201 protein-coding genes, 1 tRNA gene, 3 rRNA genes and 1 pseudogene (2 of these 206 only partly in view) are annotated in these 230686 nt (G+C 72.6%); 66 read left to right on the forward strand and 140 right to left on the reverse strand.

All coding sequences use genetic code 11. The features are described 5' to 3' along the window. Positions 1-234: the start of a response regulator transcription factor gene (locus JOE43_RS11995; protein ID WP_209517995.1), read on the reverse strand. It extends 453 nt beyond the left edge of the window; only the first 234 of its 687 coding nucleotides appear in the window; the start codon lies at positions 232-234; the stop codon falls past the left edge of the window. Further along, complete coding sequence (locus JOE43_RS12000) at positions 231-1625, reverse strand: sensor histidine kinase (protein ID WP_209517997.1); 1395 nt, start codon at positions 1623-1625, stop codon at positions 231-233. Before JOE43_RS12000 ends, JOE43_RS11995 begins: the two co-directional genes overlap by 4 nt. A gap of 78 nt (positions 1626-1703) precedes the next feature. Here JOE43_RS12000 and JOE43_RS12005 point away from each other — a divergent pair, with 78 nt between their 5' ends. From JOE43_RS12005 to JOE43_RS12015, 3 genes are all read left to right on the forward strand, one after another. Next, positions 1704-2735, forward strand: a complete 1032-nt coding sequence (locus JOE43_RS12005; RefSeq protein WP_209517998.1) for an NADPH:quinone reductase — start codon at positions 1704-1706, stop codon at positions 2733-2735. 99 nt (positions 2736-2834) lie between these two features. Beyond that, positions 2835-3878, forward strand: coding sequence for an MBL fold metallo-hydrolase (locus JOE43_RS12010; protein WP_209518000.1), 1044 nt, complete (start codon positions 2835-2837; stop codon positions 3876-3878). 46 nt (positions 3879-3924) lie between these two features. Further along, entirely contained in the window at positions 3925-5049 is a 1125-nt protein-coding gene (locus tag JOE43_RS12015) for an ATP-dependent DNA ligase (RefSeq protein ID WP_209518002.1), read from the forward strand. A 59-nt stretch (positions 5050-5108) separates the two neighbouring features. On the opposite strand, the gene ligD is transcribed toward JOE43_RS12015, so the two are convergent. Continuing rightward, complete coding sequence (gene ligD / locus JOE43_RS12020; RefSeq protein WP_209518004.1) at positions 5109-6146, reverse strand: non-homologous end-joining DNA ligase; 1038 nt, start codon at positions 6144-6146, stop codon at positions 5109-5111. A 131-nt stretch (positions 6147-6277) separates the two neighbouring features. Here ligD and JOE43_RS12025 point away from each other — a divergent pair, with 131 nt between their 5' ends. The 4 genes from JOE43_RS12025 to JOE43_RS12040 all read left to right on the forward strand — a co-directional run bounded on the left by JOE43_RS12025 (position 6278) and on the right by JOE43_RS12040 (position 9518). Continuing rightward, positions 6278-7501 carry a glycosyltransferase gene (locus tag JOE43_RS12025; protein ID WP_307803355.1) on the forward strand — a complete coding sequence of 408 codons (1224 nt, stop codon included), beginning with the start codon at positions 6278-6280 and terminating at the stop codon, positions 7499-7501. A gap of 121 nt (positions 7502-7622) precedes the next feature. Then, the gene (locus tag JOE43_RS12030) at positions 7623-8102 is read left to right on the forward strand and encodes a heme-degrading domain-containing protein (protein ID WP_056055189.1); all 480 of its coding nucleotides are present in this window, start codon (positions 7623-7625) and stop codon (positions 8100-8102) included. 52 nt (positions 8103-8154) lie between these two features. Continuing rightward, a complete protein-coding gene (locus JOE43_RS12035; RefSeq protein WP_167259296.1) occupies positions 8155-8661 on the forward strand; it encodes a hypothetical protein in 507 nt (168 codons plus the stop codon). A 257-nt stretch (positions 8662-8918) separates the two neighbouring features. Continuing rightward, positions 8919-9518 (forward strand): hypothetical protein, encoded by a 600-nt coding sequence (locus JOE43_RS12040; RefSeq protein ID WP_192045771.1) that lies wholly within the window; start codon positions 8919-8921, stop codon positions 9516-9518. A 48-nt stretch (positions 9519-9566) separates the two neighbouring features. Here JOE43_RS12040 and JOE43_RS12045 read toward each other — a convergent pair whose 3' ends face one another. Then, the gene (locus tag JOE43_RS12045; protein ID WP_209518007.1) at positions 9567-10076 is read right to left on the reverse strand and encodes a DUF427 domain-containing protein; all 510 of its coding nucleotides are present in this window, start codon (positions 10074-10076) and stop codon (positions 9567-9569) included. Positions 10077-10190: 114 nt separating this feature from the next. On the opposite strand from JOE43_RS12045, the gene JOE43_RS12050 reads away from it, so the two are divergent. Next, positions 10191-11234: an NAD(P)-dependent alcohol dehydrogenase gene (locus JOE43_RS12050; RefSeq protein WP_209518008.1), complete on the forward strand. Its 1044-nt coding sequence runs from the start codon at positions 10191-10193 to the stop codon at positions 11232-11234. Between the two features lie 43 nt (positions 11235-11277). Here the strand turns inward: JOE43_RS12050 and JOE43_RS12055 are convergent, their stop codons facing one another. Both JOE43_RS12055 and JOE43_RS12060 read right to left on the reverse strand, forming a co-directional pair. Further along, positions 11278-11982, reverse strand: a complete 705-nt coding sequence (locus JOE43_RS12055) for a prolyl oligopeptidase family serine peptidase (protein ID WP_307803356.1) — start codon at positions 11980-11982, stop codon at positions 11278-11280. 10 nt (positions 11983-11992) lie between these two features. Beyond that, positions 11993-12619 carry a helix-turn-helix domain-containing protein gene (locus JOE43_RS12060; RefSeq protein WP_209518010.1) on the reverse strand — a complete coding sequence of 209 codons (627 nt, stop codon included), beginning with the start codon at positions 12617-12619 and terminating at the stop codon, positions 11993-11995. A 79-nt stretch (positions 12620-12698) separates the two neighbouring features. Between JOE43_RS12060 and JOE43_RS16220 the strand changes: the two genes are divergently transcribed. After that, positions 12699-14489: an FAD-dependent oxidoreductase gene (locus tag JOE43_RS16220; RefSeq protein WP_307803357.1), complete on the forward strand. Its 1791-nt coding sequence runs from the start codon at positions 12699-12701 to the stop codon at positions 14487-14489. 114 nt (positions 14490-14603) lie between these two features. On the opposite strand, the gene JOE43_RS12075 is transcribed toward JOE43_RS16220, so the two are convergent. After that, positions 14604-17738 (reverse strand): glycoside hydrolase family 2 TIM barrel-domain containing protein, encoded by a 3135-nt coding sequence (locus tag JOE43_RS12075; RefSeq protein WP_209518013.1) that lies wholly within the window; start codon positions 17736-17738, stop codon positions 14604-14606. A 192-nt stretch (positions 17739-17930) separates the two neighbouring features. On the opposite strand from JOE43_RS12075, the gene JOE43_RS12080 reads away from it, so the two are divergent. Further along, complete coding sequence (locus JOE43_RS12080) at positions 17931-18587, forward strand: TetR/AcrR family transcriptional regulator (protein ID WP_209518015.1); 657 nt, start codon at positions 17931-17933, stop codon at positions 18585-18587. 86 nt (positions 18588-18673) lie between these two features. Then, entirely contained in the window at positions 18674-20809 is a 2136-nt protein-coding gene (locus JOE43_RS12085; protein WP_209518017.1) for an ATP-dependent DNA helicase RecQ, read from the forward strand. 63 nt (positions 20810-20872) lie between these two features. Here JOE43_RS12085 and JOE43_RS12090 read toward each other — a convergent pair whose 3' ends face one another. Both JOE43_RS12090 and JOE43_RS12095 read right to left on the reverse strand, forming a co-directional pair. Further along, positions 20873-22492, reverse strand: coding sequence for a molybdopterin-dependent oxidoreductase (locus JOE43_RS12090; RefSeq protein WP_209518019.1), 1620 nt, complete (start codon positions 22490-22492; stop codon positions 20873-20875). Positions 22493-22568: 76 nt separating this feature from the next. Then, positions 22569-22850 carry a hypothetical protein gene (locus tag JOE43_RS12095; RefSeq protein ID WP_209518021.1) on the reverse strand — a complete coding sequence of 94 codons (282 nt, stop codon included), beginning with the start codon at positions 22848-22850 and terminating at the stop codon, positions 22569-22571. Positions 22851-22945: 95 nt separating this feature from the next. On the opposite strand from JOE43_RS12095, the gene JOE43_RS12100 reads away from it, so the two are divergent. The 3 genes from JOE43_RS12100 to JOE43_RS12110 all read left to right on the forward strand — a co-directional run bounded on the left by JOE43_RS12100 (position 22946) and on the right by JOE43_RS12110 (position 25019). After that, complete coding sequence (locus tag JOE43_RS12100; RefSeq protein WP_209518022.1) at positions 22946-24076, forward strand: NAD(P)-dependent alcohol dehydrogenase; 1131 nt, start codon at positions 22946-22948, stop codon at positions 24074-24076. A gap of 2 nt (positions 24077-24078) precedes the next feature. Next, positions 24079-24573, forward strand: a complete 495-nt coding sequence (locus JOE43_RS12105; RefSeq protein ID WP_209518024.1) for a MerR family transcriptional regulator — start codon at positions 24079-24081, stop codon at positions 24571-24573. An 89-nt stretch (positions 24574-24662) separates the two neighbouring features. After that, positions 24663-25019 carry a hypothetical protein gene (locus JOE43_RS12110; RefSeq protein ID WP_209518026.1) on the forward strand — a complete coding sequence of 119 codons (357 nt, stop codon included), beginning with the start codon at positions 24663-24665 and terminating at the stop codon, positions 25017-25019. 174 nt (positions 25020-25193) lie between these two features. Here the strand turns inward: JOE43_RS12110 and JOE43_RS12115 are convergent, their stop codons facing one another. The 4 genes from JOE43_RS12115 to JOE43_RS12130 all read right to left on the reverse strand — a co-directional run bounded on the left by JOE43_RS12115 (position 25194) and on the right by JOE43_RS12130 (position 30776). Then, the gene (locus JOE43_RS12115; protein WP_209518028.1) at positions 25194-27698 is read right to left on the reverse strand and encodes a glycoside hydrolase family 65 protein; all 2505 of its coding nucleotides are present in this window, start codon (positions 27696-27698) and stop codon (positions 25194-25196) included. Beyond that, on the reverse strand, positions 27695-28534 hold the full coding sequence (locus JOE43_RS12120; RefSeq protein WP_209518030.1) for an HAD family phosphatase: 840 nt from the start codon (positions 28532-28534) through the stop codon (positions 27695-27697). Before JOE43_RS12120 ends, JOE43_RS12115 begins: the two co-directional genes overlap by 4 nt. A 445-nt stretch (positions 28535-28979) precedes the next feature. Next, positions 28980-29576 carry a hypothetical protein gene (locus JOE43_RS12125; protein WP_209518032.1) on the reverse strand — a complete coding sequence of 199 codons (597 nt, stop codon included), beginning with the start codon at positions 29574-29576 and terminating at the stop codon, positions 28980-28982. Positions 29577-29630: 54 nt separating this feature from the next. Beyond that, positions 29631-30776 (reverse strand): zinc-dependent alcohol dehydrogenase, encoded by a 1146-nt coding sequence (locus tag JOE43_RS12130; protein ID WP_209518034.1) that lies wholly within the window; start codon positions 30774-30776, stop codon positions 29631-29633. Between the two features lie 206 nt (positions 30777-30982). Here JOE43_RS12130 and JOE43_RS12135 point away from each other — a divergent pair, with 206 nt between their 5' ends. The 3 genes from JOE43_RS12135 (at position 30983) to JOE43_RS12145 (ending at position 35953) form a co-directional block, all read left to right on the forward strand. Further along, positions 30983-34402: a DEAD/DEAH box helicase gene (locus JOE43_RS12135; RefSeq protein ID WP_209518036.1), complete on the forward strand. Its 3420-nt coding sequence runs from the start codon at positions 30983-30985 to the stop codon at positions 34400-34402. Positions 34403-34466: 64 nt separating this feature from the next. After that, positions 34467-35225 (forward strand): MBL fold metallo-hydrolase, encoded by a 759-nt coding sequence (locus tag JOE43_RS12140; protein ID WP_245187148.1) that lies wholly within the window; start codon positions 34467-34469, stop codon positions 35223-35225. A gap of 170 nt (positions 35226-35395) precedes the next feature. Then, positions 35396-35953, forward strand: a complete 558-nt coding sequence (locus JOE43_RS12145) for a hypothetical protein (RefSeq protein ID WP_209518038.1) — start codon at positions 35396-35398, stop codon at positions 35951-35953. A 31-nt stretch (positions 35954-35984) separates the two neighbouring features. Here the strand turns inward: JOE43_RS12145 and JOE43_RS12150 are convergent, their stop codons facing one another. The 12 genes from JOE43_RS12150 to JOE43_RS12205 all read right to left on the reverse strand — a co-directional run bounded on the left by JOE43_RS12150 (position 35985) and on the right by JOE43_RS12205 (position 48667). Continuing rightward, positions 35985-36830 carry an HAD family hydrolase gene (locus tag JOE43_RS12150; protein WP_209518040.1) on the reverse strand — a complete coding sequence of 282 codons (846 nt, stop codon included), beginning with the start codon at positions 36828-36830 and terminating at the stop codon, positions 35985-35987. Beyond that, positions 36827-39652: a phosphoribosyltransferase domain-containing protein gene (locus tag JOE43_RS12155; RefSeq protein WP_307803358.1), complete on the reverse strand. Its 2826-nt coding sequence runs from the start codon at positions 39650-39652 to the stop codon at positions 36827-36829. The genes JOE43_RS12150 and JOE43_RS12155 overlap by 4 nt, the downstream gene beginning before the upstream one ends. Further along, positions 39649-40890, reverse strand: a complete 1242-nt coding sequence (locus JOE43_RS12160) for an HpcH/HpaI aldolase/citrate lyase family protein (protein WP_209518042.1) — start codon at positions 40888-40890, stop codon at positions 39649-39651. The genes JOE43_RS12155 and JOE43_RS12160 overlap by 4 nt, the downstream gene beginning before the upstream one ends. Before the next feature lie 6 nt (positions 40891-40896). After that, on the reverse strand, positions 40897-41709 hold the full coding sequence (locus JOE43_RS12165; RefSeq protein ID WP_209518044.1) for a hypothetical protein: 813 nt from the start codon (positions 41707-41709) through the stop codon (positions 40897-40899). A 2-nt stretch (positions 41710-41711) separates the two neighbouring features. Further along, complete coding sequence (locus tag JOE43_RS12170) at positions 41712-42263, reverse strand: TerD family protein (RefSeq protein WP_209518046.1); 552 nt, start codon at positions 42261-42263, stop codon at positions 41712-41714. Then, positions 42263-42802, reverse strand: a complete 540-nt coding sequence (locus JOE43_RS12175) for a hypothetical protein (protein WP_209518049.1) — start codon at positions 42800-42802, stop codon at positions 42263-42265. The genes JOE43_RS12170 and JOE43_RS12175 overlap by 1 nt, the downstream gene beginning before the upstream one ends. A gap of 3 nt (positions 42803-42805) precedes the next feature. After that, positions 42806-44050 carry a toxic anion resistance protein gene (locus JOE43_RS12180; protein WP_245187149.1) on the reverse strand — a complete coding sequence of 415 codons (1245 nt, stop codon included), beginning with the start codon at positions 44048-44050 and terminating at the stop codon, positions 42806-42808. A gap of 55 nt (positions 44051-44105) precedes the next feature. Then, entirely contained in the window at positions 44106-44684 is a 579-nt protein-coding gene (locus tag JOE43_RS12185; RefSeq protein WP_056055259.1) for a TerD family protein, read from the reverse strand. 77 nt (positions 44685-44761) lie between these two features. Continuing rightward, entirely contained in the window at positions 44762-45343 is a 582-nt protein-coding gene (locus JOE43_RS12190; protein ID WP_209518051.1) for a TerD family protein, read from the reverse strand. Between the two features lie 61 nt (positions 45344-45404). Then, the gene (locus JOE43_RS12195; RefSeq protein WP_056055264.1) at positions 45405-45998 is read right to left on the reverse strand and encodes a TerD family protein; all 594 of its coding nucleotides are present in this window, start codon (positions 45996-45998) and stop codon (positions 45405-45407) included. 177 nt (positions 45999-46175) lie between these two features. Next, entirely contained in the window at positions 46176-47306 is a 1131-nt protein-coding gene (locus JOE43_RS12200; RefSeq protein WP_209518053.1) for a DUF475 domain-containing protein, read from the reverse strand. Between the two features lie 206 nt (positions 47307-47512). Continuing rightward, on the reverse strand, positions 47513-48667 hold the full coding sequence (locus tag JOE43_RS12205) for an SDR family oxidoreductase (RefSeq protein WP_209518055.1): 1155 nt from the start codon (positions 48665-48667) through the stop codon (positions 47513-47515). A 252-nt stretch (positions 48668-48919) separates the two neighbouring features. On the opposite strand from JOE43_RS12205, the gene JOE43_RS12210 reads away from it, so the two are divergent. The 4 genes from JOE43_RS12210 to JOE43_RS12225 all read left to right on the forward strand — a co-directional run bounded on the left by JOE43_RS12210 (position 48920) and on the right by JOE43_RS12225 (position 53719). Next, positions 48920-50551: a threonine/serine exporter family protein gene (locus tag JOE43_RS12210; RefSeq protein WP_307803359.1), complete on the forward strand. Its 1632-nt coding sequence runs from the start codon at positions 48920-48922 to the stop codon at positions 50549-50551. 219 nt (positions 50552-50770) lie between these two features. Continuing rightward, the gene (locus tag JOE43_RS12215; RefSeq protein WP_209518057.1) at positions 50771-51262 is read left to right on the forward strand and encodes a GNAT family N-acetyltransferase; all 492 of its coding nucleotides are present in this window, start codon (positions 50771-50773) and stop codon (positions 51260-51262) included. 151 nt (positions 51263-51413) lie between these two features. Next, entirely contained in the window at positions 51414-53216 is a 1803-nt protein-coding gene (locus tag JOE43_RS12220) for a DEAD/DEAH box helicase (protein WP_167259321.1), read from the forward strand. Positions 53217-53323: 107 nt separating this feature from the next. Continuing rightward, entirely contained in the window at positions 53324-53719 is a 396-nt protein-coding gene (locus JOE43_RS12225; protein WP_209518059.1) for a hypothetical protein, read from the forward strand. Between the two features lie 31 nt (positions 53720-53750). On the opposite strand, the gene JOE43_RS12230 is transcribed toward JOE43_RS12225, so the two are convergent. The 6 genes from JOE43_RS12230 to JOE43_RS12255 all read right to left on the reverse strand — a co-directional run bounded on the left by JOE43_RS12230 (position 53751) and on the right by JOE43_RS12255 (position 58459). Continuing rightward, positions 53751-54095 carry a hypothetical protein gene (locus tag JOE43_RS12230; protein WP_056055280.1) on the reverse strand — a complete coding sequence of 115 codons (345 nt, stop codon included), beginning with the start codon at positions 54093-54095 and terminating at the stop codon, positions 53751-53753. A 146-nt stretch (positions 54096-54241) separates the two neighbouring features. Further along, a complete protein-coding gene (locus JOE43_RS12235) occupies positions 54242-55165 on the reverse strand; it encodes an SseB family protein (protein ID WP_209518060.1) in 924 nt (307 codons plus the stop codon). Positions 55166-55201: 36 nt separating this feature from the next. Then, on the reverse strand, positions 55202-55522 hold the full coding sequence (locus tag JOE43_RS12240) for a hypothetical protein (protein WP_209518062.1): 321 nt from the start codon (positions 55520-55522) through the stop codon (positions 55202-55204). Between the two features lie 203 nt (positions 55523-55725). After that, the gene (locus JOE43_RS12245; protein WP_209518064.1) at positions 55726-56136 is read right to left on the reverse strand and encodes a hypothetical protein; all 411 of its coding nucleotides are present in this window, start codon (positions 56134-56136) and stop codon (positions 55726-55728) included. Positions 56137-56246: 110 nt separating this feature from the next. Then, the gene (locus tag JOE43_RS12250; RefSeq protein ID WP_209518066.1) at positions 56247-58109 is read right to left on the reverse strand and encodes a hypothetical protein; all 1863 of its coding nucleotides are present in this window, start codon (positions 58107-58109) and stop codon (positions 56247-56249) included. Next, the gene (locus tag JOE43_RS12255) at positions 58106-58459 is read right to left on the reverse strand and encodes a hypothetical protein (RefSeq protein WP_209518068.1); all 354 of its coding nucleotides are present in this window, start codon (positions 58457-58459) and stop codon (positions 58106-58108) included. Before JOE43_RS12255 ends, JOE43_RS12250 begins: the two co-directional genes overlap by 4 nt. Before the next feature lie 171 nt (positions 58460-58630). Here JOE43_RS12255 and JOE43_RS12260 point away from each other — a divergent pair, with 171 nt between their 5' ends. Together JOE43_RS12260 and JOE43_RS12265 are read left to right on the forward strand one after the other, a co-directional pair. Beyond that, positions 58631-59185, forward strand: coding sequence for a hypothetical protein (locus JOE43_RS12260; RefSeq protein WP_209518070.1), 555 nt, complete (start codon positions 58631-58633; stop codon positions 59183-59185). A gap of 5 nt (positions 59186-59190) precedes the next feature. After that, positions 59191-59628, forward strand: coding sequence for a very short patch repair endonuclease (locus JOE43_RS12265; protein ID WP_280921679.1), 438 nt, complete (start codon positions 59191-59193; stop codon positions 59626-59628). A gap of 262 nt (positions 59629-59890) precedes the next feature. Here JOE43_RS12265 and JOE43_RS12270 read toward each other — a convergent pair whose 3' ends face one another. The 4 genes from JOE43_RS12270 to JOE43_RS12285 all read right to left on the reverse strand — a co-directional run bounded on the left by JOE43_RS12270 (position 59891) and on the right by JOE43_RS12285 (position 66710). Then, positions 59891-63193 carry a TM0106 family RecB-like putative nuclease gene (locus JOE43_RS12270; protein ID WP_307803360.1) on the reverse strand — a complete coding sequence of 1101 codons (3303 nt, stop codon included), beginning with the start codon at positions 63191-63193 and terminating at the stop codon, positions 59891-59893. A gap of 315 nt (positions 63194-63508) precedes the next feature. Then, positions 63509-64531, reverse strand: coding sequence for a LacI family DNA-binding transcriptional regulator (locus JOE43_RS12275; RefSeq protein WP_209518075.1), 1023 nt, complete (start codon positions 64529-64531; stop codon positions 63509-63511). Then, complete coding sequence (locus tag JOE43_RS12280) at positions 64528-65283, reverse strand: creatininase family protein (protein WP_192045801.1); 756 nt, start codon at positions 65281-65283, stop codon at positions 64528-64530. Before JOE43_RS12280 ends, JOE43_RS12275 begins: the two co-directional genes overlap by 4 nt. 2 nt (positions 65284-65285) lie before the next feature. Further along, positions 65286-66710, reverse strand: a complete 1425-nt coding sequence (locus tag JOE43_RS12285; protein ID WP_209518077.1) for an amidohydrolase — start codon at positions 66708-66710, stop codon at positions 65286-65288. Positions 66711-66892: 182 nt separating this feature from the next. Between JOE43_RS12285 and JOE43_RS12290 the strand changes: the two genes are divergently transcribed. From JOE43_RS12290 to JOE43_RS12310, 5 genes are all read left to right on the forward strand, one after another. Continuing rightward, the gene (locus tag JOE43_RS12290) at positions 66893-67936 is read left to right on the forward strand and encodes a BMP family protein (RefSeq protein ID WP_167259332.1); all 1044 of its coding nucleotides are present in this window, start codon (positions 66893-66895) and stop codon (positions 67934-67936) included. A gap of 4 nt (positions 67937-67940) precedes the next feature. After that, on the forward strand, positions 67941-69476 hold the full coding sequence (locus JOE43_RS12295) for an ABC transporter ATP-binding protein (protein WP_209518079.1): 1536 nt from the start codon (positions 67941-67943) through the stop codon (positions 69474-69476). Then, complete coding sequence (locus tag JOE43_RS12300; RefSeq protein WP_056055305.1) at positions 69476-70579, forward strand: ABC transporter permease; 1104 nt, start codon at positions 69476-69478, stop codon at positions 70577-70579. The genes JOE43_RS12295 and JOE43_RS12300 overlap by 1 nt, the downstream gene beginning before the upstream one ends. Beyond that, positions 70579-71898, forward strand: a complete 1320-nt coding sequence (locus tag JOE43_RS12305; protein ID WP_209518081.1) for an ABC transporter permease — start codon at positions 70579-70581, stop codon at positions 71896-71898. Before JOE43_RS12300 ends, JOE43_RS12305 begins: the two co-directional genes overlap by 1 nt. Before the next feature lie 69 nt (positions 71899-71967). Further along, positions 71968-73215 (forward strand): amidohydrolase family protein, encoded by a 1248-nt coding sequence (locus JOE43_RS12310; RefSeq protein ID WP_209518083.1) that lies wholly within the window; start codon positions 71968-71970, stop codon positions 73213-73215. 43 nt (positions 73216-73258) lie between these two features. Here JOE43_RS12310 and JOE43_RS12315 read toward each other — a convergent pair whose 3' ends face one another. Continuing rightward, on the reverse strand, positions 73259-74125 hold the full coding sequence (locus JOE43_RS12315) for an AraC family transcriptional regulator (protein ID WP_056055314.1): 867 nt from the start codon (positions 74123-74125) through the stop codon (positions 73259-73261). Positions 74126-74218: 93 nt separating this feature from the next. Between JOE43_RS12315 and JOE43_RS12320 the strand changes: the two genes are divergently transcribed. The 10 genes from JOE43_RS12320 (at position 74219) to JOE43_RS12365 (ending at position 90543) form a co-directional block, all read left to right on the forward strand. Next, positions 74219-77641, forward strand: a complete 3423-nt coding sequence (locus JOE43_RS12320) for a DUF5107 domain-containing protein (RefSeq protein ID WP_209518085.1) — start codon at positions 74219-74221, stop codon at positions 77639-77641. 9 nt (positions 77642-77650) lie between these two features. Next, positions 77651-78673: a substrate-binding domain-containing protein gene (locus JOE43_RS12325; protein ID WP_185232880.1), complete on the forward strand. Its 1023-nt coding sequence runs from the start codon at positions 77651-77653 to the stop codon at positions 78671-78673. A 79-nt stretch (positions 78674-78752) separates the two neighbouring features. Beyond that, entirely contained in the window at positions 78753-80297 is a 1545-nt protein-coding gene (locus JOE43_RS12330) for a sugar ABC transporter ATP-binding protein (RefSeq protein ID WP_209518087.1), read from the forward strand. A 14-nt stretch (positions 80298-80311) separates the two neighbouring features. Then, on the forward strand, positions 80312-81358 hold the full coding sequence (locus JOE43_RS12335; RefSeq protein ID WP_056055320.1) for an ABC transporter permease: 1047 nt from the start codon (positions 80312-80314) through the stop codon (positions 81356-81358). 3 nt (positions 81359-81361) lie between these two features. After that, positions 81362-82534, forward strand: a complete 1173-nt coding sequence (locus JOE43_RS12340; RefSeq protein WP_209518089.1) for a zinc-binding dehydrogenase — start codon at positions 81362-81364, stop codon at positions 82532-82534. Between the two features lie 59 nt (positions 82535-82593). After that, positions 82594-83502 carry a hypothetical protein gene (locus JOE43_RS16225; RefSeq protein ID WP_209518091.1) on the forward strand — a complete coding sequence of 303 codons (909 nt, stop codon included), beginning with the start codon at positions 82594-82596 and terminating at the stop codon, positions 83500-83502. A 238-nt stretch (positions 83503-83740) separates the two neighbouring features. Next, positions 83741-85456, forward strand: a complete 1716-nt coding sequence (locus JOE43_RS12350; protein ID WP_209518093.1) for a DUF3375 family protein — start codon at positions 83741-83743, stop codon at positions 85454-85456. Continuing rightward, the gene (locus JOE43_RS12355; protein ID WP_209518095.1) at positions 85453-86349 is read left to right on the forward strand and encodes a DUF4194 domain-containing protein; all 897 of its coding nucleotides are present in this window, start codon (positions 85453-85455) and stop codon (positions 86347-86349) included. Before JOE43_RS12350 ends, JOE43_RS12355 begins: the two co-directional genes overlap by 4 nt. After that, positions 86346-89939, forward strand: coding sequence for an ATP-binding protein (locus tag JOE43_RS12360; RefSeq protein ID WP_209518096.1), 3594 nt, complete (start codon positions 86346-86348; stop codon positions 89937-89939). Before JOE43_RS12355 ends, JOE43_RS12360 begins: the two co-directional genes overlap by 4 nt. A 190-nt stretch (positions 89940-90129) precedes the next feature. Beyond that, a complete protein-coding gene (locus JOE43_RS12365) occupies positions 90130-90543 on the forward strand; it encodes a hypothetical protein (protein ID WP_209518098.1) in 414 nt (137 codons plus the stop codon). A 41-nt stretch (positions 90544-90584) separates the two neighbouring features. Here the strand turns inward: JOE43_RS12365 and JOE43_RS12370 are convergent, their stop codons facing one another. The 5 genes from JOE43_RS12370 to JOE43_RS12390 all read right to left on the reverse strand — a co-directional run bounded on the left by JOE43_RS12370 (position 90585) and on the right by JOE43_RS12390 (position 93380). Beyond that, a complete protein-coding gene (locus JOE43_RS12370) occupies positions 90585-90947 on the reverse strand; it encodes an SdpI family protein (protein WP_209518100.1) in 363 nt (120 codons plus the stop codon). 83 nt (positions 90948-91030) lie between these two features. After that, positions 91031-91264: a hypothetical protein gene (locus JOE43_RS12375; protein ID WP_209518102.1), complete on the reverse strand. Its 234-nt coding sequence runs from the start codon at positions 91262-91264 to the stop codon at positions 91031-91033. Positions 91265-91274: 10 nt separating this feature from the next. Further along, positions 91275-91790 (reverse strand): hypothetical protein, encoded by a 516-nt coding sequence (locus JOE43_RS12380; protein WP_209518104.1) that lies wholly within the window; start codon positions 91788-91790, stop codon positions 91275-91277. A gap of 82 nt (positions 91791-91872) precedes the next feature. Continuing rightward, positions 91873-92232: a hypothetical protein gene (locus tag JOE43_RS12385; protein WP_209518106.1), complete on the reverse strand. Its 360-nt coding sequence runs from the start codon at positions 92230-92232 to the stop codon at positions 91873-91875. After that, positions 92229-93380, reverse strand: a complete 1152-nt coding sequence (locus JOE43_RS12390) for an ATP/GTP-binding protein (protein ID WP_209518108.1) — start codon at positions 93378-93380, stop codon at positions 92229-92231. The genes JOE43_RS12385 and JOE43_RS12390 overlap by 4 nt, the downstream gene beginning before the upstream one ends. Positions 93381-93541: 161 nt before the next feature. On the opposite strand from JOE43_RS12390, the gene JOE43_RS12395 reads away from it, so the two are divergent. Further along, positions 93542-94474 (forward strand): restriction endonuclease, encoded by a 933-nt coding sequence (locus JOE43_RS12395; RefSeq protein WP_307803362.1) that lies wholly within the window; start codon positions 93542-93544, stop codon positions 94472-94474. Positions 94475-94507: 33 nt separating this feature from the next. On the opposite strand, the gene JOE43_RS12400 is transcribed toward JOE43_RS12395, so the two are convergent. The 8 genes from JOE43_RS12400 to JOE43_RS12435 all read right to left on the reverse strand — a co-directional run bounded on the left by JOE43_RS12400 (position 94508) and on the right by JOE43_RS12435 (position 105026). Next, the gene (locus tag JOE43_RS12400) at positions 94508-94924 is read right to left on the reverse strand and encodes a G5 domain-containing protein (RefSeq protein WP_156369939.1); all 417 of its coding nucleotides are present in this window, start codon (positions 94922-94924) and stop codon (positions 94508-94510) included. Positions 94925-95122: 198 nt separating this feature from the next. Next, positions 95123-95737, reverse strand: a complete 615-nt coding sequence (locus tag JOE43_RS12405) for a TetR/AcrR family transcriptional regulator (RefSeq protein ID WP_185234013.1) — start codon at positions 95735-95737, stop codon at positions 95123-95125. 44 nt (positions 95738-95781) lie between these two features. Then, complete coding sequence (locus JOE43_RS12410; protein ID WP_307803363.1) at positions 95782-97785, reverse strand: CocE/NonD family hydrolase; 2004 nt, start codon at positions 97783-97785, stop codon at positions 95782-95784. A gap of 122 nt (positions 97786-97907) precedes the next feature. Next, positions 97908-99752, reverse strand: a complete 1845-nt coding sequence (locus JOE43_RS16230; protein ID WP_374073072.1) for a dipeptide ABC transporter ATP-binding protein — start codon at positions 99750-99752, stop codon at positions 97908-97910. Continuing rightward, positions 99749-100717: an ABC transporter permease gene (locus JOE43_RS12420; RefSeq protein ID WP_245187151.1), complete on the reverse strand. Its 969-nt coding sequence runs from the start codon at positions 100715-100717 to the stop codon at positions 99749-99751. Before JOE43_RS12420 ends, JOE43_RS16230 begins: the two co-directional genes overlap by 4 nt. Next, a complete protein-coding gene (locus JOE43_RS12425) occupies positions 100714-101805 on the reverse strand; it encodes an ABC transporter permease (RefSeq protein ID WP_209518110.1) in 1092 nt (363 codons plus the stop codon). Before JOE43_RS12425 ends, JOE43_RS12420 begins: the two co-directional genes overlap by 4 nt. Beyond that, entirely contained in the window at positions 101802-103418 is a 1617-nt protein-coding gene (locus JOE43_RS12430) for an ABC transporter substrate-binding protein (RefSeq protein ID WP_209518113.1), read from the reverse strand. Before JOE43_RS12430 ends, JOE43_RS12425 begins: the two co-directional genes overlap by 4 nt. A 183-nt stretch (positions 103419-103601) precedes the next feature. Beyond that, entirely contained in the window at positions 103602-105026 is a 1425-nt protein-coding gene (locus JOE43_RS12435) for an FAD/NAD(P)-binding protein (RefSeq protein WP_209518115.1), read from the reverse strand. A 51-nt stretch (positions 105027-105077) separates the two neighbouring features. On the opposite strand from JOE43_RS12435, the gene JOE43_RS12440 reads away from it, so the two are divergent. The 3 genes from JOE43_RS12440 (at position 105078) to JOE43_RS12450 (ending at position 109381) form a co-directional block, all read left to right on the forward strand. After that, positions 105078-105983: a hypothetical protein gene (locus JOE43_RS12440; protein ID WP_209518116.1), complete on the forward strand. Its 906-nt coding sequence runs from the start codon at positions 105078-105080 to the stop codon at positions 105981-105983. A 4-nt stretch (positions 105984-105987) separates the two neighbouring features. Continuing rightward, positions 105988-107208, forward strand: a complete 1221-nt coding sequence (locus tag JOE43_RS12445) for an ATP-grasp domain-containing protein (RefSeq protein ID WP_209518118.1) — start codon at positions 105988-105990, stop codon at positions 107206-107208. A gap of 427 nt (positions 107209-107635) precedes the next feature. After that, on the forward strand, positions 107636-109381 hold the full coding sequence (locus tag JOE43_RS12450; protein ID WP_245187152.1) for a lipase family protein: 1746 nt from the start codon (positions 107636-107638) through the stop codon (positions 109379-109381). A 768-nt stretch (positions 109382-110149) separates the two neighbouring features. Here the strand turns inward: JOE43_RS12450 and JOE43_RS12455 are convergent. From JOE43_RS12455 to JOE43_RS12480, 6 genes are all read right to left on the reverse strand, one after another. Further along, on the reverse strand, positions 110150-110572 hold the full coding sequence (locus JOE43_RS12455; RefSeq protein WP_209518122.1) for an HNH endonuclease: 423 nt from the start codon (positions 110570-110572) through the stop codon (positions 110150-110152). Positions 110573-110987: 415 nt separating this feature from the next. After that, on the reverse strand, positions 110988-112127 hold the full coding sequence (locus tag JOE43_RS12460; protein WP_209518124.1) for a DNA cytosine methyltransferase: 1140 nt from the start codon (positions 112125-112127) through the stop codon (positions 110988-110990). Between the two features lie 83 nt (positions 112128-112210). Continuing rightward, positions 112211-112903 (reverse strand): protein NO VEIN domain-containing protein, encoded by a 693-nt coding sequence (locus tag JOE43_RS12465; protein ID WP_209518126.1) that lies wholly within the window; start codon positions 112901-112903, stop codon positions 112211-112213. Between the two features lie 265 nt (positions 112904-113168). Next, positions 113169-114896: a DEAD/DEAH box helicase gene (locus JOE43_RS12470; protein ID WP_209518128.1), complete on the reverse strand. Its 1728-nt coding sequence runs from the start codon at positions 114894-114896 to the stop codon at positions 113169-113171. A 155-nt stretch (positions 114897-115051) separates the two neighbouring features. Further along, entirely contained in the window at positions 115052-116362 is a 1311-nt protein-coding gene (locus tag JOE43_RS12475) for a hypothetical protein (protein ID WP_209518130.1), read from the reverse strand. Between the two features lie 1039 nt (positions 116363-117401). Further along, positions 117402-117478 (reverse strand) — tRNA-Pro (locus JOE43_RS12480). Between the two features lie 265 nt (positions 117479-117743). Here JOE43_RS12480 and JOE43_RS12485 point away from each other — a divergent pair. From JOE43_RS12485 to JOE43_RS12495, 3 genes are all read left to right on the forward strand, one after another. Continuing rightward, entirely contained in the window at positions 117744-118562 is an 819-nt protein-coding gene (locus JOE43_RS12485) for an ABC transporter ATP-binding protein (protein WP_209518132.1), read from the forward strand. Between the two features lie 89 nt (positions 118563-118651). Beyond that, the gene (locus JOE43_RS12490) at positions 118652-119719 is read left to right on the forward strand and encodes an aliphatic sulfonate ABC transporter substrate-binding protein (RefSeq protein ID WP_209518134.1); all 1068 of its coding nucleotides are present in this window, start codon (positions 118652-118654) and stop codon (positions 119717-119719) included. After that, a complete protein-coding gene (locus JOE43_RS12495; RefSeq protein WP_307803365.1) occupies positions 119716-120630 on the forward strand; it encodes an ABC transporter permease in 915 nt (304 codons plus the stop codon). The genes JOE43_RS12490 and JOE43_RS12495 overlap by 4 nt, the downstream gene beginning before the upstream one ends. A 27-nt stretch (positions 120631-120657) precedes the next feature. On the opposite strand, the gene JOE43_RS12500 is transcribed toward JOE43_RS12495, so the two are convergent. From JOE43_RS12500 to infC, 43 genes and pseudogenes are all read right to left on the reverse strand, one after another. Then, a complete protein-coding gene (locus tag JOE43_RS12500; RefSeq protein WP_374073174.1) occupies positions 120658-121152 on the reverse strand; it encodes a hypothetical protein in 495 nt (164 codons plus the stop codon). A gap of 107 nt (positions 121153-121259) precedes the next feature. Beyond that, positions 121260-121670, reverse strand: a complete 411-nt coding sequence (locus tag JOE43_RS12505) for a hypothetical protein (RefSeq protein ID WP_209518135.1) — start codon at positions 121668-121670, stop codon at positions 121260-121262. A gap of 113 nt (positions 121671-121783) precedes the next feature. After that, positions 121784-123595, reverse strand: a complete 1812-nt coding sequence (locus tag JOE43_RS12510) for a hypothetical protein (RefSeq protein ID WP_209518137.1) — start codon at positions 123593-123595, stop codon at positions 121784-121786. Continuing rightward, on the reverse strand, positions 123592-123894 hold the full coding sequence (locus JOE43_RS12515) for a hypothetical protein (protein WP_209518139.1): 303 nt from the start codon (positions 123892-123894) through the stop codon (positions 123592-123594). Before JOE43_RS12515 ends, JOE43_RS12510 begins: the two co-directional genes overlap by 4 nt. A 141-nt stretch (positions 123895-124035) precedes the next feature. Continuing rightward, a complete protein-coding gene (der, locus tag JOE43_RS12520; RefSeq protein ID WP_056055401.1) occupies positions 124036-125544 on the reverse strand; it encodes a ribosome biogenesis GTPase Der in 1509 nt (502 codons plus the stop codon). 8 nt (positions 125545-125552) lie between these two features. After that, positions 125553-126230 (reverse strand): (d)CMP kinase, encoded by a 678-nt coding sequence (gene cmk, locus JOE43_RS12525; protein ID WP_209519226.1) that lies wholly within the window; start codon positions 126228-126230, stop codon positions 125553-125555. Positions 126231-126382: 152 nt separating this feature from the next. Beyond that, positions 126383-127495 (reverse strand): prephenate dehydrogenase, encoded by a 1113-nt coding sequence (locus tag JOE43_RS12530; RefSeq protein WP_209519227.1) that lies wholly within the window; start codon positions 127493-127495, stop codon positions 126383-126385. A gap of 1451 nt (positions 127496-128946) precedes the next feature. Then, a pseudogene (locus JOE43_RS15730) lies at positions 128947-129738 on the reverse strand (pseudouridine synthase); the annotation flags it as partial. Further along, on the reverse strand, positions 129728-130312 hold the full coding sequence (gene scpB, locus JOE43_RS12540; RefSeq protein WP_209518143.1) for an SMC-Scp complex subunit ScpB: 585 nt from the start codon (positions 130310-130312) through the stop codon (positions 129728-129730). The pseudogene JOE43_RS15730 and the gene scpB, both read right to left, overlap by 11 nt. Then, positions 130302-131135 (reverse strand): ScpA family protein, encoded by an 834-nt coding sequence (locus JOE43_RS12545; protein ID WP_307803431.1) that lies wholly within the window; start codon positions 131133-131135, stop codon positions 130302-130304. Before JOE43_RS12545 ends, scpB begins: the two co-directional genes overlap by 11 nt. A 46-nt stretch (positions 131136-131181) precedes the next feature. Further along, positions 131182-132090: a ParA family protein gene (locus tag JOE43_RS12550; RefSeq protein ID WP_082514396.1), complete on the reverse strand. Its 909-nt coding sequence runs from the start codon at positions 132088-132090 to the stop codon at positions 131182-131184. A gap of 58 nt (positions 132091-132148) precedes the next feature. After that, on the reverse strand, positions 132149-133084 hold the full coding sequence (locus tag JOE43_RS12555) for a site-specific tyrosine recombinase XerD (RefSeq protein ID WP_209518145.1): 936 nt from the start codon (positions 133082-133084) through the stop codon (positions 132149-132151). 22 nt (positions 133085-133106) lie between these two features. Continuing rightward, complete coding sequence (locus JOE43_RS12560) at positions 133107-133676, reverse strand: NUDIX hydrolase (protein ID WP_209518147.1); 570 nt, start codon at positions 133674-133676, stop codon at positions 133107-133109. Beyond that, the gene (locus tag JOE43_RS12565; protein WP_209519229.1) at positions 133676-135433 is read right to left on the reverse strand and encodes a CTP synthase; all 1758 of its coding nucleotides are present in this window, start codon (positions 135431-135433) and stop codon (positions 133676-133678) included. The genes JOE43_RS12560 and JOE43_RS12565 overlap by 1 nt, the downstream gene beginning before the upstream one ends. 89 nt (positions 135434-135522) lie before the next feature. Then, the gene (gene recN / locus JOE43_RS12570) at positions 135523-137229 is read right to left on the reverse strand and encodes a DNA repair protein RecN (protein WP_209518149.1); all 1707 of its coding nucleotides are present in this window, start codon (positions 137227-137229) and stop codon (positions 135523-135525) included. Further along, complete coding sequence (locus tag JOE43_RS12575; RefSeq protein ID WP_209518150.1) at positions 137226-138188, reverse strand: NAD kinase; 963 nt, start codon at positions 138186-138188, stop codon at positions 137226-137228. The genes recN and JOE43_RS12575 overlap by 4 nt, the downstream gene beginning before the upstream one ends. After that, the gene (locus JOE43_RS12580) at positions 138152-138979 is read right to left on the reverse strand and encodes a TlyA family RNA methyltransferase (protein ID WP_209519230.1); all 828 of its coding nucleotides are present in this window, start codon (positions 138977-138979) and stop codon (positions 138152-138154) included. Before JOE43_RS12580 ends, JOE43_RS12575 begins: the two co-directional genes overlap by 37 nt. 59 nt (positions 138980-139038) lie before the next feature. After that, on the reverse strand, positions 139039-139248 hold the full coding sequence (locus JOE43_RS12585; protein WP_209519295.1) for a hypothetical protein: 210 nt from the start codon (positions 139246-139248) through the stop codon (positions 139039-139041). 13 nt (positions 139249-139261) lie between these two features. Further along, entirely contained in the window at positions 139262-140266 is a 1005-nt protein-coding gene (locus JOE43_RS12590) for an HAD-IIA family hydrolase (RefSeq protein ID WP_307803366.1), read from the reverse strand. Next, the gene (locus tag JOE43_RS12595; protein ID WP_209518152.1) at positions 140259-141140 is read right to left on the reverse strand and encodes a hypothetical protein; all 882 of its coding nucleotides are present in this window, start codon (positions 141138-141140) and stop codon (positions 140259-140261) included. Before JOE43_RS12595 ends, JOE43_RS12590 begins: the two co-directional genes overlap by 8 nt. A gap of 825 nt (positions 141141-141965) precedes the next feature. Beyond that, positions 141966-142082, reverse strand: a 5S ribosomal RNA gene (rrf, locus tag JOE43_RS12600). Positions 142083-142300: 218 nt separating this feature from the next. Then, positions 142301-145424 (reverse strand): 23S ribosomal RNA (locus JOE43_RS12605). 477 nt (positions 145425-145901) lie between these two features. After that, a 16S ribosomal RNA gene (locus tag JOE43_RS12610) occupies positions 145902-147423 on the reverse strand. Together the 16S, 23S and 5S rRNA genes form the textbook arrangement of a ribosomal RNA operon. A gap of 720 nt (positions 147424-148143) precedes the next feature. Continuing rightward, positions 148144-149457 (reverse strand): tyrosine--tRNA ligase, encoded by a 1314-nt coding sequence (gene tyrS, locus JOE43_RS12615; RefSeq protein WP_307803367.1) that lies wholly within the window; start codon positions 149455-149457, stop codon positions 148144-148146. Between the two features lie 18 nt (positions 149458-149475). Next, positions 149476-150075: a DNA-3-methyladenine glycosylase gene (locus JOE43_RS12620; protein WP_209518154.1), complete on the reverse strand. Its 600-nt coding sequence runs from the start codon at positions 150073-150075 to the stop codon at positions 149476-149478. Between the two features lie 44 nt (positions 150076-150119). Next, entirely contained in the window at positions 150120-150242 is a 123-nt protein-coding gene (locus JOE43_RS15985) for a hypothetical protein (RefSeq protein ID WP_255465466.1), read from the reverse strand. After that, on the reverse strand, positions 150239-151690 hold the full coding sequence (gene argH, locus JOE43_RS12625) for an argininosuccinate lyase (protein ID WP_209518156.1): 1452 nt from the start codon (positions 151688-151690) through the stop codon (positions 150239-150241). Before argH ends, JOE43_RS15985 begins: the two co-directional genes overlap by 4 nt. After that, positions 151690-152889 carry an argininosuccinate synthase gene (locus JOE43_RS12630; protein WP_056056171.1) on the reverse strand — a complete coding sequence of 400 codons (1200 nt, stop codon included), beginning with the start codon at positions 152887-152889 and terminating at the stop codon, positions 151690-151692. Before JOE43_RS12630 ends, argH begins: the two co-directional genes overlap by 1 nt. A 110-nt stretch (positions 152890-152999) precedes the next feature. Beyond that, the gene (gene argF, locus JOE43_RS12635; RefSeq protein WP_209518158.1) at positions 153000-153920 is read right to left on the reverse strand and encodes an ornithine carbamoyltransferase; all 921 of its coding nucleotides are present in this window, start codon (positions 153918-153920) and stop codon (positions 153000-153002) included. Continuing rightward, on the reverse strand, positions 153917-155119 hold the full coding sequence (locus JOE43_RS12640; RefSeq protein WP_056056174.1) for an acetylornithine transaminase: 1203 nt from the start codon (positions 155117-155119) through the stop codon (positions 153917-153919). Before JOE43_RS12640 ends, argF begins: the two co-directional genes overlap by 4 nt. Next, complete coding sequence (argB, locus tag JOE43_RS12645; RefSeq protein ID WP_209518160.1) at positions 155116-156126, reverse strand: acetylglutamate kinase; 1011 nt, start codon at positions 156124-156126, stop codon at positions 155116-155118. Before argB ends, JOE43_RS12640 begins: the two co-directional genes overlap by 4 nt. Then, a complete protein-coding gene (argJ, locus tag JOE43_RS12650) occupies positions 156126-157283 on the reverse strand; it encodes a bifunctional glutamate N-acetyltransferase/amino-acid acetyltransferase ArgJ (RefSeq protein ID WP_209518162.1) in 1158 nt (385 codons plus the stop codon). Before argJ ends, argB begins: the two co-directional genes overlap by 1 nt. After that, positions 157280-158329 (reverse strand): N-acetyl-gamma-glutamyl-phosphate reductase, encoded by a 1050-nt coding sequence (argC, locus tag JOE43_RS12655; RefSeq protein ID WP_209518164.1) that lies wholly within the window; start codon positions 158327-158329, stop codon positions 157280-157282. Before argC ends, argJ begins: the two co-directional genes overlap by 4 nt. Positions 158330-158387: 58 nt before the next feature. Next, positions 158388-160895, reverse strand: coding sequence for a phenylalanine--tRNA ligase subunit beta (gene pheT / locus JOE43_RS12660; RefSeq protein ID WP_209518166.1), 2508 nt, complete (start codon positions 160893-160895; stop codon positions 158388-158390). Further along, positions 160895-161935 (reverse strand): phenylalanine--tRNA ligase subunit alpha, encoded by a 1041-nt coding sequence (gene pheS / locus JOE43_RS12665; protein ID WP_056056184.1) that lies wholly within the window; start codon positions 161933-161935, stop codon positions 160895-160897. The genes pheT and pheS overlap by 1 nt, the downstream gene beginning before the upstream one ends. Positions 161936-162038: 103 nt before the next feature. Next, positions 162039-162971, reverse strand: coding sequence for an amino acid ABC transporter permease (locus tag JOE43_RS12670; protein WP_209518168.1), 933 nt, complete (start codon positions 162969-162971; stop codon positions 162039-162041). Next, on the reverse strand, positions 162968-163636 hold the full coding sequence (locus JOE43_RS12675; RefSeq protein WP_209519233.1) for an amino acid ABC transporter permease: 669 nt from the start codon (positions 163634-163636) through the stop codon (positions 162968-162970). Before JOE43_RS12675 ends, JOE43_RS12670 begins: the two co-directional genes overlap by 4 nt. A gap of 122 nt (positions 163637-163758) precedes the next feature. Continuing rightward, positions 163759-164631: a glutamate ABC transporter substrate-binding protein gene (locus tag JOE43_RS12680; protein ID WP_167259531.1), complete on the reverse strand. Its 873-nt coding sequence runs from the start codon at positions 164629-164631 to the stop codon at positions 163759-163761. A 137-nt stretch (positions 164632-164768) separates the two neighbouring features. Beyond that, positions 164769-165506, reverse strand: coding sequence for an amino acid ABC transporter ATP-binding protein (locus JOE43_RS12685; RefSeq protein WP_167259532.1), 738 nt, complete (start codon positions 165504-165506; stop codon positions 164769-164771). An 81-nt stretch (positions 165507-165587) separates the two neighbouring features. After that, positions 165588-166412: an RNA methyltransferase gene (locus JOE43_RS12690; protein WP_307803368.1), complete on the reverse strand. Its 825-nt coding sequence runs from the start codon at positions 166410-166412 to the stop codon at positions 165588-165590. Between the two features lie 122 nt (positions 166413-166534). Then, positions 166535-166921, reverse strand: coding sequence for a 50S ribosomal protein L20 (gene rplT, locus JOE43_RS12695; protein WP_056056191.1), 387 nt, complete (start codon positions 166919-166921; stop codon positions 166535-166537). Positions 166922-166951: 30 nt separating this feature from the next. Then, positions 166952-167146 carry a 50S ribosomal protein L35 gene (rpmI, locus tag JOE43_RS12700; protein ID WP_056056193.1) on the reverse strand — a complete coding sequence of 65 codons (195 nt, stop codon included), beginning with the start codon at positions 167144-167146 and terminating at the stop codon, positions 166952-166954. 2 nt (positions 167147-167148) lie between these two features. Beyond that, positions 167149-167775, reverse strand: coding sequence for a translation initiation factor IF-3 (gene infC / locus JOE43_RS12705; RefSeq protein ID WP_156370197.1), 627 nt, complete (start codon positions 167773-167775; stop codon positions 167149-167151). Positions 167776-168175: 400 nt separating this feature from the next. Here infC and JOE43_RS12710 point away from each other — a divergent pair, with 400 nt between their 5' ends. Beyond that, positions 168176-168478, forward strand: coding sequence for a DUF1844 domain-containing protein (locus JOE43_RS12710; protein ID WP_209519235.1), 303 nt, complete (start codon positions 168176-168178; stop codon positions 168476-168478). On the opposite strand, the gene JOE43_RS12715 is transcribed toward JOE43_RS12710, so the two are convergent. The 6 genes from JOE43_RS12715 to JOE43_RS12740 form a co-directional block, all read right to left on the reverse strand. Then, positions 168475-169251 carry an SseB family protein gene (locus JOE43_RS12715; RefSeq protein WP_209518170.1) on the reverse strand — a complete coding sequence of 259 codons (777 nt, stop codon included), beginning with the start codon at positions 169249-169251 and terminating at the stop codon, positions 168475-168477. The genes JOE43_RS12710 and JOE43_RS12715 overlap by 4 nt on opposite strands. 62 nt (positions 169252-169313) lie before the next feature. Beyond that, on the reverse strand, positions 169314-170060 hold the full coding sequence (gene priA / locus JOE43_RS12720) for a bifunctional 1-(5-phosphoribosyl)-5-((5-phosphoribosylamino)methylideneamino)imidazole-4-carboxamide isomerase/phosphoribosylanthranilate isomerase PriA (RefSeq protein WP_056056198.1): 747 nt from the start codon (positions 170058-170060) through the stop codon (positions 169314-169316). Positions 170061-170190: 130 nt separating this feature from the next. Then, positions 170191-170826, reverse strand: a complete 636-nt coding sequence (gene hisH / locus JOE43_RS12725; protein ID WP_209518172.1) for an imidazole glycerol phosphate synthase subunit HisH — start codon at positions 170824-170826, stop codon at positions 170191-170193. Further along, positions 170823-171437 (reverse strand): imidazoleglycerol-phosphate dehydratase HisB, encoded by a 615-nt coding sequence (hisB, locus tag JOE43_RS12730; protein WP_056056201.1) that lies wholly within the window; start codon positions 171435-171437, stop codon positions 170823-170825. Before hisB ends, hisH begins: the two co-directional genes overlap by 4 nt. Then, the gene (locus JOE43_RS12735) at positions 171434-172519 is read right to left on the reverse strand and encodes a histidinol-phosphate transaminase (protein ID WP_209518174.1); all 1086 of its coding nucleotides are present in this window, start codon (positions 172517-172519) and stop codon (positions 171434-171436) included. The genes hisB and JOE43_RS12735 overlap by 4 nt, the downstream gene beginning before the upstream one ends. 63 nt (positions 172520-172582) lie before the next feature. Beyond that, a complete protein-coding gene (locus JOE43_RS12740; RefSeq protein ID WP_209518176.1) occupies positions 172583-172951 on the reverse strand; it encodes a hypothetical protein in 369 nt (122 codons plus the stop codon). A gap of 252 nt (positions 172952-173203) precedes the next feature. Between JOE43_RS12740 and lexA the strand changes: the two genes are divergently transcribed. Beyond that, positions 173204-173890, forward strand: coding sequence for a transcriptional repressor LexA (gene lexA, locus JOE43_RS12745; protein WP_056056206.1), 687 nt, complete (start codon positions 173204-173206; stop codon positions 173888-173890). Positions 173891-174013: 123 nt separating this feature from the next. Here the strand turns inward: lexA and hflX are convergent, their stop codons facing one another. After that, the gene (gene hflX / locus JOE43_RS12750; RefSeq protein WP_209518178.1) at positions 174014-175561 is read right to left on the reverse strand and encodes a GTPase HflX; all 1548 of its coding nucleotides are present in this window, start codon (positions 175559-175561) and stop codon (positions 174014-174016) included. Between the two features lie 82 nt (positions 175562-175643). Here hflX and JOE43_RS12755 point away from each other — a divergent pair, with 82 nt between their 5' ends. Continuing rightward, a complete protein-coding gene (locus JOE43_RS12755) occupies positions 175644-176252 on the forward strand; it encodes a class I SAM-dependent methyltransferase (RefSeq protein WP_209518180.1) in 609 nt (202 codons plus the stop codon). Positions 176253-176295: 43 nt separating this feature from the next. Here the strand turns inward: JOE43_RS12755 and dapF are convergent, their stop codons facing one another. The 16 genes from dapF to thyX form a co-directional block, all read right to left on the reverse strand. Further along, positions 176296-177180, reverse strand: a complete 885-nt coding sequence (gene dapF, locus JOE43_RS12760) for a diaminopimelate epimerase (RefSeq protein ID WP_209518182.1) — start codon at positions 177178-177180, stop codon at positions 176296-176298. Then, entirely contained in the window at positions 177177-178088 is a 912-nt protein-coding gene (miaA, locus tag JOE43_RS12765) for a tRNA (adenosine(37)-N6)-dimethylallyltransferase MiaA (protein WP_209518184.1), read from the reverse strand. Before miaA ends, dapF begins: the two co-directional genes overlap by 4 nt. 1 nt (position 178089) lies before the next feature. Further along, on the reverse strand, positions 178090-179664 hold the full coding sequence (gene miaB / locus JOE43_RS12770; protein WP_209518186.1) for a tRNA (N6-isopentenyl adenosine(37)-C2)-methylthiotransferase MiaB: 1575 nt from the start codon (positions 179662-179664) through the stop codon (positions 178090-178092). Positions 179665-179708: 44 nt separating this feature from the next. Then, entirely contained in the window at positions 179709-180770 is a 1062-nt protein-coding gene (locus JOE43_RS12775) for a regulatory protein RecX (RefSeq protein ID WP_209518187.1), read from the reverse strand. Then, entirely contained in the window at positions 180767-181828 is a 1062-nt protein-coding gene (recA, locus tag JOE43_RS12780; RefSeq protein WP_056058750.1) for a recombinase RecA, read from the reverse strand. Before recA ends, JOE43_RS12775 begins: the two co-directional genes overlap by 4 nt. A 294-nt stretch (positions 181829-182122) precedes the next feature. Beyond that, entirely contained in the window at positions 182123-182347 is a 225-nt protein-coding gene (locus tag JOE43_RS12785) for a DUF3046 domain-containing protein (protein ID WP_209518189.1), read from the reverse strand. A 94-nt stretch (positions 182348-182441) separates the two neighbouring features. Then, the gene (locus JOE43_RS12790) at positions 182442-182750 is read right to left on the reverse strand and encodes a helix-turn-helix domain-containing protein (protein ID WP_055794896.1); all 309 of its coding nucleotides are present in this window, start codon (positions 182748-182750) and stop codon (positions 182442-182444) included. 143 nt (positions 182751-182893) lie between these two features. Next, positions 182894-183388, reverse strand: a complete 495-nt coding sequence (locus JOE43_RS12795; RefSeq protein WP_209518192.1) for a CinA family protein — start codon at positions 183386-183388, stop codon at positions 182894-182896. Beyond that, positions 183385-184029: a CDP-diacylglycerol--glycerol-3-phosphate 3-phosphatidyltransferase gene (pgsA, locus tag JOE43_RS12800; protein WP_209518194.1), complete on the reverse strand. Its 645-nt coding sequence runs from the start codon at positions 184027-184029 to the stop codon at positions 183385-183387. Before pgsA ends, JOE43_RS12795 begins: the two co-directional genes overlap by 4 nt. Positions 184030-184032: 3 nt before the next feature. Next, positions 184033-186879, reverse strand: coding sequence for a DNA translocase FtsK (locus tag JOE43_RS12805; RefSeq protein WP_209518196.1), 2847 nt, complete (start codon positions 186877-186879; stop codon positions 184033-184035). Between the two features lie 67 nt (positions 186880-186946). Beyond that, on the reverse strand, positions 186947-188176 hold the full coding sequence (locus JOE43_RS12810) for an ABC transporter permease (RefSeq protein ID WP_209518198.1): 1230 nt from the start codon (positions 188174-188176) through the stop codon (positions 186947-186949). After that, entirely contained in the window at positions 188173-188922 is a 750-nt protein-coding gene (locus JOE43_RS12815) for an ABC transporter ATP-binding protein (protein ID WP_209518200.1), read from the reverse strand. The genes JOE43_RS12810 and JOE43_RS12815 overlap by 4 nt, the downstream gene beginning before the upstream one ends. Continuing rightward, positions 188922-189935 (reverse strand): efflux RND transporter periplasmic adaptor subunit, encoded by a 1014-nt coding sequence (locus JOE43_RS12820; RefSeq protein WP_209518202.1) that lies wholly within the window; start codon positions 189933-189935, stop codon positions 188922-188924. Before JOE43_RS12820 ends, JOE43_RS12815 begins: the two co-directional genes overlap by 1 nt. 128 nt (positions 189936-190063) lie before the next feature. Beyond that, positions 190064-191740 carry a ribonuclease J gene (locus JOE43_RS12825; protein ID WP_209518204.1) on the reverse strand — a complete coding sequence of 559 codons (1677 nt, stop codon included), beginning with the start codon at positions 191738-191740 and terminating at the stop codon, positions 190064-190066. Beyond that, positions 191737-192714, reverse strand: coding sequence for a 4-hydroxy-tetrahydrodipicolinate synthase (gene dapA / locus JOE43_RS12830; RefSeq protein ID WP_056056233.1), 978 nt, complete (start codon positions 192712-192714; stop codon positions 191737-191739). The genes JOE43_RS12825 and dapA overlap by 4 nt, the downstream gene beginning before the upstream one ends. 95 nt (positions 192715-192809) lie before the next feature. Continuing rightward, the gene (gene thyX / locus JOE43_RS12835) at positions 192810-193568 is read right to left on the reverse strand and encodes an FAD-dependent thymidylate synthase (protein ID WP_209519236.1); all 759 of its coding nucleotides are present in this window, start codon (positions 193566-193568) and stop codon (positions 192810-192812) included. Positions 193569-193760: 192 nt separating this feature from the next. Here thyX and JOE43_RS12840 point away from each other — a divergent pair, with 192 nt between their 5' ends. Beyond that, complete coding sequence (locus JOE43_RS12840; protein ID WP_209518207.1) at positions 193761-194768, forward strand: TIGR01777 family oxidoreductase; 1008 nt, start codon at positions 193761-193763, stop codon at positions 194766-194768. Here the strand turns inward: JOE43_RS12840 and JOE43_RS12845 are convergent. Both JOE43_RS12845 and dapB read right to left on the reverse strand, forming a co-directional pair. Further along, complete coding sequence (locus tag JOE43_RS12845; RefSeq protein WP_192045956.1) at positions 194678-195133, reverse strand: hypothetical protein; 456 nt, start codon at positions 195131-195133, stop codon at positions 194678-194680. The genes JOE43_RS12840 and JOE43_RS12845 overlap by 91 nt on opposite strands. Next, on the reverse strand, positions 195133-195864 hold the full coding sequence (gene dapB, locus JOE43_RS12850; RefSeq protein WP_209518209.1) for a 4-hydroxy-tetrahydrodipicolinate reductase: 732 nt from the start codon (positions 195862-195864) through the stop codon (positions 195133-195135). Before dapB ends, JOE43_RS12845 begins: the two co-directional genes overlap by 1 nt. Before the next feature lie 50 nt (positions 195865-195914). Here dapB and JOE43_RS12855 point away from each other — a divergent pair, with 50 nt between their 5' ends. Further along, a complete protein-coding gene (locus tag JOE43_RS12855; protein WP_209518211.1) occupies positions 195915-196436 on the forward strand; it encodes a GNAT family N-acetyltransferase in 522 nt (173 codons plus the stop codon). On the opposite strand, the gene JOE43_RS12860 is transcribed toward JOE43_RS12855, so the two are convergent. Further along, positions 196433-197035: a histidine phosphatase family protein gene (locus JOE43_RS12860; RefSeq protein WP_056058759.1), complete on the reverse strand. Its 603-nt coding sequence runs from the start codon at positions 197033-197035 to the stop codon at positions 196433-196435. The two genes, JOE43_RS12855 and JOE43_RS12860, sit on opposite strands and share 4 nt — an antisense overlap. Before the next feature lie 14 nt (positions 197036-197049). Then, complete coding sequence (locus JOE43_RS12865; RefSeq protein WP_209518213.1) at positions 197050-198420, reverse strand: pitrilysin family protein; 1371 nt, start codon at positions 198418-198420, stop codon at positions 197050-197052. A gap of 225 nt (positions 198421-198645) precedes the next feature. Here JOE43_RS12865 and JOE43_RS12870 point away from each other — a divergent pair, with 225 nt between their 5' ends. Beyond that, positions 198646-199260, forward strand: a complete 615-nt coding sequence (locus JOE43_RS12870) for a TetR/AcrR family transcriptional regulator (protein ID WP_209518215.1) — start codon at positions 198646-198648, stop codon at positions 199258-199260. 38 nt (positions 199261-199298) lie between these two features. Here the strand turns inward: JOE43_RS12870 and JOE43_RS12875 are convergent, their stop codons facing one another. Beyond that, complete coding sequence (locus JOE43_RS12875) at positions 199299-200336, reverse strand: aldo/keto reductase (RefSeq protein ID WP_307803370.1); 1038 nt, start codon at positions 200334-200336, stop codon at positions 199299-199301. Positions 200337-200657: 321 nt separating this feature from the next. Then, positions 200658-202934: a polyribonucleotide nucleotidyltransferase gene (locus JOE43_RS12880; RefSeq protein WP_056056250.1), complete on the reverse strand. Its 2277-nt coding sequence runs from the start codon at positions 202932-202934 to the stop codon at positions 200658-200660. A gap of 311 nt (positions 202935-203245) precedes the next feature. Between JOE43_RS12880 and JOE43_RS12885 the strand changes: the two genes are divergently transcribed. Then, positions 203246-204526 carry a lytic transglycosylase domain-containing protein gene (locus tag JOE43_RS12885; RefSeq protein WP_307803371.1) on the forward strand — a complete coding sequence of 427 codons (1281 nt, stop codon included), beginning with the start codon at positions 203246-203248 and terminating at the stop codon, positions 204524-204526. 81 nt (positions 204527-204607) lie between these two features. Here the strand turns inward: JOE43_RS12885 and rpsO are convergent, their stop codons facing one another. Together rpsO and JOE43_RS12895 are read right to left on the reverse strand one after the other, a co-directional pair. After that, positions 204608-204877: a 30S ribosomal protein S15 gene (gene rpsO / locus JOE43_RS12890; protein WP_056056254.1), complete on the reverse strand. Its 270-nt coding sequence runs from the start codon at positions 204875-204877 to the stop codon at positions 204608-204610. Positions 204878-204971: 94 nt separating this feature from the next. Continuing rightward, positions 204972-205427, reverse strand: coding sequence for a VanZ family protein (locus JOE43_RS12895; protein WP_209518219.1), 456 nt, complete (start codon positions 205425-205427; stop codon positions 204972-204974). A 96-nt stretch (positions 205428-205523) separates the two neighbouring features. Between JOE43_RS12895 and JOE43_RS12900 the strand changes: the two genes are divergently transcribed. Then, complete coding sequence (locus tag JOE43_RS12900; protein ID WP_209518221.1) at positions 205524-206267, forward strand: M50 family metallopeptidase; 744 nt, start codon at positions 205524-205526, stop codon at positions 206265-206267. 9 nt (positions 206268-206276) lie between these two features. Here the strand turns inward: JOE43_RS12900 and JOE43_RS12905 are convergent, their stop codons facing one another. After that, positions 206277-206816: an adenine phosphoribosyltransferase gene (locus JOE43_RS12905; protein ID WP_056056260.1), complete on the reverse strand. Its 540-nt coding sequence runs from the start codon at positions 206814-206816 to the stop codon at positions 206277-206279. A gap of 193 nt (positions 206817-207009) precedes the next feature. On the opposite strand from JOE43_RS12905, the gene JOE43_RS12910 reads away from it, so the two are divergent. The 4 genes from JOE43_RS12910 to JOE43_RS12925 all read left to right on the forward strand — a co-directional run bounded on the left by JOE43_RS12910 (position 207010) and on the right by JOE43_RS12925 (position 209769). After that, on the forward strand, positions 207010-208053 hold the full coding sequence (locus JOE43_RS12910; RefSeq protein WP_209518223.1) for a M4 family metallopeptidase: 1044 nt from the start codon (positions 207010-207012) through the stop codon (positions 208051-208053). Between the two features lie 99 nt (positions 208054-208152). Continuing rightward, entirely contained in the window at positions 208153-208488 is a 336-nt protein-coding gene (locus tag JOE43_RS12915) for a protealysin inhibitor emfourin (protein ID WP_209518225.1), read from the forward strand. Further along, a complete protein-coding gene (locus JOE43_RS12920) occupies positions 208485-209090 on the forward strand; it encodes a hypothetical protein (RefSeq protein ID WP_209518227.1) in 606 nt (201 codons plus the stop codon). Before JOE43_RS12915 ends, JOE43_RS12920 begins: the two co-directional genes overlap by 4 nt. 82 nt (positions 209091-209172) lie before the next feature. Continuing rightward, positions 209173-209769, forward strand: coding sequence for a DinB family protein (locus JOE43_RS12925; RefSeq protein ID WP_209518230.1), 597 nt, complete (start codon positions 209173-209175; stop codon positions 209767-209769). Here the strand turns inward: JOE43_RS12925 and JOE43_RS12930 are convergent. The 3 genes from JOE43_RS12930 to JOE43_RS12940 form a co-directional block, all read right to left on the reverse strand. Further along, a complete protein-coding gene (locus tag JOE43_RS12930; protein WP_209518232.1) occupies positions 209766-212069 on the reverse strand; it encodes a UvrD-helicase domain-containing protein in 2304 nt (767 codons plus the stop codon). The genes JOE43_RS12925 and JOE43_RS12930 overlap by 4 nt on opposite strands. A gap of 166 nt (positions 212070-212235) precedes the next feature. Next, complete coding sequence (locus tag JOE43_RS12935; protein ID WP_185232997.1) at positions 212236-213075, reverse strand: aldo/keto reductase; 840 nt, start codon at positions 213073-213075, stop codon at positions 212236-212238. Next, positions 213075-213449: an FKBP-type peptidyl-prolyl cis-trans isomerase gene (locus JOE43_RS12940; protein ID WP_056056273.1), complete on the reverse strand. Its 375-nt coding sequence runs from the start codon at positions 213447-213449 to the stop codon at positions 213075-213077. The genes JOE43_RS12935 and JOE43_RS12940 overlap by 1 nt, the downstream gene beginning before the upstream one ends. 62 nt (positions 213450-213511) lie before the next feature. Here JOE43_RS12940 and JOE43_RS12945 point away from each other — a divergent pair, with 62 nt between their 5' ends. Then, on the forward strand, positions 213512-214870 hold the full coding sequence (locus JOE43_RS12945) for an MFS transporter (RefSeq protein ID WP_209518234.1): 1359 nt from the start codon (positions 213512-213514) through the stop codon (positions 214868-214870). A gap of 42 nt (positions 214871-214912) precedes the next feature. Here JOE43_RS12945 and JOE43_RS12950 read toward each other — a convergent pair whose 3' ends face one another. After that, positions 214913-216310 (reverse strand): PrsW family intramembrane metalloprotease, encoded by a 1398-nt coding sequence (locus JOE43_RS12950; RefSeq protein WP_209518236.1) that lies wholly within the window; start codon positions 216308-216310, stop codon positions 214913-214915. Positions 216311-216367: 57 nt separating this feature from the next. Between JOE43_RS12950 and JOE43_RS12955 the strand changes: the two genes are divergently transcribed. After that, positions 216368-217486: a YihY/virulence factor BrkB family protein gene (locus JOE43_RS12955; protein ID WP_209518238.1), complete on the forward strand. Its 1119-nt coding sequence runs from the start codon at positions 216368-216370 to the stop codon at positions 217484-217486. Between the two features lie 17 nt (positions 217487-217503). On the opposite strand, the gene JOE43_RS12960 is transcribed toward JOE43_RS12955, so the two are convergent. After that, positions 217504-219147 carry an aspartate ammonia-lyase gene (locus tag JOE43_RS12960; protein WP_307803372.1) on the reverse strand — a complete coding sequence of 548 codons (1644 nt, stop codon included), beginning with the start codon at positions 219145-219147 and terminating at the stop codon, positions 217504-217506. Positions 219148-219373: 226 nt separating this feature from the next. On the opposite strand from JOE43_RS12960, the gene JOE43_RS12965 reads away from it, so the two are divergent. Next, a complete protein-coding gene (locus JOE43_RS12965) occupies positions 219374-220948 on the forward strand; it encodes an MFS transporter (protein ID WP_245187153.1) in 1575 nt (524 codons plus the stop codon). 84 nt (positions 220949-221032) lie between these two features. Here JOE43_RS12965 and JOE43_RS12970 read toward each other — a convergent pair whose 3' ends face one another. The 3 genes from JOE43_RS12970 to JOE43_RS12980 form a co-directional block, all read right to left on the reverse strand. Further along, positions 221033-221242, reverse strand: coding sequence for a hypothetical protein (locus JOE43_RS12970; protein WP_056056277.1), 210 nt, complete (start codon positions 221240-221242; stop codon positions 221033-221035). Next, complete coding sequence (locus JOE43_RS12975) at positions 221239-222531, reverse strand: inorganic phosphate transporter (RefSeq protein WP_209518240.1); 1293 nt, start codon at positions 222529-222531, stop codon at positions 221239-221241. Before JOE43_RS12975 ends, JOE43_RS12970 begins: the two co-directional genes overlap by 4 nt. 121 nt (positions 222532-222652) lie before the next feature. Next, positions 222653-224221 carry a carboxylesterase/lipase family protein gene (locus JOE43_RS12980; RefSeq protein WP_192045970.1) on the reverse strand — a complete coding sequence of 523 codons (1569 nt, stop codon included), beginning with the start codon at positions 224219-224221 and terminating at the stop codon, positions 222653-222655. A 239-nt stretch (positions 224222-224460) separates the two neighbouring features. Here JOE43_RS12980 and JOE43_RS12985 point away from each other — a divergent pair, with 239 nt between their 5' ends. Together JOE43_RS12985 and JOE43_RS12990 are read left to right on the forward strand one after the other, a co-directional pair. Further along, on the forward strand, positions 224461-226173 hold the full coding sequence (locus tag JOE43_RS12985) for a sodium:proton antiporter (RefSeq protein ID WP_209518242.1): 1713 nt from the start codon (positions 224461-224463) through the stop codon (positions 226171-226173). A gap of 64 nt (positions 226174-226237) precedes the next feature. Continuing rightward, positions 226238-227581: an ABC transporter permease gene (locus JOE43_RS12990; protein WP_209518245.1), complete on the forward strand. Its 1344-nt coding sequence runs from the start codon at positions 226238-226240 to the stop codon at positions 227579-227581. Between the two features lie 9 nt (positions 227582-227590). On the opposite strand, the gene JOE43_RS12995 is transcribed toward JOE43_RS12990, so the two are convergent. Then, positions 227591-227926 (reverse strand): hypothetical protein, encoded by a 336-nt coding sequence (locus JOE43_RS12995; RefSeq protein WP_056056285.1) that lies wholly within the window; start codon positions 227924-227926, stop codon positions 227591-227593. A 154-nt stretch (positions 227927-228080) separates the two neighbouring features. Beyond that, positions 228081-228572: an 8-oxo-dGTP diphosphatase gene (locus JOE43_RS13000; protein WP_209518247.1), complete on the reverse strand. Its 492-nt coding sequence runs from the start codon at positions 228570-228572 to the stop codon at positions 228081-228083. Positions 228573-228628: 56 nt separating this feature from the next. Between JOE43_RS13000 and JOE43_RS13005 the strand changes: the two genes are divergently transcribed. The 4 genes from JOE43_RS13005 to JOE43_RS13020 all read left to right on the forward strand — a co-directional run. Next, positions 228629-228979: a hypothetical protein gene (locus tag JOE43_RS13005; RefSeq protein ID WP_056056289.1), complete on the forward strand. Its 351-nt coding sequence runs from the start codon at positions 228629-228631 to the stop codon at positions 228977-228979. A 35-nt stretch (positions 228980-229014) separates the two neighbouring features. Then, positions 229015-229569: a hypothetical protein gene (locus JOE43_RS13010; protein ID WP_192128344.1), complete on the forward strand. Its 555-nt coding sequence runs from the start codon at positions 229015-229017 to the stop codon at positions 229567-229569. Positions 229570-229579: 10 nt separating this feature from the next. Continuing rightward, positions 229580-229885 carry a hypothetical protein gene (locus JOE43_RS13015; RefSeq protein ID WP_209518249.1) on the forward strand — a complete coding sequence of 102 codons (306 nt, stop codon included), beginning with the start codon at positions 229580-229582 and terminating at the stop codon, positions 229883-229885. A 73-nt stretch (positions 229886-229958) separates the two neighbouring features. Further along, positions 229959-230686, forward strand: partial view of a S9 family peptidase gene (locus tag JOE43_RS13020; RefSeq protein WP_209518251.1) — the beginning only. It continues 1381 nt past the right edge of the window; the window shows 728 of its 2109 coding nt (coding positions 1-728); its start codon is at positions 229959-229961; its stop codon lies off the right edge, out of view.

The raw sequence follows: 230686 nt of genomic DNA on the forward strand, positions 1-230686 counted from the left end.
CGTGCCGCCCTCGACGAGGCGGCGCGTCGCCTCCACGCCCCCGATGCCGGGCATCGAGACGTCCATCAGCACGACGTCGGGCTCGAGCGCGGGGACGACCCGCAGGGCCGTCTCGCCGTCGGGGGCCTCGCCGACGACCTGGACGGCGTCGTCATCGGCCCCCGCCCCGTCGAGCAACGCCCGGAGCCCGGCACGGACGAGCGGGTGGTCGTCGACGACGACGACCCTGATCACGACCCCTCCGTCGTCAGCCGCCACCGCGTGCCGCGCCCCGCCGAGGTCGCGAGCTCGAGCGTCGCCCCCGCGCCGGCGGCCAGGTCTCGCAGCACGCGCAGCCCGAAGTGCGCCTGGTCGGGGCGGTCGAGCAGCCCGGGGTCGAGCCCGACCCCGTCGTCGGCGATCGTGGTGACGGCTCCCCGACCACCGGGCCGCGCCTCCACCGTGACCACGCACGACGACGCCCGGGCGTGGGCGACCACGTTCACCAGCGACTCCTGCACGACCCGGAACACCAGGCGCTGGTCGTCGGCCGAGAGGGCCTCCGCGGTCTCCGGGTCGACGTCGAGGCGCACCGGCACCCCGCGCGCGGTCGCCGCCTGGGCGAGGTCGACGAGCGCCGGCTCGAGGCCCGACGCCGCGAGGCTCGCCGGGTAGATGTCGACCAGGAGGCTGCGGAGGGCGCCCACGCTGCCTCGCACGGTCGCGGCGACGGCGTCGAGGCCGTCCGCGGTCGCCGCGTCGCCGCGGCGTCGCGACGCGGCCGACTCGGCCGAGACCGCGAGCGAGGTCGCGACGAGGTCCTGGACGACGCCGTCGTGCAGGGCGCCCGCGATGCGCCGCCGCTCGTCGCCGCTCGCCTCGAGGGCGTGCTCGAGCAGCGCCTCGCGATGACGGCGAGCGCCCTGCAGGGCACGGAGCAGACGCGCGAGCACGGGGAGCAGCAGCAGCACGACGAGCAGGATGCTGCCGATGGTGATGCCCGCGAAGCCGACCCAGAGCTGGCCGCTGCGCTGCACGACCTCGTCGTAGCGGAAGTACACCTCGGCGAGCAGCGGTCGGCCGCTGGGCGTGCGGACGGAGCGGTAGGCCTCGAGCAGGCGGCCCTCGTCGCGTTCGTAGACGTTCTCGGGCTCGGTGAGGTCGCTGACCTCCGACTCGACGCCCGAGCCGCGGAGGGCCTCGAGGTCGTCGTCGCCGAGCTCGAAGCGCTGGCCGATGAGCCGGTGCTCGTCGCTCCAGACGATGCGGCCGGTCTCGTCCCAGATCTTGACCCGGGCGATGCTCTCGCTCAGCACGTGGTCGCGGACGACGGCGTCCATGGCGGCGACGGCCGCGGGGTCGCCGTCGACCAGGGCGTCGGTGAGGTCGGGCTCGATCAGGGCGTCGCCGATGCGGTCCGCCCGGTCGGCCGCGTCGGCCACGGACTCCGCCTCGGCGAGGCGCCGGGCGGCGACCAGCGCGGCGACGGAGACCGCGACGATGACGAGCACGGCGACGACCGCGACCCAGACCACGACGCGCCCGGCGCTGGGGTCGTGCGGCGCCGACGACGTCGACCGGTCGGGCCGCGTGACGACCCGCCACGGCGGGGCGTCGGCGCCCGCCTCCCCCTGAGGACTGCTCATGCGACCATCCTGCCCCGGCGGAGGCGCACCTCCGAGCCGACTCGACGTCGGAGCCCCGCCCCGGAGCAGACTCGGGGCATGAAGTCGATCATCTACACCCAGACCGGTCCCGCCTCCGACGTGCTGCACCTCGTCGACCGCGAGGTGCCCGAGCCCGGCGCCGGCGAGGTGCGCGTGCGCGTCGTCGTGTCGGGCGTCAACCCCACCGACTGGAAGTCGCGCCAGGGCTCCGGCCCCGGCGAGGACACTCCGTACCCCGAGGTCACCCCGGACCAGGACGGCGCGGGCGTCGTCGACGCCGTGGGCGAGGGGGTCACCGACCTCGCCGTCGGCGACCGGGTCTGGTCGTTCATCTCCGCGAACGGCCACGCGACCGGCACCGCCCAGGAGTACACCGTCCTCCCCCGCGAGCGCGTCGTCCCCCTGCCCGACGGGGCCTCGTTCGACCTCGGCGCGAGCCTCGGCGTCCCCGCCATGACGGCGCACCGCGCGCTCACCGTCCACGAGGACGGCCCGTCGCGGCTCGCGCCCGGCGCGCTCGACGGCGTCACCGTCCTGGTCTCGGGAGGCGCGGGCGCGGTCGGCCACGCCGCGATCCAGCTGGCCGCCTGGGCCGGCGCCACGGTGATCACCACGATCTCGAGCGACGAGAAGGCGGACCTCGCCCGCGCCGCCGGCGCCCACCACGTCGTGAACTACCGGGAGCAGGACGCGGCCGCCGAGATCCGCCGCCTCGCCCGCGACGGCGTGCAGGTGGTCGTCGAGGTGTCGATCCGGCAGAACGCCGAGCTGGTGGCGGCGGTCGTCGCGCCCCGCGCCTCCGTCGCGATCTACGCGAACGACGGCGGCGACGAGGTCTCGCTGCCGCTCCGCGCCAACATGGGCACCAACACCCGCTACCAGTTCGTGCTGCTGTACACGGTCGGCGAGGAGGCGCTGCAGGCGGCCGCCGAGGACGTCACCGCGGCCGTCCGCGACGGTGCGCTGCCCGTCGGCGAGGAGGCCGGGCTGCCGCTGCACCGGTTCCCGCTCGAGCGGACCGCCGCCGCGCACGAGGCCGTCGAGGCCGGCGTGACCGGCAAGGTGCTGGTCGACGTCGCCCCCGAGTGAGCTGACGCGCACCGAGGTGACCCGTCCTGGGCCCGGGGCAGCCCCGGCGGCCCAGGACGGGTTACTTCGAGGGTGCGGCGCCCGGGCTAGGCTCGCCGGGTGCCCGCTCCCGCCCCGCTCAGCCCCGTGCAGGCCGAGGCCCTGCGCACCCGCACCCTCCCTCCGCTCGAGGAGGTGCGGCACGGCGTCTGGTCGCTGTCGTCGACCGTGGGCGACCGCGTCGACGGCCACTCGTTCAGCTACCTGATCGAGGGCTCCGACGGCTCCCTCGCGCTGATCGACCCGGGCTGGGCCGGCCCGGACGCCGTCCCCCGGCTCGAGGCGGCGCTGCGGTCGGTCGACCACGAGCTCTCCGACCTGACGCTCGTCGTGGTCACCCACCTGCACCTCGACCACCTGGGGGCCGCTGACGACGTGCGCCGCGCCTCCGGAGCACCCGTGGCGATGCACGCCCTCGAGGCCGCCGCCCTCGACCGGCGCGCCGCCGACGGGGCCGCCGCCGACGCCGACGTCGCCCGCTGGGGAGCACCCCGGGAGCTGACGGAGGCGCTGGTCGCCTCCTGGGGGTCCGGTCGCGCCCTGCCCGCGGTCACCCCCGACCTGCTGCTCGCCGACGGAGACGAGCTGCCGGTCGCGGGCCGCCGCCTGCGCACCGTGAACACGCCGGGCCACACCGCCGGCCACCTGTGCGTCGTCGAGCCCGAGCAGCGCCTGGTCTTCACCGGCGACCACGTGCTGCCGACCGTCAACCCGGGCATCGGCCTCGGCGGCCGCACCGCGTCGAACCCCCTCGACGACCACCTCGCCTCGCTCCGGGCGATGGTCGCTCTCGACCGGCCCGGGGCCGACGCGCTCGAGGTCTGCCCCGGCCACGAGTACCGGTTCGTCGGCCTGGCCGAGCGGGCGGAGGCGCTGGTCGCGCACCGTGCCGACCGCACCCTCGACGCGGTGGCCGCGCTCGACGCCCTGCGCGCCGAGGGCGCGGGCCGAGTCTCCCCCACGGTCTTCGAGGTCGCCGAGCGCATGACCGGCTGGCGCGGCGGCCTCCGGTCGATGACGGGCTTCGTGCTCGCCTCCGCGCTCGCGCAGACGGAGTGGCACCTCCGGTCGGCCGGACGCGGCGACGAGCTCGCGGCGGGCTGAGGACGCCACCCGGGCCCCGGTCGGAGAGCCGGGCCAGACTCGGCGCATGACCACCGACTCCCCCGCCCGCGACGCCGACGCCGACGCCGACTCTGATGCCCACGGCGCCGCCGCCGTCCCGTCGATCACCGACCCCGTCGCCCCGATGCTCGCGAAGGCCGTCGCGACCGTGCCCGACGCCGACAGCGTCGAGGGCGGCCTGTCGTACGAGCCGAAGTGGGACGGCTTCCGCGGCCTCGTCTACTTCGACGGCGAGACGGTCGAGCTCGGCAGCCGCGGCTCGAAGCCGCTCACCCGGTACTTCCCCGAGCTCGTGGCCGCGCTCGCCGAGGGCCTGCCCGGCCCGTGCGTGCTCGACGGAGAGATCGTGCTGCGGCAGGGCGAGCCCGGCGACGAGCGGCTCGACTGGGACGCCCTCTCGCAGCGCATCCACCCTGCGGCCTCGCGCATCGCGACGCTCTCGGTCTCGACGCCGACCTCGTTCGTCGCGTTCGACCTGCTCGCCGAGGGCGACGAGAGCCTGGTGGGGCGCCCCTTCGGCGAGCGCCGAGCCGCCCTGGAGCGCCTGCTCGCCGACGCGGCGGCCCCGCTGCACCTGAGCCGCACGACGACCGACGCCGAGGTCGCCCGCCGCTGGCTGGTGGAGTTCGAGGGCGCCGGCCTCGACGGCGTCGTCGCCAAGCCCCTGGCGAGCCCCTACCAGCCCGGCAAGCGCACCATGCTCAAGGTCAAGCACCACCGCACCGCCGACGTCGTCGCGCTCGGCTACCGGGTGCACAAGAGCGGGAAGGGCGTGGGGTCGCTGCTGCTCGGCCTGCACGACGCCGACGGCGAGCTCCGGAACGTGGGAGGCGCCTCCGCGTTCTCGGACGCCCGTCGCCTCGAGCTCGTCGACGAGCTGGCCGACCTCGTCGTGCACGACGACGACGGCGGGGTCGCCCATGCCGAGACCGACCGCAGCCGCTTCTCGTCGGGCAAGGACGTCTCGTACGTCCCGCTCCGCCCCGAGCGGGTCGTGGAGGTGCGCTACGACCAGATGGAGGGGCAGCGGTTCCGGCACACGGTGCAGGTGGCCCGGTGGCGGACCGACCGCGAGGCGCGCTCGTGCGGGTTCGACCAGCTGGAGGTGCCGGCGGCGTACGACCTGGGCGAGGTGCTCGTCCGGGCCTGACGGGGCCGCGGGTGACCTGCGCGGGTCGACCCGCGACTCCTGCCGTCCTGCTCTCGGGCCTACTCGACGGGCTCGACCGGGTCGCCCTGCGGCCCCGCCTTCGCGCGGCTGGGCTGCACGCGGGGCGGCTCGCCCGGCATCTTCGGGAAGTCGGGCGGGAAGGGCAGCTCGCCGAGGCCCGCCTCGACGTCGCGCTCCCACCAGCCGAGCAGCGCGTCGATCGTGCCGGGCTCGTCGTGCATGTGCTCCCACGGGTCGCCCGTCGCGGCGAGGCGGCCCGGCACGGTGAGCACGGTGTGCGCCGCCGGGTCGGTCGCGTCGAGCTCGCTCCACTCGAGCGGGGTCGAGACGGAGGCGCGGGCCAGCGCCCGGGGAGACCAGGCACCGGCCATGGTGCGGTCGCGGTTCGCCTGGTTGTAGTCGACGAAGACGCGGCGGCCGCGCTCCTCCTTCCACCAGTTCGTGGTCACGGCGTCGGGCATGCGGCGCTCGAGCTCGCGCGCTGCGGCGATCACCGCGTGCCGCACGTCGAGGAACTCCCGGGTCGGCTCGATCGGCGCGAAGACGTGCAGGCCGCGGTTGCCGCTCGTCTTGACGAAGGCCGTCAGCCCGGCGTCGGCCAGCACGCGCCGGAGCTCGTGCGCCGCGGGCACCGCGTCGGAGAAGTCGGTGCCGGGCTGCGGGTCGAGGTCGACCCGCAGCTGATCGGGCAGGTCGCTCGCCCCGGCCCGCGACGCCCAGGGGTGGAAGACGACCGTGTTCATCTGCGCCGCCCAGACGGCCCCGGCCGGCTCGTCGATGACGAGCTGGGGGTGCGAGCGGGCGCTCGGGTAGGTCACGACGACGCTGCGCACGTGGTCGGGGGCGCCGCGGGGCGGGTTCTTCGAGAAGTAGTCGTCGCCGTCGACCCCGCCGGGGAACCTCTGCAGCGAGATCGGGCGGTCGCCGTTCGCGCGGACGAACGCGTCGCCGACGTCGACCAGGTAGCGCGCGAGGTCGAGCTTCGTCACCCCGAGGTCGGGCCAGAGCACCCGGCCAGGGCTCGAGATCCGGACCTCGCGGTCGCCCACCTGCAGCATCGTCGCCTCGCTCGCCATGCCTCACCCTAGCTCCGGACCCCCCGGGCTCGGCCGGGCCGGGCGGGCACGGGGCGGGCGTCGGGCACGCAGGAGCGGGCGGGGGCCGGGCGGCGCGGGGGCGTCCGCCGCGGGGCGGGTACGCTCGGGCGGTGACCTCCCCCCTCCGCATCGCGCTCGTCTCGCTGCACACCTCCCCCGGTGCCGAGCCCGGCTCGGGCGACGTGGGCGGCATGAACGTCGTCGTGCGCAACCAGGCCGAGGCCCTCGGCGCAGCCGGGCACCGGGTCGAGATCCTCACCCGACGCTCGTCGCCCGACGGGCCCGACACCGTCGAGCTCGCGCCCGGGGTCACGCTGCGCGTCCTGACCGCCGGCCCGACCGAGCCCGTCACGAAGGGCCGCCACGAGGAGTTCGTCGACGAGTTCCGCGAGCGCCTGGCCGAGCAGGGCCCCTGGGACGTCATCCACTCGCACCACTGGTTCAGCGGCGTCGCCGCGCTGCCGGTCGCGCGCGAGCGCGGCGTGCCGCACGTGCAGAGCTTCCACTCGATCGCCGCGGGCGACGAGACGCCCCTCTCCGACGGCGAGCGTGCCGAGTCGCCCGGCCGCCTCGCGGGCGAGGCCCTGCTCGCGCGGGAGAGCGACGCGGTCGTCGCGATCAGCCGCGCAGAGGCCGAGACGGTCGCCACGCGGCTCGGTGGCGACCCGGCCCGGCTGTGGGTCGTGCTGCCCGGCGTCGACGCCGAGCTCTTCCGCCCGCAGACGCCGGGCGAGCCCGGCTCCGACCGGCCCTACGTCGTGGTCGCCGGCCGGCTCGAGCCACTCAAGGCCCCCGACCTCGCCGTGGCCGCGGTCGCCGCCGTCCCTGCCGACCTGCGCCCCGAGCTCGTGATCGCCGGCGGAGCCAGCACCGAGCACGCCGGCTACGAGCACGAGCTGGAGGACCTCGCCGCCCGCCTCGACCTCGACGTCCGCTTCCTGGGGCCGCGGACGCGAGCGGGCCTCGCTGCCCTGCTCCGCGACTCCCGCGTGGTGCTGGTGCCGTCGCACTCGGAGACGTACGGGCTGATCGCCCTCGAGGCCGCCGCGAGCGGGGTCCCGGTCGTCGCCGCGGCGTCGGGGGGCCTGCGCGAGTCGGTCGTCGACGGCGTCACCGGCGTCGTGCTCGACAGCCGTGACCCGGCCCGCTGGGGCGAGACGCTGACCCGCCTGCTCGGCGACGACGCGACCTGGCAGCGCCTCGCGACCGCCGCCCGGCAGCGTGCGCTCGAGCACCCCTGGTCGCTCTCCGCCGCCGAGCTGGCCGACGTGTACTGCCGCCTCACGGGCAGCGACGACTGCACCGAGCTCGCGGCCGCGGGCGGGCGGCGCTGACCTCGCCGCACCGGGCCGCGCCGACGCAGACCCGGACGGCGCTCAGGCCGCCCTCCGGCCCGCGGCCCTAGGCTCGGGGCGGGCGACGACGCCCGCACCGCCCGACTCCCCGGAGGCACCCATGACCGACGACACGCTGCTGCGCACCCTCGAGGAGCAGGAGGAGCGCCTGACGTTCCGCCGCTTCACGACCGAGACCGCCCTCGACCTCGGGGCACACGTGCTCGCCGAGGCGCGTCGCCGTCAGCTGCCCGTGGCGATCGCGGTGATGAAGGGCCGGCAGCGCGTCTTCCACGCGGCCCTGCCCGGCACATCGCGCGACAACGACGAGTGGCTCGACCGCAAGGCCCGTGTCGTCGAGCGCTGGGGCCAGAGCTCGTACCGCGTCGGCGAGACCTTCCGCGTCGCCGGCTCGACGTTCGACGAGAAGTCGCGGCTCGACCCGGGCGTCTACGCCGCGCACGGCGGGGTGTTCCCCGTCATCGTGCGCGGCGTCGGCCCGGTCGGCTCGGTCGGGGTCTCGGGCCTGCCCCAGGCCGACGACCACGCCCTCGTCGTCGAGCTCGTCGAGGACTTCCTCGCCCACGGCTACGACAGCTGACCGGCCCCACGACGGCACGACAGACCGCACGACACCGACCGAGGGAGGCGCGGTGAGCGACGACGAGGCCACGCGCGCGGCCGCGGCCCTGGCCGGCCTGCTCGGCCGCACGGTCGCCGAGCTGGCGGCCCGCGACGCCCGCCAGGAGTCGCTCGCGACCGTGAAGGCGTCACGGCGGCTGCTGCTCGTCCACACGTCGGCGTCGCTGCTGCCGGCGGGCCGGGCCTGGCGCCTCGGGGTGCTGCTGCTCGGCGCCGAGGGGCAGGTCTGGGCGACCGGCACCATCACCCGCGCCACCGAGCCGAAGCGGGAACAGCACCTGTCGGCCTCGGTCGAGGAGCGGCGCGACGCCCGACGGGCCGCGTCGCGGAGGTTCGCCGAGGGCGAGGTCGTCAACTACGGCCACGTGCCGGTGCGGACCGACGCCGAGGCCCTGCGCTCGGGCGCGGCCGAGCCCCTCGTGCTCGTCGGCGACGCCGTGCACGTGCGGTGGGGCCGCGGCCCGGGCGAGCTGCGCGAGCTCGGCGCCTACCTCGCCGACCGCGCCGACCTGCTCTGAGCAGCGGTCGCCCGCGCCTCCCCTCGCTCCCTGCCCGCGCCTCCCCGCCCTGCCCTGCCGCTCGGGCACCACTTCTTCGCAGGCGAACCACGCCGCGGCGTGGTTCCGGTGCGAGGACGTGGTGCGGCACGAGCGGGAGCGGGCCGGCGCTCGCCGCTCAGCCCCTGGGCTGACCCGCGCCCGGCGCCGGCACGGTCTGCCAGCTGTCTCGCCTAGCATCGGAGGCGACCCTGGCCCGACCCCCTGGAGGACGCACCGTGCGCCGTCTGCTCATCGCCGCCTCCGTCGTGTTCTGCCTCGGGGCCGTCGGGCTCGTCGTCGCGGTCGCGATGGTCGTGTCGTCGCTGAGCGCTCCCCGCGACGAGCCCACCGCCGCCGCGGTCACGAGCCAGCCGACCTGCCCCGACGTGCCGCCCGTGCAGATCGGCACGATCTCGGTGCCCGCCGGCCCCGTCGCCGGCTACTGCCAGGACCGCCTCGTCAACGCCGCCTGGATCATGGAGGCCGCCAAGGCGCAGGGCATCGGCACCCACACGCAGGCCATCGGCGTGATGACCGCGATGGGCGAGTCGAGCCTCCGCAACATCGACCACGGCGACGACGTCGGCCCCGACAGCCGCGGGCTCTTCCAGCAGCGCGACAACGGCCTGTGGGGCACCTACGAGCAGCGGATGGACCCGTACACGGCCGCCACGATGTTCTTCACGAAGCTCGTGCGCATCCCCGGCTGGAAGGAGCTCTCGCCCACCGAGGCCGCCCACGCCGTGCAGGTCAACGCCGACCCCGACCACTACACGCCGTGGTTCGCCGACGCCGAGGTCGTCGTGGCCGAGCTCACGGCGCGCACGACGCCCTAGCCGCCGGACGCGGCGACACCCACGACGACGCCGGGGCCGCTGGCTCCGCTACCAGCCCATCGTGCCGGGCGCGCCCTTGAACGGCCCCACCACCGACGACGTGATCCAGCCGCCGTAGAAGTCGCCCTCCTGCGCCTGGACGACCTCGCCGTCGATCTCGCACGAGTCCATCCGCCCCGGGTAGAGCGCGACGTGATCGACGAGCACCTCGTAGCCGGCCCACGGGCTCGGGTACGTCCAGCCCGCCGAGGAGGCGCGGGCCCCGCCGCCCACCACGTCGACGTACTTCGCACGGCCCTTGTACTCGCACATGCTCGTGCCGGAGGCCGGCTGCAGCGCCCCCTCCGCGAAGGCCGTGCGCGGCAGGTACCAGACCGGCGGGTGGCTCGTCTCGAGCACCCGGTACGCCGCGGTGGTGTCGGCGACGACCTGGCCGCCGAGGCGGACGACCACCCGCTCGGAGCGGGCCTCGACCCTGGGGGGCCGGGGGTAGTCCCAGACGGACTCCTGGCCCGGGCCGGGCTCCTGACGGCGGACGGGCTCGCGCTTCGCTCTCATGCGGCCATCATGCTCGCGGCGGCTCGGAGGCCGCTGCCCGCCCACCTGAGCCTGGGCTGCACGTGTCGCACATCGGGCGGACCACCTGGTTCGGTCGGGTCTACCGTGCACCCCATGAAGGCACTCCAGTACACCCAGGTCGGTCAGCACCCCGTCGTCGTCGAGGTCGAGAAGCCCTCGCCGGGGCCGGGCCAGGTCCTGCTCCGCGTCACCGCCGCCGGCGTCTGCCACAGCGACGAGTACGTCATGAGCCTCTCGGAGGAGGACTACACGGCGCAGGGCTACCCCCTGCCGCTCACGCTCGGGCACGAGGGCGTCGGCGTCGTCGAGGAGCTCGGCGAGGGCGTCGAGCACGTCTCGGTCGGCGACGCGGTCGCGGTCTACGGCCCGTGGGGCTGCGGGCGCTGCCACCAGTGCGCGCAGGGCAAGGAGAACTACTGCGTCAACGCCGCCGCCGAGGGCATCAAGCCCCCCGAGCTCGGCGCCCCCGGCTCGATGGCCGAGTACATGATCGTCGACGACCCGCGCCACCTCGTGCCGCTCGGCGACCTCGACCCCGTCGAGAACGTCTCGCTCACCGACGCCGGCCTGACGCCGTACCACGCGATCAAGGCGTCGCTGCCGAAGCTCGGGGCCGGCACCTTCGCCGTCGTCATCGGCACCGGCGGCCTCGGGCACGTCGGCATCCAGATCCTCAAGGCGCTCTCGGGAGCGCAGGTGATCGCCCTCGACGTGAACGACGAGAAGCTCGAGCTGGCGACGCACGTCGGCGCCGACCACGTCGTGATCAGCGACGAGCACGCCGCCGAGGCCGTCCGTGCCATCACCGGCGGCGTCGGCGCGAACGCGGTCTTCGACTTCGTCGGCGCGCGCCCCACGATGGCCACGGCGGTCGCGGTGGCGGCCACGGAGGCGGACGTCACGATCGTCGGCATCGGCGGCGGCACGGTCGAGCTCGGCTTCGGCTCGATCGCCTACGACGCGGCCGTGCGGGTGCCCTACTGGGGCAGCCGCAGCGAGCTGATCGAGGTGCTCGACCTCGCGCGCGCCGGGCGGGTGAGCGTCGAGACGCAGCGCTACTCGCTCGACGACGCCCCGTCGGCCTACGAGGCGCTCGCGGCCGGGACGGTGCGCGGCCGGGCCGTCATCGTCCCGTAGCGGCGGGGCGGGCCGGCCGGCCGGGGTCGACGATCCTGACCGGTCAGCCGGTCCGGCTCGGCCGCCCGAGCTGGTCGTCGAGCCACTCCGCGCAGTCGCGGGTCCACGCCGCGGCGGGGCCGGCGCCCTTCGCGAGCCCGAGGCCGTGCCGGCCCGAGGCGTAGACGTGCAGGGCGTGCGACACCCCGGCCGCGGCGAGGGCCGCGCCCATCAGGTAGGCGTGCTCGACGGGCACCGTCTCGTCGTCGGCGGTGTGCCAGACGAAGGTCGGCGGGGAGTCGCGGGTCACCAAGGCGTCGAGCGACGTCTCCGCCCGGAGGTCGTCGGGGGCGTCGAGGCCGATCAGCGCCGCGCGCGAGCCGCCGTGGGTGGGCGTGCGCATGGAGACGACCGGGTAGGCCAGCACGACCAGGTCGACCCGCGCCTCCCCCGTGGCCCCGGGAGCGAGGGCGGCGAGGCCCGCGGCGTGGCCGCCGGCGGAGAAGCCGAGCAGGCCGACGCGCTCGTGGCCCGCCGAGCGGGCGGCCCGGACGGCCTCGCGCACGTGCTCGAGGGGGCCGGGGTGCCGCGTGTCGAGCGGGTAGCCGACGACCTCCGCGCTGTGCCCGAGCGACCGCAGCCACTCGGCCACGGGCTCGCCCTCGTGGTCGGCGAGGTGCTGGTAGCCCCCGCCGGGCAGGACGAGGACGTGAAGCGGGCGGGCGGTGGGCTCGGGGCTCCGGGCGTCGGCCGGGCGGTGGTCGGTCACGGGCAGGACGCTACTCGAAGCGTCCGGGCGGCGCCGCCCGGACGTGCATGCGCTCGCCCTGCCGGCCGAACAGGCTGAGGAACTCGACGTCGCCGGGCCCCACCCGGCCGAACCAGTGCGGCGTGCGGGTGTCGAACTCGGCCGCCTCGCCCGCGGGCAGCACGAGGTCGTGCTCGCCGAGCACCACGCGCAGCCGGCCCTTCAGCACGTAGAGCCAGTCCCAGCCGTCGTGAGTCCGCAGCTCGGGCGTGCCCTCCGGCACCGACGCCGGGATGACGTGCTTGAACGCCTGCAGGCCGCTCCCCCCGCGCGACAGCGGCAGGATCGACCCGCCGCGCCAGGCGACGGCCTTGAGGTGCACCCGCGGGTCGCCCGTCTCGGGCGCGCCGACGAGCTCGTCGAGCGGCACCCCGTGCACCCGGGCGAGCGGCAGCAGCAGCTCGAGCGCCGGGCGACGCTGCCCCGACTCGAGGCGCGACAGGGTGCTGACCGAGATGCCCGTCTCGGCGGAGAGCTGGTCGAGGGTCGCGCGCCGGGCGGTGCGGAGCGCGCGGAGGCGCGGGCCGACCCCGGCGAGGACGGCGTCGGTGTCGTCGGCCGGGGCGGGGGCGGTCGGGTCGTGTCGGTGCGGGTCCATCCCCGCATCTTGCCACTTCGGCAAGAGAGCTTGTCACCGGAGGAGGCGCAGGCGACCATCGAGGCAGGAGGTCACCACCATGACGAACGACCACAGCACCCCCGCCCCGAGCGGCTCCCCGGACCCTGCCCGTGACGCCGGTGACGGCCCCGACACCGTCCGCGACGTCGTCCGCGACGTGCTCGTCGTCGGCGGCGGCGCCGCCGGGCTCAGCGCGGGCCTGACGCTCGCCCGCGCCCGCCGCGACGTCGTCGTCGTCGACGCGGGCGAGCCCCGCAACGCCCCCGCCGCCGGCGTGCACGGCTACCTCACGCGCGACGGGATCGCGCCCGCCGAGCTGACGAGCCTCGGCCGCACCGAGGTCGAGTCGTACGGCGGCGAGGTCCGCGCCGGGACGGTCACGGCTCTCGACCGCGTCGAGCCGGCCCCGGGAGTCGCGGCCCGCTTCCGGGCGACCGTCACGCTCGCGGGCGGCGGGGTCGAGACCGTCCTCGCCCGGCGGGTCGTCGTCACGACCGGCGTCAGCGACCAGCTGCCGCCCGTGGCCGGCCTCGCCGAGCGCTGGGGCCGGGACGCCGTGCACTGCCCGTACTGCCACGGCTGGGAGGTGCGCGACCGGCTGATCGGCGTGCTCGGCGGCGGGCCGCTGTCGGTGCACCAGGCGCTGCTCTTCCGGCAGTGGACCGACCGCGTGGTGTTGTTCCTCAACGACGCGGTGGAGCCCACGGAGGACGAGTGGGAGCAGCTCGCCGCACGCGGGGTCGGTGTCGTGACGGGAGCCGTCACCCGGGTGCTCGTCACCGACGACCGGATGAGCGGGGTCGAGCTCGCCTCGGGGCGCACCCGCCCGGTGGAGGCCCTGGCGCTCGGAGCTGCCCTGCGCGTCAACTCGGACCTGCTGACCGGGCTGGGCGTCGAGCAGGAGCCCCACCCGCTCGGCGTCGGGCTCGTCGTGCCGTCCGACCCGGCCACGGGCGCCACGAGCGTGCCGGGCCTCTGGCTGGCGGGCAACGTCGCCGACCCGATGATGCAGGTGGTCGCGGCGGCGGCGTCCGGCGTGAGGGCGGCCGCCCTCGCGAACGCCGACCTCGTGGCCGAGGACACCGCCCGCGCCGTCGCGGCCCGGCGGGCTCCGTTCAGCGCCGCCGCCGAGGCGGCGGGCACCGCCCGGCTCCTCGGCGACCGGCGGCACGGAATCGAGCCCCGCCCGGCCGACGCCGAGGCGCCCGCATCCGCGCACCCCGAGCAGGAGGTCTTCGACCGCGCGTACTGGGAGGACCGCTACGGCGCGGAGGGCTTCACCTGGAGCGGAGAGCCCAACGCCCAGCTCGTCGCCGAGACGGTCGACCTGACGCCCGGGCGGGCGCTCGACGTCGGCAGCGGCGAGGGCGGCGACGCGATCTGGCTGGCCCGACGGGGCTGGACGGTGACCGGCACCGACATCGCGGAGGCGGCGCTCGCCAAGGCCGCCCGTCGCGCCGAGGCCACCGACCCGGCCGCCGCCGCCCGGATCACCTGGGAGCAGCACGACGTCACGGCCTGGGCACCCGAGCCGGGCGCCTTCGACCTCGTCTCGGCCCAGTTCATGCACCTCGCCGACCCGGAGCGGGCCGTGCTCTTCCGGGCGCTCGCGGCGGCGGTGGCTCCCGGCGGGACGCTGCTCGTCGTCGGCCACGACCTCACCGACGACCCGGAGCGCACGGCGCACCGGCGTGACCTGATGTTCACGGTCGACGACGTCCTCGCCGCGATCGACGGCGAGGGGCTCGAGGTGGAGGTGGCCGGGTCGCGCGAGCGAGCCGCCACCTCGGCGCACCACGGAGGCGGCCCGATGCGCGACGTGGTCGTCCGCGCGCACCGCGCCTCCTGAGTCCGGCCGCCGAGTGGTCGCGATCTGCTGCTCCCTGCGGGGGGACGAGCCGTTCGTGACCACTCGGCGCGCAGGGTCCCGACCGACCGACCTCGCGTGACCCGGGGTGCCGGGCTAGCCCAGCGCGCTGAGGCGCAGGCGCAGCGCGTGCGCGCCGGGGCGCAGCACGTGCGGCGCCGACACGTCGGGCCCGCAGGCCCGGGAGCCGAGCCCGTGCTGCGCGGCGTCGAGCCACAGGTGCGTGGCCGTCGGCGCCGGCAGCTCGTGCGGGTGCGCCGCCGCGTCGACCTGCTGCGCGGTGTGGCGGCGCAGCGTGAACCCGGGGCGACGACCCGCCGTGTCGGGCAGGGCCTCGACGCGCAGCCACGCGCCCCCCTCGGCGGTGGCGAGGTCGAGCTGTCGGAGGTCGCTGCGGTGGCCGCTCTCCTGCGGGCGGGCGTAGTCGACGACGAGGTCGTCGACCGCCGACTCGAAGCGGCCGACGACGGCGGCGTGCCGCGAGTCGGGGTACGACTCGGCCGGGCCGGTGCCGAACCACGACGCCCGCTCGACGTCGACGGGCAGGTCGAGCCGCACGCCGACGCGGGGCCAGGTGACGTCCCAGCCCGCGGTCGGCACGAGGTCGAGGGCGAGCCAGACGTCGTCGCCGTCGAGCGTCCAGCGCTCGTCGACGGTGACGGCCTGACCGGCGTCGGCCGCCGCCCAGCGCGTGCGGACCTGCACCGAGGTCGGCGTCGTCGAGAGGGCGAGCACGCGGCCCGTGAGGCGGTCGAGGCCGGCGCGGCGCCAGACCGTCTCGGCGCTCGGCTCGAGGCTCTCGAGGTAGCGGTCGCTGCGGTGCCGGTCGCGCATGACGTCGGCGTCGCGGTCACGAGGGGCCCACCAGTGGCCGCGGTCGTTGTCGGTGGGGGCACGCCACAGCTCGAGGCGGGGCCCGTCGACCGGCCGGCCGGCCAGGGAGACCAGACGGCCGTCGACGAAGCTCGCGGGGCCGAGGTCGAGCCGACCGGAGGCGATGCCCGCCGCGGTGTCGTGGGCCGTGGCCACCGTGGGCCGCGGCGCCGCCGAGGCGACCGGGGCGGAGCCCGGCAGCGTGAGGTCGAGCTGCGCGGTCGAGACGACGTGGCCGGCCGGGGCCCAGGCCGCGTCGGCGACGGTGACGACCTCGACCGTCAGCCAGGTCTCGCCGAGGGCCGCGACCGGCACCTCCGGCAGGGCGAGGCGCGCCACCTCGCCCGCGGCGAGGGCCCCGCCGCCGAGGCCGACGACGTCGAGCACGCCCGAGGCCGCCTCCACGCCGTCGTGGGCGACCGACCAGCGGAAGGCCACGTCGGAGGCGTCGGCCGAGTGCCGCCGGTTCGACACGACCACGACGGCCCCGCCGCCCTCGACGGCCTCGAACCTCACGCGCAGGGGCGAGACGACCTGGGCCCACTCGGCGAGCCCGGGCGACGCCGTGTCGTCGCTGAGCACCATGCCGTCCATCACGAAGTTGCCGTCGTGCACCACCTCGCCGAAGTCGCCGCCGTAGCCGAAGAACTCGGTGCCGTCGGCTGCCCGCGTGCGGATGCCGTGGTCGCGCCACTCCCAGACGAAGCCGCCGTGCAGGCGGGGGAACTCGTCGACGAGGTCCTCGTACTCGTCGATCGCGCCGGGGCCGTTGCCCATCGCGTGGACGTACTCGCAGAGGAGGAACGGCTTCGAGCGCTGGCGGGCCGCCTCCGCCGCCGTGGTGCCGAGCAGGGGCACGCTCTCGTCGCCGGCGCCGATCGCGCGCGTCTCGTCGACGAACGAGTACATGCGCGAGTAGACGTCGGTGTAGGCGCCCGTGTAGTCGCCCTCGTAGTGCACCGGGCGGCCGGCGTCGCGGGCGTGGGTCCAGGCGGCCATCGCCGCGAGGTTCTGCCCCGTGCCCGCCTCGTTGCCGAGCGACCACATCACGATCGACGGGTGGTTCTTGTCGCGCTCGACGGTGCGCACCATCCGGTCGACCAGGGCGTCGTGCCAGGCGGGGTCGTCGCTCGGGTTGCCGACCCACGCGCCGCGCTCGAACCCGTGCGTCTCGAGGTCGTTCTCGAGCACGACCCAGAAGCCGTACTCGTCGGCCAGGTCGAGGAGGCGCGGGTGCGGCGGGTAGTGCGACGTGCGGATGGCGTTCACGTTGTACCGCTTCATCTGCTCGAGGTCGCGGCGCGCCCACTCCTCGTCGAACACGCGGCCGCGGTCGGGGTGCGTCTCGTGCCGGTTCACGCCGTGGAACACGACGCGGCGCCCGTTGACGGTGAAGAGGTCGCCGTCGACTCGGACGGTGCGGAAGCCGAGGCGGAGCGAGATCGTCTCCGCTCCCCCGGCGCTCGTCACGGTCGCGTCGTACAGACGGGGCGTCTCGGCGCTCCACGGTGCGACGCCGTCGGCGATCTCGACCGGGGCGACGTCGGCGGGCGACGACCAGGTCACCTCGACGCCCAGCTCGGGCACCGAGAGCACCACCGGCCAGGCCGCGGGGCCGGCCGTGACCTCGGCGACGATCGACGCGCCTCCCTCGGGCTCGCCGGCGGCGCCGTGCCACGGCGTCTGCAGCCAGACGTCGTCGAGGCCGCCGACCGGTCGCGCCTGCAGCGTGACGCTGCGGAAGATGCCGGGCAGCCACCACTGGTCCTGGTCCTCGACGTAGCTCGACGCCGACCACTGGTGCACGCGCACCGCGACGACGTTCTCGCCGGGGCGGACGACGTCGGTGACGTCGAACTCCTGCGCGAGGCGGCTGCCGACGCCCATGCCGACCTCGACGCCGTTGACCCAGGCGACGTAGCGCGACTCGACGCCCTCGAAGCGCAGCAGCACGCGCTCGGCGCCGTCGAAGCTCGCGGGCAGCGTGAAGCGGCGGCGGTGGTCGCCGGTGGGGTTCGCGTCGGGCACGGCGGGCGGCTCGGTCGGGAAGGGGAACTGCACGTTGGTGTAGATCGGCAGACCGCGCTCGCCGTCACCGGTCAGCACCCAGTGCGACGGCACGGCGATGGTCTCCCAGCCGGAGTCGTCGTGGTCGACCGCGGCGAAGTCCGTCGGGCCCTCGCCCTCGGGCAGCACGCCACGGCCGCCGGGCGTGCCGGGCGCGCCGGCCAGCAGGCGGAAGGCCCAGTCGCCGTCGAGCGAGAGGGTCGGGGCGTCGCTGTGCAGCGCGGAGCGGGCGGGGCTGCGGAGGCCCGTGCCGGGGCCCGTGTCGGTGAGGTACGAGGCGGTGGTCGTCACGGGACGAGTCCTTCCGGGGCCGCCGCGGGAGGGCGTCGACCGTGCTGAGGGGGCGGGCGGGCGGCCGTCGACGACGGCGGGGCGCAGGCGCGGGCCCCCGGCGACGTGGACGGGACGCGTCGACGCTAACACAGTGTCGAGTGGTCGCTCGAAATTCGCGGGGCACGACGCCGGGCGTCGTAGGCTGCCCCCATGACCACCGAGCCCGCCGACCCCGCCGCCGCGCCGGGCAGCGCCGACGCCCCGCGGGCTCGGCGGGGCCCGTACGCCAAGTCGGCGGAGCGGCGGGCCGCGATCGTCGCGGCCGCGTTCGAGGTGTTCGCGGCCCACGGCTACGCGGGCGGCTCGCTGCAGAAGGTCGCCGACGTCGTCGGCATGAGCCAGACGAGCCTGCTGCACTACTTCCCCACCAAGAGCCACCTGCTGCTCGCCGTCCTCGCCCGCCGCGACGAGGTCTCCGCGGGCCCGATGCCGTCGACGCCGGCGGAGGGCTCGATGGTCGAGGCCGTCGTGCGCCAGGCCCGGGCGAACGAGGCCGTGCCCGGGGTCATCGAGCTCTACGCGGTGCTCTCGGGCGAGGCCGTCACGGCCGGCAACCCCGGGCGCGACTACGTCTCCGACCGCCTCGCCGGGCTCCGGCGCGAGTTCGGCGACGCCTTCCGCGGGCTCGGGGCCGCCGGGCTCCTGCGGCCCGGCGTCGACCCCGACCGGGCCGCCACCGCCCTCGTCGCCCTCTGGGACGGCCTGCAGCTGCAGTGGCTGCTCGCGCCCGACGAGGTCGACGTGCCGGGGCAGCTGCGCGACCACCTCGAGCTCGTCGTCGTGCCGGAGGCGCCCGCCGCCTCCTGAGGCCGGCGACGGCCGGGGCCGGGGCCGGGGCCAGGGTCGGACGGGCGGGAGTCGGCAGGGTCGGTGGTGCGTGGCACCATGGCCCGATGACCGACACCGCCGCCCCCGCCGTGACCGACGTCGACGCCGAGGCCCTCGAGCTGCTGCGCCGCCTGACCGGGCGTGACGACGCCGTCTTCCACGACGGCCAGCTCGAGGCGATCCGCGCCCTCGTCGCCGACCGCCGACGGGCGCTCGTCGTGCAGCGCACCGGCTGGGGCAAGTCGGCGGTCTACTTCATCGCCACCCTGCTGCTGCGCCGTCGCGGCACGGGGCCCGCCCTGCTCGTGTCGCCGCTGCTCGCGCTGATGCGCGACCAGGTGGCCGCGGCCGCCCGGGCCGGCGTCCGCGCCGTGGCCCTCAACTCGGCGAACGCGCACGAGTGGGCCGACGTGCAGCAGGCGCTGCTCGCCGACGAGGTCGACGTGCTGCTCGTGTCGCCCGAGCGCCTCAACAACCCGAGGTTCCGTGACGAGCAGCTGCCGCTGCTGGTCGACCGGCTCGGCATGCTCGTCGTCGACGAGGCGCACTGCATCAGCGACTGGGGGCACGACTTCCGCCCCGACTACCGGCGCCTGGCCGAGCTCATCCGTACGCTGCCGGCCGGCGTGCCCGTCCTCGCCACGACGGCCACCGCGAACGAGCGCGTCGTGGCCGACGTCGAGGAGCAGCTGACCGAGGGGCCGGAGACCTCGGTGCTGACCATCCGCGGCTCGCTGGCCCGCGCCTCCCTGCGGCTGGGGGTGCTCGACCTGCCCACCTCGCGCGACCGGCTCGGCTGGCTGCTCGCCCACCTCGGCGACCTCGCGGGCAGCGGCATCATCTACACGCTGACCATCTCGGCGGCCGACGACACCGCCCGGCTGCTGCGCGAGGCGGGCCACGACGTCCGCTCGTACACGGGCCGCACCGACCCCGAGGAGCGCGAGCAGCTCGAGCAGCGCCTCAAGACCAACGACCTGAAGGCGCTCGTCGCGACGAGCGCGCTCGGCATGGGCTTCGACAAGCCCGACCTCGGCTTCGTGGTGCACCTCGGCGCCCCGTCGTCGCCGGTCGCCTACTACCAGCAGATCGGCCGCGCCGGGCGCGCGACCGACAACGCCGACGTGCTGCTGCTGCCGGGGCGGGAGGACCGCGAGATCTGGCAGTACTTCGCGACGGCGTCGATGCCCTCCGAGGCCCGCGCGAGCGCCGTGCTCGCCGAGCTGGGCGAGACGCCGCTCTCGACGCCGGCGCTGGAGGCGCGGGTCGACATCAAGCGCACCCCCCTCGAGCTGCTGCTCAGGGTGCTCGACGTCGACGGCGCCGTGCACCGCGTGCAGGGCGGCTGGGTCTCGACCGGGCGGCCGTGGGTCTACGACCGCGAGCGGTACGACCGGATCGCCACCGCCCGGCTCGCCGAGCAGGAGTCGATGATCCGCTACGAGGAGGGTGCCACCTGCCGCATGCAGATGCTGCAGCTCGACCTCGACGACCCCGCCGCGGTGCCGTGCGGCCGGTGCGACGTCTGTGCGGGCCCCTGGTACCCGAGCGACGTGACGAGCGACGCGGCCGCGTCGGCCGCCAGCTCGCTCGACCGCGTGGGCGTCGAGGTCGAGCCGCGGGCGCAGTGGCCCGCCGGCGCCGACCGGGCCGGCGTGCCGGCCAAGGGCAAGATCGCGCCCGATGAGCGCGTCGAGCAGGGGCGGGCCCTCGCGCGCCTCACCGACCTGGGCTGGGGCACGACGCTCCGCGAGGTGTTCGCGCCCTCGACGCCCGACCAGCCCGTCACCCGGGCCCTCGTCGACGGCTGCGTGCGGGTGCTGGCCGACTGGGGCTGGACCGAGAGGCCCGTCGGCATCGTCGTGATGCCGTCGCAGGGCCACCCGCAGCTCGTGGCCTCGCTGGGCGAGGCCCTCGGCCACGTCGGGCGGCTGCCCGTGCTCGGCCAGCTGACGCCGACCCGCCAGCGCTCCTCCGACGCCCCGCGCGGCGGCGGCAACAGCGTCTACCGCCTCGCCGACGTGTGGGGGTCGGTGGAGGTGGGCCCCGAGCTGGCCGCGGCCCTGGCGGCGACGCCCGGGCCCGTGCTGCTCGTCGACGACCTCGTCGACAGCCGGTGGACGGTCACCGTCGCGGGGCGCGAGCTCCGTCGGGCGGGTGCCTCCGCGGTGCTGCCGTTCGCGCTCGGGGTCGTCGCGTAGCGCGGGGGCCGGGCGACCGGCCCGACGGGCGCCTGCGCGCGGCTCCGCGCGTGAGCGGTGGTCTCAGCGCACCGTGACCTGGTGCTCGTCCCAGCCCTCGGCACCGTTCGGGGCGGGGGCCATCCGTGCCTCGCGCTGCACCTCGCCGTCGGCGCCGGTCGCCCGGACCCTCACGGTGTGCCTCCCGCTCGTCGCTTCCCAGCGGTGCACCCACTGCACCCAGGTGTCGGCCGACACGGAGTCCGCGAGCTCGGCGTCGACCCAGGGCTCGTCGTCGATCTGCACCTCGACGCGCGAGACACCCGTGTGCGGGTGCCAGGCCACCCCCGCGATCGGCACGGTGCCCGCGTCGACCGACGTGCCGGGTGCCGGGACGTCGACCCGCGACTCCAGCTTGACCGGGCCGAGCGCGTCCCAGCCGCGGGGCGTCCAGTACCCCTCGGCGTCGGCGAAGCGGGTGACCTCGAGATCGACGACCCACTTCGTCGCCGAGACGTAGCCGAAGAGGCCGGGCACGACCATGCGCACGGGGAAGCCGTGCTCCTGCGGCAGGGGCTGGCCGTTCATGCCCACCGCCAGCAGGGCGTCGGTGCCCTCGTCGGTGAGCACGTCGAGCGGGGTGCCCGCGGTGAAGCCGTCCTCGCTGGTCGAGAGCACCATGTCGGCGCCCGCCGTCGGCACGGCCCGGGCGAGCAGGGTGCGGATCGGGTGCCCGAGCCAGAGGGCGGTGCCGATCAGGTCGCCGCCGACCTCGTTCGACACGCAGCTGAGGGTGGCCAGGTGCTCCTCGAGGGGCAGGGCGAGCAGTTCGTCGAACGAGACGACGATCTCGTTCTCGACCAGGCCGTGGATGCGCAGGCTCCACTCGGCGGGGTCGATCGAGGGCACGCGCAGCGCCGTGTCGATGCGGTAGAAGTCCTCGTTCGAGGTCACGTAGGGCGTGATGCCGGGCACGTCGAGGGAGGCGCCGGCCGGCACGGGCTCGGCGGTGACGGCCGCCTCCGGGAGGGCGATGCCGTCGCGCAGGGCCGCGACGTCGGCGCGGCCCGCGTTGATCACGCGGGCGCCGGCGCCCACGACGACCGCGACGGCGCTCGTGAGCCCGATCGCGGTGAGGAAGCTGCGGCGCTCGACCGGGGCTCCGCCGAGCGGCGGCGTGGGCTCGGTCGCGGCGGCCCAGCCGGGGGCCGTCGAGAGGCGCCAGCGCCCCAGCCGTCGCAGCAGGCCGGGCAGCACGACGACCGCGACGACCGTGCCGATCACGGCCGGGGCCGCGTCGAGGCTGCCGCTGCCGGCCCGGGTGAGCACCGCGGCGACCGCGAGGGCCCCGCCGACCCCGAAGACGACGCGGCCGAGCGGCGGGCGACGCTGCTCGGCGACGCCGGCCAGGCCGGTGACGACGACGAGCACCACGGCCATCAGCACGCCGAGGGCCACCTTGTCGCCGGTGCCGAACAGCCCCACCATGGTGTCCTTGGCTGCGGCCGGCGCGAGGTCGATCACGGCCGAGCCGACGGCGAGCAGCGGGCTGCCCCCGGGCCCGGTGACGACGGCGGCCGCCTCGGCGGCACCGGCCCAGGCCACGAACGAGACGACGCCGGCGAGGGCGGCCCACCCCGAGGAGGCGCGGGGCGGCATCCCCGCGGAGGCGGGCTCGACGGGGGTCTCTAGGCGCACGGACATGCCCCGAGGCTAGGCCCGGGGACGGGGAGCCAGCTGACGGCGCCGCGACCCGTCAGGGGTCGCGACGCCCTGGGGCTCAGTCCTCGTCGACCAGGCTCTCGGTGAGCTCGACGATGAACGCCGCCGACGACTCCGACCCGGCGGCCGGCTCGACGTCGTCGGGCGCGTCGACGACGAGCAGCGGGATGCCCGGGCCGAGCAGCAGCTGCGCCATGTGAGCGACGCCGTCGAGGCGGCAGGCGACCGGCACACGGAAGGTGCGGTCGTCGTCGCTGAACTCCATCGCCGCGGCCAGCAGCACCTCAGCCAGCTCGTCGGTCACGATCAGCTCCTGGCCCGAGTAGTACAGAGTCTTCATGCGCCCACCCTACGGGCGAGCCCCGCGCACCCGAGCACCCGAGCACCCGCCCGGGCCCTTGCGCTGGAGTGCACTCCAGCTCCTACGGTCGACCCATGAGGACCACGACCGCCCACGCCCTGCTGGCCCCCGGCGCACCGCTGCAGGAGGTCGCGCTCGACCGCCGCGACCTCCGCCCCGACGACCTCGCCGTGCGGATCGACTTCTGCGGCGTGTGCCACAGCGACCTGCACGCCCTCGAGCAGGCCCGGCCCGGCCAGCTGCCGCTCGTGCCGGGCCACGAGTTCGTCGGCGAGGTCGTCGCCGTCGGCCCCGCCGTCACCGGCTTCGCCGTCGGCGACCCGGTCGCCGTCGGCAACATCGTCGACTCCTGCGGCACCTGCGAGAACTGCCTCGCCGACGAGCAGTCGCTCTGCGTGGAGTTCCCGACCCTCACCTACGGCGGGCGCGACCGCCACGACGGCAGCCGCACCCAGGGCGCCTGGTCGGGCGAGTACGTCGTCCGCGAGGCGTTCGCCTACCACCTGCCCGCGGGCCTCGACCCGGCGGCCGTCGCGCCGCTGATGTGCGCGGGTGTGACGACCTGGGCTCCGCTCGCCCGGGCGGGCGTGGGGCCCGGCGACCGGGTCGGCGTCGTCGGGCTGGGCGGCCTGGGCCACCTCGCGGTGAAGTTCGCCGTCGCCCGGGGCGCCGAGGTCACCGTCTTCACGACGTCGCCGCGCAAGCGGGCCGACGCCCTCGCGCTCGGCGCCGTCGAGGTCGTCGTGTCGACCGACCCCGCGGCCATGGCGAGCGCGGCCCGGCGCCTCGACCTCGTCGTCGACACCGCGTCGGGCGACCACGACCCGTCGCCGTACCTCGAGACGCTGCGCCGCGGCGGCACCCTCTGCATGCTCGGCATCCCGCCGCGCTACAGCGTCTCGGCGATGAGCCTCCTGCCCCACCGGTCGCTGACCGCGTCGGGCAGCGCCGGCCGGGCCGACACCCAGGCGATGCTCGACTTCGCGGCCGAGCACGGCGTCGTCGCCGACGTCGAGGTGCTCCCGGCCGCCCGGCTCGGCGAGGCCCTCGACCGCCTCGCCCGCAACGACGTCCGCCACCGGTTCGTCCTCGACCTGCGACCCGGGGCCGACGCGCAGGCGGCCCCGGCGGCCTCGCCCGCCTCCGCCGCCGACGACGGCGGCGCACGGGCCCCGGGCGACCGGGAGGACGGACGTACCCTGTGACGATGACGCTCACGACGCCTCCCCCGCTCCGTCCCGTCGACGGCGACGCGGGTCGCGTCGACGACGCGGCCCACCTCGACGACGTCCTCGAGGAGGCGCGGGTCGCCCCGGTCGGCATCGGTCGCGTCGCCGAGGCGACCGGCCTGAGCGTCGACGCCCTGCGCTGGTACGAACGGGAGGGCCTGCTCCCCCTCGTCGGCCGGGGCGGCGACGGCCGACGCCGGTACGGCCCGGCCGCCGTGCGGTTCGTCCGGCTCGTCCAGGCGCTCCGGCGGACGGGCATGCCGGTGGCGGACGTGCGCGCCTTCGTGCAGGCGGGCCGGGGCGAGCTCGCGACGCACCCCGTGCGGCTGGCCCTGCTCGAGGCCCAGGTGACGACGATCGAGCAGCAGATGGCGCAGCTCCGGGCCGACCTCGGCGTGCTCACCGCGAAGTGCGACGACTACCGCGGCCTCATCGCGCGCGGGCTCGACTGCGAGGACGAGGTCGGGGACTGAGCGGCAGCGGGGCGGAGTGCGACGCTGCGGAGTGCGACGGTGCAGCCTCGGCCGCGCACGGCCTCGACGCCGTGCCGTAGCCTCGCCCAATGGCTGACGAACGCGCACCGCAGATCGTGACCGGCGACCCCGACGTGACCCGCGCCTCCCTGGAGCTGAAGCTCCCGGCCGCGCTGCTGCCGGGGCTCGTGCGCCGGGCCGTGCAGTCGACGCCGGGCTTCAGCGTCACCGCGGCCGACGAGGAGGGCGCCGAGCTGCTGCGCCGCAGCGCGACGGCGAGCGACCGCGACGTGGTGCGCCTGGTGTTCACGCCGACCGACCAGGGCATCCGCGTGACCGGCGAGGTGCACTCCCCCGCCGGCACGATCGGCGCGAGCGTCAAGAAGCGCGACGCCGACACGACGGCGCTCTTCCAGGCGATCGCCTCGGCGGCCGGGCCCTTCTAGGCCGGGCGACGCCTCGGCGGAGGCGTCGGCGCACGGGGCCGGGGTCGGCAGGGCCTGCTCGGCACCGCGGGTCGACCCCCGACGCGTCCGCAGGAAGACCCACCAGCCTTCGGCGGGTGCGTGTCCTCCCCGGCCGGCCAGCGCCGGCCCGCCGGGGAGGACCTGGACCCGCCGCTACGAAGCGGCCTCGTCGTCGTCGTACCGGTCGATGCTGATCGTCGGGATCGACGCCGTGATGACCGAGCCGTCGGCGCGCATCAGGCCGCGCAGGTCGCTCGTCGTCGGCACCTTCGTCGTGATGCGGGGTCCCTGGTCGTCGAGCGCCACGCGCACGGGCAGCTCGCCGACCTCCACCCGCTCGCCGCGGACGCCGACGCTGACGCCGGTGCCCTCCTCGACCGTGAAGACGATCTCGTGCTGCGCGAGGTCGACGCGCACCCGCGAGCCGTGGATCGTGAGCTTGAAGCTCAGCTCCTCCCAGTCGGCGGGCAGGCGCGGGTCGAAGGTGATGTCGCCGAGGTAGTCGCGCATGCCGCCGTAGCCGCTGACCAGCGCGCTCCAGATGCCGCCCGTCGAGGCGACGTGGACGCCGTCGGCCGTGTTGCGGTGCAGGTCGGCGAGGTCGACGTAGAGCGACGACAGGAAGTACTGCTGCGACAGCTGGTGGTGGCCCACCTCGGCCGCGATGATCGACTGCACGACGCCCGAGAGGGTCGAGTCGCCGGTCGTCAGCGCGTCGTAGTACTCGAAGTCGCGGAGCTTCTGCTCGGCGGTGAACTCGTCGCCCTGGAGGAAGAGCGCGAGCACGACGTCGGCCTGCTTCAGCACCTGGAAGCGGTAGATCACGAGCGGGTGGTAGTGCAGCAGCAGCGGGCGCTTGCTGGCCGGCGTCGACTCGAGGTCCCACAGCTCCTTGTCGAGGAACTGCGCGTCCTGCGGGTGGATGCCGCGGTGCTCGTCGTAGGGGATCTCCATGGCCTCGGCGGCGACCTGCCAGCCGGTGACCTCGTGGTCCTCCAGGTCGAGGCGGGTGACCATCCTCGAGTAGGCGGCGGGCGACTCCTCGGCCAGGCGGGTCACGTAGCGGACGGCGGCCCGGAGGTTCGCGCGCGCCATGACGTTCGTGTAGAGGTTGTCGTCGACGACGGTCGTGTACTCGTCGGGGCCGGTGACCCCGTCGATGTGGAACCGCTGGTCGCCGTTCGAGCGCCAGAAGCCCAGGTCGGCCCAGAGCCGCGCGGTCTCGACCAGGATGTCGACGGCGCCGCGCTCGATGAAGTCGAGGTCGCCGCTCGCCTGCACGTACTGGCTCAGGGCGTGGCTGATGTCGGCGTCGATGTGGTACTGCGCGGTGCCGGCGGCGTAGTACGCCGACGACTCGAGGCCGTTGATGGTGCGCCACGGGAAGAGCGCGCCGCGCTGGTTCAGCTCGACCGCCCGGTCGCGGGCCGCGTCGAGCATGCCGAGGCGGAAGCGCAGGGCGTTGCGGGCGACGTTCGGCGCCGTGTAGGTGAGGAAGGGCAGGACGTAGATCTCGGTGTCCCAGAAGTAGTGGCCGCCGTAGCCCGAGCCGGTGACGCCCTTGGCGGCGACGCCCTGGCCGTCGGTGCGTGCCGTGGCCTGCGCGAGCTGGAAGAGGTTCCAGCGTACGGCCTGCTGCACCTCGGGCTGGCCGCCGACGACGACGTCGGTGCGGGCCCAGTAGTCGTCGAGCCACGCGCGCTGCGCGTCGAACATCGCCGACGGCGGCTCCTCGGCGACGCGGTCGAGGGTGCGGTCGCAGCGGTCGGCGAGCTCGCGCGGGGGCACTCCGCGGCTGGTGTGGTACGTGATCGTCTTGACGATGCGCGTCGACACCCCGGCCTTGGCCCGCACCCGGTAGACGTGCTTGGCGAGGTCGTCGTCGATCGACGACGACTCGTCCCACTCGTTCTCGGTGTCCATCACGTGGTCGGCGCCGACCGCGATGGTCATGCCCGAGTTCGTCGTGCGGTAGCCGAGCACCGCCCGTGTGCCGCCGTTGCGCTTCAGCACCGGCTGGAGCACGCGCGAGTCGAAGGCCTCGGCACGGCGCGGGTCGAAGGCGCCGGCCGCGGCGCGCATGCCCGCGTGGTACTCGTCGCCCATGTCCTGCCGGTTGAGGATCTGGCTCGAGATGAGCAGCGACGCGTCGGCGTCGAGCACCGTCACCTCGTACTCGATGATCGCCAGGTGGCGGTCCTCGAAGCTGACCAGGCGCCGGCTGCGGACGAGCACGCGCTTGCCCGAGGGGGTGCGCCACTCGACGTCGCGCGTGAGCACGCCGTCGCGGAAGTCGAGGCGGCGCGTGTGGTCGAGGATGTCGGCCTCGAAGAGCACGAACGGCTCGTCGTCGACGTAGAGGCGGATCACCTTGGCGTCGGGCACGTTGACGATCGTCTGCCCGACGCGGGCGAAGCCGAAGGCCTCCTCCGCGTGGCGGATCGGCCAGGTCTCGTGGAAGCCGTTGACGTAGGTGCCGAACGAGTGGCCGCCGCGCCCCTCGTCGGGGTTGCCGCGGAGGCCCAGGTAGCCGTTGCCGACGGCGAAGATCGTCTCCGTCACGCCCTCGTCGCCCTGCACGTACTCGTCCTCGACGAGCGCCCACTCGTCGACCGGGAAGCGGTGCCGGTCGAGCGGGTCGGTGGTGATGGTGTTCACGCGGGGTCCTCTGCGTCGCTGCTGGTCGTGTCGCTGCTGGTCGTGTCGTCGGTGCTGCCGGAGCTGCCGGAGCCGGTGGAGTCGCGGGTCGCGCCGAGCGCGTCGACCACGTCGCCGAGGTCGTCGACGACCACGTCGGCGCCCGAGGCGAGCAGGGCGTCGTGGCCGGCCCCGCGGTCGACGCCCAGGACGAGGCCGAACGACCCGCGCCTCCCGGCCTCGACGCCGGAGGTGGCGTCCTCGACGACGACGCAGTCCTCCGCGGTGAGGCCGAGGCGGCGGGCGCCCTCGAGGTAGGTGTCGGGAGCGGGCTTGCCGGCGATGCCCTCGGCCGCGGCGACGGCGCCGTCGACGATGACCTCGAAGCGGTCGCGGAGGCCGGCGGCCTCGAGCACGGGCACGGCGTTGCGCGAGCTCGAGACGACGGCGACGTGCACGCCGAGCGCGATCGCCCGGTCGAGGAAGGCGACGCTGCCCGGGTAGGGCTCGACGCCGTTCTCGGCGAGCTCGGCGGCGAAGACGGCGTTCTTGCGGTTGCCGAGGCCGCGCACCGTCTCGGTGTCGGGGCTGTCGTCGTCGTGGCCCTCGGGCAGGGTGACGCCGCGGGCCGCGAGCATCGCGCGGACGCCGTCGAAGCGCGGTCGCCCGTCGACGTGCTCGAAGTAGTCGGCGTCGGTGTACGGGCCGAGGTCGTGGGCGGCGAACCACTCGGAGAAGAGGCGCGACCAGGCCCGCATGTGCACCTCGGCGGTCGGCGTGAGCACGCCGTCGAGGTCGAACAGGAGGGCCCGGAGCTCGCCCAGGCGCGAGGAGTCGCGGGGCAGGAGGGAGGACATGGCGCGGTTCCTTCGGTGGATCGATGTCGGTCGGGGCAGGTGCTCGGGAACGACGTCGGTCCGCGGCAGCTCTCGGTGCTCCGGCAGGGATCAGGCCGGGGTCGACGAGCACGGGGTCGGACTCGTCGCGACAAGTGTGGCACCCCGCGAGGGGCGCGCGCGCCCACCCGGCCGAGGGTCGTCCGCCCTCGGGACGACGACAGGGCACGACCGCGCCGGCGGTCGTGCCCTGTCTGGCGCTGGCGTCGCCCTGCGACTGAGCTTCACGGGCAGGGGTGCAGTTGCGACACCGGCCGGTGGGAGCGCTGAACGCTTCCAGCCCGTGGAACGGTACGCCCTCACCCGCGGTGTCACCCAGGTCGCGGTCAGCGGGGTACGCGGCGCGCCCCGGACCGCCCCGAGCTGTCCCCCGTCGCGCCCTCGGGGCGTCACGCGGGCGGCGCCCTCAGCGGAGGGCGCGGACCACCTTCGCGACGCCCCGCACCGCGACCACCCCGGTGACGACCCACGGCCCGGCGACGATCAGCGGGTCGAGCCAGCGGTGGTGGCGGTCGACGCGGGTGCGGTCCCGCGACGTGGCCCGCGCCTCCTTCCGGGCCTCGGCCGTGACGCCGGTCTCGCGCAGCAGGTCGTCGGGGCGGCCGCTGACCAGCGACCGCAGGTGGGCGCCGGTCGAGTCGACCCGGTCGCCGACGACGAGCAGGAGCCAGTGGGCGAGCCGGCCCTCGCTGTAGCGGTCGTACGCGACACGCCGGATCGCCCCCGAGAGCCCGTGCAAGGGCTGCGCCGTGCCGAAGACCGGCGTCACGAAGGCGTGCTCGATCGAGCGCTCCCGCCCTTCGCCGCCCGGCTGCCGCTCGGGGAACTCCCAGTGGGCTCCGGAGGCGCCCGGCGCGTACTGCAGCTTCGGGTGCGACGGGCGGTCGGCCGGGTCGAGGTCAGCGCCCCAGCCGGGCACGCGGGCCCGGAGCTGCTCCTGCGTGGGGACGGCGCGGGGCTTCGAGGGGAGGTAGGCGAGGGGGACGTCGTCGTGGTCGCTCATGGGGGGCCTCCGGATGCGGGGATGTCGGTGGGTCGTGAGGGTCGGGGGGCGGGGTCAGGCGCCGGGGACGACGAGGGTCTTGATGTTCCCGTCGAGCTTCGCGGAGAAGAGGTGGTACCCCTCGGCGATGTGCTCGAGCGGCACCCGGTGGGTGACGACGTCGCTCGGCCGGAAGTGCCCGGCGCGGATGTGCTCGAAGAGGCGCGGCCACTGGCGCTTGACCGGTGCCTGGTTCATGCGCAGCGTGAGGCCCTTGTTGAGGGCGTCGCCGAACTTGACGGCGCTCGGGAGGGGGCCGTAGGCGCCCAGGACGGAGACGGTGCCGCCCTTGCGGACGCCGTCGATGGCCCAGTTCAGGGCGACGGGAGACCCACCCTGCAGCTTGGCCTTGGCGCTGGTCAGGTGCTGCACGAGGTCGCCGTCGGCCTCGGCGCCCACCGCGTCGATGACGACGTCGGCTCCCAGGTAGTCGGTCTGCTTCTTCAGCTCGACGACCACGTCGTCGTGCTCGGCGAAGTTGATCGTCTCCGCGTGGGCGAAGGTGCGGGCCTTCTCCAGCCGGTACTCGAGGTGGTCGACGACGATCACCCGCGCGGCGCCCATGAACCACGCCGAGCGCGCCGCGAAGAGGCCCACCGGCCCGGCGCCGAGCACGACGACCGTGTCGCCCTGGCCGATCTCGCCGAGCTGCGCGCCGAAGTAGCCGGTGCTGAGCGCGTCGGTCATCAGCAGGGCGTCCTCGTCGGCGATGTCGTCGGGGATGATGCTCGGCCCGACGTCGGCGAACGGCACGCGGACGAACTCGGCCTGGCCGCCGTCGTAGCCGCCCGTGGTGTGCGAGTAGCCGTAGATGCCGCCGACCGCCGTGGCGTTCGCGTTGACGTTGTGGCAGTTGGACCACAGCCCGCGCGCGCAGAACCAGCACGAGCCGCAGTAGATGTTGAAGGGCACCATCACGCGGTCGCCCTTCTTCAGCGTCTCGACGGACGACCCCACCTCCTCGACGACGCCGATGAACTCGTGGCCGAAGGTGTGCCCGATCCGGGTGTCGGGCATGAGCCCGTGGTAGAGGTGCAGGTCGGAGCCGCAGATCGCCGCCAGGGTCACCCGCACGATCGCGTCGTTCGGGTGCTCGATGCGGGGCACGTCCTTCTCCTCGACGCGGATCTTGTACGGCCCCCGGTAGGTCATCGCTCGCACGGCTCGTCCTCCCTCGTCGTCGGGCCCCGGCCCCTCGGCGCGGCGACCCCTGGTCGACGTCAGTGAACGACGGGAGTCGCGGTGAGGGCCGACCGTGCCGGGGGCCTTGCCTGCGCGGCACGTCCCCGGTTACCATCCGCGGCGGCCTCGCCGGGGCCGGTGCGCGGCGGCGACGGGTGTCGGCGGTCGCTGCGAAGATGGACGTCATGCCCCTCCTCGACGTCGCGCCGCTCGTCGACGCCGTCGACGTCATCCGCTTCGTCGGCCCGCGCCCGTTCGCCAAGGGGCGGCAGTACTCGCGCGAAGACCGGGTCAGCGACATCACGTACGACCCCGTCGACCAGGTCGTCACCGGCACCGTGCGCGGCAGCACCGCCGAGCCCTACCGGTGCGAGATCGTCCTCCAGCCGACGCGCGGCGAGCAGAGCCGCCCCTCGCGCAGCACCTGCACCTGCCCGCTCGGCGGCGACTGCAAGCACGTGGCCGCCGTGCTGCTCGCCAACAACGCGGCCGCGCTCGCACCGCCCGCGGCCGCGCCGGCCGGCGACGCCGACCGCGCCTCGACCCGGGCCGGCGGACCAGGAGCCGGTGACGCGGCCCCCTCCCCCGACGACTGGCGCGCCCGGCTCGGCGGCCTCACCGGCCGGCCGGCGCCCCGCGACGCCCGCACCACCTCCATGGGCCTGCTCTTCGAGCTGCGGCCGCGCGTCGCCCCGCCCCGCAGCGCGCGGTGGGACGCCCCGCGCGTCGACCGGCACGAGCGCTCGACGGGCGGGCTCGGCGGCGGCCTCGTGAGCGGCAGCTCCCTCGCGGGCGCGGGGGGCGCCTCCCCGGTTCCGGCCCGGCCGTCGGGGGCGGCGAGCTGGCGACTGGGCGTCCGGCCGGTCAGCCTCAGCCCCACCGGCAACTGGGTGCGGGGCGACCTGACCTGGACGTCGCTGCCCTACCAGATGAACCGTCTCGCGATCGGGGCGGAGCAGCACGCCTGGTTCGGGCAGTTCGCCGCCCTGCACCGGTCCGTGCACGCCTCGTACGTGCCGGGCGAGGCCGACTGGCTGATGCTCGACGACTTCACGAGCCCGCTGCTCTGGCCCCTGCTCGCCGAGGCCCGCCGGCTCGGCGTCGCCCTCGTCACCGGCAAGCGCGCCACCGACGTGACGGTCGCCGCCGAGGCCCGCGTCACCGTCGACGCGCGCACCGAGCCGGGCCGGGGCCTCGTGCTCAGCGCCGGGGTCACGGTCGACGGCGAGCCGCACGCCGCCGCCGACACCGGCACGATCGGCGACCACGGCGTCTACGTGGCGACGCCCCAGCCGCACCTCGGCGTCGTGCTCGCCCCGACGGTCGCCCCGCTGGCCCCCGAGCAGAAGCAGCTGCTGACGAGCACGGCCGAGATCACGGTGCCCGAGGCCGACGCGGAGGAGTTCCTCCGCGACTGGTACCCGGGCCTGCAGCAGGCGGTCGCCGTGACCAGCCGTGACGAGTCGGTCGCGCTGCCCGAGGTGCTGCCTCCCGAGCTCGTGCTCACGGCGTCGTTCGGCGCCGGTGACACGCTCGCGCTGACCTGGCGCTGGGTGATCGCCGGCCGCACCGAGCCGTTCTCCGCGCACGAGACGCCGCTCGATCTGGAGGCGCTCGGCGTGCCCGCGCGCGGGGCCACCCTCAAGGGCGTCGCCGCCGCCGAGTTCGTGGCCACCCGCCTGCCCGGGCTGGAGGGGCGCGACGACCTCCGCGTCGTCGTCGACGGTGAGCGCCCCGACTACCGCGAGCTCACCGAGGCGCCGCACCTGACGGTCACCACGGTCGAGACCGACAAGAGGGACTGGTTCGACCTGGGGGTGCTCGTCACCGTCGAGGGGCGGACGGTGCCGCTCGTGCCGCTGCTCACGGCCCTGGCGAAGCGACGCGACAAGATGCTGCTCGTCGACAAGTCGTACCTGTCGCTCGCCCACCCGGCATTCGACGAGCTGAAGCGCCTGATCGACGAGGCGACCGGTCTCGACGAGTGGGAGGCCGGGCCGCGCATCAACCGGTACCAGGCCTCGCTCTGGTCGGAGTTCGACGACCTCGCCGATGCGACCGTGCAGGCCGACGCCTGGCGGAGCGCCGTGGGCGGCCTGCTCGAGCTCGCGGCCGGCGACCAGCTGCCGGGCGTGGCCGAGACCCCCGTGCCGGCCGGCCTCGACGCCGAGCTGCGGCCGTACCAGCTCGACGGCTTCCGTTGGCTGGCCTTCCTGCACCAGCACGGGCTCGGCGGGGTCCTCGCCGACGACATGGGCCTCGGCAAGACGGTGCAGACGCTGGCGCTCGTCGCGCACGTGCGCGAGCGGGAGGCACCGGCGCACGGGCGCGAGCGAGAGGCACCGGCCGGGTCGGCGGGGCGCCCGCCGTTCCTCGTGGTCGCGCCCACCTCGGTCGTGCCGAACTGGGCATCGGAGGCGGCGCGCTTCACCCCCGGCCTCCGTGTGCACGTCGTGACCGAGACCGAGGCGAAGAGCCGCCGACGCCTCGCCGCGGCCCTCGCCGACGGCGACGTCGACCTGGTCGTCACGTCGTACGCGCTGTTCCGGCTCGACTCGGCCAGCTACTCCCGGCACGCCTGGGCGGGGCTGGTGCTCGACGAGGCGCAGTTCGTCAAGAACCCCGCCTCGCAGGCGCACCGCTGCGCCGTCGAGCTCGACGCGCCGTTCAAGCTCGCCATCACGGGCACGCCGCTCGAGAACTCGCTGACCGACCTGTGGGCGCTCTTCCACGTCGTGGCCCCGGGGCTGCTCTCGACGCACGTCCGCTTCTCCGACGACTACGTCAAGCCGATCGCGACCGGTGAACGACCGGAGCTGCTCGCGCGGCTGCGGGCGCGCATCCGGCCCCTCATGCTCCGCCGCACGAAGGAGCTCGTCGCCGCCGACCTGCCCGCCAAGCAGGAGCAGCTGCTGCGCGTCGACCTCGCGCCGGCGCACCGCGAGCTGTACGACGCGTTCCTCCAGCGCGAGCGCCTCAAGCTGCTCGACCTCATCGACGACCTCGACCGCAACCGGTTCATCGTCTTCCGGTCGCTGACGCTGCTGCGCATGCTCGCGCTCGACGCGGCGCTGATCGACCCCGAGTACTCCGACGTGCCGTCGGCGAAGCTCGACCAGCTGCTCGACGAGCTCGACGACGTCGTGGCCGAGGGGCACCGGGCCCTCGTCTTCAGCCAGTTCACCTCCTTCCTGGGGCGCGTGGCCGAGCGCCTCGAGCAGCGGGGCACGGCGCACGAGTACCTCGACGGCTCGACGCGGCGACGGGGCGAGGTGATCGAGAGGTTCAAGGGGGGCGCCTCCCCCGTGTTCCTGATCAGCCTCAAGGCGGGCGGCTTCGGGCTCAACCTCACCGAGGCCGACTACGTGTTCATGCTCGACCCGTGGTGGAACCCCGCGTCGGAGTCGCAGGCCGTCGACCGCACGCACCGCATCGGCCAGACGAAGAACGTCATGGTGTACCGGATGATCGCGAACGACACCGTCGAGGAGAAGGTCCTCGCGCTGCAGCAGAAGAAGGCCGCGCTCTTCGACGCCGTCGTCGACGACGACGCCGTCTTCAGCTCGGCGCTGACGGCCGACGACATCCGCGGGCTGCTCGACTAGGCGGTCGCGCCCCGCCGTGTCAAGGCGTCACCGGCCGACGAGCCCCGGTGCTTGCGTGGGAGCCATGTCTCCCCTGCGCCCCCGTGCCGTGCTCGACCGCGACGTCGCCCCCGGGGTGCACCGGCTCGAGCACGCCGACACGAACCTCTACCTCGTCGAGCACGGCGACCGCGTGCTCATCGTCGACGCGGGCCTGCCGGGGGTGTGGCCCCACCTCGTCGAGTCGCTCTTCGAGCTGGGCCACGGCCTCCGCGACGTCGACGGCGTGCTGCTCACGCACGCGCACTTCGACCACGTCGGCACGGCCCGGCGCCTGCGTCAGCAGTGGGGGCTGCCCGTCTGGGTGCACCCGGACGACGCCCGGCTCGCGCGGCACCCGTACTCGTACCGGCACGAGCGGCCCCGGTGGCGCTACCCGGTCGAGCACCCCGCCGCGGTGCCCGCGCTGGCCCGCATGGCCCTGGCCGGTGCCCTCTCCGTGCCCGCCGTGCTCGACACGCGCCCGATCGCGGAGGCGGCCCTGCCCGAGGGCGCCGTGCTGCTCGAGACCCCGGGGCACACCGACGGCCACGTCGCGCTGCACCTGCCCGACCGCGACGCGGTCATCGTCGGAGACGCGGTGGTGACGCTCGACCCGTACACGGGCCGACGGGGCGCGCAGATCGTCGCGGGTGCGGCGACGGCCGACAGCGAGCTGGCCCTCTCGTCGCTCGACCGGATCGCGGCCACGGGGGCGCGGGTGCTGCTGCCCGGCCACGGAGCGCCGTTCCGGGGAGGCGCGGCACAGGCGGTCGCGGAGGCCCGGCGCCGCGGGGCGCACTGAGGGCTCGAGCGCACTGAGGACTCGAGCGCGCTGAGGACTCGAGCGCGCTGAGGACTCGGTGCGGTCTCGGACTCGCGGAGGCGCGTGCCGGGGCGACCGACCACGGGTCGCCGCTCCGCGCCTCCGAGGACGCCGACAATGCGAGGGACCCTCCGCGTAGCGTCACGCGCATGGACTCCGACGACTCGACCGCACCGCGCACGCCCGAGCAGGACGCCGCCGAGCTCGCGCTCGCGATCGTCTCGCACGCCACCGCCATCACGCAGGAGGACGACGCGGCCCTCGACGCGAGCGACGAGAACCTGCGCGAGGTCGTGGCGGGCCAGACCGACCAGCCCCTCACGGAGCGGCAGCAGGAGGTCGTCACGACCCTCGGCACGGCCGGCGGGGCCCTCGCGGCCGGCCTGAGCCACGCCCTGGCGGACGCCCGCGGCGTCGACGCCGCCGAGGTGCTCGGGGCGACGGCCCGCTCGGTGGTCGCCCACGCCCGTGACGGCGAGGCGCTCGACGACGCCGTGCGCGACGCGGCCGACGACGAGCTGGAGGCACCGCGCGGCGGCACCGCGTCCCCGTCGGACGACGACCTCGAGGCCGCTGACCCGCGCCGCGGCACGCTGCCCGAGGGCGAGGCCGACGGCCGCGACCTGCACGACGCCGGCGGCCAGGGCCAGGGCCAGCGCCCGTCGGGCGGCGACCCTCAGCGCGGCGAGGGCGACTCCCCCCGCTGACGCTCTCCCCTCCGGGCTCGCCGACCGGGCGCTACGCGGAGACGGGTGCCGGGGTGCGGGCCGCGTCGGCGACGACGGCCGACATGCGCCGCAGCAGCTCCTCGCCGGCCAGCACGCCGTCGGCGTCGGTCACCGTGAGGTGCCGCGCCGTCCAGCCGAGGTCGTGCAGCTCGCCGTGGGCAGGGCGGAAGGCGTGGTCGGCGACCTCCAGCATGCCCTGGTCGAGCAGCGAGTCCCCCGCGGCGAGCACGAGATCGGCGCCCGTGCGGGCCCGCACCTCCTCGAGGGCGGCCGCCTTGGTGACCGGGCTCGGCACGCAGTAGACCTTCCGGCCCTGCACCGAGACCGTCCAGCCGAGCTCGTCGCAGCGCGCGGCCAGGTCGGCCACCGCCGTCTCGGGCATCTCGGCGCGGTCGACGACCGCGTAGACGAAGAGCGACTCCGCGACCTTGACCGAGAGAGTCCACGTGCTCCAGTGCGCGTCGGTCAGGAGGGCCTCCACCTGGGCGAGGGGCGCGCACTCCTCCGCGACGCGGGCGTCGAGCCGTCGACGCCAGTCGAGGTCGGGCACGCCGTCGACGAGCAGCGCGCCGCCGTTGGTCGTCACCGCGTGCGTCGGCCGCACGCCCGGCAGCCGCACGCGCTGGTACTGCGCCACGGTGCGCGTCGTCACCGGCACGAGGTGCGCCGCGGCCGCGAGCGACACGAGCAGGCCCTCGGAGGCGCGGGTCGTGAACGAGATCGGCACGCCCCCGTAGACCTCCGCCACGAGCAGGTCGGGCGCGTCGCGGTCGTCGCCCTGCAGGCGCAGCGCGGCCGCGGAGTAGATGAGGGTGCGGTCGAGGTCGCAGGCGACGACCACGGGGGCGCGGCTCATCGGTCGCCTCCGTCGGTCGTGGCGGACGGCGCCGGGTCGGCGCGCACCGCCCGCCCGTCGGCACCGGTCGCCCCGGCGGTGTGCACGGGGTGGATCAGCCCGACGCAGCTGTACGGCAGCTCGTCGACGACCTCCACCGGCACGCCGCGCTGCTCGGCCAGCAGCAGCACGTGGCGCACCTCGTCGAGGGCGTCGGTGTGCACGAGCACCTTCCAGGGGACGCGCCGCAGCAGCACGCGGGTCGTCTCGCCCACGCCGGGCTTGACGAGGTTCACGTCGTGCACGCCCTGCTCGTCGCTGATGCGCTCGACGGCCTCCCAGCCGGCCCAGGTCGGGCCGGCGGACCGGTCGGCCTCCGTCGCCGCGGCCGCGACGCGGCGGTCGACCTCGTCGACGACGGCGTCGAAGCACGCCGAGACCGTGTCGACGAAGGCGCGCGAGACGTCGGCGTCGGCGAGCTCGGCGTAGAACTTGCCGCCGTGGAAGTCGTGGTCGCCGATCAGCCGGCGGTTGTAGACCGTGCGCGACACGAGGCCCGAGACGGTCGAGTTGAGGCAGGCGGACGGGATGAGGAAGTCGTCGCGGGTGCCCCAGGTCGACGCGCAGCGGCCCGGGTCGGCGAGCACGGCGAGGTCGTCGCCGAAGCGCACGCCGTCGGTCTCCTCGAAGCGCGCCAGCGCCTCGGTGAGCTCGCGGGTGATGGCGCCCTTGCCCGTCCAGCCGTCGACGAAGACGACGCGCGCCGGGTCGTGGTGGGCGACCAGCCAGCGCAGGGCGACCGGGTCGAGGCCCACGCCGCGCACGATGCTCATCGTGAGGTGCGGGGCGTCGACGCCGCGCACTCGGGCGGCCCAGCGGCGCATCAGCACGCCGACGGGGGTGCCGGCCCGCGCGAGCGAGACGAGCACCGGCGCCTGGTCACGGGCGGCGAGCACGAGGTCGGTGACGACGCCGACGGCCGTCGCGACGCGGTCGGCCGACCGGGCCAGCGCCTCCTCGTACAGGGCCTGGTACTCGGGGGTCGGCTGGTACTCGATCGGCAGCGACTCGGCGTAGTTGGCCGTCCCGCCCTGCAGCGTCGCCTCGCGCTCGTGCGCGGGCGCCTCGAGCTGCGCGTCGCCGAGGTCGGTGAGCAGCCACGACACGTCGTCGGCGTCGTACGAGCCGAACGCCGGGCCGACGAGGGGCTCGGGCAGGCTGGGCAGCTCTGCCTCGGCGGGCGACGCCCCGGTCGGGGCCGCGGCGGAGTCGGTGGAGGCGGAGTCGGTGGAGGTGGGGCTGGGCTGCACGGTGGATCTCTCGGTGAGGCGGTCGGCGGGGCCGGCGGGCGCGGGGGCGGGGGCGTCGTCGGCCGCCGCGAGCAGCACGACGAGCACGTGCTCGGCGACCGCGCGGAGCGCCTCGGTGACGCTCCCGGCGCCGACGAGCTCAGCGGGGTCGGTGCCGGGCTCGGGCATCAGCACGACCACGCGCGGCCGGGCTCCGGCCCGGGACAGGTTGTAGGCGTGCCGCGGCCCGGGGCCGTCGAGGGTCACGTCGTGGCTGCGGAAGGTGACGCCCGAGGCGACCGCGTATTCGGGGCGGTCGAGCACGGCGATGGGCGACCGCGTGGTCGACGAGGCCCGTGTGGGCAGGTGGGCGTCGAGCTCGTGCGCGACGGCGAGGGGCACGGAGAGGAACTCCTCGGTGCCGAGCACGACGACGGGGTCGTCGCCGCCGGCGCCCTCGCGCAGGTCGGCCGGCAGGCCCTCGAGCACGGCCGCCACGATGCCCGCGACGTCGACGGCGGCCGTCGCGGCCGGGGCGTCGACCCCGAACCGTTCGCTGCGCACCGGCGCGACCACGTCGCGGAGGTCGAGCAGCGCGACGGCGTCGACCGCCGAGGCCCGGTGGAGGGTCGGCTCGGCCTCGCCGAGCCCGGCCGCCACGTGGGCTCCGACCGTCAGCACGTCGGCGGGCAGCTCGACGCGCCCCTGCCCGAGCGCCACGACGTCGACGCGGGTGCCGAGCTCGCGCGCCACGGCGTCGAGCGCGGCCCGGTCGTCGTCGCCGCGGAGGTCGACGAGGGCCGCCACGACGAAGCGCTCCTGCGGCACCCGCGCGTGCAGGTCGCGCACGGTGTCGACCACCGTCGCGCCGGTGCTCAGCTCGTCGTCGACGAGCACCACGGTGCCGCCGACGCGGAGGCGCGACGGGTCGGTCGGCAGCAGCCGGTGGCTGGTGGCGTGCGAGTGGGCCTCCTCGAAGGCGCCGAAGGCGACGGCGCCCGCGGGGTCGTGACGGGTCGAGTGCAGGTACCACGAGCCGAGCGCGTCGGCGACGAGGCGCCCGAGCCCGGTCGCCGTCTCGGCGTAGCCGAGCGTCGCGACGCCGGGGTGCCCGGTGCGGAGGGCTGCCAGCTCGCGGCGCAGGGCGGCGAGGTCGCCCCGGAGTCGCGTCCGCGCCTCCCCCACGGCCTCGCGCTCGGCCAGCAGCCTCGTGAACTCGGCCGCCAGTCGCCGGAGGTCGGCACCGCGGGCGCCCGCGTCGCCCTCGGCCAGCGCGAGGTCCGCCGCCGTGCCGAGCAGCTCGCCCGCCACCACGGCGAGGCCGGGGACGGTCGGCACGTGCTTGGCGAGCACGGTGGAGACGAGGAGGTGCGCCCGGCGGGGGTTCCGCCGGAGCGCGAGGCCGACGAGGAGCTCGACGGGCACGAGGCCGTCGCCCTCGGAGCGCACGACGATGCCGACCCGGTCGTGCACGAAGCCGCTCTCGGGCGACATCGGCACGGCGGGCGCGGCGGACCGCACCGCCTCGGAGACCGGGCGGGGGCTCGCGCTCACGCCGCGCCTCCGGCCAGGCTCAGCGAGGTCGCCCGCATGCTGAGCTCGAGCAGGTCGACGTACGTGGTCTCCTCCGCGGCGACCCCGAACGCCGCGGCGCGCAGCAGCGTGCGCTCGGCCCAGGCACGGTGCGGCTTCATCTCGTTCATCTTGTTGCGGTACGGCGAGGCGACCGCGCCGCCGCCCTGGCGACCCGTGATCGCGAGGGCGTCGTGGTACTCCTCGTGGCTGACGACGCTCATCGCGTGCACGAGCGCGACGTGCGACGGGTGGATGACGGTCTTGCCCGTGATGCCGTTCGCCTGGTCGAGCGCGATCTCGCGCAGCAGGCCGTCGAAGTTCTCGAGCAGCAGGCGGCGGCGCAGGTCGACGTCGTCGGCCTCGACGAACGGCGTCATGCGCAGCTGGGGGCGCAGCAGGCGCTCGGTGTCGGCGTAGTGCTCCCACACCGGGCCGCTGATGACGAAGCCGCGCTCGTGGCGCCCGAGCCGGTTGACGATGTCGGCCATCATCGACGCGACGACGCCCACGTCGTAGATCGTGAGGTCGCGCGACCGGCGGAGGCCGAAGGCGCTCGAGAGGTCGGTCGCGCCGATCCGGACGGCGAGCACGTCGTCGCGGTGGCGCTGCAGCACCTCGGTGATGCCCTCGAGCGCCGCGGTGCGGGTCTCGGCGTGGATCATCACGGGCGACTCGAGGATGGGCATGACCCGGAGGCGACGGCGAGCCGCGTCGCCGCCCTGGTCGAAGCGCTCGTGGATCTCGTGCAGCACGGCGAAGAAGCGGTCGGCGTAGCCGTCCTGGTTCTCGAACTTCGGCAGCACGAAGCCGCTGAGCACGTCGAGGGCCGACCCCGTCCGCTCGGCCACGCGGAGCATCTGCTCGGGCGTGCGCACCCGCACGAAGAGCAGGGGCACGGGCAGCGGCGCCGCGTCGGGCGCGAGGTGGCCGGCCTGCTCACGGTGCAGCTCGGCCAGGGCCGCCACGACGGCGCCCTCGGCCTGGTCGACCTCGTCGTCGGCGACGCTGTCCTCCAGGCAGAGCACCATGCTCATCACGCCGCGGGCCGCCTGCTTGTGCACCGCACCGACGAGGTCGGGGCGCGTGCCGGGACAGTAGAGAGTGGCCCCGAGGGCGACCGCGAGGAGCGGGGCGGGCGACGAGAGGTCGAGCCTCTGCGGGATCGTGTGGAAGACGAGCGACAGCTGCTCGTCGCTGAGGAAGCCGAAATGGCGCATGGGCGATCATCTCCCGTTCGGGGCGCTGTCGCCGGGACGTTCGGGGATCGAGTACCCGAATCTCTGGTGGACGAGAGGTGGCGTGAGGGTGTCCGGCAGGGTCACCCGGCGCAGCTCGAGGAGGCCGTCGACGACGAGCATCGCCAGCGCGACCCGCTCGCCGGGCTCGGCCGGGTCGACCGAGAGCCGGCGGTCGCCGGGCAGCTCGACCTGCAGCCACGCGCCGTCGCCGGCGACGACCAGGGCACGCCGCAGCTCGCGCACGTGCCGCAGGGCCACGAGCACCTCGTCGCCGTCGAAGGCCACGAGCGGGCGGTTGCCGCTGGTCGTGACGACGTCGCCCATGCGCTGGCCGGTCGAGAAGGCGGCCCCGTCGACGAGCTCCGTGCTCTCCCACACGGCGTGCACGCCGCCGGTGACGACGAGGGTGCCGATCGCCGACCGCCGCGGCGAGAGCCGCACGACGGGCTGGTCGCGGCTCAGCTCGCGGACGTCGGTGACGTCGGGCGCGGGGAACGGCGCGGGGCGCGACGGGCGGGCGGGGCGGGTCGGGCCGGTCGCACCGGACGGGCCCGACGTGCCCGACGTGCCCGACGCGCCCGACTGCGTCGAGCTGCGGGGGCCACCGAGCGACAGGCCCGAGGAGGCGCGCCCCGGGTCGCTGGCCCGCGCCTCCGGAGCCGGGGCGGGACGAGCCACGGAGACCGGAGTCGAGACCGGCGCCGGTGCCGGCGTGGCGGGGACGTCGGGCACCGCGACCTGCGGCTTGACCCGCCGTCGCAGGAAGACGAGGTCGGTGCGCGTCGGACGCTCGGCCACGGCTAGAGCGTCACCTTGTAGTCGCGGGCCACCCCGGCGAGGCCGGTGGTGTAGCCCTGGCCGAGGGCGCGGAACTTCCAGTCGTCACGGTGCCGGTAGAGCTCGCCGAAGAGCATCGCGTCGATCGCGTGGTTCTCGTCGCTCGGCACGACGAAGCGGACGAGGTCGCGGCCGTCCTTCGTGGCGACGCGCATGCTCGCCTGGCGGACGGCCCCGAAGGTGCCGAGGCCGCGGCGGTCGGGGTCGACGTAGACGACGAAGACGATCTTGGCCACGTCGTCGGGCACGAGGGCGAGGTCGACGTCGATCTGCTCCTGGTCGGCGTCGCCGTCGAACGCGACGGCGCCGTCGGCCGAGACCAGCTGGTTGAAGAACACCACGTCGTCGCCGGTGCGGGCGGTGCCGTCCGCGCCGCAGAGCACCGCGAGGGGCACCAGCTCGGGCTGCGGGCCGCGGCTCGGCGTGGTCTGCCACGAGAAGCCGACGAGCAGCTCGTGCACGTCGGGGTTCTCGGCGGTCAGCGCGGCGTTGCTGCCGGGCACCATCTCGCCCATCAGGGTCCTTCCAGTCGGAGGGTCGGCTCGTCGAACTTCGAACGGAGGAAGCGGCCGTGGGTCGACAGCTCCTCGATCGCCCCGAGCCTGACCTGGTTCGTGAAGTCGAGCACGGTCTCGTGGACGATGCCGAGCTGCTCGACGAAGAGGGCGGTGGGGCGGGAGTCGTCGGTGCGGTCGGCCGCGGGCAGCGAGAGGTAGCGGCCGAGCGGCGTGGGCACGTGGTCCTCGACGAGCTGCTCCATGAGCACCCGCTGCTCGGTCGAGGCGCCCTGCGACTCGATCAGGGCCGCGGACTCGCGGAGCACGTCGACGATCTGGAGCAGGCGCGAGGTGACGAGGGTGGGCAGACGGCCGCCGCCCGCGTCGATCGAGCGCGCCAGCTCCTCGAGCCGACGGGCCTCCGGCGACGTGGAGCCCTGCCCGAGGGCCGACGCGACGGCCTCGCCGGCCGCGGCCACCGCCTCCCCCGGGGTCGACGACGGACGCGCCGGGACGGAGTCGTCCCGGTCGCGCCCGAAGATCCTGCCGAAGACCATCGGCTAGGCCGAGGGGCCGCCCAGCGCCGGGCGGGCGGCCGCGCCGCCGACCTCGGCGGCCTCGCCCTGGCGGCTGCGCTCGAGGTACGGCTTCGCCCGGGTGATGCCGGCCTCGAGGGCCGCCACCGTGCCGGACATGTTCTGCGCGGCCTGCGAGCGGAAGGAGTCGATGGAGTCCATCGTCGCGAAGACGTTGTCGAACGCCTTCTGCAGCGTGTCGACGCTGACGCCCGACGACGACGCCTGCTCGTGGATGCGGGCGGTCTGGTCCTTCAGCATCTCGCTGGTCTGCAGGATCATGTTGTTCGTCGTCGTGTTGATGGCGTCGATCTGGTCGAGCACCATCTTCTGGTTGGCGAGGGCCGCCGCGACCGTGACGGCCGTGCGGAGGGCCGCGATGGTCGTCGTGCGGGCCCGGTCGACGCCCTTCACGAGCTCGACGTTGTTCTTGCGGATGAGGTCCATGGCGAGGTAGCCCTGCACCGACACCGCGAGCTGCGTGAGGATGTCCTGACGACGCTGGCGGATCGGGAAGAGCACGTCGGCCTCGAGCTTCTGCGCCTGCTCCAGCTGACCGGAGGCGCGGGCGGAGTCGATCTTGGCGGTCGCGGCCTGGTCGAGGGCGTCGGCGAAGACGGCGTACTCGCTGAGCTGCCCCATCGTCTCCCAGAGCTGCTGCTTCTCGCCGGCCAGGGCCGCGTTGTCCTTCAGCAGCTCGTCCTTGCCCGACATGAGCGACTTGATGATCGCGTCGAGCTGGGTCTGGGCCGACTCGTACTTCTGGAAGTACTTCGCGAGCTTGTTCCCGCCCGGGATGAACCCGAGGATCTTCCGGCCCACGCCGAGGTCGGCCTGGTTCGGCGTGAGGTCCTCCACCGTCGACCGCAGGTCGCCCAGGGTGTTCGCGACCTTGATCTGGGCGCTGTCGCCGCCGCGCTTCGCCCCGGCGACCGACGAGGTCGACCGCTCGAGCATGCGCGTCGAGTAGCCGCTCGACGAGGTCATCTCGGCGCTGGCGAGGCTCGAGATGCCCTCGACCTTCTCGGTGAACTCGGGTGCCCGGGGGTCGAGCGTCGACACGTCGCGGATGAACTCCTGCGCCTGGCGCCGGATCTCGACCTGGCGGTCCTCCGGCACGGGGATCATGCCGGGCGCGGTCTCGGGCTCGACGATCGCCGGCGCCTCGGGCGCGCGCAGGACGAGCTCGCCGCTCTCGTCGGGGTCGGGAGGGGTGAGGGTCATGCTCATGGGTGATCCGATCCTGAGGTGTCGACGGGGTGGGGAACCGGGTGGTGGGGGCGGCTCAGCCGAAGGTGACGCCGAAGTCGCCGGCGATGCCCGCGAGGCCGGTGGTGTAGCCCTGGCCGACGGCCTTGAACTTCCACTCCGAGCCGCTCCGGTAGACCTCCGCGAAGACCATGGCGGTCTCGGGCGCGGCGTCCTCGCTGAGGTCGAAGCGCACGATCTCCTTGTCGTCCTGGTCGAGCACGCGGCAGTAGGCGCCGCGGACCTGGCCGAAGTTCTGGCGGCGCTCGTCGGCCTGGTCGATCGAGACGGCGATGACGACGCGGTCGACGTCGGCCGAGACGCTCTGCAGGTCGATCGAGATCTGCTCGTCGTCGCCGTCGCCGGCGCCGGAGCGGTTGTCGCCGAGGTGCTTCACCGAGCCGTCGGCGGCCTCGGTCTGGTTGTAGAAGATGAAGTCGGCCGACGAGCGGACCTTGCCGGCCGGGCCGACGAGGAGGGCCGAGGCGTCGAGGTCGAAGGCCTCGCCGCTGGTCGTGCGCGGGTCCCAGCCGAGGCCGACGGTGGCGACGGTCAGCCCGGGGCTGGTCTTGGTGAGCGAGAGGTTGTTGCCCTTGGCGAGCGAGAGTCCGGCCATGGTGTCGTCCTTCTGTCGTGGTGGTGCGCGTACGGGGTGCGGTGGTGCGGGGTGCTGCAGGCGGTGCGGGCCCGGGCTCAGTCGAGCACGATGCCGAAGTCGGTGGCGATGCCGTAGAGCCCGGTCGAGTAGCCCTGGCCGACGGCCCGGAACTTCCACTCGGAGCCGTGCCGGTAGATCTCGGAGAAGATCATGGCCGTCTCGGAGGCGGCGTCCTCGCTGAGGTCGTAGCGCACGACCTCCTGCCCGTTGTCCTCGTTGACGACGCGGCAGAACGCGTCGCGCACCTGCCCGAAGTTCTGCCGACGCACGTCGCCCTGGTCGATGGTGACGCAGATCACGATGCGGTCGACGTCGGCGGGCAGCAGCGACAGGTCGATGCGGATCTGCTCGTCGTCGCCGTCGCCCTCGCCGGTGCGGTTGTCGCCGAGGTGGGCGACGGAGCCGTCGGGGGTGGCCAGCTGGTTGTAGAAGATGAAGTCGTCCTGCGACCGGACCTTGCCGTCCGCCCCGAGCAGCAGCGCCGAGGCGTCGAGGTCGAAGGCCTGGCCGGCGGTGGTGCGAGGGTCCCAGCCGAGGCCGACGACGGCACGGCTCAGGGTCGGGTCGGCCTTGGAGAGGGAGAGGTTGTGGCCCTTGGAGAGGGTGAGGCTCGCCATCGATGTGTTCCTTCCGTGCGGGGTGCCGTGGTGCCGGGTGCCGTCGAGTCGGTGGCCCGGCCTAGAGCGCGGCGGCGGCGGGGCCGACGAGCTCGGGCACGGCCCGGCCGTTCGCCCGCTCGCCGATCGCGGTGAAGGTCCAGCCCTCGGGGGTGCGCGCGACCTTGGCCATGATCATGGCGGTGTGCGTGCCCGAGTCGGTCAGCTGGTAGCGCGCGACCTCGGGGCTGCCCGCGGTCGAGTCGTCGACGACGCGGCAGAACGCGTTCTTGACGAGGTCGAAGGTCTGGCGGCTGTAGCTGCTGATGACGAAGACGATCTGGCTGACGCTCGGCGAGACGCGGGTCAGGTCGATCATGATCGTCTCGTCGTCGCCGTCGCCCTCGCCGGTGAGGTTGTCGCCGGTGTGCCGGGCCGAGCCGTCCTTGCTCGCGAGCTGCTGGAACCAGACGAGGTCGAGCACCGCGCCGTTCGCGTCGAAGAAGATCGCCGAGGCGTCGAGGTCGACGTCGGCCTCCTTCTTGAGGCCGCCGAAGAAGCCCTTCTTGGCGGGCGTCGCGCTGTCCCAGCCGAGGCCGAGACGCACCTTCGACAGCTGGCCCCCGTCGGCCTTCTTGAGGCTCAGCGACTGGCCCTTCTGCAAGCTCAGACCCATGATGTTCTCCTTCGATGATCGTGGTGGAGAGCTGCCGGGAGGCCCGCTCCTCCTGTTCGTTGCCTGTGTGACTGGTGACATCCTGTCCGAACGACCTGGGCTGGTGCTGACCGCGGGCGATGGAGCAACTGTCGGAGCCCTGTGCCCGAGGAGGCGCGGAACGGCACCCGGAGCCCGCTAGCGGGAGGCGGTGACCGGCGCCTTCGCCGCCTCCTCGCGCGCCACGCGCCGGTTGCGCACGAGCGACGACGCGAACGCGGCGAGGATGAACACGACGCCGATCAGGCCCGTGACGACCTCGTTGACGTGGACGCTGATCGACACGAGCAGGATCGTGGCCAACGCGCCGATCGCCCAGTGGGCGCCGTGGTCGAGGTAGACGTAGTCGTCGAGCGTGCCGGCCCTGACGAGGAAGACCGTGAGCGACCGGACGAAGATCGCGCCGATCAGGCCGAGGCCGAGCGCGATGAGGATGGGGTCGCTCGTGATGGCGAACGCGCCGATGACCCCGTCGAACGAGAACGACGCGTCGATGACCTCGAGGTAGAGGAAGAGCAGGAAGGCCGCGCGGCCCACGACCTTGCCGCCGGTGTTGCGGGGCCCGCCGGCGCTGATGCGCTCGGCGCGGGCGGCGACCTCCTCCGGGTCGATGTCCTGGTCGTCGTCGTCGTCCGACACGTCGAACAGCGCGCCGAGGCCCGTGACGAGGAAGTACGCGACCATGCCGAGCGCCCCGGCGACGAGCACGACCGCCTGCTTCTCGCCCGCCGCGAGCGAGGCCACGACGAGGGCCACGAGACCGATCACGACGGAGGCGCTGCTGAGCTTGCCGACCCAGGCGAACGCGAGCTCGGGGATCCCCAGCCAGCGGATGTCGCGGTCCTCGAACATGAAGTCGAGGAAGAGCATGAGCAGGAAGATCCCGCCGAAGGCCGCGATCTGCGGGTGCGCGTCGTTGAGGATGTACGCGTAGGTGCCGGGCTCCTCGATGCTGCCCTGCTCGAGAGCGAGGCGGATGGCCTCGACCGGGTTCAGCTGGGCCGTGACGGCCACGATCAGCAGCGGGAAGAGGATCCGCATGCCGAGCACGGCGATGAGGATGCCCACGGTGAGGAACATCTTCTGCCAGAAGGCGCTCATGCGCTCGAGGATGCGGGCGTTGACCACTGCGTTGTCGAAGCTGAGGCTGATCTCGAGGATGCCGAGCACCGCGACCAGGATCAGCGCCTCGACGCCGCCGTACACGAAGCCCACCGCGAGGGCCAGCACCGTGACGACCAGCGACCCCGCGAACGTCTTGAAGAACACCTGGCGACTCCCCCTCGGCCGGTCGTGCCGGCCTGCTCGTGACCGTGCGGGAACGAGCCCCCACGGGGTGCCCCGGCGGTCGGCCCGGGCACCCGCCGAGTATATGGGCGTGCCGCGGGCTCGGCACGGCGGTCGTGCACATCGTGCAGCCGGTCGGGGCCGGGCTGGGCCGGCCGGTCGTCCGCCGAGCCCGGAGGCGCTCGGGGCTACGGGATGAGGCGCGCCTCGCGGTAGCGGGTGAAGAGCCGGGCGAACGCGGTCTCGGTGCGGACGAAGCCGAGGAAGCCCGCCTCCCGGCTCTTGCCCATGTCGGTCACGACCTCCATCTCACGGCCGAGGTCGGCGTCGGTGTGCCACCACGACGCGACCCTCGACAGGTCGGCCTCGGCCAGGCCCAGCCGGCCGGCGACCTCGGCCCAGTCGGCCTCCCGCCCCGCGAACTGCTGCTCGAACGGGCGCGGCGCCCCCTCGTAGCCCTGCACCAGGGCCGGGTCGACGCCGAGGTGCTCGGCGAGGCGCGGCCACATCCAGCGCCACCGGAACACGTCGCCGTTCACGACGTTGAACGGCTCGTCGGCCCCGGCCGGGTCGGTGGCGGCCCAGACCATGTGGTCGGCGAGCAGGCCCGCGTCGGTCATGTCGGTGAGCGAGTTCCACTGCGTCTCGCTGCCGGGGAAGGTGAAGGGCAGGCCGAGCTCACGGCTGAGCGTGGCGGCGGCCGCGACGGTCAGGCCCATGTTCATGGCGTTGCCGACGGCGTAGCCGATGACCGTGTGCGAGCGGTGCACCGACCAGGTGAAGCCCTGTCGCTCGGCGGCCGCGAACAGCTCGTCCTCCTGCGCGTAGTAGAAGTTCGGGGTGTCGAGGCGCGGCTCCTCCTCGTGGAAGGGCGTGTCGGGCATCTCGCCGGCCGCGTACGCCTCGAACGGCCCGAGGTAGTGCTTGAGGCCGGTGACGAGGGCGACGTGCTGCAGCGGCGCGTGCGCCAGGGCCGCGAGCAGGTCGCGCACCATCCCCGCGTTGACGGCGATGTTCTCGGCCTCGGTCTCCTGCCGCGACCACGCCGTGAAGAAGACGTGCGTCGGTCGCTCGTCGCGGAGCGCCTCGGCCAGGCTCTCCGCGCTGCGGAGGTCGGCGGCGACGCCGCGCACGCCGGGGGTCGAGGACGCACGGCGCGAGAGCGCGAGGACCTCCCACCCGTCGCGCGTGAGCGCCTCGAGGAGCGCGGTGCCGGTGATGCCGCTGGCGCCGACGACGAGCGCGGTGCGGGGAGCCTCGCCGGAGGCGCGGGTCGGGCGGGGCCCCGCCTCGCCCTCGGTCGACGGGCCGGTGGTCGTGGGGGTGGTCGTGTTGTCGGTCACGTGTCGTGAAAGTACGCGGCGCCGCTCCGTGTTCCCCCACAGCCCCGCCCGGGCGCGTCGCCCGACCGGCCGCGCCACGGTCACCGGGCCGTCCCCCGGCCGCGCTTACAGTGGAGGGACGCCCCCGGGCCGACCCGCCAGACCGATCCGCTCGGTCGCCCGACCGAACGGAGCGCTGATCGCGCTGAGCACCACCTCGACGACCCTCGCCGGCCTCGGCGGCCCGACCCGCGCCTCCTCGGGGGCCCGGCCGTGAGCGACGGCCCCCGCGCGTACGACCCGCCGCCCCGGCCGGTCGCGCCCGAGACGTCCGCTCCCTCGCCCGCGACCGCGGTGACCCCGGCCGCGGGCGCGCCGCTCCGCGACCCGTCGGCGCCGCCGCCCCCGCGCCGCCCGGACGCGGCCGCAGCCGTGGGCAAGCCCGCCGCCCGCCCGGCCCGCCAGCGCCGCCGCCGGGTGAACCCGCAGGAGATGCGCGACGTCCGTGCCCGCCTGCGCGGCACCATCTACGAGGGCACGACCCCCCAGCACGGCCGGCTCGGAGACCTCTACTCGCCCCGCCAGATCGTCGACTTCTGCCTCGACCTCGGCGAGGTGATGCTCGCCTCCGGCGCCGACGTCCGCACGGTCGAGGTGGCCATCGTCGCCGTCAGCACGAAGTGGAACCTCGCCCCGCTCGAGCTCGACATCACGGGCACCGCGATCACGCTGCAGTACGCCCCGGCCGAGGGCCCGCCGCTCGTCAAGATGCGCGTGGTGAGCGCGGAGGGCAGCGACCTGCACCGGCTGTCGCTCGTCTACCAGATCGTCGACGAGCTGCTGCACGACGACCGCGACATGACGAGCGCCGTCGAGGGCCTGGTCGAGGTGCTGCAGTCGCCACCGCGGTGGCCGTCGTGGATCACCGACGGGGCCATGGGCCTGTTCGGCGTCTCGGTCTCGCTGCAGGCCGGCGGCTCGATCGTCGGCGCCGTCGGGGCCTTCGTGCTGATGATCGGCGTCATGACGCTGGGGCGCTGGCTCGCCCGCAAGGGCATCCCGCAGTTCTTCGCGGTGGTGCTGCAGTCGGCCTGCGTCGCCGCGCTCGGCACCCTCGCGATCTGGGCGGGGGCGATGCCCGCGGGCAGCGCCGCGGCGATGGTGGCCGCGGTGGTCGTGCTCATCCTGCCCCACGTGACGATCGTCACCTGGGCGCAGGACGCCATCTCGGGGTTCCGGGCCATGGCCGTGTCGCGCGCCCTCGTGATCGTGCTGATCGTGGCGGGCATCGTCGTGGGGATCCCCGGCGGCCTCGCGCTGACCTCGGGCGTCGCGCTCGAGGTCGACCCGACCGACATCACCCTGCGGTCGCTGCCGATCTGGCTGCTGCTCATCACCACCTTCTTCGCGGCGGCGGCCACGGCCGTGACGCAGGGCGCCAACGCGCGCGTGATGCCGGTGGCGATCGGGGTGGCGATCGTCGGCACCGTGTCGCTCTGGGGGCTGAAGCAGCTCGGGCTGCCGCTGCTCGGCGCCACCTTCCTCGTCGCGGTGCTGCTCGGGGCGCTCAGCACCGTGGTCGCGGCGCGGCTGCGCGTCTCGGCGACGGCGATCGCGGTGCCGGCGTTCTGCGGCTCGCTGCTGCCCTCGCTGGCGGTGGCGTCGGCGCTGCTCAACTTCATGGCGGGCACCAACGGCGCCGCGGTCGACTTCGTCGCCTCGATGTCGACGACGCTCGCGATCGGCGCCGGGCTCGTGCTCGGCAGCCTCCTCGCGACGCCCGGGGCGCGGCGCTACCTGCGCCGCCGCACGAAGCGCGTCGTCGTGCAGTCGCAGCGGCTCGACACGTCGCCGATCGCGATCGTGCCGCCGGCACCGGCCGTGCCGCCCGTCCCGCCGACCTGAGCGGGCGCGGCGCGCGCCCGGCGCGGGGCGCGGCCCGGCCGGTGATGAGGCACCACGTCCTCGCACACGAACCACGCCGCGGCGTGGTTCCGCTGCGACGACGTGGTTCCTCCCGCGCGGGCCGGGTCGGCGGGCACGGCGGGGCCGGGCCGGGCATCGGGGTCGCTAGCCTGGCGACGGTCGCGCACCGGGGCGCGGCCGGACCCCCAGGAGGCGCCCGTGACCACCCAGCTCCGTGCCGCCACGGCCGACGACGCCGAGTTCCTGGCCGAGGTGCTGTTCCAGGCCTTCACCTGGCGGGGCCAGCCTGACGGCCTCGACCGTGCCGCCCTGCGCGAGGCGCCCGAGATATGGCACTACGTCGCGGGCTGGCCGCGGGCCGGTGACGGCGGGCGCGTGGCGGTCGTGGACGGCCGCCCTGCCGGCGCCGCCTGGTGGCGGACCTTCGCCGAGCACGACCGCGGCTACGGCTGGGTCGCCGACGACGTGCCCGAGCTCAGCATGGGCGTGGCGCCCGCGCACCGTGGTCGCGGTCTCGGCGGCCAGCTGCTCGACGCCCTCGTCGCCGACGCGCGCGAGGCCGGCCTGCCCGGCCTGAGCCTCTCGGTCGAGGACGGCAACGACCGGGCCCGTGCCCTCTACGAGCACCGCGGGTTCGTGCTCGCCGGCCGCGACGGCGACTCCGACACCCTGCTGCTGCGCCTGCGGTGATCGCGGAGGCCCGCCGAGCGGGCCTCCCGTGCTCCCGCCCGGGCCGGCCGGGCCCGCCCGGGCCGCGGATCGGGGCGCTGGAGTACAGTCCGCCCGGATCTCCCGGCACGCCCCGGTGTCGATCAGGACGTCGACCCTCTACCCTTGCAGGATGAGCCCCACCGATACGCGCGACGAGATCGACGCCGACACCCCCGACTCTGCGCCGACCTTCTCCGACCTGGGGCTCAGCGATGCCGTCCTCAAGGCCGTGAAGGAGATCGGCTACGAGACCCCCTCCGCCATCCAGGCGGCCACCATCCCCACCCTCCTGTCGGGTCGCGACGTCGTCGGGCTCGCCCAGACGGGCACCGGCAAGACGGCCGCCTTCGCGCTGCCGATCCTCAGCCGCCTCGACGTCTCGGCCAAGAAGCCGCAGGCGCTCGTGCTCTCCCCCACCCGTGAGCTCGCGCTCCAGGTGTGCGAGGCGTTCGAGCAGTTCGCCTCCGGCATGCGCGGCGTCCACGTGCTCCCCGTCTACGGCGGCCAGGCCTACGGCGTCCAGCTGAGCGCGCTCCGTCGCGGCGTCCACGTCGTCGTCGGCACGCCCGGCCGCATCATGGACCACCTCGCGAAGGGCACGCTCGACCTCTCCGAGCTCAAGTACCTCGTGCTCGACGAGGCCGACGAGATGCTCAAGATGGGCTTCGCGGAGGACGTCGAGACGATCCTCGCCGACACCCCCGACGACAAGCAGGTCGCCCTCTTCTCCGCGACGATGCCGCCCCAGATCCGTCGCATCTCGAAGCAGTACCTCAACGACGCCGAAGAGATCACGGTCAAGCAGAAGACCACGACCTCGGCGAACACGACCCAGCGCTACCTGATGGTGTCGTACCCGCAGAAGGTCGACGCCCTCACGCGCATCCTCGAGGTCGAGAACTTCGAGGGCATGATCATCTTCGTCCGCACGAAGAACGAGACCGAGACCCTCGCCGAGAAGCTGCGGGCCCGCGGCTACTCCGCCGCCGCCATCAGCGGCGACGTCGCGCAGGCCCAGCGCGAGCGCACGGTCAACCAGCTCAAGAGCGGCAAGCTCGACATCCTCGTCGCGACCGACGTCGCGGCCCGTGGTCTCGACGTCGACCGCATCAGCCACGTCGTCAACTACGACCTGCCGATCGACACCGAGTCGTACGTGCACCGCATCGGCCGCACCGGCCGCGCCGGGCGCAGCGGCGCGGCGATCAGCTTCGTCACGCCCCGCGAGCGTCGCCTGCTCGGCGCGATCGAGAAGGCCACGCGTCAGCCGCTGACGCAGATGCAGCTGCCCACGCTCGAAGACGTGAACGTCACGCGTCTCGCGCGCTTCGACGACCAGATCACGGAGGCGCTGGCCCAGGAGAGCCGGATCGCCGCCTTCCGCGACATCATCGGCCACTACGTCGAGCACCACGACGTGCCGGAGGCCGACGTGGCCGCCGCCCTCGCCGTGGTCGCCCAGGGCGAGACGCCGCTGCTGCTCGACCCGAAAGACGAGCGACCGGCCCGGCGCGAGCGTGACGACCGTCCCGCCCGTGACGACCGCGGCGGCGACGACCGAGGCGGCCGCTTCGACCGCGACGACCGCGGCTCGCGCCCCGAGCGCGACCGCGGCCCCCGCACGTCGAAGCCGATGACGGCCTACCGCATCGAGGTCGGTCGTCGTCAGCGCGTCGAGCCCCGCCAGATCGTCGGCGCCCTCGCCAACGAGGGCGGCCTCAGCCGTGACGACTTCGGCGCGATCCAGATCCGCCCCGACTTCTCCGTCGTCGAGCTCGCCTCCGACGTCAGCAAGGAGATGCTCGACCGTCTCGTCGACACCCGCATCAGCGGCGTGCTCATCGAGATCAAGCCCGACCGCCGTGGCGGCGGCTCCGGTGCGCCCCGTCGCGACGACCGCGACGAGCGCCCCCGCAAGCCGCGCCACTCGTAGGCCCGGCTCCGCCTCCCCGGACGGCGCCCGCTCGCAGGTGACTGCGACGGGCGCCGTCCGTCGTCCCGGCCCCGATCATCCGTCCGTCACGTCGCCCTGGAGCACCCGTGGTCCCCCTCCTCACTGCTGCACCGTCCGGCCCCACCGGCACCGGCGCCCTGTTCGGCGTCGTGCAGACGACGCTCACCATCGGCAGCGTCGTGCCGCTGCTGCTCGCGGTGGTGGCCCTCGTGCTGTGGGCCAGGATGCGCCTCCGTCGCCCCGACCTGGCCGGTGACGACGACGGCGGGCAGCGACGTCACGACCTGGGGCGGGTGAGCCTGCTCGGCGCAGCCTTCGCACTCGTGCTGCTCGCGATCGGCGAGGTCGTCGTCGGCTACGGCCGACCGGGCGGCGTCGTCGGGGCGTTCAGCGACGGCGTCTCGCCGCTCGTGCCGGTCGCGGCGGCCCTCACGGTCGTCGCGGCGATCGTCTTCGCGCTCTCCCCGGCGCCGCGGCGCTGACGAGCACCGTCGGGCGGCTCGACTCGGGCAGTCAGCCCTGTCGGCGCCCGGTCAGCCGTCGCACGCTCTGCACGACGCCGAGCACGCACATGGCGGGTGCGAGCCAGATCAGCACGCCGCCGAGCCCGCTCTCGGTCGACCCGAGGCCGGCCGGGTCCTGCGTGAGGAGGCGCGACACGACGAGCAGGACGACCCCCGCGATCGCGGTGAGCAGCGTGCCGACGGCGGCGAGCCCGAAGACGCGCAGCCCGCGGCCGCGGATCATCGCGACGACGCCGTCGATGAGGAACGACGCGACGAGCGGCACGCCGACCGCGAGGGCGACCAGGCCGGCGATCATGAGGAGGACGGCGACGAAGCTCTCGGGGTCGAGCACGGCACACCTCCTTCGTCTGCGTCGACGTTAGCGAGGGCGTGCTGGGGGAACGCCCTCGACGAGGCGACGGGTGTCGGCGAGGCGACCCGCGACTCCGCCCGTCCGGCCGCGCCGGCCACGGCGCCGGGCACGGCCCGGAGGCGAGGTCAGCGGTCGGCGAGGGCGCGGAGCTCGTCGGGCGTGACGGCGACGGAGCGCTCCCCCGGCTCGACGACGACGCCGGCGTGCCCCTCGGCGAGCGCCACGCCGGCCAGCTCGGCGAACGAGACCGCCCGGGCCGTGGAGCCGGGCGCCCAGGCCCAGGCGGCCGCCGGGGTGGCGTGGACGACCGACCAGGTCTCGCCCTCCTCGCCGGTGGCCGTGGCGACGACGGTCGAGGTGGCCTCGCCCTCCGCGTCGCGCTGGTCGACCTCGGCGACGTACAGCGACGGCGAGGTGCGGAGCAGCTCGAGCATGTCGGGCCAGGCGATGGTGCGCTCGGCGAGCGCCCGCGCGACGGGGACGGAGGCGGTGACGTCGTCGCCGAGGCCGCGTCGGAGCTCGTCCGAGTACGCGATGAACTGCGTCTCGGGGGTGCCGGGGTCGAGGGCGAGCCCCTCGTACTCGCGCACGGCCTGGTCGACGACGACGGCCGCGGGCTGGGCGAACGGCACGGGGGTCTCCCCGTCGCGGTAGCGAGCGAGGCGGTCGGCGCTGGTGAAGGCGAGCAGGAGGCGCTTGCCGGCGTTGTCGGTCTGGTGCGCGATGGCGACGACGTCGCCGTGCTGGGGCCCGGCGGCGGGGTCGGCGAGGGTCGAGCGGGTGAGGTCGACCAGCAGCTGGCCGGCGGTCAGCTCGGCCATGACGGCGCCCAGCGTGACGGAGTTCTTCTCCCGCCCCCACCCGGTCAGGGCCTGCTGCAGGGCGGTGTGGACGACGGGCCCCGAGGAGTCGCGGGTCGGCTGCCCAGCCTCGGTCACCTCGGTCTCGGCGCGGCTGGCCTGCGCGGGGCCGACCTCGTCGACCTGCGACTCCGTGCTCGGGGGCGCCTCCGCCGGTCGGACTGACGTGCGGCGCGAGAAGAGACCCATGGAGACGAGCCTACGACGGGTGGGCGGCGGCCTCGGTCAGTAGGTGTCGAACGAGGTCTCGTCGTCGCGGAGGAGGAAGCACCGTGAGGCCGACGCCACCGTGAGGACGCCGTCGTCGTCGACGTCGGCGACGAACGACAGCCCCTCGGGCCCCGACACGACCATGAGGGGCGTCGTCGAGCCCTCTCGGAGCTCGGCGGAGAAGCCGTCGTCGTCACGGAACCCGGCCCCGACGTCCTCGAGCACGTCACGCCGGTCGCGGCCTCCCTCGAGCTGGAACGTCGTGCGTCCTGTCCACTGGTACGCCGTCTCCGAGCAGGAGAGGAGCACGCCGTCCGGCTTCTGTTCGGACGACACGACCTCGCCGTCGGGCAGGCTCTCCGCGACTCCGCTCTCAAGAGCCTGCGTCTCCGCCTTGGCCTCGACGACGGTGAGGGCAGGGTCGGTCTGACCGGCCCCGCCGCCCGAGCACCCACCGAGGACGACGCAGCAAACGAGAGCGACACCGGCCCCGATCCGCCGGGGAGGCCTCGTCGTCGTGCGTGCGACAGTAGGCAGGATCAGTACCTGTCGTGGACGGATTCGCCGTCACGGAGCACGAAGCACCGGGACGCCGAGGCGACGGACAGCACGTCGGAGTCGTCGACCCTGGCGACGAAGGCGAGCCCGTCCGGGCCCGAGACGAGGATGCGTTCACGTTCACCGTTGTCCTCGGACGTCGAGCGGAAACCGTCCTGCGACGTGAACCCGGTCGCGACGGCCTCCAGGACGTCGTGCTCGGAGCGACTGCCGTCGAGCTGGAAAGTGATGCGCCCCGCCCACTGGTGGGTGTCGTCACTGCAGGAGAGCAACGTCCCCTCGTCGCGCTGCTCGGACGAGAGGACTTCACCGTCGCCGAGGAACGAGGCGACGCCCTTCTCGAACTCCATCGTCTCTGCCTTGGCCTCGGTCACCGTCAGGCCTTCATCCACGTCCACGTCTCCTCCTCCGGTCTGTCCAGCCGCACACCCTGTCGAGACGGAGAGGAGAGCCATCACGACCGCAGTCGCGGCGATCCTGGTCGCCGGTCGTCGCCATCTCATCATTTGTCCCTGCCCACGCGGATGCGCTCGTAGATCGAGTCCAGCACACCCAGGTTCTCCGCTTCCTGTGATGCGATCAGCTCGTGGTTCCTCTGCGGATGGACCGTGACGTCGAAGCCGGGAGGCGGCTGCAGCGACATCCCCTGCGGGTCACCGCCGGACACGTACCAGGTGAAGTCACCTTCCCGGGTCAAGATCTCGGAATGGAAGTCGGGGCTCCCACTGGGGTTGTTCCCCCCACCGACCATCCCCGAGTACTGAGCTATCGACAGGAAGTCTCGGTAGCTCTGGTGGCTGTACTGGGTGTCAGGGCGTGCTTCCCAACCCGGTGGCATGTAGGCGCCGGCCAGCGACTCCACCTGGTCGTAGTGCGCGTTCGCCACTTCCGAGCCCGTCACGGCTGCGAGACCCCAGGAATGGCCGATGCCGACGTCGTACGTGGTGCCGAGCCACGGGTCGGTGTGCACGACGTCCTGGAAGGACGCGAGGTCGCGGCCCTTGCGCAACGCGAAGTCGGTCTCATTGGCCTCAGAGAGGCCGTGGGCGATGTTCTCGCCCTCGCTCCCACCCGGGAACTCCCCGTCCATCCAGACGAAAGCGACCGTCTCGTCGTCCTGACCACTCAAGTAGTCCGACACCTGCTGCACACCGCCATGGTAGAACGACTGGATGGTCGTGGCCGTGCCGGGGCTGTACGTGATGGTCGTCGTCGTGTCGCGGCTAGGCGTGCCGAACATCTGCACGATGCGCGCGTGGTCAGGGTCGTAGAGCACGAGCTGCACGGCGTAGGTCCCGTCCTCCGTCGGGGTCGTCGCCCTCTTCAGGTAATCCACGTCGTCATCGAAGGCCGAGACGGCGGCGCGGAGACGCTCTTCCTCAGGGTCGTCCACACCATCCCGGGAGTAGATCTCGTGCCGGTCCTCCAGGTATTCGTCCAGAGACTCCTGAGCTCGCTCTTGCCGATCGCGGACACGCGCCAGCTCGTCCTCTGCGTTGTGGCGGTTGGCTTCCAGACGCACCGGCAGCGGGACTCCCCCCAGCGCACCGATGATCGCGGGCGCCCCGAGCACGAGCGCCGACTGCACCGGAGACGTCGCGCCGTCTTCGGCGAGCCCGTTCCACCAAGCGAGCGCCTCCCCCGGCTCGGGCGGGTGCTCGCGCAGGTGGTCGACCCACTCCGGGTGTTCCTCGACCAGGCGTTCCACGGCCTCGGGGTCAGAGAGCGCGAGACGGTCGAGCACCGCGCGGCCCAGGTCGGCGTCGAACGAGGTCTGGGCCGCCGCCCACGAGGTGCCGAGGGCGGCCTGGTCCGCGGCTCCCGACAGGGCGGTCAGCCCGGCCGGGTCGGCGACGGCGGACAGGTCGGCCGTCGCCTCGTCGACGGCGGTCTCGATGAGCGTGCGGATCGCCTCCCGCTCGTTGACGAGGTCGAGGTGCCGCTCGTACTGCCCGGGGCCCCAGACGTCGCCGGCGTCGGACTCGTCCACCTCCATCAGCTCGGCCTGGTCGGAGCGGTACGACGCGACGGAGGCGCGGAACGGCGGGATCTCCGCCGCGAGCGTCTCGAGGCGCTGCTTCGCCCCGGCGAGCGCCTCGGCGCAGGTCGACAACGTCGACGCGACGGACGACAGGGACTCGGTGAAGTCGTCACCTGCGGTCCCGACCACCCCCATCTTGCTGATCAGGGCTTCGGTCTCGGGCGCGTCGTAGTGGGAGCCGAGTCGCCCCCAGCGGGCGACGACGTCCTCCGTGGCCGGGGACACGAGGCCGGCCTGCTGAGACAGGGTCGTCGCGGCGGCGTCGAGCCCGTCGATGTCGACCGTGATCTCGGGCAGCGAGGCCACGGTGATCAGCCCGCTCATCGCGGCACCGATCCGAAGCGGCCCGCGTAGGGGTTGGTCGCGGGCGACGCCTCCTGGGCGGCGGCCGTCGACGCGGCCATGCTCTCGTCGGCCTGCACGTAGAGCACGGCGTTGGCCTGGACCGTCCCCACGAGCTCCCCGGCACGAGCCACGAGGTTCGGACCCGTCGTCCGTCGGCCCTCTACCGCTCCGCGCAGGGCTGCGGCGAGCCCGCCCTCGGCGCTCACCGCCCCCAGGGCGTCGTCGACCGCCGTCAGCGCCCCGTCGATCGCCCCCGAGGCCTCGTCCAGCTCTCCCGTGACGTCGGCGGTGACGTCCGAGATGCCCCCCACGTCCATCGAGTACTTCACGGGCCCCACGCTAACGGCATCTCGGCCCCAGCGGAACGATCGGTCCGTTTCTCCACCTCCAGGCGTACGCGCGGGTCACCCGCCCCTCCCCCGAGAGGAGTCGCGGGCCTGCACCCACAAGCCGTCCCCGACGCCCCCGGCTCGGCCTCGCTCCCGCCCTACCGTCGCCGCATGATCATCGAAGCCGGGTACGACCTCCACCAGATCCTCATGCCGACCGTCCACGAGAGCCGGGCACGGGCCGAGCACGGCCCCCACGACAGCCCGCTGTGGCTGCTCACCCTCGACCGGGACCTCCGGGTGCAGTACCTGGTGCAGGTGACGCCCGACATGCGCGGCCGCCCCGCCGACGAGAGGGAGGCCATCGTCGCGGCGCTCGACTGCAGCGACCTCTTCGAGGTGAGGTGGCTCGTCTTCGCGTGGTGGTCGCCGACGGCCGCTCCGGTCGACTCGGGCTGGCAGCGCCACCTCGACGACGAGGCACTGAGGGCCGCGCCCGAGCTGGCCGACTACGAGCTGCTCGGCACCGTCGTGTACGACGACGAGGGCTTCGCGTGCACCTTCCCACGGTTCAGCTTCTGCGACTACGACGAGGGGCTGCCCGTCGCGGCGGTCATCCACGGCCGGCACCCGCGCGGCTGCGACTGCCTCGCCTGCGAGCAGGCGCGAGTGCGGCGCGCCGAGCGGGAGGAGCGGCGAGAAGCGGCACGTGGGGGCTCGGCCTGACCAGCCTGCCGCGTCCGGACACGGGCGACTTCGAGTCTGACGACGACACCAGGCGCCGCATGAGCCGGATCCGCCGTCGTGACACGCGCCCCGAGCTCGCTCTGCGACGCGGGCTGCACGCGAGGGGCTGGCGGTACTTCGTGGACCGCCCCGTGGCGGGGGTCTCACGGTGTCGCCCCGACCTGCTCATCCCGCGCCTCCGCGTGGCCGTCTTCGTGGACGGCTGCTTCTGGCACTTCTGCGTCGAGCACACGCACCTTCCGACGGCGAACGCGGCCTACTGGCAGGCCAAGCTGCTCGCCAACCGGCGGCACGACGTCGCCCATGACCACGAGCTGAAGTCAGCGGGGTGGGCGGTCGTCCGGGTGTGGGAGCACACGCCCCCGGCCGAGGCGATCGACGCCGTGGAGGCGGTGCTGCGGCGAGCGGCCGCGGACGGGTGACGCGAGTTCGAGGGCGCGGCGACGAACCACTTCTTCGCAGGGGAACCATGCCGCGGCGTGGTTCGTGTGCGAGAACGTGGTGCCGCTCGGGCAGGTAGGACGGCCGCTCGCCGAGATGAACCCCGTTCTCGCAGGGGAACCCTGCCGCGGCGGGGTTCACGGGCGAGAACGGGGTGTCCCGCGGGCCGGGGCGGCGCGCGCCGCCCGCGAGACACGCGCGGGCCTGCGCGGCGCGTGCCGCCCGGCCCCCCACCCGCGCGCGTCAGCGCTGCTCGACCAGCTCGATGAACCGCGACAGCGTGCCGAGCCCGGCGATCGACGTGGGCATCGAGCTGGCGAGCGCGGGCGAGTGCACGAGGTACGCCGCCCACTGCGCCCGGCTGATGCCGACGTTGAGCCGGTTGGGCATGAGCAGGAAGTCCAGGCCGCGCGGGATGTCGGCGGCGCTCGACGCGGCCAGGGAGACGATCGCGACCACCGCCTCCCGCCCCTGGAAGAGGTCGACGGTGCCGACCGTCGTGCCGGTCAGACCGGCGGCGTCGAGTGCTTCGCGGATGACGGCTCCCTGAGCGTTGTACGGCGCGACGACGATCACGTCGTCGTCCGTCAGCCGCCGCGTGCCGTGCTCGTCCGACCAGGCCCGACCGACGACCGACCGCGCGAGGTCGACCACGCGCTCGGCCTCCTCGACCGACGACGTCGTGTTGCCCGCGTGCTCGACCGGCACGGCGTGCAGCCCGGGCTCGACGCCCTCGAGGTGCCGCTCGGGGGCTCGCGACTCGAGCGCGCCCTCGTACGAGAGGCGAGAGACGGGCGCCGTCACGGCCGGGTGCATCCGGTACGTCCGCGACAGGAAGTAGCCGAGCTCCGGCGGCAGCACGTCGTGCCCGTCGGCGAGCCAGCCGAGCGACGACGTGTCGACGGGCTCGGGGTGCGAGCCCTGGCTGACCTGCGGCAGCTGCTGCGGGTCGCCGAGCAGCAGCAGGCGCTGCGCGGCGACGGCCGACGCGATCGTCGGCGCCAGCGAGAACTGACCAGCCTCGTCGACGACGAGCAGGTCGAGCGAGTGCCGCGCGACGTAGTCCGGGTTGGCGAAGGTCCAGGCGGTGCCCCCGACGACTCCCCCGGCCTCGCCCGGGCCGGTGAGGAACTCGGCCAGGCCGGCCCCGTTCTTGACGGGCGTCCACGCGGCGGCCTCGACCGCCTCCGCGCTCGCTCCGCTCTTCGGCACCTTGACGACGAGCGCGGGGTCGACGCCCTTGCCGACCACCGCCTCCAGGAAGTTCTCGACCACCGCGTGCGACTGGCCGACGACGCCCACGCGCCAGCCGTGCTCCCGCACGAGCCGCGCCACGACCGTCGACCCGACGTACGTCTTGCCCGTGCCGGGAGGGCCCTGCACCGCCAGGTACGACCGGTCGAGGCCGAGCAGCGTCGCCGTGACGGCGCCGACGGTGTCGTCGCCGACGACGGGCACGACCCCGCCCCGCGGAGGGACGCGACGCAGCAGGTCGAGCACCGCGTCGTCGACGAACGCGGGCAGGCCGTCGAGCACCGAGCGACCCCACTCGGAGATCGCCGCGGGCTGCGGGGCCGCGCGCGGCGGCGCCGCTGGCGTGATCGCGAGCGGGAACGCCTCGTGCGGGTCGGCGCCCCCGGGCAGCGACTCCTTCACGAGCATCACGACGCCGTCGTGGTCGGCGTCGACGTCGAGCACCGCGACCCGCGACGTCGCGCCGCGCAGGCCCGGCCCCGACGCGACGATCGAAGGAGGCAGCGGGGCGTCGTAGACGAGGTGCGGCGTTCCCCCGGGCGTCAGCCGGCTGCCGGGCGCGAGCGAGCCCCTCAGCCGCAGGTCGCGCGACAGGGTGCGCGCTCGCGGCAGCTTCTCCCAGTCGCGGACCACCTCGGCCTGCTCGACGACGAAGACGTCCCGCGTGTCGGCCCACTCGTCGAGCGGGTCACGGAGGCGCCCGAAGTGCTCCTGCCAGAACGTCTTCGCCTCGCGCCGGTGGTAGTCGATCGCGGCCGCGGCGAGCGCGAGGGCCGTCTGGTCGGGCGTGCGGTCGAGCGGGTCGACGTCGGCGAGCAGGGCCGACAGCTCGACGAAGACCGGGTCGGGCTCGGCGCGCACGCGCTCGTCGTCGACGAGGGCGACCGCGTCGTCGCTCGTCGACCCGGGCGGCACGAACGTCAGCAGCCAGTCGCGCAGCCGGAGCGTCGACCGGCAGTCGTACTCGTTGTAGTCGGCGACCTGGTCGAGCCGCGCCTGGCCGGCCGGGTCGCCGGCCCGCACCGCCGCGATCGCCTCGACGTAGGCGGTGATGCTGTCGGCGCCGTTGAGGACCCCGTCGCCGTCGCGGAGGTCGCCGCCCATGTACAGCGGCTCGAGCTTCTTGATCGAGTAGCTGCGCGAGCCGACGACGAGAGCCTTGCGCACCACCGGGTAGAGGTCGACGAGCACGCCGTCGCGCAGCAGGTCGTCGACCTCCTCCTCGCCGACGCCGTGCCGGGCGGCGAGCGAGAGGAGGTGGGTCCGCTCGTAGGAGGCGTAGTGGTAGACGTGCATGCCCGGGTGCGCCGCCCGTCGCTCCCGCACGAAGGCCAGGAAGTCGACGAGCGCCTGCCGCTCGGCCCGGAGGTCGTGCGCCCAGAAGGCGGTCGGGCGAGCCTCGACGTCGACCAGCCCGAAGAGGTAGTCGAGGCCCCAGGTGCCGCCGTCGCCCTCCGTGTACAGCGGGTCGCCCTCGAAGTCGAAGAACACGTCGCCGTCGTCGGGGGCGGGGATCGCCGCGAGCGCCCCGGGGTCGACGAGGCGCACCTCGGGCACGCCGCCCTCGCTGGCGACCTGCAGCTGCGCCTGGGCGCGCAGCCGCGACAGGGCGGCCCCGCCCACGCCCGGCACGCCGCCCGTGCTCCGGGCGAGTGCGTCGATGCTGTCGACGCCCGCGGCGATCAGCGCGGCACGCTGCCCGAGGCTCAGCCCGGCGACGAGCACGAGGTCGCGGTGCGCCTCCACCTGCGCCGCGCACTGCGAGCACCGGCCGCAGGCCGTCACCCCGGGTGCGCCCCAGGGCAGGGCGGAGGAGGCGCGCTGCCGTCGCTCGACCGCGTCGCGCAGCCGAGACCGCTGGGCCCGGTGCACGGGGGCGATGTCGGCGAGCTGGTGCGTCGACCGCGACCCGTCGCCGAGCACGAGGTGCACCTGCGCACCGACCGGCACCCCGAGCGCCGTGATCTGCTCGGCGTAGGCCGCGAGCTGGAGGAGGGCGGGGATCTTCGCGTGCCGGGCGAGCTTGGTGTCGTAGACCTCGTACTCGCCGGCGTCGTTGCGCACGAGGAAGTCGGAGAAGCCGATGAAGGTCGGGTCGTGGAACGTGGCCTGGTAGAGCACCGGCACGCCGTCGCGCATCGCCTGCTCGGCGGCCGCGGCCGCCGCCGGGTACCCCTCGCGCGACGGGCGCTCGAACTCGACCACCTCGTGGCTCGCGCGCAGCTGCTCGAGGAAGCGCACCTCGTGGTCGTCGCCCATCCGCGCCGTCCGGTCGAGCATGGCGTCCGACACGGCGTCGATCCGGTCGATGCGCCCCAGGGCGGCGTCGAGCCGCCGGAGGAAGGCCCACTCGCACGCCGCCCAGGTGGTGAGGTCGGACGGGCTGGTGACGACGAGGTCGGTGTCGGGGTCGATGTAGATGGCGGCCTCCTCGGCGGGCGGTGCGGGCAGTACGGGCAGTGCGGTGCAGGCGGTGCAGGCGGTGCGGCGCTGCGCTGTGCTGTGCTGACGCCCAGGTCGGGCCCGGGCAGCGACCCGGCCGTGCTCGAACGCTAGCGGGCGCGACCGACAGCGGGGGGCGACTCCCCCGGGCTCCCGGAGCCGCGGTCAGCGGGTCGAGCGTCCGTGCAGCAGCCGGGGCGCGAGCGTGACGCGGCGGGCGCCGCCGGAGTCGTCGCGGTCGCCGCTCGCCAGGGCGTCGAGCAGCAGCCGCACGGCCTCCCGGCCCATGGCGGGCCACGGGTGGCGGAGGGTCGTGATCTCGCGCTCGTCGTCGCCCTCGACCGACGACACGTCGAGCAGGCTCGCGACCTGCACGGCCCCCGGCACGTCGACGCCGTTGAGGCGGAGCACCGTGACCAGGCCGTGCGCCACGTCGTCGTTCGCGCAGACCACCGCGTCGAGCCGTGCGAGGTCGCCGCTCGCGACGAGCTCGTTCGCGGCGGAGACGCCGCCGGCGAGCTCGGCCCCGGCCGGTCGCGCGCCGTCGAACCGGACGCCGCGCAGCTCGCACGAGGCCCGCACGGCGGCGATGCGGCGGGCGTCGGCGGGGTCGGCCGGCGACAGGCCGACGGTCACGAGCTCCGTCGCCCCGCCCTCCGCGAGGGCGCCGACGAGCAGGTCGGTGGCCCGGTTGTCGTCGAGGCCCACCGAGTCGGTGCCGTCGCCGAAGATGTGGCGGCCCACCTGCACGACGGGCACGCGGTCGGCGGCCGCGACGGCGTCACGGCTGACCTCCTCCGTCGGGGGGCAGATGACGAGGCCGTCGACTCGTCGGCTGAGGAGCGACTCCACCGTCCGGGCGTCGTGGTCGTCGCCCTCCGCGGAGTACCGCAGCACCAGCGAGAGCCCGGCGTCGTCGAGGGCCTCGCTGACCGACTCGATCAAGGCGGAGAGGAAGCCCGTCGTGTACCGGGGCAGGATGAGCCCGACGGTCTCGGTGCGCTGGCTCCGCAGGGCGCTGGCGACGGCGTTGTGCCGGTAGCCGAGCTCGGTGATGGCCTTCCGCACCGCGCGGGCCCGGGCCTCCGAGACGTGCTGGGCCCCCGAGAGCACGCGGGAGGCGGTCGCGATCGACACCCCGGCCTCCCGGGCCACGTCGACCAGGGTGGGGACGGACGTCGGGCTCACCGCGCCTCCGCCCGGCCCGCGAGCACGCCGGCGACGAAGTCGTCGAGCACGGCCAGGCACCCCTCCACCGTGGCGGCGAGCAGCCGCTCGCCCTTCTCCGCCGTGGCGAGGGCCGGGTCGCCGAACACGCCGCTGGGCGAGAACGGGTGCAGCGGCATCGGCGCGGTGCCGAAGTGCGACGGGAACACCGGGTAGCAGGCCTCGTACCGGTCGGGGTGGACGTCGTCGGGCGCCAGCCGCAGCATGATCGAGGTCTCCACCTCCTCCGCGTGGGCCAGCCCGGGCGCCGCCGGGGCGCTCTCGCGCACCTCGTCGATCGCCTCGGCCATGCCGGGGTGGTCGAGCGTGACGACGGGCAGCACGCCCTCCTCGGTGAGCTGCTGGGCCGCGACGAGCAGCGGCGCCCGGTTGCCCCAGTCGCCGTTCACGACGACGAGGCCGCCTGCGCCCGACGCGGCGAGCGCCCGCCCCAGGTCGACGACGATCGCGGTGACCGTCGCGGCCGAGAGCGAGAGCGTGCCCGGCCAGCCCGAGGTGCCCCAGGTCGCGCCGTAGTGCACCGGCGGCAGCAGCACGGCGTCGAGCCGCTCGGCCAGGCGGCGGGCGACCTCGACGGCCGTGGCCGTGTCGGTGCCCAGGGGCAGGTGCGGCCCGTGCTGCTCGTGCGCGCCGACGGGCAGCACGGCGAGGCCGGCTCCGCGGCGGTGGGCGGCGGCCACGTCGGGCCAGGGCGTGTGGTCGGCGTCGATCATCACTAGGGAGCGTACGTCTGCACGGTGCGGCCGTGCGACCGGTCGGTCAGCCCGGGCAGGCGCTCGTTCATCTCGGTCATCAGCGGCCCGAGGTCGACGTCGACCAGGCGGCCGTGCTCGACGACGACCCGGCCGGCGACGATCACCGTCTCGACGTCGCTCGCCCGCACGCTGAGCACGAGGGCGGCGGCGAGGTCGTTCATCGGCTGGAGGTGCGGCTTCCAGGGGTCGATGAGCACGACGTCGGCGGCGAAGCCGGGCGCGAGCGACCCGAGGTCGTGCTCGCGCCCGATGACGGCGGCGCCCTGGCGGGTCATGAGGTCGAGGGCGTGGGCGCTCGTCATCCAGGTGGCGTCGCCCGTGTGGGCCTTCTGCACGAGGGCCATGGTGCGGGTGCTCTCGAGCACGTCGAGGGTGTTGCCCGACGCGCAGCCGTCCGTGCCGATCCCCACCGGCACGCCCGCGTCGTGCAGCAGGCGGATCGGCGTGGGCCCGTGCGTGTGCTTCTGGTAGACCTTCGCGCAGCACGCGACGCCGACCCGGTCGGCGACGGGCGTCAGCCGCTCCAGGTCGCTCTCGACGATGCCCGTCCCGTGCGCGATCAGGGCCCCCGCGTCGAGCACGCCGGTGTCGTGCAGCACCTGGATCGGGGTCGCCCCGCGCCGGGCGAGCGACGACTCCGTCTGGTGCATCGTCTCCGACGCGTGGATGTGCGTCCGCACCCCGATCGCCCGGGCGGCCTCGGCCGTGCGGGCCAGGTCGGCGTCGTCGACGGTGTAGACGGCGTGCGGCCCGAGCATCGTGGTGATGCGCCCGCCGGCCGCGCCGTCCCACTCGGCCGCGAAGGAGGCGCTCCGGTCGAGGCCCTCCGCGCCCTGCGACGAGAAGAAGGTGCGGGCGAGCACGGCCCGCATGCCGCCCTCGTCGACCGCCGTGGCGATCTGCTCGGTCGAGAAGTAGTGGTCGGCGACCGTGGTCACGCCCGCGAGCAGCATCTCGGCGACCGCGAGGCGCGCGCCGAGCAGCACGTCGCGGTCGGTGAGGTTGACCTCCATCGGCCAGATGTGGTCGTTGAACCAGGAGGCGGTGGGCACGTCCTCCGCGGAGCCCCGGAAGAAGGTCATCGACGAGTGGCTGTGGGCGTTGACCAGGCCGGGGATCGCGACGCGGCCCGGCGCGTCGACCACCCGGGCGCCGGCGATGTCCGCCGGGCCGAGGTCGGCGTCGGGCACGATCCAGGCGATGACGCCGCCCGCGACGCCGATCGCCTGGTCGGCGACGAACACGGCCGGGGCCGGTCGCCCGGGGTCGCCGGGGTCGAGGTCGGGGTACCCGACCGGCGGCCGGACGGTCGGCGCGAGCACGGTCACGCGACGGACGACGAGGTCGACGGGCACCGGAGCGGCGCCGGGGGCTGCGGAGGTCATGTCGCCAGCGTGCCACGGACGCGGGAGTCGCTGAGAACGTTTACCCGACTCCTTACGTCCCCGAAACACGTCGGTAACACGAGCCGGTCTACGGTTGTGGCACCCCTGCACCCCCTCGGAGCCGATCCTGCGAGCGTCCGAGGCCACCTGCCGTGAAAACGTTCACAGAACCGGAGCACCCCATGCCCCTGCGTCGCCCCCGTCGCCTCCTGATCGTCTCGGGAGCCGCGCTCAGCGCCACGCTCCTCCTCGCCTCCTGCTCGGGCCAGACGGCCGCGACGGCCCCCTCGGCCGACCCCGACGCCGCGACGGTCGCGCTGCTCTACGGCACGACGGGCGACTACTCGATCATGGACGGCGGCTACGCCGGCTTCACCGCGGCGCAGGAGGACCTCGGCTTCAACCCCCTCGAGCTGTCGAGCCCGAACACCGACGACTACCAGGACCGCCTCGACCTCGCCGTCTCGCAGGGCGCCGACCTCGCCGTCGGCATCGGCTTCCAGTTCGCCCAGCCGATGGGCGACACCGAGCACCCCGACACCGCGTTCGTCGACGTCGACACCGACATCGGCACCGAGATCGACGGCGTGACGACCATCTCGTTCGCGGCGAACGAGTCGTCGTACCTCGTCGGGGTGGCCGCCGCGCTGACCTCGACCACCGGCCACATCGGCTTCGTGGGCGGCGTCGACCAGCCGTCGATCCAGAACTTCTTCGTCGGCTACGAGGCCGGGGCGAAGAGCGTCGACCCCGACGTCGTGGTCGACTCCACCTACCTCTCGCCGCTCGGCGACTTCACCGGGTTCTCCGACCCGACCAAGGGCAAGGAGGCCGCCGCCTCGATGTACGCGGGCGGCGCCGACGTCGTCTACGCGGCCGCCGGCGGCTCGGGCCAGGGCGTCTACGAGCAGGCCGCGGCCGCGAGCACCGACTCCGCCAAGGTCTGGGCGATCGGCGTCGACGGCGACGCGTACGCGCAGGTCGACGACGACATCAAGCCGTTCATCCTCACCTCGGCGCTCAAGAACGTCGACGTCGCCGTCCAGGACGTCATCACCTCCTTCGACGAGGGCAGCCTCGAGCCCGGTGAGCAGGTCTTCGACCTGGAGACCGGCGGCGTGGGCTACTCGACGAGCGGCGGCTTCGTCGACGGCATCGCCGACCAGCTCGAGGCGGCGAAGACGGCCGTCGTCGACGGCGACGTCACCGTCCCGACGGCGCTCTGAGACCGTGGGGGCGCAGGAGGCGGCGGTCCGGCTGACCGGGATCGTCAAGCGCTTCGGGACGTTCACCGCGAACGACCGGATCGACGTCCTCGTGCGCCCCGGCACGGTGCACGCCGTCGTCGGCGAGAACGGGGCCGGCAAGTCGACCCTGATGAAGGTGCTCGCCGGCGAGGAGCGCCCCGACGAGGGCACGGTCGAGGTCGAGGGAGTCGCGCACGACTTCCGCTCGCCGCGCCAGGCCCAGCAGGCCGGCGTGGGCATCGTCCACCAGCACTTCCTGCTCGCGGGCGCGCTCCGCGTCTGGGAGAACGTCGTCCTCGCCGACGAGCCCGGCTCGGCCTGGCGCATCGACGCCGCCGCTGCTCGCCGGCGCGTCGGCGAGCTGGCGTCGGCCAACGGCTTCGACGTCGACCCTGAGGCGTTCGTCGCCGACCTCGGCGTCGGCGACCGGCAGCGGGTCGAGATCCTCAAGGTGCTCTGGCGCGAAGCCCGCGTCATCATCCTCGACGAGCCCACGGCGGTGCTCGTGCCGTCGGAGGCGACCGCCCTCTTCGCGTCGATCCGCGCGCTCACCGCGAGGGGCGCCTCCGTCGTCTTCATCTCGCACAAGCTCGACGAGGTGCTCGCCTTCGCCGACGACATCACCGTCATCCGGGCGGGGCGCGTGGTGGGGCGCACGACCGCGGCCGAGACCACGCCGCGCGAGCTGGCCGGGCTGATGGTCGAGGTCGCGATGCCGACCGTGGAGCCGCGCAGCACACCGCCGGGCGACGACGTCGTGCTCGCCGTCGAGGGGCTCACCGTCGGCCGCCCCGGCGAGCGCCCCGTGGTCGACGACCTGTCGCTCACCGTGCGCCGGGGCGAGGTCGTCGGCGTCGCGGGCGTCGAGGGCAACGGCCAGTCGGAGCTGCTGGCCGCGCTGCTCGGCCGGGTCGAGCACACGGGCAGCGTCTCGCTCGGCGGGCGCGTCATCGACGACCTGCCCACCCGCGAGCGCCGCGCGCTCGGGCTCGCGTACATCCCGGAGGACCGCCACCGCGACGGCGTCGTGCTCGACCTGAGCCTCGCCGAGAACGCCGCGCTCGGCTACCAGGGCCGCGCTCCGATCCGTCGGGGCTGGTGGTTCAGCCGCTCGGCCGCCACGGCGGCGGCCGCCGAGATCATCCGCCGCTTCGACGTGCGCGGCGGCACCCCGTCGACCCGGGCGCGCGCGCTCTCGGGCGGCAACCAGCAGAAGTTCATCATCGGCCGCGAGCTCGGCTCCGACCCGACCGTGCTCGTGGCGGCGCACCCGACCCGCGGCGTCGACGTCGGTGCTCAGAGCGCCGTCTGGCGCGAGCTCGTCGAGGCCCGCGACGCCGGTCTCGGCACGTTGCTCGTCTCGGCCGACCTCGACGAGCTGCTCGCGCTCAGCGACCGGCTGCTCGTCATGTACGGCGGCCGCGTCGTCGCCGAGCTCGACCCCCGACACGTCACCGCCCTCGATCTGGGAGAACACATGACCGGCGCCCACGCCCCCGCGACGGGAGGGGCCAGCTGATGCGCCGCGTCGTCGTCACCGCGGCCGGGCCCGTCGTCTCGGTGCTGCTGGCCCTCGCGGTCACCGCCCTCTTCCTCACCGTCGGCGGCTACAGCGCGTCGAGCGCCTTCTCGGTGATGTGGTCGTACGGCACGCAGCCCGCGTCGCTCGTCGCGAGCCTCGACTCGGCCGTGCCGCTCTACCTCGCCGCGGTCGCGGGTGCCTTCGCGGTGCGGATGGGCCTCTTCAACATCGGCGTCGACGGGCAGTACCGCATGGCGGCCCTGGCCGGCGCGGTGGCCGCCGCGTCGCTGCCCTTCCCGCTGGCGGTGCGCCTGCCCCTGACCCTGCTGATCTCGTGCGCCGTGGGCGCCGGCTGGGCCCTCATCCCCGCCCTGCTCAAGATCCACCGTGGGGTCAACGAGGTCATCACCTCCATCCTCCTCAACGCGGTCGCGACCACCGTCGTCGCCGTGCTGCTCAGCGGCGTCTTCCGGTCGGGCGGCGGGCAGAACACCGGCACGGCCATGATCGACGCCGGCGGCCTGATGCCCGCCCTGCCCGGCACGGGCAGCGGGCAGGGAGCGGTCTCGAGCTTCGTCGTCGTCGCCGTGCTGGTCGGCGTCGTGTACCACCTCGTCGTCGACCGCAGCCTCTTCGGCTACGGCCTCCGGGTCGCGGCCCGGTCGCCCGAGGCGGCGGAGTCGGCCGGCATCCGGGTCGACCGCAAGATCGTCCAGGCGATGCTCGTCAGCGGCGCCGTCGCCGGGCTCGTCGGGCTGCCCCACGTGCTCTCGGTCGCCGGCCGCTTCGACGGCACGCTGCCGACCGACCTCATGTTCACCGGGCTGGCCGCGACCCTCCTCGGCCGTCAGCACCCGATCGGCATGGCGCTCGGCGCGTTCGTGCTCGCCTTCGTCGAGCGCAGCAGCCAGGTGCTCGGCCTCGTGCAGCTGCCGACCGAGGTGGGCCAGGTCTTCCTCGCGGTCGTCCTGCTCTCGTCGGCCGTCGGGTACTGGCTCACCGAGCGCGTCGACCAGCGCGTCGCCCTCGCCGCCGCCGTGCGCCGCCGCCTCCGGGCCGCCCGCACCCCCGACGCCGCCCCGACCGGAGGAGCCTCCTGATGAGCACCGGCACCGATCCCCTCGCCGCGGTGACCCCCTCGGGGGCCGGGCCCGCCCGCGCCTCCGTCGATCGCCTCCGCCCGTCCGCGCGCCACGTGCGCGCCGCTCTCCGCTGGACCCTGCTCGGCCTCGGCCTGCTCATCCTCGCCCGTTACCTGGCCGACGCCCCCGGCATCACGGCGTCGGCGACCTGGGGCTCGGCCCTGCGGCTGACCGTGCCGATCGCCGTCGTCGCGATGGGCGGCCTCCTCTCCGAGCGCTCGGGCGTCATCAACGTCGGCCTCGAGGGCATGATGATCGGCGGCACCTGGACGGCCGGCCTGCTCGGTGCCGTCGCCGGCCCCTGGGCCGCCCTGGTCGGCGGCGTCGCCGGCGGGCTGGTCTTCGGGGTGCTGATGGCGGTGCTCTGCATCGAGATGGGCATCAACCAGCTGATCGTCGGCGTCTCGATCAACGTCATCGCGGCGGCCGTCGCGCGCTTCGCCTCCGACATCGTCTTCAGCGGGATGGACGGCGGCACCATCGCGCGCTCGCCCCGCATCGGCGCGGACGTGCCGCACCTGTCGCTGCCGTTCGTGAGCGGCGGCCTCGGCACGCCCGACCTGAGCCGCACGATGGAGGCCTCGGAGCTGCCCGTCGTCGCCCAGGTCGGCGGCCTCGTCGGGGGCCTCACCCGCGACGTCTCGCTCGCCGCGGTGATCGGCCTGCTGATCATCCCCGTCGTGGCCTGGGTGCTCTGGAAGACGCCGTTCGGCCTCCGCTGGCGCGCCGCCGGCGAGGAGCCCGCCGCCCTGCAGGCGCTCGGCGGCAGCGTGCACCGCACGCGCTGGATCGCGGTGCTCGTCGGCTCGGGGCTCGCGGGCTTCGCGGGGGGCTACCTCACCCTCATCTCGCAGGGCTACATCGAGAACCAGACCGCCGGCCGCGGCTTCATCGGCCTCGCCACGCTGATCTTCGGCAACTGGACGCCGTCGGGCGTGTTCTTCGGCGCCGCCCTCTTCGGCGTCAGCGACGCCGTCGGCATCGGCCGGCCGGAGACGCTGCGGGCGCTCGTGCTCGTGCTCGCCGTCGTCTTCACGGCCCTCGGCCTGCTGCGGCTGCGCCGCACCGTGCCCGGCCGCAAGCTGCGCGAGGGCCTGCCGCCCCTGGTCGTGGGCGTCGTGCTGCTCGTCGTGTTCGTCGCCGTGCCGCTGCCCGCCGCGGTCTCCAGCGCCACCCCGTACGTCGTGACACTGGCGGTGCTGGTCGTCGCCGGCACCCGCATGCGGCCCCCGGCGGCGCTCGGGCGGCTGGTGCCGCGGCGCACGCGCCGCAGCTGACGCCGCCCGACCCGTCCTGCCACTGCCCCTGCTCCTGTTCCTGCTCCCCCGACCTCTCGAGGACCCACCGTGCTCCACCATGCCTCCCCCACCTCCCTCGCCGGCGTCGACGTCTGGGACGGCCACGGCGCGCTCGGCCCGAGCACCGTCAGCTGGGGCCCCGCGCGGCCCGGCGTCGCGACGGACGCCGTGGTCACCGCGGTGCAGCCGGCCGAGCCGTCGGCCCGCTTCGAGGGGCTGTCGCTCGTGCCCGGCCTCGTCGACACCCACGTCCACCTCATCGGGAACGCGGGAGGCGCCTCCTCGGGGTTCCTGACCTGGCCGCTCGTCACGCCCCCCACCGAGCAGGTGCTGCACGGCCTGGCCCACGCCCGGCGCGCCCTGGCCGGCGGGGTCACCACCCTGCGCGACCTGTCGGCCGACGAGGTGCAGTTCTCGCTGGCGCGCGCCGTGGAGGCGGGGCTCGTCGAGGCGCCGCGGATCCTCGCGCACGGGATGGTCAGCATGACGGGAGGGCACGGCGACATGTTCGTGCCCCCGGGCGTCGACCCGCGCCTCCGGAAGCCCACCGCCGACGGCGTCGACGCCTGCCGCGCCCTCGTGCGGACGCACGCGCGCGCGGGAGCGACGGGCATCAAGATCGCGACGAGCGGCGGGCTGCTCTCCGAGGGCGACGCCCCCTCCTGGCGCAACCACACGAGCGCCGAGATCGACGCGATCGTCGACGAGGCGCACGCGCTCGGCCTGCTCGTCGCGGCCCACGCCCACACCGCCGAGGGCATCCGCGTGGCCCTCCGCGCGGGCGTCGACTCGATCGAGCACGCCACGCAGCTCGACGGCGACCTCGCCCGGCAGGTCGTGGCGGCCGGGCTGCCCGTCGCTCCCACGCTGCTGATCAACGACGCCATCGCCGAGGGCTCGGTGCCCGTCTCGGCCGAGCAGCGCGAGACGGCGGCCGCGCTCGTCGCGACCCGCGACTCCGCCTTCCGCGCCGCCGCCGAGGCCGGCGTCGACTTCGTGCTCGGCACCGACGCCAACGGGTTCCACGTCGCGTTCGGCGACCAGATGCGCGAGCTGCGGCGGATGGGCGACGTCTTCGGCTGGTCGCCCGAGCGGGTGCTCCGGGCGGGCACGTCGCGCGCGGCGGCGGCGATCGGCCGGTCGACGCAGCTCGGCCGCGTGGCCGTCGGGGCCGCCGCCGACTTCGTGCTGCTGCGCGGGCGCCCGTGGGAGGACGCGGCGGCGCTCGACCCTGACGCGATCGTCGCGGTCGTGGCCCGCGGGCGGGTGGTCGCGGGGGCGCTGCCCGCGGCCTGAGGACGGCGCTGCCCACCCCGTGCGGGCCCGCCCCGCCCTGACCTCAGCCCTTCCGCTGCGCCCGGTACCCCACCGGCGTCGACCCGTGCACCGCCTTGAACTGGCGCGAGAAGTAGAAGGGGTCGACGTAGCCCACCCGCTCCGCCACCAGCCCGACCGGCAGGTCGGTGGTGTCGAGCAGCTCCCGGGCCCGCGCCATGCGCAGCTGCGTCTGGTACCGCAGCGGCGTCGACCCGGTCTCGGCCTTGAAGCGCGCCGCGAAGTGCGACGGGCTGAGCCGGGCGAGGGCCGCGAGCTCCTCGACCGAGACGCGCTCGGTGACGTGCTTGCGCAGGTAGTCCTGCGCCTGCTCGACCGCCGACTCCCGCGGGCTGCCGACCCGCCGCTCCGAGCAGAGCAGGGCCATGAGGTGCCACGCGGCGCCCGACGCGGCGAGCACGCTGGCGAAGGTCTGGTCGCGCTCCATCGCCTGCACGACCTCCTCGATCAGCGCGACGACGCGGTAGACGTCGGTGAGCTGCCGCACCGGCGCCGACGCGGTCAGGCCGGCGACGCGGAGGAACTCGGCGAGGTCGCGCCCGTCGAGGTGCAGCCACCAGAGCGTCCAGGGCGCCGCGTCGTCCGAGCCGTACTCGTGCGCCGTCTCGGGCGGCACGACGACGACCTGCCCGGCGCTGACGACGTGCCGCACGCCGCCGACCTCGCACCAGCCGCCGCCGCGCACGCAGACGAGCACGACGCTCTGCGGCACCCCGGCGGGGCGGGCCATGCCGTGCGCGCGAGCCTCGGGGAAGTACCCCGCGTCGGTCACGACCAGGTGCGACGTGCCCGGCTGCGTGAGGGCGGTGCGCACCGCCTGGCGGGGCATGACGAGCAGCCGCTGCCCGGGGAAGCCGTCCTCGATGGTCATGGGTCGATGATGACGCACCGATCGTCGTTTCGTCCAGGGACGTCGGTGGATCGGGCGTTCCGGAGGCGCGGGTCGGCTCCGTACGCTGGCCCCATGCTCACCGCCGAGTCGAGGTTGACTCTTCCCCCCGTGCCCGCTGACCAGGCCTCGGCAGGCGTCGCCGCCTGGTCGGAGCCCCTCGTCGTCGACACCTACCTGCCGGGCGAGCCCGACAGGTACCCGGCCTTCCTCGACTCCCGGGTCTACCAAGGATCGTCCGGGCGGGTCTTCCCGCTGCCGTTCCACGAGCGCATCGAGGCCGAGAAGCGGCCCCACGCGTGGGACGCCGTGCACCTCGAGAACGAGTGGCTGCGCCTCGTCGTCCTGCCGCAGCTCGGCGGCCGCATCCACGTGGCCTACGACAAGTCGGCCGACTACGACATCTTCTACCGCAACAACGTCGTCAAGCCCGCGCTCGTCGGCCTGGCCGGGCCCTGGATCTCCGGCGGCGTCGAGTTCAACTGGCCCCAGCACCACCGCCCCGCGACGTTCCTCCCCACCGACGTGTCGATCGAGCGCGAGGCCGACGGGGCCGTCACCGTGTGGTGCTCCGACCACGACCCCTTCGCGCGGATGAAGGGCATGCACGGCATCCGCCTGCGGCCCGGCTCCTCGCTGATCGAGGCCCGCGTGCGGCTGTTCAACCGCAGCGACGAGACGCAGACCTTCCTCTGGTGGGCGAACGTCGCCGCCGCGGTCAACGACGACTACCAGTCGTTCTTCCCGACCGACGTCCGCCACGTGGCCGACCACGCGAAGCGCGCCGTCGTCGACTTCCCCCGCGTCGCCGGCGAGTACTACGGCGTCGACTACCCCGCGCGCGTCGACGCCGACCACCCCGACGGCGACCGGCTCGACTGGTACCGCAACATCCCGGTGCCGACCTCGTACATGGTCACGCACACCGACGACGACTTCTTCGGCGGCTACGACCACGGCCGACGGGCGGGCTTCGTCCACTGGGCCGACCGCGCGATCTCCCCCGGCAAGAAGCAGTGGACGTGGGGCGACGCCCCCTTCGGCTGGGCCTGGGACGACAACCTCACCGACGGCGACGGCCCCTACGTCGAGCTCATGGCCGGCGTCTACACCGACAACCAGCCCGACTTCTCCTTCCTCACCCCCGGCGAGACGAAGACCTTCAGCCAGTTCTGGTACCCGATCACCGAGATCGGCCCGGCCCACCAGGCGACGCGCGACGCCGCGCTCCGCGTCGACCTGCCCGAGGAGGGGCCCGCGGTGCTCCGCGTCGGCCTCGCCGTGACGCACGCCCACCCCGCGGTCGACGTCGTCGTCCGGGGCCGCGACGGCCGGGTGCTCGACCAGCACCGCGTCGCCGTCGCGCCCGGCTCGCCCGCGGTGCTCGACCGCCCGCTGCCCGAGGGCACGGTGCTCGACGACGTCGTGGTGGAGGCGCGGGCCGAGGGGCGCGTGCTCGTCGCGGTCGACGGCCGCAGCGTGGCCGCCCAGCTCGACGCCGAGGCCGGCGCGGACGGCACCGACGGCACCGACGACACCGGCACGGTCGACGCCCCGGTCGCCGCAGTCGCCCCGCCGGCCCCCGCCGACGTCGCCACCGTCGACGAGCTCTTCCTCGTCGGCCAGTACCTGCAGCAGTACCGCCACGCGACCCGGTCGCCCGAGCCGTACTGGCGGGAGGCGCTCCGTCGCGACCCCGGAGACGTGCGGGTCAACGTCGCGCTGGCGACGCTCCTGCACGACTCCGCCCGCTGGGGCGAGGCGCTCGACCTGCTGCGCACGGCCGTGAGGCGTCAGCTGGCCTGGGCGCCGAACCCCGCCGACGGCGAGCCGCTCTACCGGCTCGGCCTCGCCCTGACCCGTCTCGGCCGCGTGACGGAGGCGCAGGAGGCGCTGGCGAAGTCCGCCTGGAACGCCGCCTGGGCCGGGCCCGCCTCGCTGGCCCGCGCGCGCCTCCTCGGCCGCTCCGACCCCGCCGCCGCGGAGCAGCTGCTCCGCGCCGTGCTGCGCCGCGACGCCGACAACCTGCAGGCCCGCGACCTCCTCGTCCTGACCCTCCGCGACCTCGACCGGCGCGAGGAGGCCGACGACCTGCTGAACGAGACGCTGGCCCTCGACCCGCTCGACCAGTGGGCCCGCCACCTCGCCGGCCGGGTCCTCTCCGACGACTCCCCCACCCTGCTCGACGTCGCCCTCGAGTACGGCTCGGCCGGGTACCTCGACGAGGCCCTCTCGGTGCTCGACCTCGCCCAGGCGCAGCTCCCCCGCGCCGCGCAGGGCCAGGTGAACGTGGGCCCCCTGCTCGGCTACCACCGCGCCTCCCTGCTGGCCCGGGCCGGCCGCACGGCCGAGGCCCGCCGCGCCCTCGTGTCGCTGCACGCCGTCGACGCCACCCGCTGCCTGCCGTCGCGGCTCGACGACGTCACCGTGCTGCTCGAGGCCGTGCAGGTGGTGCCGGCCGACGGCCTCGCCTGGTCGCTGCTCGGCAGCTGGTACTACGCCCACGGCCGCGGCGCCGACGCCGCGGACGCGTGGCGTCGGGCCCTCCAGGGCGACCTCGACGACGCGCAGGCCGCGGTCGTCGAGCGCAACCTCGGCGTGGCCGCCTACAACGTCGCCCACGACCCCGAGGCGGCGGCGGAGCACTACGCCGCGGCCCGCCAGCTCCGGCCCGACGACTCACGCCTGCTCTTCGAGAGCGACCAGCTCGCCGAGCGCCGCGGCGTGCCCGCGGCCGAGCGACTCGACGCCCTCGAACGGCAGTCGGCCCTCGTGCTCGAGCGTGACGACCTCAGCGTCGTCCGGGCCCGGCTGCTCACCTCCGTCGGCCGTCACGACGAGGCTCTCGCCGCCGTGCGCGCTCGTCGGTTCCAGCCCTGGGAGGGCGGCGAGGGCCAGGTGCTCGGCGCCTGGGAGGCCGCGTCGCTGGCCGCCGCCCGCGAGGCTCTCGCGGCGGGCGACGCCGACACGGCGCACGACCACGTCGTCGCCGCGCTCGAGCCCCCGACGACCCTGGGCGAGGCCCGCCACCCCCTGCAGACGACCGCGGAGCTCCACCTCGCCCTCGGCGACGCCCTCGCCGCCCGTGGCGACGACGCCGGCGCGCGGTGGGCCTGGCGGCAGGCGGCCGACGCCACGGGCGACTTCGCGGGGATGGCCACCCAGGCCTTCACCGAGCGGAGCGCCGCGTCGGTCCGCGCCCTGACCAGGCTCGACGCCGACGACGAGGCGCGGGCCCTGCTCCGCCGGTTCGACGCGTTCGTCGACGAGCTCGCCGCCACCCCGGCCGAGGTCGACTACTTCGCCACCTCGCTGCCCACGATGCTGCTCTTCCAGGACGACCCGCAGCAGGGGCGCGACGCCGAGGTCACCCGGCTGCGACACGTGGTCGCCGAGCTGTGGACGGGGCTGGGCCACGAGCCCTCCCCCGTCGACCCCACCACCCCCGACCCGACCGCCCCCGCGGTCACGTCCGGCGACGACGCCGGGCGCCCCTAGGAAGGAACCATGACCACCATGTCGACACCGATCAGGCCGAGGGCGCGACGCCGCGTCCTCTCCGCCGCCGCGCTCCTCGCGGCGGCCGCCGCCCTCGCGGGCTGCTCCATCCCCAGCGCCGACGGCGGCGAGGGCGGCGCCGAGCGCATCGGCGCCCTCTACCTCGACTCGCAGGGCTTCTACGGCGGCGTCAAGAAGGGCGTCCAGGACGCCGCCGACGCCGACTCGAAGAAGGTCGACTTCCTCGAGTCGACCTCGGCGGGCGACGTCTCGAAGGAGAGCTCGTTCATGAACACGCTCACCTCCTCCGGCGTCAGCGCGATCATCATGTCGGCGGTCTCGACCGACGGCAGCGTGCCCGCGGTGCGCCAGGCCAGCGAGGCCGGCATCCCGGTCATCTGCTACAACACCTGCGTCAGCGACGACGCCGTCGACCAGTACGTCACGGCCTGGGTGCTGGGCGACCCGCTGAAGTTCGGCGGCGACCTCGGCACGCAGGCGGCGGCGTACTTCACCGAGGCCGGCATCACGGCCCCGAAGATGGGCGTCATCAACTGCGAGCAGTACGAGGTCTGCCAGCAGCGCTTCAAGGGCTTCTCCGAGGCCCTGACCGCAGCGCTGCCCGGCACGGTCTTCGTCGCGAACCAGGAGGGCGCCGAGGTCGACCAGGCGGTCTCGACCGCCGAGCAGATGCTCAGCGCGAACCCCGACCTCGACGGGCTCTACGGCGAGGCCGGCGGCGCGACCGTCGGGGCCTACAAGGCCGTCCAGACCCGCGGCCTCACCGGCCAGGTCGCCGTCTTCGGCTCCGACATGACGTCCGACATCGCGGCCGAGCTCGCCGACGGCTCCGTCCTCAAGGCCGTCGTCGACATCAGCGGAATCGAGGCGGGCAAGCTCGCCTTCGCCGCCGCGCAGGACGCCATCGACGGGAAGACCCCCGACGAGAAGGTCGTCGCGGCGCCGATCGACCTCTACCTGCCCGCCGACGCGGCCGGGTGGACCGAGACCCACCCCGACGGTCTCCCGTGATCGGCACGGTGAGCCCGGCCCCCGCCGGGCTCACCGTCGCCCCTCTCCCCCACCACCACCCGATCCCCGGAGGATCCCCTTGTCAGAGTCGACAGCCGACACCCCGATCGCGCCGCTCGATCCCGCCCGCGACCGCGGCGCCCCCATCGCCGAGGCCCGCGGCGTCAGCCAGGTCTACCCCGGCGTCACCGCCCTCGACGGGGTCGACTTCGCCGTCCACGCCGGCGAGGTCCGCGCCCTGCTCGGCCAGAACGGCGCCGGCAAGTCGACGCTGATCCGCCTGCTCAGCGGCGTCGAGACCCCCAGCGCCGGTGAGGTCCTGCTGGGCGGGCAGCCGCTCGGCGACGGCGGCGTCACCGCCGCCTCCGCCGCGGGCGTCGCCACCTGCTACCAGGAGCTCAGCCTCGTGCCCGGCGTCACCGTCGCCGAGAACCTCGCCCTGGGCCGCTGGCCCCGCGGCCGCTTCGGCATCGACACCCGTGCGATGGTCGAGCGGGCACGTGCGACCTTCGCGCGCCTCGGCGCCGACATCGACGTGCACGCCGAGGTCGCCGGGCTCACGCTCGCCCAGCAGCAGATCGTCGAGATCGGGCGTGCCCTGCAGGACGACCCGCGCCTGCTCATCCTCGACGAGCCGACGAGCGCGCTCGCGGCGGCGGAGGTCGACCTCGTGCTCGACACCGTCAAGCGGCTCGCCGCCCAGGGCGTCGCGGTGCTCTACGTCAGCCACCGGATGGACGAGATCCGTCAGATCGCCGACACCGCGACCGTGATGCGCAACGGGAAGGTCGTCGAGACCGTCTCCATCGCCGGCAGCGACACCGCGCACATCATCGAGCTGATGATCGGCGCCGACCCCGAGCAGCGCGCCGTCGCCACGCGACCGGTCACCTCGGGCGAGGTGCTCCTCCGCGTCGACGACCTCGACGTGGCCCCGAAGCTCCGGGGCGTCAGCTTCGAGGGCCGGGCCGGCGAGGTGCTCGGCATCGCGGGGCTCCTGGGCTCCGGGCGCACCGAGCTGCTCCAGGCGATCGCGGGCTTCCGGCCGGCGACGGGCGGCACCGTCTCGATCGCGGGCTCCGTCGTCGACCGGCCCACCGCCTCCCGCATGCTGGCCCTCGGGGTCGGCATGACCCCGGAGGACCGCAAGGGCCGCGGCGTCGTGCCCGGCCTCGGCATCGACGAGAACATCGTCATGAGCGACTTCGGCCGGGTCACCCGGGGAGGCGCGCTGTCGGCCGGGGCGATCGCCACCGCCACGAAGGCGCTCGCCGACCGGCTCAGCATCAAGGCGCACGACCTCTCGCGCCCGATCAGCACCCTCAGCGGCGGCAATCAGCAGAAGGCGGTCATCGCCCGCTGGCTGCACGCCGACAGCCGGGTGCTCCTCCTCGACGAGCCCACCCGCGGCGTCGACGTCGAGGCGAAGGCGCAGATCTACGAGATCATGCGCGCCGTCGCCGACACCGGAAAGCTCGTCGTCTTCGTCTCGAGCGAGATCGAGGAGCTTCCCCTGGCCTGCGACCGCGTGCTCGTGCTCCGCGACGGCGGCCTCCGCGAGGAGTACCGCGCCCCCGACATCTCCCTGCCCGTGCTGCTCCAGGCCTCCATGGTCTCGAGCTGAAGAAGGACGACCCGATGACCTCCACGCTCGACCCCACCACCACCTCGGCCACGCCCGGCGGTCGCCCCCGCGGCGGCGCCGTCGGCCGCGTCCGCGACGCGTTCCGTCGCAACACGACCCTCGTCAACATCGTCGGACTGCTGGTCGCGATCGTCGTGCTGTACCTCTACCTGATGTTCAACGCCGTGGGCTTCTTCACCGTCGCCAACCAGAGCGGGCTGCTCCGCGACGCCGCGCTCATCGGCATCGCCGCGACGGGCATGACCCTCGTGATCATCGCCGGCGAGATCGACGTGAGCACCGGCCCGGCCGTCGCCCTGTCGTCGGTCATCGTCGCCGTGGCGATGACGCAGTGGGGGCTGCCCGCGCTGCTCGCCATCCTGATCACGCTCGTGGTCGGGGCGGGCTGGGGCGCCCTCGCCGGCGTGCTCCGGGCCCGCTTCCTGGTGCCGTCGTTCATCGCGACGCTCGGGCTCTGGAGCGTGCTGCGCGGCCTCGGCCAGTTCAGCACCGACGCGCTGCCCGTGCCGCTGCCCCTCGACGAGCCGGTCATGCCCTTCCTCACCGGCACCGTGCTCGGCGTGCCGACCCCGGCCGTCATCATGATCGTCGCCTTCCTGGTCTTCGCCTTCGTCGCCCGCAAGACGGCCTTCGGCCGCTCGGTCTTCGCCATCGGCGGCAACGCCGCGGCGGCCCGGCTCGCCGGCATCAAGGTCGCCCGGGTGCGCGTGCTGCTCTTCGCGATCATGGGCATGCTCGGCGCCCTGAGCGGCGTGCTGCTCGCCGCCCGCCTCGGCTCGGGCAACGCCGGTGCGGCCAACGGCCTCGAGTTCGACGTCATCGCCGCGGTCGTGATCGGCGGCACCGCGATGTCGGGCGGGCGCGGCAGCCTCGTCGGCACCTTCCTCGGCGTGATCTTCATCACGCTGATCGGCAACGGGCTCGTGCTGCTCGGCGTCGACTCCTTCCTCCAGAGCGTCGTGCGCGGTGTGATCATCGTGCTCGCCGTCCTGCTCAACGTCACCCTCTCCCGCAAGCGCGGGTCGATCGAAGAGAGCTAGGCCATGACCACCACCGTCCCCTCCCCCGAGGCCGCGACCCGCGCCTCCTCGCCCACCGGCACCATGCAGGGCGTGTTCCTGCCCGGCGACGGCACCGCCCGGCTGCGCACGCACGACGTGCCGACGCCCGGCCCCGGTCAGGTGCTCGTGCAGGTCGGCGCGAGCGGCATCTGCGGCAGCGACATCGGCTTCATCTACAACGGCTACAAGACGCACAAGGGCCTCGACGGGGCACCCGCCTACAAGGGCGTCGTCGCGGGCCACGAGCCGTGCGGGCGCATCGTGTCGTCGGGGCCCGGGGTCACCCGCTTCGGCGTCGGCGACGACGTCATCGTCTACCACATCCAGGGCTGCGGCCGGTGCCGCAACTGCCGCGCGGGCTACTTCATCAGCTGCACCGACCAGCCGCACAAGGCGTCGTACGGCTGGCAGCGCGACGGCGGCCACGCGGAGTACGTGCTGGTCGACGAGTCGACCTGCGTGCCCCTGCCCGACGGACTGTCGTACGTCGACGGCGCGCTGATCGCCTGCGGCTTCGGCACGGCCTACGAGGGCCTCCGCCGCACGGGCGTCCACGGCGGAGATGACCTGCTCGTCGTCGGCCTGGGCCCGGTCGGCCTGGCCGCCGCCATGCTCGGCCGGATGCTCGGCGCCCGCCGCGTCATCGGGGTCGAGCGGTCGGCGGAGCGCATCGAGTTCGTCCGCGCGACCGGCCTCGTCGACGACGTCGTGCTGGCCGACGGCGACGCCGTCGAGAACGTGCTCGCGCTCACCGACGGCGTGGGCTGCCAGGTCACGGTCGACTGCTCGGGCAGCACGCCGGGCCGCCTCACCGCGGTCGAGGCCGCGGCGGAGTGGGGCCGGGTGGGGCTGCTCGGCGAGGGCGGCCGGCTCGAGACCGAGGTCTCCGACACGCTCCTGCACAAGCAGCTCACGATCACCGCGTCGTGGGTGACGTCGCTCCAGGGCATGGAGGACGTCGCGCGCATGATCGCCGAGGGCGGCCTCAGCCCCGAGATCGTCGTCTCGCACACGCTGCCGCTCACCGACGCCGACGAGGCGTACCGGATCGCGGCGGCCGGCGCGACCGGCAAGGTCGTCCTCGTGCCGGCCGGCGCCCCGGTGCGCGAGGAGCCCGCCGCCCGGGCCACGACGATCGGGCACCCGGCCTCGTGACGGTGCGGGTCGAGTCGGTCGGGGCTGGCGAGGCCGACGGCCTCCCTCTGATCAGGGTCGTGACCGGCGAGCTGGCGCTCGCGTTCGCGCCGACCCGCGGGGGGCGCCTCCTCTCGCTCGTGCACGCGGGCCGAGAGCTGCTCTGGCGCGATCCCGCTCTGCTCGACGACGCGCTGCGGCCGGTCGTGCCGGTGTCGACCTGGCCGACCGGCGACGGAGGCATGTCGACCTGGGCGAACGTGGGCGGGTCGAAGACCTGGCCCGCCCCCCAGGGCTGGTCGGGGCCCGACGAGTGGGCCGGGCCGCCCGACGCCGTGCTCGACTCGGGCACCTGGTCGGCGTCGTGGACGGTCGACGAGTCCGTCGCCGTGGTGACGCTCACCAGCCCCGACGACCCACGCTCGGGCCTGCGGGTCACGCGCCGGTTCACCGTGCATGACGGGTCGACGCGCTTCGACCAGCACGTCACCTTCGAGAACGTGTCGTCGACGACCCGGCGGTGGGCGATCTGGGAGGTCTGCCAGGCCGACACGGCCGGCGGCGCCGCCTCCCCCTCCGCCGGGTCCTCGGTGGTCGTGCCCCACGACCGGGTCGCCGACGAGCTCGACCTCGGCACGTACGAGGGCGAGCTGCCCAGCGGCCGGCGCGGCCACGACGTCGTCCTGCCGCTCGGCACCGGCGTCGCCAAGCGGGGCTACCCCGGAGCCTCGGGGTCGGTCGCCCTGCACGACGAGGGCGGCACCGTGCTCGCGCTGTCGACGACGCCCGCGCCGACGGGCACCTGGCCCGACGGGGGCGCGAAGGTCGAGGTCTGGCTGCAGCGCCCGACGGCCGAGCCGATCGCGTCGCTGGAGGGGCTCCACCCCTCGGCGCACCTCGTCGAGCTGGAGGTGCTCGGGCCGCTCGAGACCCTGCGGCCGGGCGACGCGTCGACGCTCGAGATCGAGTGGCGGGTCGGGCCGGCGTAGCTCGAGCGAGCCAGGCCGGGCCGGGCCGGGCCGGGCTGATGCGCGACGTCGAGCGGTGCGGCGGGTCCCCGTCCCTCTGGGCGGGTCGGCGCCGACCCGCCCACGAGGACACCGACCCGCCGCACCCCACCACGTGCCACCCGACGGCCCGGTGAACGCCCCGTCCGGGGCCGCCCGCGTCCGGCGCTCCGCCGCCCCCGCGGTATCGTCGTCCGTCGACGATCAGGGAGGCTGGGCAGTGGAAGAACCGTCGGGGCACGACGCCCTCAGCCGCGACGGCGTGCGTGAGGTGTTCGGCAGCGACCCCACCTGGGCCCTGCTGCGCAGCTCGAACAGCCGCTGGATCCTCCCCCTCTTCTCCCGCCACCTCGAGCGGGCCGAGGGCCCCGTCTCGGCCGACTGGTTCCACCAGGCCGTCGCGGAGGCGCTGGCCGAGAACGCCGCGGAGGCCGCAGCCGGCGAGTCGGCGAGCGCCGACGCCACCGCCACCGCCACCGCCACGAGCGTCACCACCGTTCCAGGGACCACCCCTGGGGAGGCGCCCGCCGGCCCCGCAGAGACCGCCGACCTCCCCGAGGCCAAGAACCCGGCGGACTACTGCCGCGGCTGGGTCGACAGCCGGTGGCTGATCCGCACCCGCGCCTCCGGCGAGGAGGACGGCCAGGCCGCCCGGGCCCGCTACCGCCTCTCGCCGCACGCCCTCAAGGCGCTGCGCATCGTCCGCGAGCTGGCCGAGGCCGACAACGCCGTCTCCGAGGCCCGCTTCGGCAGCATCGCGCACGCCGTCCGCCAGCTCGCCGGCCTCGCCGACCCCGATCCGGCGTCGCAGGTCGCCCGGCTCGACGAGCAGATCGCCGAGCTGCAGCGCCGCCGCGACGAGGTCGAGCGGCACGGCCCCGTCCCGGCGACGGCCGACGTCGTGTCGCGCCAGGTGCGCGAGGTCGTGCGGCTGACCGCGTCGCTGCCCGAGGACTTCCGCCAGCTCAGCGCCATGGTCGAGCAGCGCCACCGCGAGGTCGCTCGCCGTGCGACCCACGAGCACGTCGGCAAGGGCGCGCTCGTCGAGCAGTACCTCCGTGAGAACGACCTGCTCGAGCAGACCCCCGAGGGCCGCGCCTACCGCGGCTTCGCCCAGATGCTCTCGTCGCGCGAGATCGACGTGATGCGCGCCGACATCGACAAGGTGCTCTCGCAGCCCGGCGCCGCCGAGCACCTCACCGAGCGGCAGCGCGAGCAGCTCGAGCAGCTGATCTCGTCGCTGCTCGCCGAGGAGCAGTCCGTGCAGGAGACGTACGGGCGTTGGACGTCGTCGCTCCGCCGCTTCCTCAGCCGGTCGGGCGCCGAGAAGCACCAGCGCCTGCTGACCCTCGCCGAGCGCGCCCTGCACGCCGGCGCCGCCTGGGCCGAGCGTCGCCCCGGCGCCGCGGTGCTGCCCGAGGACGTGCTCGGCCTCGGTCCCGTCGACGTCGTCGACGTCAGCCAGGTGCAGCTCTGGAGCGAGCGCGGCCGCCCCACCGTCGAGGTGCGCGTGGCCGAGGGCGACGCCGCCCTGCCCGCCGCCGACCGCGCCGCGCTCCGCCTCACCGCGGGCACCAGCCCCGCCGCCGTCGCCGCGACGATCGACCGCCTGCTCGACGAGGGCGACGGCCGCGCCGAGGTCACGAGCGCCGACGTCTACCGCGCCACCGAGCCCGAGTTCCGTCGCCTCGCGCTCGTGCTGAGCATGCTCGACCTCGCCGTCGAGCGCGGCGTCGTCACCGACGAGACCGAGTCCGTCGTCCTCACCCCCGACGACCCGTCCGGCACCGGGGCCGGAGCACCCCGGGGAGGCGCCCCCCGCGAGGTCACGCTGCCCCGGTTGGTCTTCACCCGGGACGCACCCCCGCCCGGCTCCGACCCCACCGCCGCCGCCGCCGACGCCTCCGCCCGCACCCTCCAGGGAGACCCCGCATGACCGCCGCCCCGACCGACGACCTCCGCCCGGCCGACGCAGCGGCCGACGCGACGCCCGATACGACGGCCGACGTGGCGCTCGACGCCGGCGAGGCCCCCGCCCGCCCCGTCTCCGACGAGCTCCCCCTCGCCGGCCGCAAGGCCCTGGTCACGCTGATGACGCACCGCTTCATCAGCCGGGCCAAGCAGAAGGAGGCGTGGGCCGGCCTCCTGGCGCACGAGCCGGAGATCCGCGCCCGCCTCGCCGAGATGTTCCTCGAGCTCGAGGTCGACCGCGGGTACGAGGTCGCCTTCAAGCGACAGGCCGGCGGCGACGACGCCCCCGTGCTGCTGCGGCGCGAGAAGCCGCTGTCGCGCGACGCGTCGTTCCTGCTGATCTTCCTGCGCCGCGAGCACGCCTACGCCGACGGAGACGACGACGCGGTCGTGGTGTCGCGCGACCAGGTCGCCGAGTTCCTCGGCCGGTTCCACGACGACACCGCCCACGACGAGGTGCGGGCCCTGCGGCGCGTCGACGCCGCGATCGCTGCGATGGTCGCCCGCGACCTGCTCGAGCCCGAGCCCGACGACCCGTCGCTCTTCGTCGTCGCCCCCGCGATCGTGCCGCTCGTCCGCCCCGAGCAGCTGCGGCACTTCGAGCGCCTGTACCTCGAGGCCGCGGGCGACGAGCCGGAGGTCGGCGCGTCCGCGGCGAGCGCCGCCGCCCAGGGCGAGCTCGACGAGCTGACCGACTTCGACCCCGAGCTCGACGCGGGTGACGAGCTGACCGAGCTCGATCCCGACGCCGAGCCCGACGACAGCGCCCCCGCCCCCGCCGACGCGTTCCGCGCCTCCGACCCGGCCCTCGACCTGCCGCTCGACCTCCCCCTCGACCCGGAAGCAGACCAGGCATGACCCCCGCCTCCCCCGCCGACGCGCCCCGCGCCTCCCGCATGCCCGTCGAGGCCGGCACCGCCCCTGCCGTCCCCGCCGATGCGACGGCCGCCACCACGCCCGCGCCCCCCGTCACCCCCGCGCTCGACGTCGACGTCGAGCCCGACGCCGCGCCCGACCTCGGCATGTTCCACTCGGGCCAGTACCGCATCGAGCTCGTGCAGCTGCTCAACTGGGGCAGCTACGCGGGCCTGCACCGCATGCCCGTCGGGCGGGGCGGCATCGCCATCCTCGGCCCGACCGGTCGGGGCAAGTCGACGGTGCTCGACGCGATGGCCGCGGTCATCATGCCGAACCCGCAGGAGTTCAACCGGGCCGCCCGCGACGACTCGCGCCAGCGCTCCGAGCGCACCGTCTACAGCTACGCGCGGGGCAAGACCGACGAGGTGCGGGACGCCGACTCCGACCGCACGACGACGCGGTTCCTCCGCCCGCTGGGCGAGTCGTTCGCGAGCGGCGCCGCGATCACCTGGAGCACCGAGCTCGGCGAGACCTTCACCGCCGTGCGCCTCGCCTGGATCGGCCCCGACACCGCCAGCCAGGACGACGTCACGCAGGCGAGCGTCTACCTGCTCGTGCGGGGGCGCTTCGACCTCAGCCGCCTGACCGACGTCCGCCGCGACGAGACGAGCACGTCGCCGCTGACGAAGAGCTCGCTGACGCGGCTCGTCGACCCGGCCCACGACCTCGTCACCTACTCGCAGCCCGAGCTCCGCGTGCAGCTCTGCGCGCGGCTCGGCATCGGCGGCAGCGACGAGTCGCAGCTGAAGGCGCTGACGCTGCTGCGGCGGGCGCAGGCGTCGAAGGGCGTCTTCTCGATCGACGAGCTGTTCAAGCAGTTCGTGCTGACGCAGCCGAAGGCGCTCTCGCGGTGGGAGACCACGCTCGCGACCTATCGCGAGGCGTCGCAGCTCTACGACGTGTTCGAGACGACGCGGCGGAAGCTCGACGTGCTCGAGCCGGTGCCGGGCCTCGCCGAGCGCTGGCGCAGCGCGGGCGACGACGCGACCGCGAAGCGCCGCCTGCTGGCCGGCGGCGACGACGAGCCGCGTCGGATCGACGTCTGGCTGGCCGAGGCGGTCGGCAGCTGGGTCGGCGGCGAGGTCGACCGGGTGCAGACCGAGAAGCGCGGCCACGTCGAGACGAGGAGGCGCGCCGCCGAGGCCGCGGAGGCCGCCCTCCGTGCCCGCGAGCAGGCCCTGGCGCAGATCGCCGACCTCGGCGGCGACCCCTCGCACTCGCTCCGCGAGCAGGTGCGCTGGGCCGAGGAGGCGCTCGGCCGCGTCGAGAAGGAGCACCGCCGGTTCGCGGCCCCGCTCGAGGGCGTCGGCGAGCCGGTGCCCACGACCGGGGACGAGCTGGAGTCGCTGCGCGCGCGGGCGACGGAGCTCGCGGCCGAGGAGGCGGCGGCCCGCCGCGAGCACGACGAGCTGCGCGGCGACCTCGCGGCCCGGATCGCCGAGACGCGGCGGTCGGTCGGCGAGCGCCAGCGCGAGAAGGAGTCGTTCGAGCGGCGCCGCAGCAACGTGCCCGACGACGCGGTCGAGCGACGTCGGCGCATCGCCGACGGCACGGGCGTGCCGGTCGCCCGGCTGCCCTACGCGGGCGAGCTGTTCGAGGTCGCCACGGAGCACCGCGACTGGACGACCGCGATCGAGAGGGTGCTCGGCGACCTGGCCACGCACCTCCTCGTCGATCCCGACGACTTCGACGCCGTGCGCCGCTTCGTCGACCGGGAGGACATGCGCGGCCGCGTCACCCTCGTGCCCGCGATGCCGGGCCTGACGCCGACGCGCACGCCGCTCGCCCGCACCGTGCCGTCGATGCTCGTGTTCGACGAGGAGAGCCCGTTCGTGGGCTGGCTGCGCGACGAGGTCGTCGACGACCGCAGCGTGCTCTGCGTCGACGACGCGTCGGCGCTCGACGACCCGCTGCCCGTCGGGGCGAAGGGCGCCGTGACGCGCTCGGGGCTCCGCACCGGCTCGCGTCGTCGGGTGACCAAGGACGACCGGCGGGTCCGCTCCTGGATCGGCCTCGACAACACCGGCCGGGTCGCCGAGCTGACGGCCGAGATCACCGCCCTGACGGAGTCGCTCGACGCGGCGCGCGCGGAGTGGGACGCCGCCGAGACGGTCGCCACCGCCCGCCGCACGGTCGTCGAGACCGTGGCGCGCGCCGCCGCGGTGGAGTGGTCGGACGTCGACCCCGCTCCGGCGCGGGCCCGCCTCGCCGACCTGCAGGCGCAGCTCGAGCGGGTCGCCGTCGAGCGCCCCGAGGTGACGGCGCTGCAGGCCGAGGCCGCGGCGCAGGACGACGCGCGGCTCGAGGCCGTGCGTCGCGGGGCCGAGGTGCAGCAGGTGCTCGACCAGCTCGAGGCGACGCACGCGACGCTGGTCGACATCGAGGACGCGTTCAGCGACGCCTCGGGCGCCGACCCGCTGACCGACGACGAGCGCGTGCTGCTCGCGCCGCTGCCGTTCGCGGCGCCGCGCGAAGTGGCCGACGTCGAGCGGACGCGCCGTGAGGCGGCGGCGCAGCTGAGGGCGCAGGTCGACGCCCACGACCGCGAGCGGACGCAGCACGAGCTCACGCTCGAGCTCGTCTTCACGCGCTACCTCGAGCTCGACCCGAACGCCGGCTTCGACGCGTCGATCGAGAGCCTGCCGGCCGTGCTGGCGATCCACCGGACGCTCGTCGACGACGACCTCCCGAACGCGAAGCAGCGCTGGCTGGCGAAGGCCGGGGCGAGCGTGGGCGACAGCCTGCGGGCGCTGCTGGTGCAGATCGAGGAGGACGGGCACGTCATCCGTCGCGGCGTCCGGCCCATCTCGCAGGCGCTGGCCGCGATCGAGTTCCGGCAGGGGTCGACGCTCGACATCGAGCCGCGGCCGATGTCGAACAGCGACCTGGCGGAGTTCAAGCGGACGCTGCGCGAGCACACGGGCGACGGTGGCGCCGGTTCTGCTGCGGGCGCCGGCGGCTCAGCGGCCTCGGCCGTCGACCCGCGTGACCCCGCCGAGATCGAGCGCCGCTTCCTGCGTCTGCGTCGCGACCTGGCGAGCCTCGAAGAGCGCTCGAAGTCGGGCGAGGCCTGGCGCCGCCGGGTGCTCGACGCGCGTGAGCACTACCAGTTCCGGGCGATCGAGACGAGGCGTGACGGCACGCAGATCGTGCACGAGGGAGTCGCGGGCAAGTCGGGCGGAGAGGGCCAGGAGCTGATCGCGTTCGTGCTCGGGGCCGCGCTGCGCTTCCGGCTCGGCGACGGCACCGACCGGGTGCCGACCTATGCGCCCATCGTGCTCGACGAGGGCTTCGTGAAGGCCGACACGGAGTACACCGGTCGGGCGCTCTCGGCGCTGCGGTCGCTGGGCTTCCAGCTGGTCGTCGGGGCTCCGCGAGACAAGGTCAACGCGTTCGAGCAGCACGTCGAGAGCGTCGCCTACATCTCGAGCGACCCCGTGAACCCCGAGCTGTCGCGCATCTACCCCCTCACGATCCGCGAGGCGATGGAGGTCGAACGCCACGGCCTCGACCCCGCCGCCCTGGCCTAGCCCGCCGAGTGGTCGCGATCTGCGCCTCCCGCCCCTCGGGAGCAGCAGTTCGCGCCCACTCGCCCCGCGCCTCCCCCTCTCCCCTCTCGTAATTTGAGAGGGATCAGCGCCTGAGGCACCGGTGAGCCTGAAGGAGTCGCGGGTCGGCGCCAGGATCCCTCTCGCTTTCCCGAGACCCTAGGCTCGGCCCGTGCTCTTCTCCCCGCCGCCGGAACCGCCGCCGTCCGACCCGGCACTGGTGGCGCCCACCCTGTACCGAGTGTCGCTGCCGGGCAGGCCTGGGGTCGTGCGTGGCTGGTTGTCCGTCACGAGCCACTGGACGTGGGACGTCGAGGGACCGTGGTGGCGGAGACGGCGAGTGCGGCCCTCCATCTACCGGGAGTGGGCTGTCGACTGGTCTCAGGACGAGGGCACGGCCGACCTGTTCCCGGACGAGTCGATGGACCGCGAGCACGATTGCGGTGTCTCTTTCTACGGCCCGGACCTCGTCGAGGTCGACCAGGGTCAGTTCTTCTTCGGCGATGTGTCGTTCACGCTGGACCCCGTCGACCCCCACGACGAGCCCGACGTCTGGCGGGCCCGCTGGGACTCCTGCGCGGGCTGACCCGAGTGCGGCCCGGCTGGCGGACAGGGCCGCCCGTCACCTCACCGCCCGGCGACCTCGGCGTCCCGCTCGACGCGACCCGCCGCCCGGTGCGCGGCGACCCCGCCCACGGCCGTCCCGACGAGCAGCGCTCCGCACCCGGCGAGGATGCTCGCCGCCGCCTCCCCGTCGGTCCACCCCGTGACGAGCGGGAGCACCGAGGCGACCGTCGCGACGGCGCACCCGACGACGACCGCCGGCAGGGCGGCGCGGTGCCCGACCTGCCAGGTGGTCGCGGACTCCATGACGGAGGGGATGCGCAGCCCGGCCAGGGCGTTCGGGGCGAGGCGTCCGCGGGCCGCGGCGGTGACGACCGCCACGACGACGACGTTGCTGAGGACGAGGATGACGACGGCGACCAGCATCGCTCCAGGCTAAGTCCGGCCGCCTCGGCGGCGCCTCCCCCGTGCGATCGACCGGCGGGCCGGTGGCAGCCAAGGGGCGGGAGTCAGCAGGTCGGCATCGGGGCGGCCGCGGCGGACGCGATGCGCTCCTCGGTCCAGTAGGTCGGGCCGTTGACCGGGGCGGCCGTGGCGACGACGGGCCCGGCCTCGCCGTCGCTGCCGGAGCCCGTCGAGCCGCCGCACGACGACCCGCCGAAGACGACGACCAGCACGACGAGGACGACGGCGACGACGAGCACGCCCGCACCCACCCCGGTGACCACGCGCTGCAGCTGCATGACGCTGAGCCTAGGCGGCGGGAGCGGCGCCGTCGCCTGTCGTGCTGGTCTGTGGTGTCGTCGCGGGCTTCCCCTGTGACATCCACACCGCCCAGCACGCGGCGGCTGCTCCTCCGACGACGCCGACGACCGTGCACGCGACCGCCGCACCCAGAGGAGGCGCCAGCTGCAAGGACCAGCCCAACCAACCGCTCAAGGCGCCTCCGAGCACGCTGGCGACCGTGACCGTCACGACCGCCCGGCCCCGCGACTCCGGCCGGCCGGGCGTCACGAGGCACGCCGCACCCCACGAGAGCAGAGCGGACGCAGCGCCCACGATGATGCCCGCCATCATGAAGCACCCGAAGAAGAACGCGGCGGAGCTCACGGCGTAGGAACGGTCGGCGGGGTCCCCGGCGAAGTACGTCACCAGGGCGCCGGGTCCGCCCATGGCGATCAGGGCGACGACGAGGGCAGAGGCACCGCCCCCGAGCACCCCGCCCCACACGACGTGGCGCATCCGCAGCGGTCTCAGTCTCGTGCTCATGTCTCCCCCGACCCCGCGCGTCGATCACATCTGAGGTCGCGGGCAGCGCTGCTTGGTGGCCGCCGGCGCAGAGCCACTGGACTCATCGCGAAGGATCGGCCACGTCGAACACCCGCGCATAGTCCGCTTGCACGAGTGGCCACACAGCATCTCGACCCGCGCTCGCGCTCACCGCGGCGTCTGCGAGAGGCGCGAATAGCACGAACTCGTGCGGGATCAGCCGACCAGCCCTGTCGCACCTTCCTTCAGGGTCGGAGAACCGCAGGGCTACCACACCGCCGTCGCGCTCACACACCTCCGGCGCATCCCCAACAGCACCGAAGGCGCGGTCATAGGCGATGAGAGGATCGTCGAGATCAGCCGATCTGAGGAAGCGGAAACCCCAGCGGGCGCCGCGCGTGGCCCAGATGAACCTGTCTTCAGCCGTTGCAGTGCGACTCACTTGAGACTCCTGGAGAGAACGCCCTTGTCCTCCGCCGCGTCGAGGTCGAGCTGGAAGCCAGAGAGCACGGCGGTCAAAAAGTCGTGACGACTCTTGGCTTGCTCGTGCATGGAGCGGACCTTTCCCTGCGACATGTCGGCGAGCTTGTCGAGAGCACTGGCTCCGGCCACCCTCTGCAGGAGTCCGAGAGGCCCCGGCAGTGTGATCTTGCCCAAGAATGTCACCGCGAGCGGTGCAGCGACGTGGGTCAACCGCTCGGCGACCTTGCTGCCCTTCGCGAAGCGCGCAGCCCACCGGATGTGCCGCGAGAAGGGGAGCATCGCCGCCAGCGGCAGGATCAGATCGACACCCACCCTCTTCTCGACGTCGATCGAGCCCGCATCGAAGGCAGCGGACGACAGGACGACGAAGTCCTCACCGATCGACATCGCCTCCGGAGCCTCGGCGAATTCCGAGATCGTCTTCCCGAGCTCGACGAGGTCCTCGCCGCCCTTCTCGATGACGAGATCGCGGAAGTCGGTCACAGTCATGCCCGGGAGAAGATCGGCCTTCGAGAGCGCCACGACCCATATCCGGGGAAAAGTGACGAGTTGGCCCTTGTCGCCGACGACGTCGTCCCGCAGCTTGATGAGACCGTTGCGCAGGTTGGAGAAGAGCGACTTGAGATACCTCTCTTCGTGACCGTCGTTCTCGATGAGCTGTTGACCGTCGACCAGGACGAGCGCCACATCCGACCCGAGGAGCGACTTGAAGGTCTCAACCCGCCTCTGCGCTTCCGTGTCGCCGCTGGGCTCCTGTTCGAACCACTCTCCGGGGTAGTCGTGCCAGATCAGGCGGAGATCTTCGGCGACGCCCGCCTTCTTGGCCTTCGAAGCTCCGGATTTCTTGCGCTTGATGGAGAACGAGTACGACTCGCCCTTGAAGCGGTTAGCCGGCGGGACTGCGCCCGCCCTCTTCATTCCGAGGTAGTTCTGGTGCAGACGCAAGCCCTGCGCTGAGTCATCCGCAACGACGTTGAAGAGGCTCTTGCTGATGAACCGTGGTTCCTGACTCGTGCCGTAGAACGACGAGAGCAGGACTGTCTTGCCGCTCCCGCTGCCCCCGAAGACGGCGATCTGCTGCTCACGAGCCACTTTGTTGAGTTCCATGACCTGAACCTATGTCAGGAAGACGACCGGGCAACGCATCCAGCCAGGGCCCGTCGTCGTCCACGCCGCAGTTGGTCTCGCCGACGCAACGTCAACCCTGGGCGCGCGGCGCTACGTCATGCTGTCGGGTCGCACGCCCGTCAATGCGGCAGAGTACTGACGTGTCCACTTCTGACGATGCTGTCTCTACGGTTCCCATCTGGCCCGAATTCGTCGTGCCTGTGCTCCGAGTGTTGGAGTCTGGTCGCACCTTGCATCGAAAGGACGTCGTCGAGGCTGCGGCCGACCTGGCTGGCCTCAGCAGCGCTGGACGAGCCGAGATGCTCAACTCTGGGGGAACCCGCTACGAGCAGCGAGTGGGTTGGGCGATCAGTCACCTGACGAAGGCGGGGTGGATAAGTCGTCCCGAGCGCGCGCACTACGCCATCACGGAGGAGGGTCACCGCGGACTCGCCAAGTACCCCGGCGGCTTCGACTACGCGCTCGGCAAGGCGGTCTTCGCGCCGTTCTGGCCTGAGCGCAGAAACTCTGCGACGGCGCCGGAGTTGCAACCCGATGTGCAGGACGCCGTAGACATCCTGGATCCCATCGAGCAGATCGCCGACGGCATCAGCCGCATCGAGGAAGAGGTCGGGATAGATCTGCTCGATCGGCTCCGTGAAAGCCACCCCGATTTCTTCGAACAAGCGGTCGTCGATCTGCTCCTCGCCATGGGCTACGGCGGCGCTGAACAGCGTGGCACGCGCATCGGCGGCTCCGGCGACGCCGGCATTGACGGCATCATCGATCAAGACGCCCTAGGCCTTGACCGCATCTATGTCCAAGCGAAGCGGTACAAGGAGGGCAACAACATCGGCCGGGAGACCATCCAGGCCTTCGTGGGTGCACTACAGGGCTTCGGGGCAACACGAGGCATCTTCCTGACGACGAGCGCTTTCACGCCGCTGGCGCAGACATACGTCGAGAACGTGCAGTCACGGGTCATCTTGATCGACGGGAAGAGGCTCGTCGCCCTGATGATCAAGTACCGCGTCGGCGTGCAGGTCAAGAAGACCTTCACTGCCGTCGAGATCGACGCGGACTTCTTCGACTGACTCGGCGTGGACGAGAGGCGGCGAGACCGGCCCTCAGCGTCCGCCGACGCTGACCTCCTGGGCGACGGGCGCGACGACGGTCAGCTCGCTGCGGAGCACGCGGCGCAGCTCGACCCCGTCGGCGGTGACGACGTCGTAGCTGCGGACGACGCTGCCCATGTGGCCTTCGTGGGTGACGACGGAGGTGCCCGAGTCGAGCTCCGGGTCGGTGTAGGTCGTGGTGGTGAAGGCGACGGGCTCGGTGACGTCGACGCGGGTCGTGCTGATGACGGCCCCGGGAGGCGCGGTGGGCGCGGCCGTGGAGGTCGCCTCCGGTGCCGTGGGGGCCGTCTCGGCCTCAGCGCTGGTCTGCGCTCCCATCGTCTCCGCGGTCGCGCTGACCCCGCCGCCGATGACGATGCACGCCGCCAGCACGCCGGCGCTGCGCAGCACACGGCTCTTGGTCGTCATGTCGTTCCACCACTGCATCACTGTCGTTCTCCGAGTATCTGACGACTGTCGGGTAGCCGTCCTCTCGATGCTGGCCGGTATGCGCGGCGGGCGGCACACCCCGTTCGGGTCGGGAGGCCGCGGGGCTGGCCCCAGTCCGGGGCAGCCGCGCTCGAGCCCTCGGCCGCACTGCGGTTCGGGCTCACGACCAGACGGCGCTCACCGCCGGAACCGCGCCCCCGTCTCCTGCTCCAGGAACACCCACATCCACTCCAGTGCCCGCCTCGGCGTCAGCCCCGGCGCCTTCTGGGCCAGCTGCGTCGCGACGCCGTCGCTGTAGGCGGCGAGCTTCAGCGCCAGCTCGGACGCGTCGTCGACGGCGAACGTGCCCGCCTCGGCACCGCGCCGGAGCGTCCGCGTGAGGCACGCCTCCCACACCCGGATGCGGTCGACGTACTCGGCCGCGACGGCGGGCTTCCGCGCGACGGCCGTCCAGTAGTCCGACCACAGCCGCCAGTGCTCGTCGGTCGCGTCGGTGTCCTGGAAGAGCGGCTCGACGAGCATCCGCACCCCGTGGACCGCATCGGGCTCCGCGTCGACCGCCTCGATCACTGCGGCGTAGAAACGAGCGGTCTCGAGCACGACCACCTCGTTGAGGATCTCCGCGACGCTCTCGAAGTGGTACGTCACCGTGCCCACCGAGACGCCCGCCTCCGCCGCGATGTCGCGCAGCCGGGTCGCCCCGAGGCCCTCGCGCACGATCACCGCGCGCGCCGCCTCGACGATCAGCGCCCGCCGCTCGGCCGGCTTCCTCCGCGTCGCCGCCCCGGTCACTGAAACAGCACCCGCACCCGCACCTGCGCCTGCACCCGCCCCGCTCACGCCGATGTCCTCGGCACGCGGTCCTCGAACCACCGCTCGGCCACGAGCACGACCTCCGCGTCGGGCCCGCCGTCGCGGGCCCACGCCCGCACGTCGTTCTCGACGACGAACTCCGTCGCCGTCGCGGTCAGCCGCGACGACGTCTCGAGCCACGCCTTCCACTCCGGCTTCTCGAGTCCGATCCGCCACTGTGACTCGGCGGTGGCCGACAGCGGGTCGCCGTCGACGATCCGGTACGTCTCGCGGCTGTCCTCGGTGAAGACGAGCCCGTCGGGGTACTCGCGCCCGCCGCCGTAGCCGGGGTCGACGTCGAGCGTCCACTCCCCCGTCTCGACGTCGTGCGTCACGCTCCGCTGCGGCAGCGACGACGCGGCGGGCAGCCTCCGCACGGCGAGCGGCTCCGCGTGCGACGGCGGCGCGAACCGCACGCCGTCGTCGCCGGTCCGCGTCCACACCGGCAGCGTCACGGTGCTCCGCGCGGGGTCGACGACGAGCGTCGCCTCCTCGGCGCGCGGCCAGACCCAGGGCCAGTAGGTCGACGACAGGGCGATCCGGAGGCGGTGGCCGGCCGGGAAGGAGTGCCCGGTCGAGACCAGGGCGACGCTCACCACCTGCTCGACCCCCGCCTCCATCGGGACGGCCCGGTCGCGCCCGTGGCGCGCGTCGAGGTTGAGCACACCGCGGGTGACCAACGTCGAGCTGCCGTCGGGAGCGACGTCGCAGAGGCGCACGATCACGTGCGCGTGCGGCACGTCGCTCGTGACGGCGAGCTCGACGACGGCGTTCCCGAGCACGTCGAGCGGCGCCCCACCCGCCCCGACCGGCAGGTCGAAGCACACCGACCGACCGTCCTCCGCCCGCTGGTCGGGCGGCAGGTCCGTCGCGTTGCCGAACGGGAAGAAGCGCCCGGCGTCCATGCCGGTGCTCTGCGGCGAGCGCACGACCACGGTGCCGTCGGCGCCCACGGCGGACGGCGCCGCGAACGCCCCCAGCGGCACCGCCCGCGCCTCCGTCGCCGCCGACGGCCACGCCTCCGCGGCGACCCACCGCCCGGTCCGCGACGCGTAGTACGTGGCGGGAGGCTCCGAGTCGGTGATCCAGGCCCGCAGCACCGGCTCGTCCTCGACGCCGTTCTGCTCGTCGAGCAGCCAGCGGTCCCACCAGCGCAGCGTCTCCTCCAAGAACCCGATCCCCGGCCCCGGAGCCAGCCCGCGGTCCGGGTACTGGTGCGACCACGGCCCGACGATCCCCTTCACCGGCGCGTCGAGATGCGACACGAGCCGCAGCACGGCGTCGCGGTACGGGTCGGCCCAGCCGCCGACCGCGAGCACCGCGGCCGTGATCGACGAGTAGTCCTCGCAGACGCTGCCGTGCCGCCAGTAGTCGTCGCGCTCCTGGTGGGCCAGCCAGGTCGGCGTCATCGGCACGTTGTGCTCGAGCCGTTCGCGCCAGCGGGCGATCCAGTCGGCGCCGACCACCTCCGGTCGGGGAGGCCGCGAGCCGAACGCGAACATCGTGCCGCCCCACGACGCCATGTCGATGCCGAGCACGGCGCCGCCGATGTAGTGCACGTCGTTGTCGTAGCGGTCGTCGGTCGAGCACACCGTCACGATCGCCTTGAGCGCGGTGGGAGCCCGCCCCGCGAGCTGCAGGGCGTTGAACCCGCCCCACGAGATGCCGAACGCGCCGACCGCGCCCGTCGACCAGGGCTGCGCGGCGAGCCACTCGATCAGGGCGACGCCGTCGTCGAGCTCCTGCACCGAGTACTCGTCGTCGAACAGGCCGTCCGACGAGCCCGTGCCGCGGATGTCGACCCGCACCGACGCGTACCCCCGCGCTGCGTACCAGGGGTGCCGCTCGCTGTCGCGCGGAGCCGTCCAGTCGTCCAGCCGGTACGGCAGGTACTCGAGCAGCACCGGCACCGGGTGCTCGACCACCGGCGCCCAGATGCGCGCGTGCAGCCGCGTCCCGTCCGGCAGCGGCACCCACTCGTCCCGCACGGCGACGTCGTACGAGGGGCGTGGGTCCTGTGGGAGGCGTGGGTCCTGTGGGAGGCGCCCGTCCGGTCCCGTGCCGACCCCCACCTCCTCGCCGGCCGCCGTCCCCGGCAGCCCCGACCCGCTCACAGCGACTCCCAGCGCGCGACGCGGTGGCCGTCGCCGTGGTCGTCCCACCCGCCGGTGTCGCGCCAACGCGGCCGGGCGTCGCCGACGGAGGGCAGCTCGGTGGTGCCCGGGTCGAGCGTCGCCTCGAGCAGCGTGCGCGTGTAGGGGTGGTTCGGGCCGCGGAAGACGTCCTCGGTCGAGCCGATCTCGACGATGCGGCCGCCGGTCATCACGGCGACGCGGTCGGCGACGCCGCGCACGACGGCGAGGTCGTGGCTGATGAAGAGGCAGCTCAGCCCCTTCTCGTCGCGGAGCGTCGTCAGCAGGTCGAGCACGCCCGCCTGCACCCGCACGTCGAGCGCGGTCGTGATCTCGTCGGCGATGATCAGGTCGGGCCCCGCGGCGAGCGCCCGGGCGATGCCGACGCGCTGGCGCTGGCCGCCCGAGAGCTGGGCCGGCAGCCGCGCCGCGAAGTCGGGCGTGAGGCCGACCTCGACGAGCAGCTCGGCGACCCGCTCGGTCGTCGCGCTGCCGGTGAACAGCTTCAACGGGCGGGCGATCGCCGCGCCCACCGTGCGCCGAGGGTTGAGCGAGGTGTCGGCGTTCTGGAAGACGAGCTGCACCGACCGCCGCAGGGCGAGCGTGCGCCGAGCGACGGGCTGGGTGAGGTCGCTCTCGACCCCGTCCGAGCCGTGGAAGGCGAAGCTGCCCGACTCGGCGGGGATCAGCCCGGCGAGGGCGGTGGCGAGCGTCGACTTGCCGCTGCCCGACTCCCCCACGACGGCGAGGGTCTCGCGCCGGCCGATGTCGAACGAGACGCCGTCGACGGCCGCGGGCATCGAGCGCCCGTACCGCACGACGAGGTCGCGCGCGGCGACGACCGGCGGTGCCGCCGGAGCGAGGTGCGACCCGCCTCCCCTCGGCTCCTCCGCGTGCCTCCCCAACCACCGACTGATCAACGAACCACCCTTTGACGTGGTTCTTTGATCAGTCGGTGGTTCGACGCCGGCGGAACCCGCACCGGCGGCGCCCGACGCGCTCGGGATGCTGGCGAGCAGCTCCCGCGTGTACTCGTGCCGCGGGTCGGCGAACAGCTCGGCGGTCGGCCGGTGCTCGACGATCTCGCCGTCGCGCATCACGGCGATCTCGTCGGCCATGGTCGACACCACGCCCATGTCGTGGCTGACGAGCACGATCGCCATGCCGAGCTCGACGGCGAGGTCGCGGATCAGCGCGAGCACCGCCGACTGCGTCACGACGTCGAGCGCGGTGGTCGGTTCGTCGAGCACGAGCAGGCGGGGCCGGGCGGCGACGGCCATGGCGATGGCGATGCGCTGCTGCTGCCCTCCCGAGAGCTGGTGCGGGTAGCGGCGCACGATGGTCTCGGGGTCGGGCAGGCGCACGTGGCGCACGAGCTCGAGCACGCGGTCGTGGCCGCCGGGCAGGCCGTGGCTCTCGAGCGCCTCGCGCAGCTGCTGGCCGACGCGCATCGAGGGGGTGAGCGCCTGGCCGGCGTTCTGGGCGACGAGAGCCGCGGTGCCGCCGCGCAGGGCGCGCGTCGCCGCGTCGTCGAGGGCGAACACGTCCTGACCGTCGACGGTGACGCTGCCGCCGACGATGCGCGAGCCGCGCCGCAGGTGGGCGAGCAGCGTGCGGGCGACGGTCGACTTGCCGCTGCCGCTCTCGCCGACGAGGCCGAGCGCGCGGCCCGGCTCGACGGTGAAGCTGACGCCGCGCACGACGGGCACCTCGCGGCGCCCCGCGGCGTACGAGATCGAGAGGTCGTCGACGCTGACGACCGGGTGGGAGGCGGCGCCGGCCACCCGGCCCGCGCCTCCGACGGTCTGGGGTGCGGTGGTCACGAGACGGCTCCCTTCTGGGCCCGGTCGATGCCGAGCGACTTGCTGAGGCCGTCGGCGCTGAGGTTCAGGCCGATGACGAGGGTGGCGAGCGCCACCACGGGGGCGAGCGTGCCGAGGGGCACGACGGTGAGGGCGGTGCGGTTCTCCTGCACCATGAGCCCCCAGTCGGGCGTCGGCGGGTTCGCGCCGAAGCCGAGGAACGACAGCGTCGAGATGAGCAGCACGATCCACGAGGCGCGCATCGCGTACTCGACGAGCACGACGTCGGTGACGTTGGGCAGGATCTCGCGGAACACGATGCTCAGCGGCTTCTCGCCGCGGGCGCGGGCGGCGGTGACGTAGTCCTGCGTGATGACGGTGCGGGCGGCGCCGCGCACGACGCGGGTGACGGCGGGCGCGTAGACGACGGTGACGGCGAGCACGATCACCCAGAGCCCCGAGTCGAACACGGTCACGACGACGAGCAGCGCGAGGATCGACGGCACGCTGAGCAGCGCGTCGACGATGCGCATGACGACCTCGTCGAACCAGTTGTCGGCGTAGGCCGTGACGCAGCCGAGCACCGTGCCGATGCCGACCGCGATGGTCGTGGCGAGGAACGTCACGAGCAGGGCGTAGCGACCGCCGTTCAGCGTGCGAGACAGGATGTCGCGCCCGTACTGGTCGGTGCCGAGCCAGTGCGACCAGCTCGTGCCCGTGAGGGCGGCGGTCGAGTCGGTGGCGACGGGGTCGTGGCCGGCGATCCAGGGCGCGAGCACCGCGAGCACGATGTGCAGCGCGATGAGGCCGAGCCCCAGGCTGAGGGCCGAGGAGGCGCGGAGGCTGCCGGTCAGGCCGGTCGCGGCACTGCGCAGTCGCGTGCCGACCGTGCGCGGGGCGGCGGGCTGTGCGGACGACGCGACGCGCGCCTCCTCGGGGCTCGTTCGGGTGCCGGTGCTACTGCCGGGGCTGGTGCGCGGGCTCATGAGCGGCCCTTCCGTCGGGTGCGGAGCCTCGGGTCGAGTGCGAGGGCGATGAGGTCGGCCGCGAGGTTGCAGACGACGTAGACGAGGGCGCTGACGACGGCGATGGCCTGGATGGTGGGCAGGTCGCGGGTGAAGACGGACTCGAGCATGAGCTTGCCCATGCCGGGGTAGTTGAAGACGTTCTCGACGACGACCACTCCCCCGAGCAGCCAGGCGACGTTGAGCGCGACGACGTTGAGGGTGGGCAGCATCGCGCTCGGCACCGCGTGGCGCCAGACGACCTGGCGGGTGGAGAGGCCCTTGAGCTCGGCGGTGGTGACGAACTCGGAGGCCATCACGTCGATGGTCGACGACCGCGCGGTGCGCACGATGTAGGCGGCCATGGCGAGCGTCAGCACGATGACGGGCAGCCACACGGCGGGCAGCAGCTCGGCGATCGTGGCGCTGTCGCCGCGCAGCACGACGGCCGGGAAGACCGGGATCGCGACGGCGAAGAGCAGCACCAGGATGGTCGCGACCATGAACTCGGGCACGCTCATCACGATCAGGCTGATCAGCGAGATGGCGTGGTCGCTCGGGCGTCCGCGGCGCACGCCGGCGACGACGCCGAGGGTGAGCGACAGCGTGACGCCGACGAGCATCGCCGGCACCGCGATCAGCATGCTGTTGCGGAACGCGATGAGCAGGTCGGGGCCGACGGGGGCGCCGCTGACGAGCGAGACGCCGAAGTCGCCGTGGCTCGCGCCGAGCAGCCACTGGCCGTAGCGGGCCCAGACGTTCTGGTCGAGGCCGAGCGTCTCGCGGAGGGCGGCGACGGCGTCGGGGGTGGCGTCCTGGCCGAGCAGCTGCTGCGCGACGTCGCCGGGCAGGGCCTGCACGGCGAAGAAGACCAGGAAGGAGGCGAGCAGCACGGTGAGCAGGGCGGTGCCGACCCGGCGGGCGACGAGGGCGAGCGTGGCGAGGCCGGCCCCGCTGGGTCGGGCGGGCGTGCGGGAGGCGGGGGCGCCTCCTCGGCTCCCAGCGGGCGTGGCGCCGGTGCCGGTCGTGCCGGCACCGGTCGTGTCGGTGCGGGTGTCGGAGGTGCTCATGCGCGGAGTCCGATCTGCAGGTAGTCGAACTCGAAGCCGTACTCGCGGTAGTTGACGACGTCGCGGCCGAGGCCGACGAGGCGGTCGCCGAACATGGGCGTCATGTCGGCGGAGTCGTCGACGATGACGCGTTGGGCGTCCTGGTAGAGCATGCGTCGACGGTCGTCGTTCATCTCGGCACGGGCGGAGTCGAGCAACCCGTCGAAGGTGGGGTTTGACCAGGCGCTCTCGTTGTACGACGAGCCGGTGCGGAAGATCTGGTTGAGCAGCTGGTCGATGGGGCGTCCGGTGAACCAGTAGCTGACCATGAGCGGCTTCTGCATCCAGATCTGCGTGTAGTAGGAGTCGGAGGAGGCGTTGCGCACGACGAGGTCGATGCCCGCCTGCTTGACCTGGTCGCGGTAGGCGACGGCCATCGGGGTGAAGACCGACTCGTAGCTCGAGGTGTAGATCTCGGTGCGGAGCCCCTCGCGGCCGGCCTGCTTGAGCAGCGCCTTGGCCTTCTCGGGGTCGTAGGCGCGCTGGTCGTCAAGCCAGATGGCCTGGGTGGGAGGCACGGGGTTGTCCCAGCCGGGGCTGCCGGTCCCCTGCAGGGCCGTGTCGACGATGGCCTGGGGGTCGTAGGCGAGCTTCATGGCCTGGCGCACGAGGGGGTCGCTGAACTCGGCGGAGGTGTGGAGCATCGGGATCGTGTACCACTGCGCGTTCGCGGAGCGGGCGACGGTGGCGGTGCTGGAGGCGCTGACGACCTGGGCGGTGGCGAAGTCGAGGTTGGTCTGCGAGATGAGGTCGATCTGGCCGGCGAGGAGGGCGTTGACGCGGGCGGTGGTGTCCTGGATCGAGTAGAAGTCGATGCCGTCGAGCACGGGGCGCCCGGCGAAGTGGTCGTCGAAGGCCTCGACGCTGCCGGTGCCGGCGGGCTCGAAGCTGCTGAGCGTGAAGGGACCGGTGCCGATGCCGGTGGTGCCGATCTCGCCGGCGCTGCCGTCGGGGATGACGTAGCACTGGTACGCGGTGAGCAGCGAGGGGAACTCGGCGTTGGCGGTGAGCAGCTCGAAGCGGAGGGTGAGCGGGTCGGGGGCGCTCATGCTGCCCGGGCCGATCATGGCGGCGAGCACCTCGCCCTGGGGCGAGGCGGTCGCGGGGTCGAGGATGTGCTCGATCGAGTAGATGGCGTCGGCGGCGGTGAAGCGGCGGCCGTCGTGGAAGGTGACGCCGCGGCGGAGGCGGAAGGTCCAGGTGACGCCGTCGGGGGTGGCGGACCACTCCTCGGCGAGGTCGGGGACGGTGACTCCCTGCTCGTCGAGCTTGACGAGGCGGTTGTAGAGGGCGCCGAGGTACTCGTAGGCCGAGAGGGAGCTGGCAGAGTCGAGCGTCTCGGCGGCGCTCGCGGCAGGGCGGGCGATGCGGAGGCGTCCGCCGCGGGCGGCCGTGCCGGTGGCGGCGGCCTCGGGGATGGTCGGGGTGCTGCGGGCGGGGGTGCACCCGGCGAGGGTGAGCAGGCCGAGCCCGGCGAGGCCGGCGAGGCCGGCGGCGCCGGCGAGGACGGAGCGCCGGCTCGGGCCGCGGGCGTCTCTGCTCTCGGGTCGGTGTTCGGGGACGATCGGTGTCATTCGGGATGGCCTTCCGTTTATCGTTCGGGTGAACGATAGGGGAAGGTCGCGCCGGCGGCGAGGCCGCAGGAGCCCCGGAGGCGCGGGTCGGCTGCGCACTCTGCACCCCGCGATCCCCGCAGCCACGGGCCTCCCGCGTGCCCCGCCCCCTCCCCCTCCCGCCCTCGAACCTTCACGCAGTCGTTACACGACCTCGCTGGCAGACCGCCCTCTGCGCTTTGAATCTCCGTGGGGATCGGGACGGTCGAGCTCAGCCGCGACGGCGCTGGCCTGCCTCATGATGGCGTCCACGGCGTTGACGACGTAGCAGCTCCCCTGGGCCAGGGCCCCGACCGCGAACAGCTGCCGAGACGGACCCGCCGCGACGAGTCGGTTCGTTCGGGGCGACACGGTCACCCCGCCGAACGGATTGCGGGCCGCAAGCCCCTGGTGGACCAAGCTCCGCACGATCGGTGCGTCCACGTCGGCCAAGTCGCGGTGGCCGTCTCGGCGACAGTCGACCGTCGTCGCGGCTCCACGAGCACGACGCCGCCCCCGGCGCCCCGCTCGCTCGACCGACAACCGGCCGTCATCCATGGCCTGGGCGAGTTCTTCCGCCACGGTTCCGGGCATGGGATTGCACACCGCCTGGGTGACCACGTGGAAGCGCGTCAGGAAGAGGCGCTTCTCACGACTCGAGATGCGCGCCCAGGCCGGCCTCATCACCTCTTCGGACAGCAGGACCACGAGCCCCCTCCACGTCGGACTTCGCTGAGCGTCGAGACCGTCTTGGATCCATCGCCGAGGATCCGTGCCGAGAGCAGACGCCGTGAGCGGCTCGACATCGATCCCTGACGCGACCCCTTCACGCACCAGCCCAGAGAAGAGCTCGCGCAGACCGAAAGTCGGAACCGATTCGACCGCGTCGGCGGTGAAAGCTCGGAGTTCGGTCGGTGCCGCGAGTTGTCGAACAGTCGGCAGCAAGCCCCTGCGGGACATCATGGTCACGGCCGCGTCCGACTCGCGGAGGATGACACGCACAGCGTCGAGAGCCGTCAGCCCACAGCCGAGGACGTCGACCTCGTCGAGACCAGCCACGGTCTCGGCGAGTTGCTCCAACGGGGTCGCAGCTCCGCCCGAGGCGTTCGTAGCCCAGCCGGTGCAGAGCACCACGGCGTCGAACGTGCCGAGTTCACTGTGCGAGCTCGCGAGCCGGAACCCGCGTGAGTCCTCGTAGACAGCGTGGACGCGGCTCTGCCGCGGGGTCACCGCGCCGGTCGCGATCAGCTCGTCGAGCGCGTCCCGGAGGTAGACCCCGTACGCAGGACGTGACACCGGTAGCTCCGGTGCCGCGCCTCGACGACTCCGGAACCACCGTTCGCAGTGGCCGTCATCTCCAGGCACGACCGACATGTACCGGAGGGGCGCGTTGAGGAGCGGCTGCATGGGGTCTGGCCCGTAGGGAAGACCCATCCCGCGCCGTGAGGTGCCGATCTCGGGGTCGAAGACGTGGATCGCGACAGGGGCTCGCTGCCGGATGGCCCAGGCCGTGGCGATCCCGGCCGCACCGCATCCGACGACGGCCACTGACCTGACGACAGGAGATCGACACTGATTCTCATTCACCATGAGACGTAGGTTAGGCGACATGTCACGGGTAGTGTTTCGTCGGTGGGGAAATTGACTCAGCGAACAGCACTGACCTGCGTCGCGACGGGCACGCTCGGACAGGCAGCGGGGAGCGTCGTCCTCGGCCACGGCGTCGAGCCGGGCGGAGCCGTCGCGAACACGCTGATCGCGTTCGTGGCGGCAGCGACGATCTCCGTCGCCGTGCTCGGACCTCGAGGCGCGCGCCGGTTGGCCGCGCTGCTGACGTCGGTCACGGCCGCCCGGAGGTGGAGCCTCCTCCTCCTCGCCGCGACGAGCGCGGTCTTCGGAGGCTTCTACCTCGCGATCACGATGATCGACGCTGTCGCCGTGAGCTCGCTCGAGGCAGGGATCGGCCCCTTCCTCGCCCTCTTCCTCTTCCCGGTGCGAGGAGGGTCGCTCCGACGAGCTGCGGCGCCCAGCATCGTGCTGCTGCTGTCCGTGGTGGTGGTCCTGCTGGTGCTGGGACGCGCTGGAGCCCAGTCGAGCTCGGCGGCGGCGATCGGCCTCGCCGTGACGGTGGTCGTCGGGGTGGCCGGCGTCGTCATCGTGCTCGCGTCCCAGCGCCTGCGGGCACACGGTCTCACGGCCACGGACATCAACGTCGTCCGCTTCGTGGGATCGAGCGTCCTCTTCGCGTTGATCGCCGGTCCGGTCCTCCTCGTCGGGGGGCCTCCGGTCGGGGTTCGACCGATCGTCGCCGTCCTCCTGATCGCCCTCCCCTTCCTCGTGCTGCAGATCGGCATCGTCCACGGCGATCCCCTCCGGAACGAACTCGTCATGTCGTCCCTGCCTGCCCTCGTCTACGTCGGCTCCTCGCTCCGAGAGTCGACGTGGTCACTCGCGCTCGGCGGCGTGATGCTCGCCGTGCTCGCCGTCGCGACCATCGGAGCCCTCGTCGACGCCTCACACCGCACCACCCCCTCCCACGAAAGGTGACCCCGTGTCCCAGCCCCGCCTCCGAGTGCTCGTGATAGACCCCGAATCGAGCGGAGCAGACCTCCTGTCGGCCCTGAACGAGAGAGGTGCCGAGTGCACCACCTACTGGCAGGACGACGTGTTCGTCAGGAAGACGTCGGCGGAGGCGACGCGGCCCGAAGACCGCTTGCTTGCGATGGCCCGTGCCACCGACTTCGACGCCGTCGTCGCCGCGTCCGAGAGCGCGGTCTCGGCAGCGGAGGTGGTGGCCGAGATGCTCGACCTGCCCACGAACGATCCCGCCTTGACGTTCGCCCGACGCGACAAGGCGGGGATGATGGACGCCGTCGAGCGTGCGGGGCTCCCGGTGCCGACGAGCCACCGAGTGTCTGGCCCTGAGGAGGTAGCTGCACTCGCCGAGGTCATTCAGCTCCCGGTGGTCGTCAAGCCCACGGCGAGCGCCGGGAGCGATGCGTGCCTCATCGCGCAGTCGTGGCAGGAGGTCAGCGACCACGTCGCACGGACGCTCTCGGGTGTCTCCATCCTGGGTGTCGAGCACGCCGCACTGGCGGTGCAGGAATACATCGATGGGCCGCAGTACTTCGTGAACACGGTCAGCGTGAGCGGCCAACATCTGGTCACGGAGGTCTACTCCTGCAGCTTCCGAGAGGTGGCCGGGGCTCCCCACCTCGTGTCCGGCCGCTCCTTCGAGCGTGAAGACGACCGGGTGAGGGACGTCGCCCACTACACGCTCCGCTGCCTCAACGCACTGGGGGTGCGTGACGGAGCAGGACACACGGAGGTGCGGGTGAGGGCCTCCGGCCCGGTCCTCATCGAGTTCAACGGCCGGTTGATGGGCCCGACTCAGCCCGTCCATTTCTTCCAAGAGGCTCAGGGCTACAGCCAGGCGACGGTCTACGCGACAGCGCTCACGGAGGGCCATGAAGCAGCTGAGCGCCTCGTCGAGCAGGGCCGTACTCCAGTGACGCTGGCCTACCACCTGCTGACCGCCCCGCGAGAAGGACGCTTCCTCCGCTACGAGATGGACGCGCTGGCGGGCTTGCCCTCGTTCCGGCGCCTCCACAACAGAGCGGCGCCGGGCTCGCTGGTCACGCTGGCGAACCGGGTGACGACGGCCGACCTCGGCATCGTGTTCCTGGCACACCCCGACGAGGACGTCGTGGAGGCCGATCTGTCGAGCCTGGCTGCCGCAGAGCTGGACGGGCGCATCGTCACGATGGAGTGAGAGCAGACACGGCGGTCCCCCCGCGTGCGACCGCGGACCCGCCTTGCCGGCCACCACTCGCCAAATTCATCCGGGGACCGGCAAAGTCGGGTGACTTTCTTCGTTTCCCATTCCGCATCTCGGGCGGCGCTGGCACCTTGTGGGGTCCGCTCGAGCGGTGGGCGAGGCCTCGGAGGCGCTGCACGCGGTCACGTGCTGAGCACACCGCGGCGGGACTGTCGTTGCGAATGGACATGGGCGGCGTCTCGAGCTCGGGCGGGGCGTCGGCCCTCTCATCTGTGACGTGGACGGACACCCCTGACCTATAGCCTGACCATCGATCACGTTCAAGAACAAGGCACTTCAACCGGGGGCATCATCCATGAGCAGTCGACCGCACCTCCTCTTCCTGCACGGAGTCGGGACAGGAGATCCGGACGATCGGTGGATGGTGGCTCTCTCGGGCTCACTGGTCAGTCTGGGCTACCCCTCGTTGAACGCTGACCACCTCATTGCACCGAAGTACGCACATGCCCTGAAGGGGTGGGACACCAAGCAGAAGATGCCCTCCGCCGGGGTCAAGTCACCTGCTCGGGAGGACGCCCGACGCAACCGGCGCGAGTTCGAGCTCCGCACCGGCGCCCTCGAGTATCGGCTCGGGCGCACCGCGGCGGGTCGCGTCGTGCCGGGCTCGGACACCGTGGTCGATGTCGCGTTCACCATGCCGCCCTTCAGGCAGGCGCACAACTACCTCCACGATCCAGCCGTCCGGGCCCAGGTCCTCAACCTCGTCCTGGCAGCGCTCCCGTCCGAGGGCGAGATCGTCATCGTCGGCCACAGCCTCGGATCCGTCATCGCTGCCGACCTCCTGCGTCGACTTCCCGAGCGTATCCGCGTGGTCGGCATGGTCACGATCGGAAGTCCCCTCGCCAACGGAGGCGTCGACGTCGACGATCTCCGGTCGATGCTGGCCGAGCCCCCGATCAACCTCGACTGGTGGGTGAACTTCTGGAACGGGTGGGATCCTGTCGCTGCGCACCGCGGTCTCTCCTCGGTGTTCCCATGGATGCTCGACTTCCGCGTCCCGTCCATCCCCAACGTCCATGTTCACGACGCTGTGCAGTACCTCGCCGATCCGATCGTGGCGAAGGCCGTCGGCTTCGCGATGTTCGGTTCGCTGTCACGCGAAGTCGTCCTCACCCACAACGACGTCGACGTCCCGCTGGATGAGACCGAGAAGATCGTGTTGCTCGCCCTGCGGTACTCGCACCTGGTCCTCGGCCAGCTCAAGGGCGATGTCCGCTCGCGCTACGCGGGCGCTCTCCGGCAGGTCCAAGCAAAGGTGGTCGATGACCTGATCGAGCAGAGGCAGGTCGTCGGGGCATTGCTGCCGAGCCGACTCGTCGAGCTGACCTTCGACCCTGCTGACGCCGATGCCGCAGTTCCTCTGCCGTCCCCCGTCGGCCACCTCGACAAGGAGCATGCTGTGGTCTCGATGACCGTGCTTGCGTCGGAGAACGTGATCAGGCCGTTCGAGATCACCGTTCCTCGAGAAGCGTCGAGGGCGGCCCTCATGGAGTTGAGCGCGGAGTCGGGCCTCACGAGCGCCTTCGGCGGGGATGTCTTCCGAGCCACCCAGGAGGCACAGAACGCCCTCAGCGCGAGCAAGGGCGCCAACTGGCTGAAGATCGGTGCTCTCGGTGCCGGTGCTGCAGCCATCGTCGTGGCCACGGGCGGCCTCGCACTCGCGGCTGGGGCGGGGCTCGCCGGCGCCGCCGCCGTGACGAGCGCGCTCGCCGCCTTCGGCCCTGGCGGAATGATCGGCGGACTCATCACTGCCGGCAGCCTCGTCGGTGCAGGCGGTGGTGGGATCGCCTTCGGACTCGCAGGCTCCGGGACCGCTTCAGAAATCGTGGAGGCCGTCGTGATGCGACAGCTCGCAGCCGCGAAGCTACGTCAGTTGCATGGGCTGGACCAGGATCCGGGGGTGTGGCGCGGCCTCGTCGAGATGGAGCGACTCGTCCGCCGGGAGCACGAACGGCTCGACGAGTTCTCGGACCTGACTACCCCGAGCCTGAAGAACCTCAACGAGAAGATCAAGATCCTCGCGGGGGCCCTCGACTACTTGCGCGATCAGGGGCTGGAGCCGGGTGCTGACGTGTTGCCCGGAACCGGGGCCTCATCCAAAGGCTAGGTCTCGGACGTCTGAGCGGCTGCTCTACGGCCCGCCCGCGGGCCTACCCCGGTCAAGCACCCCGTACTCGAGGTGCGCCGGCGGCACCGCTCCTGATCACGAGAAGAAAAGGATCGTGAAGCTCTGCGAAGGTGACCATCAACGGTTCGGCATTCGACATCACACGCGAGGCTGTCGAGGCCGCCGTCGAAGGCCCCTCCCCTGGCCCCGTCTCCACGTATTCGACGATGATCCGCCGCCGCCGCTTTCGCGTTAAGCAAGTCCCGTCAGCCGTTACGGGGCTCTCCAAGTCGCAGTTCCATTCAGGAAGCGCACAAGACGTCCCGCGACGAATCGGCTTTGAAGTGCTCGTCGGCGGGATCGACGACTACGTACCGCCGGCGAAGACCGGACGAGTCGAGCGAACGGCGATCGCGCATGCCGCCCAGGTCGCTTTGGGGCCTGCCTCCGGCGGCACACCTACTCGCTCGACGGCAGGAGTGTCATCTGGATCACAGCCACTTCCGCGCAACCACGTCTCTCACTGGGCCCCCGCGCCTCGCCTCCCCAGGCAACAATCTTCCGCGCGAGTGTTCTCTCAGGAGGCGATGGCCAAGCCAAAATAGTCGATGTTCACCACGCTCGGCACCGTTTCCATATTTCGACTCTCGCTAAACGCTCTATTCCTAACGCTTCATCATGGTCTTCTACTAGACGGTGCGGCTGGGCCCTGCAAACCAAAAGCGCAGGCTAGCTCCGGACCGGCAAGAAAGCACCTTTACTGCCCGTTCACCCGCTTGATAACGAACTGTTCTCTCCGACCTCAGCGCAATCAGCTTTAAGGCGGTCTGGCGTAATCCAAGGTGTCTGATGAACCATCTGATGGCAGTTGCTACAAAGGAGCACCAAGTCATCTGACATCGTTATCACGGACCCAGAGACGTGCAGCGGAAGAATGTGATGCACCGCGATGTAGCCCTGCCCCCGGAGCCCATAAGCCTCCCCAAAATTAATCCCACAGACTTCACAGTCGAGCTGTTTGCCATCCGAGCGCACGCGCTGACTTTTCTTTTCTCTCAGGCCTCTGTCGCGTTCACTTTTGCGAACAACAACTGTGACGAGACCACCCTCCGCTACCTCAAACTGATTCAGATCGCCGCTCGGCAGAGGCTCAATGCCCTCGATGATGAGACGTCGGATCAGCAGGGCCATTGAGTGCATTGACTCGGGTTCCCGCTCGAAATCAACGCGTACACCTGCATCGAGTGAGTTGCCCTTTGTGGGCCGCCCCCTATAACTCGGGTCGGACGCCGCGATGTCAGCCATCTTTCGTCGCACGGATGCGGGGCTCCGAAAGGTCACATCACGCCTGTCCAACGCATGAAATTTGACCCTGTGCAAAAGAGCGGATAGCTCAACGACCTGCGGATCTTTCGTACAGAGCTGCGGGCTTGTAGGTCGAAGGAGGTCGGCGGCAAGAATGATTTCTTCTCTTACCCATAGTATCTGCATGGATCGAGCTTGCGCGAGAAGGTCGACTCGATCCACAGCTGAGCGCATAGCCTTACGTTGAGCTACCAATATATCAATTTGACAGGCAGGCCATCCACCTTGGCGTTGAAGAGAATTAATCCGCCCAGTCGACGGAAGTAGCCAGAATGGGCTTCAGGTAGTTATTTGCGAGCCAAGTTACAGCAGGCACGGCAACGGCGTCGCCAAAACCGAAAAGGGCCTGATTATTGCGGACGCCATCAAGAGAAAAGTCCGCTGCGCCCATGAGCCGGGCATACTCGAGGGGCGTCATCCAACGCACTTGCATGCTCGGCCCTTCAAATCGAACTACTGCTTGCTTGGACGATCCGCCACGTGCCGTTCTGAGACAACCAGATATGTCGTCAGGACGAATCTCCCAACGCGCAACGCCCTGCCGCGTTCGTCGATAAGCCGATCGGTAGACAACATGTCCTTGCTCGCCAAAGACGGAAACACGGTCCCGCTGAACTGGCGATAGGGAATCGCGGAAAGCCAGTACACGGGAACTATCCCACCATCTGCCGTCGCCCTCCGGAACGTCCTCTACGAGGCCTCCGAGCCCGTCCATCAACGGAAGGGGCAGGGAAGGCAGGTCCGCCTGGTGAGTCTTTAGAGTTGGGTCGGAAAAGACCCATTGAAGCCAGCTCGGACGCGCATCCGACACCGCGACGCTAGGTGCCGGCGGCTCGATGCAAGCGATCAAGAAAAGGCGCGGTCGTGACTGAGGAACGAAACGACGAGCGTCGATAGCTAGAACATCTACGGAATAACCGAGCTCGTTGAAAGCCTGAATAGCAGCCGTTAAGTCGTCGCCCCCGTGTGACGTGGCGAGACCCGTGACATTCTCGAGAACAGCGATGGGGGGCAAAGCGCCTCGTTCGCCGAGGTCGCCTAACACGTCGATAAATTTCCAAAAAGTCCCGGACGCCTTCCCCCGAAGGCCTGCCCTCGACCCAGCAAGTGAAAGATCTGTGCAGGGCGATGACGCCCACGCGACCTTTGCGTCCTGCGGTAACGTGACCGCCGAAACGGCACCGACGTCACCTAACTCGAAAACGTGCCCCTCGCTCGTACCGAAGTGGCCCTCGTACATGGCTTTTTTAGCGGGCTCGAAATCGTTTGACCAGGCCACGTCAAAGCCGGCGGCCTCCAGCCCCAGACGCGCGAGCCCGATGCCTGCAAAGAACTCCAGGACCTTGGGGCCGGCGGGAACCGTATCTGCGACTTTCTTCACGAGCTCAGCTTACGGACCTTGATCAACCCCGTTCTATTCCCGAGGGCCGCAACTGCCACTGATCTTCGCCAATGGGCACAGGATCAGCGTGCACGTAAACGGCTCGAATGCAACAGCCGAGCATCGGCTGCAAGCTCAGCCAAGCTCGGTAGCTCGATGCTTGGTGGAACGGAAAGAGAGCTCGCGTTCCACGCGTCTCCCGCGGGTCGCATTCTGCAGCTCTCCTCCCACCTAAACCCAGCAGGTTCTAGTGGAGCCATACGAAGGACCTCTTCGCTCAATAGCTCCCGAATACCCGCCACATGTTCGTACCGGATCGAACCGGCGGTAATTGCAGAGTTAGAAAACTCGACTTGTATTATTCTCCACGATGAACCAATACTTTGCATTTTTTCAAATTCATTTCGGGAGAGATGAAAATGCCCCTTTGTTGACTCTAGGCAACCCTTGACTTCGTAACACATTAGGCCTTGAGCGCCAGAGACCTCAATATCATACCCGTACCGGTCTGAGACATCCGCAACATGTGTAACATGGCGACCGTCACTTACCAGGGCACTCAAGGCGACTAGCTCAGCCGCCCGACCAATTCCTAAAGCGACTTCATCTGGGTGGCTGTTAACGGCAGCGGAGGCCTCTTTGAGCACCTCCTCGAGGTCGGCGCCGAGCCACTCCAGCGCTTGAGCATCAGCAGAGGGGATAAATTCCAAGCGAACCTCATCTGATACGACGGCAATATTTAGCCACGAAGGAGGTGCAACTTCGAAAATTAACATAGCAATTCTAATAAGAGTCTTTCGATCGGCCTGAAAGGAAAGCGGACGCAGACGAACATCGAGAACGTAGGTTGGCCCCCTACTAACCAAGTTATTCAGAAGAAGCCAAGCCGCAACGGGGCTATGGTCCATGGCACCGGCAAGAAATGACGCACGTCCGGCAGCGGCCGAAATCCATGCATTAGTGGAGGCAATCCTGCCAAGACGAACAGCATGGCTGAGAAGGAAGACACTATGGACGCCCCCATGCGAGGCCAACACGGCCCTAACGACCGCTCACGTGGCGATACACCTGACTGGCGTCACTAACTTCGGCCGGCAAAACGACGACGTCCTCGTCCTCACTCGGAAGGGCGATTTGAACAAGTCCTGGATCATCCATCAACTCGCCCAGAGCTCGAACCTTGTCCTCGAGACGAGCGTCCACCACATCGTCGATGGTGCCCTCACTTAGCAGGAGCGTGAAGCGCGTTTCGACCTTCTTGTCCAGCCCCAGTCGATGAATGCGATCCTGACTCTGAAGAAAGTTTCCCGCGCTGAAAGTTCGATCAAGGTAAATGGCGTGATGGCACCAATGATGCAAGCTAATCCCCTCCCCAGCTGCGGCAGGGTTCGCGATTAAGACTGAGCATGCGTCGTCATTTCTGAACCGATCGAGCTCCATCTCTCTTGTAACTCGCCCGGGGAGCGCCGACGTCTCACTCGGCACACCACCGTGGATAACTGCTGGGTTAAAGGCTGCTAGCTCCCTTTCCAAGACTCGGATGTTCTTGACGAAGGTGGTCCAGACTAGGACTTTGTTGTTGTCACGTTTAGCCTTTGTGACCTCATCAACAACGAAGTCATACTTCCAGGGGCGTTCATACTTCTGATACTTACCAAGAAGAGTCGCGAGAGCTTCACCGGGCCTAATATCAAGAGGAGGATGCAGGAATCCATGCTGATCCGACGCGTCAGACCCAGAGACTAGGAGAGCGGGATTACTAGCGGCCTCGAGAAGATACATCACAATCCGGCCCAGGCGATCAAATTCCCGGCGTGAATCCGCTGGCAGACTCAGTTCGCCCCGGTATCGTCCGAGAAGCGCGTTGTAGATTGCCTGTTGGACGGGCCGCATCGGACGTTTGACCACGGACCAAACTGGTTTGGGAATGTCGAGTTCCGACTTCCGCGTACGTACGAAGTAGGGGCGAATTGCCTCGCCGGTTCTTTCCACAACATCCGGGTCTCGGGTCGAGGATTCGTCGTAGGTGTTCGCGGGCAATATCATACGGTCTTGGCCCGGATAGAGAAACTGAATGATAGCTACGGCGTCGCTAGCTCCTTGCGGAGTGGGTGTTCCGGTAAGTACATCTCTTCGCCGCGCCACGTAGGCCAAGTCAAGGACCGCGCGGCCGTGCACGCCTGCTACTCCCCGCTTGATGCGGTGCGCTTCATCAAGCACGACCTGGGTAGGCGATCCAGCTACGTAATTGCGAATACGTTCGTAGTCACCGGCCACTCTGTTGTAGTTCGTCAGAAGTATGCCCCTCGGGGTGAAGTCTGACGCGCCGGGTCCGGTATGGACATTAATCCGAGGCGCCATTTCAAAGGAATCCGCGGAATCGACACGCCAGGCTTCAAAGGCAGCAATTGGACCAATGACGAGCAGTTTGTCGACGATGCCTCGATGGCGCTGAAGAGCAAAGTTCGCGAGCGCTACGGTCGTCTTGCCTGCTCCAGGTACGGAGAAGTCAGCTCCATGCGGCAACGCAAGAAGGCGCGCCAAATTGACTAGCTGAAAGGACTTCAGAGGACGAAGAAAGCCCGCCTCGATGAGTTCCTCCGTGAGATAGGACAAATCCGTACTTGCGCGCTCGGAGAGGGCCGCCTCGCGACGGCGGCGGTCCTCTCCAACGACCTGCAATTGGCTCTTAAGTCGGGTACCAAGTTGCAGCTCGGCACCATAGAGACCACGAACCTCGCGGACCCGAACTAGCTCAGCTAAGAACACCTCAAGCCGTACTCTCAAGGTCAGAGAGTTGCCTCCGATGACACCCCGGCCAAGCACAGCGTGAAAGTGCGCCCAGGCACCGCCGTCACCGTAGTCGCTTCGAACTATCTGTACGGTGGGACGTTCGCTCTGCTCGAGCTCCAGACGTATCAAGACTATCTGCCCGTGTATTGCTCAAGCAGCGCACTCAACTCCGTGACCTTTAGAGCAAAAGCTTCTTCGTCGAAGGTCTCGAAGCTGCGAGCCTTAGGAAGGGCATCGAGAGCCCTCCTCGCCTCGCCGAGCGCCTTTTCCATGCGCTTGATGGGAGTTAATTGGGCTTGATTATCACGTTGGTCTTCTTCGGCCTCTTCAGCGACGGCAGTAATTGCGCTTTGCAGATTCTGCAGCAAGGATTTTATTTCGAATACATCGCCGGTTGAAAGCTCCACGATGCCATGGTCTGACTGTTTTGCGACGTAGGAGAGCAGGGGTGACAGGCTGCCCAATGTCTCCTCATTGCCGAGTACATCGTCGAAGGGGTCATCAGGCTTCGAGCTGGAATCAAGATTGGCTGCTTTCAACAATTTAGAAAGAGCGGGATCCTGCTGTATCTCTTCTTGCACAAGGTTTGATGCATCAGGTCGTCGCAGATGCCGCAACTTACGGTAGTTAACCCCTGCCATCGTACCAAGGAAGTACACGCTGCGAACAGAATCGGCTTCGCTGGCGGACTTGTTCTTGATGTGCTTAGCAAGCTCATCAAAAGCGGACTCGTTAGCCTCAAAGTCGATATACTGACGCGCGCCTGATGACAGTGCAACGAGTTGGTGCACCTGCTGCAGCTTTTCATGCAAAGAACGGACGACCTGAACCTCTCGATGCATACGGTTAGCTACTCTTGCGTAGTCAAGGTTCTCCCGTTCGAAGAGCTCCTCGACGAGTAGCGCTTCGTTGACCCAGCCGTACTCCTCCTTGAAATCGCGGGCGATCTGCAGTTCCGTCTCAAGATCGATGAGCTCAGCGCCCGAGGCGTCTGACGGCAAGACTAGACATTGCACGTATTTCGCCGTGATCTCGTCATCATCCTCGTACATACTTCGGAGTGCGGCTGCTCGCCGGTTGCCGTTGATAAGGACACCTTCCGCGGTCACAACGGCTGGCTCCTGCTGCCCTCTCGAGATCAGGTCGTTCTTTAGGTCCTGGAATCCAGCCTGACCCCGAAGGATTGAGTACTGAACACTTTGAGCGAGCGATCCCAACGGATCCGCAGAGAATAGATTGGCGTTTGCGCGTTTGGCAATCTCGGCCTCCTGCTCGGCCCTGGTGCGGTGATTCTGCGTCGAAAACCTTACCCAGTCGATTGGAAGCTCAACGAGGTCGAGTTCTTTATTAGCCCGTTGCCACGCGGGTAGTACGGCCTTTCGCAGGCGGCTACGAGCTACAAGGAATTCAGCTCGTTCCTGGTCCAAGACGGGATTAGTCACATCAGCTCCGATACGTCGACGAGAGTCCTAGGCCAAAGCGAGCCGTGACGCGAGTACGTACGTCCCCACTGGCCTTGCTTTGAAAGCCAACGTAGCCCGTAAACGAGTCAACCTCGACCTTAGGAATCTGAAAGGACCGGGCTAGCACAGCTGGAAATTTCGGGTTTCTGCGGCCATTCCAGTTCCAATCGCCTTCAACAGGTTTTCGCTCTGGCATAACGTACACACACGGTGGTGGCACCGGAACGCCATCAATGATAACGGCTGAACCAAATTTTGGACAAGGACGTTGCGGGGAACCACAAAGTTCGTTGTGGAAAATTACACCGGCAAGCTGTCCTTCACGGTCGCTAAGAAGTCGGCGCCTAACTCGGTTTATGCCTTTAACGATGTGCTCACCCGGGTGCGCACTCGTACTGGAACATAACCACCAAAGGTAAGTCTCATCAGCCCAGGGAGGTTCTTCCCAACTTACGCTGCTGTGAGCTCCGTCAGGACAGCCCTTCTGGATGATCGCGACGCTACCGAGGTCGTCGACTTCAAGGCGGTAGATCGTGTCCTGGCCGTAAGTTGGCCACACACTGACGCTCGCCAAACCCGTGTCTACTACGTGTTCGAGCACCTTTCGAAGGAAATCGCGCCGCTGAGACGTGCTGGCACTCATCTGTCCTCGAACGGCCTCGATAGCGCTCGGAAAGGCCGAGTGAAATTCCTCCACAGTCAGGCCGTAGCCCGCCAATATTTCAGGGTGCTGACTCAAGCTCTTCAGCATGTCGCCTGTTCTGGCAACGAGATAAGGCGCGGGGGCCCCCTCGTGCCTGCATGGTGCCGCATCGATGGGACCGCTCACTGTCATTAACCCCCGTACCGCTACGACCGCGTAGTGGCAAATCTAGGTCTGCTAACTGTCACAAGTGAGCAGGAGGCCGAACGAACAACGCCGGACCTTCGCGAAAAGAACGTCTTTCGAATCCATCCAGGGCCTAGGTCGACTATAAAGATTTGCCTGCCGCCTCGTCCCTGCTGAATAACCTACCTATGGTCGGGCTGACAGGATTTGAACCTGCGACCCCTTGACCCCCAGTCAAGTGCGCTACCAAGCTGCGCCACAGCCCGAGATCTAGGTCCGAAGAGAACCTAGGTCTTGGTGTTGCCCCGACCGAGGCAACCCCTCAACTATAGCCGATGAAAAGGTGTGCTCGAGACCGGCTTAAGCCACGGGCCACGACGCGCACGACCAATCGTGTCCGAGTGCGGCGGCCCCAAGGGGGCCGTCAAGCGGCTCATTAGGACGCACCACCGCGGAGCGAGAAAAGCGGAGTGTGTCGCCCCGTTACACCCCACGGGACGGCAGGCACCCCCCCGCACCTACCGTCGTGACATGCCCACCTCGACGACCCGCGCCTCCTCGGCCCTGCCGATCCGTCTGCGCGGCGTCGGGAGGCGCTTCGGCGAGCGCCCCGTGCTCGACGATCTCGACCTCGACATGACCGCCGGCGAGATCATTGCCGTCGTCGGCCCCTCCGGCTGCGGCAAGTCGACGCTGCTGCGCCAGATCGGCGGGCTCGACCAGCCCGACGTCGGCACCGTGCAGATCGCCGACGAGACTGCCCGACCCACCGACCAGCGGTGCGCGGTCGCGTTCCAGGAGCCGCGCCTCCTGCCCTGGCGCACCCTCCGCGGCAACGTCGCCCTCGGCCTGCCGCGTCGACGACCCGACGGGTCGTCGCTCACCAAGGCAGCGAAGGAGGCGCGCCTCACCGAGCTCCTCGACCTCGTCCAGCTCGGAGCAGCAGGCGACCTCCGCCCCCGCGAGGTCAGCGGCGGCATGGCCCAGCGCGCCAGCCTCGCCCGGGCCCTCGCCCGCGAGCCCGCCGTGCTGCTGCTCGACGAGCCGTTCGGTGCCCTCGACGCCCTCACCCGGCTGCGCATGCAGGACCTGCTGCTCGACGTCCACGCGTCCCTGCCGACGACCGTCGTGCTCGTGACGCACGACGTCGACGAGGCGCTCTACCTCGCCGACCGCGTCGTGCTGCTCGCCGATCTCGCCGCGAGCGCCGGAGGCGCGACCAGCGTCCAGCGCATCGTGACCGTCCCGGGTGCCCGCCCCCGCGACCGCGACGCCCCCGAGCTCGCCGCCCTCCGGCAGGAGCTCCTCGAGGGCCTCGGCGTCCACCGCACCCACGCCCGGACCGCCTGACCGGCCACCGCCCCGGCCGGCCACCCACGCCCACATCACCCCCACCAGACCACCCCACCAGCCCCGCCCCCGACAGCACGGAGACGACCATGACCCGCCACCGCACCTCCCCCTCGCGCCGCACCCGCGCCTCCTTCGCGGCCCTCGGCATGACGGCCGTCGCGGCGCTGGCCCTCACGGGCTGCGTCGCCGGTGAGGACTCCGACGGCGACGCAGCGGCCGCGGCCGGCGGCGACGCCAGAGCGAGCACCGCCGAGTGGAGCGCCGACACCCTCGACGTCGACTTCGCCACCTACAACCCGCTGAGCCTGATCGTGAAGGACCAGGGCTTCATCGAGGACGCCCTCGGCGACGACGTCACCGTCACCTGGACCCAGTCGGCCGGCTCGAACAAGGCCAACGAGCTGCTCCGCGCCGGGGCCGTCGACGTCGGCTCGACCGCCGGCTCGGCCGCCCTGCTCGCCCGCTCGAACGGCTCCCCCATCAAGACGATCGACATCTACTCGCAGCCCGAGTGGTCGGCCCTCGTCGTGCCCGGCGACAGCGCGATCACCGACGTCGCCGACCTCAAGGGGAAGACCGTCGCCGCGACGAAGGGCACCGACCCCTACTTCTTCCTGCTGCAGGCGCTCGAGGCCAACGGCCTCAGCCCGCAGGACGTCACGGTGCAGAACCTCCAGCACGCCGACGGCCGCGCCGCCCTCGAGAACGGCAGCGTCGACGCCTGGTCCGGGCTCGACCCGATCATGGCCGCCAGCGAGGCCGAGTCGGGCACGAAGCTGCTCTACCGCAACGTCGACTTCAACACCTACGGGTTCCTGAACGCGACGGAGTCGTTCCTCGACGAGTCGCCCGACCTCGCGCAGGTCGTCGTCGACGCCTACGAGGAGGCCCGCACCTGGGCCGAGGAGAACCCCGAGCAGACCGCCGAGATCCTCGCCGGGGTCGCCAGCATCGACCCCGCCGTCGCGACGAGCGTGCTCGAGCGCACCCACTTCGACGTCGACCCGGTGCCCGGCGACGACCAGCGCGCCGTGCTCGAGAAGGTCGCGCCCATCCTCGTCGAGTCGGGCGACGTCGCCTCCGAGGGAGCCGTCGACGACGCCCTCGACTCCCTCTTCGACGACACCTACGCGAAGGCCGCGACGGCGTCGTGACCGACCAGTCGCTCCCGATCGACGGCCGTCGGGCCGAGTCGCTCGCCGTCGTCGATTCCGCGGCCGCGGACGCGCGCGCCGGCGCTGCTGCCGGGTCCGGTGCCGGGGCCCGGTCGGGCTCGCCGGAGTCGCGGGCCGGCACCCCCGCACCGGCCCGCTCCCGGCGCCGCGGCCTGGCACTGCTCGGGGCGATCCTCCCCGTCGCCCTCGTGCTCGCGTGGGTGCTCGCCACCACGGTCGGCGACGTCCCGGCCTACAAGGTCCCCTCGCCGCTCGACGTCTGGACGGCGGGCGTGCAGCTCGCCGGCACCGGGCAGCTCGGACAGTACGTCGCGATCTCGGTGCAGCGGGTGCTGATCGGCTTCGCGGTCGGCTCGGTCGTGGGGCTCGTGCTCGGCGCGGTGGTCGGGCTGTCGCGGGTCGGCGAGGCGCTGCTGGCGCCGTCGATCGCCGCGGTGCGCGCGGTGCCGTCGCTGGCCTGGGTGCCGCTGCTCATCCTCTACCTCGGCATCGGCGAGGACTCGAAGATCACCCTGATCGCGATCGGTGCGGCCTTCCCCGTGTTCACCACGGTCGCCGGCTCGCTCCGGCACGTCGACCCCCACCTCGTGGAGGCGGGCCGCGCCTACGGCCTCGGCCCCGTCTCGCTCTTCGCCCGGGTGCAGCTGCCCGCCGTGCTGCCGTCGCTCGTGTCGGGGCTGCGGCTGGCCCTGGCGCAGTCGTGGCTGTTCCTCGTCGCGGCCGAGCTGATCGCCTCGTCGATGGGCCTCGGCTTCCTGCTCAGCGACTCGCAGGCGAACGGCCGCGTCGACCGGATGTTCCTCGCGATCATCCTGCTCGCCGTGCTCGGCACCCTCACCGACGCGGTGCTGAACCCCCTGCAGAAGGTCCTGCTCCGCCGCTGGCGCTAGCCCCGACGGCAGCAGCAGCGACGGCCGTCAGCGCCGGTCGTGCCCGCCCTTGGCCGGCCGCGGGAAGGCCTCGCGCATGTGGTCGCTGGTCAGCAGGTCGCCGATCCCGATCATGATCAGCGAGAAGACGATCTGCTCGACGACCATCCAGAACGGGTAGAGCCCGGGGATGGTCGCGACGACGAGGGTGACGATCGGGAAGATGCGGCTGAACAGCCTTAGCCGGGCGTACGCCCACCACCAGCCGAGCTGCGCCCGCCAGGCGAAGACGTAGAGCGTCGCGGTGAGGAAGAGCACGACGGTCGACCGGAACCAGACTGCCCACGGCACGTGCTCCCCGCGGGCCGTCAGCACGGCCGCGATGAAGATCGCGGTGAGGCCGACGACGGTCTCGGCTAGCAGCAGCCAGCGGATGCCCATGAACGCCCGCACCGTGCGCGGGTGCTCCCGCATGTCCTCGTGGATGACGTAGCTCGCCTGCCGCCCGCCCGCGAGGCGGTCCAGCCGGAGGCGCCGCCACAGCTCGTCGGCCGCGTCGCTCAGCCGGGTGGTCGCCTCGGCACCCTCCCGGGGTCGCACCACGCCGTCTCGCACAAGTCGCACGCCCCCATCGTGCACCATCCCGGGAGCTACTCCGCGCTGATGTCCCAGGCGTACCCGTCCCGGTCAGCGTCGTAGAGGAAGCACCCGGAGAACGAATAGACCTTGAGTCTCGCGTTCACCACCTCCATCAGGTGCCCCTCCGCGTACGGACCCCTCAGGCTGACCCGCGGCTCCCCGGTCGAGGTCTCCCCGACCTTCACCCGCCAGTCGGGCTCGTCGGCCCACTCTTCCTCGACGGCCTGGGCGAGATCGTCCATGTCGAGCGGTCCCGGCACGTCGATCCACGATGTCCGTGCGAACGACACGGCCCCGGGTGCGCAGTCCATGATCACGCCGCTCTTGCCCGGCTTGACGGGCTGGAGCTCAGCACCCGGTACGAGCGTGGCGAGGCGCTCCACCACCGCGGCCACACCCCCTCGGGCCTCCTCGAGCGTCATCGTCGACGGGGTCCGACTCGGTGCCGGGCCGCGGTGATCAGAGGACATCGAGCAACCTCCCAGGAGGATCGAGCTGAGCAGGAGCGGAGCGGCCAGTCCAGCCTCGCGCCGCCTCACCGGTCGTCCCAGGTGTCGATGCTCCTGAGCTCGCCGAGCAGGTCGCCCAGCGTGTCCTGGTTCTCCTCGGCGGTCGACGCGATCAACCCGTGGTTCGCCGACATCACGTCGAGACGCGCCGACACCGACGAGTCCCACCCGAGCGCCCGGTCGCCGTCGCTCTCGTAGATGTGGTCCTCGAAGGCGACCATGGACTGCGGGTTCCGCCCTGCGTAGACGGTCCCGGTCGCCTGGGCGAGCCCCAGCGTGTCCCAGTACCGCAGCGAGTCGTACTCCGTCTCCGGGTCAGGCTGCCAGTCGTCGACGGCACCCGCCCCCGCCAGCGACACCACGTGGTCGTACTGCGCCCCCGCGACCTCGGACGCCAGCACGTCGGCGAGGCCCCAGCTGTGACCGATGGCGACCTCCGTCGGCGGCGCCGACGAGAACAACGGATCGGCGTGCAGCCCTCGCTGGAACGAGGCCAGCCGATCCCCCGACTCGTGGGCGAGGTCGGGGTCGTTCGCCTCGAGGATGCCCCGCGCGAAGCCCATGGTCTCCGTCGGCGCGACCACCCCTCCCCCTCCGGGGAACCGGCCGTCCTTGTAGACGAACACGACACTGTCGACCTCGTCGCCGTGCTCCAGCCACCTGCCCACCTCCTGGACCCCGCCCTCGACCGCCCAGAAGTCCTCCATCTCCGAGAACGTCCCCGGCACGTACGTGTAGACGCGCTCCGGCGGCGCTTCCCAGTCGCCGATCATCTCGACGATGCGGTCGCCGACCCGGTCGTACGTGTAGAGCTGCACGGCCGGCGGCAGGGCGGCCGCGCGGGCCAGGTACTCGTTCTCGCGCCTCAGCGCCTCGACCAGGCCGTCCATCGCGACCTCGCGCACCGGGTCGGCCAGCACCCCGGCGATCGTCCGCTCATTCTCGGCGATCTGGCGCCGGGCCGCGAGGCCGTTCGCCCGCACGCGGGCACCCGGCGGCAGGCCGTCGAGGGTGCCGAGCAGCCCCGGAGCACCCGCCAGGAGCGCCAGCTGCGCGGCGGAGAAGCCGTCGGCGTCGACGGCCGCCCCGACGGCCAACGACTCCCACCATTCCTGGACCGCCTCCGGCGACACCCGACCGATCAGGACCGCGAGCACGGGGACCTCCTCGAGGAGGGCCACGAGCTCGAACGGCGTCGTCCCCGAGACCACGCGCAGCGCGTCCTCCGGCGACCGGACGTGACGCGCGGCCTCGGCTCTGTCCTCCAGAGCTCCGACCGCGCCCCCGCCGTGCAGCGCCGAGATCAGGCGGTGGTCGGCGGCGTGCCGCCGGTCGACCAGCTCGGCCCACCGACGTCCGACGGCCCCGAGCTCCGCCACAGCGTCGTCGATCTCACGGGCGAGCCGGGAGCGCTCGGAGCGTCGGTGGTCGGCCGGCGTCGAGACGCCCGGCAGGTCGATCTGCAGCTCGGCCTCGGCCTCGAGGACGACCAGCGTGGCGGACGACTGGTCACGCGCCTCCTCGGCCCTCGACCGGGCCCGTTCCAGGACGGCCTGCGCCGCCCGGATGTCGTCGAGCTCGCGGGCGTAGCCCTCGAGGGCGGCACCGTGCTCGTCGACGGTGGAGAGCAGCACGTCGAGCTCGCGGACGATCGCCTCCGCCTCGGCGACGAACGCCCGGCCGCTCTCGGCCTGCCACGACGTCGCCGCCCACTCGCCGCACCGCACGGCGTGGTGCCGCCCGAGGTCGAGGTCGTCGACCTTCTCGCGCCGCCGGCGGGCGAGCCGCTCGATCTCGCCCACGTCGCCCCGCCCGGGGTCGCCGTCGTGCGCGCTCACCGTCGACCGCCCGCCGACGCACCCGCGACCGCCGCCAGCGCCTCGTCGGCCGACCGCAGCTCGTCGACGAACAGGCGGGGCAGCCGCGCCGCCTCCGTGATCGCCGCGACCAGGCGGTCGACCCGCCGGGCGAGGTGCCGGCTCACCTCCGACAACGCCGCCGCGACCTCGCCCGAGCCGAGCGCCGCCGTGCAGTCGCCCGTCAGCTGGTGGGAGAAGGGCAGGTCGTCGCGCGCATGCGCCATCACCTCGGCCATCTCGCCCAGCGCGTCGAGATCGACGCTCACCCCTGTCGTCATGCCGCAGCCCTCCGCATCGTCATCGATATACGTCATGTGACGTACGGATGACACTAGCAACAGGAACGCCCGGCGTGGACGGGGTCCACACCGGGCGTCGTGCTCCAGCGGCTGTGAGGGGAACGGCCCGGAGGCCGCCCGTCAGGGGCGCTTGCGCTTCTCGCGCACCCGCATGTTCACCGTGATGGGCGTGCCCTCGAAGCCGAAGATCTCGCGCAGGCGGCGCGTGATGAAGCGGCGGTACTGCGGGTCGAGGAAGCCCGTCGTGAAGAGCACGAAGGTCGGCGGCCGGTTGGCCGCCTGCGTGCCGAACAGGATGCGCGGCTGCTTGCCCGAGCGCAGCGGGTGCGGGTGCTCCGCGACCAGCTCGGCGAGCAGGGCGTTGAACTTGCCGGTGGGGATGCGGGTGTCCCACGAGTCGAGCGCGAGCTCGAGGGCGGGCACGAGCTTCTCGAGGTGGCGACCGGTGCGGGCCGAGATGTTGACGCGGGGCGCCCACGACACGTGGTCCAGGTCTTGCTCGATCTCGCGCTCGAGGTAGCGGCGGCGGTCGTCGTCGAGGAGGTCCCACTTGTTGAAGGCGAGCACGAGCGCGCGGCCCGACTCGAGCACCAGGTCGATGATGCGGAGGTCCTGGGTCGAGATCTGCTCGGTGACGTCGATGACGACGACGGCGACCTCGGCCTTCTCCAGCGCGGCCGACGTGCGGAGCGACGCGTAGAAGTCGGCGCCCTGCTGCAGGTGGACGCGCTTGCGGATGCCGGCGGTGTCGACGAAGGTCCACACGCGGCCGGCGATCTCGACCTGCTCGTCGACGGGGTCACGGGTGGTGCCGGCCAGCTCGTTGACGACGACCCGCTCCTCCCCCGCGGCCTTGTTCAGCAGCGAGCTCTTGCCGACGTTCGGGCGCCCGAGGATGGCGACGCGGCGGGGGCCGCCGATCTCCTCCTTCGCGACGGTCGAGACGGCGGGCAGCTTGGTCATGACCAGGTCGAGCAGGTCGGCCACGTTGCGGCCGTGCAGCGCCGACGCGGGGAAGGGCTCGCCGAGGCCGAGAGACCAGAGCGCGGCGGCCTCGAGGTCCTTCCGGGCGTCGTCGCTCTTGTTGGCGACGAGGATGACGGGCTTGTGCGAGGCGCGGAGCATGCGCACGACGGCCTCGTCGGTGGCGGTCGCCCCGACGTTGACGTCGACGACGAAGAGCACGGCGTCGGCGAGGTCGACGGCGATCTCGGCCTGGAGGGCCACCGATCGGTCGATGCCGATCGCGCCGGGCTCCCACCCGCCGGTGTCGACGAGGGTGAAGCGGCGCCCGCCCCACTCGGCCTTGTACGAGACGCGGTCGCGGGTCACGCCGGGCTTGTCCTCCACGACGGCCTCGCGGCGGCCGAGGATGCGGTTGACCATCTGGCTCTTGCCGACGTTGGGGCGGCCGACGATCGCCAGCACCGGCAGGGCCGGCGCGTAGGTGAGCGCGTTCGGGTCCCACTCGCCGCCGTCGAGCACGTCGAGGTCGGTGTCGTCGAGCTCGTAGTCGGCGAGGCCGGCGCGGAGGGCGCGGGCGCGCTGCTCGGCGTCCTCGTCGGGGATCGTCTGGATCCGCTCGACCATCGAGTCGTCGAGCGCGGGGTACTTGTCGTCGTCTGCCATGGAGGCTCCTAGGAAGTGGGGGTGCTCGTCTGCACGAGCTCGACCACGGCCTGCACGGTCTGGTCGAAGTCGAGGTGGGTGGAGTCGACCGTCGAGACGCCGGGGGCGGCGGTCATGAAGTCGACGACCTTGCTGTCGAGCCGGTCGCGGGTCGAGAGCTGCCGAGCGGTCTCCTCGGCGCTCTGCCCGGTGACCTCGGCTGAACGCCTGGCCATCCTAGCTTCTTCGCTCGCCGTCAGCAGGATCCGCACCTGGGCGTCCGGCGCCACCACGGTCGTGATGTCCCGGCCCTCGGTGACGATGCCGGCCTTGTCGGTCGAGGCGATCACGCGACGGAACAGGTCGACCATGTAGCGCCGCACCTCCGGCACCTTGGCGACGTGGCTGACGGCACCGGTGACGCGGGGCGTGCGGATCTCGTCGGTCACGTCGACGCCGTCGACGGTCACCGAGGAGGCGCGGTGCGGGTCGATCTCGATCGCGTACCGGAACGAGGGCAGCGCGCCCACGATCGCGTCCGCGTCGTCGAGGTCGACGGCCGTCTGCAGGGCGTGCAGGGCGAAGGCCCGGTAGGCGGCCCCGGTGTCCTGGTAGTCGTAGCCGAGGGCGATCGCCGAGGCGCGGCTGACGCTCGACTTGCCGCTGCCGGCGGGGCCGTCGACGGCGACGACGACGTGGCGGTGCACGGCCTCGGCGGTCTCGTCGCGCAGCTCGGCGGTGTGCGCCTCGCCGGCGGGGCCGCCGACGCCGTGCTCACCCGGCGAGCGCTCCACCCCGAGGTCGGCACCGGTGAGGTCGGCACCGGTGGGGTCCGCGGCGGCGGCGCCGTCCGCGGCGCTCACGCGACACCTCCGACGACGGTCCAGCCGCGCTGCTGCAGCTCAGCGACGAGCCGGTCTTCTTGTTCGGGCACGATGGACACCTCCGCGAGTCCGACCAGCGCGCCGGGCGAGTGCTCCAGGCGCAGGTCTTCCAGGTTGACGCCGATCTCACCGATCTCGGTGAGCAGGCGGGCGAGCTGGCCCGGCGTGTCGTCGACCATGACGACCACCGAGCGGAACTGGGTCGACTGGCCGTGCTTGCCGGGCAGCCGTGAGACGCCGGCGTTGCCGGCTCCGATGAGGTCGGCCACGGCGCGACGCGCACCGGGGGCCGAGGGGGCGTCGAGCGCCGCGACGACGCCGTCGAGGTCCTCGCGCAGCTCGCGGAGCACCGCGGCGACGCGCGGCGCGTTCGCCCCGAGGATCTGCACCCACAGGGCCGGGTCGCTGCTCGCGATGCGCGTGACGTCGCGCACCCCGCCGCCGGCCAGGGCGAGGGAGGCGTCGGGCGCGTCGCGCAGACGGGCCGCCGTGAGGCTCGCCACGACCTGCGGCACGTGGCTGACGAGGGCGACGCCGGCGTCGTGCTCCTCCGGGGTCATCTCGATCGGGGTCGCCCCGAGGTCGAGCGCGAGGTCCTCGACGAGGGCCGCGCGCCGGTAGCTGATGTCGTCGTGCCCGGCGATGACCCACGGGCGGCCGACGAAGAGGTCGGCGCGGGCCGAGACGGCCCCGCCGCGCTCGCGCCCGGCCATGGGGTGCGAGCCGATGTAGCGCGAGACGTCGGCGCCGAGCGCGACGAGCTCGTCGAGGGGCAGGGCCTTGACCGACGCGACGTCGGTGACCAGCGCCTCCGGGTGGGCCCGCAGCTCGCGGTGCACGATCTCGGCTGTGACGTCGGGCGGCACCGCGACGACGACGAGCACGGGGGCGTCGTCGTCGGAGGGCACGCGGCCGGCGCCGTAGTCGACGGCGAGCGCGCGTGCCGACGGCGAGACGTCGTCGAGCACGACGTCCACCCCGTGCTGGCGCAGGCGCAGGCCGATGCTGGTGCCGAGCAGGCCCGCGCCCACGACGCGCACCTGGCCGGCGAGGCGGCGGCTGCCGTCGACGAGGTCGCCGACGGTCACCGCCGTCGCCGGCTCAGGCAGCGTCGAGGAGTCGCGGGTCGGGTCGGTCACGGCCGGCCGCCTCCCCGGGGCCCACGGCCGTCGCCGTCGGGGCGGCCGCGGTACGGACGGTCGCCGCCGCGGTCGTCGCGCCGGTCGTCACGGCCGCCACGGTCGTCGCGGCCCTGGTAGCCACCACGCGAGGGGCCACCACGGTCGTCACGACCCTGGTACCCACCACGCGACGGTCCCCCACGGTCGTCACGACCCTGGTACCCACCACGCGACGGTCCCCCACGGTCGTCACGACCCTGGTACCCACCACGCGACGGTCCGCCACGGTCGTCACGACCCTGGTAGCCACCGCGCTCGCCCGAGCGGTCGTCGCGGCCCTGGTAGCCACCGCGCGACGGCGCACCACGGTCACCCGACCGGTCGTCACGGCCCTGGTAGCCACCACGCGAGGGCCCGCCACGGTCGTCACGGCCCTGGTACCCACCACGCGACGGCGCACCACGGTCACCCGAGCGGTCGTCACGACCCTGGTAGCCACCGCGCGACGGCGCACCACGGTCGCCGGAACGGTCGTCACGACCCTGGTACCCGCCGCGGTCGCCCGTGCGGTCGTCGCGGACGGGGTAGTCGCGGCCGCCGCGGCCGGCACCGGGCCCACCGGCGCGGACGCCGGACGGACGGCCCGTGCGCGGGTCGCGGTTCGCGTCGCGGTTCGGGTAGCCCGCCGCGCGCTCCTCACCGGCGCTCAGCGGGCGGTCGCCGCCACCGCGCGACGCTCCCCCACGGTCGTCGCGCGAGACGAAGCCGCCGCGCTCAGGACGCGAGCCGCGGTCGTCGCGCGACACGAAGCCGCCGCGGTCGGGGCGTCCGCCCCGCTCGGGGCGCCCGCCACGGTCGTCGCGACCCTGGTAGCCACCACGGTCGCCGGAACGGTCGTCACGGCCTTGGTACCCACCGCGCTCGTCGCGAGCGGGACGTGCGCCACGGTCGTCACGACCCTGGTACCCGCCGCGCGCCGGTCCGCCACGGTCGTCACGGCCCTGGTACCCGCCGCGCTCGTCGCGCTGCGCCGGACGGCCCGACCGGTCGTCACGGCCCTGATACCCGCCGCGGTCGTCGCGGGGGGCCGGACGGCTCCCGCGGTCGTCGCGCCCCTGGTACCCGCCCCGCTCGTCGCGCGCCGGGCGTGCACCCCGCTCGTCGCGGGGCTCGCGGCGGCCGGCCTGCTGGCGGCGCACCTCGGCCCGGCGAGAGGGAGCGGCCGAGGCGTCGCCCTTGAAGCCGGACGGCCCGCGGCGGCGCTTCGCGTCGCGGGCGTCGGTCTCGGGGTCGAACTCCTCGTCGTCCTCGTCGTAGTACTCCTTCTCGACCTCGGCCTCGTCGAGGGGCACCTCGACGACGTCGGCCTCGTCGACCGGCGCGTCGGCGCTCTCGGTGACGGGCATCGCGTCGACGCGGGGCGACGGGGAGGCGTCGCGCGAGATGGTGAGGATGGCCCCGAGCTCCGCCTTGTTCAGCGAGCGCATGTGGCCGACCTTGAGGGTGCCGAGGTGCAGGGGCCCGAACGAGCGGCGCACGAGGTCGATGACCGGGTGCCCGACCGCCTCGAGCATGCGGCGCACGACGCGGTTGCGCCCCGAGTGCAGGGTGATCTCGATGAGCGACGAGTCGGCGGAGCGCGACAGCCCCGCGCCTCCCCCGACCACCGCGGCCTTGTCGGCCGCGATCGGGCCGTCGTCGAGCTCGACGCCCGAGAGCAGCTCGGCGATGACGGCCGGGGTCACGAGGCCCTTGACCTTCGCGATGTAGGTCTTGGTCACGCCGAACGACGGGTGGGCCAGCACGTGGGCGAGCTCGCCGTCGTTCGTCAGCAGCAGCAGGCCGCTGGTCTCGACGTCGAGGCGGCCGACGTTGAACAGGCGCTCCTCGTAGTCGCTGGTGAACTGCGTCAGGTCGGGGCGGCCGTTCTCGTCGCTCAGGGTGCTGACGACGCCGACCGGCTTGTTCAGCATCACGTAGCGGCGCGTCGAATCGAGCTGCACGGCCGTGCCGTCGACGACGACCTTGTCGGTCGCGGGGTCGATGCGGCGACCGGCCTCGGTCACGACCTTGCCGTTGACCGTGACGCGGCCGGCGGCGATCAGGTCTTCGGAGACGCGGCGCGAGGCGACGCCGGCGGCGGCCATGACCTTCTGGAGGCGCTCGCCCGAGGGCAGGTCGTCAGAGGTGGGGGTGGTGTCAGTGGGCATCGTCGAATCCTCCGGATCCGTCGGAGAGGAGCGGGGAGATCAGCGGGAGCTCGTCGAGCGAGCTGATGCCGAGGTGGGTCAACAGGAGTTCCGTCGTTTCGTAGGTGGTGGCGCCCGTCTCGGGATCGGCGGACGATTCCGTGACCAGGCCTCGACCCAGCAGCGTGCGGACGACCGAGTCGACGTTCACCGCGCGGATCTGCGCGATGCTGCTGCGGGTGATGGGTTGCTTGTAGGCGATGACCGCCAGCGTCTCGAGAGCCGCCTGCGACAGTCTGGACGGGTTCTGCGTCATCACGAAATCCCTGACGACGGGGTCGTGCTCCTCGCGGACGTAGAACCGCCAGCCGACGCCGACCTCGCGCAGCTCGAAACCGCGCCGCACGCCGCCGTCAACGCCGTCGAAGTCGGCGACCAGCGCCTCCACCGCCCGGCGCACGACAGAGACGGGCTCGCCGACCGCGGTGGCGAGGTCGACGAGCGACTGCGGCTCGTCGGCGACCATCAGCAGCGCCTCCAGGCGTCGCTCGACGGCGACGTCGACTGCGACGGTCGCCACGGGGTCAGCCGTCATAGTCGGCCCCCAGCGCGGCGAGGCTCTCGTCCGTCCAGGTCTCGGCGACCCAGCGCACGCTGAGCTCCCCCAGCGGCTCGATCTGCTCGAACGAGACCGAGCCGTGCCGGTAGAGCTCGAGCAGCGCGAGGAAGCGGGCGACGACGACGCCCTTGACGTCGACCCCTGAGACGAGCTCGCGGAAGGTCAGCAGCCCGCGCCCGCGCAGCAGCGCGACGACGACGGCGGCCTGCTCGCGGATGCTGACGAGCGGCGCGTGCAGGTGGTCGAGGCCGATGGTCGGCACCTCGGCGGGCGTCAGCGCGAGCGTGGCGAGGGCGGCGAAGTCGTCGGGGCTGAGGGTCCAGACGAGCTCCGGCGTCGTGACCCGGTACTTCTCCTCGAGGCGCACCGACCGCGCGTGCCGCGCGGCCTCGGCGACCGAGCGCTCGGCGAACCACTCGGCGGCGAGCTTGAACGCGCGGTACTGCAGCAGGCGGGCGAAGAGCAGGTCGCGGGCCTCGAGCAGGGCGACGTCCTCCGCGTCGACGAGCTCGCCCTGGGGCAGCAGCCCGGCGACCTTGAGGTCGAGCAGGGTCGCGGCGACGACGATGAAGCCGCTGGCCTGGTCGAGGTCGGCGTCGGTGTCGAGCCGGCGGAGGTGCGCGAGGAACTCGTCGGTGACGGCGCTCAGCGCGACCTCGGTGACGTCCATCTCGCGCTTGCTGATCAGCGTCAGCAACAGGTCGAACGGGCCGGTGAAGTTGTCGAGGACCACGGCGAAGCCGGGCACCTCCTGCGGCGCGGGGGCCTCGCCCCGGGTCGAGGCCGCGCCGTCCACCACGCCGCCCCGCTCGGGAGCGACGTCGACCGTCACCGTCGTGGCCGGCTCAGGCTGCGGCACCACGCGCGATCAGCTCTCGGGCCAGCTGGCGGTACGCCTGGGCCGCGGGGTGCTCGGGCGCGAACTTCGTGATCGGGGTCCCGGCGACGGAGGCGTCGGGGAACTTGACGGTGCGGCCGATGACGGTCTCGAGCACCTCGTCGCCGAACGCCTCGACGACGCGCTCGAGCACCTCGCGGCTGTGCAGCGTGCGCGAGTCGAACATCGTCGGCAGGATGCCGTCGAGCTCGATGGCGGGGTTGAGCCGGTCGCGCACCTTCTCGATCGTCTCGACGAGCAGGGCGACGCCGCGGAGGGCGAAGAACTCGCACTCGAGCGGGATGAGCACGCCGTGCGCCGCCGTGAGGGCGTTGACGGTCAGCAGCCCCAGCGAGGGCTGGCAGTCGATCAGGATGACGTCGTACTCGGCGCTGACCTGGCGGAGGATGCGTGCGAGGATCTGCTCGCGGGCGACCTCGTTGACGAGGTGCACCTCGGCGGCGGAGAGGTCGATGTTGGCCGGCATGACGTCGAGGCCCTCGACGCGGGTCGGCACGATGACGTCGTGCGCGTCGCGGACGGCGCCGATCATGAGGTCGTAGATCGTCGACTGGTCGTGCGACTGCACGCCGAGGCCGGCGGTGAGGGCGCCCTGCGGGTCGAAGTCGATGGCGAGCACGCGGCGGCCGTACTCGGCGAACGCGGCGCCCAGGTTGATGGTCGTCGTGGTCTTGCCCACGCCGCCCTTCTGGTTGCAGAGCGTGATGATGCGCGCGGGGCCGTGGCTCGCCAGCACGTCGGGCGTCGGGAACTCGGTGCGGGGGCGCCCCGTCGGGCCGTTCGCGGGGACGGCCGCCGGAGCGCTCTCGAAGAGGGCGGGTGTGCTCGGGGTCGGCTTGGTGCTCACGGGCTCCATAGTACGAGCGCCCCCCGGCGGGGCGCGGCTGCCGCGCCCGGCCCGGGCACAGGAAGCCTCATGCGGCAGGTGAAGGTCTGACGGCCTTCCGGGCCCGGGGGTGGGCGGTCGAGTACATGTCGCGGAGGGCGTCCGCCGTGACCAGCGTGTAGATCTGCGTCGTGGCGACCGACGAGTGCCCGAGCAGCTCCTGCACGACGCGCACGTCGGCCCCGCCCTCGAGCAGGTGGGTGGCGAACGAGTGGCGCAGCGTGTGCGGCGAGACGTCGAGGCCGAGCTCGGCCCGGTCGGCCGCGCCGCTGATCACCAGCCAGGCGTTCTGCCGTGAGAGCCGGGCTCCGCGCGCGCCGAGGAAGAGCGCGGGGGTCGCCTCGCCCCGGGCCGAGAACTCCGGCCGGCCGCGCACCAGCCAGGCGTCGAGCGCCCGACGGGCGTAGCTGCCGAGCGGCACGAGCCGCTGCTTGCCGCCCTTGCCGAACAGCCGCACGACGTCGCCCTCCACCACGTCGTCGACGTTCAGCGACACCGCCTCGCTGACCCGGGCGCCCGTCGCGTAGAGCAGCTCGAGCAGCGCCTTGTCGCGCACCCGGGCGGGCTCGTCGCCGTCCGTCGCGGCGAGCAGCGCCTCGACCTGCGCGACCGAGATCGCCTTGGGCAGCCGCGACGGCAGCTTGGGCGGCCGGGTCGTGGCGGCCGGGTCGACCTCGAGCAGCCCCTCCTCGACCAGGAACCTGTGCAGGCCCCTGACCGACGACAGCACCCGGGCCACGCTGGAGGCGCCGAGCGGCTTCTCCGGCCGGGTCGCCAGCGCGACGGGGAACGACGCCACGTCGCCCGGCTCGACCTCGTCGACCGAGGCCCGCCCGAGCGCCGCCAGGTGCGCCTGCCAGAGCACGAGGTCGCGGCGGTAGGCCGCGGTCGTGTTCGGGGAGAGGCCGCGCTCGACGGTGACGTGGCGCAGGTACCGGGCCACCGCCTCCTCGACGGTCGTCACGGCCTGCCGCCCCGTCGGGCCGTCAGCGGGCCGCGACCGCGGCGAGCGCCGCGATGCTGAGGATGGAGTTGTGCAGCCGGCCGGCGAGCACGCCCTCCACGACCTCGTCGAGGCTGACCCACCGCGTCACGATGTCGGCCTCCTCGTCGGAGCGGTCGAACGCCCCCTCGGTCGCGCTGACGCCCGTGGCCCGGTAGACCGTGACCATCTCGTCGTTGCCGCCGGGCGAGGTGTGGAACGACACCAGCTCGTGCCACGTGGTCGCCTGGAGGTCCGCCTCCTCCATCAGCTCGCGCTTCGCGGCGTCGAGCTTGCTCTCGCCCTCGGCGTCGAGCAGCCCCGCGGGCAGCTCCCAGTCGCGCGAGCGGATGGGGTGGCGGTACTGCTGGATGACGAGCACGCGGTCCTGGTCGTCGACCGCCAGGACGGCGACGGCGCCCGTGTGCGCGACGTACTCGCGCACCATGGGCGAGCCGTTGTAGTCGACGGTGTCGCGGACGACGTTCCAGACCGCGCCCTCGAACACCGTCTCCGAGCTCGTCACCTCGGGGGCGGCGGACTCGTCGCGCAGCAGCTCTCCCTCGGCGCCCATCAGGCCACGACCTCGGCGGCGTCCGTCACGCCGGGCGTGGCGCCGTCCGCGTCGTCGGCGAAGAGCTTGCTCGAGTTCTGACGCTCGAGCGACGCCTCGACCAGGCCGCTGAAGAGCGGGTGGGCGTGGTTCGGGCGCGAGCGCAGCTCGGGGTGCGCCTGCGTGCCGATGTAGAACGGGTGCACGGCGCGGTCGAGCTCGACGTACTCGACGAGGGTGCCGTCGGGCGACGTGCCGGAGAAGACCAGGCCGGCGTCGGCGATCTGCTGGCGGTACTGGTTGCTGACCTCGTAGCGGTGGCGGTGGCGCTCCTCCACCAGCTCCGAGCCGTAGAGCTCGGCGGCGAGCGAGCCCGTCTGCAGCGCGGCCGGGTAGAGGCCGAGGCGCATCGTGCCGCCGAGGTCGCCGTCCGCGATGATGTCGACCTGCTCGGCCATCGTCGCGACGACGGGGAACTCGGTCTCGGGGTCGAACTCGGACGAGGAGGCGCCGGTCAGGCCCGCCTCGTTGCGCGCGTACTCGATGACCATGCACTGCAGCCCGAGGCAGAGGCCGAGCGCGGGCACGCCGTTCTCGCGGGCGAACTTCAGCGCGCCGAGCTTGCCCTCGATGCCGCGGATGCCGAAGCCGCCCGGCACGCAGATGCCGTCGACCTGGCTGAGCGCCTTCGCGGCGCCCTCCGGTGTCTCGCAGTCGTCGGAGGGGATCCACACGAGCTTGGCCTTGGCCTGGTGCGCGAAGGCGCCGGCACGGAGCGCCTCGGTGACGGAGAGGTAGGCGTCGGGCAGGTCGATGTACTTGCCGACGAGGCCGATGGTGACCTCGTGCTTCGGCTGGTGCACCGCGTCGAGCACGGTCTGCCAGCCCGACCAGTCGACCTCGCCGGCCTTCTCGGCGAGGCCGAGGTGGCGGATGATGTAGCTGTCGAGGCCCTGGTCGTTGAGCATCGACGGGATGTCGTAGATGCTCGCGACGTCCTTCGCGTTGACCACCGCGTCCTCGTCGACGTCGCACATGAGCGCGATCTTGCGCTTGTTGGCGTCGCTGACGGGACGGTCGCTGCGGAGCACCAGCGCGTCGGGCTGGATGCCGATCGAGCGGAGCGCGGCGACGGAGTGCTGCGTGGGCTTGGTCTTCTGCTCGCCCGAGGCGCCCATGTAGGGCACCAGCGAGACGTGGACGAAGAAGACGTTCGACCGGCCGAGCTCGTGGCGCACCTGGCGGGCCGACTCGATGAACGGCTGGCTCTCGATGTCGCCGACGGTGCCGCCGACCTCGGTGATGATCACGTCGGGCTTCAGCTCGCCCTCGGCCTGCTGGCGCATGCGGCGCTTGATCTCGTCGGTGATGTGCGGGATCACCTGGACGGTGTCGCCCAGGTACTCGCCGCGGCGCTCCTTGGCGATGACGGTCGAGTAGATCTGGCCGGTGGTGACGTTGGCGGCCTGGTCGAGGTTGATGTCGAGGAACCGCTCGTAGTGGCCGATGTCGAGGTCGGTCTCGGCGCCGTCGTCGGTCACGAAGACCTCGCCGTGCTGGAAGGGGTTCATCGTGCCCGGGTCGACGTTGAGGTACGGGTCGAGCTTCTGCATCACGACGCGGAGGCCGCGGGCGGTCAGCAGGTTGCCGAGGCTGGCGGCCGTGAGGCCCTTGCCGAGCGACGAGACCACGCCACCGGTGACGAAGATGTGCTTCGTGACGGCCGCCGGAGCGGCTGCCGTGGACGAGGGGACCTCAGAAGGGCCACCCCCGTCGATCGAGGAGGAATCAAGGCCCGAGTTCTGTTCGTTCACCACGGGGTTCCATCCTATGTCACGCGGGGGCCCGTCGGCACCCCGCTGTCGGGTCACGGGCGCCGGTCGGCGCCGGCGGAGGCCAGCTGGAGGAGCTCGCGGGCGTGGTCGAGCCCGCTCGCGCTGTCGGGCAGGCCCGAGAGCAGACGTGCCATCTCGGCCACGCGCTCGTCGCCGTCGAGCTGCTGGACGCTGCTCGCGGTGACCTCGCCCGAGGCGTCCTTGACGACGCGGAGGTGGTTCGTGGCGAAGGCGGCGACCTGCGCGAGGTGCGTCACGACGATCACCTGGGCCCGTTCGGCGAGAGCTGCGAGGCGGCGGCCGATCTCGATGGCCGCGGCGCCGCCGACGCCGGCGTCGACCTCGTCGAAGACGAACGTCGGCACCTCGCTCGACCCGGCCATGACGACCTCGAGCGCGAGCATGACGCGCGAGAGCTCGCCGCCGGAGGCGCCCTTGCCGAGCGGGCGCGGCTCGCTGCCCGGGTGCGGGCGCAGCAGGAGCGCCACGGCGTCGGCCCCGGACGCGCCCAGCTCGCCGCGGGGCGAGACCTCGACGACGATCTCGGCGCCGGCCATCGCGAGCGCGCGGAGCTCCGCGCTGACCCGGCTCGACAGGTCGGCTCCGGAGGCGCGGCGCAGGTCGGTGAGGACGCTCGCCCTGGCCTCCGCCTCCGCCCGGAACTGCTCGACCTCGTCGTCGAGCTGCGCGAGGCGGTCGTCGTCGCTGTCGAGCTCGACGAGACGGCGGCTGCCCTCGTCGAGCAGGCGCAGCGCGTCGTCGACGGTCGGGCCGTGCTTGCGGAGCAGCGAGCCGATCTCGGCCCGCCGCGTCTGGACGACCTCCAGGTCGCCGGCCGCGTCGGCGTCGAGGCTGCCGAGGTAGCTGGAGAGCCGCGACGACGACTCGCTGACCTGGACGCTGACCTCGGCCAGCAGGTCGGCGATCGGCTGGAGCGCGGCGTCGTGCGGGGCCACGCGCTCGACCTGGCGCCGTGCCTCCTCGACGAGCGAGAGGACGTCGCGGGTGCCGTCGACGGCGTCGGTGGACAGGATCTCGTGGGCCAGCCCGGCGGCGAGCCGGAGATCTTCGGAGTTGCTCAGGCGCTCGGCCGTGGCGTCGAGCTCGTCGAGCTCACCTGCGACGGGCGAGACGGCCTCGATCTCGTCGATGGCCTCGCGGAGCGACTCGGCCTCGGCCCGACGAGCCTCTCGGTCGCGGGTGATCTCGTCGAGCTCGGCCCGCGCCGCCTGCCAGGCGTCGTAGGCCGACCGGTACGACGTGGCGGCCTCGGCGAGGGCGGCACCGCCGTGGGCGTCGACGGCGGCGCGCTGCGCCTGCGCCGACTTCAGCCGGATCTGCTCGCTCTGACCGTGCACCACGACGAGGTGGTCGGCGAGGTCGCCCAGGACGCCGATCGGGGCGGTGCGCCCGCCCACGACGGCCCGGCTGCGGCCCTCCGCCGAGACGACGCGGCTGAGGAACAGCTCGCCGTCGTCGACGTCTCCCCCGGCGTCGCGCACGCGCGAGACCACCGAGCCCTCCTCGGGCACGACCCAGCGGCCGTCGACGACCGCCTGGGCGCTGCCGGAGCGGACGATGCCGCTCTCGGCCCGCTGGCCGAGCAGGAGGCCGAGGGCGGTCACGACCATGGTCTTGCCCGCGCCGGTCTCGCCGGTGACGGCCGTGAACCCGGGGCCGAGGGGCAGGGTCGCCCGCCCGATGACGCCGAGGTCGCGGATCGCGATCTCCTCGATCACTCGGCGGCCGCCTGGTCGGGCCCGCGCCAGCCGGTGACCGGGAGGTGGAACTTCGCCACGAGGCGGTCGGTGAACGGCCCCTGGCGGAGGCGCGCCAGCAGCACCGGCTGCGTCGAGCGGGTGCACTCCACCCGGGCCCCGGGCGGCAGGTCGTGCTCGCGTCGGCCGTCGCACCACAGGATGCCCTTGGCGTCGGTGCGGTTCATCACCTCGACGGCGAGGGTGGAGTCGGGGCCCACCACGAGCGGACGGGCGAAGAGCGCGTGGGCGCTCAGCGGCACGAGGAGCAGGGCCTGCACCTCGGGCCAGACCACCGGGCCGCCGGCCGAGAACGAGTACGCGGTCGAGCCGGTCGGGGTCGACATGACGACGCCGTCGCAGCCGAAGGAGGAGAGCGGGCGACCGTCGACCTCGATGACGACCTCGAGCATCCGCTCGCGGGACGCCTTCTCGACCGTCGCCTCGTTCATCGCCCAGGTGCGGTAGACGACCTCGCAGTCGGTGGTGACCGTCACGTCGAGGGCGAACCGCTCCTCCACGTCGTAGTCGGCGGCGAGCACGCGCTGCACCGTCTCGGTCATCTCGTCGCGCTCGCTCTCGGCGAGGAACCCGACGTGGCCGAGGTTGACGCCGATGATGGGCGACCGGGTGCCGCGCACGAGCTCGGCCGCGCGGAGGATGGTGCCGTCGCCCCCGAGCACGATGACGCACTCGAGCTGGTCGGCCACGACGTCGTCGCCGAGGATGTGGACCTCGCCGACCTCCGGGGCCGCGACGCGGATGTCGTTCCACTCGTCGAGGGGCAGCACGGGCACGACACCGGCCGCGCGCAGGAGTCCGCAGACCTCCAGCGCCGCCCCGATGGAGTCCGGTCGCCCCGTGTGCGAGACGACGAGGATGTGTCGTGTCGAAGTGATCTCTCTCACGCTCCCGTCGTGGTGTCTGCCGTGCTGAGCCATTCTGTCGGATTCGTCCCGGTCGAGGCCGAGAAGTGCACCACGTACTCCTTGTTGCCCGCCGTGCCGACGATCGGTGAGGGGATGAGCCCCGCCGTGCCGAGGCCGAGGTCGTGGGCAGCCCAGAGCACGGTCGTCACGGCCTCGGCGCGCAGCGCCGGGTCGTGCACGATGCCCTCGCGGACGCCCTGACGGCCGACCTCGAACTGCGGCTTGACGAGGAGCACGAAGTCGGCGCCGATGCCGAGCGACGCGGTGAGCGCGGGGAGGACCATCGTCAGCGAGATGAACGAGAGGTCGGCCACGACGAGGTCGACGTCGTCGGCCCGGTCGGTGAGGCCGCGCAGCTGCTCGGCCGTGAGGTAGCGGGCGTTGACGCCCTCGATGACGGAGACGCGGCGGTCGGAGCGCACCGACGGCGACAGCTGGCCGTGGCCCACGTCGAGGGCGACGACGTGCTCCGCGCCGCGCTCGAGCAGCACCTGGGTGAAGCCGCCGGTCGAGGCGCCGACGTCGAGGGCGGTGCGACCGGCGGGGTCGACGCCGAACGCGTCGAGGGCGCCGACGAGCTTGTGGGCGGCGCGGCTGACGTAGTGGTCGAGGCCGGCGACCTCGACGCGGTCGGTCGGTGCGACACGGGCGGAAGCCTTGACGGCGCCCGTGCCGTTGACGGTCACGAGGCCGTCGGCGAGCAGCCGGGCGGCGTGGGTGCGGGACCGCGCGAGGCCCCGGCGGGCGAGCGCGGCGTCGAGGCGCTCGTCGACGGCCTCGGCCGCGACCGGCTCGTCGGCCACGGGCTCGGGCGCCGAGGTGCCGCGTCCGGAGCGGAGGGGCTTCCCCGAGGCGTCGACCGTCACCGGGGGCCTGCCGCGCCGTCGGCCGTCGTGCCCTCGAGCACGCCACGCAGCTCGTCGTGCAGGGCGGCGAACGAGCCGGCCCGCGACTCCAGCGGGGACTTCTCCACCTGGCGGAGGCGCGCTTCGAGACCCGGCACCGCCGGCGGCCGGTCGTCGGAGCCGTCGTGCTCGGAGCGCGCGTGCCCGGAGTCGTCGATCTGCTGCATGGTGGCGTCCACCCTAACCGTCGGGGTGGAGGGCCGGGTCGATGTCGAGGCCGTAGATCGCGCGCCCCGTGCCCCACACGGCGGCGGCGCCGGCACGGAGGAGGTCGACCGGGTCGGCGCCGGGCGTCATGACCCGGACGGTGCCGCCGCGCACGGCCACGCTCGCGCCGCGGACGGTGACGACGTGCACGTCGCCCTCGTCGTGCTCGACGACCTGCGGGTAGGGCTGCGACAGCTCGCGGAGGTCGCCCAGCACGAAGTCGGGCCGCGACCGCGCGTCGGCGGCGAGCAGCTGCTTCGCCCCGTCGATGCCGGTGAGCACCAGCACCGAGACGAGGCCGGCCTCGTTCGCGCCGACGACGTCGGTGTCGAGGCGGTCGCCGATGAACAGCGCCTTCGTGGCGCCGAAGCGCTCCACGGCGGCGTGGTAGATCGGGGTCTCGGGCTTGCCCGCGGTGACGGGCAGGCGGCCGACGGCCGTGTGCACGGCAGACACGAGGGTGCCGTTGCCGGGGGCGGTGCCGCGCTCCTGCGGGATGGTCCAGTCGGTGTTCGTCGCGATCCACGGGATGTCGGCGGCCAGGGCGTACGACGCCTCTGCGAGGTCGGCCCAGCCCACGTCGGGGCTGAAGCCCTGCACGACGGCCGCGGGGTGGTCGTCGGCCGAGCGCGTGACGACGAACCCCTCCTGCTCGAGCACGGAGGTCAGGCCGACCCCGCCCACGACGAGGACGGTCGAGCCGGCCGGCACGGCGTCCGCGAGGAGGCGCACGGCCGCCTGCGGGGAGGTCACCACGTCGTCCTCCCCCACCGTCAGCCCGTAGCCGGAGAGCTGCTCGGCCACCGTGGCCGCGGTGCGCGACGCGTTGTTGGTGATGTACCCGACACGGTGGGTGCGGGAGGCGGCGGTCAGGCTCTCGACGGCGTGCGGCACGGCAGCGCGGCCCCGGTACACGACGCCGTCGAGGTCGGCGAGGACGGTGTCGACGCCGTCCAGCGGGGACGGACCGTCAGCCACGGTCGTCAGCCCGCTCGTCGTCGGCCTGCTCGTCGAGGCGCTGGTCGTCGTGGGCCTGCTCGTCACGGACCTGCTCGTCGTCGCCGTGCTCGTCGCCGCCGTGCTCGTCGCCGCCCTGCTCGTCGCCGCCCTGGTCTCCTGCAGGATCTTCGTCGGCAGCGTCCTCGTCGTCCGCACCCGACTCGACGGTGTCGTCCGTCAGCTGCTCGTCCTCGGCAGGAGCGACCTCGGCCTCGGACGCCTCGTCGCCGGTGGCAACGTCGGCGGTCACGCCCTCGACGTCGATCCACTCCTCGTCGAGGTCGACCTCGAGCTCCTCCTCCACGATCTCGATCGTCTCGAGGTCGTCGCCGCCCGCCAGGGCGTCGAGGGCAGCGGACGCACGCTCGGAGAGGGCACGCCACTCGTCGCTCTCGGACTCGCGCCCGAGGTCGTCGAGCACGGTCGCGTAGGCGTCGAACAGCTCGGGGCTGTACGAGAAGGCCTTCCTGCGGTCCAGCTGGGGGATCTCGAGCTCACGCAGGGCGGCGTCGGGCTGACCGAGGTCGAGGCGTGCGCCGGACATCGCGATGGCGAGCTGCACGCGGACCGGCACGTCGAGGGTGGCGACGTCGACGGAACGGCCGAGCTCGAGGGCGCGCTCCGGGCGCTCGAGGCCGCGCTCGCTGTCGACCATCAGGGGCAGGTGGTCGTCACGACCCGAGATGCGACGGTACGTGCGCAGCTCGCGGAGGGCCATGGCGTAGTCGCCCACGGTGTACGCCGTGATGGCGATCGTCTCGCGGACGACACCGATGCGGCCGGCACGACGACCCGCCGAGAGGGCGTGCTTGTGCGCCCCCTCGGGATCCTCCTCGATGAGGCGGCCCGCCATCACCAGGTGCTTGGCGACCCAGTCGGCGTTCTCCTTGCTCAGCGTCTTGAGCTCACCACGCGCGACCTTGTCGAGGTCGCGGGGCTCGACGTCGTCGGGTACGTGGGCGACCTCCTGGGCCGGCCGAACGGACTTCAGGCCGTACGGGTCGCGCTCTTCAGGGGTCTGACGATCACGGGAGTTGAAGGAGTCGCGGCCACCGCCACGACCACCGGCTGCGGCCCCGCGGCCGGGCGCACCCCGGCGGTCTCCCCCACCCGGACGGTCGGACCGCTGGGGGCGGTCGCCGTAGGACGGACGGTCCGAGCGCTGCGGTCGATCACCCGAGGGGCGGTCGGAGCGCTGCGGACGGTCACCGTACGACGGACGATCTGACCGCTGCGGGCGATCACCGGACGGACGGTCGGAGCGCTGCGGACGGTCACCGTACGAGGGACGATCAGAACGCTGCGGTCGGTCGCTGGACGGGCGGTCCGACCTCTGAGGTCGATCTCCCTGACGGGGGCCAGAACCCGACCGGCGGTCGGCCGAGCCGCGCTGCCCGTCGGGGCTGCCCTGTGCCGGGCCTCGCGCGTCACGGCGTCCGCCGTCACGACCGCTGCCGGAGCCTGTGGAGCCGCCAGAGGAAGGGGAACGTCGGGGCCGGTCGTCTCGGTCGTCGTCGCGGTCGCTCACAGAGGTTCTCCTCGGGTCTTCTGGCTGCTGTTGTGTTGTGGCGCCCCGACTCTATCTCAGGGCCTTCGCCCGGGAAGGGCGGACAAACACGAAAGGCCCCTCCTGTGGAGGGGCCTTTCGGTGTGCCAGTCATGCTGGGCACTAAAGGAAGTCCGGCGGTGTCCTACTCTCCCACAAGGTCCCCCTTGCAGTACCATCGGCGCTGAGAGTCTTAGCTTCCGGGTTCGGAATGGGACCGGGCGTTTCCCTCTCGCTATGGCCGCCGAAACATTTACCACACACACACCCACCCGGGGTGGCGGTGAAGTCTGTTTCAGACCATGCCCACCACTAGGTGATGGGACTTGTCTGTTCTGTTGTCCCGCACCAGGGAACGGTGCCTGGTGGCGGGGTGTTTCCGTAAAGAACGGGTCGTTACCGACCGTCTTCCGGGAACCACATAGTGGACGCGAAGCAATCTTTCTTCCCCTCTACAGGGGAAGAGTGTTGTCAAGTTATCGGCTTATTAGTACCGGTCAGCTCCATGGGTCGTTAGTCCCCACTTCCACATCCGGCCTATCAACCCAGTAGTCTAGCTGGGAGCCTCTCACCCCGAAGGGTATGGAAATCTCATCTCGAAGCCGGCTTCCCGCTTAGATGCTTTCAGCGGTTATCCGTTCCGAACGTAGCTAATCAGCGGTGCCCTTGGCAGGACAACTGACACACCAGAGGTTCGTCCATCCCGGTCCTCTCGTACTAGGGATAGATCTTCTCAAATTTCCTACGCGCGCAGCGGATAGGGACCGAACTGTCTCACGACGTTCTAAACCCAGCTCGCGTACCGCTTTAATGGGCGAACAGCCCAACCCTTGGGACCTACTCCAGCCCCAGGATGCGACGAGCCGACATCGAGGTGCCAAACCATGCCGTCGATATGGACTCTTGGGCAAGATCAGCCTGTTATCCCCGAGGTACCTTTTATCCGTTGAGCGACAGCGCTTCCACAAGCCACTGCCGGATCACTAGTCCCGACTTTCGTCCCTGCTCGACTTGTCAGTCTCACAGTCAAGCTCCCTTGTGCACTTACACTCGACACCTGATTGCCAACCAGGTTGAGGGAACCTTTGGGCGCCTCCGTTACTCTTTAGGAGGCAACCGCCCCAGTTAAACTACCCACCAGGCACTGTCCCAGAACCGGATCACGGTTCGTAGTTAGATATCCAAAGTGACCAGAGTGGTATTTCAACAATGACTCCACCTGAACTAGCGTCCAAGCTTCACAGTCTCCCACCTATCCTACACAAGCCACTCCGAACACCAATACCAAGCTGTAGTAAAGGTCACGGGGTCTTTCCGTCCTGCTGCGCGTAACGAGCATCTTTACTCGTAGTGCAATTTCGCCGAGTTCGCGGTTGAGACAGCTGGGAAGTCGTTACGCCATTCGTGCAGGTCGGAACTTACCCGACAAGGAATTTCGCTACCTTAGGATGGTTATAGTTACCACCGCCGTTTACTGGGGCTTAAATTCTGAGCTTCGCTTGCGCTAACCCTTCCTCTTAACCTTCCAGCACCGGGCAGGCGTCAGTCCGTATACATCGTCTTGCGACTTGGCACGGACCTGTGTTTTTAGTAAACAGTCGCTTCCCACTGGTCTCTGCGGCCTTTCCCGCTCCGGGAGTAAATCCCATCACGGTTCCGGCCCCCCTTCTCCCGAAGTTACGGGGGCATTTTGCCGAGTTCCTTAACCACGATTCTCTCGATCTCCTTGGTATTCTCTACCTGACCACCTGAGTCGGTTTGGGGTACGGGCGGCTTGAACCTCGCGTCGATGCTTTTCTCGGCAGCATAGGATCACTGATTTCCCCCAATCGGGGTACGCATCGGGTCTCAGGCGCATTGACGACGGATTTGCCTATCGTCAGCCCTACATCCTTACACCAGGTTCACCTTACGGATACCATCGCCTGGCTCAGCTACCTTCCTGCGTCACACCTGTTAATACGCTAACCGCACCAGCATGGGGTCGAGCGTTAGACCGGCCGGCATCACCCCGAAGGGATCCGCTCAGCCGGGTTAGGACTCTTAGCACCACTGGATTAGCTTGGGCGGTTCTTCGCCGGTACGGGAATATCAACCCGTTGTCCATCGACTACGCCTGTCGGCCTCGCCTTAGGTCCCGACTTACCCAGGGCGGATTAACCTGGCCCTGGAACCCTTGGTCTTTCGGAGGACGGGTTTCTCACCCGTCTTTCGCTACTCATGCCTGCATTCTCACTCGTGTGGCCTCCACGGCTGGTTTACACCGCCGCTTCACTGGCCACACGACGCTCTCCTACCACTCCGTACGACTGAACCACGAAGGCTTGTCTATAATACGAAATCTACAACTTCGGTGGTGTGCTTGAGCCCCGTTACATTGTCGGCGCGGAATCACTTGACCAGTGAGCTATTACGCACTCTTTCAAGGGTGGCTGCTTCTAAGCCAACCTCCTGGTTGTCTATGCAACTCCACATCCTTTCCCACTTAGCACACGCTTAGGGACCTTAGTTGGTAGTCTGGGTTGTTTCCCTCTCGACAATGAAGCTTATCCCCCACTGTCTCACTGCTGCGCTCTCACTTACCGGCATTCGGAGTTTGGCTGACGTCAGTAAGCTTTTGGGCCCCATCGGCCATCCAGTAGCTCTACCTCCGGCAAGAAACACGCAACGCTGCACCTAAATGCATTTCGGAGAGAACCAGCTATCACGAAGTTTGATTGGCCTTTCACCCCTATCCACAGCTCATCCCCTCCATTTTCAACTGAAGTGGGTTCGGTCCTCCACGACGTCTTACCGTCGCTTCAACCTGGCCATGGATAGATCACTTCGCTTCGGGTCTAGGACATGCGACTGGATCGCCCTCTTAAGACTCGCTTTCGCTACGGCTACCCCACACGGGTTAACCTCGCCACATATCGCTAACTCGCAGGCTCATTCTTCAAAAGGCACGCTGTCACCCCTACAAGGAGGCTCCAACGGTTTGTAAGCAAACGGTTTCAGGTACTATTTCACTCCCCTCCCGGGGTACTTTTCACCTTTCCCTCACGGTACTTGTCCGCTATCGGTCATCTGGGAGTATTTAGGCTTATCAGGTGGTCCTGACAGATTCACACGGGATTTCTCGGGCCCCGAGCTACTTGGGATCCCCATTCAGCCAGCGCCAGCATTTCGGCTACGGGGTTCGCACCCTCTATGACCAGCCATTCAAAGCTGTTCGCCTATACTGCGCTGTAACTGCTCCTGTCCGGCAGAACAGGACAACGGGTCCCACAACCCCGACCATGCAACGACCGCCGTCTATCACACATGACCGGTTTAGCCTCTTCCGATTTCGCTCGCCACTACTCACGGAATCACTGTTGTTTTCTCTTCCTGTGGGTACTGAGATGTTTCACTTCCCCACGTTCCCTCTACCCGCCCTATATATTCAGGCGGGAGTCACCAGGTCAAAACGCCTGGCGGGGTTTCCCCATTCGGAAATCCTCGGATCAGGGCTCGATTATCAGCTCCCCGAGGCTTATCGCAGATTTCTACGTCCTTCTTCGGCTCCAGATGCCAAGGCATCCACCGTTTGCTCTTAGAAACTTGACCACAAAGTTGCCACCAGCCAAAGCTGGCAGCTCAGTGTTATCTCATTCGCCAACCCAACCCGAAGGCTGAGTTGGTCTAAGAAATTGCACTTAGTATCACAAACCTCGGTCACCAACCCCCGAAAGGGCCGGCTCTTGATTTGCGACTAAGATGCTCGCGTCCACTGTGTAGTTCTCAAAATACGGGCGGCACCAGAATCACCCTGCGATACATGCAGGACTTTCCTGGCCCAGAGGTAAAACCCCACACCATAAAGGCGTGGAAGCTTGGTCCCTCAGGACCCAACAGCGTGCATACCGTTCCGCTTGTGCGCCACACCGTTCCAAACCTCCGAAGAGATCGTACTAAGCACTGCGCCGTCACAAAACGACCATTGTCAATGTTCCACCCATGAGCGCCAGCCAGAGACATTCGCTCTAGTACTGACTTGACCAGATGATCCCTGTGTAAACAGCAGGGCTGGTACATGCTCCTTAGAAAGGAGGTGATCCAGCCGCACCTTCCGGTACGGCTACCTTGTTACGACTTAGTCCTAATCACCGATCCCACCTTCGACAGCTCCATCCCACAAGGGGTTAGGCCACTGGCTTCGGGTGTTACCGACTTTCATGACTTGACGGGCGGTGTGTACAAGGCCCGGGAACGTATTCACCGCAGCGTTGCTGATCTGCGATTACTAGCGACTCCGACTTCATGGGGTCGAGTTGCAGACCCCAATCCGAACTGAGACCGGCTTTTTGGGATTCGCTCCACCTTACGGTATCGCAGCCCTTTGTACCGGCCATTGTAGCATGCGTGAAGCCCAAGACATAAGGGGCATGATGATTTGACGTCATCCCCACCTTCCTCCGAGTTGACCCCGGCAGTCTCCTATGAGTTCCCACCATAACGTGCTGGCAACATAGAACGAGGGTTGCGCTCGTTGCGGGACTTAACCCAACATCTCACGACACGAGCTGACGACAACCATGCACCACCTGTATACCGACCTTGCGGGGCGACCATCTCTGGCCGTTTCCGGTATATGTCAAGCCTTGGTAAGGTTCTTCGCGTTGCATCGAATTAATCCGCATGCTCCGCCGCTTGTGCGGGCCCCCGTCAATTCCTTTGAGTTTTAGCCTTGCGGCCGTACTCCCCAGGCGGGGAACTTAATGCGTTAGCTGCGACACGGAGACCGTGGAATGGTCCCCACATCTAGTTCCCAACGTTTACGGCGTGGACTACCAGGGTATCTAATCCTGTTCGCTCCCCACGCTTTCGCTCCTCAGCGTCAGTTACGGCCCAGAGATCTGCCTTCGCCATCGGTGTTCCTCCTGATATCTGCGCATTCCACCGCTACACCAGGAATTCCAATCTCCCCTACCGCACTCTAGTCTGCCCGTACCCACTGCAGGCTGGGGGTTGAGCCCCCAGATTTCACAGCAGACGCGACAAACCGCCTACGAGCTCTTTACGCCCAATAATTCCGGACAACGCTTGCACCCTACGTATTACCGCGGCTGCTGGCACGTAGTTAGCCGGTGCTTTTTCTGCAGGTACCGTCACTTTCGCTTCTTCCCTACTAAAAGAGGTTTACAACCCGAAGGCCGTCATCCCTCACGCGGCGTTGCTGCATCAGGCTTTCGCCCATTGTGCAATATTCCCCACTGCTGCCTCCCGTAGGAGTCTGGGCCGTGTCTCAGTCCCAGTGTGGCCGGTCACCCTCTCAGGCCGGCTACCCGTCGTCGCCTTGGTGAGCCATTACCTCACCAACTAGCTGATAGGCCGCGAGTCCATCCTTGACCGAAATTCTTTCCAACTCCTAGCCATGCGGCTGAAGCTCGTATCCGGTATTAGACGCCGTTTCCAGCGCTTATCCCAGAGTCAAGGGCAGGTTACTCACGTGTTACTCACCCGTTCGCCACTAATCCCCCCAGCAAGCTGGAGTTCATCGTTCGACTTGCATGTGTTAAGCACGCCGCCAGCGTTCGTCCTGAGCCAGGATCAAACTCTCCGTAAAAGAAAAAACAGACCAACCGGAAAAAGGCCGGATCTGCTGAATTTGATGCTGACCAAAGAACAAAACAATCTGACGATTGTTGTTGTCCATCAATCTCAAAGAAACCTAAACACCACTCAGAACCGAAGTTCATCACGATGCCAGGGTATAATTTGGCATTTGACAATGTGCACGCTGTTGAGTTCTCAAGGACCAAACGCACCCGGAACCCGACCTATATAAAGGCCCTCGTCCGAGGCAGCTGTGAAACCTTAGCACCGATCTTCACCATGTAAGACCACCGCTCTACGACCCCCGTAAGGAGCCGGTGTCGCTTTCGCAACGAGCCATGACGCTACACCATGTCGATCAGTGTTCGCAACCCACTTGGTCCGAGGCCGTGAAGGCAACTCGAGGACTTGGAGGCTGGTCAGCTTGAGGCCGGTGAAGCTTCGCTCCGCCGCACCGTTGTGGTGACAAGAAAGAACATTACAGGCACCACCCGCCCAACGTCCAAACCCCCACACATCCCGGGCGTGTCGCAACCATCACCCCCGGAAAATCAAGGGTCCAGGACGTGAACGTGCGGCAGACAGCCGCACACGGCCGTACGGGGGCAAGCCTGCCGACGGGTGCACCCCTGCCGGACAGCCCCCGGCCGGCATGGTCGTCGACTCCCCGGAACGACGAGACCCGCCCACCGGCGTCTGCCGGGGGCGGGTCTGCGAGAGGGTGCGACGCTCAGGCGCTGACGTGCACACCGGCGAGGGTCTTCTTGCCCCGGCGGAGCACGGCGACCCCACCGGGCAGGAGCGACTCCCCCACCAGAGCGTCGGCATCCGCGACCCGCGCGTTGTTGACGTAGACCCCGCCCTCGGTCGCTGCGCGACGAGCGGCGCCCAACGACGCGACGAGCCCGGTGTCGACGAGCGCCTGCGCGACCGTCGCGTCCGCGCCGACCTGTGCGGTGGGCAGCTCGGCGATCGCACTGGCGAGGGTCTGCTCGTCGAGGGCGTCGAGATCGCCCTGCCCGAAGAGCGCCGCGGCGGCGTCGATGGCGGCCTGGGTCGCGGCTTCGCCGTGGACCAGGCGGGTGACCTCCCAGGCCAAGGTGCGCTGCGCCTCCCGCCGGAACGGCTCCGTCGCGACGGCCTGCTCGAGACGCTCGATCTCGACTCGGTCGAGGAAGGTGAACACGCGCAGCCGCGACACGACATCGCCGTCGTCGGTGTTGAGCCAGAACTGGTACATCGCGTAGGGGCTCGTCAGCTCGGCGTCGAGCCACACGGCGTTGCCCTCGCTCTTGCCGAACTTGGTGCCGTCGGTGTTGGTGATGAGGGGCGTCCCGATGGCGTGCACCGCGACTCCCTCGGAGCGGCGGATCAGCTCCGTGCCGCTGGTGAGGTTGCCCCACTGGTCGCTGCCGCCGGTCTGCAGGACGCAGTCGTACGCGCGGTACAGCTCCCGGAAGTCGAGGCCCTGCAGGATCTGGTAGCTGAACTCCGTGTAGCTGATGCCGGCGTCGGAGTTGAGGCGCGCGCTGACGGCGTCCTTCTTGAGCATCGTCCCGACCCGGAAGTTCTTGCCGATGTCGCGGAGGAACTCGATCGCCGAGAGCGGCGCCGTCCAGTCGAGGTTGTTGACGACCCGCAGGCCGTTCTCCCCCTCCGGTGACAGGAACTTCTCGACGTGCACCCGGATGCGCTCGACCCACTCGGCCGTCTGCTCGGGCGTCTTCAACGTGCGCTCGGCCGTGGGGCGCGGGTCGCCGATCAGGCCCGTCGAGCCGCCGACGAGACCGAGGGGCCGGTGGCCGGCCAGCTGGAGGCGACGCATGAGCAGCAGCTGCACCAGGTTGCCGAGGTGCAGGCTCGGCGCGGTCGGGTCGAAGCCGCAGTAGTACGTGATCGGGGGCCCGGCGAGGAGGGCCTTGAGGGCCTCGGCGTCCGTCGAGACGTGGACGAGGCCGCGCCACTGCAGCTCCTCCCACACGTCGTCGAACGTCGGGTCGTTGCTCTGCCCGGCCAGGACGTCCGCGGTGGTTCCAGTGCTCACCCGAGAACGGTACCAGCGTCAGCGCGCGGGCCGGGCGCGCCGGACCGCGGGCCGCCAGGCCGACACCGTCGGGTCGCCCTCGAGGCTGAACCGCCACGGCCAGGCGTCCGTGCCCGCCGGGCCGGACACTCCCACCCGGGGCCCGACGACGACCGAGCCGACGGGCCCGGTCGGCAGCTCGAGCGAGAAGCGGCCCGTGCCCAGGCGGGACCCGTCGTCCGTCAGCTCGACGGCGAGGGCCGACCCGAGCCTCCCCGGGCCCTGGGCCAGCTCGACGTCCCGCCGCGCCGCCGTGCGTCGGCGCCGGGCGACCTCGAGGCCGTCGACGACCTCCCCGGCACGGAGCAGCAGCCCGGACCCGTACCCCTGCGGCCCGCACACGATGTTGACGCACCGGTGGATCCCGTACGACAGGTACACGTAGAGCGTGCCCGCCTCGGCGAACATGCTCGCGTTCCGCTCGGTCGGGCCGCGGTGGGCGTGCGACCCGGGGTCGTCGCCCTGCCCGTGGTAGGCCTCCACCTCGGTGAGGCGGACCGCCACCTCGCCGACCCGGAAGACAGAGCCGAGGAGTCGCGGTCCGACCTCGCGGGCCGGCCCGGAGAGCAGGCGGGTCACCTCGTCACCCGGCCCCGCGCCTCCCCCGGGGCCCTGCTGCCTGCTCAGAAGAAGCTCTGCCCGCTCGCCACGACGATGACGACGACGGCCACGAGGACGACGACGCAGACGGCCACGACCGTGGGGAGCACCCACGGCCGCGGCCCGGTCGGACGACCTCGGGTCACGCCGACACCGGGTCGAGCTCGCGCACCAGGCGCGCGACCTGCTCGGTGAGGGCCGCCGTCTGCTCCGCGACCCGCTCGGGAGCCGTGCCCCCGGCGCCGCGGCGGCTCGCGACGGAGCCCTCCACGGTCAGGACGGAGCGGATCTCCGGGGTGAGGTGCGGAGAGACCGCGGCGTACTGCTCGTCGGTCGGCTGGTCGAGGTCGAGCCCCGACTGCTCGCAGAACCGGACGAGCTCACCGCTGATCTCGTGGGCGTCGCGGAAGCTGACGCCCTGCCGCACGAGCCACTCCGCGACGTCCGTCGCGAGGGAGAAGCCCTGCGGGGCGAGCTCGGCCATGCGCTCGACGTCGAACTCGAGGGTGGCGATCATGCCCGTGAAGGCGGGCAGCAGGACCTCGAGCTGGGTGACGGAGTCGAAGACCGGCTCCTTGTCCTCCTGCAGGTCGCGGTTGTACGCGAGCGGCAGGCCCTTGAGCGTCGCCAGCAGACCCGTGAGGTTGCCGATCAGCCGACCCGACTTGCCGCGCGCCAGCTCGGCGACGTCGGGGTTCTTCTTCTGCGGCATGATCGACGACCCGGTGGAGAAGGCGTCGTGCAGCTTCACGAAGCCGAACTCCCGCGTCGACCAGAGGATGACCTCCTCGGCGAGCCGGGAGACGTCGATGCCGATCGAGGCCGCCACGAAGGCGAACTCGGCGACGACGTCGCGGCTCGCCGTGGCGTCGATCGAGTTCTCCGTCGTGCGGTCGAACCCGAGCTCGGTCGCCACGAGCAGCGGGTCGAGGCCCAGCGAGCTGCCCGCAAGGGCCCCCGCGCCGTAGGGGGACGCCGCTGCCCGCCGCGACCAGTCGCGGAGGCGCTCGAGGTCGCGCACCAGCGGCCAGGCGTGCGCCAGCAGGTGGTGGGCGAGGAGCACGGGCTGGGCGTGCTGCAGGTGGGTCCGACCGGGCATGACCGCCGTCGGGTGCGCCGCCGCCTGCGCGGCGATCGCGTCGACGAGCCCGACGACGAGACGAGCCACGGACGCGCCGTGGTCACGGAGGTACAGGCGCACCAGCGTGGCGATCTGGTCGTTCCGGCTGCGGCCGGCGCGCAGCTTGCCGCCGAGCTCGACGCCGGCGATGCCGATGAGGCCGCGCTCCAGGGCCGAGTGGACGTCCTCGTCGGTCTCCTGCGCCGCGAAGGCACCGGTCGCGACGTCGTCCTCGAGGCGGTCGAGGGCCGCGATCATGCCCGCCAGCTCGGCATCGTCGAGGTACCCGGCCGCCGCCAGGGCCCGGGCGTGCGCCCGGGACCCCGCGATGTCGTACGGCGCCAGCTGCCAGTCGAAATGCGTCGACCGGCTCAGGGCCGTCAGCTCGGGGGACGGACCGGAGGCGAACCGGCCTCCCCACAGTGCCCCCGCCTCCCCCGCCCTCTGGTTCGGGGCTGGCGTCGCGTCGGCCACTACTGCTGGGCCAGGTCGCGGCGCGCCGAGATCTTGCTCGGCAGCGACCAGATCTCGATGAAGCCCTTCGACAGCGACTGGTCGAACGTGTCGCCGGTGTCGTAGGTGGCGAGGTCGAAGTCGTACAGGCTCTGCTCGCTCTTCTGCCCGGTGACGACCGCGCGGCCGCCCTGCAGCTTGAGGCGGATCTCGCCCGAGACGTACTTCTGCGTGTCGTCGATGAAGACGTCGAGCGACCGCTTGAGGCCCGAGAACCAGAGGCCGTCGTAGACCAGGTTGGACCACTCGGCCTCGACGCCGCGCTTGTAGCGGCCCAGGTCGCGCTCGATCGTGAGGGCCTCGAGGGCCTCGTGGGCCTGGATGAGGGCGACGGCGCCGGGGGCCTCGTAGACCTCACGGCTCTTGATGCCGACGAGGCGGTCCTCGACGACGTCGATGCGGCCCACGCCGTGCGCCCCGGCCAGCTCGTTCATCTTCTGCACGATGCCGAGCGGGGTGTACGAGACGCCGTCGATCGCGACCGGCACGCCGGCCTGGAAGGTGATGACGACCTCGTCGGCGGGCTTGATGACCGAAGGGTCCTGCGTGTACTCGTACAGATCCTCGATCGGCGGGTTCCACGGGTCCTCGAGGAAGCCCGTCTCGACCGCACGGCCCCAGACGTTCTTGTCGATCGAGTAGGGGTTCGCCGCGCTCTGGCGGATCGGCAGGCTGTGCTGCTCGGCGTAGACGATCGCCTTGTCACGCGTGAGGGCGAGGTCGCGGACGGGCGCGATGCTCGTCAGGTCGGGAGCGAGGGCCGCGACGGCCGCCTCGAAGCGGACCTGGTCGTTGCCCTTGCCGGTGCAGCCGTGCGCGACGCTGTCGGCGCCGAGCTCCTTGGCGACACGGGCCAGGTGGCGCGCGATCAGGGGGCGGCTGAGGGCCGACACCAGGGGGTAGGTCTTCTGGTACATCGCGTTGGCCTTGAGGGCCGGCATCAGGTAGTCGGTGCCGAACTCCTCCTTGGCGTCGACGACGACCGACTCGACGGCGCCGCAGTCGAGGGCACGCTGACGGATGTCGTCCATGTCCTCCCCGCCCTGCCCGACGTCGACGGCGAGGGCGACGACCTCCTTGCCGGTCGCGTCGGCGAGCCAGCCGATGCCGACGGAGGTGTCAAGGCCTCCCGAGTATGCGAGGACGACGCGATCCGCCATGGTTCTCCTTGGGTGTGATGTGGGGTGAGAGTGTATCGGCGGCCGACCGGGCGGGGGGCCCGGTCGACCGGTGGGTCAGGTGACCCGGTGGTGCGGGAGGTGCTCCGGCGTCAGTGCGCGAGGAGCCAGGTGAGCAGGGCCTTCTGGGCGTGGACGCGGTTCTCCGCCTCGTCCCAGATGACGCTGGTGGGGCCGTCGATGACGTCGGCGTCGACCTCGTAGCCGCGGTCGGCGGGCAGGCAGTGCAGGAAGATCGCGTCGTCGGCGGCGTGCGCCATGAGCGCCTGGTCGACCTTGAAGCCGCCGAAGACGGCCACGCGCTCCTCCTTCTCGTCTTCCTTGCCCATGGAGACCCACGTGTCGGTGACCACCACGTCGGCCCCCGCGACGGCCTCGCGGGCGTCGGTCGTGACCTGCACCGCGCCTCCTGTGGTCGCGGCGATCGCCTCGGCGTCGGCGACGACGGCGGGCTCGGGCTGAAAGCCCTCGGGCGCGCCGACGCGCACCGTCATGCCCGCGGTGGCGCCGGCCAGCAGGTACGACTGGCCCATGTTGCTCCGCCCGTCGCCGACGAAGGCGACGGTGAGGCCGGCCAGGCGGCCCTTGGCCTCACGGATGGTCTGCAGGTCGGCGAGGAGCTGGCACGGGTGGAAGTCGTCGCTCAGGGCGTTGACGACAGGGACGGTCGTGCCCGCCGCCATCTCCTCCAGGCCGGCCTGGCCGTAGGTGCGCCAGACGATGGCCGAGACCATGCGCTCGAGCACGCGCGCGGTGTCGGAGGGTGTCTCCTTGCCGCCGAGCTGGCTGTTCGCGGTGGCGATGATCAGCGGGCTGCCCCCGAGGTCGGCGATGCCGACCGCGAACGAGACCCGCGTGCGCGTCGACGACTTGTCGAAGATGACCGCCACGGTCTGCGGCCCCTCGAGGGGCCGCTGCGACCAGCGGTCGCGCTTCAGGGCGTCGGCGAGGTCGAGGACCTCGAGCTGCTCGGCGGGGCTGAGGTCGTCGTCGCGGAGGAAGTGGCGGGTCATGAGAGACCTTTCAGGACGGTGCCGAAGATGGTGGTGAACTCGTCGATCTCGGCGTCGCCGACGATCAGCGGCGGCGCGAGACGGATGCTCGAGTCGTTCGGGGCGTTGACGATGAGCCCGGCCTCGAGGCACCGCGCCGCGATCTCGGCGGCGACGGGCTGGGTCAGGCCCAGGCCGATGAGCAGCCCGCGGCCGCGGATCTCGTCGACGAGCGGCGAGTCCATCGCCTCGATCGCCGCGCGCAGCTGGTCGCCGCGCACGAGGGCGTTGAGGACGAGCCCCGACCTCTCGATCTCGGCGAGGACGGCGTCGGCCGCGGCGGTCGCCAACGGGTTGCCGCCGAACGTGCTGCCGTGCTGGCCCGCCTCGAACAGGTCGGACGCGTCGCCGAAGGTGACGAGGGCGCCGATGGGCACTCCCCCGGCGATGCCCTTGGCGACCGTGACGGCGTCGGGCACGACGTCGAACTGCTGGAAGGTGAACCACGACCCCGTCCGGCCGACGCCCGTCTGGATCTCGTCGAGGATGAGCAGGGCGCCGTGCTCGGTCGCCAGCTCGCGGGCGAGCTCGAGGTAGCCGTGGGGCAGGTCGAGCACGCCGGCCTCGCCCTTGATCGGCTCGACGAAGATCGCGGCCACGTCATCGCCCATCGCGTCCTCCAGGGCCTCGATCGACGTGTCGATGTGCTCGACGCCGGGCGCCATGGGCAGGAAGGGCTCGCGCAGCGCGGGCTTCCCGGTGAGCGCCAGGGAGCCCATGGTGCGGCCGTGGAACGAGTTGGTGAGCGCGAGGATGCGGGTGCGGCGGCCCCCGTCGCTGTTCAGCCGCGCGAGCTTGAAGGCCGCCTCGTTCGCCTCGGCGCCGCTGTTGCCGAAGTACACGCGGCCCCGCTCACCGGCGCCGGTGATCCGCTTGAGGCGCTCGGCGAGGGCGAGCTGGGGCTCGGTGGCGAAGTAGTTCGACACGTGCACGAGCTTGGCCGCCTGGTCGGCGATCGCCGAGACCAGCGCGGGGTGCGCGTGGCCCAGGGCGTTGACGGCGATGCCGGCGAGGAAGTCGAGGTAGCGCTTGCCCTCGACGTCCCAGACCTGGCAGCCCTCCCCGCGCTCGAGCATCACCTTCGGGGTGGACAGGGAGCCCATGAGCGCGTCGCCGAAGCGGCGCTGCCAGGTACCGCCCGGGGTCTGGATGATGGTCATGACTGTCCTTCCTTCTCGGTGCCGGCGTCGACGGGCGCGGCGGCCTCGTCGACGAGGGGGTAGCTGGTGACGACGGGTGCGCCGTGGTCGGCGGCCCGGTCGTCGGGGACGACCTCGGTGCCCGACCCGCGCTGGGTGAAGACCTCGAGGAGGATCGAGTGCGGGATGCGGCCGTCGATGATGGTCGCTCCCCCGACGCCGCCGACGACCGAGTCGAGGCAGGCCGTCATCTTGGGGATCATGCCCGACTCGAGGGTCGGCAGCATGTCGCGGAGCGCCGACACGGTGATCGCCTCGACCAAGGAGTCCCGGTCGGGCCAGTCGCTGTAGAGGCCGGCCACGTCGGTGAGCACGACGAGCTTCGTCGCACGGAGGGCGATGGCGAGCGCGCCGGCGGCCGCGTCGGCGTTCACGTTGAGGGCCAGCGCGGGGTCGGCCTCGTTCGTGGCGATCGACGACACCACGGGGATGCGACCGGCGGCGATCTCGGCGAGCACGGACGACGGGTCGACCTCGGTGACGTCGCCCACGTGGCCGAGGTCGAACGTCTCGCCGTCGACGACCACGCCGCGTCGTCGGCCCTCGAAGAGCGTGGAGCCCTCACCGGAGACTCCGCGGGCCAGGTCGCCGTGCTCGTTGATCAGGTCGACGATCTCCCGGTTCACCTCGCCGGCGAGCACGTCGCGGACGACCGAGATCGCCTCGGTGCTCGTGTAGCGGTAGCCGCCGCGGAAGTCGCTGGGGATGCCGGCGGCCTGGAGGGCCGCAGAGATCTGGGGGCCGCCGCCGTGCACGACGACGGGGTGCAGGCCGGCGTAGCGGAGGTACACCATGTCTTCCGCGAAGGCGCGCTTGAGCGCGTCGTCGACCATGGCGTTGCCGCCGAACTTGACGACGACGACCTTCCCGCTGAATCGCTTGAGCCACGGGAGGGACTCGATGAGCGTGGCGGCCTTGACGGCGGCGAGCTCCTGTTCGTCGCCGAGGACGATCGCGGTGGACGCCATCAGCTGGAGTACGCGCTGTTCTCGTGCACGTAGTCGTGCGTGAGGTCGTTCGTCAGGATCGTCGCCTCGGCGTCGCCGACCTGGAGGTCGACGAGCACGTGGACCGCGCGCGGGGTCAGGTCGACGCCGTCGCTCGGCTGGTCGGGGGCCCCCGCGTGGCAGACCCGGACGCCGTTGATGCTGACGTCGACGGCGTAGGGGTCGAACTCGGCGCTCGTGGTGCCGATGGCGGCGAGCACGCGGCCCCAGTTGGGGTCGTTGCCGAAGACGGCGGCCTTGAACAGGGCGTTGCGGGCGATCGACCGGCCGACCTCGACCGCGTCGTCGTCGTCGAGGGCCCCGACCACCTCGATGCGGATGTCGTGCGAGGCCCCCTCGGCGTCGGCCTGGAGCTGCTCGGCCAGGTCGGCGCAGAGAGCGGTCACGGCGGCGGTGAACTCGTCGTCGTCGGGAGTCGCTCCCGACTCGCCGCTGGCGAGGAGGACGACCGTGTCGTTGGTCGACATGCAGCCGTCGGAGTCGAGCCGGTCGAAGGTCACGCGGGTGGCGGCGCGGAGCGCCGCGTCGAGGCGGTCGGCCTCGACGTCGGCGTCGGTCGTCAGCACGACGAGCATCGTGGCGAGGCCCGGCGCGAGCATGCCCGCTCCCTTGGCCATGCCGCCGACGACCCAGCCGTCGCCCCGGACGACGCCCTGCTTGGGCACCGTGTCGGTCGTCATGATCGCGGTCGCCGCGTCGAGCCCGCCGTCGGCGTGCAGCGCGGCGGCCGCGTCGCGGGACCCGGACAGGACCTTGTCACGGAAGACCTGGTCTCCGACGCCGATGAGGCCGGTGGAGCAGACGACGACGTCGGTCGCGGAGACCTCGAGGGCCTCGGCCACGGCCTCGGCGGTGGCGTGGGTCGTCTGGAAGCCGAACGACCCGGTGAAGCAGTTGGCGCCTCCCGAGTTCAGGACGACCGCCTCGGCCAGGCCGTCGGCCATTACCTGCTGCGACCAGAGGACGGGGTTCGCCTTGGCACGGTTGCTCGTGAACACGGCGGCGGCCGACTTGCGGCGGCCCTGGTTGACGACCAGCGCGACGTCGGGCGCCCCGGTGCTCTTGAGGTGCGCGACGACGCCGGACGCGACGAATCCCTGGGCTGCGGTGACGCTCACGGTGCCACTCCGTTCACGGTGAGGCCGGTCGTCTCGGGGATGCCGAGAGCGATGTTGGCGGACTGGACGGCAGCTCCGGCGGTGCCCTTGGCGAGGTTGTCGATGGCGCTGACCACGACGAGGCGGTCGGCGTCGACGTCGACGGCGAGCCCGATCAGGGCGGTGTTCGCCCCGACGGTGTCGGCCGTGCGCGGGAACTGCCCGGCGGGCAGCACGTGGACGAACGGCTCGGCCGCGTAGGCCTGCTCGTAGGCCGTGCGCACGTCGTGCTCGGAGACGCCGGGCGACAGCGTGGCCGTCGACGTCGCGAGGATGCCGCGCGACATCGGCACGAGCACCGGCGTGAACGAGATGCTGACGCGCTCGGCACCGGCGACCACGAGGTTCTGCTGGATCTCGGGCACGTGGCGGTGCGTGCCGCCGACCCCGTACGCCGAGGCCGAGCCCATCAGCTCGCTGGCGAGCAGGTGCGGCGCCAGCGCCTTGCCGGCGCCCGAGGGGCCGACGGCCAGCACCGACACCAGGTCGGTCGCGTCGACCAGGCCGGCCCGGATCGCGGGGGCCAGGGCCAGGGTCACGGCCGTGACGTTGCACCCGGGGGCGGCGATGCGGCGGGCGCCGACGAGACGGTCGCGCTGACGGCCGCCGGTCTCGGCGAGGAGGAGCTCGGGCAGCCCGTAGGCCCAGGCACCGTAGAACTCGGAGCCGTAGAAGCGCTCCCACGCCGCCTCGTCGGTGAGGCGGTGGTCGGCGCCGCAGTCGACGACGAGGACGTCGTCGGGCAGCTGCGCGGTGAGCGCGCCGGACTTGCCGTGCGGGAGGGCCGTGAAGACGACGTCGTGGCCCGCGAGGGCCTCGGGGGTCGTCTCGACGAGCGTGAGGTGCGCGAGGGAGCGCAGCTGCGGCTGGAGGGCGATGAGGGGCTGCCCGGCGTTCTGGTTCGCGGTGACGGTGGTCACCTCGAACTCGGGATGGGCGGCGAGGAGCCTCAGCAGCTCGCCCCCGGCGTAGCCGCTCGCTCCGGCGACGGCAACGGTGTGTGGCATGGATGAACCCTACTGTTCGAGTCGGTCGAGGATCGAGGGCGGCGACGCCGGGCGAGTGTCAGTCGCGGAGCGCCGCCCCCGATCGCTCGGACGCGAGCCGGACGGCGCCCTGCTTGGCCTCGGTGGCCTCGGCCGCCGTCAGGGTGCGGTCGTCGGCGCGGAAGCGCAGGGCGAAGGTCAGCGACTTGGTGCCCTCGGGGAGCCCGGCGCCGCGGTAGTCGTCGACGAGGCGCGCCGACTCCAGGAGCGAGCCCGCGCCCTCGCGGACGGCCGCGAGCAGGTCACCGGCGGAGACGTCGAGGTCGACGACGAGCGAGACGTCCTGCGTGGCCGCGGGGTAGGCCGAGATCGGGCGAGGGGCGACGTCGACGCCCAGGGCGAGCACGCGGTCGAGGTCGACCTCGCCGACCGCCACGACGCGCGGGAGGTCGAGCTCGGCGGCGACGGTGGGCAGGAGCTCGCCCGCCACGCCGACCCGCTCGTCGCCGACGAGGAGCTCGGCGGTGCGGCCGGGGTGGAGCGACGGGTGGCTGCCCTGCCGCACGGTCAACTCGACGCCCGCGGCGCGGACGGCGACCCGGAGCGCGTCGAGGACGTCGGCGAGGGAGGCCGCGACGGCGGGCTGGCCCGGCTGACGGTCGACGGCCGTGCCGAGCGCGAGGACGCCGAGGTGCCGGGGCTGGGGAGGCAGGCTCGCGGCCAGCTCGGCCAGGACGTCGTCGGTCGGACGTGCCGCACCGGCCGGCACCTCCGCCGTGCCGTAGCGGACCCCGGTCTCGGGCAGGAAGACGGTGCCGGTCTCGAAGAGCGCGAGGTCGACGAGGCCGCGCGACGCGTTGCGGCGCGCCACGTCGAGCAGGCCCGGCAGCAGCGAGCGGCGCAGCTGGGGCGCCGCGGTGTCGAGGGGGTTGGCGAGCGTCACGGCGGGCACGGCCTGCCCGTCGGCGGAGCCGAACGCGAAGTTCTGCGCCGGGGTGACGAACGGGTAGGCGGCGACCTCCACGAGCCCGGCCGCGGCCAGGGAGGACGAGACCTGACGGCGCAGCCGCTGCTCACGGGTGAGCCCGCGGCCGGGAGGCGCGACGGGCAGCACCGACGGGATGCGGTCGTAGCCCGTGATGCGCGCGACCTCCTCGACGAGCGACGCCGGGTCGACGAGGTCGGGACGCCACGTGGGCGGGGTCACGACGAGCACGTCGCCCTGGTCGACCACCGAGGCGCCGACGGCCGTCAGGGAGTCGACCACCTCGGCGCGGTCGTAGGCGACGCCCATCAGGCGGGCCGGCCGGTCGACGGCGAGCTCGACCGCGGCGGGCGCGACGGACTCGTCGAGGGCGGAGCCCAGCTCGTCGGCGGTGCCGCCCGCGAGCTCGACGAGGAGGTCGACGACGCGCTGGGCCGCCGGTGCGGAGACCGCCGGGTCGACCCCGCGCTCGAAGCGACGGGACGCCTCGCTGGGCAGCTTGTGGCGGCGGGCCGTGCGGGCGATCGACACCGGGTCGAAGGTCGCGGCCTCGACGAGGACGTCGGTCGTCGACGCGCCCATCTCGGTGCGCGCCCCGCCCATGACGCCGGCGAGGCCGACGGGCCCCGCCTCGTCGGCGATCACCAGGTCTTCGCGGTGCAGCGTGCGCACCTGGCCGTCGAGGGTCTCGAGCGTCTCGCCCGGGGCCGCGCGGCGGACGGTCAGGCCGCCGGTGACCGCGGAGAGGTCGTAGCCGTGGATCGGCTGGCCGAGCTCGAGCATGACGTAGTTCGTGACGTCGACCAGCAGCGAGATCGACCGGACGCCGGCCAGCCGCAGCCGGGACGACATCCAGGTCGGCGTCGGGCGCGCGGCGTCGACGCCGCGCACGACGCGGGTGACGAAGGTGGCGACCGCGGCGCGGTCGCGCACCGGCGCCTCGTCGACGACGGAGACGCGGAAGCCGCTCGCCTCGACGGGCGACACGGTCGTCGCGGGGTCGGTGAAGGTGGCGCCGGTGGCGTGCGAGTACTCGCGGGCCACGCCCCGGATGCTGAACGCGTAGCCGCGGTCGGGCGTCACGTTGATCTCGACCGCGGCGTCGTCGAGGCCGAGGAGGGGGATCGCGTCGGTGCCGACGACCGGGTCGAGCCCCAGCGAGCTGAGGAGGAGGATGCCGTCGTGCTCGTCGCCGAGCCCGAGCTCGCGGCTCGAGGCGATCATGCCGTCGGACACGTGGCCGTAGGTCTTGCGGGCGGCGATCGGGAACGGCCCGGGCAGGACGGCCCCGGGCAGCGACACGACGACCTTGTCGCCCACGACGAAGTTGTGGGCGCCGCAGACGATGCCGCGGACGTCGTCGTCGTCCGTCGCGTGGTCGGGTCCTACCGCGACCCGGCACCAGTTGATGGTCTTGCCGTTCTTCTGGGGCTCGGGCGTGACCTCGAGCACCTGGCCGACGACGAGGGGGCCGGTCACGTCGCCGACGTGGACGGCCTCCTCCTCGAAGCCGACGGAGACGAGCGCCGCGTGGACGCTCTCGAGCGTGACGTCGCTCGGCAGCTCGACGTGCTCACCGAGCCAGCTCAGCGGAACCCGCATCAGACCACCATCCCGAACTGCTCGCTGAACCTGACGTCGCCCTCGACCATGTCGCGCATGTCGTTGAGGTCGTTGCGGAACTGGAGGGTGCGCTCGATGCCCATGCCGAACGCGAAGCCCTGGTAGTCGTCCGGGTCGATGCCCGCGGCCCGCAGCACGTTCGGGTTGACCATGCCGCAGCCGCCCCACTCGACCCACCGTGCGCCGCCCTTGGCGTGCGGCTGCCAGACGTCCATCTCGGCGCTCGGCTCGGTGAAGGGGAAGTAGTTGGGGCGCAGGCGGATCTGCGCCTCGGCGCCGAACATCGAGCGCGCGAGGTGCTCGAGGGTGCCCCGCAGGTGCGCCATCGTGAGCCCGCGGTCGATCGCGATGCCCTCGATCTGCGTGAAGACCGGGGTGTGGGTCGCGTCGAGCTCGTCGGTGCGGAAGACCCGACCGGTCGCGACGTTGTAGACCGGCAGCTGCTTCGAGAGCAGCGTGCGGATCTGCACCGGCGAGGTGTGCGTGCGCAGCACGAGGTGCTCGTCGACCGGGTCGACGAAGAAGGTGTCTTGCATGGCCCGCGCCGGGTGGTCGGCGTCGAAGGCCAGGGCGTCGAAGTTGAACCACTCGTGCTCGAGCTCGGGGCCCTCGCTGACCTCCCAGCCCATGCCGACGAAGAGGTCGACCATCTGCTCCTGCAGCAGGGCGAGCGGGTGACGGGCGCCGGCCCGACGGCGGGTCGGCAGGGCCGTGACGTCGACGGACTCGTCGGCGAGGCGGCGGGCCTCCTCCTCCTCCGCGAGGCCGGCCTCGCGGGCGGCGACGGCCTGCGCCACGCGACCGCGGGCACCGCCGACGAGCTTGCCGGCGGCCGCCCTCTGGTCGGCGGGCAGGTCACGGAGACCGGCGTTCATGCGCGCCAGCACGGAGGCCTCGCCCACGTGCTGGGAGCGAGCGGTCTTCAGCTCGGCGACCGACGCGGCGGTGGCGACGGCGGCGAGGGCCGCGTCGACCGCGGACGCGACGGCGTCTTCGGAGATGGGGACGGTGTCTGACACGAGAACCAAGCTTAGCGATCGTCGGGGAGCCGGACCGCGCCTCCTCGTGCCGTGGGGGCGAGGAGGCGCGGGTCGACGGGCTGGGGAGGGGCCGGTGGCCGGGTCAGACGGAGGCGCCCGTGGTGGCGGCTGTCTCGACGCGACCGGGTCGGGCCAGGATCCCCGGCCCCCCGAGCCCGCCGCCCCGGCCGGCCCGACCGGCGCGGCGGAGCACGCCGTCGCGGCCCGTGCGGCGGTCGACGATGCGGACGACCCACGAGAACAGGAGGTTCGTGGCCAGGTAGACCACGAGCACCACCGCGAAGAGCGTGAACGTGTAGGTACTGCCGTAGTAGGTGCCGAGACGGGTGAGGCCCCCACGGGTCAGCTCGACGTACCCGACGATGTAGCCGAGCGAGGTGTCCTTCAGCAGCACGACGAGCTGGGCCAGGATGATCGGCAGCATCTGGCGGAACGCCTGCGGGAACTCGATCAGGAACCTCGTGGCGGTGGGCGTCAGGCCCAGGGCGAGCCCCGCCTCCTTCTGGCCCTTCGGCAGCGACGCGATGCCGGCCCGGAGGGCCTCGCCGATGAGGGCGCCGTTGTAGACGGCCAGTGCCGCCACCACGGCCCAGAAGGCGCCGGTCGAGAAGACCAGCAGGATGAACAGCATCATCAGCAGCACGGGCATGCCGCGGAAGAACTCGAGCACGACCGTCGTCGGCACGCGCACGACCGCCGACCGGGCGGTGCGGAGGAACGAGAACACCACGCCCACGATCACCGCGAGCACCGAGGCGACCGCCGCCGCCTGGATCGTGGCGAGCCAGCCGCGGCCGATCGCCCGCCAGAGGGCCAGGTCGGAGAGGATGTCCCACCGCGAGGGGTCGAGCACACCGGGCGTGACCGCCCCGTTCGCGCTGACGCGAGGGCGGCCGAGCAGGTACGCGAGCCACGCGACGAGTGCGAGCACGAGCACCACGCCGACGACGGAGATGATGCGCGAGGTGCGGCGGGCCTTCGGGCCGGGCGCGTCGTAGAGGACGGTGGTGCTCATCGGAGGACTGCGACCTTCTGCTCGACGACGGCGGCGACGCGGCCGAGCGTGACGGTGATGACGAGGTAGAACACGGCGACGGCCAACAGCACGGTGACGACGGCGTCACCGCGGTCGTTGGCGATGTAGCGGCCGGCGGCGAAGAGGTCGCTGACGAAGAAGGCCCCGGCGACGGAGGTGTTCTTCGTGAGGGCGATGAAGACGTTGATCAGCGGCGGCAGCACCATGCGGACCGCCTGCGGCAGGATGACGTGGCCGAGCGTCTGGCCGAACCCCAGGCCGATGCTGCGGGCCGCCTCCGCCTGGCCGACCGGGACGCCGTTGACGCCGGAGCGGATCGCCTCGGCCACGAACGGCGAGGTGTAGGCCGTGAGGCCGATGACGGCGAGCGGGAAGTACGTGCCGAAGTCGACGCCGAGGTACGGCAGCACGAACGCGCAGAAGAAGAGCACCAGCGTCAGCGGCGTGTTGCGGAGGGCCTCGGTGTAGGCCGTGGCGAAGACGCGGAACGACGAGACCGGCGAGATGCGCATGGCGGCGACGACGAAGCCGATCACCAGCGCCCCCACCCCGGAGAGCACGAGCAGCTGCAGCGTCGTGACGAAGCCGCCCCAGAAGCGGGGCCAGTTGTCGGTCACGGCGTCGAGGCCGGGGATGACGTCCAAGGGGTTCACGGGGGTGTCTCCAGGTCAGGGGCGACCGCGCGGGTCGAGCGGTCGTGCAGGGGCGCCGGGGAGGCGCGGGCGGGCACCGCGGGCGACGAGCGTCGCGGTGCCCGCCGGGGGCGTCAGTAGCGGTCGATCGACGGCGGGGTCGGCGTGGGCAGGACCTTGCCGGCCGTCTTCTCCCACAGCTCGTCCCAGGTGCCGTCGTCCTCGGCGTCCTGGAGCGTGTCGTTGACGAACTCGCGGAAGTCGGTGTCGTCGAGCGCGAGGCCGATGCCGTAGGGCTCCTCGGTGAAGGGCTCGTTGACGACCTCGAACTCGCCCTCGTTCTGGTCGGCGAGGCCGGCCAGGATGACGTTGTCGGTGGTCACGGCGGCGACCGCGCCCGAGCGCAGCGGCTCGAGGCAGTTCGAGTAGGTGTCGGTCGCGATGACGTCGGTCGCGGCCGCGACGTAGGGCGCGATGTTCTTCTCGCTGGTCGAGCCGCTCACGGTGCAGACCTTCTTGCCCATGAGGTCGTCGACCGAGCTGATGCCCTCGGGGTTGCCCTCGAGCACGAGGAGGTCCTGGCCGGCCTGGTAGTACGGCCCGGCGAACGAGACGACCTCCTTGCGGGCGTCGTTGATCGTGTACGTCGCGATGACGAGGTCGACCTGGCCGTTCTGGATGAACGGCTCGCGGTTCGCGGAGACCGTCTCGACCCAGTTGATCTTCTCGGGCTGGATGCCGAGCTTCGCGGCGATGAGCTTGCCCATCTCCGCGTCGAAGCCCTGGGGCACGCCGTCGGGGTCGGCGAGGCCGAAGAGGGGCTGGTCGAACTTCGTGCCGATGGTGATCTCGCCGGCGTCGGCCAGCTTCGCCATCGTGCTGCCCTCCGCGAAGTCGGCGGGCGTCTCGACGTCGACGGCCGGGGCCGACGAGTCGGTGCAGGCCGTCAGGCCGAGCACCATCGCGGCGGCTGCGGCAGCGGTGACGATTCCCTTGCTGAGTCGCATTCTGTTCTCCTTGCTGGGGGACCCGGTCGACGGTCGTCGCCCGGAAGTCTCGAGGGGGTGCTCCCCCGCGGTGCGGGGGGCGGGCCGGAGTCGCGGTGCCGGTCGGCCTCGTGGGCCCCGGCTCCGCGAGCGGGCCGTCAGTGCGTGAGGATCTTCGAGAGGAAGTCGCGGGCGCGCTCGGACTTCGGCGCGGTGAAGAACTCCTCGGGCGTCGCCTCCTCCACGATCTGGCCCTCGGCCATGAACACGACGCGGTCGGCGGCCTTGCGGGCGAAGCCCATCTCGTGGGTGACGACGATCATCGTCATGCCGTCGGCCGCGAGCTGCACCATGACGTCGAGCACCTCGGTGATCATCTCGGGGTCGAGGGCGCTCGTCGGCTCGTCGAGCAGCATCACCTTCGGGTCCATGGCGAGGGCGCGGGCGATGGCCACGCGCTGCTGCTGGCCGCCGGAGAGCTGTGACGGCATCTTCTCGGCCTGGTCGGCCACGCCGACCCGGTCGAGGAGCTCCATCGCGCGCTTCCGCGCCTCGGCCTTCGACCGACGGCGGACCTTGACCTGGCCGAGCATGACGTTCTCGACGACGGTCTTGTGCGCGAAGAGGTTGAAGCTCTGGAACACCATGCCCACGTCGGCCCGCAGCTTCGCCAGCGCGGCGCCCTCCTCGGGCAGCCGCGTGCCGTCGATGCTGATGACGCCGTCGTCGATCGTCTCGAGGCGGTTGATCGCCCGGCAGAGCGTCGACTTGCCCGAGCCGCTCGGCCCGATGACGACGACGACCTCGCCGCGGCCCACCGTCGTCGTGACGTCCTTCAGGACGTGAAGCTCTCCGAAGTGCTTGTTGACGTGGTCGACCACGACGAGGGGATCCATGGAGCCACACAAACAGACACCCGGAGGGGGGTCAAATTCACGGCGGATTCGTAACAGAACCGAAATGCGTCGTGCGACGGCTCAGCTGCGCTGGGCGAAGGCGCTCTCGTACAGGCAGACGGAGGCGGCGGTGCTGAGGTTCATGGACTCCGCCTGCCCGTAGATGGGCACCACCACGGCCCGGTCGGCGAGGGCGAGGTCGGCGTCGGTGAGGCCCCGGGCCTCGTTGCCGAAGAGCCAGGCCGTGGGCGCACCGAGCAGGCCCTCCTGCCGGGCCTCGAGCAGGTCGTCGCCCTTGACGTCGGCGGCGAGCACCTGGACGCCGGCCTCGGCGCAGCGCGAGACGACGCTCGCGAGGTCGCCGCCCAGCGCCACGGGCACGTGGAAGAGCGACCCGGTCGTCGCGCGGACGACCTTGGGGTTGTAGAGGTCGACGCTGCGGCCGGTCATGACGACGGCGTCGGCGCCCGCCGAGTCGGCGGCCCGGATGATCGTGCCGGCGTTGCCGGGGTCGCGCACCTCCTCGAGGATGGCGATCAGGCGGGGGCCGCCCTCCCCCGTGTCGGCGAAGACGTCCTTGACGCTGACCGGGAACTGCTTGCAGACCGCGACCACGCCCTGCGGCGTGACGGTGTCGGCCATGACGTCGAGGACGGCCTCCGTGACGAACTCGGCCTCGAGGCCCGCCGCCTCCGCGGCCTCGCCCAGGGCGGGGTGGCGCTCGAGGGCGGTGGGAGTGACGAAGAGCTCGACGAGCAGCTCGGGTCGCCACGCCAGGGCCTCGGAGACCGCCTGGGGACCCTCCAGCAGGAAGAGGCCGGTGTCGGTGCGGGCGTCGCGCTTCGCGAGCTTGGCCACCGCTCGGACTCGGGGCGAACGGGGGTTGTCGAGGAGGGGGCTGCGCACGCCACCACTGTGCCACACGGCCCGGCCGGTGACGGCGGCGGCGCCGTCGCGCCGTGGACGCGGGAGAGGCCCCGACAGCGGTGCTGTCGGGGCCTCTCGGGCGGTGCAGGTGACGCGGTGGATCAGGCGGCGGCCTTGGGGGCCGACGTGTCGGCGGGCAGCGCGGCCTTGGCCGTGGCGACGATCGACGCGAAGGTGGCGGGCTCGTTGACGGCCAGCTCGGCGAGGATGCGGCGGTCGACCTCGATGCCGGCCAGGGCGAGGCCCTGGATGAGGCGGTTGTAGGTCAGGCCGTTCGCACGCGACGCAGCGTTGATGCGCTGGATCCACAGGCGGCGGAACTCGCCCTTGCGAGCACGGCGGTCACGGTACGAGTAGACGAGCGAGTGGGTGACCTGCTCCTTGGCCTTGCGGTACAGGCGCGAACGCTGACCGCGGTAGCCCTCGGCGCGTTCGAGGACGACGCGACGCTTCTTGGCGGCGTTGACCGCTCTCTTGACTCTTGCCATTTTCTTGTTCCTCTACGTTCGTGTCAGCGGTCAGTGACCGAGAAGCTTCTTGGCGACCTTGGCGTCGGCGGGGGCGAGCACCTGGTCCTTGTTCAGGCGAGCCTTGCGCTTGGCGCTCTTCACCTCGAGGTTGTGGCGCATGCCGGCCTGCTGCTTCATGATCTTGCCGGAACCGGTGACCTTGAAGCGCTTCTTGGCGCCGGAGTGGGTCTTCTGCTTGGGCATCTCTACTTGCTCTCTTCTGTGGGCGCGGCCGGTGCGTCGGCCGGCGCCTCGTCGGACGTCGGGTGCTTCGGGCCCTTGGCGGCGACCTTGCGGGCCTCCGCCTCGGCCTTGGCCTCGGACTTGTTCTTGTGCGGACCGATCACCATCACCATGTTGCGGCCGTCGATGGTGGGCGTCGACTCGACGCTGCCGAGCTCGGCGACGTCCTCCGCGAAGCGCTGCAGGAGACGGACGCCCTGGTCGGGACGCGACTGCTCGCGACCGCGGAACAGGATCATGGCCTTGACCTTGTCGCCGCCCTGGAGGAAGCCCTCGGCGCGCTTGCGCTTGGTCTCGTAGTCGTGCTTGTCGATCTTCAGGCGGAAACGGACCTCTTTGAGGATCGTGTTCGCCTGGTTGCGACGCGCCTCCTTCGCCTTCTGCGCAGCCTCGTACTTGAACTTCCCGTGATCCATGATCTTGGCCACGGGAGGCTTCGAGTTGGGGGCCACCTCGACCAGGTCGAGCTCGGCCTCGGCGGCGAGCCGCAGGGCCATGGCGATGGGGACGACACCGATCTGTTCTCCGGCGGGGCCGACGAGGCGGACCTCCGGGACGCGGATGCGGTCGTTCGTACGGGGATCGCTGATGCGGAACTCCTCTGTTGATGCTTCCGACACCACCGCGTCGGTGACACGGCGGGGAAAGAGGAGGTTCGTGGCCCCCACGCCTCACGGCGCGACAGGACCACTGCACCCTGGCTGCCTGTCTCCGACCTGAGCCACCTGCAGGGCAGGTGAGCTTCGGACGGACACCGACGGGGTGCCAACAACCCGGTAACCTCGTGTAACGGTCGAGCGCGGGTGGGAGAATCTCCACTTTCGCACGGAGCAGACGCTCCGAGCCTTGACGACTTTAGCAGAGGATCAGTTCGTGAGCCACTCCCCCCGAGACACCCCCGCCGCTGCCCCGAGCGACGCGCACACCCACCGCTTCGCCGACGACACGGCCCCGCCGGCGTCGGGCGGCGCCGACGACGCCGTCCGCGACATCGCCGAGGTCAACGCCGTCGAGGTCATCAACACCGTCGCCGTCCACCTGATGAGCGCCGCCGCCGTCAAGGTCGGCCTGGCCGACGACCCCCAGGCGCAGACCGACCTCGACGAGGCCCGCAAGCTGATCACCTCGCTCGCGGGGCTGGTCACGGCCAGTGCGCCGGAGATCGGCGACCAGCACGCCCGGGCCCTCCGGGACGGCCTCCGCTCGCTGCAGCTCGCGTTCCGCGAGGCGAGCGCCATCCCCGACGCGGTGGGCGCCGGCCCCGGCGAGAAGCTCACCGGCCCGGTCAACTAGGGCCGGGGCGGCCCGCCGGCGGGGACGACCTTCACGGCCATGCCGTCGACCCGCTCCGCGATGACGGGGTCGGCCGACCAGGCGGCCTGCAGGCGCCCGAGCACGGCGCTGAGCTGCTCCTGGTCGAGACCCGGCCGGACGCCCAGCTGCACGACGAGCTCGGGCGGGCCGAGCCGCGCCGACCGGTAGCCGGGCGCGACCGCCACCGTGACCAGCGCCTCCTCGGTGGCCGACGCCGTGAGGAACGCCTGCAGCACGTCCGGGTCCTGGTGGCTGGGCAGCCAGCGCTCGTCCTGCGCGACGGCCCACAGGGCCGGGCGCCGCAGGCCGAACTCGGTCGACGAGCCGGGGTCGAGCACGAGCCGGTCGGTGGCCTCGGCTGCGGCCGCCAGGGCGATGCGCCGGGCGTCGGCGGGGACGGGGCGTGCCTTCGCGTCCCAGGCCCGGAGCGTCTCCACCGACGTGAACGCCGGCAGCACGTCACGGCCGTCGGGGCCCGCGACCGTGACGATCGACAGCTCCTGCGTCTTGTCGACGACGACGCCGTGCTCGTTGAGCCCCTCCTCGCCGGCCACCGCGACGAGCGGGATCAGCAGTCGGGCGGGGCGGAGGGCGTCCACGACCGCCACCTCGTCGGCCTCCCCCGCGTGGAACCGCGTGAGGGCCTCGAGGAGGCGCGGGTCGGCCGAGCCGTCGTCACCCGCGTAGGCCGTGTCGTGGTGCTGGAAGGTGCGGCCCGCCCACGGGCGGCCGGCGCTGTCGACCGGGGGCACGGGACGCCCGTCGTGGGCGCTGCGCCCCGCGTGCGCCGCGCCGTGGCCAGGACCCTCCGACGTCACGCCGAGGCGACGTCGAGTGCGGCGCCGAGCGTGAACGCGCCCGAGTACAGGGCCTTGCCGACGATGGCGCCCTCGACCCCCCGGGGCACGAGCTCGCGGAGGGCCGCGATGTCGTCGAGGCTCGAGATGCCGCCGCTGGCGATGACGGGCTTCTCCGTTCGCTCCGTCACCTGCTTCAGCAGCTCGACGTTCGGGCCCTGGAGCGTGCCGTCCTTCGTGACGTCGGTGACGACGTAGCGCGCACAGCCGGCGTCCTCGAGGCGGGCGAGGACGGTCCAGAGGTCGCCGCCCTCCTGCGTCCAGCCCCGCGCGGCCAGCGTCGTGCCTCGCACGTCGAGGCCCACGGCGACGGCCTCGCCGTACTCCGCGATGACGTGCGCGGCCCACTCGGGGTTCTCGAGCGCCGCGGTGCCGAGGTTGATGCGCTTGACGCCGGTGCTCAGCGCGTCGTCGAGCGAGCGGTCGTCACGGATGCCGCCGCTGAGCTCGACGTTGATGCCCTTCACCTGGCGGATGACCTTCTTGATGATCGACCGGTTGTCGCCGCGCCCGAACGCCGCGTCGAGGTCGACGAGGTGCAGCCACTCGGCGCCCTGCTCCTTCCAGTCGTCCGCCGCGGCCACCGGGTCGCCGTAGCCGGTCTCGGTGCCGGCCTCGCCCTGGGTCAGGCGGACGGCCTGGCCACCGGCGACGTCGACGGCCGGGAAGAGGGTCAGGCCGGGGGTGGTGCAGAACTCGCTCATGCTGTCTCCCTCGCGGCGTGGCCGCGGGATCGTGCCCCCGTCGCGTCGGGACGACGCGCCTCTCGGGGCGGGGTCGGGGTGGAGGCGGCGGCCGGCCGGGCGGTCGGGCCCGGCCGGCCGTCGCGCCGGGTCACAGGGTGCCGAGCCAGTTCGACAGGAGCCGGATGCCCGGCTGCCCCGACTTCTCGGGGTGGAACTGCGTCGCCCAGAGCGGGCCGTTCTCGACGGCCGCGACGAACCGGCCGCCGTGGTCGGCCCACGTGACGTGCGGCTCGGGGAACGGGCGGATCACGTCGAGGGTCCACTCCTGCGCGGCGAACGAGTGCACGAAGTAGAAGCGCTCGTCACGGACACCGTCGAAGAGGACGCTGCCCTCGGGGGCGTCGACGGTGTTCCAGCCCATGTGCGGGAGCACGTCGGCCTTGAGCTCGTCGACGACGCCCGGCCACTCGCCGAGCCCGCCCGTGGTCGCGCCGCGCTCGACGCCGCCCTCGAAGAAGACCTGCATGCCGACGCAGATGCCCATCACGGGACGACCGCCGGCGAGGCGCCGGTCGATCAGCTCGCCGCCGCCCACCGACTCGAGCTGGCTCATCACGGCCCCGAAGGCCCCGACGCCGGGCACGAAGAGGCCGTCGGCCGACTGCACGCGACCGCGGTCGCGGGTCAGCTCGACGTCGGCGCCCGCGAGCTCGAGCGCCTTGACGGCCGAGTGCACGTTGCCGCTGCCGTAGTCGAGCACGGCGACGGTCGGCCGCGCGGTCACAGCGAGCCCTTCGTCGAGGGCACGCCCGAGACCCGGGGGTCGGGCTCGACGGCCTGGCGGAGCGCCCGCGCGAAGGCCTTGAACTCGGCCTCGGCGATGTGGTGCGGGTCGCGCCCGCCCAGCACGCGGACGTGCACGGTGATGCCGGCATGCACCGTGATGGCCTCGAAGACGTGGCGCACGAGCGAGCCGGTGAAGTGCCCGCCGATGAGGTGGTGCTCGAAGCCCGCGGGCTCGCCGGTGTGGACGAGGTAGGGGCGACCCGACACGTCGACGACCGCCTGCACGAGGGCCTCGTCGAGCGGCACGAGCGCGTCGCCGTAGCGCGAGATGCCCGACTTGTCGCCGAGGGCCTCCCTCAGCGCCGTGCCGAACGTGATGCCGATGTCCTCCACGGTGTGGTGCGCGTCGATGTGCGTGTCGCCGGTGGCGGTCACGTCGAGGTCGATCAGCGAGTGCTTCGAGAGCGCGGTCAGCATGTGGTCGAAGAACGGCACCGACGACGAGACGGTCGACCGCCCCGTGCCGTCGAGGTCGAGCGAGAGGGCGACGCTCGACTCGCTCGTCGATCGGGTCAGGGAGGCGGTGCGGGAGGCGCGCTGATCGGTCACGAGGAGAGCCTAATGTCGCGGAGGGCGTCGAGGAACGCGGTGGTCTCGGCCTCGGTGCCGGCGCTCACCCGGAGGTGGCCGGGGATGCCCAGGTCGCGCACGATGATGCCGCGCTCGAGGAGCCGTTCGAAGACGTCGGACGGGTCGTCGACGCCGCCGAACAGGACGAAGTTCGACCAGGTCGGCCACGGCTCGTAGCCCATCGCGGCCAGCTCGCGCACGATGCGGTCGCGCTGGCCCCGGATGTCGTCGACCATGGCGAGCATCTCGTCGGCGTGACGGAGGGCCGCGACGGCGGCCGCCTGCGTCAACGAGGAGAGGTGGTACGGGAGGCGGACGAGACGGAGCGCGTCGGCCACGGCCGGGTGCGCGGCCAGGTACCCGACGCGGGCCCCGGCGAAGGCGAACGCCTTGCTCATCGTGCGCGAGACGACGAGGCGCGGACGCCCCTCGAGGAGGGTCAACGCCGTCTGCTGCCCGGGCGGCATGAACTCGGCGTAGGCCTCGTCGACGAAGACTATGCCGTCGGTCGCGTCGTAGGCCGCCTCGACCGTGGCGAGGTCGAGCGGCGTGCCGGTGGGGTTGTTGGGGCCGCAGAAGAAGACGATGTCGGGGCGGACGCGCTCGATCTCGGCGACGGCGGTCTCGGGCGAGATGCCGAAGCCCTCGTCGCGGCGACCCTCGACCCAGGTGCTGCCGGTGCCGACGGTGATGATCGAGTGCATCGAGTACGTGGGCGGGAACCCGAGGACGGAACGACCGGGGCCGCCGAACGCCTGGAGCAGCTGCTGGATGACCTCGTTCGAGCCGTTCGCCGCCCAGATCTGCTCAGGCGTGACGCCGTGCCCGAGATAGGCCGCCAGCGCCTCGCGCAGGGCCGTGAACTCACGGTCGGGGTAGCGGTTGACCTCGTGCAGCGCCTCGGCGATCGACGCGACGATGTCGCGGGCCACGTCGGCGGGCACGGGATGCGTGTTCTCGTTGACGTTGAGGGCGACGGGCACCTTCTTCTGGGGGGCGCCGTACGGGGTCAGGCCGCGGAGGTCGTCGCGGAGGGGCAGGTCGTCGAGACTGAAGGACACCCCTCCATGGTAGGCGCGAGGCGCGCCCCGACCGTCACCGGGACGACGGCCGCTGCCGACGGGTCAGTCGGAGTACTTCGTCGGGACGGCGAGGGTCTGCCCCGCGCTGACCTCGGCGCTGCCGAGGGCGTTCAGCCGGACGATGTCGCTGACGACGTCACGGGGGTCTTTCGTGGGGGCGATCTCGTGGGCGACCTGCCAGAGCGTCTCGCCGCCCTCGACCGTGACGTGCTCGAACGCCACGGCGGCCGAGCTGTCGGAGGCCTGCGCCCCGGGGCCGGCGAGCAGGACGCCCCCGACGATGCCCGCCACGCCCAGCGCGACGGTGGCCGCGACGACGCGACGACCGCGGCGCGTGATGCGGAGACGGGTGCGGACGGGGGTGCCGTCGATGCTGGGGGCGATGCTGATGCTGCTGACGATGGCGCTCATGGGGTGGGTCCTTTCACCGCGAGAGAAGACTGCGAATTCGTGCCCGGCACTCGGCCGGGAATGCCGGACACGAAGACGTGTTCCGAACATACATTCGATCCGTGGTCGATTCAACCCCTCATCCCCCTCCGACGCCCTCCGGATCTGCGACACACTCGAACAGGTGTGTGGCTGGGGCGTCGTCATCGGATACGGTTTCGATCGATGGTGGGAGTCAAACAGCGACCACCGACATCCGACGTCAGGAGACAGATGAGCGACCCGCAGCGCGCGAGCGCGGCCGTGACGGCCCCCTCCCGCAAGGCCCTGACGGCGAAGCAGGAGTCGATCCTGGCGGCTATCCAGGCGAGCATCGCCCAGAGCGGCTACCCGCCGAGCATGCGCGAGATCGGCGACGCGGTCGGCCTCCGCTCGCTGTCGAGCGTCACGCACCAGCTCAACCAGCTCGAGCTCGCCGGCCGCATCCGCCGCGACCCGAACCGGCCTCGCGCCCTCGAGGTGCTCGCCGACGAGTCGGCCCCCTCCGCTCCGGTCACCACCATCCTCACCAGCAGCGACGACGGCGACACCGCCCACGTGCCCATGGTCGGCCGGATCGCCGCCGGCGTGCCCATCACCGCCGAGCAGCAGGTGGAGGACGTCATGCCCCTGCCCCGCCAGCTCGTGGGCAAGGGCGATCTCTTCATGCTGCGCGTCGTCGGCGACTCCATGGTCGACGCCGCCATCTGCGACGGCGACTGGGTCGTCGTCCGCCAGCAGCAGAGCGCGGAGAACGGCGACATCGTCGCGGCGATGCTCGACGACGAGGCGACCGTCAAGGTCTTCCGCCAGCGCGACGGCCACACCTGGCTGCTCCCCCGCAACAGCGCCTTCGAGCCGATCCTGGGCGACCACGCCCAGATCGTCGGCAAGGTCGTGGCGGTGCTGCGCTCGGTGTAGCGGGCTGGGTCGCGGCGGCCTCGACGGCACGACCCGCGACTCCTGCACCACCGTCGACCGTGACGACGAAGGCCCCCTGCCGAGACGGCAGGGGGCCTTCGTGCTGTGGCGGAGGGCCGGCGCTCAGCGCCGGGCGACCGCCGGCTGCACGAACGGTGCCAGGGCGGCCACGTCGCTCGGGTACACCCGGGCGTGGAGGCGCGTGCCGGCCTCCTCGTAGTCGGTCGAGACGACGCGGCCCGCGTCGTGCAGGTGCGCCACGACCTCTCCGCGGTCGTACGGCACGAGCAGGTCGACCTCGACCTCGGGCTCCGGCAGGAGGCCGGCGACGCGGTCGAGCAGCTCGTCGACGCCCTCGCCCGTCCGGGCGGAGACGAAGACCGCCGAGGGCTCGAGGCCCTGCAGCACGAGCCGCTGGTCGGCGTCGACGAGGTCGGCCTTGTTGAAGACGACGACCTCGGCGATGTCGTGGCCGTCGACCTCGGAGATCACCTGGCGCACGGTCGCCAGCTGCGCGGCCGGGTCGGGGTGCGAGCCGTCGACCACGTGCACGATGACGTCGCTCGCGGCGACCTCCTCGAGGGTCGACCGGAACGCCTCGACGAGCTGGTGCGGCAGGTTGCGCACGAAGCCGACCGTGTCGACGTACGTGAACGGGCGGCCGTCGGGCGTCGAGCTCTTGCGCACCGTGGCGTCGAGGGTCGCGAACAGGGCGTTCTCGACGAGGACGCCCGCGCTCGTCAGGCGGTTCAGCAGGCTGCTCTTGCCGGCGTTCGTGTAGCCCGCGATCGCGACGGAGGGCACCTCGTTGCGGTCGCGGTTCGCGCGCTTGGCGTCGCGCGCCGGCTTCATCTCCTTGATCTGGCGACGGAGGCGCGCCATGCGGGTGTGGATGCGGCGACGGTCGAGCTCGATCTTCGTCTCACCGGGGCCACGGCTTCCCATTCCGGCGCCGGCGCCGCCGACCTGGCCACCGGCCTGGCGCGACATCGACTCGCCCCAGCCGCGCAGGCGGGGCAGCAGGTACTCGAGCTGCGCGAGCTCGACCTGCGCCTTGCCCTCCCGGCTCTTGGCGTGCTGGCTGAAGATGTCGAGGATCACCGCGGTCCGGTCGATCACCTTGACCTTCACGACGTCCTCGAGGGCGCGTCGCTGGCTGGGCGCGAGCTCGGTGTCGGCGATGACCGTGTCGGCGCCGAGGGCGGCGACGGTCTGCCGGAGCTCCTCCGCCTTGCCCTTGCCGAGGTAGGTGCTCGGGTCGGGGTTCGGGCGGCGCTGCAGCAGCCCGTCGAGCACGACGGCGCCGGCGGTCTCGGCCAGGGCGGCGAGCTCGCGCAGGGAGTTCTCGGCGTCGCCGAGCGACCCCTGCGACCAGACGCCGATCAGCACGACGTTCTCGAGCCGCAGCTGGCGGTACTCGACCTCGGTGACGTCCTCGAGCTCGGTCGACAGGCCGCCCACGCGCCGGAGCGCGGCACGGTCGTCACGGTCGAGCTGCTCGCCGTCGGAGCCGACGTCGGTGAGCGAACGGGTCTGGATCGCCTGCGCGGGCGAGAAGACGGTGTACGCGGAGGAGCGGGCCGCCGCGCGCTCCAGCACCCGGGCGACGACGTCGTCGGGCAGCTGGTCGCCCTGCTCGGCGTCGAGCGGGGTGGAGGGAGTGTCTGTCATCGGTGTGATCGTAGCCCTTTCGTCAGGCAGGTCGCAGGGCGCCCGGACGGGCGGGCCCTGCATCTTCGGTAGGTTGTGGGTCATGTCGAGCGAGCACTACTTCTCCCGGGAGCCGGAGAGCGAGCTGCGTCCTCGCACGATCACGGCGACCCTCGCGGGCCGTGAGCTCTCGATCACGACGGCCGCGGGCGTCTTCAGCCCCGGCCGGGTCGACCCCGGCACGTCGGTGCTGCTGGCCGGCACCCCGGCGCCGCCCCCGGTGGGCGACCTCCTCGACGTCGGGTGCGGATGGGGGCCCGTCACCCTGAGCCTCGCGCTGATGTCACCCGACGCGACGGTGTGGGCCGTCGACGTGAACGAGAGGGTCCTGCAGCTCGTGCGCGAGAACGCCCGGGCCGCCGGCCTCCACAACGTCAACGCCGTCACCCCGGACGATGTTCCCGACGACGTGCGCTTCGCGACCATCTGGTCGAACCCGCCCATCCGCGTCGGCAAGGCCGAGCTGCACGGCATCCTCGAGCGCTGGCTCCCCCGGCTCGAGGAGGGGGCCGACGCCTGGCTCGTCGTGCAGAAGAACCTCGGCGCGGACTCCCTGCAGCGCTGGATCGGCGAGACGATGGGCGACGTCGTCGACGTGCGCCGCGCCTCCACCAGCAAGGGGTACCGCATCCTCCGCGCCACCCGCAGCTGACCCCGGGGAGGCGCGGGTCGGCCCCGCGAGGGAGCTGCGTGCGTCAGATGGTCAGGGCGCCGCTGTAGACCAGCTCGGCCGGCCCGCTGAGCGAGACGTGCTCGCCGTCGGGGTGAGCGGTGACACGGACGCCGACCACGCCGCCCGGCACCGTGACGAGCCAGGACGCCGGGGCGCCCGTGCCCGCCCAGTGGCGGGTCGCGAGGGCCGCGGCCGCCGCCCCGGTGCCGCAGGAGAGCGTCTCGCCGCTGCCGCGCTCGTGGACGCGCATGCGGATGCGGCCCACGCCGTCGACGACGAGGGGGTCGGAGGGGACGACGAACTCGACGTTGGCGCCGTCGCTCGGCACGGGGTCGAGCATCGGCGCGTAGGCGAGGTCGACCGCGTCGAGCTCGGCGTCGCCGGCCAGCGCGACGACGACGTGGGGGTTGCCCACGGAGAGCGAGAGGCCGGGGCGCGCGGCGTGCAGCTCACGGGCGCGCACGGTCGGCTCGGCGTCGTCGAGGCGCCAGGCCCCGAGGTCGACGCGGAAGCCGTCGACGGATCGCTCGACCCAGCGGACCCCGGCGCGGGTGCCGATCGCCAGGCGCTCGCCCTCGGCCAGCTCGACGAGGCCGCGCTCGAGCAGGTAGCGCACGTAGACGCGGATGCCGTTGCCGCACATCTCGGCGACGCTGCCGTCGGCGTTGTGGTAGTCCATGAACCACTCGGGGCGGCCGACCTCGTCGCCGACGAACCCGGAGGCGCCGCCGGGCAGCGAGGCGGTCTTCACGGCCCGGATGACGCCGTCGCCCCCCACGCCGAAGTGGCGGTCCGTGAGCGCCCGGATGGTCACGGGGTCTAGGTCGACCTCGGCGTCGGCATCGGTGAACAACACGAAGTCGTTGCCGGTGCCCTGGCCCTTGGTGAACTGCAGGGTGGTGGTCACCCGAGGAGTCTAGCGACGGCCCGCTCGACGGCCCCCGCCTCCCCCGTCGACGACCAGTCGACGTCGGGCAGGCGGCGGAACCAGCTGACCTGGCGGCGGGCGTAGCGACGCGTGAGGGCCTGCGTCGTCTCGACCGCCTCCCGCTGGTCGACCTCGCCCCGCAGCTGCGCCGCCGCCTGCGCGTAGCCGATGGCCCGCCGGGCGGTGACTCCCCGGTCGAGGCCGAGGGTCGCGAGGTGCGCGACCTCGTCGAGCAGGCCGCCCGCCCACATCCCCTCCACGCGCTCGTCGAGCCGCGGCACGAGCACGGAGCGCTCCTCGCGGAGGCCGACCACGAGGGAGTCGCGCCACCGGGGCGCCTCGTCGGGCAGGGAGGCGGAGAACGGCTCCCCCGTGATCTCCCCCACCTCGAGCGCCCGCACGAGCCGTCGGGCGTTGTGCGGGCCGATGGACTCGGCGGCGCGGGGGTCGGTCTCGCGGAGCAGCGCGTGGAGCGCGCGCGGACCGCCGCTCTCGCCCAGCGCCTCGAACCGTGCCCGCACGACGGGGTCGGTGCCGGGGAAGCGGTAGTCGTAGAGCACGCTCGAGACGTACAGCCCGGAGCCGCCGACGAGGAGGGGGACGGCACCGCGGGCCAGGACGGCGTCGACGGCCGCGCGCGCCTCCTTCTGGTACCACTCGACGCTGGCCTCGTCGGTGACGCTCAGGACGTCGAGGAGGTGGTGCGGCACTCCCCGGCGCTCGGCGGGCGGCAGCTTCGCCGTGCCGACGTCCATGCCGCGGTACAGCTGCATAGCGTCGGCGTTGACGACCTCGGCCGCCACCCCGCGGGCGACGAGGGCCTCCGCGAGGTCGAGGGAGAACGCGGACTTGCCCGTGCCGGTCGAGCCGACGATCGCGACCAGCACGTCAGCGGAGGTCGTCGGTCGTGCTGTAGATCGGCGTCGTCGCGACCCGGAGGGCCGGCAGGCCGAGCGACACGCGCGGCGCCGCGGTCGTGCCGGAGGCGCCCCCCGCGGTCGTGGGGACGCCGCAGGACGCCGCCTGGGCGCGGTCCCACGCATCGCCCGCCCGCGTGCGGCGGAGGCTCCAGGGCCGGCCGGGGCCCGCGTCGGCGATCAGGTAGAACGGGGCGGCGTCGGTGACCTGGACCGAGACGACGTCGCCGGGCCGCGGGGCCTCGGCACCGCCCGGCACCTCGACGTGCACCAGACGGCTGTCCTCCGCGCGGCCGGAGAGGCGCAGCGTCGCCGCGTCCTTGCGCCCCTCGCCGGCGGCGATCATGACCTGCACGACCCTGCCGACCTGGGCGCGGTTCTCGGCGGCGGAGATCGAGTCCTGCAGGGCGACGAGGCGCTCGTAGCGCTCCTGCACGACGGCCTTCGGCAGCTGGTCGGGCATCTCGCCGGCCGGGGTGCCGGGCCGCACCGAGTACTGGAAGGTGAAGGCGGACGCGAACCGCGCCTCCTCGACGACACGGAGGGTCTCGGCGAAGTCGGCTTCGGTCTCGCCGGGGAAGCCCACGATGATGTCGGTGCTGATCGCCGCGTGCGGCATCGCGGCCCGCACACGGTCGAGGATGCCCAGGAAACGCTCGCTGCGGTAGCTCCGCCGCATGGCGCGCAGCACCCGGTCGGAGCCGGACTGCAGGGGCATGTGGAGCTGCGGCATGACCGTCGGCGTCTCGGCCATCGCCTCGATGACGTCGTCGGTGAACGAGGCCGGGTGCGGGCTCGTGAAGCGCACGCGCTCGAGGCCCTCGACCTGGCCCACCGCACGCAGCAGCTTCGAGAACGCGAGCCGGTCGCCGAACTCGACGCCGTAGCTGTTGACGTTCTGGCCGAGCAGGGTGACCTCGATCGCGCCGTCCTCGACGAGCGACCGCACCTCGGCGAGGACGTCGCCCGGGCGCCGGTCGCGCTCCTTGCCCCGGAGGGACGGCACGATGCAGAAGGTGCAGGTGTTGTTGCAGCCGACCGAGATGCTGACCCAGCCGCTGTGCGTCGATTCGCGCTTGGTCGGCAGCGTCGACGGGAAGACCTCGAGGGACTCGAGGATCTCGACCTGCGCCTCGTCGTTGTGCCGCGCACGCTCGAGCAGGGCCGGGAGGGAGCCGGTGTTGTGGGTGCCGAAGACCACGTCGACCCAGGGCGCCGTCTCGAGGATGGCCGCGCGGTCCTTCTGGGCGAGGCAGCCGCCGACGGCGATCTGCATGCCGGCGTGCTTCCGCTTGACCCCGGCCAGCTGGCCGAGCGTGCCGTAGAGCTTCTTGTCGGCGTTCTCGCGAACCGCACAGGTGTTGATGACGACGACGTCGGCCTCCGCCCCCTCCGGGGCGGCGACGAGGCCGGACGCCTCGAGCGAGCCGCTCAGCCGCTCGGAGTCGTGGACGTTCATCTGGCAGCCGTAGGTGCGCACCTCGTAGGTGCGCGGACGGACCTCCGCCGGAGCGGCCGGGAGCGGGGCGGAGGTGACCGTCGTCATGGTGACCCAGTCTAGATCGGTGCCCACGCCCCGGAGCCCGTCGGTCACTCGAAGCGGACGCCGCCTCCCCGCGGGCTGCCGCCGCGGGGCAGCACCTTCTCGATGGCACGACGGACGACGTCGGACCGGTAGCCGCGCCTCATCAGGTAGCCGTTCAGGCGCCGCTCGGCGGTGGCGTGGTCGAGCCCACGGAGGGACCCGACGCGCTTGCGGGCCCACTCGTCGGCCCGGGACTGCTCGTCGTCGTCGTCGATGTCGGCCAGGGCCTCCTCGACGACCGAGGCGTCGAGCCCGCGCTGCCGGAGCTCCGACGTCACGGCTCCCCGACCGAGCCCCTTCCGCTCCTGCTTGGAGCGGACGAGGTTCTCCGCGAGCTCGCGGTCGTTGAGGAGCCCGACGCCCTCCAGGCGAGCCACCTCGCCCAGCACCACCTCCTCGTCGAGGTCACGGCTGCGGAGCAGCGTGGTCATCTCGGCGGAGGACACTCCGCGGCGCGACAGGGCGTGGAGGCTGACGTTCTCGGCACGTCGTCGCTGGGCGTCGAGGTCTTCGGGCTCGGGCTCGGTCGCCTCCACGTCAGGCTCGATCGTGGGCTCGACGGCCCGGAGTCGTGACCGGCTGCGGGGCGAGCTGGACGCCGGTGGCTCCTCCGCGGTCGGCTCCTCCGACGTCGGTGCCGACCAGTGGGCGCTGATCGCAGCCAGCCGCTCGGCGGTCTCCGCGACGGGATCGCCGGGAGTCGACGAGGTCTCGCCCTCCTCGTCGCTCGCCTCGTCGACGGCGGGAGCGCCGTCCACGGCGTCGGGCCGCCCGGCTGCCGAGCCCAGCGGGCCGGAGACCGCCCAGCCTGTCACGGGGTCGAGCTGCACGTCGCCGTCAGGGTCGAGGACTTCGGCGTCACCAGACGCGTCGACCGGCTCGGCGGCGACCGGCTCGGCGGAGGGAACGACCTCGAGACGGCGAGGCGGGGCCGCGGTGTCGTCGGCGACCGGCGCGGGCGCGTCGTCGGGCGCGGGCCGACGGCCCGACCCCGCACCCCGGACACCGAAGAGCGGTGTCACGGGGGCGAGGGCCGAGCCGTCGCTCTGCTCGTCGTCGTGCGTCATGCGCCCTTGCGAGCGGCGATCTTCGCCTCGATCGACTCGACCGGAGCCGCCGGGGCCGCTGCGGCGCCGACGCCGAGCTTGGCGAGGATCTTCTGCTCGATCTCGTCGGCGACGGGCGCGTTCTTGATGAGGAAGTTGCGCGAGTTCTCCTTGCCCTGGCCGAGCTGGTCACCCTCGTAGGTGTACCAGGCACCGGACTTGCGGACGATGCCGTGCTCGACACCGAAGTCGATCAGGCTGCCCTCGCGAGAGATGCCGACGCCGTAGAGGATGTCGAACTCGGCCTGCTTGAAGGGCGGCGCCATCTTGTTCTTGACGACCTTGACGCGGGTGCGGTTGCCCACCGCGTCGGTGCCGTCTTTCAGGGTCTCGATGCGACGGATGTCGAGACGGACCGACGCGTAGAACTTCAGCGCCTTGCCGCCGGCGGTCGTCTCGGGGCTGCCGAAGAACACGCCGATCTTCTCGCGCAGCTGGTTGATGAAGATCATGGTCGTGCCGGTCTGGCTCAGGCCACCGGTCAGCTTGCGGAGGGCCTGCGACATCAGGCGGGCCTGCAGGCCGACGTGCGAGTCGCCCATCTCGCCCTCGATCTCTGCACGGGGCACGAGCGCGGCGACGGAGTCGATGACGATGAGGTCGATGGAGCCCGACCGCACGAGCATGTCGGCGATCTCGAGGGCCTGCTCGCCGGTGTCGGGCTGCGACACGAGGAGGGCGTCGATGTCGACGCCGAGCTTCTTGGCGTACTCCGGGTCGAGCGCGTGCTCGGCGTCGATGAAGGCCGCGATGCCGCCGTTGCGCTGGGCGTTGGCGATGGCGTGGAGGGTCAACGTCGTCTTCCCGGACGACTCGGGACCGTAGATCTCGACGATGCGGCCGCGGGGGATGCCCCCGATGCCGAGTGCGACGTCGAGCGCGATCGAGCCGGTGGGGATGACGGCGACGGGCGCGCGCTCGTCGCTGCCGAGGCGCATGACAGCACCCTTGCCGAACTGACGGTCGATCTGCGCGAGAGCGGTCTCGAGGGCCTTCTCGCGGTTCTCTGCTGAGGGCATGCTGTTCTCCTTCGGGATGATGTCCGTGCGCCTGTAGGCTGTCGCGTCGCTGGTCACCGGTGGGGCAAGGAGCTCAGCGTGACGACAAGGCTGGTGGCCCCGACGAGGGTCGGGACCGGTGGAACGTCGATGCAGTGAACGCTACGAGCCACCACCGACATCCGGGATGCCGGCACGGTGGCCCGTGGAGAGCCCGGGGCTTCGACGCCCTGGGGAGGACGCTACACCGATCCGAACGGATGTTCGACAGGCGTCCGCGGCGTGTCGAACGCTCCGACGAGCGGCAGCGCGGGCTCAGCGCCGCGGCTCGGGCAGTCCGACGCCGTGCCGCCGGGCGACGGGGACGCCCTCGGCGGCGCAGAGCGCCAGCCAGACGTCGCGCGGCGGGACGCCCTGCGCCACGGCCTCGTCGGCGGTGCGGTCGCCGAGCTCGGCGATGACCAGGTCACGGGTCACGACGCGGCCGTAGGCCTCCCCGAACTCGTCGACGACGGCACGACGGAACTCGCTCTTGCGCATCGTTCGAGGCTACCCGCGACTGCCCGCGAACCGCACACGACGAACGCCCCCGGCGAGGGCCGGGGGCGTTCGGGGCGACGTGGTGAGCGGGAGCTCAGCGCACCGCGAGGTCGGTGTCGAACTCGGCGACGAGGTCGTCGGGCAGCGTGTCGGGGATCGGGTTGAGGCCCTCGATGACCGCCATGCGGTCACCCACCTCGCGCATGATCACCGAGATGGGAGTCTCGAGCGCGTCGGCCACCGACGCGAGGATCTCCGAGCTGGCCTCTTTCTGACCACGCTCGACCTCGCTGAGGTACCCGAGCGCGACGCTCGCCTTGCTGGCGACCTGTCGGAGCGTCCGGCCCTTCTGCAGGCGGAAGTCGCGAAGGACGTCACCGATTTCTTGACGAACCAGAACCATGGGACCCTCCTCCGGATGGACGCCCCACCAGACGGACGTCAGTGGTGGGTGGGTAACTCTGCGCGACGATCGTTGTCACTGTAACCACCACGATCTGTACGACGCTTGTGAACCCGGCAGTTGTAACGAGACCGAAACGCGGATCATTCCCGCGTCTCGTCGAGCCACTCGGCCAGCAGTGACAGGAGTTCGGAGACGGTGCCCGATCGGATGGCTCCGCGGTCGCCGCGGAGGTCGAGACGCCGTACGCGGCTGTCGTCGGCGGTGGCCAGCGCGATGTAGACCGTGCCCGCGGGCAGGTCGCCCTGGGGCCCCGGGCCGGCGACGCCGGTCGTCGCCAGGCCGAGAGTCGCCGGCGCCCCGGCGACGGTGAGGCGCTCGCGCACGCCCGCGGCCATGGCCGCCGCGACGTCGGGGTCGACGGGCCCCGTCGCGGCGAGCTGCGCCGCGTCCACGCCGAGGACGGTGTGCTTGAGCTCGGTCGCGTAGGCCACCACTCCGCCGTGCACGACGGCGGACGCTCCGGGCACCGACACGAGCTCCGCCACGACCAGGCCGCCGGTCAGCGACTCCGCGACGGCGACGGTCTGGCCGCGACGCGCCAGCTCGGAGACGAGCGACGACGCGTCGGCCGTCACGCTCCCCGCCCGTGCTTCGCGGCGACGCGCAGGTAGTCGGCGCCGGAGACGAGGGTCGCCACGAGCGCGGCCGTCATGAGGACGCCGTTCACCCAGTGCATCGCCTCGCCGAACACGTTCCAGAGCGGGAAGAGCGCGAGCGTGACGGCGACGGCCTGGAGCACCGTCTTGAGCTTGCCGCCGCGGGACGCCGGCACGACGCGGTCACGGATGACGATGAACCGGTAGACGGTGATCCCGACCTCGCGGAGCAGGATCAGGGCCGTCACCCACCAGGGCAGCTCGCCGAGGACCGTCAGGGAGACGAGCGCCCCGCCGATGAGGACCTTGTCGGCGATCGGGTCGACGATCTTGCCGAAGTCGGTGACGAGGTCGAGCCCGCGGGCCAGGGCACCGTCGAGGCTGTCCGTGAGGATCGCCACGACGAAGAGCACCGCCGCCGCGATGCGCAGCGGCCCGTCGGCGCCGTCGTCGACGAGCAGCCACGCGATGAACAGCGGGGCCATGAGGATCCGCACCACCGTGACCACGTTCGCGATGTTCGCCGTGCTCGCGGGGCCGGGCCCCTTGCTCGCGAACCGCCCTCGGAAGGGGAAGGTCGCCGGGGCGGAGGACGCGCCTCCGCTGCGGTCGTCGGTCATGGGTCAGTCCCTCCCGGTCAGGCCCCAGGCGTCTTCCGACCCCTCGTCACCGTCGACCTCGTCGTAGCCCCGCGTCATCTCGGCGACGGGGTCGTCGCCGTAGCCCGGTCGCGGGCCCGACCCGGAGGGCAGGCCGGCGGGCGCGCCCGCCCCGTGCTCGTCGTCGCCGCCGCGCAGCTTCGCCAGCACCCCCGGCAGCTGCTCCGGAGTCACGAGCACGTCGCGCGCCTTCGAGCCCTCGGAGGGGCCGACGATGTCGCGCGACTCCATCAGGTCCATCAGGCGACCCGCCTTGGCGAAGCCGACCCGCAGCTTGCGCTGCAGCATCGACGTCGAGCCGAACTGCGTGCTGACGACGAGCTCCGCGGCCGCCAGCAGCAGCTCGAGGTCGTCGCCGATGTCGCCGTCGATCTCCTTCTTCTCGACCACCGCGGCCACGTCGGGCCGGTAGTCGGGGCGCGCCTGACGGGTGACGTGCGCCACGACCTGCGCGATCTCGTCTTCTTGGACCCAGGCGCCCTGCACGCGCATCGCCTTCGAGGCGCCCATCGGCAGGAAGAGCCCGTCGCCCTGGCCGATGAGCTTGTCGGCGCCGGGCTGGTCGAGGATGACGCGCGAGTCGGTGACGCTCGACACCGCGAAGGCGAAGCGCGACGGCACGTTGGCCTTGATGAGGCCGGTGACGACGTCGACCGAGGGGCGCTGCGTCGCCAGGACGAGGTGGATGCCGGAGGCGCGGGCCAGCTGCGTGATGCGCACGATGCTGTCCTCCACGTCGCGGGGGGCCACCATCATGAGGTCGGCGAGCTCGTCGACGACCACGAGCAGGTACGGGTAGGGCTTGAGCGTGCGCGCGCTGCCCGCGGGCAGCACGAGCTCGCCCGCCACCACGGCGCGGTTGAAGTCGTCGATGTGCCGGAAGCCGAAGCTGGCGAGGTCGTCGTACCTCATGTCCATCTCCTTCACGACCCACTGGAGCGCCTCGGCGGCCTTCTTGGGGTTCGTGATGATGGGGGTGATGAGGTGGGGAACGCCCGCGTAGATCGAGAGCTCGACGCGCTTCGGGTCGATCAGGACCATCCGCACGTCGGTCGGCTTCGCCCGCATCAGCAGCGACGTGATCATCGAGTTGACGAAGCTCGACTTGCCCGAGCCCGTGGCGCCCGCCACGAGCAGGTGCGGCATCTTGGCGAGGTTGGCGACGACGTAGCCGCCCTCGACGTCCTTGCCGACGCCGATCGTCATCGGGTGCACGCTCTTCGCGGCGGCTCCGGAGCGCAGCACGTCGCCCAGCGACACCGTCTCGCGGTCGGTGTTGGGGATCTCGACGCCGATCGCGCTCTTGCCGGGGATGGGCGAGAGGATCCGCACCTCGTTCGACGCGACCGCGTACGAGAGGTTCTTGCTGAGCGCGGTGACCTTCTCCACCTTCACGCCCGGGCCGAGCTCGATCTCGTAGCGGGTGACCGTCGGGCCACGGCTGAAGCCGACGACCTTCGCGTCGACCGAGAACTGCCGGAGCACCTCGGTGATCGAGCGCACGATCTCGTCGTTCGCCTCGCTGCGGGCCTTGGCGGGCGGGCCCACGGCCAGGGTGGAGGCGGCGGGCAGCCGGTAGGGAGCCTGCGGCGAGTCGTCGTCGACGTCGAGCGAGGCGGGCGGCAGCTCGTCGTCGTCGGGGGCGAGCACCGCTGCAGCGACGTCGCTCTCGGCGAGGTCGGCGGGCGGCAGCGACGCGGGCACGCTCGGCAGCACGGTCGTCGCCGCGGTCGCGGAGTCGTCACGGACCGCGGCCGGAGCCGGGGCGGCAGCCGGGGCCGGGGGCACCTCGACGCCCCGGGCGCGGACGGCCTCCTCGGCCCGGTCGAGCTCGTCGAGCAGGCTGATGTCGAAGACGTCGGTGGCGCCCTCGTCGACGAAGCGGGGGCTCCTCGGCGCGGCCTCGACCGCGGCGGGGCCGGAGGCCCGGCGGTCGCGCCGGGACGGGCGGGCCGGCCGTTCGGGCGGCGCCTCGGTGAGGACCGGGGTGTCGTAGGCGGGGTCGTCTTCTCGACCGCTCTTGGTGCGTCGCCACCACGGGAGGCTCTCGGCGTCGTCGGTCGACCCGTCGGCGGCCTCGGCGGTGCCGGGCTCGGCCGCGGTCGCGCCGAACAGCCAGGCGTAGAGCTCGCCGAGGCGTCGACCGATGTGGTTCGGCGGGGTCTTGGTCGTGATGAGGACGGAGAAGACGAGGAGCACGACGACCACCGGGACGGCCACCCACTCGGTGGCCAGGGCGACCATCCAGGAGGCGACGAGCCAGCCGAGCACGCCGCCGCCGCCGGCGAGGGCGGGCAGGCCCTCCGCGGCCTGTGGCTGCCCGCCGAAGATGTGGCAGAGCGCGCTGATCGACACGATCATCAGGCCGAGGCCGATGCCCATCCGCGTGTTGTCGTGCACGGAGGCCGGGTGCCGGAAGAGCCAGCCCGCGAAGAGGACCATGATCACCGGCAGGGCGTAGGCGACCCGGCCGACCAGCGCCCCGAACGTGTAGGCGTCGAGCGCCTGCGCGACGGGGCTCGTCGGGTTCAGCCACTCGACCGCGGCGCCCGCGACGGCGAGCAGGACGAGCAGGAACGGCACCCCGTCGCGGCGTTCGCTGGCGTCGAGCGCCTCGCGGCCCAGCAGGCGGAAGGCGCCGCCGGTGGCGTGCGCCAGGCCCATCCAGGCACGCGTGACGACGCCGGGGCCCGGGTCGACCGCGGCGGGAGGGGGCGTCGGGAGCTTCTTGGTGGCAGCCGTCGCGCCGCGGGCGCCGGACGCGCGGGAGCCGGAGCGCGATCGCGGGGTCTGCTTGGTGGGCGTGGCCATGGGCTCGAGGGTACCGCCCGCCCCCGACGCGGGTCGGAGGCGGGCGGCGCGTCAGCGGCGGGCGGCGTCAGTAGCGGATGGCGTCGATGACCTTGACGCGCACCGCGACGAGGGCCGGCAGGAGCCCGGCGACCGCGCCGATCACCGTCGCCGAGCCGAGGCCGATCAGGGCCGCCGTGATCGGGAAGGCCGGCAGGTCGTCGACCGCCCCCTGCGCGATGAACCCCTGCACGGTGCCGTTCTGCACGACCAGGACGGCCACCATCACGCCCACCACGCCGGCCACGACGGTGCCCGCGACGCTCTCCAGCATCACCGAGAAGAAGACCCGCGGGGCCGTGGCCCCGAACGACCTCCGCACCCCGATCTCACGGATGCGCTGGCGGACCGTCACCAGGGCGATGTTGACGAGCCCGAGACCGCCGAGCAGCAGCACGAGCACCCCGACGCCCGTGATCGTCAGCTTGATCGGCAGGAAGGGATCGGTGTCGCCCGCGTACGCGGCGTAGTCCGTCCGGCTCACGTCCACCTGGACGTCGTCGCCGAGGGCGGCGGCCAGGTTGCCCTGCACCATCGCGCTGAGCTCGTCGCCCGCCCCCGGCGGCAGCCACATCTCGTACTGCGGCGACTCCGGGTAGCCCCCCTGCGAGGTCGGCACGAGGTCGAGCTCGTCGGAGGGGAGGAGGAAGATCGCGGGCGACTCCCCCTCGTAGAGCGCGGCGGTCACGCCGACGACCACCCCCGTCGCCGAGTCGGCGCCGCGGAGCTGCAGGGTCGGGTGCGACGAGACGGGCGGACTGCCGAGCTGCTCCCACAGGGCCTCGTTCACGACGACCGCGGGCGCCATGCGACGCTCGTCGCCGTCGACGAACCACGACCCCTCGGCCAGGGCGACGCGGTGCATCTCGCCGTACTCGGGGTCGACGATCTGCGCCGACACGTCGGTGAGTCCGCCCGGCAGCTGCACGGAGCGCGTCGTGTAGAGGGCCTCCGAGGCCCAGGTGACGTCGTACCGCGACATCGTCGAGCGGAACTCCCGGTCGACGAGCGCGGGGTCGAGCACGCCGCTGCCCGTCGTGTAGGCCGAGACCGTGTAGGTGGCCGGCCTCCCCCCGGACTTCTCCGACGACTCCCGCGTCGACTGCTCGGCGAGGCTGCCGAGGCCGACCACGGCCGTCAGCGCCGCCACGGCGACCGCGACCCCGACGAGGCTGAGCAGCACGCGCAGCTTGTTGACGCGCAGCTCCGACCAGGCCTCGACGAACGCCCCCACGACGCTCGACAGCAGCCCGGTCACGCCGCGGGCTCCGCGGTCGCGGTCGCGGGCACGAGCGCCGACGGGCCGGCGAGGTCGCCGCCCAGCCGTGCCGCCGACAGGACGCCGGCGTCGAGCGCGTAGTGCCGGGCCGCGAGGCCCGCCACCGCGAGGTCGTGGGTGATGGTCACGAGGGCCGCGCCGGTGTCGGACGAGATGTCGTCGAGGAGGCGCATGACCGTCGCGCCCGTCTCGATGTCGAGCGCCCCCGTCGGCTCGTCGGCGAGGATGACGCGGGGGTCGCGCACCAGCGAGCGAGCGATGGCCACGCGCTGCTGCTCGCCGCCGGAGAGACGGTGCGGCATCGAGTCGACCCGGTCGCCGAGCCCGACCTTCTCGAGCATCTCCGCGGCGATCGACCGTCGCCGCCAGAACCGCCGGCCGCGCGCGTAGAGCAGCGGCGTCATGACGTTCTCGAGCGCCGTCCGCCCCTGGAGCAGGTTGAACTGCTGGAAGATGAAGCCGACCTGCTCGCCCCGCAGGCAGTCGCGCGCCCCCGACCGGAGCCCGCTCACGTCGACGTCGTCGAACGAGTGCGTGCCCGTGGTCGGCGCGTCGATGAGGCCGAGGATGTTGAGCAGGGTCGACTTGCCCGAGCCGGAGCGGCCCACGATGCTCACGTGCTCCCCGGCGTCGACGACGAGGTCGACGCCGCGGAGTATGTCGAGGGCCGCCCCGTCGGCCAGGGGAACCGTCTTGGTCACGCCCTCGAGCCGGATCAGCGGCATCAGCAGAGGACCTCTCCGGTCGTCGGGTCGACGCAGCCCTCCTGCGGAGCGACGGCGCCCGGCACGAACTCGAGCACCGTGTCGCCCTCGACGAGGCCGCCCGTCACCTCGACGGCCGTGCCGTCGTTGATGCCGAGCGTGATCTCGCGCTCCTCCTGCGTGCCGTCGGCGCCGACCACGGTCACGACGCCCTTGCCGGCCGCGCCCTCGACGGCGGTGAGCGGGACGGTCAGCACGTCGGTCGCCACGCCCGCGGGGATGGTCAGCGTCGTCGCGAGCCCGGCGAACACCGTGACGTCGGCCGGCACGGCGCAGCTCACCGACTGACCGGAGGTGCCGGTCGCGGCGGGGTCGCCCCCGTCGCCCGACGTCGACGGCGCCGCGACGCCGACGCCGCCCACGACGAGCGCCGTGCACGCGAACGGCGCCGGCCCGCCCGGGATGGACGCCGTGCCCTCCGTGGGACGGCTGACGAGGCGGTACAGCTGGTCGGCGGCCAGCGACCCCGTGACGTGGAAGGTGGGAGGCGCCACCTTCGCCACCGGGTCGCCCACGGCCACGATCTGGTCCTTGATCACGGGGAGCTCCGTGACGGTGCCGGCCACCGGGGCCGTCACCACGGCGGTCTTGACGACGGGGGCACGCTCGGTGACCGTCCCGTCCGCCGCGACGAGCGCCTCCTGCGGGGTCTCCGAGCGGAGCGTGGCGATCTTGTCGCCCGCCGCGACGACCTGGCCCTTCTCGACGACGACCGTCACGACGGTGCCGGCGAGGGTGGCCGGAGCGACGGACGCGGCGTCGGCCTCGACCGTGGCGTCGACGGTGACGTCGTTCGTGACGGTGCCGACCGCCACGGCGACCTGGGGCTCGACCGCCTCGCCGGTCGGGACGGCGACCGAGCCGGACGCGGCGTCCGGCGCGGCGAAGAACGCGAGCTTGACGAGGGCGACGGCGATCGCGGTGAAGATCAGGATGCGGAGGATCGGGAAGATCCAGGTCTTGGCCACGCGCACGGGCGACTCCCCCTTCGGAGCAACGGACGGAACGTGCTCACCCTAGGAGCGGGGGGACGACGGAGGCCTCCGTCGCCGGGATGACTTCCCGGCGACGGAGGCCCCTCGCCCGTGGCGGCCCCGAGGCCCTAGGCGCTGATGACGACCGGCACGATCATCGGGCGCCGGCGGTGCTGCGTGGCGACCCAGCGACCGACCGTGCGGCGGACGACCTGGCTGAACTGGTGCGTGTCTCGCGTGCCGCCCTCGGCGGCCTCGGCCAGGGCCGCGATGATCTTCGGCAGCACCGCGTCGAACACCGAGTCGTCCTCCGCGAAGCCGCGCGACTGGATCTCGGGCCCGACGACGACGCGGCCGGTCTGCGCGTCGAGGGCGACGAAGATCGAGATGAAGCCCTCCTCGCTGAGGATCCGCCGGTCTTTCAGGTCGGCGTCGGTGATCTCGCCGACGGTCGAGCCGTCGACGTAGACGTAGCCGAGGTCGAGCTGGCCGACGACGGTGGCCACGCCGTCCTTGAGGTCGACGACGACGCCGTCCTCACCGAGCACGGTGTTCTGCTCGGGGACGCCGGTGCGGACCGCCAGGGCGGCGTTGGCGTACAGGTGCCGGTGCTCGCCGTGGACGGGCATGACGTTGCGGGGCCGGAGCACGTTGTAGCAGTACAGCAGCTCGCCGGCGGAGGCGTGGCCGGAGACGTGGACCTTGGCGTTGCCCTTGTGCACGACCTTCGCCCCGAGCTTGGTGAGGCCGTCGATCACCCGGTAGACGGCGTTCTCGTTGCCGGGGATCAGGCTCGAGGCGAGGATCACCGTGTCGTCGCGGCCGATCTCGATCTGGTGCTCCCTGTTGGCCATGCGCGCCAGGACGGCCATGGGCTCGCCCTGCGAGCCCGTGCTCATGTAGACGATGCGGTCGTCGGGGAGGTCCTTCGCCTTCTTGGCGTCGATCAGCACCCCGTCGGGCACCCGCAGGTAGCCGAGGTCGGCGGCGATGCCCATGTTGCGGATCATCGAGCGCCCCATGAAGGCGACGCGGCGGCCGTTCGCGTGCGCGGCGTCGAGCACCTGCTGGACGCGGTGGACGTGGCTCGAGAAGCTCGCGACGACGACCCGGCGCGGCGCGCGGCGGATGACGTCGTCGAGGACGGGGCCGATGTCGCGCTCGAGCGCCGTGAAGCCGGGGACGTCGGCGTTGGTCGAGTCGGGCAGGAAGAGGTCGACGCCCTCCTCGCCCAGCCGGGCGAACGCCCGGAGGTCGGTGATGCGGTCGTCGAGCGGCAGCTGGTCCATCTTGAAGTCGCCCGTGTGGAGCACGAGTCCCGCCGAGGTGCGGATGGCCACGGCGAGGGCGTCGGGGATGGAGTGGTTCACCGCGAGGAACTCGAGCTCGAACGGCCCGAGGGTCTCGCGGCCGCCCTCGCGCACGGTCAGCGACCACGGCGTGATCCGGTGCTCCTTGAGCTTCGCCTCGATCAGCGCGAGGGTCAGCTGCGACCCGATCAGCGGGATGTCGGCGCGGAGGCGGAGCAGGTACGGCACGGCGCCGATGTGGTCCTCGTGGCCGTGCGTCAGCACGATGGCGAGGACGTCGTCGAGGCGGTCGCGCAGCGGCGAGAAGTCGGGAAGGATCAGGTCGACGCCGGGCTGGTGCTCCTCCGGGAAGAGCACGCCGCAGTCGACCACGAGCAGCTTGCCGTCGATCTCGTAGATCGTCATGTTGCGGCCGATCTCACCGAGTCCGCCCACCGGCACGACGCGCAGCGTGCCGGGCTCGAGCGCAGGCGGCTCCTGGATCGTCGGGCTCATCGTGTGGTGCCGTGCACCTTGGGCAGGGCGCCGCCGGCCGCCGCGTTGCGGTCGGGGCGGAAGCGGCTGAGGTCGAGGCCGGGGATCTCGCCGACGTGCGACAGCTCGTCCTCGATCAGGGCGGCCTCGCTGTCCTCCGGGCCGACGAGCGGCAGGCGCACGCGCGGGCTGGAGATGCGGCCGAGGCCGTGCAGGATGTACTTCGCCGCGACCGTGCCGGGCACGTGAGTCATGACGGCGCGCACGAGCGGCTCGAGCATCTGGTGCGCCGCGGTGGCGGTGTGCAGGTCGCCCGCGTTCACGGCGTCGACGATCGTGCGGTACGGCGCGGCGGCGATGTTCGCCGTCACCCCGATCAGGCCGGAGGCGCCGATCGAGAGGTGCGGCAGGACGTTGGCGTCGTCGCCCGAGAAGTACAGGAGGTCGGTCTGGTTGATGACCCGGCTCACCTCGGCGAAGTCGCCCTTGGCGTCCTTCACGGCGACGATGTTCGGGTGCTTCGCGGCCCGCAGCAGCGTCTCGTACTTGATCGGGATGCCCGTGCGGCCGGGGATGTCGTACAGGATGACCGGCAGGTCGGTCGCGTCGGCGATCATGCGGAAGTGCGTGAGGACGCCCGCCTGCGTGGGCTTGTTGTAGTACGGCGTGACGATCATGACGCCGTCGGCGCCCGCCGCCTCGCTCGCCTTGTAGAGCTGGATGGCGTGCGCGGTCTCGTTCGAGCCGCCGCCCGTGATGATCTTCGCCCGGCCGGCCGACACCGACTTGCCGACCTCGACGAGCCGCAGCTTCTCGGGGTCGGTCAGCGTGCTCGTCTCGCCGGTGGTGCCGGTGACGACGATGCCGTCGGCACCCGCGGTGATGCAGTCGTCGATGTGCTTCTCGGTCGCGGCCCAGTCGACCTCGCCGTCAGCGGTGAACGGGGTGACGAGAGCGACGAGGACCTGCCCGAAGGGGTTGCTGATGTCAGACACGTCGACCAGCGTACTGGCTCGCTCCGTCGGGGCGGGCGTGCAGGAGGCGCGACCGGCGTCGACGGCGTCGACGCGCCTCCCCGAGGTGGCCGGCCCTACGGCGCGACGCGACCGTTCTTGCCGAACGCCGCGTAGGTGAGGGGCATCAGCTCGGCCCAGAGGTCCTCCATCTTCTCCGCGCACATCTCGATCTCGCGCTGCGGGAACGACGGGAAGTGCGTGCCCTCGCGCTTGGTGCGGAGGCTGAGGAAGTTCATCAGCGAGCGGGCGTTCACCGTGACGTACATCGACGAGTAGATGTTGAGCGGCAGGACGATGCGGGCGACCTCGCGGGCGATGCCCTGGTCGAGCATGCGCTTGTAGGCGGCGTAGGCCTCGCGCGAGGTGCGCTCGGTCTCCGACCGCACCAGGGCCGACTGCTCGGGCGTGCCGGGCAGGAAGTCGTAGGCGCCGGGCTTGCCGACCTGCTGCAGGTTGCGCGTCTCGGCGGGCACGTAGAACACCGGGTTGAGCTCGCGGTAGCGACCGCTCTCCTCGTTGTAGCTCGCCATGCGGTGCCGCATGAACTCGCGGAAGACGAAGATCGGCGCCTGGACGTAGAAGGTCATCGAGTTGTGCTCGAACGGCGAGCCGTGGCGGTCGCGCATCAGGTAGTTGATGAGGCCGGCGCCCTTGGTCGCCTGCTCGCCCTCGGCGGAGGCCTGCGCGCCCTCGAGGGTGAGCTCGCCCATCGTCGACACGCGCGCGGCGAACAGCACGTCGCTGTCGTGGGCGCTGGAGCGGACGAGCTCGACGGTCACGTCGGAGCGGAACTCGACGTCGTGCTCGACGGGGTGGTTCTCGGCGGACTGGATCACGGGGTCAACGGCAGCGGCATCAGACACGGCGACGACTCTACCTCCGCAGCCCCTTCCGCCGAGCGCCTCCCCGGGCGCCCTCCCGGTCGCCTCGCCCGTGCGCCTCGGGACGACCACCAGGAGGCGCGCCTACGCTCTCGAGGAGCACCTCCCTCCCCGCTCCCGTCGCACCGTGAAAGCCAGGGCCCCATGACCGACGCACCCCTCACCGTCCTCGTCTCCGGCGCCTCCGGCCTGGTCGGCACCGAGCTCACCCGGCAGCTGCGGGAGGCCGGGCACCGCGTCGTGGCGCTCGTCCGCGGCGAGGCTCGCGGCGACGACCAGGTGACCTGGGTGCCCGCCGCCGGGATCGTCGACTACACCGTGCTCGACCGCGCCGACGCCGTCGTCAACCTCAGCGGCGCGAACCTCGGCCGCCTGCCCTGGACCCCGGGCTACAAGAAGGAGATCGTGGAGTCGCGCGTGTCGGCGACCCAGACCCTCGCGCGGGGCATGGCCCGGGCCGAGACCCCGCCGACGGTCTTCCTGAGCGGGTCGGCCGTGGGCATCTACGGCGACCGCCCCGGGGAGCGCCTCACCGAGGAGAGCCCCCGCGGCACCGGCTTCCTCAGCGACGTCGTCGCCGAGTGGGAGGGCGCGACCGCCGAGGCGCCCGCGGGCACGCGCGTGGCGCACCTCCGCACCGGCGTGGTGGTGGGCCCCGGCGGCGCCCTGAAGCCCCTCCTCCCCCTCACCCGCCTCGGACTCGGTTCGCGCCTCGGCACCGGCGACCAGTTCTGGCCGTGGATCAGCCTGCACGACGAGGCCGCCGCGATCGTGCACCTGCTCACGTCGACCCTCGAGGGGCCCGTGAACCTCGCCGGCCCGACGCCGGCCACGAGCGACGAGCTGACCCGCCGGCTGGCCGGTGACCTCGGGAAGCCCTACGCCCTCACCGTGCCCGAGTTCGTCATCTCCGGCGCGATGCAGGAGGCGGGGCGCGAGATGCTGCTGCCGAGCCAGCAGGTCGTGCCCGCCAAGCTCCTCGCCGACGGCTTCGCCTTCCGTCACCGCACCGTCGACGAGGCCGTCGACGCCCTGGTCTCGACCTCTGAGGGGTCGGGCGGTCAGCGCGAGGCGGCCGCCGCCTCCCCGCGGAGCTTGATCGACCAGCGCAGGGCCTTCCGGGCCCGCCGTCGGTCGCCGCACGCGTCGTAGGCCAGCCCGAGCCGGAACCAGGACCGCCAGTCGTCGGGCGACTCCGCCGCCTCCGCCGCCCACCGCGGGAAGGCGGCGTCGGCGGCCTCGCGGTCGTACCGGCCGGAGGCGCGGCGCGGCACGTCGTCGACGGGGAGCTCTCCCGAGGCGGCCAGTTCACGGACCATCTGCTGGGTCCGGGCGCCGAAGCGGAGCTCGACGACGAGCGCCCAGGCGCCGAGCAGCGGCAGCACCACGAGGGCGGCGCCGAGGACGACCGCGATCGGCTCGCCCGTCCGCAGGAAGAGGTACGCGCGCTGCGCGACGAGCACGACGTAGAGCAGCAGCAGCAGCGCCATGACGAGCGCGGCGACGCGGCCCTTCATCAGTCGAGGGGCAGCACGCGGTCGAGGCCGACCACGACGCCGCTGACGGTGGGAGCCGCCTCGATCGCGACCAGGAGGCCCTTCTCGTACGCGCTCTGCGACAGCGTGTCGTGGGTCAGCGTCAGGGTCTCGCCCGCGCCTCCCAGGATCACCGACTGCTGGGCGACCACGCCGCGCATCCGCAGGCTGTGCACCGGCACGCTGGCGACCTGCTGGCCGCGGGCGCGCTGGTCGGAGAACGGGGCGGCCACGGGCCCGAGGTCTCGCCGCGCCTCCGCGATGAGCTCCGCGGTGCGGACGGCCGTGCCGGAGGGCGAGTCGACCTTGCCGTCGTGGTGCGACTCGACGATCTCGATCGAGTCGTAGAACCGGGCCGCCATGGTCGCGAACCGCGTGGCCAGCACCGACCCCAGGCTGAAGTTCGGCACGACGAGGACGCCGGGGCCCGCGACGTCGGCGACGATCGTCGACAGCTTCGCGATGCGCTCGGCGCTCCAGCCCGAGGTGCCGACGAGCACGGGGAGGCCGGCCCGCACGACGTGCTCGACGATGGCGGGGCTCACGGCGGGGTGCGTCACGTCGACCACGAGGTCGGCGCCGAGGACGCCGTCGAGGTCGTCGCTCGACGACAGGCCGGCGTGCAGCTCGAGGCCGTCGGTGCGCTCGACGAGGTCGACGATGAACGAGCCGAGCGTGCCCGTGGCCCCGACCACGGCGATGCGGGAAGTCATGGGGACCAACCTACCGGCCGGGGCCGCCGGGGCGACCTAGCATGGTGCCCATGAGCAGGTTCCGCCCCGTCGACGTCACGGCGCCCGTCGCCGCCGAGCTGCTGACCGCCTACTTCGCCGAGCGGGCCCGCACCTTCCCCGGCGGGCCGGCTGCCTACGTGACCATGCTCCCCGACCCGGCCGCGTTCACGCCGCCCGCCGGCGTCTTCGTCGTCGCCGAGGAGGAGGCCGGCGCGGCGCCCGGCCCCGACGAGTCGGCCTCGCTCGGCTGCGGCGGGGTGCGGGCCGTGGCTGCCGGGCCCGCGGGCGAGGTGCGCTTCGAGGTCAAGCACCTCTTCGTCGCCCCCGGCGGGCGGGGCCGGGGGCTCGGCCGGGCGCTGCTCGACGAGCTCGAGCGCCGGGCGCGCGACCTCGGGGCGGACGAGCTCGTGCTCGACACCAACGACAGCCTCGCGGCCGCCGGCGGCCTCTACCGCTCGTCGGGCTACGAGCGGATCGAGCCCTACAACGCCAACCCGAACGCGACGGCCTGGTACCGCAAGGCCCTGGGCCGCACGGCGCCCCCCGCCTAGATCGGCTGCTCGACCGGGAGGCCGGTGCGGAGCTCGACCGGGAGGTGGCCGAGGTCGTTGTGGGTGACGAGCTCCGGCGGCTTCGCCGAGCGGACGCGGATGATCGTCAGGCCGGCGTTGGCCTGGTTGACGCCCATCCAGCGCCAGTCGGGAGCCCCGAAGACCTCGCGGACGAACCACCCGATGACGAAGTTGTGCGTGATGAGGAGGTCGTGGCGGTCCTCGCGGGCCGGGGTCAGCCACTCGGAGACGGCGTCGGCCATCTGCGCCTGCCCCGCCTCGACCTCCTCGTCGGTCACCCCGCCGAAGAACGGCTTGTAGGCCGCGGGCATGTCGGGCGTCGGGCCGGACGGCACGCAGTCGAAGAGCAGCGTCGAGGGCTGCGACTCGAGGGCCGGGAGCCGCTCGGTCATGATGCGGGCCGTCTCGGCGGCCCGCTCGAGCGGCGAGTGCCACGCGGCGTCGAACGGGACGCCGCCGAGCCGCTCGGCGATGAGGCGCGCCTGGCGCTTGCCCCGCTCCGAGAGCGGGCCGTCGGGCAGCCCGTGCTCGGCGTCCTGCTGTTCGCCGTGCCGGACGAGGTAGAGGTAGTGGGACACCGTCGTCTCCTGGTTCATGGGGTGGTGGCGGCCGGGCCGGCCGCGTCGGGCGGGCTCGGCACGGCGAGGTCGGCGGCGTCGAGGTCGCCGACGACGACCGTCGAGAGGGCTCCGCCGCGCAGGGCCCCGGCGAGCTCGCGGACGTCGTCGGTGGTGACGCGGGCGATGCGGTCGAGCGAGGCGTCGAGGTCGACGAACTCGCCGAGCGAGAGCTCTGCCCGGCCGAGCCGGTTCATGCGGGTGTCGCTGTCCTCCAGTGCCAGGGCCGCAGCGCCGCCGAGCTGGCCGAGCGCCCGGCGGTGCTCGTCGTCGGTGATGCCGTCGTCGGCGAGGCGATCGAGCTCGTCGAGCATCAGACGGGACACCCGGCCGGCGTTGGACGGCGTGCAGCCGGCGTAGAGGCCGAAGACGCCGGCGTCGGAGTAGCTCGACGCGAACGAGTACACCGAGTACGCGAGGCCGCGACGCTCTCGGACCTCCTGGAAGAGGCGCGACGACATGCCCCCGCCGAGCACGGAGTTGAGCACGGCCAGGGAGGAGCGCCGCTCGTCGGCCGCCGAGATGCCCGGCAGGCCGAGCAGCACGGTGGCCTGCTCGAGGGGGCGCCGCACGATCGTGACGGGCTCGGCCGGCGTCGGCACGACCGCGACGGTCGACCGCCGCGCCACGGGCGACGCCGCGTCGGTCGACCAGTCGGACCGGCCGAGGGCAGCCGTCAGGCCCTCGACGAGGTGGTCGTGCTCGACGGCTCCGGCGACGGTGACGACGAGGTCGCGGGGCCGGTAGTTCTCGCGCCAGTGCCGGTGCACGTCGTCGCGCGACGCGGCACGGATGCTCTCGGGGGTGCCGCCGATGGGGCGGCCCAGGGGGTGGTCGCCGAAGACCGACTCGAAGAGGCGCTCGCCCGCGACGTCGGCCGGGTCGTCGTCGGCCATCGCCAGCTCTTCGAGGATGACGCCGCGCTCGGTCTCGAACTCGACGGGGTCGAGCGAGGCGGACGTCAGCATGTCGGCCAGCACGTCGACGGCGTCGTCGAGGTCGACGTCGCGGACGCGGGCGTAGTAGCAGGTGTACTCCTTGGCGGTCGCGGCGTTGTGCTCGCCGCCCACCGACTCGAAGGCCACGGCGATGTCGAGGGCGGACCTGGTCGTCGTGCCCTTGAAGAGCAGGTGCTCGAGGAAGTGGGTCGAGCCGCGCTCGCCCTCCTGCTCGTCACGCGATCCCACGGCGACCCAGAAGCCCACCGTGGCGCTGCGCGCCCCCGGCATGCGCTCGCTGAGGATGCGCACCCCCGTCGGCAGGACGCTGCGGCGGACGAGGGCGTCGCCCGTCGCGACGAAGGAGAGCTCGACCGCGTCGAGGGGCAGGGAGACAGGACCGGTCATCAGAGCGAGCCTACGGGATGCCCTCCGGCGCCGTCACCCGAACTGGGGGACGTGCAGGTGGACAAACAGACGAGTCCGTCTGTCCTCATCGGTGCTACAGTGAACTCACCGACGGCGGCACCACCCCCCTGATCAGTCGTCGTCGGCGGCTGTGGACGTCCTGGAGGTCCCGAGCACGCGTTCCCCCGACGCGGCTCGAGCCACCGAGTCCCAAGGAGCCACGCTGTGACGGTCGATTCCCCCCAACCGGCCGTCCAGCGTCTCCCTGGGCGTCCCCGCGCCGACCAGACCACACCCGGTGCCCGCGCCCGCGTGCTGACGACGGCCGACCGCCTCTTCTCCGACGAGGGCATCCGCGTCGTCGGCGTCGACCGGCTCATCGCGGAGTCGAGCGTCACCAAGGCCACGTTCTACAAGCACTTCGGCGCGAAGGACACCCTCGTGCTCGAGTACCTCGCCGGTCGCCACGAGCGCGACGTCGAGGCCCTCGCCGCCCTCGTCGAGGAGCACCCGGACGGCGCGGAGCGCATCCGGGCCCTGCTGGAGTCGGTGGTCGCGCAGCTGCAGGCCCCCGGCTACCGGGGCTCCCCCTGGGCCAACGCCGCGTCCGAGTTCAGCGACCCGACCCACGCCGTCCGCGCCAGCATCGCCGAGCACCGCGAGTGGCAGACGGACGCCCTCGTCGACCTCTTCAAGGACGCCGCTCACCCGATGCCCGGCGACGCCGCGGACGACCTCCTGCTCGCCTGGGACGGCGCGCAGATCGGTGCCTACGCCGGCGACGCCATCGCGGCCGCGGCCTCCCTGCGCCGCACCGTCGAGCGCCTCCTCAACGCCTGACACGAGACGCCTGATCCGCTCCGCCCCGAGCGGACGCCTCAGGCCGAGGCTCGGTCGAGCTCCAGCACCTGGGTCCGCGTGAGGCGGACCTGCGCCGCCTGAGCGAGCTCGGCGACCTGGCCGGCGCTCGTGGCGCTCGCCACCGGCGCCACCACGTTCGGCTTCGCCAGCAGCCACGCCAGGGAGATCGCGGCCGGCGACACGTCGTGGACCGCCGCGACGCGGTCGAGCTCGGCGAGCACCCGCAGGCCCTTCTTCGTCAGGTGACGCGAGACGTCCTTGCCGCGACGGGTGCGCGACACGTCGGCCCGCGTGCGGTACTTGCCGGTCAGGAACCCGCTCGCCAACGCGAAGCGCGGCATGACGGCCAGCCCGAGCTGTGCGGCGACCTTCGAGAGGCCGCCCTCGTACTCGGTGCGGTTCATGAGGTTGTACTGGTTCTGCAGGGCCACCATCGGCGCCACCCCGAGCATGCCCGCGGCGATGCGCGCCTCGTAGAGCCGGTTGCCCGAGTGGTGGGCGCCCCCGAACCAGCGGACCTTGCCGGCCCGGATGAGGTGGTCGACGGCGAGGAGCGTGCGCTCGAACGCCACCTCCGTGTCGTCGACGTGCAGGTAGAGCAGGTCGACGTGGTCCGTCCCGAGACGCTCGAGGGACGCCTCGACGGCGCGCTCGACCGCGCGCGGGGTCAGCCCCGGGTGGTCGGCGCTCTTGCCGATCTTGGTCGACAGCACGACGTCGTCGCGGGAGCGGCGGCGCTTCATCCACGAGCCGATCATGATCTCGCTGCGACCGCCGGCGTAGGAGTCGGCCGTGTCGACGAAGTTGCCGCCCAGGTCGTAGTACGCGTCGAGCACGGCCTCGGTCTCGGTCTGGTCGGCCGTCCAGCCGAAGACGTTGCCGCCGATCGCCATCGGGAAGACGCGCAGGTCGGACGTGCCGAGGCGACGTCGCGGCTGGATGACGCCGAGGTCGACGGGGACGGTCGCGTCCGTGACGGACGAGCGCCGCGGCGGGCGGGCGGGGGCGGCGCGGGGAGCCTCGGCACCGGTGGCGCGCGCCGTGGTCTCGCTCACTCGCGTCACCCCTCCGAGGCTGGTCTGGCGGCTCTCGTCGGGCACCGACGACAGGACCCCGCCGACCGTGGCGACCATCGGTCACGGCGAGCTGGATCGGGCCCTCAGGACGAGACTACGGGCCGGAGCGGCGCTCGGCACGCCGCCGCACCCGATCGTTACGAGAACATCCCTCAGATTCTGTGGGGGCGCCTCCTCGGTGCCTCAGGAGGCACGGCAGCACCGCCTGTCACACCCCTCGGAGGCCGTCGAGACGCCCCCGGAACGACGGAGCCCGCCCCCGACCGAGGTCGGGGGCGGGCAGCGTCTGACGGTCAGCGACTAGCCGAGGTCGACCGACGCGTCGTCGCTCTCGCCGGCGGCGCCGCTCGAGTCGGTGTCGGCCTCGTCGGCCACGACCGGAGCGAGCGACAGCTTGCCGCGGTCGTCGATCTTCGTGATCTCGACGAGGATCTTCTGGCCGACCCCGAGCACGTCCTCGACGTTCTCGACGCGCTTGCCGCCGGCCAGCTTGCGGACCTCGCTGATGTGCAGCAGGCCGTCCTTGCCGGGGAGGAGCGAGACGAAGGCGCCGAACGACGCGATCTTGACGACCGTGCCGAGGAACTGCTCGCCCACCTCGGGGTTGGTCGGGTTCGCGATGGCGTTGACCTGGGCACGGGCGGCCTCGGCCGAGGGGCCGTCGACGGCGCCGATGTAGACGGTGCCGTCCTCCTCGATGGAGATGTCGGCGCCGGTCTCGTCCTGGATCGCGTTGATCGTCTTGCCCTTCGGGCCGATCAGCTCGCCGATCTTGTCCTGCGGGATCTGGACCGAGATCACGCGGGGCGCGGTCGGGGCCATCTCGTCGGGCGCGTCGATGGCCGAGGTGAGCACGCTGAGGATGGCGGTGCGCGCCTCCTTGGCCTGCTTCAGCGCGGCGTCCAGCACGGCGGTCGGCAGACCGTCGAGCTTCGTGTCGAGCTGGATCGCCGTGACGAACTCGCTCGTGCCGGCGACCTTGAAGTCCATGTCGCCGAGGGCGTCCTCCGCACCGAGGATGTCGGTGAGGGCCGCGTAGCGGGTCTGGCCGTCGACCTCGTCGGAGACGAGGCCCATGGCGATGCCCGCGACGGGCGCGCGCAGCGGGACACCGGCGTTGAGGAGCGACAGGGTCGAGGCGCAGACGGAGCCCATCGACGTCGAGCCGTTGGAGCCGAGGGCCTCGGACACCTGACGGATCGCGTAGGGGAACTCCTCGCGGCTGGGCAGCACCGGCACGAGGGCGCGCTCGGCGAGGAAGCCGTGCCCGATCTCGCGACGCTTCGGCGACCCGACGCGGCCGGTCTCACCGGTCGAGTAGGGCGGGAAGTTGTAGTGGTGCAGGTAGCGCTTCTTCGTGACCGGGCTCAGCGAGTCGATCTGCTGCTCCATCTTGAGCATGTTCAGCGTGGTGACGCCCAGGATCTGGGTCTCGCCGCGCTGGAAGATGGCGGAGCCGTGCACGCGCGGGATGACCTGGACCTCGGCGTCGAGCGGACGGATGTCGGCCAGGCCGCGGCCGTCCATGCGGACCTGCTCGGTGAGGATGCGGTCGCGGACGACCTTCTTGGTGGCCGTCTTGTAGGCGGCGGAGACCTGGCCGAGGGCGGACTCGGGCAGCGCGCCCGACTCGACCTTCGCCGCGACGGCGTCCTTGACCTTGCCCTTGAGCACGTCGTCGGCGTCCTGGCGCTCGATCTTGCCGGCGATCTTGTAGACCTCGGACAGCTCGGAGCCGGCTGCCTCGGTGACCGCGGCGAGGACCTCGTCGGTGTAGGGCAGGAAGACCGGGTAGTCGGCGATCTCCTTGAAGGCCTGCGCGGCCATCGCGGACTGCGCGTCGACCAGCTGCTTCAGGAAGGGCTTGGCGGCCTCGAGGCCCTGGGCCACGACGGCCTCGTCGGGCTTGGTGGCGCCGCCCTGGATGAGGCCCCAGGCGTGCTCGGTGGCCTCGGCCTCGACCATCATGATCGCGACGTCCTCGTTGCCGGCGGCGTCGGTGACGACACGGCCCGCGACGGTCAGGTCGAAGACGGCCTCGGCCAGCTGCGACGCCTTGGGGAAGGCCACCCACTGGTCGCCGATGAGGGCGAGGCGGACACCGGCGATCGGGCCGGAGAAGGGCAGGCCCGAGATCTGGGTGGAGGCGCTGGCCGCGTTGATGGCCAGGGCGTCGTAGAACTCGTCCGGCGCGATGCTCAGGACGGTGATGACGACCTGGACCTCGTTGCGCAGGCCCTCGACGAAGGAGGGGCGCAGGGGCCGGTCGATGAGACGGCAGACGAGGATGGCCTCGGTGGAGGGGCGGCCCTCGCGACGGAAGAACGAACCGGGGATCTTGCCCGCGGCGTACGAGCGCTCCTCGACGTCGATGGTGAGGGGGAAGAAGTCGAAGTTGTCCTTCGGCTTCTTGCTGGCGCTCGTGGCGGACAGCAGCATGGTGTCGTCGTCGAGGTAGGCGGCGACGGCTCCCTGGGCCTGCTGGGCGAGACGGCCGGTCTCGAATCGGATGGTGCGCTTGCCGAACTTGCCGTTGTCGAGGACGGCTTCGCCGAACTTGATCTCTGGACCCTCCATGTGGGGGCTACTCCTCTTTGTTTTGCATCGACGCCCCGTGTGGGCATCGATGTGCATCCGGAGCGGGCGGGGCGGCGGGCACGAAGGACGTGCACGGACGACGGCGCGAGGCACCGGTCGCTCGTCTGGCCAACAGTGGGAACGGTCGGAGACCGTTGCCCGACCGACGCTGACGAGCGCCGGGACCGGGGCGGGATCCGCCTGTCACCACCGGTGACCAGCAGCCGAGACCGGCCTGCTCCGTGCGCGATCCTAGCACCGGGGCCTCCGCGGGCCGGGAGGCGGGCGGGCTCCGCGGCTAAGGTCGACGCGTGACCCCGACCGCCCCCTCCCGCCGACCCGGCCGCGCCGCCCGCCGGGCGAGCCTCGTGGTCGCGACCACCGCCTCCCTCGCCCTCGTGCTGTCGACCCTGGCGGGGGCGACCCCCGCGTCGGCGGCCGACGCCCCGAGCTGGGCCGACGTCGAGGCCGCGCGGGGCGACGCCGCGGCGACCCAGGCGCAGGTCGAGGCCGTCACGGCGGCGCTCGACGGGCTCGAGCGGACCGCCGCCGCACGGGGCGACGCCGCGGTCGCGGCGAACGCCACGAGCGCGGAGGCCGCCGCGCAGGAGGCCGCCGCCGGAACCCGGGCCGACCGACTGCAGGCCGACGCCGACGCGGCGGTGGCCGCCGAGCAGGCGGCCCACGAGCAGGCGGGCCAGCTCGCCGCTCGGCTCTCCCGGGTCGGCGGGCCCCAGGCGCCCTCGACGGAGCTGCTCGTCGCCACCGACCCGGACCAGGTGCTGTACCAGCTGGGGGCGCTGACCCAGCTGGGCGACCGGTGGCGCGGGGTCCTCGCCGAGGCGACGACGACGAGCGGCACGGTCGCCTCGCTGACCGCGCAGGCCCAGGTCGCCCGGGCCGAGGAGTCGCGGCTCGCCGGCGAGGCCGCGGACAGGGCCGCCGACGCGACGGCCGCGCAGGCCGCCGCCGACGCCGAGGTCGCCTCGGCCACCACGCAGTCCGACCAGCTCTACGCGCAGCTCGCGACGCTCAACGACACCTCGGCCGAGGTCGAGCGGCAGTACCGGCAGGGCGAGGCCGAGAAGGCCGCGATCGCGGAGCAGGCCCGAGCGGCGGAGGCCGCCGCGGCCGCCGCTGCCGCCGCCCGGGCCGCCGCGCCGGCGCCGGCCTCGGGCTCCGCGTCGTCCGGGTCGCGCCCGGCTCCGGCCCCGGCCCCGGCTCCCGCTCCCGCACCGGCACCGGCGCCCGCCCCCGCGCCCGGGGGCTCCGCCGCTCCCCCGGCGGGCGCCGTGAACGACCCGGCGGGCGCGAAGGCCTACGCCGCGAGCCAGGTCGGCACCGGTGCCGAGTACACCTGCCTCGTGCAGCTCTGGAACAAGGAATCGGGGTGGCGGACCACCGCGACGAACCCCTCGGGAGGCGCCTACGGGATCCCGCAGGCCCTGCCGGGTTCCAAGATGGCCAGCGCCGGCCTCGACTGGCAGACGAACTACCGCACCCAGGTCGACTGGGGCCTGGGCTACATCCACGGCCGCTACGGCACCATGTGCGCCGCCTGGGCGCACTCCGTCCCGAACAACTGGTACTGACGGGCACCCCGGCGGCCCCGGAACGAGGACGGCCCCCCTCCTGCGTGCAGGAGGGGGGCCGTCGTCGAGACGTGCGGTCGATTAGCGACGGAGACCGAGGCGACCGATCAGCGTGCGGTAGCGCTCGATGTCGACCTTGGACAGGTAGCCCAGGAGGCGACGGCGCTGGCCGACGAGGAGGAGGAGGCCACGACGCGAGTGGTGGTCGTGCTTGTGCTCCTTGAGGTGCTCGGTCAGGTCGAGGATGCGCTGCGTCATCACGGCGACCTGGACCTCGGGGGATCCGGTGTCGCCGGGGTGCGTCGCGTACTCTTCGATGATCGCAGTCTTGACTTCGGGTGCAAGGGCCATGTCTGGGATCCCCTTCCTCTTCGTTGCGCGGCGCCCGTCACAGGATGTGCAGGCTCTCTTGATCCGCGGCCGTTCTGACGGCAACCTGAGGAGCTTACCAGGCCGGGCTCTGCCGCGGCGACCGGCCCCGGCGACGCGACCGGCGACTCCTCGGCAGGACGAGGCCGACGAAGGCCGCGCCGATCGCGGCTCCGAGGGTGTTCATCACGAGGTCCTGCGGGTCGGCGAAGCGCGTCGCCGACAGCACCGTCGCCTGGTACGACTCGATGGCCACGGTCGCGACGAGGCCGACCACGACGCCGACCCACCACGCCCGCTTCGGCAGCAGCAACGCCGGGAACATGCCCATCGGCACGAACATCGCGACGTTCGCGGCCGCCTCGACCCGGGCGAAGGTGATCCAGTCGGTCTCCTCGTGCCGGGCGGCGAGGTCGAGCACCCGCCAGAGCAGCTCGGAGGTGCCGTCGCCGTAGACGGTGGGTCGGAGGGTCATCCAGGCGACCCCGGCGAGGTACGCGAGGGTGGCGAGGAGGAGGACGGCGCGGCGCATCCCTCCATGGTGGGGCACGGCCGGCCGCGACAGCTGCCAGGCGGCCCAGGTTCATCCCTCGGACGGAGCCCGGGAGGCGCCTCCTAGGCTGGCCGGATGACCACCGCACCCGAGACCGTCGCCGACCTCTGGGCCCGGGTCGCCGAGCGCGCCGCGCCCCTGCCGCCGGAGTGGACGGCCGCGGCGGTCGCGGTCGGGGCCCTGCTCGTGCTCGTCCCGACGACCTGGCGCCTCGTGCGCCACGCGGTCACCGTCGTGCACGAGGGCGGGCACGGCCTGGCCGCGGTGCTCAGCGGGCGACGCCTCTCGGGCATCCGCCTGCACGGCGACACCTCGGGCCTGACGGTGTCGAGCGGCCCGCCGACCGGCCTCGGCATGGTCGTCACGCTGCTGGCCGGCTACCCGGCGCCGGCGCTGGCCGCGCTCGGGGCCTCGTGGCTGCTCGCCGCGGGGTTCGCGGCGGGGCTGCTCTGGGCGCTGGTGCTGCTGCTGGCGCTGATGCTCGTGCAGATCCGCAACTGGTTCGGGCTCTGGGTCGTGCTGGTCGGGGCCGCCGTCGTCGGCGGCGTGACGTGGCTCGCCCCCGTGGTGTGGCAGCAGTCGTTCGGCCTGGCGCTCGTCAGCGTGCTCGGCCTCGGAGCCGTCCGCGCATCGCTCGAGCTGCAGTCCAGCCGCCGCCGCAGCGCCCGGCGCGGCGGATCGACGGAGTCGGACGCCGACCAGCTCGCCCGCCTGACGCACGTGCCGGGAGTGCTCTGGGTCGGCGTCTTCGTCGCGGTGACGGCGGCCTGCGTCGTGGGCTGCGGCCTGCTGCTCTTCCCCGGCTGGCCCGCGCCGTAGGGGCCCGCCCTACGCCGGCGCGCTCGAGAGGGCGTGGACGGGCAGGCGGGAGGCGAGGCGGTCGCGCCCGGGCAGGCCGTCGAGCTCGAGCAGCACGGCGATGCCGACGACCTCGTAGCCCGCGCGCTCGAGGAGGGTGACGGTCGCCTCGGCGGTGCCGCCGGTGGCGAGCACGTCGTCGACGACCAGCACCCGCGTGCCCGCGGGCAGCTGGCTCGGGCGCAGCTCGAGGGTCGCCTCGCCGTACTCGAGCGCGTAGCTCTCGCTGAGCACCTCGCCGGGGAGCTTGCCCGCCTTGCGGACGGTGAGCACGCCGACGCCCTGCTCGATCGCGATGCCGCCGGCCAGCGCGAAGCCCCGGGCCTCGATGCCGGCCACGGCCTGGAAGGCGCCGTCGAAGGGCTCGCTCAGCGCGGCCGTCACCGTCGCGAAGGCGTCCGCGTCGGAGAACAGCGGCGTCACGTCGCGGAAGAGGATGCCCGGCACGGGGAAGTCGGGGACGACGGCGATCATGCGGTCGACCAGGGCGGAGGCGTCGGAGGCGGTCATCCGGTCAACGCTACCGGGGCGGCGGGGCGGCGGGGCGGCCCCGTGCGCCGGGTCGCCGAGCGAGTGTGGGGGCCGGCCGGTCGGAGGCGCGGTGCAGGCCTGCGGGAGGCGCGGTGCGGGGCCCCGGAGCGCCTCCCGTGACGATCGTGTGAACTGTCGGGCCGATGTCGGGGGCCGGTGCGAGAGTGCAGCCATGACCCGCTTCATCGTGCCGCCCTACCTGCTCGACCACCTCGCCCGGGCCGACTCGCCGCGCCTCTCACGGGCCCCCGAGGCCGCCCGCCAGGGCCTGCGGCAGATGGAGGAGGTGCGGGCGCTCCGCGCGGCCGCGCCGCCGGCCCGGCAGGGCGCCGTGGCCGTCGACGGTCCGCTCGAGCGCACGATCTCGGACGCCGGGGGCACCGAGGAGCTGCCCGGCCGCGTGGTGCGCCGCGAGGGCGAGCCGCCGACGGACGACGTCGCCGTCACCGAGGCCTACGACGCCCTCGGGGCCACGCACGCGCTCTTCCTCGAGGCGTACGGCCGGTCGTCGATCGACGGCTCGGGCCTGCCGCTCGACGCGACCGTGCACTACGGCCTCGACTACGACAACGCCTTCTGGGACGGCCGACGGATGGTGTTCGGCGACGGCGACGGCGAGGTCTTCCGCCGCTTCACGGCGTCGGTGAGCGTCGTCGGCCACGAGCTCGCGCACGGCGTGACGCAGTACACGACGGCGCTCGAGTACCAGGGGCAGTCCGGCGCGCTGAACGAGTCGGTCAGCGACGTCTTCGGCGCGCTCGTCGAGCAGCACCTGCTCGGGCAGGCGGCCGACGAGGCCAGCTGGCTGATCGGCGAGGGACTGTTCACCGACGAGGTGCAGGGGCGGGCGCTGCGCTCGATGGCCGCGCCGGGCACCGCCTACGACGACGACGTGCTCGGGAAGGACCCCCAGCCGGCCCACATGGACGACTACGTCGAGACGACGGAGGACGCCGGGGGCGTCCACCTCAACTCGGGGATCCCCAACAAGGCCTTCCACCTCGTCGCCACGACCGTCGGCGGCCCCGCGTGGGAGGGCGCCGGGCAGATCTGGTACGACGCGATCACGAGCGGCGACGTGTCGCCGACCTCGACGTTCGCCGAGTTCGCCGCCGTGACGATCGCCGCCGCGGAGGCGCGGTGGGGCGCCGGGTCGCGCGAGGCCCGCGCGACGACCGAGGGGTGGCGCGGGGTCGGGGTGCTGCCCGCGGCCTGAGGCGGGGCGGCGGGCACGCTCCCGGCGCCCGGCGGGCGCCCTGCCGTCGCCCTGCCCTCGCCCTGCTGGCCCCGGGGCACCCGGGGTAGCATCGCGGCCATGATCGTCACCGTGCAGCGCACCGGCGGCTTCGCGGGCCTCACGCGGTCGTGGCAGGTCGACGTCGAGGCCGAGCCCGACACCGAGTCGTGGCTCGTGCTCATCGACGGCCTCCCCTGGTCGTCGACGCCGTCGACCGCCGACGGCGCGCAGCCCGACCGCTTCGTCTGGGTGATCGTCGTCGAGGCCCAGCCCGTGCGCGAGGCGACGCTGCCCGAGCAGCAGCTCACCGGACCGTGGCGCGAGCTCGTCGACCGGGTGCGCACGGTCGGGTCGGCCGTCGCACCTCACGCCGACGCCGGTGCCGCCTCCGGCACGGGCGGCGGGGACCGATGAGCCCCTCCCGGCGGGCCCTCCTCCCCCTCGTCGCCAGCGCGCTCGTCGTCGTCGGCGGCGGGGTCGGCGTCGCGGTGGCCCAGTCGTCGAACCCGACCCGCGTCGTCGGGGCCGAGACCGCCCCGCCGTGGCCGGTGCCCGAGGTCGGCGACCGGCCTGAGCGGGCGGAGCTCGCGGGCCTCGAGAACGTCTGGGGCCAGGACCTCGCCATGCACGTGCACAGCCACCTGTCGATCACGGTCGACGGCCAGCCGGTGACCGTGCCCGGCGACATCGGGCACGACTCGGGCACCAAGTTCGCGGCGCCGATCCACACGCACGACACGTCGGGCATCGTCCACGTCGAGTCGCCCCGCCGCGAGTCGTTCGTGCTGGGCCAGCTCTTCACGGAGTGGGGCGTGCACCTCGACCAGTCCGGCGTCGGCGACCTCGGGGGCGGCGACGGGCGGGCGCTCACCGTGTTCGTCGACGGCAGCCGGTACGGCGGCGACCCCGCCGGCATCCGGCTCAGCGACTTCGAGGACGTGGCGCTGGTGCTGGCGCCGGTGGGCGAGACCGTCACCGCGCCTCCGGCGTTCACCTGGCCCGCCGACTACAACTGAGCCGGGCCGACCCCCTGCCCGACACGACGCGGGCGAGGTGACGGGGCTGGCGCCGGGAGCCGCGACGCGGCACCCTGGGGCCATGGACCAGAAGGAGACGCTGCAGCGGTACCTCTCACGCCAGCGGGGCGACCTGCTCGGCAAGCTCGAGGGCCTCGACGAGCACGACGCCCGTCGACCGCTCGTGCCGAGCGGGACGAACCTGCTCGGCCTCGTCAAGCACACGGCCCTCGTGCAGCTCGGCTACCTCGGCGACGTCTTCGGCCGGCCGTCGCCGCTCTCGCCGGCCTGGTCGGACGACGAGGTCGACCCCGACGCCGACCTGTGGGCGACCGCCGACGAGAGCCGCGCCTCGATCGTCGACCTGGCCCGGCACTCCGCCGAGCACGCCGACGCGACGGTGCGCGAGCTCGACCTCGACTCCCCCGGCCTCGTGCCGTGGTGGTCGGCGGGCCGGCAGGAGGTCACGCTGCACACGGTGCTCGTGCACCTCTGCGTCGAGACCGCCCGGCACGCGGGGCACGCCGACCTCGCCCGCGAGCTCGTCGACGGCCGCCTCGGCTCCGGGCCGGGCGACCCGAACGTGCCCGACCGCGACGCGGCGGGCTGGCGCACCCACCACGACCGGGTCGCCGAGGCCGCCCGCCGGGCGGCCGGTCTCGCGCAGCCCCCGCGCTAGCCGACGACGGTGAGGCGCTGCGTCGGGCGGGTCATCGCGACGTAGAGGCTGGCGGCGCCGCGGGCCGACGAGGCCCGCACGCCCTCGGGGTCGACGATCACGACGGCGTCGAACTCGAGCCCCTTCGACGTCGCGGGGCTGAGCACCGAGATCGGCTTGGTCAGCGACGCCGTGCCGGGGGCGACCTGCCCCGGGAAGAGCTCGACGAGCCTGTCCACGAGCGGGCCCACGAGGCCCTGCGGGGCGATGACGGCCAGCGTCCCGGAGTCGTCGACGGCCCGGTCGGCGGCGACCGCCTCGACGCCGGCGGCGACGAGGGCGTCACGACCCGCGACTCCCCCTGCTCCCCCGGCCCCGACGGCGACCTCGCGCACGGGCCACTCGCTCGACCGGACGGAGCGGCTGGGCGTGATGCGCAGCCCCGCCTCGATCGCCAGCCGCTCGGCGTGGTCGACGATCTGGCTCGGCGTGCGGTAGTTGACGGTGAGCTCCTCCAGGCGCCAGGGCGCCGAGGTGCCGGCGACCGACGAGCCCCGACGGCGGCCGAGCAGGCTCTGCAGCGCGACGTCCCACGAGGAGGCCGCGGCGGGGCTCGACGCCTGGGCGATGTCGCCCACGACGGTGAAGGAGCGCAGCGGGCAGCGCCGCGAGAGCAGGCGCCACTGCATCGGCGAGAGCTCCTGCGCCTCGTCGACGACGACGTGGCCGAAGGCCCAGGTGCGGTCGCCGGCGGCGCGCTCGGCGGTGGTCATCGACGCGGCGCGCTCGGCGAAGCCGCCCGCGATCTGCTCGGCCGAGACCATCCCCTCGACGCCCATGTTCTCGATCGCGCGCTCCGCGTTCTCGATGTCTCGCTTGCGCTGCTGCTTCCGGGCGAGCCTCTCGGGGTCGACGCCGGCCTGGAACTCGCCCAGCAGCTCGGCCGCCTCGTCGAGCAGCGGCACGTCGGAGATCGTGAACTCCGAGCCGCGGGGCCGCTGCAGCAGGGCGCGCTGGCGCGGGCTCCAGCGCTGGGTGATCGTCGCGAGCCACTGCGGGCGCGCGTACAGGTCTTCGATCAGCTTCTCGGCCGAGAGGGGCAGCCACGCGGTGTTCAGCAGCACCTTGACGTCGTGGGTCTGGCGGATGTCCTCGCGCAGCACGGCCTCGTCGGACTCGTCGACGGTGGTGCCGTGGTCGCGCATCTGCGCCACGAGCTGCCGGGTCAGCGCCGAGAGGGCCGCCTTGTTGAACGTGACGCGGCCGACGTTGTGCTGCTTGCCGCGCTCCTGCGCCTTGCGCATCGCCTCGGCGACGAGCTCGGGCTGCACGACGAGCCGCTCGCCGTTGACGTCGATCGTCGTCGGCTGCGTCGGGCGCACCTGCCGCGACCGCACCGCCCGGCGGACCAGGTCGGCCATCTCGGCCGAGCCCTTCAGCGCCGCGACCTCGGGCGCGTCGTCGGTCTGCGCCTCGACGCCCGGGTAGAGCCCGCCGAGGCTCGAGAGCACGACGCCGGTCTCGCCGAGCGACGGCAGCACCTGCTCGATGTAGCGGAGGAACGACCGCGACGGGCCGACGACGAGCACGCCCGAGCCGCGCAGGCGGTCGCGGTGCGAGTAGAGCAGGTAGGCGGCGCGGTGGAGGGCGACCGCCGTCTTGCCGGTGCCGGGCCCGCCCTGGACCACGAGCACGCCGTCGAGGGGCGAGCGGATGATGACGTCCTGCTCGGCCTGGATCGTCGCGACGATGTCGGTCATGCGGCCGGTGCGCTGCGCGGTGAGCGCCGCCATCAGGGCGCCCTCGCCCTGCAGCTGCACGTCGTCGCGGTCGAGCAGCTCGGGGTCGAAGACCTCGTCCTCCAGGCGCGTGACGCGACGACCGTCGAGGGTCAGGTGGCGACGGGCCCTGGCGCCCATCGGCGTCGCCGCCGTGGCCTGGTAGAACGCGCTGGCGCCGGGCACGCGCCAGTCGAGCAGGATCGGGTGGTGCTGCTCGTCGCGGAGGCCGATTCGGCCGATGTAGCGGTAGCGGCCCCCCGTGCCGGGCATCGCCACGGCGTCGCCCTGGCCCAGCTCGTCCGGCTGCTCGAGCTCCAGGCGGCCGAAGGCGAGGCGCTCGTCGACGGCGCCGAGCTGCGCGATCGTGTCTTCGTAGAGGCGCGCGTAGGCGTCGCGCTCGCTGCGGCTCTGGTGGTTGCCGCCCACGGACTCGGCACGGACGCGCTCGAGGCGCACGCGGGCGTCCTCCTTCAGCTCGTCGAGACGGGCGTAGAGCGTGCCCACGTAGGAGCGTTCGCGGTCGAGCTCGGATGATGTCACTGGCGGTCGCACCCCTCGGGAAAGTCGGCGCGTCAGTCTACCGTCCACGCGACTCCCCCCGGCTCCACCCCCGGTGCACCCGGGGCCGCGGCCGGCACGACGAGACCGCACCGGCCCGGTGCGGGTCGGTGCGGTCACGGGGTCGTGCCGGAGGCGCGGCGGAGGCCTAGAACTCCTCGTGCGTCTCCGGGTCGCCGTCCCACAGGCGGCCGCGCTCGAGGCCGCTGATGGCGACCACCTCGGCCTCCGTGAGCTCGAAGTCGAAGACGTCGAGGTTCTCGCGCTGCCGGCCGGGGTCGGCCGACTTCGGCACCGGCACGGCGCCCAGCTGGACGTGCCAGCGGAGGACGACCTGCGTGGGCGTCTTCCCGTGGGCACGGGCGATCTCGGTGACCACCGACTCCGTCAGGAGCTCGCTCTGCTTCGCGAGCGGGCTCCAGCTCTCGGTGACGATGCCCATCCGCTCGTGCACCGCGCGGAGCTCGGCCTGCGGGAAGTACGGGTGCAGCTCGACCTGGTTGACGACGGGCACGACGCCCGTCTCGTCGGCGAGGCGCTGCAGGTGGGCCTCGGTGAAGTTCGAGACGCCGACGGACCGGACGAGGCCGTCCTCCTGCAGCTTCACGAAGGCGCGGAACGCGTCGACGTACTTGTCGACCCGGGGCAGCGGCCAGTGGATCAGGTAGAGGTCGACGACGTCGACGCCGAGCGTCGCCCGGCTCTCCTCGAAGCTGGCCAGGGCCTCCTCGTAGCCGTGGTGGCGGCCGGGCAGCTTGGTCGTCACGACGAGCTCGTCGCGGGGCACGTCGACGCGACGGATCGCCTCGCCGACGGCGCCCTCGTTGCCGTAGTTGAGGGCGGTGTCGAGCAGGCGGTAGCCCGACTCGATCGCGCCGGCGACCTGCGCCGCGCCCTCGTCGCCGTCCATGCCGTAGGTGCCGAGCCCCAGCGCGGGGATCGTGTGCCCGTCGGCCAGGCCGACCGACGGGGCGGGACGCAGGGCCATCAGCTGACGCCGAGGAGGTCGATGACGAAGATCAGGGTCTTGCCCGAGAGCGGGTGGCCGCTGCCGGCGGGGCCGTAGGCGAGCTGCGGCGGGACGACGAGCTGGCGGCGACCGCCGACCTTCATGCCGGGGATGCCCTCCTGCCAGCCCTGCACGAGCGCGGCGAGGGGGAAGTTGACGGACTCGCCGCGGCTCCACGAGGAGTCGAACTCCTCGCCGGAGTCGAACTCGACGCCGAGGTAGTGGACGTCGACGGTCGAGCCGCGCTGGGCCTCGGCGCCGTCGCCGACGGTGATGTCGCTGATCTCGAGGTCGGCGGGGGCCGGGCCGGTGGGGGCGTCGATCTCGGGCTTGGTCTGGGGGTCGTGTGTCATGCCTCCCATCCAAGCACCCGACCCCGGCACCACGGTGCGCGCGGGTGGACGATGATGGAGGCTTGTCCACTCCAGACCCCGCCCCCGAGACCGCGCCGACCGAGGGCGCCCCGAAGGCCGCCGAGGCGCGCCGGCCGCTCTTCGTCGACACGACCCCGCTCCGGGCGAGCCCGGCCTTCGCCCGGCTGTTCGTCGGCAACACCATCAGCGGCATCGGCACGCAGCTCACCCTCGTGGCCGTCGGGCTCGAGGTCTACGAGATCACGCGGTCGACGTTCTCCGTCGCCCTCGTGGGCGTCGTCTCGCTCGTGCCGATGATCCTCGCCGGCCTCTACGGCGGCATGCTCGCCGACGCCTTCGACCGACGGAAGGTCGCGCTCGTCGCGGCCGTGTTCGCGTGGCTCTCGACCGGGGCGATCGCGCTGCACGCCTGGTTCGGCCTCCGCGAGGTGGTGCTGCTCTACGCGCTGACCTGCGTCAACGCGGTCGCGGGCACCATGATCGCGACCTCCCGAGCCTCGATCATCCCGCGCCTCCTGCCGGCCTCGCTGCTGCCCGCCGCCTCCGCCCTCAGCGGGATCGGCACGGGCCTCATGCTGACGGTGGGCCCGGCGCTGGCGGGCATCCTCGTCGCCGGCGTCGGCTTCCCGCTGACGTACACGGTCGACGTCGTCCTGTTCAGCACCGCCTTCCTCGGCATCGTCACCCTGCCGCCGATCCGGCCCGAGGGCGAGACGCAGCGGCCGGGGCTCTCCTCGCTGATGGTGGGCATGCGCTTCCTCCGCCGCTCCCCCAACATCCGCACCACGTTCGTGCTCGACATCGTCGCGATGACCTTCGGCCAGCCCCGCGTGCTCTTCCCCGTCGTCGGGGCCGTGGTGATCGGAGGAGGCGCGGTGACGGTCGGCGTCCTCACCGCCTCGTACGCCGTCGGGGCGCTGCTCAGCAGCGTGTTCAGCGGCCGCCTCGGCCACGTGCGCCTCCAGGGGCGCGCCGTGCAGCGGGCCATCGCGGTCTACGGCGGGTTCGTGCTCGCCTTCGGTCTCGTGCTGCTGCTCGCCCCCGGCCACGGGTCGGGCGGCCTGACCGAGGGCCTGGCCGAGGCCGACCTCCTGCCGCTCGCGGCGGCGGCCCTGGCGCTGGCCGGCGCGGGGGCGGCCGACAACGTCAGCTCGATCTTCCGCTCGACCATCCTGCAGGCCGCGGCGCCCGACTCCATGCGGGGGCGCCTCCAGGGCATCTTCATCGTCGTGGTGACGGGCGGGCCCCGGGTCGGCGACCTCTTCGTCGGGCTCGTCGCCGTGGCCGGCGTCGCCTGGCCGCCGCTGCTCGGCGGGGCGCTGATCGTGGTGCTGATGGTCGTCGCGGCCCGGCTCACGCCCTCGTTCGGCCGCTACGACGCCGCGCACCCGACGCCGTAGCACCCGACGCCGTGGCGGCCACCACCGTGACCGCCCCGCCCCTCACCAGTGCGGCGGCGGGACCGGCCGACCCCACGGGTCGGTCTGCGGCGCCGGGCCGCCGGGCTGACCGCCCTGCCAGTACGAGCCCTGCCCGCCGCCGGCGGGCGGAGCGCCCCAGCTGGCCTGCGTCGGGGGCAGCTCGGGCCGCGGGGCGTGGCCCACGAAGGCCGTGGTCGGCGCCTGCAGGGCCGCCCGGCTGCGGGCGAGCGCCGTCAGCAGCTCGCCCTCGTCGCGCTGGGCCGACGGGTCGCCGCCGCGGCTGCCCTTGACCATCCGCTGGCGGGTGAACGCCAGGCGGGTGGCGTCGGAGACGAAGCGCTTCATGGCCGGCCCCACCCCCGCCGCCGCCGCCCAGCGGCGGGCCCGGCGACGACCGGCCGAGGTCGAGAGCATCGCGACCTCGTCGGCGCTGAACCAGCCCACGGCCGCGTACTCCGCGAGACGGGCGTGCGTCACGCGCCGCTCGTTGCGGCGCAGGAAGACCACGAGACCGATCATCGCCAGGAAGATCGGCACCTGCACCAGCAGGTAGTAGACGAAGAAGGAGTCGCCCACCACGACGAGGGCGCCGTTCCAGAGCGCGTGCAGCAGCACCGCGGGCACGAGCCCGAGGAAGTAGAACCCGATCGCGCCGTAGGGGCCGGTGCGCCGGGCCGCGTAGCCGAGCGCGATGCCCGTGCACGCCGTGTACATGACGTGGGCGAACGGCGACATCAGGGCCCGCACGACGAAGACGAAGACCAGCCCCTGGCTGCCGCTGAACAGGTCGTCGGTCACCTGGACCGCGAAGTACTGGATGTTCTCGACGAAGGCGAAGCCGGCCGCGACGGTCGCCGCGTAGACGATGCCGTCGACCGGCCCGTCGAAGTGGCGACGGAAGATCCAGAGCACGAGCAGCACGCCGAAGCCCTTGGCGGCCTCCTCGACGATCGGCGCCTGGACGACCGCGCCGAGCACGTCCGACCCGCTCGACGCGCCGATGCCGACGAGCGACTGGACGGAGCCGACCACGAGGTCGACGATCAGGGCCGTGCCCACCGACACAGCGCCTCCCCACAGGAAGGCGAAGAGGAGGGCCACGCGGGGCTCGGGCTCCCAGCGGTCGACGAGCCAGATGCCGGTCAGCACGATGGCGAGCGGCACGAAGGCTAGGACGCTCGCTGCGACGATGACGGCGGGCTGCAGGAAGAGCAGGAAGTAGACGACCACGGCGAGCGCGAACACGCCGATCACGGTGAAGCCGACCGCCAGCGAGACGGCGCTCGCCACGCGGCGTCGCGGGGGCGCCTGGGTGAAGACGGGCTGCACGGGGTACCAGACCGGGTCGGGGTTCGAGACCACGGGGCGCTGGGGGTCGTGGGGCCAGGGCTGCTGCCCGCGAGGGTCGGTCCAGGTCATGGCACGACCCTACGCACCCGGCACGGGGAGGGCGCGCCGCGGCGGTACCCTCGGGGGATGCCGTCGACGAGGTCCCTGCCGGAGAACCCGTCGCTCACCCGCTACGTCGTCATGCGGGTGTGGCACGACTTCCTGCGGCACCGCACCATCGACGCCGCCGCGGCCCTCACCTTCTTCTCGACGCTGTCGATCCTGCCGACCGCCCTGGCGCTCGTCTCCGGCGTCGCGCTCTTCCAGGAGGGCGAGGAGGCGGTGGACGAGATCCTGGGGGTCGCCCGCTACGTGCTCACCCCGTCGGCCGTCGACACCCTCCGCGGCCCGCTGGAGCAGATGCTCAGCCTCTCGAACCCCGGCGTCGCGTTCGGCATCGGGCTGTGGCTGACCCTGTGGTCGCTCTCGTCGTACACGACGGCCTTCGGCCGCGCGATGAACACGGCCTACGACGTCGAGGAGGGGCGCCGGATCTGGAAGTTCCGGGGCCACATGATGATCGTCACGCTCGTGCTGATGGTGTCGTTCGCCGTCATCGCGACGATCCTCCTCGTCACGCCGACCCTGGCCCGCGGCATCGGCGACGCCGTCGGGTTCGGCGAGCCCTTCCTCACCCTCTGGAACGTGCTCAAGTGGCCGGTGCTCGTCGCGCTGGCGGTCTTCGCGGTCGCGATGCTCTACTACTTCACGCCCAACGTGCGGCCTCCCCGCCTGCGGTGGGTGTCGTACGGGGCCATGTTCGCCCTCGGGATCTGGGCGATCTGCACCGTCGGGTTCGCCCTCTACGTGACCACCTTCTCGAACTACGACCGCTTCTACGGCTGGCTCGGCATGGTCATCGTCGTGCTGCTCTACTCGTACATCAGCAACTTCGTGCTCGTCATCGGCGGCGAGCTCGACAGCGAGGTGCTGCGGATGCGGCAGCTGCGCCGGGGCCTGCAGGCCGAGGAGGTCATCCCCCTGCCGATGCGCGACACCGCCCGCAACCACATCCTCGCCCGCAACTCGGCGTGGGACGTCCGGGTCGGGCGCGCCATCCGCGAGCGGTCGCTCCGCGAGAACGGCGGCGTGCTCGACGCGGACGAGCTGCGGCACCTCCAGCTGCGCGGTGGACGCCTGATCGGCGAGGGCACCCTCCGGCGCGCCTTCGGGCACGAGGACGAGCCCGAGGTCGAGACGGACTGAGGCCGGCCGCCCCCGCGTCAGCCCGCGGTCTCGTCGCCCGGGTCGCGGGCGCCCGACTCGGCGGCGAGGCGCGTGACGGCCTCGACCGGGTCGGCGTCGACGTCGATCACCGGGATGGCGCTCGTGACCGCCTCGAGGCCCGAGAGCCGCGCCGGCGAGAGCACCTTGCGGACCTGCTCCTCGCTCATCAGCCCCGCCGCGACGACGAGCGTCGAGATCGAGGCGTTCGTCGTGAGGGCCGTGTGCGCGATGGAGGCGGCGGCCGAGTAGCCGATGTAGGGCGTCAGCGCCGTCACGCTGCCCACGTTGGTGTCGACCTGCTGGCTGAGCCGGGCGCGGTTCGCCTCGATGCCGTCGACGCAGTTGACCCGGAGGGTGCGGCAGGCCGCCGTCATCCACTGCAGGCTCTGCATCACGGAGTGCGCGATGACCGGCTCGAAGGCGTTGAGCTGGAGCTGCCCCGCCTCGGCGGCCATCGTCACGGTGACGTCGGCGCCGGCCACGGAGAAGGCCACCTGGTTGACGACCTCGGGGATGACCGGGTTGACCTTGCCCGGCATGATCGACGACCCGGCCTGGCGCGGCGGCAGCGTGATCTCGCCGATGCCGGCCTGCGGGCCCGACGACAGCAGCCGGAGGTCGTTGCAGATCTTCGAGAGCTTGATCGCGCTGCGCTTCAGCGCCCCGCTGAGGGTCATGAACACGCCCGTGTCGCTCGTCGCCTCGATGAGGTCGGGCGCCGTGACGAGCTCCATGCCGCTGAGCTCGCCGAGGTGGCGGCGCACGGCCTCGGCGTAGAGCGGGTCGGCGGTGATGCCCGTGCCGATCGCGGTCGCGCCGAGGTTGATCTCGCCGAGCAGCGGCACGACGTCGCGCAGCCGCTGCACGTCCTCGCCGAGGGTGTGCGCGAAGCCGACGAACTCCTGCCCGAGGGTCATCGGCACGGCGTCCTGCAGCTGGGTGCGGCCCACCTTGAGCACGTCGTGGAACTCGGCGCCCTTCGTGGCGAAGGCCGTCGCGAGCAGGTCGAGCTCGTCGAGCAGGCGGCGCAGCGTGAGCACCATGCCGATCTTGACCGACGTCGGGTACGTGTCGTTCGTGCTCTGGCTGCGGTTCACGTCGTCGATCGGGTGCAGGTGCTCGTACTGGCCCTTGCCGTGGCCGAGCAGCTCGAGGGCGCGGTTCGCGATCACCTCGTTGCTGTTCATGTTCGTGCTCGTGCCCGCGCCTCCCTGGATGACGCCGACCGCGAACTGGTCGTGCAGCGCCCCGCCGCGGATCTCGACGCAGGCCTGATCGATCGCCGCGGCCTTGCGCTCGTCGAGCACGCCGATCTCGACGTTCGCCCGGGCGGCCGCCTGCTTGACGAGCGCGAGGGCGACGACGAGGTCGGGGTAGACCGAGATCGGCCGCATGCTGATCGGGAAGTTCTCGAGCGCCCGGGCGGTGTGGATGCCCCAGTAGGCGTCGGCGGGGACCTCGCGGCTGCCGAGCGAGTCGCTCTCGACCCGGGTGGCGGCCCGGGCGGCACGGCGGGTGCGCCCGGCCGAGGCGGCGGCCGCGGGCCCGGCCTCGTGCTCGGGCCCGGGCTGGGGAGCGCCCTCGAGCAGCGGCGGGGCCGCGTCGGGTGCGTCGAGGGGGGATCGGTCGTCAGTCGTCACGGTCGTCGTGCCTCCGTCGTCGTGCGCCCCGCGGCCTCGTGAGCTGCGGTGGTCGGCCCTGCCGAGCCTAGCGAGGCGAGGAGGCGCGGGTCGGGACTCCGGGCGATGATCGACAGCTGTCGGTCACCACCCGAACTCGTGGGAAGCTTCTCTCGCCGGCGAACGTTGCAGTGCCTGCACCTCGACCCGCTCCACCGCCGCCTCCGGGCCCCTGCCGAGAAGACAGATGACGCTGACCCACGACGACGCCCAGCCGGGCGACCCCACCCCCACGGCCCCCTCCCGCTCGGCCTCGCAGGCCGACGCGACCGGCGCCTCCCCCGGGCCCTCCGCGGAGCCGGGCGACCGGCGCCGCGCCCGGGAGCGCGCCCGGCTGACGCGCACCCGCGACCCCCGCGTCGTGATCGCCGTGCTCGCCTTCTCGGGCATGGTGGCGGCGCTCATGCAGATGCTCGTCATCCCGATCGTGCCGTCGTTCCCGGAGCTGCTCGACGCCGACCCGGCCGACACCACCTGGATCATCACGGCCACCCTGCTCGCCGGCGCCGTCGTGACCCCGATCGCCGGCCGCCTCGGCGACCTCTACGGCAAGCGCCGCATCGTGCTCGTGCTCGTCGTCGTCATGGTGCTCGGCTCGGTCGTGGCCGCCACGACCTCCGAGCTGGTGCCGCTGATCGTCGGCCGCGCCCTGCAGGGAACGGCGCTCGGCATCATCCCGCTCGCCATCAGCATCCTCCGCGACACCCTGCCCGCCGAGCGCCTCGGCGGCGCCGTGGCGCTCGTCAGCGCCACCCTCGGCTTCGGCGGCGCGATCGGCCTGCCGCTCAGCGCGTACATCTCGGTCACCTTCGACTGGCACGTGCTGTTCTGGACGGCCGCCGCCCTCGGCGTCGTCGTCTTCGCCCTCGTGGCGACGCTCGTGCCCGTCAGCACCCTCAAGACCCCCGGGCGGTTCGACCTCCCCGGCGCCGTCGGCCTCGCCGTCGGCCTCACCGGCCTGCTGCTCGCCGTCTCGAAGGGCAACGACTGGGGCTGGGCGAGCACCTCGACGCTCGTCTCCGGCCTCGCGGGCCTCGTCGTGCTCGTCGCGTGGGGCGCCTACCAGCTGCGCGTCGCGAGCCCCCTCGTCGACCTCCGCGTCGCCGTCCGGCCCGCGGTGCTGCTCACCAACCTGGCGTCGGTCGCCCTCGGCTTCGCGCTCTTCGGCAGCAACGTCTCGCTGCCGCAGCTGCTCGAGCTGCCCGCCGAGACCGGGGTCGGCCTCGGCCAGACCGTCATGGTCGCCTCGCTCTGCCTCGCGCCCTCCGGCGTCGTGATGATGTTCATGGCCCCGGTCGCCGCCCGGGCCACCGCCCGGTTCGGCGCCCGGCTGTGCCTCGTGGTCGGCGGCGCCATCATCGTCGTCAGCTACGCGGTCGCGGCCCTCGCCTTCCGCGAGGTGTGGCAGATCGTGCTCGTCTCGGTGCTGATCGGCTTCGGCATCGGGCTCGCCTACGCGGCCATGCCGACGCTCATCATGCACGCGGTGCCCGCGACCGAGACCGCCGCCGCGAACGGCCTCAACACCCTCATGCGGTCGCTCGGCACCACGAGCGCCTCGGCCGTCGTCGGCCTGCTGCTCACCGCGAACTCCGTGCCGTTCGGCGACGCGTCCGTGCCGACCGAGGCGGGCTTCCGCCTCACCTTCGTGCTCGGCGGGGCGGTCGCCCTGGTCAGCGTGCTGCTCGCCCTCGCCATCCCGCGGCGCGAGCCGGAGTACGAGCGCGTGGCGCTGCCGACCGGGCCGGTGCGCACGAGCTGACCCGCGCCTCCGGCACGACCGAGAGGGCCCCGACGTCGTCGACGTCGGGGCCCTCTCGCCGTGCAGGCCGTCGGCGGGGCGACCTCAGCCGTGCAGTCCGGGCACGATGAGGTAGATGCCGTAGAGCACGCCGAGGGCGCAGACCACGAAGCAGGCGTACCCGGCCGCGGCGCGGGCCGTGCTGCGGCCCTCGAGCGTCACGAGCCGCAGGCCCAGCGAGTACAGGCTGACGAGCGCGGCCGCCGAGAACAGCGAGACGAGCGCGACGACGACGAACGCGGACCAGTCGATCATCGGTCCTCCTCCTTGTCGGGGCGGGGGCCGCCCGAGAGCGTGCCGCGCGGGGCGACGGTCGGGGCCGCCTCGTCGAGGCGCACGAACGGGGCCTCGACGCCGGAGGCCGGCGTGTCGACGCGGCCCTTCTTCTCGAGCCGTCGGGCCCGGCGGCGGGAGAGCACGCTGGTCGCGGCGACGTCGACCTCCATCGCCGCGCCCTGCTCGTGCGGACGGCGCCGCGACAGCAGGAAGATGCCGCCGATCACGACGACGCCCACCACCGCGTCGACGACCAGGCCGGGCGTGCCGAGGGTCGCGATCAAGGCAGCGACGGCCCCGACGGCGGCCGAGGCGGGGAGCGTGATGAACCAGGCGGCGACGATCTTGCCGGCCGTGCTCCACTGGATCTTCGAGCCGCGGCGCCCGAGGCCCGCGCCGATGATCGAGCCGCTGGCGACCTGCGTCGTCGACAGCGCGAAGCCGAGGTGGCTCGAGGCGAGCACCGTGGCCGTCGTCGACGCCTCGGCCGCGAAGCCCTGCGTCGGCTTGACCTCGGTGAGCCCGCCGCCCATGGTCTGGATGATGCGCCAGCCGCCGGTGTAGGTGCCGAGGGCGATCGCGAAGGCGCAGACCACGACGACCCAGAGCGGCGGGCCGCTGCCGGCGCCGAGGGCGCCCGAGGCGATGAGGGTGAGCGTGATGACGCCCATCGTCTTCTGCGCGTCGTTGGTGCCGTGGGCGAGGGCGACGAGCGACGACGTGAAGATCTGGCCGTAGCGGAAGCCCCCGCGCTCGCTCTTGTCGTCGCGGCGGCGCGTGATCGTGTAGGCCAGACGGGTGGCGGTGTAGCCGACGAGGCCGGCGATCAGCGGCGCGAGGAGAGCCGGCAGCACGACCTTCGAGAGCACGACCGAGAAGTCGACCGAGCTGACCCCCGCCCCGACGACCGCGGCGCCGATGAGCCCGCCGAAGAGCGCGTGCGACGAGCTGGAGGGCAGGCCGCGCAGCCAGGTGATCATGTTCCAGACGACGGCGCCGATCAGCCCCGCGAAGATCATCTCGGGCGAGATCTGCACGCCGCCGTCGCCCTCGCGGATGATGCCGCCCGACACGGTCTTGGCGACCTCGGTGCTGAGGAAGGCGCCGACGAGGTTGAGGACCGCCGCCACCGTGACCGCGACCTTGGGCTTCATCGCCCCCGTCGCGATCGGGGTCGCCATGGCGTTCGCCGTGTCGTGGAAGCCGTTGGTGAAGTCGAAGAACAGGGCCAGGGCGATGACCAGGACGACGATGAGCGTGAGATCCACCGGGGAACTCTCGCAGCATGGTGAACGCCGGTCAACTCGGAGGTGGACGGCGGGGTACAGGCAGGTGGACGACAGGTGTCCGCCCGTCGGCCGCCGGGGGCGGCCACGGCCGCCCGCTCGCTCAGATGTGCGGCACGAACGCCTGCCAGGCCCGACGGCGCTCGCCCCGGGGGTCGTGCTCGACGCGGTCGCGCGCGTCGATGATCAGGGTGCGCCGTCGGAAGGGGTCGTACGGGGGCCAGCCGTCGACCTCGCCCGTCCGCACGAACTCGATCCAACGGGCGCGCATCCGCGCCGCCGTCCGCAGGAAGGCCCGGCGCCCGCCGAGGGCGCTCATCGCCCAGCCGAACGCCGAGCCCATCCGGTCGTGCAGGGCCATCAGCTCGAGCCCGTGGAAGGCGTCGACGCCCGCGACGGCGAGCATGCGCGGGGCGGCGTCGAACCGGTAGAAGTACACGGGCTGGTGCACGGCGTGCCGCTCGGCGACCTTGACGGTCGGGAACCAGAAGGCGAAGTCGCCCCCGAAGTCGAGGGCGGCCCGGCGGTCGGCGGGCAGGCCGGGGTACTGCCGCTTGATCGCCTTCCGGCTCTTCTTCTCGGTGGCGGCGAAGATCGCGCGGATGCGCGGCTTGGTGGTCGCGAGGATGTCGCGACGCCCCGTGAAGACCGAGCCCTCGCGGTCGTTGGTACCGATGATCAGCGGGACGGGGTGCGCGCGGCCCGCCTTGAAGGCGTCGAGCGGGCGCTCGGGCAGGAAGTCGCCGTCGATGACGGGGCTGAGGCTGATGGTGCCGGGCTGCTCGTCGGGAGTCCGCAGCTGCAGCTCGGCCGAGGCCCGCACGACCGCCGCGACGGGCGCCTCCGCCAGCATCCGCCCGGCGTCCTCGACGGAGGTCGACTCGAGGTCGTCGTCGCTGACCTGGTGGGTCAGCAGCTCGAGGAACTCCCCCGCCCAGCGGCGCGTGACGTCGGGCGGGTAGAGCGCGTTCGTCGGCGAGCTCTGGGCGATGGCGCGGTGGAACAGCCCCCGCGCGGCCGGGACGGTCATCAGGGTGGTCACCGCGTTGCCGCCCGAGCTCTCGCCGGAGAGCGTCACGGCGCCCGGGTCGCCGCCGAACGCGCGGACCTCGTCGCGGACCCACTCGAGCGCGGCCACCTGGTCGCGGAGGCCGAGGTTCGACTCCAGCGGCCGCTCGGGCGTCGACCAGGCCGTGAAGTCGAGGTAGCCGAAGGCGCCCAGCCGGTAGTTGAAGCTCACGTAGACGATGCCGCCCTCGCGGACGAGCGCCTCCCCGTGCCGCGGGTGCTCCCGCGAGGAGCCGACGCTGTAGGCGCCTCCGTGCACGTAGACGAGCACCGGCAGGTCGTCGCCCGGGCGGGAGCCCTCGGGGGCGACGACGTTGATCGTCAGGCAGTCCTCGTCGGTCGGCGTCGTGGCGTCGACGCCGACGAACTGGCCGCGGTCCTGCGGGGCGGCCGGCCCGAAGTGCGCGGCGTCGCGGACGCCCCGCCAGGGCTGCGCGGGCGCGGGCGCCCGGAAGCGCCGCGGGCCGGTGGGAGGCGCGGCGAAGGGCATCCCCCGCCACGCGACGACGCCGCGCTCGTGCACGCCGCGCACCCGGCCGTGCGTCGTGTCGCGCAGCAGGTCGGCGGCCTCGACGGCGGGGGCGGGTCGGGCGGCACGGGTCATCCCCCGACCCTACGACCCGCGGGCGCGGACGCCGGGGCGCTGCCGCCCGGGCGACGCCCGTCGTTCATCCGGCCGCCTCCCGCCGGTCGCCTGCGAGACTGGGTGCAGACCCTGCACCGAGCCGCGACGAGCCGCGTCGAGCCGACCGGCTGGCGCCGCCGCCGCACGCACCACCGCACCACACCGCACCGCACCGCACCGCACCGCACCGACCCACGACCCCGGAGGACCCGCGCCGCATGGAGCTCGCCGAACTGCTGATCATCCTGAGCGGCTCGCTCCTCGTCACGGCGTTCGCGCGCTGGCGGGGCCTGCCCGCGCCCCTGCTCACGGTCGGCGTCGCGCTGCTGGTCTCGTTCGTGCCCGGGGTGCCCGACATCGAGATCGACTCCGAGGTGATCCTCACCGTCGTGCTGCCGCCCCTGCTCTACTCGGCGTCGCTCGACGTGTCGCTGCTGAACTTCCGCGAGAGCCGCGTGCAGATCCAGCGGCTGGGCATCGGCGCCGTCGTCGTGACGGCGTTCGTCGTCGGCGGGGTCGCGTACCTGCTCATCCCCGACATGACCCTGCCGGCCGCGATCCTCGTCGGCGCCGTGGTCGCCCCGCCCGACGCGGTGTCGGCGGCGGCGATCGGCCGCAAGCTCGGGCTGCCCCGCAAGGTGATGACCGTGCTCTCGGGCGAGAGCCTGATCAACGACGCGGCCTCGCTGACGCTGGTGAAGGTGTTCCTCGCGATCGTGGGGGGCGCCTCCCTCACCCTCTGGCAGGACCTCGGCATCTTCGGCCTCGCGATCGGCGTGGGGGTCGCGGTCGGCCTCGTGCTCGGCGTCGTGGCCCACCGGGTGCGGATGCGGATCGACGACCCGGTCATCGAGAACGTCATCGGGCTGCTGCTGCCGTTCGTCGCGTACATCCTCGCCGAGGAGCTCAGCGGCTCGGGCGTGCTCGCGGTCGTCGCCGCCGGCCTCTACGTCGGCTTCAACTCGCCCCGAACGGGCTACGCGACGCGGCTGCAGGAGCGGCCGTTCTGGGCCGCCGCCGACGTGCTGCTCGAGGGCTTCGTCTTCGCGCTGATCGGGCTGCAGCTGAAGACCGTCGTGCTCGACGTCGCCGCGAGCGACCGGGGGCTCGGGCAGAGCGTCGGGGTGGCGTTCGTCGTGCTCGCCGTCGTGGTGCTCGTGCGGCCGGCGTTCGTCTTCGCGACCTACTACGCGGCCCGCGTGCTGCGGTACCTGTTGCTCGGCCGCCTGCTCCGTGGCCTGCGACGGGTGCCGGCACTGCGCCGCCTGCGGTACCGCCCCCAGCCTCGCCTCGACCGGCGGCAGCTCACCGTGATCTCGTGGACGGGCATGCGCGGCGTGGTGACGCTCGCGGCGGTCGTGTCGATCCCAGCCGTGACCGACAGCGGCGTGCCCGTGCCCGCCCGCGACACGATGTTCCTCATCGCGTTCGTCGTCACGGTGGGGACGCTGCTGCTGCAGGGGCTGACGCTGCCGGCCGTGATCCGCTGGCTCGGGGTGCAGGACACCACGCAGCGTGACCGCGACCTCGCGGCGCAGCTGGCGCTCCTCACGACGAGCACCGACGAGACCCTCGCGTACGTCCAGAGCCGCCGCCCCGCGTGGGAGGAGCTCTACGGGCCCGAGCTCACCGAGCGCGCGGTGCAGGCGACGACCGTGCGGCTCGTGCGCCAGTCGGAGGCGCTGCGGCGCGGAGCCCTCGAGGACGCCGAGGACCGCGAGCCGTCGAGCGCCGAGCGCGACCGACGGCGTGCGGTGCCCCGGGCGATCGGCCAGATCCGGCGCGAGCTGCTCGCGAAGCGCCGGGAGGTCGTGCTGCGCGAGCGCGACGCCGGGAAGCTCGACGAGGAGGTCATGCGGCAGGTGCTGCTCGGCCTCGACGCCGAGGAGCTCGCGATGGACACCAACGCGGTGTCGAGCACGCGCTCGTGAGGCGTAGCGTGGCGGCGTGATCGTCGGCCGCGGGGTCGGCGGCGCCGGAGGAGGACGAGGACACGTGACGCGAGGCCGGGCAGACGACGGGGCCACGACCACGGGGGCGGGCGACACCGCCGGGGCCGCAGCGACCGGAGGGACGCCCAAGCCGCCGGTCAGCGCGTTCCGCCGCTGGTACTCCACCCTCCACCCGTCGCTCCAGCTGATCGGCCTGCAGCTCTGGCTGCCGCTCTTCTTCATCGTGGGGTTCTGCCTCTGCTACATCGCGGCCTTCCACGCCCCGCACCCGCACGACGTGCCGATCGCCGTGGTGGGCTCGTCGTCGGCCGCGTCGACCCTGCAGGCGGACCTGGACGACACGCAGCCCGGCGTCTTCGACGTGCGCTCGTACGACGACCTCGACACGGCGCAGGAGGCGGTGCTCCGCGGGCAGGTGGCGGTCGCGGTCGACCCCGGCGACGCGCAGCTCTACAAGGCGAGCGCCCACCAGTACCAGGTCTCCGCCCTGATCCCCGCGATGCTCACGCCGGTGCTCACCGCCGAGGGCGACGCCCCGACCGTCGTCGACCTCGCCCCGCTGCCGGCGTACGACGAGTACGGCACGGTCTCGCTCTACCTGATGCTCGCCTGGTGCATCGGCGGCTACATGGTCGCCATGTTCATCGGGCTCATGGGCGCGCCCCTGCGGCACCGGACCCGCGTCACCGTGATCCTCGTCGGGGCCGCGGTCATCTCGCTCGTGACGAACCTGCTCGCGGGGCCCGTGGTGGGCGCCGTGCAGGGCCACTTCGCCGAGCTCGCCCTGCTCGGCTGGGCCTGGATCGTCGCCATCGGGCTCGCGGTCAACGGCATCAGCTACTTCGTCGGCCGCTTCGTCGCGCTGCCCGCGATGATCGTCTTCGTCTTCCTGTCGATGCCCGCGTCGGGCGGCGCGTACCCGGCGTGGTTCATGCCCCAGCCGTTCGCCGCCCTGAACGCCGTCGTCGTGGGCAGCGGGATCACCGAGATGCTCAAGCGCGTGCTCTACGACGTGGGGCCGGGGTACTCGCGCGGCCTCACGATGATGGCCTCGTACGCGGTGGCCGGCGTCGTGCTCATGCTCGTGGGCAAGCGGTGGTGGGAGGCCCGGCGCGTGCGGCGGATCGTCGAGGGGCGGACGACCATGTTCGCGGACGCCCAGACCGCGAACCGCGAGTTCCTCACCGCGGAGCGGGACGAGGTGCTCGCCCGCCACGGGCTCGTCGCGACCGACACGGGCACGATCCGCACCGTGCCCGACGACGAGCGCGCGCAGCTCGACGAGGGCGGCGACATGATGTTCGGCGCCGCGGGCGGCCTCGAGGCCGAGGAGCTGCCGACCCGCCCCGTCCGCGTGGTCGACGAGCGGGACGCCCGCCAGGGCTGAGCGGGCCTGCTAGAGGTCGACGCCGCCGCGGTGGGCGCCGTCGAGGTGGACGCCCTGCCACGACGCGCCGTCGAGCTGCTCGGCGAGCGTGCGGGCGGCGGTGCGGTCGGCGCTCGCCGAGGCGAGGGCGGTGACCCCGAACCCGACCAGCAGGGCGAGGAGGCCGAGCGTCGAGACGAGCATGCCCGGTCCCCCGACGACGGCTCCGACGACGAACAGGCCGGCGGCGGCGGTCCAGGCGACCACGACGGCGGCGGTGCGGACGGCCGAGAGGAGACGCGAGGAGGCGGTGGCCCGGCGGCGGATCCGGGGGGCGTCGAGGGCCAGGCCGTCGTAGCTGCTCACAGGGGTCCTCCGCAGGGGGTCGTGGGGGCGTTCTGTCACCCGGTGTGACGTCTCCCCTCGACACTACGGAGGGCCGCGGGGGCCGTCTGCCCCCTCTCCCGGTGACACCCGAGAGGGGGAGGGACAGGCCCGTGTCCCCCTTGTGGCCGACGGGTCAGCGGGGGTCGGACGAGCCTGCGGCGGCCTCCGAGACGACCGTCGCGAGGTCGGCCCCGAAGGTGTACGTCGCCGCGACGTGTCCCCCGGCGAGCACGCCGGGCAGCCAGCGCCGGGCGTCGTCCCACATGGCGTCGAGCGGCAGGGCGTCGACGTCGTGCCACGCGGGGTCGAGCTCGTCGGTCTCGACGGGCTCGCCGCGCCAGCGGCGCGCGACGAAGACGGACGACCGCTGGCTCCAGGCCGGCCGGTGCGGGAAGAGGTAGAGCAGCTCGCCCCGCGCCTCGAGGTCGGCCGGGTGCATCTCGACCCGCGCCTCCTCGGCGATCTCGCGGACGGCCGCCTCGACGGGCGTCTCGGAGCCCTCGAGCTTGCCGCCGAGGCCGACGTGGTAGCCGACGCCGAGCCCGGTCTTCTTGCGGCCGAGCAGCACCTGCGGGCGCCCGTCGACCTCGCGCAGGAGGTAGGTGACGCACACGTCGTAGGCCATGTCGGCAGGCTAGCGGTCGACCGGGTCGTCAGCCTGCCCGGCGTAGGCTCGACGGCATGCCCGAGACGCCCGACGCCCTCCGCGGCGGCGTGCCCGAGTTCCGCGGGGCGGGTCGCAGCCTCGAGGTGCTGCGCGCCGAGGCCCACGACGAGCTGGCGGCCCTGATCGAGCTCCGCTGCCGGGGCGGCGAGGACCCGTGGGACGTCATCCCGGGCCTCCCCACCGTCGACGAGCAGGTGGTCATCTCGCTGCGGGCCGACGCCCGCGGGGTCGACGGCGTGCCCTACGGGGGCGGCGGGGGCGCGGACGACGAGCTGCGGTTCCTCCGCGGCGTGGCCCTCTGGCACCCGGAGCTCTCCCGCGCGGTGTGGTCGCTGATGGGCCGCATCGACGCCGCCTCGCGCTGACGGCCCCTGTCGGTGGGCGGCCGTAGCCTGGCCGCATGCTCTGGACCGACGTCGTCACCGTCACGCTGGGCGCCTTCGTGGGCGCCGGCGCCGCCTTCGGCGCCAACCTGCTCGTGCGTTGGCTCGAGTCGCGGCGGGCCGAGGCCTCCGCGCTGAACGAGCTCGTCACCGAGATCCACTTCCGCCGCGTGCTGCACCGCATCGTGCCGACGCGCAGCCCCGACGCCGAGACCGCCGACCCCGACTGGGCGACCGCGCGGCGCTCGATCGGCGGCCTGCGCGGCGTCGTCCGCTCGGCCCGGCGGCAGACCCGCCCGCGGTCGTCGGCGCTGCCCGTGCTCAACGAGATGACCCTCGCCTGCAACACCTTCCTCGACGACAGCGAGGACGCGCCCGACCTCTACCGCCTGCACCTCATGCAGCTGCACGCCCGGCTCAACGCCGGCGTGCGGCGGCTGCGCTCGCAGCGCCGCGCGATCGCCGACCTCGAGCCGGGCCAGGCGCGGCTCGGCCCGACCGTCGCGGGGCTCCGGGCGCCGACCGCCGTCGCCGACGGGCCGGCCGACACCGAGGCGGGGAGGCGCGGGTAGCGTCGGCCGCATGAGCGACGCACCCGAGACCCCCGCCCCCGCCGACGCCACCACGACCGACCCCGTCGAGGCGGCCGACGAGCAGTCCCAGTTCGACGCCGCCCGCCTCGCCGCCGGAGAGGACGTCGACGGCACGGCCACGCTCCCCACCGCCTCCTCGGCCGCCGCGCCGGAGAAGGCCGGCACGCAGGACGCCCTCGACGACGCGGCCCGCGAGGCGGCCGCGCCCGACCCCGCCGACGTGCACGTCGCCTCCGACGAGTACCCGGAGCGCCCGCGCCTGGGCGGGATCACCGCGAGCGACACGCAGATCTGAGCCGCGCCTCCCGGGCTCCGCCGCCCGCGCCCGGTCGGGTCGCTCCGACGGGAGCGCTGGCTAGGCTGGGCGGATGGCCTCGTCCCCCGCGCCCCGCGCCCCCCGGAAGCCCGTCACCCGCCGCCACCACGGTCACGAGTTCGTCGACGACTACGAGTGGCTGCGCGCCAAGGAGGACCCGGAGGTCATCGCCCACCTCGAGGCCGAGAACGCCCACACCGAGGCCGAGACGGCGCACCTCGCCGCCCTGCGCGAGACGATCTTCGAGGAGATCAAGGGCCGCGTGCAGGAGACCGACCTCGGCGTGCCCGTGCGGGAGGGCGAGTGGTGGTACTACTCGCGCACCGCCGAGGGGGCCCAGTACGGCATCCACTGCCGGGTGCCCGTCGCCGACGCCGACGACTGGACCCCGCCGACGATCAGCCCCGACTCCGCCCCGGCGGGCGAGCAGGTGCTGCTCGACGGCAACGTCGAGGCCGACGGCCACGACTTCTTCTTGCTCGGCAGCTTCGACGTCTCGGCCGACGGCAGCCTGCTCGCCTGGGCGATCGACACCACCGGCGACGAGCGCTACGAGCTGCGCGTCCGCGACCTGACGACGGGCGTCGACCTGCCCGACCGGGTCGCCGACACCGCCCCCGGCGCCGTCTTCGACGCCACCGGACGGTTCGTCTTCTACCCGACGGTCGACGAGTCGTGGCGCCCCGACACCATCTGGCGCCACGAGGTCGGCGGGGCGGGCGACGACGTCACCGTCTTCACCGAGCCCGACGACCGCTACTGGATCGGCGTGGGCCTCAC

This window comes from Frigoribacterium sp. PvP121, from assembly GCF_017833115.1.
GTDB classification, from domain to species: domain Bacteria; phylum Actinomycetota; class Actinomycetes; order Actinomycetales; family Microbacteriaceae; genus Frigoribacterium; species Frigoribacterium endophyticum.

Excerpts from the sequence above, each read along its gene's own strand:
- JOE43_RS12000 (WP_209517997.1), bottom strand. The coding sequence starts at position 1,625 with ATGAGCAGTCCTCAGGGGGAGGCGGGCGCCGACGCCCCGCCGTGGCGG.
- JOE43_RS12005 (WP_209517998.1), top strand. The coding sequence starts at position 1,704 with ATGAAGTCGATCATCTACACCCAGACCGGTCCCGCCTCCGACGTGCTG.
- JOE43_RS12015 (WP_209518002.1), top strand. The coding sequence starts at position 3,925 with ATGACCACCGACTCCCCCGCCCGCGACGCCGACGCCGACGCCGACTCT.
- ligD (WP_209518004.1), bottom strand. The coding sequence starts at position 6,146 with ATGGCGAGCGAGGCGACGATGCTGCAGGTGGGCGACCGCGAGGTCCGG.
- JOE43_RS12030 (WP_056055189.1), top strand. The coding sequence starts at position 7,623 with ATGACCGACGACACGCTGCTGCGCACCCTCGAGGAGCAGGAGGAGCGC.
- JOE43_RS12045 (WP_209518007.1), bottom strand. The coding sequence starts at position 10,076 with ATGAGAGCGAAGCGCGAGCCCGTCCGCCGTCAGGAGCCCGGCCCGGGC.
- JOE43_RS12050 (WP_209518008.1), top strand. The coding sequence starts at position 10,191 with ATGAAGGCACTCCAGTACACCCAGGTCGGTCAGCACCCCGTCGTCGTC.
- JOE43_RS12060 (WP_209518010.1), bottom strand. The coding sequence starts at position 12,619 with ATGGACCCGCACCGACACGACCCGACCGCCCCCGCCCCGGCCGACGAC.
- JOE43_RS16220 (WP_307803357.1), top strand. The coding sequence starts at position 12,699 with ATGACGAACGACCACAGCACCCCCGCCCCGAGCGGCTCCCCGGACCCT.
- JOE43_RS12080 (WP_209518015.1), top strand. The coding sequence starts at position 17,931 with ATGACCACCGAGCCCGCCGACCCCGCCGCCGCGCCGGGCAGCGCCGAC.
- JOE43_RS12085 (WP_209518017.1), top strand. The coding sequence starts at position 18,674 with ATGACCGACACCGCCGCCCCCGCCGTGACCGACGTCGACGCCGAGGCC.
- JOE43_RS12090 (WP_209518019.1), bottom strand. The coding sequence starts at position 22,492 with ATGTCCGTGCGCCTAGAGACCCCCGTCGAGCCCGCCTCCGCGGGGATG.
- JOE43_RS12095 (WP_209518021.1), bottom strand. The coding sequence starts at position 22,850 with ATGAAGACTCTGTACTACTCGGGCCAGGAGCTGATCGTGACCGACGAG.
- JOE43_RS12100 (WP_209518022.1), top strand. The coding sequence starts at position 22,946 with ATGAGGACCACGACCGCCCACGCCCTGCTGGCCCCCGGCGCACCGCTG.
- JOE43_RS12105 (WP_209518024.1), top strand. The coding sequence starts at position 24,079 with ATGACGCTCACGACGCCTCCCCCGCTCCGTCCCGTCGACGGCGACGCG.
- JOE43_RS12110 (WP_209518026.1), top strand. The coding sequence starts at position 24,663 with ATGGCTGACGAACGCGCACCGCAGATCGTGACCGGCGACCCCGACGTG.
- JOE43_RS12120 (WP_209518030.1), bottom strand. The coding sequence starts at position 28,534 with ATGTCCTCCCTCCTGCCCCGCGACTCCTCGCGCCTGGGCGAGCTCCGG.
- JOE43_RS12125 (WP_209518032.1), bottom strand. The coding sequence starts at position 29,576 with ATGAGCGACCACGACGACGTCCCCCTCGCCTACCTCCCCTCGAAGCCC.
- JOE43_RS12135 (WP_209518036.1), top strand. The coding sequence starts at position 30,983 with ATGCCCCTCCTCGACGTCGCGCCGCTCGTCGACGCCGTCGACGTCATC.
- JOE43_RS12140 (WP_245187148.1), top strand. The coding sequence starts at position 34,467 with ATGTCTCCCCTGCGCCCCCGTGCCGTGCTCGACCGCGACGTCGCCCCC.
- JOE43_RS12145 (WP_209518038.1), top strand. The coding sequence starts at position 35,396 with ATGGACTCCGACGACTCGACCGCACCGCGCACGCCCGAGCAGGACGCC.
- JOE43_RS12150 (WP_209518040.1), bottom strand. The coding sequence starts at position 36,830 with ATGAGCCGCGCCCCCGTGGTCGTCGCCTGCGACCTCGACCGCACCCTC.
- JOE43_RS12160 (WP_209518042.1), bottom strand. The coding sequence starts at position 40,890 with ATGCGCCATTTCGGCTTCCTCAGCGACGAGCAGCTGTCGCTCGTCTTC.
- JOE43_RS12170 (WP_209518046.1), bottom strand. The coding sequence starts at position 42,263 with ATGGGCGAGATGGTGCCCGGCAGCAACGCCGCGCTGACCGCCGAGAAC.
- JOE43_RS12175 (WP_209518049.1), bottom strand. The coding sequence starts at position 42,802 with ATGGTCTTCGGCAGGATCTTCGGGCGCGACCGGGACGACTCCGTCCCG.
- JOE43_RS12180 (WP_245187149.1), bottom strand. The coding sequence starts at position 44,050 with ATGAGCATGACCCTCACCCCTCCCGACCCCGACGAGAGCGGCGAGCTC.
- JOE43_RS12185 (WP_056055259.1), bottom strand. The coding sequence starts at position 44,684 with ATGGCCGGACTCTCGCTCGCCAAGGGCAACAACCTCTCGCTCACCAAG.
- JOE43_RS12190 (WP_209518051.1), bottom strand. The coding sequence starts at position 45,343 with ATGGCGAGCCTCACCCTCTCCAAGGGCCACAACCTCTCCCTCTCCAAG.
- JOE43_RS12195 (WP_056055264.1), bottom strand. The coding sequence starts at position 45,998 with ATGGGTCTGAGCTTGCAGAAGGGCCAGTCGCTGAGCCTCAAGAAGGCC.
- JOE43_RS12220 (WP_167259321.1), top strand. The coding sequence starts at position 51,414 with ATGAGCCCCACCGATACGCGCGACGAGATCGACGCCGACACCCCCGAC.
- JOE43_RS12235 (WP_209518060.1), bottom strand. The coding sequence starts at position 55,165 with ATGGGTCTCTTCTCGCGCCGCACGTCAGTCCGACCGGCGGAGGCGCCC.
- JOE43_RS12250 (WP_209518066.1), bottom strand. The coding sequence starts at position 58,109 with ATGAGCGGGCTGATCACCGTGGCCTCGCTGCCCGAGATCACGGTCGAC.
- JOE43_RS12260 (WP_209518070.1), top strand. The coding sequence starts at position 58,631 with ATGATCATCGAAGCCGGGTACGACCTCCACCAGATCCTCATGCCGACC.
- JOE43_RS12280 (WP_192045801.1), bottom strand. The coding sequence starts at position 65,283 with ATGATCGACGCCGACCACACGCCCTGGCCCGACGTGGCCGCCGCCCAC.
- JOE43_RS12285 (WP_209518077.1), bottom strand. The coding sequence starts at position 66,710 with ATGACCTCCGCAGCCCCCGGCGCCGCTCCGGTGCCCGTCGACCTCGTC.
- JOE43_RS12290 (WP_167259332.1), top strand. The coding sequence starts at position 66,893 with ATGCCCCTGCGTCGCCCCCGTCGCCTCCTGATCGTCTCGGGAGCCGCG.
- JOE43_RS12300 (WP_056055305.1), top strand. The coding sequence starts at position 69,476 with ATGCGCCGCGTCGTCGTCACCGCGGCCGGGCCCGTCGTCTCGGTGCTG.
- JOE43_RS12305 (WP_209518081.1), top strand. The coding sequence starts at position 70,579 with ATGAGCACCGGCACCGATCCCCTCGCCGCGGTGACCCCCTCGGGGGCC.
- JOE43_RS12315 (WP_056055314.1), bottom strand. The coding sequence starts at position 74,125 with ATGACCATCGAGGACGGCTTCCCCGGGCAGCGGCTGCTCGTCATGCCC.
- JOE43_RS12320 (WP_209518085.1), top strand. The coding sequence starts at position 74,219 with ATGCTCACCGCCGAGTCGAGGTTGACTCTTCCCCCCGTGCCCGCTGAC.
- JOE43_RS12325 (WP_185232880.1), top strand. The coding sequence starts at position 77,651 with ATGACCACCATGTCGACACCGATCAGGCCGAGGGCGCGACGCCGCGTC.
- JOE43_RS12335 (WP_056055320.1), top strand. The coding sequence starts at position 80,312 with ATGACCTCCACGCTCGACCCCACCACCACCTCGGCCACGCCCGGCGGT.
- JOE43_RS12340 (WP_209518089.1), top strand. The coding sequence starts at position 81,362 with ATGACCACCACCGTCCCCTCCCCCGAGGCCGCGACCCGCGCCTCCTCG.
- JOE43_RS12355 (WP_209518095.1), top strand. The coding sequence starts at position 85,453 with ATGACCGCCGCCCCGACCGACGACCTCCGCCCGGCCGACGCAGCGGCC.
- JOE43_RS12360 (WP_209518096.1), top strand. The coding sequence starts at position 86,346 with ATGACCCCCGCCTCCCCCGCCGACGCGCCCCGCGCCTCCCGCATGCCC.
- JOE43_RS12370 (WP_209518100.1), bottom strand. The coding sequence starts at position 90,947 with ATGCTGGTCGCCGTCGTCATCCTCGTCCTCAGCAACGTCGTCGTCGTG.
- JOE43_RS12375 (WP_209518102.1), bottom strand. The coding sequence starts at position 91,264 with ATGCAGCTGCAGCGCGTGGTCACCGGGGTGGGTGCGGGCGTGCTCGTC.
- JOE43_RS12380 (WP_209518104.1), bottom strand. The coding sequence starts at position 91,790 with ATGAGCACGAGACTGAGACCGCTGCGGATGCGCCACGTCGTGTGGGGC.
- JOE43_RS12390 (WP_209518108.1), bottom strand. The coding sequence starts at position 93,380 with ATGGAACTCAACAAAGTGGCTCGTGAGCAGCAGATCGCCGTCTTCGGG.
- JOE43_RS12400 (WP_156369939.1), bottom strand. The coding sequence starts at position 94,924 with ATGACGACCAAGAGCCGTGTGCTGCGCAGCGCCGGCGTGCTGGCGGCG.
- JOE43_RS12420 (WP_245187151.1), bottom strand. The coding sequence starts at position 100,717 with ATGAGCCCGCGCACCAGCCCCGGCAGTAGCACCGGCACCCGAACGAGC.
- JOE43_RS12425 (WP_209518110.1), bottom strand. The coding sequence starts at position 101,805 with ATGAGCACCTCCGACACCCGCACCGACACGACCGGTGCCGGCACGACC.
- JOE43_RS12430 (WP_209518113.1), bottom strand. The coding sequence starts at position 103,418 with ATGACACCGATCGTCCCCGAACACCGACCCGAGAGCAGAGACGCCCGC.
- JOE43_RS12435 (WP_209518115.1), bottom strand. The coding sequence starts at position 105,026 with ATGGTGAATGAGAATCAGTGTCGATCTCCTGTCGTCAGGTCAGTGGCC.
- JOE43_RS12450 (WP_245187152.1), top strand. The coding sequence starts at position 107,636 with ATGGTGGCTCTCTCGGGCTCACTGGTCAGTCTGGGCTACCCCTCGTTG.
- JOE43_RS12455 (WP_209518122.1), bottom strand. The coding sequence starts at position 110,572 with ATGGCCCTGCTGATCCGACGTCTCATCATCGAGGGCATTGAGCCTCTG.
- JOE43_RS12465 (WP_209518126.1), bottom strand. The coding sequence starts at position 112,903 with ATGTTAATTTTCGAAGTTGCACCTCCTTCGTGGCTAAATATTGCCGTC.
- JOE43_RS12485 (WP_209518132.1), top strand. The coding sequence starts at position 117,744 with ATGCCCACCTCGACGACCCGCGCCTCCTCGGCCCTGCCGATCCGTCTG.
- JOE43_RS12490 (WP_209518134.1), top strand. The coding sequence starts at position 118,652 with ATGACCCGCCACCGCACCTCCCCCTCGCGCCGCACCCGCGCCTCCTTC.
- JOE43_RS12505 (WP_209518135.1), bottom strand. The coding sequence starts at position 121,670 with ATGACGCTCGAGGAGGCCCGAGGGGGTGTGGCCGCGGTGGTGGAGCGC.
- JOE43_RS12515 (WP_209518139.1), bottom strand. The coding sequence starts at position 123,894 with ATGACGACAGGGGTGAGCGTCGATCTCGACGCGCTGGGCGAGATGGCC.
- der (WP_056055401.1), bottom strand. The coding sequence starts at position 125,544 with ATGGCAGACGACGACAAGTACCCCGCGCTCGACGACTCGATGGTCGAG.
- scpB (WP_209518143.1), bottom strand. The coding sequence starts at position 130,312 with ATGACGGCTGACCCCGTGGCGACCGTCGCAGTCGACGTCGCCGTCGAG.
- JOE43_RS12550 (WP_082514396.1), bottom strand. The coding sequence starts at position 132,090 with ATGGAGCCCGTGAGCACCAAGCCGACCCCGAGCACACCCGCCCTCTTC.
- JOE43_RS12560 (WP_209518147.1), bottom strand. The coding sequence starts at position 133,676 with ATGGGCGCCGAGGGAGAGCTGCTGCGCGACGAGTCCGCCGCCCCCGAG.
- JOE43_RS12575 (WP_209518150.1), bottom strand. The coding sequence starts at position 138,188 with ATGGCTCAGCACGGCAGACACCACGACGGGAGCGTGAGAGAGATCACT.
- JOE43_RS12585 (WP_209519295.1), bottom strand. The coding sequence starts at position 139,248 with ATGCAGCAGATCGACGACTCCGGGCACGCGCGCTCCGAGCACGACGGC.
- JOE43_RS12595 (WP_209518152.1), bottom strand. The coding sequence starts at position 141,140 with ATGGCGGGCCGCCTCATCGAGGAGGATCCCGAGGGGGCGCACAAGCAC.
- JOE43_RS12630 (WP_056056171.1), bottom strand. The coding sequence starts at position 152,889 with ATGGCGGATCGCGTCGTCCTCGCATACTCGGGAGGCCTTGACACCTCC.
- argF (WP_209518158.1), bottom strand. The coding sequence starts at position 153,920 with ATGACCCGCCACTTCCTCCGCGACGACGACCTCAGCCCCGCCGAGCAG.
- JOE43_RS12640 (WP_056056174.1), bottom strand. The coding sequence starts at position 155,119 with ATGACCATCATCCAGACCCCGGGCGGTACCTGGCAGCGCCGCTTCGGC.
- argB (WP_209518160.1), bottom strand. The coding sequence starts at position 156,126 with ATGGCGTCCACCGCGATCGTCCTCGGCGACGAACAGGAGCTCGCCGCC.
- argC (WP_209518164.1), bottom strand. The coding sequence starts at position 158,329 with ATGCCACACACCGTTGCCGTCGCCGGAGCGAGCGGCTACGCCGGGGGC.
- pheT (WP_209518166.1), bottom strand. The coding sequence starts at position 160,895 with ATGCGGGTTCCGCTGAGCTGGCTCGGTGAGCACGTCGAGCTGCCGAGC.
- JOE43_RS12670 (WP_209518168.1), bottom strand. The coding sequence starts at position 162,971 with ATGAGCACCACCGTCCTCTACGACGCGCCCGGCCCGAAGGCCCGCCGC.
- JOE43_RS12680 (WP_167259531.1), bottom strand. The coding sequence starts at position 164,631 with ATGCGACTCAGCAAGGGAATCGTCACCGCTGCCGCAGCCGCCGCGATG.
- JOE43_RS12685 (WP_167259532.1), bottom strand. The coding sequence starts at position 165,506 with ATGGATCCCCTCGTCGTGGTCGACCACGTCAACAAGCACTTCGGAGAG.
- rplT (WP_056056191.1), bottom strand. The coding sequence starts at position 166,921 with ATGGCAAGAGTCAAGAGAGCGGTCAACGCCGCCAAGAAGCGTCGCGTC.
- rpmI (WP_056056193.1), bottom strand. The coding sequence starts at position 167,146 with ATGCCCAAGCAGAAGACCCACTCCGGCGCCAAGAAGCGCTTCAAGGTC.
- priA (WP_056056198.1), bottom strand. The coding sequence starts at position 170,060 with ATGAGCGAGTTCTGCACCACCCCCGGCCTGACCCTCTTCCCGGCCGTC.
- JOE43_RS12740 (WP_209518176.1), bottom strand. The coding sequence starts at position 172,951 with ATGAGCGCCATCGTCAGCAGCATCAGCATCGCCCCCAGCATCGACGGC.
- lexA (WP_056056206.1), top strand. The coding sequence starts at position 173,204 with ATGAGCGACCCGCAGCGCGCGAGCGCGGCCGTGACGGCCCCCTCCCGC.
- hflX (WP_209518178.1), bottom strand. The coding sequence starts at position 175,561 with ATGACAGACACTCCCTCCACCCCGCTCGACGCCGAGCAGGGCGACCAG.
- JOE43_RS12755 (WP_209518180.1), top strand. The coding sequence starts at position 175,644 with ATGTCGAGCGAGCACTACTTCTCCCGGGAGCCGGAGAGCGAGCTGCGT.
- miaB (WP_209518186.1), bottom strand. The coding sequence starts at position 179,664 with ATGACGACGGTCACCTCCGCCCCGCTCCCGGCCGCTCCGGCGGAGGTC.
- JOE43_RS12775 (WP_209518187.1), bottom strand. The coding sequence starts at position 180,770 with ATGACGCACGACGACGAGCAGAGCGACGGCTCGGCCCTCGCCCCCGTG.
- recA (WP_056058750.1), bottom strand. The coding sequence starts at position 181,828 with ATGCCCTCAGCAGAGAACCGCGAGAAGGCCCTCGAGACCGCTCTCGCG.
- JOE43_RS12785 (WP_209518189.1), bottom strand. The coding sequence starts at position 182,347 with ATGCGCAAGAGCGAGTTCCGTCGTGCCGTCGTCGACGAGTTCGGGGAG.
- JOE43_RS12790 (WP_055794896.1), bottom strand. The coding sequence starts at position 182,750 with ATGGTTCTGGTTCGTCAAGAAATCGGTGACGTCCTTCGCGACTTCCGC.
- pgsA (WP_209518194.1), bottom strand. The coding sequence starts at position 184,029 with ATGACCGACGACCGCAGCGGAGGCGCGTCCTCCGCCCCGGCGACCTTC.
- JOE43_RS12805 (WP_209518196.1), bottom strand. The coding sequence starts at position 186,879 with ATGGCCACGCCCACCAAGCAGACCCCGCGATCGCGCTCCGGCTCCCGC.
- JOE43_RS12815 (WP_209518200.1), bottom strand. The coding sequence starts at position 188,922 with ATGCCGCTGATCCGGCTCGAGGGCGTGACCAAGACGGTTCCCCTGGCC.
- JOE43_RS12825 (WP_209518204.1), bottom strand. The coding sequence starts at position 191,740 with ATGAGCCCGACGATCCAGGAGCCGCCTGCGCTCGAGCCCGGCACGCTG.
- JOE43_RS12840 (WP_209518207.1), top strand. The coding sequence starts at position 193,761 with ATGACCGACGCACCCCTCACCGTCCTCGTCTCCGGCGCCTCCGGCCTG.
- JOE43_RS12845 (WP_192045956.1), bottom strand. The coding sequence starts at position 195,133 with ATGAAGGGCCGCGTCGCCGCGCTCGTCATGGCGCTGCTGCTGCTGCTC.
- dapB (WP_209518209.1), bottom strand. The coding sequence starts at position 195,864 with ATGACTTCCCGCATCGCCGTGGTCGGGGCCACGGGCACGCTCGGCTCG.
- JOE43_RS12855 (WP_209518211.1), top strand. The coding sequence starts at position 195,915 with ATGAGCAGGTTCCGCCCCGTCGACGTCACGGCGCCCGTCGCCGCCGAG.
- JOE43_RS12865 (WP_209518213.1), bottom strand. The coding sequence starts at position 198,420 with ATGACCGGTCCTGTCTCCCTGCCCCTCGACGCGGTCGAGCTCTCCTTC.
- JOE43_RS12880 (WP_056056250.1), bottom strand. The coding sequence starts at position 202,934 with ATGGAGGGTCCAGAGATCAAGTTCGGCGAAGCCGTCCTCGACAACGGC.
- rpsO (WP_056056254.1), bottom strand. The coding sequence starts at position 204,877 with ATGGCCCTTGCACCCGAAGTCAAGACTGCGATCATCGAAGAGTACGCG.
- JOE43_RS12895 (WP_209518219.1), bottom strand. The coding sequence starts at position 205,427 with ATGCGCCGCGCCGTCCTCCTCCTCGCCACCCTCGCGTACCTCGCCGGG.
- JOE43_RS12900 (WP_209518221.1), top strand. The coding sequence starts at position 205,524 with ATGACCACCGCACCCGAGACCGTCGCCGACCTCTGGGCCCGGGTCGCC.
- JOE43_RS12905 (WP_056056260.1), bottom strand. The coding sequence starts at position 206,816 with ATGACCGCCTCCGACGCCTCCGCCCTGGTCGACCGCATGATCGCCGTC.
- JOE43_RS12910 (WP_209518223.1), top strand. The coding sequence starts at position 207,010 with ATGACCCGCTTCATCGTGCCGCCCTACCTGCTCGACCACCTCGCCCGG.
- JOE43_RS12915 (WP_209518225.1), top strand. The coding sequence starts at position 208,153 with ATGATCGTCACCGTGCAGCGCACCGGCGGCTTCGCGGGCCTCACGCGG.
- JOE43_RS12920 (WP_209518227.1), top strand. The coding sequence starts at position 208,485 with ATGAGCCCCTCCCGGCGGGCCCTCCTCCCCCTCGTCGCCAGCGCGCTC.
- JOE43_RS12925 (WP_209518230.1), top strand. The coding sequence starts at position 209,173 with ATGGACCAGAAGGAGACGCTGCAGCGGTACCTCTCACGCCAGCGGGGC.
- JOE43_RS12935 (WP_185232997.1), bottom strand. The coding sequence starts at position 213,075 with ATGGCCCTGCGTCCCGCCCCGTCGGTCGGCCTGGCCGACGGGCACACG.
- JOE43_RS12940 (WP_056056273.1), bottom strand. The coding sequence starts at position 213,449 with ATGACACACGACCCCCAGACCAAGCCCGAGATCGACGCCCCCACCGGC.
- JOE43_RS12950 (WP_209518236.1), bottom strand. The coding sequence starts at position 216,310 with ATGACCTGGACCGACCCTCGCGGGCAGCAGCCCTGGCCCCACGACCCC.
- JOE43_RS12955 (WP_209518238.1), top strand. The coding sequence starts at position 216,368 with ATGCCGTCGACGAGGTCCCTGCCGGAGAACCCGTCGCTCACCCGCTAC.
- JOE43_RS12965 (WP_245187153.1), top strand. The coding sequence starts at position 219,374 with ATGACGCTGACCCACGACGACGCCCAGCCGGGCGACCCCACCCCCACG.
- JOE43_RS12970 (WP_056056277.1), bottom strand. The coding sequence starts at position 221,242 with ATGATCGACTGGTCCGCGTTCGTCGTCGTCGCGCTCGTCTCGCTGTTC.
- JOE43_RS12980 (WP_192045970.1), bottom strand. The coding sequence starts at position 224,221 with ATGACCCGTGCCGCCCGACCCGCCCCCGCCGTCGAGGCCGCCGACCTG.
- JOE43_RS12985 (WP_209518242.1), top strand. The coding sequence starts at position 224,461 with ATGGAGCTCGCCGAACTGCTGATCATCCTGAGCGGCTCGCTCCTCGTC.
- JOE43_RS13000 (WP_209518247.1), bottom strand. The coding sequence starts at position 228,572 with ATGGCCTACGACGTGTGCGTCACCTACCTCCTGCGCGAGGTCGACGGG.
- JOE43_RS13005 (WP_056056289.1), top strand. The coding sequence starts at position 228,629 with ATGCCCGAGACGCCCGACGCCCTCCGCGGCGGCGTGCCCGAGTTCCGC.
- JOE43_RS13010 (WP_192128344.1), top strand. The coding sequence starts at position 229,015 with ATGCTCTGGACCGACGTCGTCACCGTCACGCTGGGCGCCTTCGTGGGC.
- JOE43_RS13015 (WP_209518249.1), top strand. The coding sequence starts at position 229,580 with ATGAGCGACGCACCCGAGACCCCCGCCCCCGCCGACGCCACCACGACC.